Genomic DNA, 229,349 nt, shown 5'->3' with positions numbered 1-229,349 from the left:
GAATCGCTACGTTCATATTTTCCAAGCACCGAGCGAATATTGTTTGCAGAGCAGTACGGGGTAGATAGTGCTGCAAAAAATCATGTGAGATATGCATCAAAATGCGCTGAATTAAAGAGCCAGATCTTCGCTCCTATGATTGATTATTTCATCACCGCAAAAAATCAACTCAATATCACGGGCAAAGAAATAGAGAAGCATATGGGAAGCTACATGCATCGGCATTGGTTCTCTTATTCCCAATGGCAACTGCCCAACAAATCACAATACGAAAAATTGCAGCAATTATTTTCGCAAAAAGCCGCAGAGAAAATGTTAGTGCCGTTTTTATCCAAAAGTAACAATAAACTTCAGCGTGATTACAGTGAACTGATGAAAAACTATGACGAACTTAAGCGACAATATGAAAACTTGCGCCGACCTTTTTCTGTCACCAAAGACGTGCCGTATACCGATGTGTGGAGCTTTCCACCCGTACTGTATTATCCCGGCAAACATCCTTGTGAAAAACCAGCCGCATTGCTTGAGCACATTATTAACGCCAGTAGCAGGTCAGGTCATGCCGTAGCGGATTTCTTTATGGGTTCTGGTTCGACGGTAAAAGCAGCAATTAAATTAGGTCGGCAAGCTATCGGCGTAGAGTTGGAAACAGATAGATTTTTGCAAACCAAAAAAGAAATAGAAAATCTGTCCCAATCATTACACCAATTGAAAGACCCTTATCCATGTTAAATCTTTTCAACCGCACCCCGCTGCGCGAATAATCATATCGAACCTGAACCATTTGAAATGAACCTTTGAGGAAGTCGGTTAGTGCTGGGGAGCCTCGATAGGCTGATTTCTGTGCCGCAAAGGTTCATTTCAAAAGGAAAACGCAATGCAATATTCAAATGTTGTCGTACTACCCATATCTAAACAGCCAACCATGAGCAGTATTGAAATGGTTGACTACATTAACGCTGACCGGAAATCAAAAGCGGAAGCAGAGGGATTAATGTTTCCCTGTAAAAAATATCGAAAGTTACAGCATAAAGATTTTCTAAAGAAAGTGCCCAAAGTATTGGGTGAAAAACAATCAGCGAAATTTTTCGCCGATTACACAGATGACAAGGGACGAATCTATCCCTGTTACCGATTCCCTAAACGTGAAGCCTGTTTGATGGCGATGAGCTACAGCTATGAACTTCAGGCGCAGGTATTCGATCACATGACCGAGCTAGAAGGACGCAAGGATATTAATCTTCTCGATCTATCCGGATTAACAGAACTCACGATTAAGCAGATGCAAGATCGGGTCGCACTGGCTGAAAAATATTCTTTCACGGAGCACAGTCAAAAAGGTAGCAATTTGATGACGCTACGCAGGAAAGAGAAAAAATCAATTAAAAAAGCTGAACAACTGGTGAGAGATCTTATTCAGTTCAAGCTATACGACTTGGGTGATTTTCCTGAGATAGACGAGGAGAAAAAAACACATGAAGAACTATGTCGAATTCATTGAAAAACATGTGGTAACTGAACTTGTTAAGCAGGGTTACGAGCAATCTGTAGCCAGAATTAGTGCAGATATCGCAGTCGAACATTATCGCCGTAATGCAGCCAGCGCAAAGGGCAAGATCTTTTCAGATTGTTTACATGCGGCCAAAGTTTGGGCTGGAAAGTATCAGCCTCAAGTCAAAGCAAAAAACCGCTAATTATTCCTCCTGAATTAATCCCAATTAATCATTTCATGCCGAAGGGTAAGGAATCATTTTGTCTGCTTATTACAACGAGATTGACCCTTACACGGCACAATGGCTGCGTAATTTAATCGCTGCTGGCCATATCGTCGAGGGTGATGTCGATGAACGCTCAATAGAGGATGTGAAACCTGATGACCTCAAGTCATATACCCAATGTCATTTCTTCGCCGGAATTGGTGTCTGGTCATACGCATTGCGTCATGCAGGATGGCCGGATAATAAGCCAGTCTGGACAGGAAGCTGCCCTTGTCAACCTTTCAGCGCAGCAGGCAAAGGTAAAGGATTTGCTGATGAGCGGCACTTGTGGCCCGCGTTCTTTCACCTCATCCAGCAGTGCAAACCTGACGTTATTTTTGGTGAGCAGGTTGCAAGCAAAGACGGCCTCGGCTGGCTCGACCTTGTACAAACTGACCTGGAAGCAGAGAACTACACCACAGCAGCGCTCGATTTATGCGCTGCGGGCTTCGGGGCGCCGCATATCAGACAACGACTTTACTGGGTGGCCGACACCCACTGCGCGGGACTGGAAGGATGGCAGGGAATGCAATGCAGCGATCAAATCCCAGCTAGGACGTTTGGTATGGTTGGTCGGCTGGCCGACGCCGAAAGCAATAGACAGCAACGCTGGGGTGAGAGCGCCGAGATTGAAAAAGGACGGAAACCGCAATCGAATGTTGGAAGGGAGCTACCGCCAGGATTTGAAAGACATTCCTTACCTGATCAACAGTGCGCCCCCGTATCTGGAATTGCAGGAACCAACAGCTTGCCGACTAACGGCTTCTGGCGAAAGGCTGACTGGCTCTGCTGCCGCGATGGCAAGTGGCGGCCAGTTGAACCCTGCACATGCCCGCTGGTTGATGGGATTACCGCCAGAGTGGGACGATTGCGCGCCTACGGTAATGCCATCGTTGCGCCAGTTGCGGAAGAATTTGTAAGGGCTTATCTGGAGGCCAAACCATGAAACTTAACATCATCAAATTATTAATCACGACATTATTGTTTATCAGTGCAGCGTTTGCCTTCGAACTGATAGTTGGACATCTTGCGCATGCCAATACCATTATTGACCCACAAATTAAATTCAGGCATGGAGAATTAGGCGATCTTCGTTTAGGTGGACAAGAACTCCTGGTTATTGGTGTCATGATAGTTCCTGCTATCTTAATTTATTTTAGTGTATTCCTTGATGCCCTGAAGAAATAGTTGAAAATCAAAGGAAAAAATGCAAACAAGTAATGTCATAGGTATTTTATGCGGATTATTATAAAAAATAAAAAGGAAGTCGTTTGGTATAGAGATAATGAAAAAGGTGAAGGCATGGCATCAAAAGGATATATGAAGGACGGAACGCAACATGAAATTATATCCGCCCTGGAATATGCACTAGAACAGTCTAGAGCGGAGTTAATGTGCTGGAATGACAGATATAGAATGTCTGAGGGTAGCTGAGGTTCTTCCATTACGATAATTATTAAATTCAGAGTCCGTTGTCATAAGTATGTTGCATTGATGGGTACTATTTATAACAACAGTGTCACCTGTGTTTAATTGCATTCTTTTGTGTAAGAAATTCATTAATAATTAGTCCTGTATATAAACAGGGCTTTACACAGATCATCAAGTGGAATAAACTAAATGCGTGATCACATGTAAAACCTTGTCGTTTTATCTTCTATCCCTGATAGTTTTCCCTATCAGGGATTCCTATATATAGTGTTTAGCACTGAGAATATACACTATATGTCGTTATTATATTCTTGAGCAAAAAAAGATCGACTTACGAATTTTTAACTCCTCCCTGATGATGGTTTTTTCGTTTACGCCACCGTAATACTGACAAACTGAATACACAAAAATAGCACCCATTGAGGTGTTTTTTTTTGTTTTAGGGAAAGGGGATTAATAACATCAGGGAACGGGATAATTGATAACAATAATAACAAAGAGAAATCTTATGACTAAAACATTAAACCTTGAATTACAACCTTCCAGTGTTAAACCAGGTACCGAAGAATATCCCCGTCAATATATCATCGTTAATCGTTTTGATTATTACAATGTTGTGGTAGGCGCTTTTGACTCAGACGGCAAGTTTCTCTATTTCCAGGGTTGGGATAACGGCGATTATACCACTTTTAGACCAGGTGATTACGCTTACTGGGCGGTGTTACCTGCAAAAAAACCTGAATAAGCATTAAAAATAAGCCACCGCAATACTCACAAAAACAATCATCAAAATGGGTAAGGCGGCTGGCTCCCTGTTCAATTGTTAAACATGAGGCTAAAGTATGGACGAACGTATGGAAGTATTAGAAAGTAGAATAGGTGAATTGGAAAAACAGTTCACAGAGATGAATAAGGTGAACTGCTGTATTAAATCAGAACATAGTGTTAATGCTATTCTTCAAAATGCTTTAGATTTAACCCATGTAGAAAATGCAACATCCAATTTTAAACCAAATTGTAAAGTTACTTATCAACAAGCAGTCATAGACAAAGTCTTGGTAAAGGATAATTTTATATTAGAAGCTATTATAAATTAGCCATAAACAGGTTAGTTCTTTTTCACATCAACATGAAGATTCTTTATTCTGCTAGCTAATTCCGAAAAAGCTTCTTTTACTATCGGGTCTGAATTTTTTTCTGCAAAATCTTCCAGATTTGAAATTACGTTACTTTTAGTCGCAAAATTAGCAGTGTCTAGACTTGCTAATGTAATTGCTAAAGCTGACTGAATCGCTTCGATTTTTCTTGCTAAAATAACTAAATCAATGGCTTGATATGTCATATAAATCCTCATATCTAAGTTAATCAGCCATCCCTTAGATTGGTTACTCTGGGCTGAATTGAAAGTTTATCTCAAATATCTATTTGATGCTTTGAATTCTTTTTTGGAAAATTATCATGAAAAATTTATGCCCTCCTCTTTTTTAACAAATAATTCAAAGCAATGGAACCCTCAGTGGGAGGGTATATGCGCATGTCTGAAAAATACTCAACACCTGCGGCCTATCTGTGGGGCATCATGACCTCCATCGGTGGCGTTATAACAACGATTTTTGATTTCTTAACCCTTGACCAGTGGGTTGCGGTGATGGGTATCGGCTGCACGATAGGGACATTTTTTATCAACGTGTACTACCGCAAAAAGGAGTACAAACTCAAAGAGCGTCAGTATGAAGATACCGAAAAAAATATTGATGGCAACAGGCGGTAGCGCGTTGTTTCTGGCATCAAGCATGATAACGCATTTCGAAGGGTTGAGACTTAAGCCCTATTTTGATGGTGGCGGTGTGCTTTCTGTCTGTTATGGGCACACAGGTAACGATATTGAGCGTAATCGGACGTACACGCAAAAAGACTGCGATAAATGGCTTGATGACGATTTAAGGGCGGTTAAACGCTATGTTGACCCGCTGGTTAAGGTCAATATCAATACACTGACTCAGGCAGCCCTTTACTCATTTGCTTACAACGTGGGCGTGGGAAATTTTGCCAAATCGACATTACTCAAAAAGCTCAACGCTAATGACCGAAAAGGCGCTTGTGATGAAATGAGACGATGGGTTCATGTTGATGGTAGAAAATGGAAAGGATTAATGAACCGCAGGGAAATAGAGAGCGTAATATGTTTTGGCGACCTGTCACACCCATCTTGATAATCATTGTTGGATTGATGATTTATCTCAGCGTTGTCTTATCAAACTACAAAAATCTGAAAACACAATACCACACACTAAAACAGGAATATCACGCACAAATTGAAGCGGTGAAATTACAGCAGCAAAAAATCGATGCTTTGCACCAACTGGATATTCAACACACTGAGAAACTCAATAATGCCAAAGCTGAAATTGCTAAGCTGCATGATACTGTTCGCGCTGGCACTAAGCGGTTGCGTGTCAACGCCGTGTGTCGTGCATCCAAAACCGCTACCGCCAAGAGCCGATATGATGAAGCCAGCCCACAACTTGGTGAGGCAGCTCGACAGGATTATTTCCATCTCAGAGAGATGATAGCTGAGAACGAAAAGCAGACGGAATATCTACAGCAGTACATCAAAACACAGTGTAGTGGTTAATTTTGATTTATTTTAAGCGTAAAAATAGTTTTATATCTGCCACCTGTTTTAATAATAAATTGTATGCCTCATCCGTTCTGGATTTTTCATGCTTGAGCTGATTAAAAGTCGATTGATATTGACAAATTAAAGCTTCGAAGCGTTTCTGTTGTCTTTTAGATAACCGTCGCATTAAGCATGTTATGGCAGATTCTGGTAAGAGGAATGCAGTAGTAAAACCCCGTTGTTCAAACCATGACTGCATATAATCAAAATAGTCAATTATGGGTTCAGCACGTTCATTAAACTCTTGTCTTTTATCTCTACCTATGGCGTGTTTGTTACCAATATATAAGCCCAAAAAGAATGTTAATAAACTAATCAGAGGTGAGTAAAGTTGCAGGATTTTTATCAAATCATTCATGAATATTGGTGGCTCCTTTATCCAATAATTACGTTTATTTTTGGCTTGCTATGTGGTGGTTTAACAGGTTGGCCACCATTCAGTTGGAAATAATTATTAAAGATTACCATTAATTTGAAATAGGTGAGCTATGTCTGAAAAAAATGCACCAGAAATTAGAGTAAGAATAAAGGCTGATGATAGTGATCTCATTAAATTAGAAGATCGCTTGGAACGTATTGCTAATTTGATGCAACAAATGGGGTCAATTAACGAAGAGAAAACATATCCAGCCAGTTTGCAAATGGCAGTACAAGAGGCTTGTAATATAGGTGCTCGAGAAGGCGCGAAAAAAGCAAGAGATAAACAAATCAATGATGAAAAAGAGACATCGATAAAATTATCAAAACTGTTTATTAGGGGTGTGTTTAAAGGCTATGCACTTACCGTTAATGGCAAGATACTCTCTAATCAGGAATCGACGGTTATAGAGAGTAAACCGCAGGAAATTCCACGTGTTAAGGCCTCTTTCATTGTGACTGATGAGATGCTAGTTGATGCGCCTGATATATATTTAAAAGATTACATTTATCGGTCAGCAGAAGAAGTGAATGCTTAAGGAGGACTATGCCGCCACGTATTCCTCGCGCCTGTCGCAAACCTGGTTGTGCCAAGACAACAACTGAACGCAGTGGTTATTGTGATGCTCATCGAAACCAAGGATGGGAAAATTATCAGCAAGGTAAAAGCCGTCATCAACGGGGCTATGGTACAAAGTGGGATCATCTCCGTAAAAAAATATTAAAACGTGATAAATTTTTGTGTCAGGGCTGTTTAGTTGAAGGGCGATTGATAACCGCAACCACCGTTGACCATATTCTCGCAAAAGCAACAGGCGGCAATGATGCAGAAAGTAACTTGCAAGCGTTATGTTGGCCATGCCATCGCACGAAAACAGCAAGAGAAAAGCGAGGGAGGGGCGGGTAAAATCGCTCTCTCTTTTACCTTTGGGAACCGCCGATTTGCCTTTTTTTACACCACCGCAGGTTAGAAAACCTTTTTATAGGTATCCCAATTGCGCGATTAATAGGAATTTTAAATTATGTCTGGACCCCCAAAAACACCGACACATCTACGTTTGATAAGGGGTAATCCTTCAAAAAGGGCAATTAATAAAAATGAGCCAAAACCCGAAAAAGGGGTTCCCCCAACACCAAAACACTTTAACAAGCAAGAACGCTACTGGTTTAAGGTTCTTTGCGAACGGCTAGATGCGATAGGTGTTATTACTGCTATCGATGGTATGGCTTTGGAATTGCTGGTTGGGGCGTATGTCGAATGGCGAAAACATCGAGATGTTATTGACAAAGAAGGCGAGACCTACAAGACAACATCCACTGACGGTAACGTCATGATCCGTCCACATCCGCAAGTAGCCATGATGGCCGATGCGTGGAAGCGCATTTGCAGAATGCAAGCTGAATTCGGCATGACCCCCGCTAGCAGGTCAAAAGTAAACAGTAAGGCTGCAAACGAAATAGATCCGTTTGTCGAATTTTTGAAAAGCAGGATAGACTAATGGCAAAAGTAGCGGAAGGCATTAGCTATGCACAACGCGTTGTGTCGGGTGATATCATCGCATGTGAATATGTACGATTGGCGTGTCAACGCTTTTTGAATGACCTTGAGCATGGTGAAGAACGGGGTATCTATTTTAGCTTCCCCCGCGCACAACATATCCTTAATTTCTATCAGTTTGTGCCCCATGTAAAAGGTAATCTTGCCGGTCAAACTATAAAATTGATGGATTGGCATATTTTTATCCTAATCAATATTTTTGGATTTGTTATCCCTTTAGTCGATGAACAAACGGGGGAAAGGGTAATCCGTAATGATGGCAGTGGACGAGTCGTGATGGTCAGACGTTTTCGTACCGCCTATAACGAAGTCGCCCGTAAGAATGCCAAATCAACGCTTTCTTCAGGTATTGCACTTTATATGACCGGATCAGACGGCGAAGGTGGCGCAGAGGTTTATTCAGCCGCCACGACTCGTGATCAGGCTCGCATTGTCTTTGAAGATGCAAAAAACATGATAAGGAAGGCTAAACATACCCTTGGTCAATGTTTTGAGTTCAATAAATTAGCGATTTATCAAGAAGTCACCGCTTCAAAATTCGAACCACTATCCAGCGATGCAAATAATTTGGACGGGTTAAATATCCATTGCGGTATTGTCGATGAACTGCACGCACACAAAACGCGCGATGTTTGGGACGTATTGGAGACGGCAACAGGTGCAAGATTACAATCCTTGCTCTTCGGTATTACCACCGCTGGATTTAATAAAGAAGGCATATGCTACGAATTACGCGATTATGCCATCAAGGTTTTACAGGGGCAGGTTGAAGACGATTCCTTCTTTGGCATTATTTATACCCTAGACAAGAAAGATGATCCGTTTGACGAGAAGATGTGGCAAAAAGCCAATCCTGGATTAGGTATTTGCAAGCGATGGGATGATATGCGCCGCCTTGCAAAAAAAGCTCAGGAGCAGGTTTCAGCCAGGACGAATTTTATAACCAAGCACGCCAACGTTTGGGTGAGTGCGGAGTCAGCCTGGATGGATATGCTCAAATGGACAGATCTCTCTGCTGTCGCCCCAATGCACGAGTTAAAAACTTATCCGATGTGGGTCGGTGTTGATTTAGCTAACAAAATTGATATTTGTGCGGCCGTCAAAGTTTGGCAGGCAAACAATGGTCATGTTCATACTGATGCCAAGTTCTGGCTGCCAGAAGACAGGCTAGCGCGTTGTTCTCGACAAATCGCAGAACTCTATCGGAAATGGTCAGCGATGGGGGTATTAACCCTGACTGATGGTGAAGTGGTTGATCACAATCAAATCAAAGAGGAAATCATTACGTGGGTCTCAGGACAAACATTAAAAGAAATTGGATTTGATCCCTGGAGTGCAACGCAATTTGGCTTATCGCTCGCAGAAGAAGGCCTACCACTGGTTGAAGTTTCTCAAACAGTCAGAAATCTGTCAGAAGCAATGAAAGCAGTGGAAGCATTGGTATATGCCGGTAAATTGCACCACAACCAGCACCCTGTAATGAACTGGATGATGTCTAATGTGACGGTAAGACCTGACAAGAATGACAACATCTTCCCAAATAAGTCAACGGCAGAAGCTAAGATTGATGGCCCTTGTGCGCTTTTTACCGCAATGAGTCGATTATTAGTCAATGGGGGGAACCATCAACCTTCGCTTTCTGAAATTATTAGTTCCCACGGACTGAGATCGCTTTAAGGATCACACAATGACATTAACACTGCTTTCATTTATCACAGGCATTATTGGTGCCATTTTATTGGCTTTCGGTGCCTGGTTATTGCTGCCCGCCGCTGGTTTTATTGTTGGCGGTATTCTTTGTTTACTGTGGTCATTTTTGGTTTCGTACATGATGAGTCGAAAAATCAAACAATAAGAGGCATTATGTTTTTTCCAGGACTTTTTAGCAAAAAAAGTGACATAACTTCACAGGAACTTGGTCATCTGGTGGGGCTTTCTTACGATACTTACGCCGGTCGTAGAGTCAGTCCTAGGTTGGCTATGCAGCTAACCGCGGTATTTAGCTGTGTCAGAGTATTAGCAGAATCTGTCGGCATGCTGCCTTGTGCCCTGTATGAGCGAACGACACAATGCAATCAACGCGCCACGAAAGAAAGGCTTCATCAGCTATTATCAGCAAAACCAAATGGGTATATGACTTCACAAGAGTTTTGGGAATTATTAATAACGAGTTTGTGTCTGAGGGGCAATTTTTATGCCTATAAGGTTAAGGCCTTAGGCGAAGTGGTTGAGTTACTTCCATTAAGTCCTGACAGTGTCGCACCAACGCTAAATCCTCAATGGGGTATTGAATATCAAGTCACGTTGCCAGATGGAACAAGCCGTATTCTGAGTCAGGATGAAATATGGCATGTTCGCATTTTTACATTGGATGGATTAATAGGGTTGAGTCCAATTGCGTATGCACGTCAAGCCATCGGTCTTGGACTAGCAACAGAAGAGCATGGCTCACGTCTATTTGGAAATGGGGCAGTGACAAGTGGGGTTTTACAAACGGAACAATATTTGACAGATGACGCTTATGAGCGATTAAAAAATGACTTTGAAGTCCGCCATCAAGGCCTTGAGAATGCGCATAAACCGATGATCCTTGAAATGGGATTGAAGTGGCAACAAATTAGTTTGTCAGCGGAGGATGCTCAATTTTTGGAAACGCGCAAGTTTCAACTGGAAGAAATCTGCCGTATTTTTCGCGTTCCGTTGCACATGGTGCAAAATACAGATAGAGCCACGTTTAATAATATTGAGAATCTGGGTATTGGTTTTATCAACTATTCGCTGGTTCCTTATCTAACGCGCATTGAACAGCGAATAAATATCGGGTTAATCGCTGAAAAAAAACAGAAAAATTTTTATGCTAAGTTCAATACTGGGGCGTTATTACGTGGTGATATGAAATCACGGTTTGCAGCTTACGCAACGGGAATTAATTGGGGAATTTATTCCCCAAATGAATGCCGCGAACTGGAGGAGCTTAACCCCCGTGAAGGCGGTGATATTTATTTAACGCCGATGAACATGACAACAAAACCCAGTCTTACCGAGTTTAGCGAGGATAAATCGAATGACAATAATGATAAAACAGCGGTTTGATATGCCGCTGAGTCTAAAATCAGTGACTGAATCGGGTGAGTTTTCCGGCTATGGTTCTGTTTTTGGTGTAAAAGATAGTTTTGATGACATCGTAATGCGAGGCGCATTTGAAACATCACTAACGCATTGGCGATGTAAAAATAGTTTTCCTGCCCTTCTTTGGCAGCACCGCATGGATGAACCGATAGGGGTCTATACCGAAATGTGGGAGGATGAAAGAGGGTTATTTGTCAAAGGAAAATTGCTCATTGAAGATGACCCCTTAGCCAAGCGAGCCCATGCGCACATGAAGGCCGGATCACTATCCGGCCTTTCTATTGGGTATGTGCTTAAAGATGGCGAATACGAACGCACTAAAGGGGTCTTTTTGATTAAAGAGATAGATTTATGGGAGGTGAGTTTAGTGACCTTTCCAGCGAACGATGAAGCAAGGATTAATACGATCAAATCAGTATTTGCCCAAGGTCAAATCCCCGCACCAAAAGAGATTGAACGAGTCCTGCGTGATGTTGGACTTTCTCGAACACAAGCAAAAAAATTCATGGCGGAAGGCTACCTTGCGTTGTCTCAGCGAGACGTTGAAACCGATCTGTTAGCGGCCTTGAAATCCATTATATTTTAAAAGATAAGGGTAAATTATGCCAATAGACAAAAAAGATGTTGAACTGGTAGCACAGGAGCTACAAAACCGATTTAACGAATTTAAAGAAAAAAATGATAAACGTATTGAGGCTATTGAAGCGCAGAAGGGTAAGCTATCGGAAAATGTTGAAACACTGAATGCTAAACTCAGTGAACTCGATGCGTTAAAATCCTCGCTTGAAGAAGAATTAGTGGCGTTAAAACGTCCTGAGGCAGTGAGAAGCAACCAGAGTATAAATGATCATAAATTGGCTTTTTCGCTGTTCATCCGCAAAGGTAAAGAAGAGGGACTCGCTGAACTTGAAAAAAAAGCCATGCAGACGACCACAGACCCTGACGGGGGGTATGCAGTACCTGAGGAATTAGACCGCAATATCATCAAGGCGTTGGGGGATGAAATTGTGATGCGCCAGGAATGTCAGGTATTAACGGTTGGTACCCCCGATTATAAAAAGTTAATTAATAAAGGCGGAACGACAAGTGGTTGGGTCGGTGAAACGGATAAGCGTCCGGAGACATCGACATCGAAATTAGGGGTTATTGAACCTGTCTGGGGTGAAATTTATGGTAATCCCGCTGCTACCCAAAGAATGCTTGATGACAGTTTTTTTAATGTTGAACAATTTATCGTGTCAGAGTTGACGCAGGAGTTTGCTCAACAGGAAGAACAGGCATTTACATCCGGTGATGGTCAAAAAAAACCGAAAGGATTGTTAGCCTATGGGAGCGATGAAAAAGCGGATATGGAACGTGAATGGGGAACGCTGCAACACCTGATGCTTAAAAAACCATCAGAAATTACCGCTGATGAAATCATGCAACTCATTTATACCTTGCGTAAACCTTATCGTACTAATGCCCGGTTTATGATGAATAATAAGACATTATTTCAGGTAAGAACATTAAAAGATTCACAAGGTAATTATTTGTGGCAACCTGGTTTGCAGTTAGGACAACCCTCCGCTTTATTGGGTTACGGTATTGCGGAAAATGAACAGTTTGCGGATTTAGGTGCGGGCAATGTTCCGGTTGCTTTTGGTAATTTTAAACGTTGCTATACCATTTTAGATCGTATTGGTGTCAGGGTATTGAGAGATCCCTATACCAATAAACCGTTTGTTCATTTTTATACGACAAAAAGAGTAGGTTCTATGTTAGTGGATAGTAATGCGATTAAATTATTGAAGGGCAAAGCCAGTGGAGCAGGTGGTTAATTTAAGAGGGGCAATATGCCCCTTTTGCAAAAGTTGAGGTTTGGCATGTTACCTACGCTTGATGATTTACATCTTCAGTGTCGTATTGATACGGATGAGGAAGATGCGCTTTTATTGATGTACCTTGCTGCTGCCAAAGAAAAAGCAGAAAACTACCTTAACCGTTCATTATCTGATTCAGAGAAAAATACGCAAAACGCAACCCAATTAGTGATAACGCCGTTGATTAAACAGGCATTGATATTGGCGGTAGGCTTTTGGTATGACACGCGGGAGTTAAAAAGAATTCCCCCTGGATTTTACGAAATTTTAAACGATTATAGGATATACCCGATGAGAGGGAAGGATGTTAGCCGCCGAACTTAATAAACGCATTACCTTGTATCGGCCTATCACAAAATATCGTCCTTTGGGCGATCCGTATACTGAAATGGAAGCGGTTAACACCGTTTGGGCGCATGCGGAGTCGATATCTAATCGGAAAATTCGCACGGCTGATCAAGAACAGGTCATTGAAACCTTACGTTTTACGTTAAGGCCCCGAAACGATATTGATATTGATTGGCTGGTTGAATATCGGCAACGTCGCTTTACCGTCAGAGCATTAGATCGTAATCAACCTGATCGACTCATTATTACCACAGAAGCAAATATCCGCCATGATAGAAAATGATATTAAAAAAGACTTAAGCCGTATTACGGGATTAGATGCTTTCCCCCTTCAACTTCCTTCAAAACAGCTTGAAGGGGTCATTTATCAGCGTATCAGTGATCCGAAAGTATTTACGGGGTTAGCAAAAACAACGCTCGTACAGGCGCGATATCAGATAACAGTTCAGTTACTCAATGATTATGAAAAAGCCCTCTGGCTAAGCGAAAAAATCAAGGAGGAATGGGGAAAAATTGAACACGGTTATCTGGGTGACTATCCGGTACAACATGTTGAACGCGGTAACTTAATTCAGGACAGGGAAGAACTGACAGAAAACCGAACCTGCTATCGGATCACGCGTGATTTCATACTGACCTATGCCGAGGATGCAAAATGAGAAATCGAGTAGAAGTGAAAGGCTTAAGTGAGCTTGAAGATGCATTAAAAAAATTAGGCGATCAAATTGCGGTTAAGGTTTTACGAAAAGCAGGGAGTGAAGCAATGAGACCCGTGCTCGCCGATATGAAAGCCCATGCGGGTTTTGATGTAGGCAATCTAGGTGAGCATATGCGCGAGAGTATCAAAATACGGACAACAGATAAAATGAAGGATAGCCACACTCAAACTGTGATGACCGTTAGAGTGGGGCCTTCAAAAAAACACATGATGAAAGCGCGCGCGCAAGAGTTTGGCACAGTTAAACAGATAGCACGACCTTTCATTCGACCCGCATTGGATTATCACCGTGAATTTATCCTTAATACCTTAGCCTCAGAAATTCGCGCCAGCATTGAAAAACATCGTTAACGAATAGGAGTTATTATGTCTGAAAACAAAACCTCGCCAGAATATGCTACGCTCCCCGCAGGCGCAGTGGTTAAATTTGGTAAAGTAGGGGATGCAGTGACTGCAATGAAACTTCTGGATACCTGTAGAGCAATAGGCGCAACAGGATTAACAGGAAGCTTTATAGACTGCACAACGCTTATAGATCGGAACAAGCAGTTTATAGCTGATTTGCCTGAAGGCCCTGAGAAATCGCTCGGATTTATTGATGATCCCGAAAATGAAAATTTTACGGCATTTTTAAATGCGGCACAAAATAGAGAAACCGTCCAACTTTATATTGAGCTACCCAACAAACGGACAGCCACGATGATCTTGGCCCTGTCAGGCTGGGAGATGAATGAGATTAGTGCGCCAGCCAGTGAAGTCATTCAAATTACGGTGAAAGGCAAACAGAATAATCTCACCTGGGGAACAGTACCCCCCCCAAAGCCTTAACCGCCGATACGACGAAATTTACGGCGGATAATACCAAGAGGAAAGTAAACTGATGATAGAAATCAAAAAAATCAATATTGGCACAAAACCGGATGATGGAACGGGTGACACCTTACGTGATGCTTTTAGTAAAACCAATGACAACTTTGAAGCACTTAATACGTTACCCAAAAAAGGAGATAAGGGCGATAAAGGCGATAAAGGCGAACCGGGTAAGGATTTGTCATCAGAACTTGATGCGCTCACTAAACGTGTCAAAGCACTAGAAGAAAAAGGATAAGGTAAATAGCATGTCATCACTTAAAGCACGCTTATTGGCACCGGATAGTTATGTTGAAAAACACGCTATTTTTGATGTTGATGTTTATCTGCGCCGCTTAACCATTGCTGAGCTTGATACGTATGAGCAAGCGTTAAAACAGGCGCAAGACAGCGGCTCTAACACACAGGCAAGTATTGCGGGAGCAAACCTGATTTTAAAAACACTTTGCGATAAAGCAGGGAAACCCTTACCCACTGAAGAATTGCCTACCGCAGAGGAGTTAATCGCTACCAAATCCACGCAATCATTAATTGAAGCCCTCAAATTTGTTCAGCAATTTAGCTGTGGCAGTCTGGATGGTGCTAAAAAAAACTAACCGACTCCGCTCGCTTACGCTTTCTTTTTCAACTTGCGGATAGATGGGGTGAACCTGACCCGCGCAAAATCGCAGCTTTACCGAACGAAATACTGACGCACTGGCAAGCGTTTTTTCTGCTGGAAAGTGAACTCAAAGGCGCAGATATTACGGAAAATGAAGTCATTGCACATAATGATGTTAATCAACAATGTAATAACGTTATGAGGATATTAAATGGCTGATGTCGCCAGTCTGGCTGTAGCATTGCATTTAAATGCCGCCAGCTTCAAAGCGCAGCTAACGGATGCGTACAGTACCGCCGCGAATGAATCACGCAAATTCACCCGTCAGGTTGAAACTGGCTCCAATGCAAGTGCTCGCGCCATTAACCAAATGGCCACACAAGCAAAGCGTTCTAGCGGTCAAGCGGCACAAGGTTTTGGGCAACTTCACCATGTGTTAACTGAGCTGGTTTCTGGCAGCAATGTAGCTGCCAGTACGATTTCAAACGCGTTGGTGCCCGCTTTTGAACGATTGTTTGGCTCAGCGCATGGCACGACTTTCGATACTCAACGGCAGATGGCGAAAGACGCTGCACAAAGTGCGGTAGATTATGCACAGTCTACGATTGAGGCTGCCAAAGCAGATGCCACCCGTGCGCAGCAGGGATTAAAAACCGCGCAAGCCATGAAAGCACAGGCTATCGCGCAGCGTGAACAGGCGTTGGCTTCTGATGAATACCTTGAGAAGATGCGCGCGGTCAACGCCCAAAATGGACTGAATACGGCTGAAATTGAAAAGGCATATGCGGCGCAAAATGCGGCAAACGCCAGAACGATCGCCGAAGCAAATCTGGCTGAAGTCAGCGCAAATCAAAAAGCCGCCGCCGCTTCTGCGCAATTAACGACAGCGCAAGCAGCGGAAACGACGGGCACGCGACAATTAGCTTTAGCCAAGCAGCAACTTGCCGCTGCAAACACTGAGTTATCCACTTTGCAGCGCGTAACCGGAGGAATAACGGGCGCTTTCAGTAACCTTATTAATCTGATGGGTGGGCCGCTCAATGTTGGCTTGATGGCAACCGCAGGGTCAGTATTTTATTTGTATTCGCAGTTTAAGGAAGCGGAAGAAAGGCAGAAGTCTTTTTATGCAGCCCTTCAAAAAGGCGGATTATTTTTATCGACAACAACGGTTGAATTGAATCTGTTAGCAGATCGACTAGGCGGGACAGCCGAAGCCTATAAAGCGGTGACTTCTGCCGCAAGTGCAGGGTTTAGCGGTAAGCTACTGGAAGACGTGGCGGAGTTTGGGGCTCAACTTGAGGAGTCGGGCGGTAGCGTCGATATGTTGGTCAGCAAGCTATCGGCAATCGGTGACCAACCGTTAAAAGCCTTGCGAAATTACGCGGCTGAGGGTGTGGTATTAACGCAATCGATTTACGAGCAAATTGCTGCCTTGGAAAGACGGGGACAAATTGAAGAAGCCAAAGCGCTTGCAAGAAATGCCTACGAAAAACAGAATCAGGAAAATACTAAAGAAAGCGAGCGCTTAACGCAGGCGCATAAAAGATCACTCGATGATCTGAGCGGCAGTTTTAACGTGTTAATGGCGGCATCAACGCAAAGTCTGACACTGTATAATCAGGTGTTGCAAAAAGAAAAGGACAAGGAAAATGCGATTTATGCTAGGCAACTGGAAGAACGCAAAGCACAAATTAAAACTGAAAGTCAGCTCGCCATTCATACCATCGAAACCGCTGCACAAATTAATGCGGCCATTAATGCGGGTAAAGATCCGCTGAAAGAAAGAGCCAGAATACAGCAGGAAATCAACCAACGCTATAAAGCCGGTAGTTTAACATTAAATGAATATGCGCAGGCGCTGAAAGGACTCGACAAACTGTACGCATCCCCGCAAAAAACGTCCGGTGAAACCCTTGATGCAGGGCGTCAGCGAATTGAGCAACTGCAACAACAAACGGCGACCTTACAAGCGCAATTAATGGAAAATGAAAAGCTCCTCGATTCAGAACGTAAGTTGGCAGTCTTTGAGCAAGAACTCACTCGATTAAAGGGCAAACGCTGAATGCATCACAGAAGAGTGTGTTAGCGCATGCGGATGAAATTCGTACGCAGTTGCAAATCAATGCCGGATTAGAGCGTGAATTACAGTGAAAGAACTAAGAAAACGATTTGATGATCAGAACTTTGAAATCACAAAAGTACAACCGCAAAGTTACGACAGGATGCCCAAAATGAAATTCTGCAAATGACGATGCCCAAAGTGGATTATGACTTGATGCTTGAAGAACAACGCGTCAGGGATGACTTTCGATAATCGCGATATCATTTAGATAAGGAATTTCAGATAAGACCTCACAACTTTATGCAGAACGGACGCAGTTTTAGCGCAAGAAGAACAAAACAAATTGAGATAGTGAGAGCTGCTGCATTAAGTAAGGCGAAGGTGGCGCAAGATGGGGAAAGGCGTAGCCAAAGGCTGGCAGGATTTTGGTGCGGAAACAGAAAACGTGTTTGATAACATGCGTAATATCACTAAAAACGCTTTCGATGGTATGTCAAATACACTGGCTGACTTTGTGACCACAGGTAAATTTAACTTTTCTGATTTTGCGCAATCGGTGGTCAATGATATTACCCGCATGATTGTTAAAATGATGATATTTAAAGCGTTGGAATCAAGCTTAGGTGGTTCTGGTCTGGGTAATTTTCTTGGCATAAGAGCCAATGCACTGGGCGGTGTTTATCGTTCGTCAGGGTTAAGTGCCTATAGTAATACCGTTGTGGATTCGCCGACGTTATTCCCATTTGCCAAAGGAATCGGGTTAATGGGTGAAGCAGGGCCTGAAGCCATTATGCCGTTAACTCGAGGGCGTGATGGTTCGCTAGGTGTCAAAGCAGTCGGTGGCTCATCAGAGACCCAAGGTAATACACTATCCATATTCATCAGGTTATCAATGTGACCGGTAATGGCGATAAAGTCATTGGAGAAATAACCCAACGCGCAGCAAAACAGGGAGCAGATGATGCGATCGCACGCATTCAGCGAGATTTTGCGACTAATGGACGTATACGGAAACTTTTAGGGAGTTAACTGATGGCATCGGTTATTGAATGGCCAAAAGAGGTTGTGCCTTCATCAATGAATTGGCAACTAGTTAGTAATAGTAAAACCTTTGTTTCAACTTTTACCGGCAGCGCACAAACGGTCAGATATCCAGGTAGCCGCTGGCGGTGTAGCTGACATTTAATAACCTGTCTGAGACTAAGTCGCGTGAACTTGAAGCATTGACTGCTGAACTTGACGGCGAAAGTGGTCGGGTTAAAATTAGTCACTGGATACGACAAGGATTGGTGGAAAGAGGTGTTCCAGCAATTCGTACCGCAAACCAAACCGGCAGGATATTGCTTACCCGAGGCTGGAAAAAAAATTTAATTGTCATCAGAAAAGGGGATTATTTAACGATTGGCGATGAGCTGAAAATAGTTACGGATAATGTCTTCAGTGATACTAACGGTAATGCGTCAATTCCCATTTCACCGATGCTGCGATATGCGCCAAAAGTTAATGATAAATTAGAAACCCTGTCACCGTTTGGCATTTTTAAACTGACGACTAATGATCAGGGTAGTTTTCAGTATCGTCCAGGCGTGTTTACTCATGTTACTTTGGAGTTTGAGGAGGCGCTTTACTGATGTTATACCATCCTTTTCTAACAACATGGTTAAAGCGATTAATGACGGATATGAATTAGTCATGGCTGCAAGATTAGATTTTAAGTCAGGGTAGCTAGAAATCATACCGGTGTTGGCAATATCATTATTGCGGGTGAAGTTTACGAGGGTGTTGGAAAATTCGGTGCAGTTGAAAATGTAAAGAGGAAAATACAACCAGTCCACAGCAATTAATATTATCCCTTTCTGGCTTTGACTCGATGCTGGTCGGTGATGTGATGAATGAACGCAGTCGCGGCAGAAATGTTCGTTTAATGTTGATTGCCATCAATCTGGAAGGAAAGCCTGCGATTGCTGAAGTGATTTTGCCGGACAGATTTCGCATATTGGCGTTTCGAGCGGTGAAGAAAATGCAGTAGCGGTGACCGTATCCAATCGTTTTGAACGTTGGTCGATGGGGCTACCGGACAGATTCACGGATGAGTCATGGCGCAAACGGAAAAGTGACGACCGTATCTTCAGATATGTGGCGCAAATGGCTGAGCGGGCGATTTATTGGGGTGGTAAAAGGATTCACCGGGGTTTGTTTATAAGTAAATAATTTCAAATATATCTATTTTGAAATAGATTTTAAATGTAATACGAATAAACTTATATGATAATTTGCGATACGCAATGCAAATTATGTTGCTTTGTTTTAATCATTTATTTTTAGTAATAGCAGGAAAAAAATGAAAAAAATATTATTGATATCATCGATAGCTTCTATTCTTACATTTATCGCATTTAGCGCTAATGCGGAAGGAAATAATACCCTATCAATGGGTTATGCGCAAAGTAACATTAAGGTCAGTGTTGGTGATGTAAATTTTGACCTTAATGATAGTGCAAAAGGTTTCAATATTAAAGCCCGTCATGAGTTCAATGATAACTGGGGTGTGATGGGTTCATTTGCTTATACGCATAAAGGTTATTATTTTTCTGATTATTCAACCGTCGATATCGATTACTACTCACTCAGTGTCGGGCCCGCTTATCGTTTTAATGAATATATGAGTGCGTATGGCTTAATTGGTATTGCACATGGTAAAGCGAAAGTAAAAACATTTAATGATAGCGAAAGTGGTTCTGAAAGCAGATTAGTTGGTGGTGTTGGTTTGCAATTTAATCCAGTGGAAAATATTGCCATTGATGCCTCTTATGAATACACCAGATTCGGTGATTTTAAAGTCGGCACCTGGATGCTTGGTGCAGGTTTCCGGTTCTAAATTTTAATTGATATCAAAATGCGACATAAAAATTGGGTAACCAGATTACCTCAAACTTTAAGGGCGGCGATGAGTCGCCCTTTTTCATGGGGTGAGCATGACTGCTGTTTATTTACGGCTGACTGCGTAATCGCTATTTGTGACTTTGATCCGTGTTCATCCGTTCGGGGGCGTTATAACAGCAAAGCGAGTGCATTTCGGCTATTGAAAAATGAATTTGGCACACTTCAGTATTTCTGGGGGCGGTTTTTCAATGTGCTCCAGGATGGGGAAGCAGGACGGGGGGACATTGTGATGTTTGATGGTGATGAGGGGTTGACCATGGGAGTCATTTGGGCGGGTAAAATCTGGGCAGTTACTGACCATGGCGCAAGACCGGTTGATAAAAAAATCGTGATGGCATGGAGGGTGACGTAATGCCAGGCAGCGTTGGAAACTCGATTACCGGTATTATTGGTGCCGGATTAATGATAGCGGGTGTAATTGCTACCGGTGGATTGGGATTGGGGTTAATTGCGGCGGGTCTTGCCGTTCAAACGGCGGGATCATTGTTGTTCCAACAAAAGCCGCCTGATCCTGCGCGCGATCAAGCCGAACGTAAGCAAATATTACGTTCGGCGTCCGCATCAGAAGTTGTCATCATGGGTAAAACAGTCTGTTCAGGATTACTCTTTTTTGCTGAAACTAAAAAAGTTAAAATTCCAGTTATAGGCGGAATAAATTACATACTCTATATGGCCATTGCACTGGCCGGACATAAAATCAGTCGTGTTGGTCGCATCTGGTTTAATGATGATCTGATAGATTCTTTTGGTAAAGCGGCTGAGTACGAACTGCATAACGACAGGAAAGATGCCGATCCTTATTTACTCAGAGAGGCGCCTAGCTGGAAAAAGGATATGATTGGCAGGGGGCTGGCATGGTTAAGATTTACCCTTTACCATGATGATGAGAAGTACCCACAAGGTATCCCTAATATAAAAGTTGAAATTTGGGGCAAAGAGATTTTTGATCCAAGAACCCATAAAACGACATGGAGCAATAATGGGGCACTGGTTATTCTTGATTACTATCGTAGTTACTTAAAGGTACCGGATACCGATATTGATTTTTCGGCGTTTAAAGTAGCGGCTGACTTGTGTGATGAATCGACTAAAACGGCGGATGGTACTGAACCCCGCTATACCCTGAACGGTGCTTATGATTTATCCGAGTCACCCGCCTCAGTGCTAGATAATATGCACAAATGCATTGCGGCAGAACCCACTTATATCGCGGGTAAGCACGGCATTTTAATGCAGTCTTATAACGGACCGGCTACTTTGCGTATTGAAGCCAACCAAATCATTGATACCGTCAATATTACCCCTGAATTGTCCCTGCGCGAAGCGACTAATGCGATATACGGTACGTTTATTGATGCTGAGCAACAATATATCAAAACAGATTTCCCGCCGGTGATTGTACAGGAGTGGGTTGATGAAGACGGGCTGGAAATTAAAGAAAATATCGATTATCGCTTTGTCACCAGTCCTTATCAGGCACAGCGTTTAGCCAATCTTTATTTACGCAAAAAGCGCGCGGGTCGCAGGGTTCAGCTTACCATGAATCTGGATGGTTATGCTTATCGGCCTGGTGATGTTGTTTTGCTTAACTTACCCAGTCTTGGTATTAAGGATGCTGAATTTCGTATAGCAGAGTGGAAATTTCACCCGCAAGAGGGCGTAGAAATTCTGTTAGAGGAAGACGGTGCTTATATTTACGAAGATATTATCGGTAAACCTTCTAAAGCCCCGCCGTTTACTGAATTACCCATAGGGGGAGTCGCCCCACCTATAAATCTGGCTTTTGTGCCAACGACGATTGGCGATGTTGTACAGGGTTATTTGAGCTGGGAAAACACCGCAGCAGATGTTCGGTATAACACCGTTAATGTTATTGAAAATGGTCAGGTCATACAGACAATTCAGGTTCCAGGAGAGCGGGTTGATATTGCAGGGCTACCGAGAGGCACTTACCGTGCTGAAGTCAGATCAGTTGACGCGGCTGGCGCAATTTCTCAGCCTACTATTCTTGATTTTGCGATTGAAGCGCCGCCCTCCCCTGTTAGCGTGTCTGTTACTCCGGGTATGTCTTCATTAACGGTCGTGCCGACAATTGCCGATTCAGCGGCCTATGGCAGTAACTTTGAATTCTGGTTTAGCGACAAAAAACTGAAAGATAAGTCTGAGAATGAAGTTATCACGAATGCAAAGAAAATCGGCCAGGGCCAACGTTGGACACAGGAAAATCTTAAAGTTGGTCATGAATATTTTTTCTATATTCGCACGATAAACAGTTACGGTAAATCGGCGTTTGTTGAAGCATCAGGTTTTCCAAATAGCGTAGCGAGCGATATTCTTGATGAAATAGACAAAAAAATTAACGATACGGAAGCCATTAAACAGCTAAAGAAAGGAATAGATAGCAGCACAGAGGCCATACTGGAAAACGCGAAGGGACTCAACGGCAATACGCAGTACTTCATGCGTCAAAACGGCAAGATGAAGGCGAAAATCGTCAGGGTTGACAATTATGTGGTAACCGAGACTAAAGCCTTAGCCGAGTCTATCCATCAAGTCAGAGCGACAGCGGATAAGTCATGGGCAGCCGCTCAGAATTCGCTACAAGCTAAGTATGACATGAAAAAAGGCGAGGCTTCTGCAACTTTCACTAACTTGGTTAAGATTGTTTATGATGGCGTTTCTTACGATGCAGGAATGGTGATAGGTGCGGAATTAAAAAACGAAAAAGTAACCACTGTGATGGGGTTTAATGCGCAACAATTTGCTTTTTATAATCCTAGCAACGGGAAAATGGATTTATTTATGTATCTGCAAGACGGACAGGTTTTTATTAATGAAGCGTTCATTAATGAAGCTTGGCTCAATAGCGTTGTCGTTATCGACAAAATACAATCCAAAAACTACCTACCTGAAAAATCTGGATTCATCCTTGATGCTAAAAACAATCGCTTTGAGATGAACTCGAATAGTAAAGATAGTCGATTTACCTTTGATGGCACCGGATTACGTCTTTATGACGAAAAGGGGCGGGTTAGAATAGAAATTGCGTTGGAGTGATAAGATGCTAATCCCCAAATTTAATATTTATCATGATGGCGGAGAAATAGATAATATTCTTCAATCATTCGGCTTTGTTATCCATTCAGAAGAAGTTGATTTTAAAAAAAACAGCTTTCAATTCGATCAGCGTTTTCTTAAAGGTGGCAGAAAAATAGTTGCGGTTCCTCGCATTGATATTGCCCATACCGGTAATCAATATCCCGCAATTGAGAACGTCCATATATATGGAAATATCGTTAGCTGGAATTATACGAATTTTGTATTGGATGTGCAACGATACCTATCATTCATGTTTTAAACTGATTTAACGTTAATTTATGAAACCGGTAATAAAAGTAAATGGTGCAGAACTTGGGATTTTCACTTCCGTCACTTATGTCTTGGAAAGATTAATCGATTGTTCCAGGGAAGGTACGCCAGATCAAAATGTGCAAGAGTTCAAAAACTTAAGATATAGCGTAAATCAAACAAACATTTTGAATAGCTATTTGGTATTTCATCGTAATGCGAGGAGGGAGGGTGAAAATTCAACCTATACGGAGGCAATCAAGCAAGGAAATGTATTTGCTATCCGCGCGCACAATACGACAAATGTTTATATTTATAGACCCCAACTACCTAATGACAGCAATGACAAAGGTTTTTTGAAAATTCACAACGAAAAAAAGGAATTATTTTATTCGTCCAGTCATCTACCCTTAAAAATAGATGATATCGTTTTCGGCCCATTTCCAAAACCAGGCTATTTCGGTCAAATGACTTTAGTCTATATTACTGCCGTTTATGAGCCTGATAATCAAGCATTGGCATTCGTTAATGGTTATAGTGTTTCAAAAGATGGCATTATCGCAATCACAGAATGGACCGGTCCTAGTTTTGGCTGTAAAGGTTGGGGGTACAATAATAACTTTGGTGCGGTGATGGCTTATGCGCCTGACGCTTATCCAAGATGGAAGTAACCAATTCATAGAGATCGTTTAATTGCGATTTTCTATATCAAAATTTCAGGAAAAAACATGATTTATAAAGATGGCACCGTAACTGTCGTGTCAGGCTCTTCTATTGTCAAAGGCACAGGCACAAAATGGAACAGTAATAATCCGTTAGTATCACCTGGCATGTTAATGCTGATTAAAAACGGCGATATTAACTATCCTTACATGATATTAACAGTTAACAGTGATACGGAATTAGTCCTTGCTGAAGAAGCAACATTTTCAGCTACCGACACAACGTACACCATTAATCTCACTGAGCCAAATAATAATAGTGATGCGGCAAGAGCACTGGTTGCAGCTAACACTTATATCCTTTACTTCCTGCAAAACATGGATACCTGGATGGGGGACAACGGTGTCGTTGAAATCACGTTGCCGAGTGGTAAAACAGTTAAATTAGAGTCTATTAATGCGCTACAAGAACTTATTGAAAAAATAAGCAAAAATATTGGAAATAAATTTGACAAAAATAGTGTTTTGCAAGAGACAGGTACTGCAACTGACAAAGTGATAAGCCAAAAAGCCTGTGACGAGTTCTATGCCAAGAAAGATTCCTGGGAAAAATTCACTGCTGGGCAGATAAATATAAAGAGTAACGGTAATTATACCAGCTTGACCCTTATCAAAGGTGATGGGAATAAACTGTTACTCGAAACTGCCCCTGGCGATGCCTATTTCGTGTATAGAGATGCTAAAAATAACAATAAAGCCGTTGTCACTATTCCATCAAATAAAAATGGCACACTGGCTTTAACTAATAATCCTACAGATATAACCGCACCTAAATTAGTAGTTAAGTCTCCTAGTACTCATGGATATATAGAATTAATCGCAGCTAATGGTAATACTTTGCGAATAGGTTCTAATAATAATGGACAGCTTCTCTTTTTGGCGGAAAACAGTATCCATTTAAGGAAAACAGAAAAGCAAGCAATGAAAATAACACAACGGTTGATGGTAATGGTTTTATCAAAAAAGCCTCACCGATTATTAAAATTTATCCTGATGGGCATTTTGAAACAAATGATAATCAGAAGGCGCGATTGTTCAACGACTCGATACAGGAAAATATTTGATTTCCAGAGTATTGGGCTATAACTCAGACGGTGCATGGGGTGTGAATGGAGGTGTTTCAGTACCTAAAGATATTAATGGATTAGAACTTATTTATATCAAAGATAAAATTTTATCTGATGGTAATATTGAAATTCAGACTTTTCACCGACAACACCCCATTTACCAGAAGATTTTCAGAACTGGCGGATTAAAGAGATTATAGATAAAAGTCCAACTTACTATACCGATGGTGAGCCATGTGATATTCCCGCATCCACATGGCTAGATGTGAGGGTAGAGATGCCCGTTGATTCAATCTGGAATCAACATCAAGCGCAAAACGAATAGCCCCATCACAGGGCATCCTATTAGCAGCGTTGAGGGAAGTTGTTAAACTTAGTTTGTTGTTATCGCTACCAGTGCAAAAATAATCCATCCAGAGTAAAAATGGCAGTTTTAGGGTACTGCTGATGATTACGTTGGAGATCAAAGTAGAGATTTCGGTTTTACATCGCTAGGAATGTCTAAACGTTCGATTAAGCGATGGCTGCAAAAAAACTAGTTTTACTACGTTGATAAAGCAATTTTAGGAAACAGTCCTTATAAATGCATTATTTTTCCCCCGTATTAGGCAGATCAATATAATATCCCATTAATTCAGAGACATAAGAATAGCAAATTAAATAGATTGGTAGCAACAGACCAACTCTCCTTTATTGCGTCACAACAACCCACCCTTCCTACAATTCACCAACTGCTCATTGTCATGAGGAACGGCGCAGTGGCTTTATTTTAGCAGAGGTCATTATGGCATCCATCACACACTTGAATCGGTGCAAAGCAAAAGGCAAAACATTTTATTAGAGGCGATAAAAAATGCTGTCGGTAAGTATTTTCAGTAGAAGAGAGGTTTAATATGGAGGATATATTTCTGACTGTAAAGGAGACAAGTGAAAAATTAAAGGTCTCCGAAAAAACGATTAGAGATAAAGCCGTAAATGGAAAAATACCAGCATACAAGATTTTTGGTGAATGGCGCTTTAGCAGAAATGAAATTGATACTTTTATCCTGAACCAAAAAAACACGTCTTGTAAAACAGATCAATATATAGGTGATCATATATGTCAAAGCAAATCGTTTCAACATACAAGCGCGGGGAAATTTGGTGGTACTCCTTCACAACGCCAAACAAGCAACGAATACGCAAGTCTGCTAAAACTACCAATCAGCAAGAAGCTAAAGAATTAGCAGCGCTAGAATATAATAGCTATTGGCGAAATGAAAAATTAGGAGATGTAAGTTTTCATACATGGCAAGAAGCAGTGCTTTTGTGGCTTAATGAAAAACCTGAGCGTAAAGAAAATCGTAATATGTTATACGGACTTAGATGGCTAGATCAATACCTAGGCAAAACCAAGCTCATTGACATTAACAAATATTTAATTGATGAAATCAAAAAAACAAAACAAATCTCAGGAGTAAAAAATCGCACTGTAAATGCAGTGTTACAACAAATTAGAGTTGTGCTTAAATGTGCATATGAGCATGGATTATTAGATAAAATACCGCCGATTAAATTGTTGAAAGAACCAACCCGAAGAATACGTTGGTTAACAGAATATGAAGAAAAACGTTTAATGGTAGAACTACCGGAGCATCTGAAGCCTATTGTTAACTTTGCTTTGAATACAGGGTTACGTATGTCCAATATTACAAATTTAAAGTGGTCACAGGTTGATATCAATAGACGCCAAGCTTGGATTCATGCAGATGAATCAAAAACAAACCAAGCTATTGGCATTCCTCTGAATCAAGCTGCTTTAACAATAATACGGGAACAGCAAGGACATCACAGAGAGTATGTTTTTACTTATCAAGGGAATAGAATAAAAAACGCAGGTGCTAAAGGATGGCGAAAAGCAGTTTATCGAGCAGGGCTGGGCGATTTTCATTTTCATGACCTGCGTCACACATGGGCAACTCGCCACATAATGGCAGGAACCCCACTATACGTTTTACAAGAGCTGGGAGGCTGGAGCAAGGCAGACACCGTACGTAAATATGCACACCTTTCAACACAATTTTTGCAGCAACACGCTGAACGCATCGTTACTAGTGGCACAGATTTGACACAGAATAAGAGTTAAAAAAATATGAGGCCTACTTTTGGCCTCTTATCTTATTGAATAACATTAAAAATTTGGTGGAGCTAAGCGGGATCGAACCGCTGACCTCTTGCATGCCATGCAAGCGCTCTCCCAGCTGAGCTATAGCCCCTAACCAAAGCCTGTTAGGCGAGCGCATGATATGCAAGCTGAATAAAACTGTCAATCGATTAATATGAAAATAGCGTTTAACCGTTGAAAAAATGGTCATAAAGTCGGGTATAAAGAAAAAAGGCACAATAATAATGTGCCTTTGAGCTAATTTAATTCCATTAATTAGCGCTATTTTCACGCTCTTTAATATAAAGCAAAGCATTATCAATGCGTTTTAATGAACGAGTCTGGCCAATAGCATGTACAGTGGCATCAACACTCGGTGATTGGCCTGTTCCTGTCACGGCAACCCGTAGTGGCATACCCACTTTTCCCATCCCAATTTCAAGTTCTGCCGCCGTTGATTCAATTGCCTGATGGACATTTCCACATGTCCAATTGCTAATCGTTGCCAATTTTGCCCGAACAGTTTCTAAAGGTAAGTACGCTATTGGGCGTAGATGCTTTTTCGCTGCCTCGGCGTCGAACTCAGCAAAATCCTGATAAAAATAGTGACATGATGCGGCTATTTCTTTTAAGGTCTTACAGCGTTCACCGAGAAGCTTGACTAAATCTGCTAAGCTTGGCCCTATTTGGGTATCAATAGCTTGCTGCTCAATGTGCCATGCTAAATGAGTCGCAACATATTCGGCAGGTAGTGAATTGATATAATGATGATTAAGCCATAATAATTTGTCGGTATTAAAGGCACTGGCGGATTTGCTAATCGCATCTAGAGAAAAATAACTGATCATTTCATCACGGCTAAAAATTTCTTGATCGCCATGGGACCATCCGAGACGCACCAGATAATTTAATAAGGCTTCGGGTAGATAACCGTCATCGCGGTATTGCATAACACTAACTGCCCCATGACGTTTAGATAATTTTTTACCATCATCACCTAAGATCATTGAAACATGCGCATATACAGGTATTGGCGCGCCAAGGGCTTTTAATATATTAATTTGCCGTGGAGTATTATTAATATGATCTTCACCACGGATCACATGAGTGATTTTCATATCCCAGTCATCAATAACAACACAGAAATTATAGGTAGGAGAGCCATCGGTACGGCGTATAATAAGATCATCAAGCTCAAGATTACTAAATTCAATAGGGCCACGGATTTGGTCTTCAAAAATCACAGCGCCTTCTTGGGGGTTACGAAAGCGCACTACGTGAGGCTCATTCGGTGTATGATTATGAGCATGATCGCGGCAGCAGCCATCATAACGAGGTTTTTCGCCTCTAGCCATTTGCTCTTCACGTAAATTGTCTAGCCGTGTTTTAGAACAATAACAGCGATAAGCTGTCCCGGCGCTAAGCATTTGATCGATAACAGCATGATAACGGTCGAAGCGTTTAGTTTGGTAGTAAGGACCTTCATCCCAATTTAAACTTAACCAGTTCATTCCATCCATTATGGCGTCAATGGCAACTTGTGTTGAACGCTCAAGATCGGTGTCTTCAATACGTAAGACAAACTCGCCGTTATTATGTCGACTATATAGCCATGAATAGAGTGCAGTACGAGCGCCGCCGACGTGAAGATAACCAGTTGGACTTGGTGCAAAACGGGTTTTTATTTTATTCATTAGGATTGCCTTAATGACCTTTTTTATATCAAATCTAGTCAGTGATAAATTTACAATCCGTTATTTTATCACTGCAACTTAATTCCTCAATGCTATTAGCACGATATTCATACTTTATTTTGCTAATTTAGCAGTAAAAATGCTTAATTTTTCCTGATAGGATCTAGACTAAATAAGTTTAAATAAATATTATTTTGCGTCGATAATATTAGGTGCATCTTGCTTAATTTTGCAACGAACGAATATTTTCCTTTGAAAAACCGTTGACTCATGCAGAACTATCCCTATAATGCACCTCCATCACGACGGGCGATTAGCTCAGTTGGTAGAGCATCTCCCTTACAAGGAGGGGGTCATCAGTTCGAATCTGGTATCGCCCACCAATTGTTGTGATGATTTTATTATGATTGGGCGATTAGCTCAGTTGGTAGAGCATCTCCCTTACAAGGAGGGGGTCATCAGTTCGAATCTGGTATCGCCCACCAATCATAATTAAGAATCATGCTTAAGTAAAAGTGTTGTCTGTTTGTTATGAATGGGCGATTAGCTCAGTTGGTAGAGCATCTCCCTTACAAGGAGGGGGTCATCAGTTCGAATCTGGTATCGCCCACCATTCAGGTCAGAAATACAGCATTATTTGTTTAAGTTATTTATAATATGTTTTGCTATTAATAGGGTCGTTAGCTCAGTCGGTAGAGCAGTTGACTTTTAATCAATTGGTCACAGGTTCGAATCCTGTACGACCCACCATTAATAGTATCAGATAAGATTTTTGTTTATCTTCTTTGCTATTCACTAAGCATAATCAAGATCAACATAATCCAGTTTCATCAGATGGGTCGTTAGCTCAGTCGGTAGAGCAGTTGACTTTTAATCAATTGGTCACAGGTTCGAATCCTGTACGACCCACCATCTAAAGATCTCTTTATACTTTCTAAAGCCACTAAAATAATATATTGCAATAAGAGTACAGGATGAGAAGCTGTGTAGGTTCGAGCCGAGCGTAGCGAGACAGCGTTGTGCAAAGCACAACGACCCGCAGGGCGAGGCCGTAGGCCGAGTAATCCTGTACGACCCACCATCTAAAGATTTCTTCATACTTTCTAAAGCCACTAAAATAATATATTGCAATGAGAGTACAGGATGAGAAGCTGTGTAGGTTCGAGCCGAGCGTAGCGAGACAGCGTTGTGCAAAGCACAACGACCCGCAGGGCGAGGCCGTAGGCCGAGTAATCCTGTACGACCCACCATCTAAAGATCTCTTCATACTTTCTAAAGCCACTAAAATAATATATTGCAATGAGAGTACAGGATGAGAAGCTGTGTAGGTTCGAGCCGAGCGTAGCGAGACAGCGTTGTGCAAAGCACAACGACCCGCAGGGCGAGGCCATAGGCCGAGTAATCCTGTACGACCCACCATCGATATGCTCTCATCAACGATGATTTCCTACCTAACTTTGGCGAAATTACGCAAATCATTCTACAATCATTAACATAGAGATATATTTATTTACTTGAAAAACTATTAGATAAAAATAGAGTAAGTGGGATAGCTTGTAAGTTAGAGTGTCACCGATCATGCAAAACTGATCCACTAACGATCATCTAAAACTGATCCACTTGGTATTATTCGCACATTTTTGTACGGATAATTTATGTTAACCAAGGAGATATTTGTGGATATTCATGTTCGCTTTGCACAAGGACAAAGCCTTCGAAAAATTGCCAGTGAGTTGGGTATATCCCGTAACACCGTAAAACATCATTTACAACAACAGACAATGCCAACTTATGCTAAAAGAAGTTAACAACCGACTAAATTATCCCCCTTTAAACCTTATTTGCTTCAGCGAATTGAACTGGCTAAACCTGATTGGATCCCTGCAACAGTCTTATTTGATGAGGTAGTTGAAAACGGCTATCAAGGTGGTATTGCTCAATTACGCCGATTTGTTTGTCAATTTAAACCAAGCATTGTTCCCGAAGTAGTCGTCCGTTTTGAAACACAGCCAGGTCAACAAATGCAAATCGACTTCACCAGCATCCGGCGAGGTAAAAAATCGCTGAAAGCGTTTGTTGCAACGCTAGGCTATTCGCGTGCGAGTTATGTAAAGTTCTTTGATAATGAACGAGCAGAATCGTGGCAGCAAGGTTTAAGAGAAGCTTTCGACTACTTTGGTGGTGTACCACAGGAAGTATTGTGTGATAACGCAAAATCCCTCATCATCGAACGGGATGCTTATGCAGAAGGTGAGCATAAATTACATGTCGAAATGCTTCAAATGTCGAAAGATTACGGGTTTAAATTGAAGGCTTGCAAGCCCTACAGGGCAAAAACGAAAGGGAAAGTAGAGCGCTTTAACCACTATTTAAAAAACAGCTTTATCGTGCCATTAAACACCGACCTTCGTGCTCATAATCTTGAACTGGATATTGAAATAGCTAATGCAAAAGTGGGTCCATGGTTACAACGCGTTGCCCATCAGCGAATTCATGGAACAACGTTAGAGAAGCCAGCAGATAGATTAGCTAAGGAAGTTAAGTCTCTTTGTAGTGGTCTAATAAAACTGTAGAGATTTATAGCTTATAATTAAGCAAAATCTTATAGGTATAAATATGACCCGAAAAGTAAAAGTAACCTTTAGCGGAAAGCAAAAACTGGAATATGCAAAACTCATGGTTGAAGGTGGATATAGCAATATCCAAGTTGAAAAATATCCGGTGGTAAATCTGCCGTATCACGATGGAAGCAACAATATCTTGCCGAGTTAAATGGGAATACGCCTGTAAAATCAAAAGCGTTAACACCCGAGCAACAGCGCATACAAGAATTAGAAGTTCAACTTAAGCGTGCTCAGAGGGATAATGACATATTAAAAAAAGCCGCGGCTTACTTCATCCTCGACAATCAAAACTCAAAATCGTGAAGCAACTGAAAATCATGTACCCCAATTTTACGGTCACTGAGTTATGCCATCTTTTTGAAGTAAGCAGCAGTAGTTTTTATTATGAAACGAAAATACCGACAGTTGAAAATGAAAGACTGTGTGGCGAAATCAAACGTATTTTTTATACATCGGGTCAAATTTATGGCAAAAGACGTATTCAAGCCGAGTTAAAGGGTTTAGGGCACCAAATTGGCACTTATAAAATATCGAACATCATGAAATTAAATCAATTAGTTGCAATTAGACCAACGAAAAAGCACTACTATCACTCATCGGGTAACGAACATCGATATGCCCCTAATTTGCTTAAACGACAATTTTCCCCTGAACAGCATAATCACTATTATGTCGGGGATATCACGTATATTAGACATCACTATGGGTGGAGCTATTTAGCCTGTGTGTTGGATTTAGCCACCAAAGAAATTATTGGTTATGCCTTATCAACAAAACCGGATTCGAAATTAGTGAAAGAAGCCTTAGATAACGCAATTGAACGGCAATTCCCGGATACGACAAGTTTGATGTTCCATTCAGATCAAGGTTGCCAATATTCATCGGAGGAGTTTAGGGCGCACCTCTTTGAACGGAAAATAACTCAAAGCATGAGTCGGCGAGGTAATTGCCTCGATAATGCCGTGATGGAAAGATTTTTTAGGAGTTTAAAGACAGAAAGACTTAACCGTTTATCGTTTATGAATCATCAATCTGTTGTCTGTGAAGTTGAAAATTATATTCAGTTTTACAATTATTATCGACGCCATTCAACGATTGGTTATTTAACGCCACATCAAAAATATCATGAACTAAAAAATGCCGCTTAGATCTTCTACAGAATTTGTTGACCATTACACTTCTACCCTTACCAGCAAGGGTTTGCCAATCTATCCCACAGACTAATACGCTTAATATCCCTATCGTACCGCCCCTTGAATCTGTCAGTTTGCAACACTCAATCAGCGTATACGAAGCATTACTGGGAGGTGAACATGTTATTGCATGAACAAATTGAACACCTGTGTGAGTCATTGAAATTAAATTCTATTCCGACTCATTGGTCATCACTTGCCGAAAAATGCATTGCCCAAGACAAAAGCTACGGAGAGTTTTTACTGTCCCTGTTAAAATGTGAGCAACAACAACGAGATGAACGAACTCGTAATCTTTTGAGTCGGATGGCAGGATTCCCAGCACATAAAGAACTTAATACGTTCGATTTTAAGTTTGCAACGGGGATCCCCAAACAACACATACAGGAATTAAGCGCATTAACGTTTATTGAACGTAATGAAAATGTCGTGTTGCTTGGCCCAAGCGGTGTAGGCAAAACGCATTTAGCTATTGGGTTAGGATTAAAAGCAGTACAGGCCAAGAAGAAAACCCGCTTTACCACGGCAGCTGAACTGATGTTGCAACTCTCAACTGCCAAACGACAAAATAAGCTCAAACAATATCTATCACGTTCGGTGATGGCCCCGAAGTTGTTGATTATCGATGAGATTGGATACCTGCCGTTTGGGCGAGAAGAAGCAAACCTGTTTTTCAATGTGATTGCCAAGCGTTATGAGCATGGCAGTGTCATATTGACGAGTAACCTATCATTTGGGCAATGGCCAAGTGCTTTTGCTGATGACGCAACATTAACTGCCGCTATGCTTGATCGTTTACTTCATCATTCGCATGTACTGCAATTAAGCGGTGAAAGCTACCGATTGAAAGATAAGCGGCGCTCAGGAGCAATAACTGAGTAAAACAGTGGATCAATTTTGATTGATCGGATTTAGATAAAAAGTGGATCAGTTTTCGGTGATCGTTGACACTTAGAGCGCTTGATTTATTATCTAATAGCTTGAGACTTAGATTTATTTCCTCAAAACTAAGTGATGGAGGTTATATGGGATTATTTGATTTTTTAAAAAGCGCGGGCGACAAACTCTGGGATCCTGCTGCGGCGACTAAAGATGATAAAGAAAAAAAACTGAAAGAACATCTTGATTCATTAGGGATCAAAGGAGCGGATCAGGTCAATGTTAATGTTGATGATAATGGCAAAGTCACCGTTTCGGGTGAAGGCATTGTTGCTGATATGAAAAATAAGATTTTAGTTGCGCTAGGCAATGTTGCCGGTGTTGAAAAAGTTGAAGATCATATCGCAGGTGGTAGTGTTGATGTTCAGCATTACACAGTAGTAGCCGGTGATACCTTGAGTGCTATTGCGAAAAAAGTTTATGGGGATGCCAATCTATATCAGCAAATCTTTGAAGCAAATAAGCCAATGTTAAAAGATCCGAATAAAATTTATCCTGGACAGGTATTAATTATCCCTAAACGGTAAATAGGATAATCATTGAGCATCAATTAATGTTAATAAAGCCGCTTATCAGTTTAGCGGCTTTATTGCTTAATGCTGTTTTTTTAATCAGCAGATGGCGATCTATGCGATCTTAGTGAGTATCTTGTTTAGCCAGTAATTCAAGCAGAGTGTAGCGTCTATGTGCCGCTATCTCTGCTTGTTTTGCCAGTATTTCTGCTTGTTCAGGTAACTGTCTGGTTAACTGAGAAAAGCGCTGCTCTTTTTGTAAGATATCCTTCAGCGATGCTGTCGGTGCTCTTGAATCAAGTATCAACGCCGGTTTTCCCGCCTGACTACGTTGTGGATCAAAACGGTATAACGGCCAAAATCCAGCTGCTGTTAGCTGTTTGGTTTGATCATGACTATAGGCAAGATCATAACCATGTTCTTCACAAGGACTGTAAGCAATAACCAGTGATGGTCCTGAATAGCGGGCGGCTTCCTGAATAGCCTTAACAGTCTGGTTCATTTGGGCGCCAATAGCGATTTGTGCCACATATACATGTCCATACATCATCATGGTAATTCCCAGATCTTTACGGCTTTTTTGTTTGCCATTTTCACCAAATTTAGTCACTGCACCAATAGGGGGCGCTTTTGATTGTTGGCCACCGGTGTTGGAATAGCATTGTGTATCTAGTACCAAAACATTGATATTTTCATCACTATTGAGCACATGATCCAAGCCACCATAACCAATATCGTAGGCACAACCATCACCCCCAATGATCCATACTGATTTATCAATCAAATAGTGAGCATCGGTGCTTAGTTGTTGGGCTTCAGCGCTATTGATTTTAGTCAGCAATGATTGTAACTGATTAATTAATTGACGCTTTAACTCAATTGATAAAGAATCATCCTGTAGTTGATTAATAAGTGTGCTCGGTAATTGTTCAGCGAAGTCATTTAGCAGACGAGAGACTCTTTTTTTATGCTGCTCTAAAGTTAAACGAAATCCCAGACCAAACTCTGCATTATCTTCAAATAGTGAATTTGCCCAAGCTGGTCCTCGCCCCTCACTATTCTTGCTATAGGGGGTAGTCGGGAGATTACCACCGTAAATAGATGAACAGCCAGTGGCATTGGCAATCAGTAGTCTGTCACCATATAACTGAGTCAGTAACTTAATATAAGGGGTTTCACCACAACAAGCACAAGCTCCTGAATATTCAAATAAGGGGGTAATTAATTGTGAAGTCCGAATATCTATACGTGCTAGTTGATGTGGGGCAATATCGGGAATTTGCAGGAAAAAGTTAAAATTTATTTTTTCCGCTATTAGATGTTCGACACGTGGTTGCATATTAATCGCGCGGATTTGTGGATTTTGCCGATCTTTCGCCGGACAAACTTCATAACAAAGATTGCAACCGGTACAATCTTCTGGCGCAACTTGGAGTACATAATTGAGTCCTCGCATATCTCGAGATTTAACGGCTAAAGAGGGTAAGCTAGCTGGCGCAGCCTTCAGTATTTCGGCAGAAGTGACTTTTGCACGAATGGCAGCATGAGGACAAGCGGCCACACAATAATTGCATTGGGTACAAAGATCTGGTAGCCAAATAGGGATCGTTTCGGCGATATTGCGTTTTTCCCATTTTGTCGTGCCTGTTGGCCAGCAACCATCGGGAGGAAATACTGACACGGGAAGGGTATCACCTAAATCTGCGAGCATTTTTGCGGTAACGTTTTTTACAAAATCAGGGGCATCATGCGCTACTGTCGCGCTCCGGCAAAGACTGGTGATATCAATCTGCTGTAAATCAATTTTTTCTATTGCCTTAATGGTAAGATCAATTGCGTTAAGGTTATTTTCAACAACATTAGCCCCTTTTTTGCGATAACTTTGGCTTATAGCCTCTTTTAATTGCTGTTTAGCTTCAGACATAGGCAATAATTGGGTCAAATAGAAAAAAGCCGTTTGCATAATGGTATTAATACGGCCACCCAATTGGCATTGTCGGGCAATTTGATAAGCATTAATGGTATAGCATTGTGCCTGTTTTTGTCGTAACAAATATTGTATTTCTTGCGGCAGATGATGCCAGATTTGATCAGATTTATAAGGACTATTGATTAAAAAAATACCACCGGGTTTTAATTTTTCAATTAACTGATATTTGTGGATAAATTGCCACTGATGACAGCCGATAAAATCCGCCTGCTTAATAAGATAGGACGAATAGAAAGGCTGGTGGTTAATACGTAAATGTGAAACCGTTAGCCCGCCAGCTTTTTTAGAGTCGTAAACGAAGTATCCTTGTGGAAATAAAGGGGTATGGTTGCCAATAAGTTTAATCGTATTTTTCGTTGCGGATACTGAACCATCACTACCTAAGCCATAAAATAGGGCCGCTAATTTGTGGGTAGTGGGGAGTGTTGCTTTAATAATCGGTAAAGACAGTCCGGTGACATCATCGTGAATGCCAATAGTAAAACGCGTTTTGGGTTTAGCCAGTTTAAGTTGATGAAAAATAGTGATCACACAGTCAGGATCAAACTCTTTTGAAGATAAACCATAGCGACCCGAGATAACATTAGGTAACTTATCACGTAGGCCCTGGCTAAAAGACTCCGCTAACGCTGTCATAATATCCAGGAACAACGGTTCTGCTTGCGCCCCCGGTTCCTTTGTTCGATCAAGTACCGCAATCGATTTTACTGCTAATGGTACTACTTTAAGAAAATGTTGGGCAGAAAAAGGGCGAAAAAGATGCACTTTTACCATGCCGACTTTTTCATTTTGTGTCAGCTGTTGATCAATAACCTCTTCACAAGGCCCAGCCGCTGATCCCATCAAAATGATAATTTGCTCAGCATCAGGATGGCCATAATATTCAAACGGTTGGTAGTAACGCCCGGTGATATTACCAAAGGTCTGCATGGCATCCAAGACATGCTGGTAAGCTTGAAAATACCAAGGATTAATCGCTTCGCGCGCTTGAAAATAGGTGTCTGGATTAGCAGCGGTTCCTCGGATAGTGGGTGCCTCTGGTGACAAAGCACGTTGTCGATGTTCTCTTATTGCTTGGTCAGGTATTAATTTTTGCAGTACATTATCGGAGATTGACTGAATTTTGTTGATTTCATGAGAAGTACGAAAGCCATCGAAAAAATGGATAAAAGGCAATCGACTATTCAGTGCGGCTATTTGGGCAATAACGGCAAAATCCTGGGCTTGTTGCACATGATTAGCACATAGCATAGCACAACCTGTCTGACGTACGGCCATCACATCGGAGTGATCGCCAAAAATAGATAATGCATGGGTGGCGACAGTTCGGGCGGCGACATGTAAGACAAAAGGCTGTAATTGGCCGGCGAGTTTATAAAGGGTTGGGATCATCAATAATAATCCCTGAGATGAGGTAAATGAGGTAGCCAGTGCGCCGGTTTGCAAAGCACCATGCACTGTCGCGATGGCACCGGCTTCGGATTGCATCTCAATTATTTTAGGTATGTCTTGCCAAATATTTTTTCGATTATTTGCTGCCCATATATCTGCTTGTTCAGCCATACTGGAACTAGGCGTGATAGGATAAATGGCGATAATTTCATTGAGTCGATATGCAACAGAAGCAACGGCAGAATTTGCATCCGTTGTTATATAAGAACAAGTTAAGTTACTCACAAAAATGGCCTTTTGATTTTTGATAATAGTTTATTAGCCAAAGAAATTAGCAAAATAAGCAAGTAAAATTTATCAATATCGTGGGGAATTGAATTTAAATAAAAGAGAAATAAGATGTTTAAGTTATTAAAATGATAGATTATTTTATATTAAGTGATCAATTTTGATTTTTAGTTAGTAACTTGTTGTTATTGCTGAAGTAGTAAAGGCGACTTTTGCAATCGACTCGCCTTCAACTTTAGAATATTGATTTAATTAATTGAGTTGTTTTTTTAGAAAATGGCTATAAGCATCCAGCCACTTTTGCAAGAAAACCTTCGTTCTTTCCAGCAAATTACCTTGCTTGTCTATAATATTCTCATTCCATTGAATAAAAGCTTCTGGTTGATTGAGTATTGGCATATCCAGAAAAGTTAACACATTTCTTAAATGTTGTTGTGATAGTGCACTTCCCATGGCGCCAGGTGAAGTTCCGATAACCCCAGCTGGTTTTTGTGCCCACACATTTTTTCCATAAGGTCGAGAACCTTGATCGAGAGCATTTTTTAATACGCCAGGAATAGAACGATTATATTCTGCGGTAACAAAAATAACACCATCAGCATCGGCAATTTGTTGCTTAAAATCCAGCACCACTTTACTTGGTTGTTCATCATCATCTTGATTATAGAGAGGCAGTTTTCCTATTTCGGCGAAAAAAAATTGTATCTGTGGATGAGCTAGTTTGATTAATTCGTTAGCCAGTTTTTTATTATATGAACCTTTGCGTAAGCTACCCACGATGATAACGACTTTGTATTCTTTCATATATCACCTTTCACTTATTCAACGCCAAGCAAGTAATAGATTTGGCAAAAATTAATTATCTGATTTAATCATATTTACCAATGGATGATTCCTCTTAAAATAAGAATAATAATTAATTAGTAATATTGCCAGCAAGGCGGGATGATTATTCCCGCATAACTGTATTTATCTAATCACTAAAACTGGGATTTTAGCGTAATTTACTACTGCGGCGGCAGTTGAACCTAATAAATGGGTTTTAAAGTTAGGCCGGCGAGAGGCAATAACAATCAAATCAGCGTTAACTTCATCGGCAATTTCTAAAATAGCGTCTCTTGGTGGTTCTGCTTTAATTAAGCAGTGTACTTTTTCTTCTGGTATAGCAAATTTTTTTGTCATACTTTGTAGGGAATGTAGAGCTTGCTGTACAATTTCATCGTCATCGCGAATTGGCTGTTTGGAATAGACAATTTTACTAGCAATGAAAAAAGAAGGCGCATAAATTGCAGAGATAAAATAGAAATCAGGATCATCAGTTTGGCTTAGCGCATTAATATGCGGAACAACTTTTTGCGTTAAGGTGTCTTCAGACAGATCAATCGGAACTAAAATAGTTTGGTACATATTGTCTCCTGTCTTGGCATAATTTAACAAAATTTCAGACGTTATTATTTTATCATCAAATAATAAATATCTATCAACAATAGCCGTTAACCGTCATCGATAGTCGATATTTAATAATTAATACTATGTTTTATATCATTTTTATTTTCCATCTCAGTATATAATAGCTGTTTTTAGTCACCTATTATAATCCTTGTGTCATGAAATTTATGTACATATTGGTGTACATGAAATATCATAAAAAGATTGGACACAAGGAGAAAAAAAAGATGGCGGTAAGTGATTCATGGTTAAGAGCGGTAAATGGTAAGCCACAAGCTAAAATGGTGACTAAATCAGACAGAGAGGGGTTATCAGTTCGCGTAACACCAAAAGGTAAAGTGATTTTTCAATATCGCTATCGTTGGCAAGGGAAAGGTGATCGGATAGATATTGGAACGTATCCGGCAATCAGTTTAAAAGATGCGCGGGATAGTGCGCTTTTTTACCGTGGTGAATTGGAGCAGCATAGAAATCCTAAAGTGGTTAAACGCACTCGGAAGCAACAGTCGATTGATGCGCAAACCGTTGAGTCGGTTATCAGAGATTGGTGGGAAAAATCGCTTAAAAAATGCACAGATAAAAGCGGGTGAAATATTACGGTCATTTGAAATTTATGTTTTCCCCCAAGATAGGCAATTTGCCTCATGATGAAACGCATTTGCATGTCTGGTTATCGCTAATTGAAGAGGTGGTAAAAGCAAAACCGGCTATAGGAGCACGGATCTTGCTTTATACCAAAACCGCGCATCGGTGGGGGATACGTAGGGGAGTCATCAGTTTAAATCCGCTTATCGATGTGACCGCCCAGGACTTGGGGGTGATAAATCAACAGGGCGAGAGGGTATTAAGTGAAGAAGAACTCAGAGTGTTATTTGCGTTAATTGATGCCCCAGACTATAACCCTAGAAACGCCTTGATAATCAAACTGGCGTTGTTGTTTGGCTGCCGGATAGGGGAATTGCTAAAAGCGAAAATGGCCGATTTCGATTTCACTAAAGGAATATGGACAGTGCCACCTGAAAATCATAAAACAGGGCGAAAAAGCAAAAAGCCCATTATCCGGCCTATTATTCCAGCGGCAGAGGAATTGATAAAAACGGCTAAAAAATTAAGTCATGGCAGCGATTATTTGTTTATTGTATCGGAAGGGAAACCTTTGTGTGTCAGTGGGCATATTAGTTTTATTAGCAATCTCAACAAAAAAATGGCGTTAAAATTTGAAAGCTATACTCACTGGTCAATTCACGATTTACGTAAAACCATGCGTACGGGGGTTGCGGAGTTAACTCAACCCCATGTTGCTGAAATCATGTTAGGACATAAATTACCGGGGGTTTGGCAGGTATACGATAAGCACACCTACCTAGAGGAGCAGCGAGAGGCTTATGAGCGCTGGTGGAATAAAGTTAATCAAATCGTTTACCCATCTCCCAATCCATAATATCCTGCCGGGCAAAATTAAGCTCATCAGACCTAAACCGAGGGCGTGGAAAACCTTCCCTCCGTTGGTATCCGTTACCCGCCCACAGTCTGATAGTGTGAGTTGACACTCTATACCTTTTTGCCAGTTCACTGGTTTTGACAAAAGGGGATTCATTCATAGGATTTTCTCCTTTATTACATCTTTACACCTGTTTTTATATACAGTGATTGATTTTTTTGTTACGATTTTCTTTGTTGTGTGTTTGCTATTCACAACGTGATTTTCCCTGGTGTTGGCCAGCCTTGTGCTGGTCTTTTTTAATAGCTAAATGCTTACCTTTCGATATTGCTAATTAGAGTAGGAAAATTCAGGTGGGATAATGCTTATTCTCTTTATGCTACTTCTTCAAGGTATCGAGAAATACCCCCAAATAAACCATAAGAGCTGGCACTATGATAGTGCCAATAACTAGTAGCTCTTGTCCGCCTAAATGAATATTGCCTAATTCGCCACGTTTAAACCTGATTTGCGGGTCAATGACGACATCGGCATGGGCAATCTGACCAACAATGAGTTCGAAGGCGAACGCTGCGCTGATAAAAAGTAACGTAGTGATTAATAATTTGATGATGTTAAGTTTCATGGTTGAACCTTTGTAAAATTAGCTTATTTCTTAACGCAAATCGCTTTGGCATCTATATCTTTGAAAGTTTCCAATTCACGCTGAAATTGTTTAGCGGCGAATTGGCACATATTTTCAGTGTCGAATTCCTGAGTATGAACACTTGCAAAGTCACTTGAGGCATAAGGGCTGGCGTACATGGCTAAAATTAAAATCCACATGGTGAGTTCTCCGTTGTTAATACGAATAAGAATGATAACTATTTGATTTTAAAATATAAATATTTGTAAGTTTAAGGTTGATTCTTTATTTCTCTGCTATATTTACTTGGTTGTGTGTTTGATATTCACAATTTTTCCCTGGTGTTGACCAGCCTAGCGCTGGTCTTTTTTATTTCCTTTTCATCGCTTCCAGTAATAAATCCTGTATTGCCCGTTTTGAATTGCGCCTTTCCATGACCACTTCATCGAGTGTATCTTTAGCGACGATATGGTGAATAAAGACAGGGCGGTTATGCCCGGCTTGCGCTTGACGAGTAGGGCCGATACGTTCGATAATTTGCTGGTACTGCTCCAAGTCCCACCAGTGGGAGAAAAAAACCAGAATATTACCCCCGTCCTGTAAATTTAAGCCGTGTCCACAGCTTGCAGGATGGGCAAAGAGCATCGGAATTTTGCCATTATTCCAGTCCGTAAGGGTTTGTGGGTTAGCGTCTAACATTTTGCCTTTTGGAAATGCTTTTAACAGTCTTTCAAGGTCATGTTTCCAGTGGTAAGCAACCAGTACAGGCATTCCTCCGGCTTCATTGACAATACTTTCCAGCGCCTGGATTTTGGCATCGTGTATTTCTGTCCAGTTGTGATTGTCATCGCTATAAATAGCGCCTGCTGCAATTTGCAAACATTTTATTGTTTTGGCAGCAGCATTTAACGCTTCGATAGCGCTATCGCCCAACTCAAGAAACAGTTCTTTTTCCATCGCCTGATAGTGCGCTCGTGCTTTTGCTGGTAGTTCAACGTTGATGACGTTGTGTATCGGTTCGTCGATATCAAACCAGTCGGCGGCATTAAGTGATAAGGTGACATCGCTAAGCGCTGACTGAATTTGAAGATGCGCAAACCCTAAAGGCTCAAACCTGCTCCATTGTTGGCCAGGGAACTGGATACGATTAAACCAGCGGGACGTAAACGCACTATGCGTTCTGCCTAAGCGTTCGCCCTGGTCAACAAACCACGCTTGCCCCCATAAGTCCATCAGGCCATTGGGTGAAGGCGTGCCTGTTAGGTTTACCCAGCGATGAACCGATTTATGGGCGATTTTGGCAAGGGCTGCGGTGCGTTTACCCCCTTTGCGTAGCCGGAATGATTTTAACCGAGTGCTCTCATCGGCAATAATCGTACCAAAAGGCCAATTTTCTCCGAGGATGTCAACCAGCCAGACGAGATTGTCATAATTGATAGTAAATACGCTGGCATGGGTATTTTTGAGTGCTGCCATTCGTGATTTGGTGGGGCCAATGATGGGTTGCACTTCGATATTATGGAGATGGTTCCATTTAAGCACTTCATCCGGCCAGGTGGATTGGGCTACCCGTAAAGGGGCTAATACCAATGTGGGTTTGGTTTCACTGCCTGCAAGATAGAGATTTTCTAACGCCGTCAGCGTTGCTGCCGTTTTACCCATTCCCATTCCCGCCCAGACATTTGAGCGTTTTATATCGAGTAGGTGATTGATAATGAGATTTTGGTAAGCGCGAGGGGTGAAGGTTTTAGCGATTGTCTTTTGTTCAGGCGACAATCTGGATAGTTTTGTCATGGGTATGTAATCCGTTCCAGTTCTTTTTCATGGGGAGTTTGTCAGCCAGATACTGGTCATAAAGTCGCTGTGCGCCTTTTCTCAGCAAAACAGGACGATAACTAATGAAACTATTCGCACCATGTGGGCTTATTTCGTTTTGTTTTTCGGTTAAATATTTATCCCGAGCGGTAGCGGCAACACGCCAGCGTAAATTGTTGCCGGATTTACTTTCGTTATAGAGCCATTTAAGTCCTGCCAGAAAATGATTTATCTGCTGACTGTTTACCCCGTTAAGCATTTTGCTAAATTGGGTAGGGGTCATACCTTCTTTGAAGAGATTTTTAAGACAATCGTTTTCTGTTGAGAGGCTTTTGTTTTCCAGTAATAACTGTTCTTTCTCTTCCTCGGCACGAACAACCATGAGAGCGAGTTCTTTTGCTGTTGGTAGTAATGTTTGAGGTTGTAAAACGCGTCGTTCACATTCAATAAAGTACTGCCTTGCCTGTTTCCCTTTTTCATTACGCTCAACCATTGATAACTCTTTCGCCATATCGAGGGAAATTGCGTATTCCTTTGTAGGACGGCCACCATTTGGGGTTTTTCCTAAAATTACGATAAAGTCCTGACTCTCAATAAATCCATATTGTTGAATGCGATCTTTTATCCAATCAGCAAATTTCTGCTTGCTTTCTAAAAACTCATGTAAATCACGGGCATTAACCGTTTGGATTAATGCGTCATTGATGTTTTTTGTTTCGATAGTGATTAAAATTGACATAAAGGTATTCCTCAATAATGAAATTGATAAAAGATTGCCCCTTTAAAAAGGGGCGTTAAGATTAATTAGTGGCGTTCTAAGAAATGGGTCAACTCACCTTCGTACCAATGGTCAGTGCGCGCGGTAATTATCCCGATTTGTTGATGGTGGAATTGCTCAAAAAGCTGTTTTATTTCTGCTAATACGGTATCGATATTCTCACGTTTACGCAAAAGGCGTTTGATAACTTGTTTTTCAGCGTCATTGATAATTTGTCGTAGTGACTCGGTAATATAATAAATACGGCGACACTCATCAGCCATTAACGGTATATGCTCCACCTGAAAACGCTCCGGTGATGGTGTGCCAGTCACTTCGCGTAAAGCCAGCCACACCGCATTACTCCACGAACGCTCAAACCGTAAGCCATTTGTCATACACCAAACTAAATGCGTCAGGTTACGGCTGTCTGAATGGCTAAAACGCTCTGCGGCTTTCGTTTGGGGTTGTGGTTGATGGCGATCATATCTGCCAGTTTTGCGGATCGAGGGGAGAACTTCATTAAATACCCAGTCCTGAAATTGTTTTGCTTCGGGCTTATTGCTACGGAAAATAACACGATAAAGGTTAGGTTCATTCACATAAACAAGTTGTTGGTTTCCGCCTTTTGTAGGGGTTACATGTTTTGTAATCCCCTTATCATCCATTCGGAAGCGTTCAGGGCTTGCGACAATAATAGATAAAATTTCACATACATCTTTCAGGCAAAACCAAGGTTCACCGCTGATTATCTGAATACGTACATTATGGGTCTCTTGGAAAGAAAATGAGATAGCTTGTGCGGTAGTCATAATATGACCTCCGATGGTAGTATTTGGATTTACTCACCGCTAAAGCTGCGAAACTTATCGGCGGTGAACTGAACAGGGTTCGCAGTACCGGAACTACCGACCGGCCAACCTTACGGTTGCCCCATCCAGCTCACCATTGAATTGTGGCTAGATTACGACATTAAAAAACACGCTCGCGGCGTGTGCATGTCGCGGTAGCTTACGGCAGGCTGCGAAACCTGACATCTGATTTTGCAGATGCAAGTAAACTATAGCGCATGATTTCTTCTTTCGTCAATAAGTTAATTTTCAGTCAACAGTGGGTAAGATACTGCTTAGATCCTGACTATCTAGTACGATGACCTGATGGCCTAGGGCAAAAAGCCTTGCGTGTTCGCGCAATTGATAGGGGGTAGGTTTTTCGCCCGGTGCTTTGCACTCCACAAAAATAATCTTGCCATTGGGCAGGGCGACTAATCGGTCAGGCACGCCTCGTCGTCCGGGGGAAACAAACTTATAGGCAATGCCACCGATTTTTTGCACTTCACGCACCAAATGTTTTTCGATACTCTCTTCCCTGATTAACCGCATGAATACATCCTTTTAATATTTTCCCGTTTTATTTGCATTAAGCAAAAATCGGCGCGGTTCTCACTCCAGATACGGTTATTGCGATTGCGCGCCAATCGGTTTGCCTGTGCCCATGCGCGCGCTGCTTCATGGTATTGCCCTGACTGCTCAAGGTGTACCGCGTCCTGTGCAGCCTTAAAATAAAGGGGGCTGTCGTTTTTTCTAAAGGCCATGATGTTTATTTTATCCTGTGTATTATTTATTCTTTTCGATAGCGATAAGTCTCAAACCCCGCTGCACTAAGCGGTAAATCAAAAGCCCAGTCAGGCTTGGCACTTAACAGTGCGCTTAACCCCTCAGCGGAAAATTGTGGGGTATCGGGCGCTTCGCTGATAATCTCATCATGGACGGTTAAGACAATCTCATAACCCGCCTTTTCAATAGACGGCATGTTACAGGCTAATACATCCCGAGCGGCAGCCTGACAGATATTTTCTGTGATTTTCCCGCCATAGGTTTTTAGCCTTTCCCATTTTCGGCTGTAGGGATTAGTCCCCATGTAGGTGATTTGTCCATTCTCTATTCGCGCAGAAGGGTAGCAAAGACTACGACCTGATGGTAGACAAATCCTGAGCCAGCCTTTATCGCGACGGACGCTAAGTTTACGGCACCTAAACGCTATCCCCGGTGATTGAATCGCCTGTTTTACTGCCTTTTCAATATCGTACCAGAATGATACGGTTTGTGGATGGGCATTGCGCCACATGCGCTTAAGGGAATCGCAGGTAACAAAGACTTTTTCGCTGAGGCCATAAGTTTTATCTGTTTCAACAGATTTTTGATACCAGCTTATCGCCTCTCGCTTAACGTTATGCGGTATATTAGGTAATGCGGCTTCCGCCAATTCATCTAAATCTAGGCCATAGGCGAGGGCAAATGTCAAAAATGCCGCAACCCCACCGCCATAGCCTAAGCCGAGTTCCATTACCTTACCGATTTGTCGTTGGGCTTTAGTGACGTTCTCTGGTAAAAGATAAAACGCGCGTGCGTAAGCGAGTTTATAGAGGTCATCGCCTTTGCCGTTATCAAACTCGCTAAAAGCGTTGACTTTCCAGTTTTCCCCTGCCAGCCATGCCAGCATGCGGCCCTCAATATTCGACAAATCGGAGATAACCAGTTTTTTACCCGGTGGGGCAATAATACATCCTCTAAGCGCAGAACTGGTCAGTTGCATAATGTCATCACAAATCAGCTCGGCGCAACCCGCTTTTAACGCTTCAACCCCCTCATCAATGGTTTTTTGGTCAAGCGTGGGTCTGGGGAGATTATCCGGTTGAAAAATCCGCCCCGCCCATCGTCCAGTACGTGAAGCGCCACAAAACTGTTTGGTTCCTCGAAGTCGTCCATCTGCACTCACCGATTTCAACAGCGCTTTATATTTACTGGTGCTGGTTGTGCACGATTGCAGACGGACTGACAGCAGTTCACGTAAAGCCCGTGGAATATCAGGGTCATTAACGCGTCGCTGTAGCGTGCTGGCTTGCATATCCGGTAACGTGATGCCAAATGCCGAGGCAATATGCTGTAATAGTGCATCACGTTGGGTTGCGGACTGTACGGTGTTATCCGTTAATTGCCGGGTGACGGCTGATAACCGCTTTTGCTCGTTTTCAACGGCGGTTAAGGCGCTTTTGGCCAACTCAACGTCCATACCCATTCCACGGCGATTAATCTTTTGGTCTAACTGCCATAATTGGGTTTCGTCCACACTCATATTCCAACGCGGTAAATGCTGATAAATCTCACGCATGGCTAAAATATCAGAACCTGCGTATTGCTTAAAACGTTGCCATTCTTCGAAATGTGTTAACACCGTGGCGCGTTGTATTTTGCTGTTTTTAGGGCGCGGTTTGCAAAATAGCTGTATGAGCGCTTTACCTTCTTTATCTTTGGCTTTATCGCTATTGACGTTGAAGATATCGCAAAGCGAACCCAGTGCGCCAGGTAAGCAATGTGCCAGTGCTTGCACCAGCGTATCGTGAACGCGGGATAAGGGTAAGTCGATATTTAACACTTTGCTTAAAATCACCGTATCAAACATCCCCCCATTATGCCAAACGGTTAAAATTTCAGGGTCATCGAGGTAGGCTTTTAAATCCTTTGGCATCGTTTTATCTTCAGTCACATCCCAAACCTTTACGGGTTCATGATTGTACGCATACGCAAAAAGTAATATTTCTGCATTTTCAGCATAGCGATGCGTGCCACAATTAATCGGAATATTGCTATAGGTTTCTAAATCGCAAAATAGTAAATTTTGCATGTAAAAATTCCTCAATAATGAAATTGATGAATGATTGCCCCTGTAAAAAGGAGCTTTAAGATTAAATAAAGGGCGTTCTAGGAAGTGGGTCAGTTTACCTTCGTATCAGGAGTTATCAGTACACGAGATGCTTTAATAAGAAAGCGGTTTTTATTTTTGTTTTTTTTTATTAAAAAACGAAACTTAATTATAAAAATTAAATTATAATAGGGATCTTTATGAAAACTCGCGATGTACTAACAAGTCATTTGATTTCGTTTATGGAAAAACAGGAACATGATTGTTGGAATATAAAAGATATTGAATTTCGTTATATTTACGCCAACAAAGCTATGTTTTTTAATTCCTGTTTACCCATGAACTTTAATATCGAAGGTCGTCGCCCTTCTGAATGCCCTGCATCGTGGAGTGAAAATAGTGGTATACTTGAAAGAGAGGCCGAAATTATTCAGAAATTAGGTAAGCCAATATATTCTATTGTCACACACATCTCAGGAAAAGAGCAGACATTTCGTTCTTTTTTTGTTGAAAAATTTCCTTACTTCCATCAGAATGAAATTATAGGTACCTTAAGCCATTCAAAAAAAATATCCCCTCGATTACTATCAGAAGCTTTCTTTAAGAATCCCACGACACCTTCTTTTTTAACCAATCACCCACCGAATAATTTATTTACGACTGAAGAGCTTAATGTGTTTTTTTTTGTTATGAAACTTATGAGCAATCAAGAAATAGCATTGCGGTTAGGTACATACTCTTGTGTTGTAGAGCAAATAATACAACAGATATATAAAAAGATTGATATTTACACACGAAAACAACTGAGAGATTATGGTATCGCTGAAGGTTTTGATAATTACTTTCCACCATTTTTGTTAAAAGGATTGTTATAAATTACTATCATGGGTTATTAGCTCAGTGGGTAGAGCAGTGGACTCTTAATCCATCGGTCGCAGGTTCGAACCCTGCATAGCTCACCATTTTACTGATGGTTTTTTGCCAATCGTTTATTCTCTTTTCTCAAGTACTGGTTTTCTTCTGCCAGTAGTTGAATCATATTGATTAATGTTTTGGTTTCCTCATCAGCGTAAACGGGTTGTTCCAGGTTAAGCAGATAATGGTGGTTGTTACTGGGATTAGTAAGTGCAATGGTTTCACTCATATTATCTAATTTCATTTTTGAGACTCCTCGGGTTATTTACACGTTACATATCAAATTTTCCTTAAGATAAATTGAGTAAAAATCACTCATATTTTTGAGCGGTGCCTTATTATTTAACCACTTAAGGCGGCAGTGGTTCCTGGTGTTAGCTTGCCAATAACTCCTCTTCCTCAGCCATGCTCAGGTCGTCAAATTCGTCAACGGAGGCCACACTTCCACCGCTAAATGCATCGCCATCCCGGAAAAACTGAACCCCTCTTAATGATGCGGAGACGCCTTTACCGTTATTGTCATAGGCGTAAAACTCAATGGTGGCGTTAACGTAGCAGCCAGAATAGGGGCGACCATCCTGTGCGGTGAGTGGTGTGCGGTTTACGTCAATGACTAACGGTCGATCTTTGTTACTGGCGGTGATGTACATGTTTCCGGCATAGCCGTCGTATTCTTTATTGTCCCCGTCGCGGAAGCAAAAACGGTTGTTGGAGTGGCAGATGCTGTTATAAATTTTTTCTACCTCTTTGGCTCCCCATTTTTCCTTAATAACCGCCTTAATCCCCGTGTTGATTTCCTCAATCAGGTCAGTACGATTTTTGGCGATAAGGAAATTTGCTCGGTATTTGAACGCTCCTTGACCACTGACTTGTGTAGGTTCAAATAATTCAGGAAAAGCCAGACGTACGTTGTTTAATTTGATTTTCATAGGGTTACCTTTTAATTAAATGGATTTATCAACGAGTGCTGCTTCGGTCACATCGTCAAAGTCGTTTAAGGGGTTAGTAATAATGGCAGGTCTTGGGTCTGATTCTGGTGCGATGACGGGTTTACCGTCTGCTCGCTCAATAAGCGCTTCCAGTTTTGCCCAGCGACTCGGTTTGTCTTTTTTAAGCAATTTTTCAGCCTGTGGGGGGCTGATAATTTTCTTGTGGTAGATTTGCTCCTGTTTAAGTTTGGCATTTTTTAACAGCGTTTCGGCTTCACGCTCATCACCCCATAGGCGATTCCCCTGTTTGCCAGTCACCAGTTTAAAGCCTGGTACCGACAGCCCGTTGTGTAATGTTTCGGCGACCCGATTTCGCAGGGCTTTACAAAAGCTCTCTATCAAATCAACATTCTGGTAGAGTTTTGCCATTTGTGCAGGGGTTAGCAGCGTAATGCGTTTGATAGCATCACTTAGTTGGAGGTTCAAAGGCCGAGTTAAATCGACAAAATCGCCTCTGACTTCATTATGGACAAACTGCGCCTGAGCAAAACACAATCCGCCTTTTGCTTTGCAGAACTGGCATTGCTTAATACCCGGTGAAAACGCACTATCCGGTAGCGCATCAAGCCCGTTGCGCTCGGCGAGGGTTGCCATCTCCATGGCTTTTTTCGCGCCTGATTTAGCCTGTTCGCCAAATTCTTTTAAATCCTCAACCGATAGTGCCCATTCAGACAGATGGTTAAGCCTGGGTTGATGGATGAAAAGCCGAACCGTTTTGAAATCATAAATAAGGTCAAATTGATGTAAGGCTCCCAGAGCATAAAGCATCAGCTGCGCATTGTTATGGGCATCGACTTTAACGCCTTTACCGTATTTTAGGTCATGGATTTGTAGCTCATCCTCGCTGATAATAATCGCATCGGCGGTACCAAAAGAATTCTCTACGTCAATGACGGCTGAAAAGTCAACGCGCTCCTCAACCTGTAAGATTTTCCCGTCCGCCAGGTGCCAGACAGTATCAACATAGGTCTGGACGTGTTCAATCATCTCTTCATCCACTTGTGGCGAATTAGCTTTCAACAAGGGATACGTGCCGATATAATCCTTTGCATCAAAGCCATATGTTCGTCTACACCCTTCACTAAACGGGTTTTGACGCATTTTTAAGACACTTTCTGCTAAGGCGTGCGCCGCGCTGCCTTCTTCCGCAAACGGCGATGTTTTATCGGGTAAGGTGGCTTCTACTGCGAGACTGGCGCTACATCTCATCCATCTATGCGCTGAGGAGGGGGAAAGTTTTGCATGTTCAGCCATCACTACCCTCTGCGTTATCATCGGCTAAAACGCGTTGGGCTTTCTTGATAAACTGAACCAGATTGTCATCAGGAATATCACCTAGCCTTTTAGCGTTGAATTCATCGAGTATTTTAACGACTTCATTCCGATAGCCTTTTTTTGCCAATTCGGTGATCAGTTTTGAAGACTTAGTTCGTGGGTCTTCAGCTTCTACCAATTTCACTTCCGCCGGTGTAGGCAATTCACGCACTAATGACAAGGCAAATTCGCGACGATCGGTAATGTCAAAGAGATTATCCCAATTAGCCAACGTTTTTAGGCATATCGTAAAAATTTTAACTTTGGGAAGAAATGTCACCTTAGGTAATCCATTTAAGGCGCAATAAAGTGCATCAATTTGTCCGGTAACACTATTTGCTTTCTCAGATGCAAGCATTGCGCTGGCGCTAGCAATTTGCGTACTGTCAGGTTTAAGCGCTTTGTCACCAAACAAGACGGATAGGGCGACGACGTGACGCAAATCAAGCGATTCAATATCAACCGGTTCGGGCTTAAGTTCTACTTTAGGCTCTTCTTTAGGCTCTTCTTTAGGCTCTTCTTTAGGCTCTACTTTAGGTGCTTCAACAATTGGTTTAACGGCTTTAGCAGGTTTCGCTTCTGCCCGAAGGGTTTTAACCTTTTTCTCGGCGACAACGGGGGCTGGTTTGTCTTCGGCTTTAGTGGGCACTTCGATAGTAATTTTAGGCTCAATCACTTCTTTAGTCTCAACCATAGCTGATGGCGCAACAGGTTGAGGCTTAACGTCCGGTGTGAAGGGTTTTGGTTTGTTCGCCCTTGTCGGTTCATTTGGGTCACTCGGGTCATTTTCAGTATGTGCGACCAACTGACTGATTAACATTTTATGGGCTTCGGCTAGTTGATTGTGCGCCATTATCATTTGCGTGTGGTTTTCTGCCAGTCTTGCCAGCAGGGGAGTATTTGCGGTAAGCATGATGCGGTGACCTCAACGGTATATAGTGACAGGGAACTGGTGATTGCCATTGCGCTTTAGCGCTTCTAATTTTTGTAAATAGCGTAAACGCCGGACGTTGTTGTTCATCGGAAATCGCTCCGATGACAGGATTTTTGCTTTTTGCATGGTGGTTTTTCCGATGGAATGGGTTAGATAGGGTATGCCTGATATTTCTGGCGCGTCAGGCTCGCTCCCTTTTGTGTATTCCCACAACACACAAAACAGGTTACTATGTGTTTCCCGCAACACATAAAAAGAGATAATGATGTCTGACAAAAAATCGGTTACAGAAAAGGTAAGAACGATTGATCATCTAGCATCTAAAATGATTAGACCAACACCACAACCTAAATCACCGCCATCAAAAAGCTCAGGGGGTGAAAGTAAAAAATAAGGATTGATAGTTATGAACCGAGAAGACATCACCGATAGAATTCTCTATGGTCATTATCTTGAACAGTTGTTTGCAATAATCACTGGACGCATAGATAGATTTATCTCGGTATTACTGTTAATTTTTGGTTCAGCGATTGTGTTGAATGGAAATCCTTTCTTTTTTGGTATATCGATCGTTGTCCTTTCAGCCATTCAATTAACATACCAATTTGGCAAAAAATCAGGAGCAGCAAAGAAAAAAGCGTTTGATTATCTAAAACTTTACACCAACGAATCTAAATTTGATGATAGTGAATTAAGAGAGAGATTATTAGAACTGGAAAGTACCGATGACATCATATGGCCTTGTCTGGAACCGATAGCGCTACTTAAAACGCAGATCAGGTTGAATGTTGACCTCCAGTTTCAAGAAAAACTATCTTACTATCAAAAAGTTATACGTTTGGTATGCGGTTGACCTCCTAAATACAAATCAATTTTGGCGGTGTGTGCCGGAGGTATCCGGTTTATATCTACAGCCATATTGGTAGTACCTTGGTGTTGGCTTTTAACTTAATGGCTGTATTTTGGTTATTTCACACACCCCAAAACCGACTGTTTGGGTGTTTTGTGGTTACGCTTTTTCAGCGAAAGAGTGTTAAAGAGCGGTACTGCTTAATTGCATTTAAATTTATTGCGCCTGTCTTTTCACCACATCAGGCTCGGTGGTATCCTTGCTGTTCTCTACAACAACAAAGAAGAAAAAATTATGTCTAAAAAAAATGATATTCCCACGTTTCCTATTGCTGGTTGGAAAATCGGTCCTTTACCAGGTTACGATGCGCTGGCGTTGAAATTTCAATTTCTTTCGTCGCCTATGCAGTCAATTAATGAAGCTCAGGAGACTCAGTTCTTTATTATTAATCCACAGATGGCTCGAACACTCATTGCTGATCTAACCAAACATATTGACACCGTGGAAAAGTCTGCCATTCAATCTCCTCAAGGAGATACCCACTAACTAAAAACACAGTACTAACCGCTTTTTGTTCAAAGCGCCTAATTTCATAGGTGCTTTTTACATTCGTCATATCTTAAATCCTTTTGAATTACTGTCGTCACTCACCATAGGCCACTTCGCAAAATGACCTATAATTAGTGTTTTTGCGTTTGTACAGTCTGGTATGGCTGCCTGTCCCTTGACATTGCTGTCCTGCAAAGAGCGGATCGCACTCAATGCAACGTGTATACCTGCACTCATACAGACATAACGCGCTGTACATTCCGACTTTCTAAATTGTTAAAGAGCGTGTTAGTAGTTATTTGTTTGTCTTACACTGTACATGTAGCTATTTACACAAATAACGTACTTTTGATAGAATGTTTAATGGGCATTTTTAACTTTTATTTTTTCTAGTGCTAAAATACTCTGTAAATTTCTTTTGTTTTTCTGGATATGCTTTATTTGTTGCGTTGATGGTTTCTGAATTAGTATGAGCATCGTTTGTTAACTCGATTTGGTCACGCACTTTCATTGAAAGTGATTTTAATTCAATTGCTTTATCTAGAACCAAAGCATTCAAAACATCTCTTTCCTCGCCGGAAAGACTAAAAGAAATTCTTTGTAGTAACTCTATTTGCTCTGATATATCAAAAATCTTAGCTAGTAATGTAAAGTTGTTACCCATTCGTAAGTCTCCTTACTAATTTTAATAAAGTTTAGTTTACACAAATATCAATGTCAAGATGTAAGGTAAATTTTATTTTACCTTATCTTGATATGGATAATTTTAGTGAAGAGACTTAGATATACGTTGTGTAGTTTTATCTAACAGCTTATTTTTGAGGCGAAAGTTTTTGAGTGAGTTCGGTGTATAATTTTCTATAATATTCGACTTTGTCTTCAAGCATTTTTATTAGATTATCTTTTTCAGTATCAGGTAGTTGCTGAGCAAGTCTAAGTATTTTAATATCAGATGCTTCAATGTTTAGGTCTTGTATTTTCTCCAAACGATCTATACCAGCAATGATCCATTCAGGTGAGCATTTCAAGGCTTCGGATATATTCATTAATTTATCCCCACCTAAAACGCTTACTCCTCTTTCCCATTGAGACACCGCTACGCGACTGACCCCGATTAGGTCAGCTAAATCTATTGCTCTTAGACCTAATTCAGTTCGTCTTTCGTAAATTCTACGGCCTATTGCTTCCCTATCATATTCAGCCACTTGTAAACTCCTCTTTATTATGTAAAATATTATTTATAAAAAGTAAACTTTAATTTATAATTTTGAGGTTTCTGAATGTTAAAAGCAATTGTTGTTAGTTATTTTCGCTCAAAAAGGAATGTTGCTAAAGTTTTGGGAATATCTCCACAGGCTGTTGGACAATGGCGGGATGTTATCCCTGAAAAATCTGCATTACTTATTGAAAAAATAACCAATGGATCACTTAAGTATAGTCCTGAGTTATACAGAAAACACCATACCGAAAATTCACAACACAATAATACCGACTAACACTAAGGCAAAATAACCCATGCAAATAAATTATTCTGTCGGGCGTAGTGTTACTGATCAGCGCCCGAGTCCTGCTGTTGCTGGCTCGTATGACGAGCGTGATCACCTAAAAACATGGGGTGCGGTGCCTGATGAATGGGTGCACTTCGATTTAGTCCTTGGTTATACCGATAGGTTATTACCTGTAGTTTGTAATGCTGAGGCTACGATTTCGCCTTCCAGTAAAATGAAAGCACTAGGTAAAACGCCCTCAATCTATAATTCTCAGCGACAGGTTATTGGTATAACCGAATGGACTAGCAAATCTTCCTCAGGGGCAGATATTGAAAAATGGATGATGGAGCCTGATTACGGTATATGTGTCAAAACGGGCTCTGGCATAGTAGCACTGGATTGTGATAGTGACGATGTTGATGTCCAAGCACGTATCCAGGCCTTTATGCTACAGTCCTTTGGTCAAATCCCACCACGCCGTTTTCGAAATAACAGTAACAAATGCCTTTACCTCATCGCAGTAGAAGGTGAGTTTTCTAAACGTGTACATCGTTTAAAAAACGATTTGGGGATCGTTGAGCTGCTCGCGAAAGGGCAACAATTTGTTGCCATCGGCGCCCATCCTACTGGTGCCCGGCTTCAATGGGATAATGATTTACCGTCTGAACCTTTTATGATCACTGAAAAACAATTGAATGATTTTTGGAAGGACTTAGCGGATGGATTGCCCGTTGTGTCGTCGTCTGAATCGAGTCGCTTAGGTAAAGTAAGAGACCGTTCGATCGTAACGCCTAATGCAACCGATGAAGTCGCTGAGTTCTTGGATAGCCAGGGGCTAACACTAGACTATGGGCGTAATGGTGAACGCTATATCACTTGCCCTTTTGAAAGCGGACATAGCACTGATAGTGGGGTTACCAGTACGGCGTATTTCCCTAAAAATACAGCGGGGTTTGAAGTAGGGCATTTCAAATGTCTTCATGCCAGTTGTGCACATCGAAACGATGGCGATTTCTTGCACGCTATTGGGTTTGGTAAAGATGATTTTGATGATCTGTCGTCTAATAAGACTGAAGAGGGTTTTACCGATATCAATATGGATATGACAAGTCATTTCCTTGAACGTTTCATTTATGTAGTCAAAGGTGATCAGGTGTGTGATTTATCACGGCCCCCTTATAATTGTGTTATTGAGATGAAATCATTTAAAAATCTGATGGCGCCTTTTCAAATACCATCAATAAGTAAAAAGGGTCAACCAACTTCTGCAACGAAACGCTGGATAGAGCATCCTAAAAAACAAGTGGCTGAAAGTATTGGATACCAACCCGGCAAAGGACGTTTAATTAAACGACATGATGGGCGCTTTGATATTAATGAGTTTTATCTACCTGACCATGCGAAGGTTTCGAATTTTGATAAATCAGATAACATCTTTCTTAAACACATGGAATACCTTTTGCCTAAAAAAGAGCAAAGGGACTTTTTCATTGCGCGTTTAGCCTGGATAGTCCAACGCCCCGATCGTCGATGCCCTATTACTATTCTTCATATATCGTTGTTACATGGAACGGGCAGAGGATGGGTGATTCAACTGATGGAAAAAATTCTAGGCTCCTGGAATTGTACAAGGGCGAAAATGGATGTTATCTGTAAAAATCAATACCATGACTATTTACATCATTCTCTACTATGTACCGTGGATGAAGTAAGAGAAAACACGGATAAGCGGTATTCAATTAGCGATCAACTACGTGACATTCTTACCGAGCCTAGATTTGAAGTTAATAATAAATATGGAAAGAAAATAACTGAAGACATTTTTACCAGCTTTCTGTTTTTATCAAACCATATAGATGCCATTATTATCCCCGAAGAAGACAGACGTATTGCAGTCTTTGGGGGGCCTGATCACTTACAAGATGTCAAGTATTATGAAACCCTTTATCGTCATTTACAAGACGCTAATTTTATATCACAGGTATTTTGGTACTTAAAATCCATTGATTTGAATCAATTCAATTGGCAAAGAGCACCTGATACTGAAGAGCGTCAGATCATGATAGAAAGTAGCCGTTCAGATGTTGCCAAAACCTTGCACGATTTGATTGATGCGCCTATTTCTCCCGTTATGACCTATCAGCAGATAGTTAATTTTATTATTGGTGATATGGGTTCAGCAGTGGAGATCAACGCTAAACAAATTACGGCGATTTTAAGAGCAAAAGGGTTGACGCAATATGCAAAATTAAAATTTAAAGGCGACACAGTTCGTCCTTGGATACTTGTTAAAAAAAGAAAGTTAACAAACGAAGAAGTACGTACCGAATTAGAAAAATGCGAAAATTTACAAGAGAAGGTGGTAGGTGGCACTTACTTTTAAAACTTTTATTTTTTTTTAAGAGTGAGAAAAGTGGCAGGTGGTGGCATATAAAAGAATAACTGCCACCTTAAAAAAATCAATAAAATCAAAGCATAAACCCTAAAAGGTGGTAGGTGGCATGTGTTTTAACATATTACGTGCGAGATAGTGTAATATTATGTTACATAATATACGTGTTTTATATATATATATGTTTAAAGTATCTGCCACCTCCCCCCTTTTTTGTAAAGATGTAGATACGGTAAGGCTTAGTACAGGGGGCTGATAGGTATTTTAAGCACCACCCTGTGCCACCTCTACGTTTTTCACACTTCTAGGAGGAGTGAAAAGATCATGAGCAGAGACATTGAGAAAATACTACTCCACTGGGGCGGTTGGTGTGCGGGTAATCCGTATGCGGCAGTGAGCTGGTTGCCTGTAGCAGCGGGCTTTAGTCGCCTCATGCCGTTTACAGGCGCAAATCGCTTATCGTGCAGTGATGCGGACGGGCTGGTGATTGATGTGTGCGTCAGTCGCCTTAACACGGTGGGTATGGCGAGAGAGTTGAATTATATCGAGGATTATTACATCAGGGGGGTATCGAAGCGCGCCATCGCGCGAAAGTTTGCGGTACGCGAGGATGAGGTGCGAAAAAGAATGCAAATTGCGGAAGGATTTGTTCTAGGATGCCTAGAAACCCTTGATATTCAATTAGATATCGACATATTGTACAAATATCACACAAACGGTTATCAAACACTAGTGCGGCCGCAAAAGGTATGCTAAAGTGCCCATGATGAATTTTTGCGTCCAGCAGAAATGTACGCTGATAAATAAAACCTCGATTAATTATTTTTTTTTGCTCACCTCGCTTTTTGCGGGGTTTTCTTTTTTAGTTTTGTTGTTACCCAAATAGTTATATCTTGTTTGTGCACTACTTTTTATAAGCTCGTAGGGTACATATAAGGTAATGTCACAGGTATCGTATGCGGATTATTATAAAAAATAAAAATGAAGTTGTTTGGTATAGAAACATTGAAAAAGGTGAAGGCATGGCATCAAAGGGATATACGAAGGACGGAACGCAACATGAAATTATATCCGCCCTGGAATATGCACTAGAACAGTCTAGAGCGGAGTTAATGTGCTGGAATGACAGATATAGAATGTCTGAGGGTAGCTGAGCCTCCACCAAGATCTAGTGTTATGTTCCAATATCCATTATGCGGAACAGTAAGTTGAGCAGGTAGTCTTTTAAAAAATCCGCCACCGCCATGATGATGAAATGTTCTTCCATTACGATAATTATTAAATTCAGAGTCTGTTGTCATAAGTATGTTGCATTGATGGGTACAATTTATAACAACAGTGTCACCTGTGTTTAATTGCATTCTTTTGTGTAAGAAATTCATTAATAATTAGTCCTGTATATAAACAGGGCTTTACACAGATCATCAAGTGGAATAAACTAAATGCGTGATCACATGTAAAACCTTGTCGTTTTATCTTCTGTCCCTGATAGTTATCGCTATCAGGGATTCCTATATATATATAGTGTCTACTACTCAAAATATACACTATATGTCGTTATTATATTCTTGAGCAAAAAAAGATCGACTTACGAATTTTTAACTCCTCCCTGATGATGGTTTTTTCGTTTACGCCACCGCAAAACTGACAGATAAAATAGCCTAAATGAGTAAGGCGGCTGGCTCCCTGTTCAATTGTTAAACATGAGGCTAAAGTATGGACGAACGTATGGAAGTATTAGAAAGTAGAATAGGTGAATTGGAAAAACAGTTCACAGAGATGAATAAGGTGAACTGCTGTATTAAATCAGAACATAGTGTTAATGCTATTCTTCAAAATGCTTTAGATTTAACCCATGTAGAAAATGCAACATCCAATTTTAAACCAAATTGTAAAGTTACTTATCAACAAGCAGTCATAGACAAAGTCTTGGTAAAGGATAATTTTATATTAGAAGCTATTATAAATTAGCCATCCCTTAGATTGGTTACTCTGGGCTGAATTGAAAGTTTATCTCAAATATCTATTTGATGCTTTGAATTCTTTTTTGGAAAATTATCATGAAAAATTTATGCCCTCCTCTTTTTTAACAAATAATTCAAAGCAATGGAACCCTCAGTGGGAGGGTATATGCGCATGTCTGAAAAATACTCAACACCTGCGGCCTATCTGTGGGGCATCATGACCTCCATCGGTGGCGTTATAACAACGATTTTTGATTTCTTAACCCTTGACCAGTGGGTTGCGGTGATGGGTATCGGCTGCACGATAGGGACATTTTTTATCAACGTGTACTACCGCAAAAAGGAGTACAAACTCAAAGAGCGTCAGTATGAAGATACCGAAAAAAATATTGATGGCAACAGGCGGTAGCGCGTTGTTTCTGGCATCAAGCATGATAACGCATTTCGAAGGGTTGAGACTTAAGCCCTATTTTGATGGTGGCGGTGTGCTTTCTGTCTGTTATGGGCACAGGTAACGATATTGAGCGTAATCGGACGTACACGCAAAAGACTGCGATAAATGGCGATGACGATTTAAGGGCGGTTAAACGCTATGTTGACCCGCTGGTTAAGGTCAATATCAATACACTGACTCAGGCAGCCCTTTACTCATTTGCTTACAACGTGGGCGTGGGAAATTTTGCCAAATCGACATTACTCAAAAGCTCAACGCTAATGACCGAAAAGGCGCTTGTGATGAAATGAGACGATGGGTTCATGTTGATGGTAGAAAATGGAAAGGATTAATGAACCGCAGGAAATAGAGAGCGTAATATGTTTTGGCGACCTGTCACACCCATCTTGATAATCATTGTTGGATTGATGATTTATCTCAGCGTTGTCTTATCAAACTACAAAATCTGAAAACACAATACCACACACTAAAACAGGAATATCACGCACAAATTGAAGCGGTGAAATTACAGCAGCAAAAAATCGATGCTTTGCACCAACTGGATATTCAACACACTGAAACTCAATAATGCCAAAGCTGAAATTGCTAAGCTGCATGATACTGTTCGCGCTGGCACTAAGCGGTTGCGTGTCAACGCCGTGTGTCGTGCATCCAAAACCGCTACCGCCAAGAGCCGATATGATGAAGCCAGCCCACAACTTGGTGAGGCAGCTCGACAGGATTATTTCCATCTCAGAGATGATAGCTGAGAACGAAAAGCAGACGGAATATCTACAGCAGTACATCAAAACACAGTGTAGTGGTTAATTTTGATTTATTTTAAGCGTAAAAATAGTTTTATATCTGCCACCTGTTTTAATAATAAATTGTATGCCTCATCCGTTCTGGATTTTCATGCTTGAGCTGATTAAAAGTCGATTGATATTGACAAATTAAAGCTTCGAAGCGTTTCTGTTGTCTTTTAGATAACCGTCGCATTAAGCATGTTATGGAGATTCTGGTAAGAGGAATGCAGTAGTAAAACCCGTTGTTCAAACCATGACTGCATATAATCAAAATAGTCAATTATGGGTTCAGCACGTTCATTAAACTCTTGTCTTTTATCTCTACCTATGGCGTGTTTGTTACCAATATATAAGCCCAAAAAGAATGTTAATAAACTAATCAGAGGTGAGTAAAGTTGCAGGATTTTTATCAAATCATTCATGAATATTGGTGGCTCCTTTATCCAATAATTACGTTTATTTTTGGCTTGCTATGTGGTGGTTTAACAGGTTGGCCACCATTCAGTTGGAAATAATTATTAAAGATTACCATTAATTTGAAATAGGTGAGCTATGTCTGAAAAAAATGCACCAGAAATTAGAGTAAGAATAAAGGCTGATGATAGTGATCTCATTAAATGAGAAGGTCGTGTGGAAGGTATTGCTAATTTGATGCAACAAATGGGGTCAATTAACGAAGAAAACATATCCAGCCAGTTTGCAAATGGCAGTACAAGAGGCTTGTAATATAGGTGCTCGAGAAGGCGCGAAAAAAGCAAGAGATAAACAAATCAATGATGAAAAAGAGACATCGATAAAATTATCAAAACTGTTTATTAGGGGTGTGTTTAAAGGCTATGCACTTACCGTTAATGGCAAGATACTCTCTAATCAGGAATCGACGGTTATAGAGAGTAAACCGCAGGAAATTCCACGTGTTAAGGCCTCTTTCATTGTGACTGATGAGATGATAGTTGATGCGCCTGATATACATTTAAAAGATTACATTTATCGGTCAGCAGAAGAAGTGAATGCTTAAGGAGGACTATGCCGCCACGTATTCCCCGTGCCTGTCGCAAACCCGGTTGTGCTAAGACAACAACTGAACGCAGTGGTTATTGTGATGCTCATCGAAACCAAGGATGGGAAAATTATCAGCAAGGTAAAAGCCGTCATCAACGGGGCTATGGTACAAAGTGGGATCATCTCCGTAAAAAAATATTAAAACGTGATAAATTTTTGTGTCAGGGCTGTTTAGTTGAAGGGCGATTGATAACCGCAACCACCGTTGACCATATTCTCGCAAAAGCAACAGGCGGCAATGATGCAGAAAGTAACTTGCAAGCGTTATGTTGGCCATGCCATCGCACGAATACAGCAAGAGAAAAGCGAGGGAGGGGCGGGTAAAATCGCTCTCTCTTTACCTTTGGGAACCGCCGATTTGCCTTTTACACCACCGCAGGTTAGAAAACCTTTTATAGGTATCCCAATTGCGCGATTAATAGGAATTTTAAATTATGTCTGGACCCCAAAACACCGACACATCTACGTTTGATAAGGGTAATCCTTCAAAAGGGCAATTAATAAAAATGAGCCCAAAACCGAAAAGGGGTTCCCCAACACCAAAACACTTTAACAAGCAAGAACGCTACTGGTTTAAGGTTCTTTGCGAACGGCTAGATGCGATAGGTGTTATTACTGCTATCGATGGTATGGCTTTGGAATTGCTGGTTGGGGCGTATGTCGAATGGCGAAAACATCCAGATGTTATTGACAAAGAAGGCGAGACCTACAAGACAACATCCACTGACGGTAACGTCATGATCCGTCCACATCCGCAAGTAGCCATGATGGCCGATGCGTGGAAGCGCATTGCAGATGCAAGCTGAATTCGGCATGACCCCGCTAGCAGGTCAAAGTAAACAGTAAGGCTGCAAACGAAATGAATCCGTTTGTCGAATTTTTTGAAAAGCAGGATAGACTAATGGCAAAAGTAGCGGAAGGCATTAGCTATGCACAACGCGTTGTGTCGGGTGATATCATCGCATGTGAATATGTACGATTGGCGTGTCAACGCTTTTTGAATGACCTTGAGCATGGTGAAGAACGGGGTATCTATTTTAGCTTCCCCCGCGCACAACATATCCTTAATTTCTATCAGTTTGTGCCCCATGTAAAAGGTAATCTTGCCGGTCAAACTATAAAATTGATGGATTGGCATATTTTTATCCTAATCAATATTTTTGGATTTGTTATCCCTTTAGTCGATGAACAAACGGGGGAAAGGGTAATCCGTAATGATGGCAGTGGACGAGTCGTGATGGTCAGACGTTTTCGTACCGCCTATAACGAAGTCGCCCGTAAGAATGCCAAATCAACGCTTTCTTCAGGTATTGCACTTTATATGACCGGATCAGACGGCGAAGGTGGCGCAGAGGTTTATTCAGCCGCCACGACTCGTGATCAGGCTCGCATTGTCTTTGAAGATGCAAAAAAACATGATAAGGAAGGCTAAACATACCCTTGGTCAATGTTTTGAGTTCAATAAATTAGCGATTTATCAAGAAGTCACCGCTTCAAAATTCGAACCACTATCCAGCGATGCAAATAATTTGGACGGGTTAAATATCCATTGCGGTATTGTCGATGAACTGCACGCACACAAAACGCGCGATGTTTGGGACGTATTGGAGACGGCAACAGGTGCAAGATTACAATCCTTGCTCTTCGGTATTACCACCGCTGGATTTAATAAAGAAGGCATATGCTACGAATTACGCGATTATGCCATCAAGGTTTTACAGGGGCAGGTTGAAGACGATTCCTTCTTTGGCATTATTTATACCCTAGACAAGAAAGATGATCCGTTTGACGAGAAGATGTGGCAAAAAGCCAATCCTGGATTAGGTATTTGCAAGCGATGGGATGATATGCGCCGCCTTGCAAAAAAGCTCAGGAGCAGGTTTCAGCCAGGACGAATTTTATAACCAAGCACGCCAACGTTTGGGTGAGTGCGGAGTCAACCTGGATGGATATGCTCAAATGGACAGATCTCTCTGCTGTCGCCCCAATGCACGAGTTAAAAACTTATCCGATGTGGGTCGGTGTTGATTTAGCTAACAAAATTGATATTTGTGCGGCCGTCAAAGTTTGGCAGGCAAACAATGGTCATGTTCATACTGATGCCAAGTTCTGGCTGCCAGAAGACAGGCTAGCGCGTTGTTCTCGACAAATCGCAGAACTCTATCGGAAATGGTCAGCGATGGGGGTATTAACCCTGACTGATGGTGAAGTGGTTGATCACAATCAAATCAAAGAGGAAATCATTACGTGGGTCTCAGGACAAACATTAAAAGAAATTGGATTTGATCCCTGGAGTGCAACGCAATTTGGCTTATCGCTCGCAGAAGAAGGCCTACCACTGGTTGAAGTTTCTCAAACAGTCAGAAATCTGTCAGAAGCAATGAAAGCAGTGGAAGCATTGGTATATGCCGGTAATTGCACCACAACCAGCACCCTGTAATGAACTGGATGATGTCTAATGTGACGGTAAGACCTGACAAGAATGACAACATCTTCCCAAATAAGTCAACGGCAGAAGCTAAGATTGATGGCCCTTGTGCGCTTTTACCGCAATGAGTCGATTATTAGTCAATGGGGGAACCATCAACCTTCGCTTTCTGAAATTATTAGTTCCCACGGACTGAGGATCGCTTTAAGGATCACACAATGACATTAACACTGCTTTCATTTATCACAGGCATTATTGGTGCCATTTTATTGGCTTTCGGTGCCTGGTTATTGCTGCCCGCCGCTGGTTTTATTGTTGGCGGTATTCTTTGTTTACTGTGGTCATTTTTGGTTTCGTACATGATGAGTCGAAAAATCAAACAATAAGAGGCATTATGTTTTCCAGGACTTTTAGCAAAAAAAGTGACATAACTTCACAGGAACTTGGTCATCTGGTGGGGCTTTCTTACGATACTTACGCCGGTCGTAGAGTCAGTCCTAGGTTGGCTATGCAGCTAACCGCGGTATTTAGCTGTGTCAGAGTATTAGCAGAATCTGTCGGCATGCTGCCTTGTGCCCTGTATGAGCGAACGACACAATGCAATCAACGCGCCACGAAAGAAAGGCTTCATCAGCTATTATCAGCAAAACCAAATGGGTATATGACTTCACAAGAGTTTTGGGAATTATTAATAACGAGTTTGTGTCTGAGGGCAATTTTATGCCTATAAGGTTAAGGCCTTAGGCGAAGTGGTTGAGTTACTTCCATTAAGTCCTGACAGTGTCGCACCAACGCTAAATCCTCAATGGGGTATTGAATATCAAGTCACGTTGCCAGATGGAACAAGCCGTATTCTGAGTCAGGATGAAATATGGCATGTTCGCATTTTACATTGGATGGATTAATAGGGTTGAGTCCAATTGCGTATGCACGTCAAGCCATCGGTCTTGGACTAGCAACAGAAGAGCATGGCTCACGTCTATTTGGAAATGGGGCAGTGACAAGTGGGGTTTTACAAACGGAACAATATTTGACAGATGACGCTTATGAGCGATTAAAAATGACTTTGAAGTCCGCCATCAAGGCCTTGAGAATGCGCATAAACCGATGATCCTTAGAATGGGATTGAAGTGGCAACAAATTAGTTTGTCAGCGGAGGATGCTCAATTTTTGGAAACGCGCAAGTTTCAACTGGAAGAAATCTGCCGTATTTTTCGCGTTCCGTTGCACATGGTGCAAAATACAGATAGAGCCACGTTTAATAATATTGAGAATCTGGGTATTGGTTTTATCAACTATTCGCTGGTTCCTTATCTAACGCGCATTGAACAGCGAATAAATATCGGGTTAATCGCTGAAAAAAAACAGAAAAATTTTTATGCTAAGTTCAATACTGGGGCGTTATTACGTGGTGATATGAAATCACGGTTTGCAGCTTACGCAACGGGAATTAATTGGGAATTTATTCCCAAATGAATGCCGCGAACTGGAGGAGCTTAACCCCGTGAAGGCGGTGATATTTATTTAACGCCGATGAACATGACAACAAAACCCAGTCTTACCGAGTTTAGCGAGGATAAATCGAATGACAATAATGATAAAACAGCGGTTTGATATGCCGCTGAGTCTAAAATCAGTGACTGAATCGGGTGAGTTTTCCGGCTATGGTTCTGTTTTGGTGTAAAGATAGTTTTGATGACATCGTAATGCGAGGCGCATTTGAAACATCACTAACGCATTGGCGATGTAAAAATAGTTTTCCTGCCCTTCTTTGGCAGCACCGCATGGATGAACCGATAGGGGTCTATACCGAAATGTGGGAGGATGAAAGAGGGTTATTTGTCAAAGGAAAATTGCTCATTGAAGATGACCCCTTAGCCAAGCGAGCCCATGCGCACATGAAGGCCGGATCACTATCCGGCCTTTCTATTGGGTATGTGCTTAAAGATGGCGAATACGAACGCACTAAAGGGGTCTTTTTGATTAAAGAGATAGATTTATGGGAGGTGAGTTTAGTGACCTTTCCAGCGAACGATGAAGCAAGGATTAATACGATCAAATCAGTATTTGCGCAAGGTCAAATCCCGCACCAAAAGAGATTGAACGAGTCCTGCGTGATGTTGGACTTTCTCGAACACAAGCAAAAAAATTCATGGCGGAAGGCTACCTTGCGTTGTCTCAGCGAGACGTTGAAACCGATCTGTTAGCGGCCTTGAAATCCATTATATTTTAAAAGATAAGGGTAAATTATGCCAATAGACAAAAAAGATGTTGAACTGGTAGCACAAGAGCTACAAAACCGATTTAACGAATTTAAAGAAAAAAATGATAAACGTATTGAGGCTATTGAAGCGCAGAAGGGTAAGCTATCGGAAAATGTTGAAACACTGAATGCTAAACTCAGTGAACTCGATGCGTTAAAATCCTCGCTTGAAGAAGAATTAGTGGCGTTAAAACGTCCTGAGGCAATGAGAAGCAACCAGAGTATAAATGATCATAAATTGGCTTTTTCGCTGTTCATCCGCAAAGGTAAAGAAGAGGGACTCGCTGAACTTGAAAAAAAAGCCATGCAAACGACCACAGACCCTGACGGGGGGTATGCAGTACCTGAGGAATTAGACCGCAATATCATCAAGGCGTTGGGGGATGAAATTGTGATGCGCCAGGAATGTCAGGTATTAACGGTTGGTACCCCCGATTATAAAAAGTTAATTAATAAAGGCGGAACGACAAGTGGTTGGGTCGGTGAAACGGATAAGCGTCCGGAGACATCGACATCGAAATTAGGGGTTATTGAACCTGTCTGGGGTGAAATTTATGGTAATCCAGCTGCTACCCAAAGAATGCTTGATGACAGTTTTTTTAATGTTGAACAATTTATCGTGTCAGAATTGACGCAGGAGTTTGCTCAACAGGAAGAACAGGCATTTACATCCGGTGATGGTCAAAAAAAACCGAAAGGATTGTTAGCCTATGGGAGCGATGAAAAAGCGGATAAGGAACGTGAATGGGGAACGCTGCAACACCTGATGCTTAAAAAACCATCAGAAATTACCGCTGATGAAATCATGCAACTCATTTATACCTTGCGTAAACCTTATCGTACTAATGCCCGGTTTATGATGAATAATAAGACATTATTTCAGGTAAGAACATTAAAAGATTCACAAGGTAATTATTTGTGGCAACCTGGTTTGCAGTTAGGACAACCCTCCGCTTTATTGGGTTACGGTATTGCGGAAAATGAACAGTTTGCGGATTTAGGTGCGGGCAATGTTCCGGTTGCTTTTGGTAATTTTAAACGTTGCTATACCATTTTAGATCGTATTGGTGTCAGGGTATTGAGAGATCCCTATACCAATAAACCGTTTGTTCATTTTTATACGACAAAAAGAGTAGGTTCTATGTTAGTGGATAGTAATGCGATTAAATTATTGAAGGGCAAAGCCAGTGGAGCAGGTGGTTAATTTAAGAGGGGCAATATGCCCCTTTTGCAAAAGTTGAGGTTTGGCATGTTACCTACGCTTGATGATTTACATCTTCAGTGTCGTATTGATACGGATGAGGAAGATGCGCTTTTATTGATGTACCTTGCTGCTGCCAAAGAAAAAGCAGAAAACTACCTTAACCGTTCATTATCTGATTCAGAGAAAAATACGCAAAACGCAACCCAATTAGTGATAACGCCGTTGATTAAACAGGCATTGATATTGGCGGTAGGCTTTTGGTATGACACGCGGGAGTTAAAAAGAATTCCCCCTGGATTTTACGAAATTTTAAACGATTATAGGATATACCCGATGAGAGGGAAGGATGTTAGCCGCCGAACTTAATAAACGCATTACCTTGTATCGGCCTATCACAAAATATCGTCCTTTGGGCGATCCGTATACTGAAATGGAAGCGGTTAACACCGTTTGGGCGCATGCGGAGTCGATATCTAATCGGAAAATTCGCACGGCTGATCAAGAACAGGTCATTGAAACCTTACGTTTTACGTTAAGGCCCCGAAACGATATTGATATTGATTGGCTGGTTGAATATCGGCAACGTCGCTTTACCGTCAGAGCATTAGATCGTAATCAACCTGATCGACTCATTATTACCACAGAAGCAAATATCCGCCATGATAGAAAATGATATTAAAAAAGACTTAAGCCGTATTACGGGATTAGATGCTTTCCCCCTTCAACTTCCTTCAAAACAGCTTGAAGGGGTCATTTATCAGCGTATCAGTGATCCGAAAGTATTTACGGGGTTAGCAAAAACAACGCTCGTACAGGCGCGATATCAGATAACAGTTCAGTTACTCAATGATTATGAAAAAGCCCTCTGGCTAAGCGAAAAAATCAAGGAGGAATGGGGAAAAATTGAACACGGTTATCTGGGTGACTATCCGGTACAACATGTTGAACGCGGTAACTTAATTCAGGACAGGGAAGAACTGACAGAAAACCGAACCTGCTATCGGATCACGCGTGATTTCATACTGACCTATGCCGAGGATGCAAAATGAGAAATCGAGTAGAAGTGAAAGGCTTAAGTGAGCTTGAAGATGCATTAAAAAAATTAGGCGATCAAATTGCGGTTAAGGTTTTACGAAAAGCAGGGAGTGAAGCAATGAGACCCGTGCTCGCCGATATGAAAGCCCATGCGGGTTTTGATGTAGGCAATCTAGGTGAGCATATGCGCGAGAGTATCAAAATACGGACAACAGATAAAATGAAGGATAGCCACACTCAAACTGTGATGACCGTTAGAGTGGGGCCTTCAAAAAAACACATGATGAAAGCGCGCGCGCAAGAGTTTGGCACAGTTAAACAGATAGCACGACCTTTCATTCGACCCGCATTGGATTATCACCGTGAATTTATCCTTAATACCTTAGCCTCAGAAATTCGCGCCAGCATTGAAAAACATCGTTAACGAATAGGAGTTATTATGTCTGAAAACAAAACCTCGCCAGAATATGCTACGCTCCCCGCAGGCGCAGTGGTTAAATTTGGTAAAGTAGGGGATGCAGTGACTGCAATGAAACTTCTGGATACCTGTAGAGCAATAGGCGCAACAGGATTAACAGGAAGCTTTATAGACTGCACAACACTTATAGATCGGAACAAGCAGTTTATAGCTGATTTGCCTGAAGGCCCTGAGAAATCGCTCGGATTTATTGATGATCCCGAAAATGAAAATTTTACGGCATTTTTAAATGCGGCACAAAATAGAGAAACCGTCCAACTTTATATTGAGCTACCCAACAAACGGACAGCCACGATGATCTTGGCCCTGTCAGGCTGGGAGATGAATGAGATTAGTGCGCCAGCCAGTGAAGTCATTCAAATTACGGTGAAAGGCAAACAGAATAATCTCACCTGGGGAACAGTACCCCCCCAAAGCCTTAACCGCCGATACGACGAAATTTACGGCGGATAATACCAAGAGGAAAGTAAACTGATGATAGAAATCAAAAAAATCAATATTGGCACAAAACCGGATGATGGAACGGGTGACACCTTACGTGATGCTTTTAGTAAAACCAATGACAACTTTGAAGCACTTAATACGTTACCCAAAAAAGGAGATAAGGGCGATAAAGGCGATAAAGGCGAACCGGGTAAGGATTTGTCATCAGAACTTGATGCGCTCACTAAACGTGTCAAAGCACTAGAAGAAAAAGGATAAGGTAAATAGCATGTCATCACTTAAAGCACGCTTATTGGCACCGGATAGTTATGTTGAAAAACACGCTATTTTTGATGTTGATGTTTATCTGCGCCGCTTAACCATTGCTGAGCTTGATACGTATGAGCAAGCGTTAAAACAGGCGCAAGACAGCGGCTCTAACACACAGGCAAGTATTGCGGGAGCAAACCTGATTTTAAAAACACTTTGCGATAAAGCAGGGAAACCCTTACCCACTGAAGAATTGCCTACCGCAGAGGAGTTAATCGCTACCAAATCCACGCAATCATTAATTGAAGCCCTCAAATTTGTTCAGCAATTTAGCTGTGGCAGTCTGGATGGTGCTAAAAAAAACTAACCGACTCCGCTCGCTTACGCTTTCTTTTTCAACTTGCGGATAGATGGGGTGAACCTGACCCGCGCAAAATCGCAGCTTTACCGAACGAAATACTGACGCACTGGCAAGCGTTTTTTCTGCTGGAAAGTGAACTCAAAGGCGCAGATATTACGGAAAATGAAGTCATTGCACATAATGATGTTAATCAACAATGTAATAACGTTATGAGGATATTAAATGGCTGATGTCGCCAGTCTGGCTGTAGCATTGCATTTAAATGCCGCCAGCTTCAAAGCGCAGCTAACGGATGCGTACAGTACCGCCGCGAATGAATCACGCAAATTCACCCGTCAGGTTGAAACTGGCTCAATGCAAGTGCTCGCGCCATTAACAAATGGCCACACAAGCAAAGCGTTCTAGCGGTCAAGCGGCACAAGGTTTTGGCAACTTCACCATGTGTTAACTGAGCTGGTTTCTGGCAGCAATGTAGCTGCCAGTACGATTTCAAACGCGTTGGTGCCCGCTTTTGAACGATTGTTTGGCTCAGCGCATGGCACGACTTTCGATACTCAACGGCAGATGGCGAAAGACTCTGCACAAAGTGCGGTAGATTATGCACAGTCTACGATTGAGGCTGCCAAAGCAGATGCCACCCGTGCGCAGCAGGGATTAAAAACCGCGCAAGCCATGAAAGCACAGGCTATCGCGCAGCGTGAACAGGCGTTGGCTTCTGATGAATACCTTGAGAAGATGCGCGCGGTCAACGCCCAAAATGGACTGAATACGGCTGAAATTGAAAAGGCATATGCGGCGCAAAATGCGGCAAACGCCAGAACGATCGCCGAAGCAAATCTGGCTGAAGTCAGCGCAAATCAAAAAGCCGCCGCCGCTTCTGCGCAATTAACGACAGCGCAAGCAGCGGAAACGACGGGCACGCGACAATTAGCTTTAGCCAAGCAGCAACTTGCCGCTGCAAACACTGAGTTATCCACTTTGCAGCGCGTAACCGGAGGAATAACGGGCGCTTTCAGTAACCTTATTAATCTGATGGGTGGGCCGCTCAATGTTGGCTTGATGGCAACCGCAGGGTCAGTATTTTATTTGTATTCGCAGTTTAAGGAAGCGGAAGAAAGGCAGAAGTCTTTTTATGCAGCCCTTCAAAAAGGCGGATTATTTTTATCGACAACAACGGTTGAATTGAATCTGTTAGCAGATCGACTAGGCGGGACAGCCGAAGCCTATAAAGCGGTGACTTCTGCCGCAAGTGCAGGGTTTAGCGGTAAGCTACTGGAAGACGTGGCGGAGTTTGGGGCTCAACTTGAGGAGTCGGGCGGTAGCGTCGATATGTTGGTCAGCAAGCTATCGGCAATCGGTGACCAACCGTTAAAAGCCTTGCGAAATTACGCGGCTGAGGGTGTGATATTAACGCAATCGATTTACGAGCAAATTGCTGCCTTGGAAAGACGGGGACAAATTGAAGAAGCCAAAGCGCTTGCAAGAAATGCCTACGAAAAACAGAATCAGGAAAATACTAAAGAAAGCGAGCGCTTAACGCAGGCGCATAAAAGATCACTCGATGATCTGAGCGGCAGTTTTAACGTGTTAATGGCGGCATCAACGCAAAGTCTGACACTGTATAATCAGGTGTTGCAAAAAGAAAAGGACAAGGAAAATGCGATTTATGCCAGGCAACTGGAAGAACGCAAAGCACAAATTAAAACGGAAAGTCAGCTCGCCATTCATACCATCGAAACCGCTGCACAAATTAATGCGGCGATTAATGCGGGTAAAGACCCGCTAAAAGAAAGGGCGAGGGTACAGCAGGAAATAAATCAATATTATAAAGCCGGTAACCTAACGTTAAGTGAATATGCGCAGGCGCTGAAAGGCCTCGACAAACTGTACGCATCCCCGCAAAAAACGTCCGGTGAAACCCTTGATGCAGGGCGTCAGCGAATTGAGCAACTGCAACAACAAACGGCGACTTTACAAGCGCAATTAATGGAAAATGAAAAGCTCCTCGATTCAGAGCGTAAGTTGGCAGTCTTTGAGCAAGAACTCACTCGATTAAAAGGGCAAACGCTCAATGCATCGCAGAAGAGCGTGTTAGTTCATGCGGATGAAATTCGGACGCAGTTGCAAATCAACGCCGGATTGGAGCGTGAATTAAAACTGAAGGAACTAAGAAAACAATTTGATGGCCAGAACTTTGAAATAGCGAGTACAACCGCAAAGTTACGACGGGATGCCCAGAATGAAATTTTAAAAAGTACCATGTCTGAATCTGCTTATGAATTGAGACAAAAAGAAGAGCAAATTCATGAGGATTTTGATAAACGCAGATATCATTTAGAAAAAGAATTATCTGATAAGACTTCCCAACTTTATGCAGAACAGACGCAGTTTTTAACGCAAGAAGAACAAAAACAAATTGAGATAGTGAGAGCTGCTGCATTAAGTAAGGCGAAGGTGGCGCAAGATGGGAGGAAAGGTGTAGCCAAAGGCTGGCAGGATTTTGGTGCGGAAACAGAAAACGTGTTTGATAATATGCGAAACATTACTAAAAACGCTTTCGACGGCATGTCAAACACACTGGCTGACTTTGTGACGACAGGCAAATTTAACTTTTCTGATTTTGCTCAGTCTGTCGTTAATGATATTACCCGCATGATTGTTAAAATGATGGTGTTTAAAGCCCTGGAATCAAGCTTAGGTGGCACTGGGCTGGGTAATTTTCTTGGTATAAAAGTCAATGCCCTTGGCGGAGTTTATCAATCTTCGGGCTTAAGTGCCTACCGTAATACCGTTGTTGATTCGCCGACGTTATTCCCGTTTGCTAAAGGAGTCGGGTTAATGGGTGAAGCAGGGCCGGAGGCCATTATGCCACTGACCCGAGGGCGGGATGGTTCGCTAGGTGTACGGTCACTAGGGGATTCATCGCAGACACCAGGTAATACAGCGGTTCATATCCATCAGATAATCAATGTGACCGGTAATGGCGATAAAGTCATTGGAGAAATAACCCAACGCGCAGCAAAACAGGGAGCAGATGATGCGATTGCACGCATTCAGCGAGATTTTGCGACTAATGGACGTATACGGAAACTTTTAGGGAGTTAACTGATGGCATCGGTTATTGAATGGCCAAAAGAGGTTGTACCTTCATCAATGAATTGGCAACTGGTTAGCAATAGTAAAACCTTTGTTTCAACTTTTACCGGCAGTGCACAAACGGTCAGATATCCAGGTAGCCGCTGGCGTTGCACGCTGACATTTAATAATCTGGTCGAGAAACTTTCCCGTCAACTGGAAGCCTTAACTGCGGAGCTGGATGGCGAAAGTGGTCGGGTTAAAATTAGTCACTGGCTACGGCAAGGATTGGTGGAAAGAGGCGTTCCGGCAATTCGTACCGCAAACCAAACCGGCAGGATATTGCTTACCCGAGGCTGGAAAAAAAATTTAATTGTCATCAGAAAAGGGGATTATTTAACGATTGGCGATGAGCTGAAAATAGTTACGGATAATGTCTTCAGTGATACTAACGGTAATGCGTCAATTCCCATTTCACCGATGCTGCGATATGCGCCAAAAGTTAATGATAAATTAGAAACCCTGTCACCGTTTGGCATTTTTAAACTGACGACTAATGATCAGGGTGGTTTTCAGTATCGTCCAGGCGTGTTTACTCATGTTACTTTGGAGTTTGAGGAGGCGCTTTACTGATGTTATACCATCCTTTTTCTAACAACATGGTTAAAGCGATTAATGACGGATATGAATTAGTCATGGCTGCAAGATTAGATTTTAAGTCAGGGGTAGCTAGAAATCATACCGGTGTTGGCAATATCATTATTGCGGGTGAAGTTTACGAGGGTGTTGGAAAATTCGGTGCAGTTGAAAATGTAAAAGAGGAAAATACAACCAGTCCACAGCAATTAATATTATCCCTTTCTGGCTTTGACTCGATGCTGGTCGGTGATGTGATGAATGAACGCAGTCGCGGCAGAAATGTTCGTTTAATGTTGGTTGCCATCAATCCGGAAGGAAAACCAGAGATTGCTGAAGTGATTTTTGCCGGACAAATTTCGCATATTGGCGTTTCGAGCGGTGAAGAAAATGCAGTAGCGGTGACCGTATCCAATCGTTTTGAACGTTGGTCGATGGGGCTACCGGACAGATTCACGGATGAGTCATGGCGCAAACGGAAAAGTGACGACCGTATCTTCAGATATGTGGCGCAAATGGCTGAGCGGGCGATTTATTGGGGTGGTAAAAAGGATTCACCGGGGTTTGTTTATAAGTAAATAATTTCAAATATATCTATTTTGAAATAGATTTTAAATGTAATACGAATAAACTTATATGATAATTTGCGATACGCAATGCAAATTATGTTGCTTTGTTTTAATCATTTATTTTTAGTAATAGCAGGAAAAAAATGAAAAAAATATTATTGATATCATCGATAGCTTCTATTCTTACATTTATCGCATTTAGCGCTAATGCGGAAGGAAATAATACCCTATCAATGGGTTATGCGCAAAGTAACATTAAGGTCAGTGTTGGTGATGTAAATTTTGACCTTAATGATAGTGCAAAAGGTTTCAATATTAAAGCCCGTCATGAGTTCAATGATAACTGGGGTGTGATGGGTTCATTTGCTTATACGCATAAAGGTTATTATTTTTCTGATTATTCAACCGTCGATATCGATTACTACTCACTCAGTGTCGGGCCCGCTTATCGTTTTAATGAATATATGAGTGCGTATGGCTTAATTGGTATTGCACATGGTAAAGCGAAAGTAAAAACATTTAATGATAGCGAAAGTGGTTCTGAAAGCAGATTAGTTGGTGGTGTTGGTTTGCAATTTAATCCAGTGGAAAATATTGCCATTGATGCCTCTTATGAATACACCAGATTCGGTGATTTTAAAGTCGGCACCTGGATGCTTGGTGCAGGTTTCCGGTTCTAAATTTTAATTGATATCAAAATGCGACATAAAAATTGGGTAACCAGATTACCCCAAACTTTAAGGGCGGCGATGAGTCGCCCTTTTTCATGGGGTGAGCATGACTGCTGTTTATTTACGGCTGACTGCGTAATAGCTATTTGTGACTTTGATCCGTGTTCATCCGTTCGGGGGCGTTATAACAGCAAAGCGAGTGCATTTCGGCTATTGAAAAATGAATTTGGCACACTTCAGTATTTCTGGGGGCTGTTTTTCAATGTGCTCCAGGATGGGGAAGCAGGACGGGGGGACATTGTGATGTTTGATGGTGATGAGGGGTTGACCATGGGAGTCATTTGGGCGGGTAAAATCTGGGCAGTTACTGACCATGGCGCAAGACCGGTTGATAAAAAAATCGTGATGGCATGGAGGGTGACGTAATGCCAGGCAGCGTTGGAAACTCGATTACCGGTATTATTGGTGCCGGATTAATGATAGCGGGCGTAATTGCTACCGGTGGATTGGGGTTGGGGTTAATTGCGGCGGGTCTTGCCGTTCAAACGGCGGGATCATTGTTGTTCCAACAAAAGCCGCCTGATCCTGCGCGCGATCAAGCCGAACGTAAGCAAATATTACGTTCGGCGTCCGCATCAGAAGTCGTCATCATGGGTAAAACAGTCTGTTCAGGATTACTCTTTTTTGCTGAAACTAAAAAAGTTAAAATTCCAGTTATAGGCGGAATAAATTACATACTCTATATGGCCATTGCACTGGCCGGACATAAAATCAGTCGTGTTGGTCGCATCTGGTTTAATGATGATCTGATAGATTCTTTTGGTAAAGCGGCTGAGTACGAACTGCATAACGACAGGAAAGATGCCGATCCTTATTTACTCAGAGAGGCGCCTAGCTGGAAAAAGGATATGATTGGCAGGGGGCTGGCATGGTTAAGATTTACCCTTTACCATGATGATGAGAAGTACCCACAAGGTATCCCTAATATAAAAGTTGAAATTTGGGGCAAAGAGATTTTTGATCCAAGAACCCATAAAACGACATGGAGCAATAATGGGGCACTGGTTATTCTTGATTACTATCGTCGTTACTTAAAGGTACCGGATACCGATATTGATTTTTCGGCGTTTAAAGTAGCGGCTGACTTGTGTGATGAGTCGACTAAAACGGCGGATGGTACTGAACCCCGCTATACCCTGAACGGTGCTTATGATTTATCCGAGTCACCCGCCTCAGTGCTAGATAATATGCACAAATGCATTGCGGCAGAACCCACTTATATCGCGGGTAAGCACGGCATTTTAATGCAGTCTTATAACGGACCGGCTACTTTGCGTATTGAAGCCAACCAAATCATTGATACCGTCAATATTACCCCTGAATTGTCCCTGCGCGAAGCGACTAATGCGATATACGGTACGTTTATTGATGCTGAGCAACAATATATCAAAACAGATTTCCCGCCGGTGATTGTACAGGAGTGGGTTGATGAAGACGGGCTGGAAATTAAAGAAAATATCGATTATCGCTTTGTCACCAGTCCTTATCAGGCACAGCGTTTAGCCAATCTTTATTTACGCAAAAAGCGCGCGGGTCGCAGGGTTCAGCTTACCATGAATCTGGATGGTTATGCTTATCGGCCTGGTGATGTTGTTTTGCTTAACTTACCCAGTCTTGGTATTAAGGATGCTGAATTTCGTATAGCAGAGTGGAAATTTCACCCGCAAGAGGGCGTAGAAATTCTGTTAGAGGAAGACGGTGCTTATATTTACGAAGATATTATCGGTAAACCTTCTAAAGCCCCGCCGTTTACTGAATTACCCATAGGGGGAGTCGCCCCACCTATAAATCTGGCTTTTGTGCCAACGACGATTGGCGATGTTGTACAGGGTTATTTGAGCTGGGAAAACACCGCAGCAGATGTTCGGTATAACACCGTTAATGTTATTGAAAATGGTCAGGTCATACAGACAATTCAGGTTCCAGGAGAGCGGGTTGATATTGCAGGGCTACCGAGAGGCACTTACCGTGCTGAAGTCAGATCAGTTGACGCGGCTGGCGCAATTTCTCAGCCTACTATTCTTGATTTTGCGATTGAAGCGCCGCCCTCCCCTGTTAGCGTGTCTGTTACTCCGGGTATGTCTTCATTAACGGTCGTGCCGACAATTGCCGATTCAGCGGCCTATGGCAGTAACTTTGAATTCTGGTTTAGCGACAAAAAACTGAAAGATAAGTCTGAGAATGAAGTTATCACGAATGCAAAGAAAATCGGCCAGGGCCAACGTTGGACACAGGAAAATCTTAAAGTTGGTCATGAATATTTTTTCTATATTCGCACGATAAACAGTTACGGTAAATCGGCGTTTGTTGAAGCATCAGGTTTTCCAAATAGCGTAGCGAGCGATATTCTTGATGAAATAGACAAAAAAATTAACGATACGGAAGCCATTAAACAGCTAAAGAAAGGAATAGATAGCAGCACAGAGGCCATACTGGAAAACGCGAAGGGACTCAACGGCAATACGCAGTACTTCATGCGTCAAAACGGCAAGATGAAGGCGAAAATCGTCAGGGTTGACAATTATGTGGTAACCGAGACTAAAGCCTTAGCCGAGTCTATCCATCAAGTCAGAGCGACAGCGGATAAGTCATGGGCAGCCGCTCAGAATTCGCTACAAGCTAAGTATGACATGAAAAAAGGCGAGGCTTCTGCAACTTTCACTAACTTGGTTAAGATTGTTTATGATGGCGTTTCTTACGATGCAGGAATGGTGATAGGTGCGGAATTAAAAAACGAAAAAGTAACCACTGTGATGGGGTTTAATGCGCAACAATTTGCTTTTTATAATCCTAGCAACGGGAAAATGGATTTATTTATGTATCTGCAAGACGGACAGGTTTTTATTAATGAAGCGTTCATTAATGAAGCTTGGCTCAATAGCGTTGTCGTTATCGACAAAATACAATCCAAAAACTACCTACCTGAAAAATCTGGATTCATCCTTGATGCTAAAAACAATCGCTTTGAGATGAACTCGAATAGTAAAGATAGTCGATTTACCTTTGATGGCACCGGATTACGTCTTTATGACGAAAAGGGGCAGGTTAGAATAGAAATTGCGTTGGAGTGATAAGATGCTAATCCCCAAATTTAATATTTATCATGATGGCGGAGAAATAGATAATATTCTTCAATCATTCGGCTTTGTTATCCATTCAGAAGAAGTTGATTTTAAAAAAAACAGCTTTCAATTCGATCAGCGTTTTCTTAAAGGTGGCAGAAAAATAGTTGCGGTTCCTCGCATTGATATTGCCCATACCGGTAATAAATATCCAGCAATTGAGAACGTCCATATATATGGAAATATCGTTAGCTGGAATTATACGAATTTTTGTATTGGATGTGCAACGATACCTATCATTCATGTTTTTAAACTGATTTAACGTTAATTTATGAAACCGGTAATAAAAGTAAATGGTGCAGAACTTGGGATTTTCACTTCCGTCACTTATGTCTTGGAAAGATTAATCGATTTTTCCAGGGAAGGTACGCCAGATCAAAATGTGCAAGGGTTCAAAAACTTAAGATATAGCGTAAATCATCCAAACATTTTGAATAGCTATTTGGTATTTCATCGTAATGCGAGGAGGGAGGGTGAAAATTCAACCTATACGGAGGCAATCAAGCAAGGAAATGTATTTGCTATCCGCGCGCACAATACGACAAATGTTTATATTTATAGACCCCAACTACCTAATGACAGCAATGACAAAGGTTTTTTGAAAATTCACAACGAAAAAAAGGAATTATTTTATTCGTCCAGTCATCTACCCTTAAAAATAGATGATATCGTTTTCGGCCCATTTCCAAAACCAGGCTATTTCGGTCAAATGACTTTAGTCTATATTACTGCCGTTTATGAGCCTGATAATCAAGCATTGGCATTCGTTAATGGTTATAGTGTTTCAAAAGATGGCATTATCGCAATCACAGAATGGACCGGTCCTAGTTTTGGCTGTAAAGGTTGGGGGTACAATAATAACTTTGGTGCGGTGATGGCTTATGCGCCTGACGCTTATCCAAGATGGAAGTAACCAATTCATAGAGATCGTTTAATTGCGATTTTCTATATCAAAATTTCAGGAAAAAACATGATTTATAAAGATGGCACCGTAACTGTCGTGTCAGGCTCTTCTATTGTCAAAGGCACAGGCACAAAATTGAACAGTAATAATCCGTTGGTATCACCTGGCATGTTAATGCTGATTAAAATCGGTAATATTAACTATCCTTACATGATAATGGCAGTTAACAGTGATACTGAATTAACGTTAGCAGATAAGCCGACTTTTAGCGCTACCGACACAACGTACACCATTAATCTCACCGAGCCAAATAATAATAGTGATGCGGCAAGAGCACTGGTTGCAGCTAACACTTATATCCTTTACTTCCTGCAAAACATGGATACCTGGATGGGGGACAACGGTGTCGTTGAACTTACGCTACCCAGTGGCAAAACGGTTAAGTTAGAGTCGATTAAAGCATTACAGGAGCTTGTAAAAGGTAAAGCAGATACAAAAAGCGTTGAAGCAATCAGTAAAAAATTAAACGAGAAGTTTGATAAAACGGGCGGTGAAATTAACGGTGATGTGCAATTAAATGCTGGGAAAATAAATTCAAAGCACGGGGATAAGGTTGTGTCCCATACCTTTCAGGATAAGGATGGTACCTTGATACAGATGGGTGATTTTGGATTAGGCGGTACAACTATTTATGAAAGAGGAAATGAATCGATAACAGGAGGCTGTGGTTTTTTTAGTAATCTTGGTTATGATGATGACCGCTTTGATGGTAAATGGGGTTCAGGAATTAGACTCCAGTATGATAAGAATAGTTTTTATTTTCTCTTTCTAGATGGTTATGGGAACACATGGACAGCTATCCATTTGGCGGATAAACAGTCTTTTAAGTTAAAAAAGCAATGGAGTGAAAATAACACAACGGTTGATGGTAATGGTTTTATCAAAAAAGCCTCACCGATTATTAAAATTTATCCTAATGGGAATTTTGGAACGAATGAGGAGTCAGAAGGCGCGATTGTTCAACGACTCGATACAGGAAAATATTTGATTTCCAGAGTATTGGGCTATAACTCAGACGGCGCATGGGGTGTGAATGGAGGTGTTTCAGTACCTAAAGATATTAATGGATTAGAACTTATCTACGTCAAAGACAAAATTTTATCTAATGGTAGCATCGAGATTCAAACATTTCACCGACAACACCCCCATTTACAAGAAGATTTTCAGAACTGGCGGATTAAAGAAATTATTGATGGAAAACCAACTTATTATATCGATGGTGAGCCGTGTGATATTCCGCCATCGACATGGCTAGATGTGAGGGTAGAGATGCCGGTTGATTCAATCTGGAATCAGCAACACGCGCAAACCAAATAGCCCCATCACAGGGGCATCCTATTAGCAGCATTGGTGGAAGTTGTTAACCATTAACTGTTAGTTGCGTGTAAGTGGCTTTGTGTGAGATAGCGGTTTTGCTCTAAGCATAATGGTAAAGATAGCACACGGGGGTGAAAAATTAATTTGTACATAACTGTGTATATAAAAATAACTTTAATTACCATAATATTAATTAGTTCATTGATTATTAATATTATTTTTAAACAAAGATTTATTTTATCATCAAATAAATGAAATGGCTCTCAAGCATAACGATCCCTAATGGCAAGTGATGTTATTTATTTTTTTATGGTAGTGAAAATGAAAATAATTATTGCCCCGGATTCATTTAAAGAAAGTTTGACCGCCAAGCAGGCTGCACGAGCTATCGAAGCTGGCTTCATGGCCGTTTTTCCAGCAGCTAAATATTTATGTTTTCCGATGGCTGATGGAGGAGAAGGCACAGTTGACGCTTTAGTTGCGGCTAAAGGGGGACAACGTATTGAGTTGGCCGTAGCAGGGCCTTTAAAAACCCTGGTGAAAGCTTATTATGGCTTACTGGATAATGGTGATACTGCTGTGATAGAAATGGCGGCAGCGAGTGGCTTAATGCAAGTTCCTTTAGACCAGCGTAATCCTTTATTAACAACCAGTTTTGGTACTGGTCAATTAATGCTTGCCGCGCTTGATCACGGCGTTAAAAAGATCATTTTAGCCATCGGAGGAAGTGCTACGGTGGATGGCGGTATTGGTATGATGCAGGCGCTGGGCGCCAGTTTTTATCGTAAGGATGGTCATTTATTAGAATTTGTTGCTAAAGAAATGGCTGAACTAGAACGGATAGAGCTATCAACTTTAGATAGCAGATTACAACAGTGTCAGATTGAAATAGTCTGCGATGTTAATAATCCGTTAATTGGTCAACACGGTGCGGCAAAAACATTTGCTCCTCAAAAAGGGGCTACTGACGAAATGGTTACCCATCTAGAACAGGGTTTACTTCATTACGCCGATATTATTCAATCCATGACTGGCACTGATTATCGATATCTGCCAGGTTCTGGCGCAGGCGGTGGAATTTCTGTCGCTGCATTGGCTTTTCTCAATGCAACATTGTGCTCTGGAATTGAAACAGTTTGTCAGGCTATGCACTTTAAAGATGAATTAGCTACAACCGATTTAGTTATAGTAGGTGAAGGAAGTATGGATGGACAAACATTAAATGGAAAAGCGCTAATCGGTATTGCTAAGCTTGCGGCTCAATATGGTATCCCCGTTATCGCCATAGTGGGTATCCAAGGAAAAAACATTGCAGCTGTTTATCAGCAAGGGGTCAATGCCGTATTTAGTATTTTACCCCGCGTGTTATCACAGCAAGCAGCTTTAGAGCAGGGAGAATTAAATCTACAGCATTGTGCATATAATATTGCAAAAGTTTTACAATGCGGGATAATATTAGCTAAAAATTATTAGTTTTAGGCTTAAAATTAAAACTTACTTATTGTTTATTTTTTAGCAAATTTAATTAAATTAGTGTTAAACAGCTAAAACGCTGATTTATTGGCTATTGAGTAAATAATTTGATGGTTGTTGTTAATCTATGCTTAACCAAGCCCCTTATTAATATTGCTAAATAAAATAATGCTTAATTAGGCTAGTTTTAATAGTGAAAGATATATTTTAAACGTCCGGCAACTGCATTTGTTTGTTGTAAAAAAAGTAATAATCTAATTTAATATTAATAATTTTTAGTTCTGCTACTTGTTTAATATATAATTATTTCAGTGCTTGAAATTTAAATACAGTTTATTTTGCCAGTAAACACTCTTTATTGATAGTTAAAGGTTTTATTAGCAAAATATAAAGGAGAAGCGTTGATGATAGGACTGGTGAAAGTTTCCAGTCATATTAGGTGGTTTACATTCCTAAGTTGGACATTAATTTATTTTATTTCGGCTGTTATTTCTAAGGAAGTACAAGTACCGTATGATGAATCGCTAGTTGTGGTGTGGTTTCCTGCTGGCGTAAGTATTATGGCATTTTTATTATCACCAATACGTGCCTAGCCGGCTTTTTTGTTTTTATTTAGTTTGGTCAATTGGTATCTGGAACCGGAACCATTTGATGTTGCCTCTTCTATGATGAGTATGGTTAGTGCGGTTAGTTTACTTATTTCTCCGTTATTAATTGCCTCTATTGTAAGATATTTAGCGCAATATCAATCGCCATTAAATACCATTATAACTTGGATTATAATTTCAGCCGTAATATGTGCTATTGATAATTGGTTGAGTGTGCTGTTGTTGGACTCTCTTGATGAGAAGATTATTTTAGATGATTTTCTTACCAGTTGGCTGGCTGATATGTCAGGTATCTATTTTGCTGTCGCGATGTTATTAGGTTTAGTGCAACCACAGTCATTAAAGCAGCTTAACAGTATAAAAAAAATATTATTAACATTATGTTGGTTAATGATGTTGGCAATCAGTAGCTGGTTAATTTTTTCTGATCAGATAACTGGACTGAAAAGTTATATTAACTATCATTATGGCTCAGCATTAAATATTATATTGGCTTGCATACCCATTATTTTCATTATTCTTTTGATCCTATTTCTACAAGATTTTGGTCGAGGAATTGGATTATTAGTGTTGGGAACCATTGTTATTTTCTATAGCGAACAGGGCTATGGACCTTTCTTTTTACCTGGCTTATTAAGAGAAGAACCTCTATTACTTGCTCAAACTTACCTGTCCGTTATTGCCATTTTTATGTTGCTACTTTCACTGCTTGCAGCATCTCAAGTAGAAAGAACGAGTAAACGTGCATCAAAATCCCTTATTCGTTACCAATTATTTATTCAAGAAGACAAAATAAAATTTGATCCGCAAATTAAATTAATCACATCGTTACCGGTGAAAAGTGATATTCACCATATATTACAAGCGATTGAAATTTCTGCCCATGAAATGTTAAAAGAGCACTGGTCATTAGTAAGCTCCCATCATGGTATGCCGGTCAACTTTCAATTAAAGGGGTTAGATGGTGAATGGCTTAACGTGCGTGATCGAATATTAATCACTATTGCTGATAAAATTAATCCAATGCTATTAGGTGAATGGGAAATTCTTTCAAAATCAAAGGTAGATTTATAACGGATTGTTTATGTTGCAAATTGCTTGTTTACTTTTAGGTAAAAAATTTATGCACCAGCAGGCGATTTGGTTGCTAATTGGTGGGCTTTATTGGGCTTAGTGATATTGTGTGATGAATTAGGACAAACACGTTATATTCCGGTGGTCTGGATAAGCATATTCACATTAATTGAGAGTTTAATTACTCTGAGTGTCGCCAATACTGGCATCGGTAGCCAAAAATTTATCCTTTTTCTTAAAGGAGGATTATTTTTTCTGGTATCAGTTTCTCTTTTAATTGATGATAATTATAGTCATTTAATCTTATCAATAGTGTTAGGCTTTAATTATTTATTACTTGCTATATTTAGTATCGTGTCCGCATTAGTGGTTCGTCATCGCCTATGGAAACGTACTATTTGGCTAGGTGGATTTTATTTATTCTTTGCTATGATAATCTTATTTCCTTACCCCCTTAGTTACCAATCGACATTTCCAATCGTTTTGGCTGCGTTATTGATACATAGTGGAATCTCTGCCATCCGTTTTTCCAGTAAATTACGGGTTATTCGACATGGACAAACGATATTTACTTTAATGGCTGATAGCGCATTATCACAAAGAGAATTTGAGCAGCAAGAAATTAAAATAGATGTTGTCATGCCACTAACTGAAGAGCAGCAAACGAGTAACAATTTGTCTCACACTTCACCGCTTACTGTGCATATTTGGACGCCAGAAGGCTCGGCTGATTTACCGCCCAGACCGCGCCCAGTAATTAATCGTTACATTGCAGCTGTTGACCGTAATGGTATTATTTCTACCGGGCATGCTGCATTGGAAATCAGAAATCAGATTTATATTAGCTTATATCCAATCGATGATATCGATCGTTCTCCTTCTGAATTTTTAAATAAATTAAAAGCTACCGCAGAAAATAATGTTGCAGGTGAATTTCAGCCTGACTATGACTCTGAAGTTTCACAGTGGTGTCGATCTGATTTTCAGATCCATTTTTATCATTATAACGCGGTTACTTTGGCAATTTTTTGGCAAAAATATCGGCAAATAGCGCTTTATAATCTAACTTATCGCAATTGCTCAAGTAGTGTGGCATATGCGCTAGAAGCTGCGTTAGAGGGGGTACTGGCTGATAAAAGCAATAATTTTTTAACGCTGGTAAAATTATTGCTGGCGCCGGAATTATGGGTTGCATCGCAAATTCGCCAGCGAGCGATATCCATGGCCTGGACGCCGGGATTAGTTATGGACTATTCTCGCGCCTTGAATGCGCTAGTACATCCTACCCCCCATTGCTGGTACCAGCGATTTTTGCGTATTTTTCATTCTAGTTAAATAAAAAAGCCAGTCGAATAAATAATCACGAGCAAATTTGTTAAATTTAACTTATTGTTTTAATTGCTTAATAGTATAAATTGAGTTTTTATAAATTATTCTTATTAGCTATAATTTATGCAAATTTTTAATAAAAATAGCAAGTTCACTTTATCATATTTTGCGTTAATCAATGGCAAGCAATAGATAGAAATATTAGATTTATTTTCGACTGCTAACTATTTAGACTTAAGTTTAATTTAATATATTAAGATTAATGTTGTCATTTTTATGATGATATTGCTTTTAATTTTCTGTTGCTACGTTTATCATTCTCTCTTTATTCAATCTATTGGCGCAACTGGTTTTGGCTATTGCTGGGAGTCTTCCTGATTAGCTAATACAGTCTTTTTCCTGTTGCGGTTCTATCTGCATTACTATAAGGGATAGAGTGATACTTTAAATGACTGAGACAACCTCTCTTACACCACTGATCGAATTAAAATCCTTAACTAAAGGTTTCGATGGCAAAAATATTATTTCACAGTTTAATCTTACGATTAATGATGGTCAATTTCTTACCATATTAGGTCCGTCAGGATGTGGTAAAACGACTATTTTGCGGTTAATTGCTGGATTAGAGCATGTTGATAATGGGCATATTTTTCTTGAAGGTCAGGATATTACCGATATTCCGGCTGAACAGCGTCATGTAAACACTGTTTTTCAAAGTTATGCTTTATTCCCCCATATGTCGGTATTTGATAATGTTGCATTTGGTTTACGTATGCAGAAAAAATCTTTTCAAGAGATCAAACCGAGAGTAGAAGAAGTGCTACGTATGGTGCAGTTAGAAGACTTTGCCCAGCGATATCCCCATCAGTTATCGGGTGGACAGCAGCAAAGAGTGGCAATTGCACGTGCAGTTATCAATAAACCTAAAGTTCTTTTATTAGACGAGTCCTTATCGGCGCTAGATTATAACTTACGTAAAAAGATGCAAAGTGAATTAAAAGCCTTGCAACGTCAGTTAGGGATCACTTTTATTTATGTCACCCACGATCAAGAAGAAGCGCTCGCCATGTCTGATCGTATCTTAGTTATGCGAGATGGGCATATTGAACAAGATGCGTCGCCCCGTGAAATATATGAAGAGCCAAAGAATTTATTTGTCGCCCGGTTTATCGGCGAAATTAATATTTTTGATGCGATAGCATTACACCGTATTGATGCGCAGCGTATTCGAGCTAATGTTGAAGGCTATGAGTGTGATATTTACACCAAGCTTGCTGTATCGGAAGGTCAGCCATTAAAAGTTTTATTGCGACCAGAGGATTTACGCGTTAAAGAGATCGATGATGAACAGCAGCCTGCTGGACTTATTGGACATGTCCGTGAACGCAACTATAAGGGTATGATGCTTGATACCGAAGTCGAAATGAACAACGGTAAGCGGGTGATGGTCAGTGAATTTTTCAATGAAGATGATCCGGATGTAGACCACTCGTTAGCACAAAAAATTGCTGTGACATGGGTAGAAAGTTGGGAGGTCGTACTTCTCGATGAAGAATAATCGTAAATTTTTTCAAAATGTTATCGTTATCGGATTGGTTTCCTGGTTGCTTTTGTTTGCCTTCTTACCCAATTTGATGATCATTATTACTAGTTTTTTGACCCGTGATGATGCAAATCTAGTCGATATGGTTTTTACCCTCGATAATTATACCCGGCTATTCGATCCCTTATATGTAGAGGTGATGTTTCACTCACTAAATATGGCAATTATTGCTACTTTGTGTTGTTTATTGATTGGCTATCCATTTGCATTTCTTCTGACGCGATTACCACCCAAATTGCAGCCATTAATGTTATTTTTATTGATTGTGCCATTTTGGACTAATTCACTTATTCGTATTTATGGGTTAAAGATTTTTTTGAGTACCCGTGGCTATTTGAATGATTTTTTGCTGTGGATTGGGTTGATAGATAAACCTATTCGCATCATGTATACGCAAGAAGCCGTCATTATGGGATTAGTTTATATTTTGTTGCCATTTATGGTGATGCCACTTTATTCCAGTATTGAAAAATTGGATAAATCTTGTCTTGAGGCTGCACGGGATCTTGGTGCTAACAAATTTCAAACTTTTTTACGTATTATAGTGCCACTAACTATGCCAGGTATAATAGCGGGATGCTTATTAGTGCTATTACCAGCAATGGGATTGTTTTATGTAGCGGATTTAATGGGTGGGGCAAAAAATTTATTAATCGGTAACGTTATCAAGAGCCAATTTCTTAATTTGCGCGATTGGCCTTTTGGCGCAGCGACCAGTATAGTATTAACTATTGCTATGGGCCTACTACTCTATGTTTATTATCGTGCTGCAAATTTGCTGAATAAAAAGGTGGATTTGGTATGATTGGACGTTTTTTACGGAGTGGATTTCTCACCATCATTTATGCCTATTTATATATTCCAATTATTATTTTGATTGTCAATTCATTTAATGCCTCACGCTTTGGTAATGTGTGGCAAGGGTTGACCATCGAATGGTATGACATGTTGTGGAATAATGATAGTTTGTTACAGGCGGCAGGTCATTCATTAACGATAGCGATGATTTCAGCTAGTTGTACTACTTTGATTGGTTCATTAGCAGCGGTGGCTTTATTTCGTTACCAATTCAGAGGGAAATCATTTGTTAGTGGTATGTTATTTGTTGTCATGATGTCTCCTGATATTGTGATGGCAATCTCATTACTATTAGTCTTTATGTTATTAGGAATTTCTTTAGGTTTTTGGTCTTTACTCTTCTCTCATATTACCTTTTGTTTACCGTTTGTCGTTATTACGGTTTATGCGCGATTGAAGGATTTTGATGTGAAAATGTTAGAAGCTGCGCGAGACTTAGGTGCGAGTGAATTAACTATTTTACGGCAAATTATTTTACCATTAGCCTTGCCTGCTGTCATTTCAGGTTGGTTATTAAGTTTTACTCTTTCAATGGATGATGTGGTTGTGTCTTCTTTTGTTACTGGACCGGCTTATGAAATATTGCCTCTGAAAATTTATTCAATGGTAAAAATAGGGATCTCACCAGAAGTTAATGCGCTAGCGACGGTTTTATTATTATTTTCATTAATACTTGTGCTGTTGAGTCAATGGATGTTAAAAATAAAATCGATAAAAAATATAAATTAAACTAGTGTCAGAATTAAATGTGATGGATCCCAAGTATTGGCATATTACCAGGATGTTAATTAGTGTATTTCGGTTAGCGACGATTATTTGTTTTTTATTTTATTAAAAAACTCGAAATAGTTTTTTCTAGTAAAATTCGTCACTAAATGGCATTTATAAGCTTTACCCCATTACAGGTGCCCATATAATAACTTTTTTACCTAGACAAAAAAGTCTATGGGTTTTCACTCACTATATGTTTTTATGAAGGAAACACTCTATGAAAAAGTGCTCCTTATGGCTTGCAGCAGGGATTATAGCCGCGAGTATTGGCTCCGCGATAGCAGCTGATGATAATAAGGTAGTCTATTTTTATAATTGGTCAGAATATGTTCCTCCTGGGCTACTTAATCAGTTTACTAAAGAAACGGGTATCAAGGTCATTTATTCGACTTATGAATCTAATGAAAGTATGTACACCAAACTCAAAACTTATACTGAAGGTGCTTATGATTTAGTGGTACCTTCAACCTATTTTGTGGCGAAAATGAGTAAGGAAGGCATGCTACAAAAAATTGATAAAAGTAAATTGAATCAATTTAAAAACCTGGATCCAAATTTATTACATAAATCCTTTGATCCTAAAAATGATTATTCAATACCTTATATTTGGGGAGCGACAGGTATTGGTATCAATAGTGAGGTTATTGATCCTAAAACCATTACCTCTTGGGCAGATTTATGGAGACCTGAATATAAAAATGGGCTGTTATTAACTGATGATGCACGGGAAGTGTTTCAAATGGCGCTACTTAAGCTAGGTTACTCAGGCAATACAACCGATCCGATGTTAATCAAAACAGCCTATGAAGAGTTAAAAAAATTAATGCCAAATGTCATGGCGTTTAACTCTGATAATCCGGCTAATCCTTTTATACAAGGTGAAGTCGATGTGGGTATGCTATGGAATGGTTCTGCCTATGTCGTGCGCCAATCAGGAGCTCCGATACAATTTATTTGGCCAAAAGAAGGGGGGATTTTTTGGATGGATAGTTTAGCGATCCCTGCCAATGCGAAAAATGTTGAAGGTGCGCTTAAGTTAATTAATTTTTTGCTGCGACCTGATATTGCGGCTCAAGTAGCGCAACAAATTGGTTATCCAACGCCTAATTTAGCCGCCAAGCAATTATTACCAGCAGAACTTGTGGCAGATAAAACCCTCTATCCTGATGAAGAAACCTTAAAAAGAGGAGAATGGCAGAATGATGTGGGCAATGCTAATATTTTATATGAAAGTTATTTTCAACGATTAAAAGCGGGTCGTTAAATTTCATTAGGCTATTTTATCTTCAACTAAATTATTACAATAAAGCACCATCATAATATATGGTGCTATATTATTTACTGCTAGCTATTAAATCAGAAATCATAATTAAGAATCATATTTAATAAATTTGTTAAAAATTAATTAAGTTATTCTAAATTAATAAATTTAGCGCTTTAAAGTCAGCGATATATTTATTAATTAAAGATGGTGTAATCGCTGGTATTGTATCTTCAACAGCAGAAGAGAACTTATTAGGCAGAAGCCAAAAATTGCTGGTTAATTTTTGCGGCTGCTTTAATTGGCTAATAACAGGTAACATAGAATACTGTTTTAAATTATTAGGTAATTTTTCCATGGGGCCAATTTAAATTGTTGATACCATTCTTCATAATCATCGATTTTTTTATATTAATACCTGAATTAATTAACCAATCAATAATCGTGTCAAGAGAAACTTTATCATTTTGTGGATTAACCATATTGAAAGTAAGTCGCTGATTGTGATTATTTTTTGATAATTTGATTATTGATGAAACGACAAAATCAACCGCTAATCCATTATAATGAGGGGATAGATTACTATTTGATTGATAAAAAGATTTTGGCGCAATTTTAGTATTAATGATACTTAATAATAATCGAGTAAATACATCAGTAATATTAAACTCAGTATCATATAGGCGATGCGCCAGTATCATACTAGGGCGAAAAATGGTAACAGGTAATTTAAAACGGTTATATGCCTCATAGAGCAAAATTTCACTCGCCCATTTACTAATAGCATAGCCATTCGCGTATTGGTTATTAATTTCTTGATAAGGTATTGCTTCACATATATTAGCATCTTCGTTTAATGGTTTAGTATTATCAGAAGGTATCGCAACGATAATGCTGGAAATGAAAATGAAAGGTTTTAAGTGATTGACGAGCGCTAATTTAATTAATTCGGCTGTGCCTAGCACATTTGTTTCGAAAAGGTGTTGATAGGGAAGTATATGATTAACTAAAGCGCCAGCATGAAAAATATGATCAATATTCTGCGATAAATAATGCCATGTTTTTTCATCAAGTCCTAATTTTGGCTTAGTTAAGTCGCCCGCATATACCGTTAGATGTTTATCGGCAAGCTGCTTAAATTTAAGCGCTAGCTGGTCGTTGTGTGGACTAAAAGTATTCATTAAACGTTGTTTGGCACTTTCATTATCTTTTTCGCGTATCACACATATTAATTTACCATCAGTTTTATTTAATTCTTCCAGTAGCGCTAAACAAAGAAATTTTCCTAGATAGCCATTCGCTCCAGTCAATAGTACGTTATGAAAGCTCGATAAGGATCGTGAAGAATTTTTTATTTGTTGAAAAATTTCGGGATCGATAAATTTATCTAAAGCTAATTGACTGGCATAAATTTTCTTTTTATCTATACCATGTATGGTAGCAAAAGTTGGGCATGAATTTATTATATGTTGATTTGATTTTATATAATCAGCAATATCATCCAGTGTACAAGTTGGATTGGCAATCATATCGACTGGGATCATAACCCCCCAAATTTTTTCTAATTCTAATGAAAATTGTAATGTAGATAAAGAATCGCCGCCAAATTGGCAAAAAGTTGCTGCTGAATTAATAACCATACCAGGAGAGCCGACTAGATATTGAGTTAATTTTATTACTGTTTCTAATATATTTTCTTTATTGATCTGTTGTGAAAATTTTGAGAAGTCATAATTGCAGATTTCTTGATATAATTTATTCAAATCATCAATATAATGAGCTTCAATTTTTTGCTTTAATGGTTTTCCTAGTTCCGATAATAAGCCATTTTTCTGACTGAACGGTTCTGTATCGATTAAGAAATCACGTGGCACTTCATAGGGTTTTAAACCGGAGTCCTTAGCAATTTTTTCGAGTGATTGGTGAATTAATCGTTTGATTTCGCGCTGTTGTTTATTATAGCGATATAATAATTCTGGTATAGGAATAATAACAGCTAATAAATAAGACCACTCACTATTGCCATAAATAAAAATATCCTTTATCAAAGGGCTATCTTTCAATAAAGTTTCAAGCATTGTTGTAGTGATAAACTCACCTTGAGAAAGTTTAATTACATTTTTTTTTCTTTCTATAACGACTAAATGATCTTTTGCTGTCTCTTTGACGATATCTCCAGTCATATAATAGCCTTGTTCATCAAAAAGTTGGCTATATAATTCAGGATGTTTGTAATAACCTGGAATAATGGTGGCTGTTTTAAGTAATAATTCACCTCGTGGATAAGGTTTATCGGTTGAATAATAACCTAGTACAGGAACATCAATAAGTTTATAATCCTCAACCGGTGGTTTTAATATCTTATTATTAATACAAATAGCCAATGTTTCGGTGCTACCGTACATATTTAGTAATTTCACTTCAAACAGCGATTCAATAAAATCAGTTAACTTGTTAGTTAATGGTGCAGAACTATAAAATATTTGTGTAACTCTACCGCCAAAAATATTGATACGTATCTCTTTTTTAAGCTTGCTATCAAGCAGTGGATCATGGATAGTTTTTTTTCTCCCTTCTAATTCACTTTGATATAGTTGTAATATCATTTCAGCTACCCTGGGTATTAATAAAAGCTCAGTTGGCTTTACTAAGGTAATATCTTCAAATAGCGTGGATAAGTTACTTTTAGCGACCAGATAACAAGTAACACCTTTAGCTAACTGATTGTAAAGTTGTTGGCTTGCTAAACCATGACATATCGGTAGATATAGGACAGTCCTATTTTCTTTATTAGTATTATTGGCAAATAGGCTAGCGTCCCACATATTTGATACAAATTTTTCTGTATAAATAGCGCCTTTGGGCGCACCAGTACTACCTGAGGTATAAATTATCATCGATATCGAAGATGTATCATCACTATTCTCAGGATAAGGTACTTTCGGTAACTGGCTACCTAAACGGATAATATTGGGTAATTCTTCGATTTTGATAATTAATTGATTTTGTAATTGTTCTAGTTTTTCTGCATTGTCATGGGAAGGGTCATAATCGAAAACAATGATTCGTTTTATTGAGTTATTATTTTTGGCTAATTCTACTGCTATAGGTAAGTATTCTATGCTGGCTGCGATTATTCGTGGTTCTATTTCTTGTAAAATAAGGGTTAATTCTTTAATTGATAAATTAGTTTGTAGTGGAACTATAATTGCATTAATTTGTACACAGGCGAGATTAATAGCAATATAGTCACTATGAATAAAGGATAGGATAGCCACTTTATCACTGGCTTTTAGTGGGTATTGGTCGTGCTGATACCATTCATTAGCAATACTTTCAGCTCTACTCCATAATTGTTGATAAGTGATTGTTTGATATTTTGCTGTTAATTGGCAAACAATGCGCTTGGATTTAGCGTCTTTTATACAACGCTTCACACGCTCGCCAATAGCAGGGCGATCATGATACTTTTTTATGATATTTTCAATGACATATACTAAACGCATAACACCTCCTTGTTATTTTTAGTACGAAATAAAAGTATATTAATTATACAAGTAGGCTTAACGTATGTTCAGTGATATTAAGTGAGTTGCAAATCATCGGGATGATATATTTACGCAAAGTAGGGTAGGAATGGTAATTAATAATAAGAAATATATGAGATAGCAACGATAACTTTTTGTTGATTAAAACAAATGGTTATCAATTTATTAATGGCGTCCCCTGCAAACATCATATTGATAATTTAATTAATTGATTTTTATTAATAAATATTAATGGATAAAATTTTACCCAATATTTTACCCATTTCCATCCGACATCAATTTTCTTTTAAATTCAAGATGATCAGCGTATAACCAGCGTGCTCTTCCATGAATAAGTTTTGCTTTAGGTAACAGCCCATCTTTAATTCTGTCATAAATAAATGTTTTACCGAATCCGGTATCTTGCATGATAAACTTAATGTCTACCCACGAGTCAGGTTGTAATCTATTCATTTTATTCCTCTCAATTACACGCAAATCTCACGCAATTTTAAATTGTGTACCTGTTCTGTTTCCGATCTTTATTAACTCTTCTTTATCGACAGTTGTTATTACCCCTCTTGGATTAATAAATGGCCGCCAGATAAGAAGCATTGAACCTTTAGTATTTCCGTTAACCGGTTTACCCGTATCTGCATTAATAAAAGAAATCCGCCCACCCGTGATCAGTCTTACTTCGTCTACTGTTTGCATAGCTACCTTGAACCAACCGACTGATGTGTCGGCTGGCACTAGCATGACGATTGATTTAACTCGCTCTTTGCATTCCTTTGCTGCCTTATAGATCCAAGGTAAGATATTGGAGTAGGGTGGGTTACAATAGATTGATCCAATGCTACTCCATTCAATTTCCAAAGCGTTATCTTCTTCACTTATAAAACGACAACACAGAGCGTTATTTATATCTGCCGCAGCATCCAGACAAAAGTTAAATTCATTATCAAGAGCTTTAAATATAAGGTAGGGAGTTTGCCAGCGATCGCGTATTTCTTTTGGTGTATTACTACCACCAAAGTCTGTTTTCATATGTTATTTACACCTCTACTAGCGTTTCTTTCCAGTCTTTATCGCCAATATCGACTTTAGCGACATAATGGTAAAAATGGTCTTTTTCTTTAGTTATCCAGATACCTTCCGTGCTATATATGATAGGTTTATGAAAGTAGCCATAAACGAAACCTTCATCATCTGCGGCTAAAAAATTAACGCCAGCATCAACTGTTAATTCAATACCAAAATAATCAACCTGCTTTATTTCTTTTTCACATATTTCAATTAATTTCATTTTTTATTTTCCTTGCATATACCAAGTTCTACGGTTTTCATTAACATGCCTTTCAGTTAATACATTAACTCTTAATCCGCTGTGGGCAGTTAATACTCCTCCTCCACCGTTGACTTTATATTTGCAAATTAAACCTTTGGGTGTTAATTTACGTTCAAGTAATTTAATTATCTTTAAATCCTCATCGTGATAACGAATGATCATTCCTGGTTTTAATAATCCAATAGTTGTGCAATTACTTTTATATCGACACATAGTATTACTCTCTAATTTAATTAATAAGAGTGCAGGTGATTTTTATAATTATTATTTTTGATTAAGGCGGGTTTAATATTTCCAGGTTAATGCTTTATTCTACATTTTCTTTATCCTTTTTATTATTTTCTAAAACAGAGATAATAAATATATTTGTCATTTAGTGATTCTTTCATTTCACATTAAACCCCTGTTCAGTTAGTAGTTGTTTAACATCAGCTAATGCTTCGTTATATCCAATTGCAATATTAGTAATAGCACGATGAGTGGATGTATAGTTTGCAGGAGGAAATTCAACTTCGATATTTTCTCTTGATGCTTGCCAAGCAGTCCACATCCTATTTGCGTACCTATTATGGTATCTCCCACTCGTAGGGCATCTAGTTAAAGTAGATTTAAGGTACCCTTGAGACTTTACCGCCCACTCTTCAAATTCTTCCCGCATTTTTTCGTTAGTCATTTTTTGTTCAATAATCTAAATTGCTATAAATAGCGTCATCAATAATTACACTTTTCTCTGATGAGCTTAATTCATCCCAATCTTTTTGAGTGAAACCTAAACATATTTCCATATGCTCTCGGTAAGCATTTAGTTTTATACACAAGATTACGTTATATTTCTTAGCAGTCATTGTTTTCATTTCAAAACCTCAAAGCTGATTGCCCATATAACTGATGATTATTACATATATGTAAATAATTACAGTATTTTGTTTAATTTATGTTATAATTAAGACTTAAAACTACAATATAATTTCCCTGGTGTTGGCTCGCCTTGCGCCGGTCTTTTTTATTTAGCATGATGCATTAACAAGAACAGATAATTTGTTGCAAGTACTTCCTTGTTAGGTTACCTTTTTCGTTACCCTCAACCATTGATAGTTCTTTCGCCATATCGAGGGAAATGTGGTAGTCAATTATAGTAGCGTTGTTGGCTTCCATTTTTTTGTGGAGGCAAATAAAGTCTTTATTTTCAACTAATCTAAAGTCTGAAATTCCCTTCTTCATCCATGTGTTAAAATCTTGCTTACTTCCCAAAAAGTAGTGTAAATCATGTGCATTAACCATCGTGATTAATTCACCATTGATGTTTTTTGTTTCGATATTGATAAAACTTTGCATAAGGTGATCCCTCAAAGTTAATTGATGAATGGGTATTAATTAAGTGGAATAGATTAGGGTGGGTAATGACTTCTTGTTTTGTAACTATTTCTTCAATGTGTCGAGGAATACCCCAAAATAAACCATAAGAGCTGGCACTAGCATGATGCCAATAACCAGTAGCTCTTGTCCGCCTAATTGAATATTGCCTAATTCGCCACGTTTAAACCTGATTTGTGGGTCAATGACGGTATCGGCGTGCGCAATGTGACCAACTATCAGTTCGAAAGCAAATGCTGCACTGATAAACAATAATGTCGTGATTAATAGTTTGATGATGTTAAGTTTCATGGTTGAACCTTTTAAAATTGGCTTATTTCTTAACGCAAATCGCTTTGGCGTTGATATCCTTGAACGTTTCAAACTCACGCTCAAACTGCTTAGCGGCGAATTGGCACATATTTTCAGTGTCAAATTCTTGAGTATGAACACTTGCAAAGTTACTTGATGCGTAAGGGCTGGCGTACATGGCCAAGATTAAAATCCACATGCTGGTTTCTCCTGTGTCTAAAAGGGGATGTCATCATCAAAATCAGGCTCAATAACAGGGTTATTGTTTGGCTGGCTTGTCGTTGGCATATTGAGTTTACCCTGGCTTTCCTGCGGTTTTCTCTCTTTCCTATTTCCCAATATTTCAACGTCATTGACCAGAAATTCCGGTGATATCCTTTGCTGACCGGATTTGTCTGTCCATTTATTTTCCTGATAGGCAGCAGTAATACGAACAAAAGTACCTTTTTGTGCATAATTATTGATATATTCCGCTATTTGCTTAAATGCCTTGCAGTTTATCCATGTTGTGTCATCAATCCATTGACCGCTGTTGTCTTTTCTTGATTTGCTGATAGCGATTGAGAATGCCGTGATGGGAATTTTATCTTGGGTATAGCGGATTTCTAATTTGCCGATGCGTCCGGTAAAGTTACACTGGTTCTGGTTTGCCATGGGGTCTCCACATATTGATTAATTTTGTTGATTTCTGATTTCAGCTTTTCGATAAATACTTGAACGGCTTGTTCAATTTCGTTAACTAAATCATCATCCTTGATAATTCGGATTTTATAGTAGGCAAGGTTAGGGGGAAGTCTGTCATCATAGCTGACAAAATCGCACCAATTTCTGCCTGTACACATCATTTGCCCATGCATTTGTAACAGGTATTCATATTTGGGTTTCCCTGTGAGAATGGTTTCAATGTGGGTAGTGGTGTTAGGGCATTTTATTTCGATAAGTCCATCATCATTAACCAAGCCATCAGGACTTGCCCCAAATAGCGCAATAGACGGGTGGGGAATAAAGCCCACTTCGGTGACCGTGACATCAAACTCATTGAGGCAATATCGCGCTCTGGCTTGTGGTTCAAGGGCAATGCCTCGTTCAATGGCCTGATTAGTTTTTATGTCTTCCCTTTGTCCGGTAAGTGTTTCACAGACTAACTGCATGAGGTAGTTTCGTTGCGTTGTTCCCCTGCCTTTGGATAACACCTTGTGTAAATTGCTGGCGGTGACTTTCCCAAGTCTTGCCTGAAACCACTCGTCCGTTTTCTGCTTCATGATTAACCTCGTTTTTAATTAAATCTTTATTTTCTTCGCCAATAATTCCTTTCTCTTCTGGTGTTAACTGTTCCCAATGGGATTTCATTGATTCAATGCCACCTTTTGCTGCGGTTTTTAAATCACGAATTAACTGCTCATAACGGGCTTTTTGTTGTGCTTGTTCTTGCTGTATCACAACTTTTTCCTGTTCGGGCAAATCTTCACCTGCATAGATATAAAACCCTAATCCAAACATCGAAATCGCTTTAGTCAGACAGCGCATCAGTGCTTTGTTGATATCAAAGGCGTTAGGGCTAGAAATGGCCTGATTTCTTTTATCCATCACCGGTAGCCACATTTTGCGGGGAAATTCGTTATCGCCTTGTTTAACCGTGAGTGTTAATGAGACCATGGCACTGCCATCATTGTTGTAGCTAACGGCATCAATGACATAGTAGGATTCTGGGTAGTGCGCCATCAATACGCCCCACGCCCAAGCCCATGAGAGATAAGAGAGGCCGAGTTTCTTTTCAACTTTATCGTTAACGTTAATCGCCGACAGCGTTTCCCAAACCTGTTGTTGAAAACTTTTTTCATTTTCGGTATGTTGTGTTTCGCTCATAGATATTTCCTCTTAGGCGCTCGAAGTGCTTTGTACTGATGGATGTTCTCATTTTTGAAATGGTCAAACAGTGCCTTCCAGATATCGTCAAAATCCTCGTGATTAAGTTTTCGCATCACTGAGGAAGGTAGGCAGTCATAAATAGGCTGGACTAGTTCGCTGATTTCATCGTCCAGCCTGTCTTCCCAATAAGCAATTTCTTGCTGTTGTTCGTACCAGTAATCTTGCATGGCGTAAGGATTCATTTGACCTCCTTGAGCTGGAATAGCATCCTGTTTTTTCTGGCTTTAATCTCTTCGAGTAATAACTCGATTTCATTTTGTGAAAAGGATGAATCCAGTAGCAGGATGGTAATTTTTTCTTTAAGATGGCGTTTCTTCACTGTTTCTGATTTAAGTGGCATGATGATTTTTCCCATAAGCCTTTAGTTGCAATGATAAAGCGATGAGCCATATATCTTGTCGATGGGTATCAATCGCTAACTTTGCAGCCTGTCTTGCCAGTGCTAGCAAGATATTGTCTTTGTTCATCGTTACTCCTTATGCCACCTGACTATATTTGTCGTGAGTGAATTCACCATTCCAGTCTTTCTTCATCGGTAGCTTACTTTTGAGGTATTGGTTATATAGCCATGAAGCTCCCTTTTTTAGTAGCACGATTTTGTAACACTGACGTTGCCCATAATCGTTTGTCATGATGAAGGGGGATTCGGTTAGATACGTATCTCTCGCATAGGAATGCACACGCCAGACATGAGCCTTGCTGATATCCTTTTCTGCATCGTAGAGAAAATGCCGCGATTCTAGAAATAAATTGACTTGGTTAATATTTACGCCATTAAGCTGCTTGCAAAACTGAACGGGTGTCATACCAACTTGGAATAGATTTTTTAAGCAATCAATTTCTGTTTTTTGCTCTTTGTTAACTAATGACAAATGTTGAACTTTCTCTGCCATTTCAGCAGCAAGCCGTAGTGCATCAGGAAGTGTTTGTGGAATAACATGTGTAGCCGTTTTTGCCTGTCTTTCACATTCAATAAAATACTGCCTTGCCTGTTTACCTTTTTCGTTGCGCTCAACCATGGATAGTTCTTTCGCCATGTCGAGGGAAATGTGGTATTCCTTTGCTGGACGGCCGCCATTTGGGGTTTTTCCTAAAATTACGATAAAGTCCTGACTCTCAATAAAACCGTATTGTTGAATGCGATCTTTTATCCAGTCTGCAAACTTCTGTTTACTTTCTAAAAACGTATGTAAATCACGGGCATTGACAGTCTGGATTAATTCACCGTTGATGTTTTTTGTTTCTATATTGATTAAATTTTGCATAAGGGTATCCCTCAAGGTTAATTGATGAAAGATTTTGCAGATTGAACCCTAAACCCGTTATACTTAACAAAAAGGAGGATTCCCTATGGGTCAGGTTGCATTTGATACTCAAGAATTTGTTGAAACATTAGAGAATGCAGGTTTGCCAAAAGAGCAGGCAAAAGCTATTTCTATTGCTGTACGTAAGTCACATGAGGTTGCTGATGTAGCAACCAAGCAAGATATTGCAGAAGTAAATCGCAATATTGCTGATGTCCGCAAAGACATGGATTTACGTTTTGAAAAAAGCGAAGCTCAAATTGCTGATGTCCGTAAGGACTTATCTGCTGAAATCGCTGATGTCCGTAAAGATATGTCTGCTCGTTTTGAGAAGAACGAAGCCCAGATACAAGCACGTTTTGAAAAAACTGACGCTCAGATAGCCTTGATTCGTAAGGATGTTGAACATATTGCTACTGGACTACTTTTAAAACTTGGTGGTGTAATTGTTGTGACTATTAGTGCTGCAACGGCAATACTGAAATTCTTCTAATTCTTGCGCTATAATTATCATTGTGGTGTTAGCTTAATGGTATAGCAGAGGGATTAAAACCTCGGTTGCAGGTTTAAGCCCTGCACAGCCCGCCAATTTCACGGTATATCTTCATCAGCCTACGATTCTCTTTCTCAAGACGATCATTTTCATTTGTTAAGCACCTGATAATTTCTTTGAAAGTGCGTATTTCTCTGTCATCATCATCACGAATATCAATACTGCTTAAGTATATTGAATCGCTCAAATCACGACTGCCATTAGTTACGCCAACCAGATTACCCATATTAGGGTGTTTTGCTGTTAAAATGCGTGGATTGTCCAGTCTCATCATTTGTACTCCTTTGTTTATTCTAATTATTTATTGCTGTGTTAGTACCCAATTCCAATGGCACCCCTACAATCTGGTGGGTTACTGGTTAAATCGCGATTTTGTTTTTCACGAATACTCATATTTGCACATTGACCAAGAATTAACTTATTATTTTCTAAGGCTACAAATGCGTCTCTAATCTTGTGGCTTAGAGTATTAATATCAACTTCGTTTAATGATAAATCGCGTTTGTAATTAATTTCTAACAGATTAGCTAAAACTTCACGTGCTTTGTCTTGTGATTTCTCACTTAATTCTTCAAATTTCACAATTCCTCCTAAATATTAATAAGTTTAAGGATGCATGCCGAGTGCCTCTCGGTGTCCGATTACAGTCATCACGGACGGGTAAACGCAATCAAACTATATTTAGCTATATAAATAGATAATTTATAGTGTGTTGACTGTCCCACGAGCGCAGAGCCGCATTCACACATCCTTAAATTGATTATGGGTTAAAAATAATGCAAGTTTATTAATTACCCTGATTTAATTTTAACCTTACTATAAATAGGGAGGTTATTTTGTGTAATATACGATAAGTGATTAAGCGAGCTGTGATTTGGGCAGGAAAGTTACTGCAATTAGAGAATAATCATCAATACTAGTATTTTTATTTATTCTTCTTTGTAAGCTGGAAGCAAAGCGTATAGGGTTTTTTAGTGTTTCGATAGAGAATCTGGGGCGCTTTTCCCAAAAATGATGGGCACCATCTGACATGATGTACAAATTCAAAAGCCCATTATTTTCAATAAGTTCAGAAACTGGATAGCATAGCTTCTGGTATTGAAGCTCAACAATTCTTGATATAGCCGTTGTGAGTTTATTTTTTCCTTTAATATTTTTTAACTCTTTTTTTGTATATATTTTTTCATCTAATAGACTTTGATGTACGGTATGGTCTTTAGATAATTGGATTAGTTTATTTTTATTTTTTACATAAATTCTTGTATCACCAATATGACCTATATGGACATTATCGTTGTTAACATAACAAAAAGTTAGGGTTGTTGCAGAATGATATAAATCAGGATTTTCATCTGATATTTTTAATATCTCATCTTTGATAGTGCTGAATATAGAATCTATATCTATATCATGATCTAAAACCATTTTTGATAGGTTATTAATAGCTATTTGAGAAGCTAATTTAGCACCTTTATATGAACCGACACCATCAGCTATCGCAAAGATATAACCATTCCCTATTTTTAAAGGAGGTAAAATAGAATCCTGATTTTCCTTGAAATCGTCTTTACCATAAGAAAAGAGACCACAATTTAACAGCTCGATCATTGATTCCTCCTTTCAATTACGTTGTTTAAAGCAGCTAACATTTCTGAAACAGATTGGTACCTATCTTTACATCTTAGATTAGTACTCTTACGTATAATGTCATCAACACCGTCAATCGCTGAAATATCCATTTCTTCCATTATAACGCCAAGTGCGTAGATATCTGACTGTATACTATATTCTCCCTTCTTCGCTTCAGGTGACATATACTCTACAGTTCCTAACGCAATCTGAATCTTTGTTAATATCTCTGATTCAGATTCGTTATTTGAGTTTTTTATTAGGCCGAAATCTGATACTTTATAAACATCATTGTTAAATTTTAGAATATTAGCGGGTTTTAGATCTCTGTGAAGATAACCTTTCTGATGAACATAATTGACTCCCTTTAAGATCATTTTTGTTATTTCCATTTTTTTATTTATATCTAATATATTTTCAGAGAGTTCTTTTCTGAGGTCTGTTTGCGAAAGTTCCATGATAAATCAAGGATTTTTGATTTCCATGTGATGCATGCATATATAGACAACATTAGAATGTTTACAATTAGCTTGATAAAAAACTTCTCGTTTAAATCTTCTTCTCAATTCATCATGAGTAAATATTGAGCCAACATATTCTTTTTGAACGGATAACGTTTTTCTAGCATATTGCCCAGCTAATTTTCCATTCAAATTAAATAATTTTATTAATTCAACTTTCCCAAAAGTACCATTCCCAATTTCTTCAACTGGTTCTATTAAATAGTTCCCTTTTCTTTCCATACTTTTAGCCTTTTTTAAGTATGGACATAATTTACTATTAAATTAATGAGTAACCTATTAATTAATTGCTTCAAAATTTTGCTGTAGCTTCCCTAGACATCAGAAAAGGGCGGCGTAGTTTTGGTTTGACTGAATACAAAGCTACTTTTGGCAGACAACAATTATCAAAAGAATCATAAACTTTAGTAGGACGAATTGATATTGCTTTTTCTACACGATTAATCACTTTTCTTTTTAGTGAAAGGACAGGGCGTTTAGTGTTTGTTGGTGTTTGTTGCTGAGAGGGTTTGCTTCGATTTAAGGCTGCTTTCAGTGCCATATTAAGCGCTTTGTTATAGTTATAGGCTGCTTGCCTGGCTCTTCTACGCTCATGTCTTCTACTACGAGCATTATCATAACCATGAAAGTTACACATATTACCTCCTGACAATAAGTTTTGGTGGTGTGTGCCGGAGGTATCCGGATTAGATTTACAGTCATATTGGTAGTACCCTGGTGTTGGTTTTTAACTTAGCGACTGTATTTTTGTTATTTCACACACCCCAAAACCGACTGTTTGGGTGTTTTGTGGTTACGCTTTTTCAGCGAAAGAGTGTTAAAGAGCGGTACTGCTTAATTGCATTTAAATTTATTGCGCCTGTCTTTTCACCACATCAGGCTCGGTGGTATCCTTGCTGTTCTCTACAACAACAAAGAAGAAAAAATTATGTCTAAAAAAAATGATATTCCCACGTTTCCTATTGCTGGTTGGAAAATCGGTCCTTTACCAGGTTACGATGCGCTGGCGTTGAAATTTCAATTTCTTTCGTCGCCTATGCAGTCAATTAATGAAGCTCAGGAAACTCAGTTCTTTATTATTAATCCACAGATGGCTCGAACACTCATTGCTGATCTAACCAAACATATTGACACCTTGGAAAAGTCTGCCATTCAATCTCCTCAAGGAGATACCCACTAACTAAAAACACAGTACTAACCGCTTTTTGTTCAAAGCGCCTAAATTCATAGGTGCTTTTTACATTCGTCATATCTTAAATCCTCGGCTTAACTGTCGTCACTTGCCTTCATGTTCGTACGCCTCAGGCTGGCTACTTGGCAACGTCTGGCACAGTTTCAGATAACTCGTGGTATTGTCTGTCGTCTGCCTGTTGCAGTGAGTTGATGAATATAAATTTAAGTTATCTTAATGAAAAAGTCAACATTAAACTAAAGATAACTTAAATAATAAGGTAAAATTTTTAATATAAATTTATAACGTGATGATTTTTAGAATAATTGTTTTTTCAGCGATAAAAAGGATTGTTAAAAAAAGAGGAAGGTTAAAGCTGAGGAACTTCTTAGGAGAAAGGTGAGAGGGCAATAAAAAACCCTCGGGGTAGCATTCAGTTATTTGCTATCGTTTGGTGTGGTATTTTGTTGAGCTGGTTGTTGCTCATCTTTATCTCCTAAATGAACATGGTAAAATAACATTATTTACTTTATAAATATCAATCAATTATCATTCTCACGATGCTCTTTTTGACTTCTTCTCTTTTTCTTTCATTTCTTTATAGATTCGTTCAAGATTAGCCCGAGTCTCAGTAATCTCTTTCAGATAATTTTTTTGTTCATCTTCTGTTAATGCATTGAACATTTCTAGAAGATTTTCTTCTCTTTTGGTTAGCCTGCTATATTTATAAGTATCATTATCACATCTAATAGGTTTTTCTGAAGTTGTACCTCTAAGTATATACTCAGCAGTGCACATTAACGCATCTGCTAAAGACAGCAAGTTGTCTCCCTTTGGTTCAGTTTCTTCTTTCTCCCATTGGGAAATTGCAACGTGAGAAACCCCAACTCTTTTCCCAAGCTGTTTTTGAGTGAGCTCAAGCTCTTTACGGCGCAGTCTAATGCGTTCACCAATCGATTTCATTTCCATAATTAAGTAATCTTAATTCCTCTTGACTTAAGTTTCCTTTAAAATGATAATTAAAGTATTCTTTAATGGAGGTGTTAATGCTAAAAGATGAGGTCGTGAATTTTTTTGGTTCTCATCGAGAAATCGCATTGAAATTAATGATTTCTGATTCAGCTGTTTCTCAATGGAGAACAATTATTCCTGAAAGATCCGCTCTAAAATTGGAGCGCATCACTAAAGGAAAATTAAAATACAGAACTGAGTTTTATAGAAAAAAATAAAATTATTGCTCTTTAACAACTTGGCCTCCCTGAAATTGGGAGATTTATAAATTCCCAGCCCATCGGGAGGGATAACTATTATCTGAAACTTATGGAATTAAGTATAGACATGGAAACTACGATTACACGCAAATCAAATGCAAAAAACATTGAAGCTAGAATACGTAATGGCATTCAGGCACATTCAGCAATAAGAATTGCTCAGGCTATTGGCGTCAATCCATCTCAAATCACGAGATGGCAGTCAGAGGATGGGATAATTCCGAAGATGGCAAAACTGCTTGATTGCATTGGCTACGATTCACCGAAGCAGGATTTAGTCATAACAAATATCTCAGGTGAAGAGATACGCCAGCTGATAGATATGCTGGAGCATTTGAGATTGCCAAAAAAAGAAGCTCCAGAGTTAAAAAACAATGAAGCTTGTGAACATTTCAAGGAGCTTTGTATTTAATTAGAGATTTCAGGAAGTTTAATGAGAAGGGAAACGCCAAATTTCCCTTTTTTCTTTCAATTTCAGCGAGGTCATTATGGCAAAAAAACGCCGATTTATCAATAAAAACCATGAAGAAAAAGCTCATCCAGATAGTCCTGATGGGCTATTGGTTGCTGCATCAAAAAATAAAGATTTTGCCCGTCGGTTAGTATCAGAATTCAGGAAGTTACAAGGAGATAAAAATGGCTGCAACAGTCACCAGTCTTGATGATTACAGAGTTAAAAACGAAGTCAGGGAGAATGCCGTGGCTGAGATTGAAAATGGGTATACCAGAATAGCGAATGAGCTACTTGAAGCGATAGCAGGTGCTGATTTAACTGTCAGACAGATAAAAATCTTACTCACTATAGTCAGAAAAACTTATGGCTTCGGCAAAAAGCTTGATCGAATTACGAATACACAAATTGCAGAAATAACAGGTATACATCATACCCATGTTTGTAAAGCAAAGAATGAAATGATTTCAATGAATATCTTAATCTTGGAAAAGGGAAGAATAGGAATTAACAAAAAAATATCTGAGTGGAATTTTAATATTAGCCAAAATAGCAAAACATTAGCCAATTCAGCTAATGATAATAAATTAGCTAAGTCAGCTAATAAAAGTTTAGCCAAGTTAGCTAATGTTAGATTAGCTGAGTCAGCTAAACACAAAAGAAATCTTTTAAAGAAAAAAGAAAATACACCCCTTACCCCTCACGAGGGGAATGATGAGAAATTAATTTCTAACAATCGAAAAAACAAAATCCCCTATCAGGAAATCCTACAGGTTTACAACGAGACAGTAGGTGACAGATTACCCAATGCTGAATCACTGAACGACAAACGAAAACAGGCTATTGGTAAATTCTGGAAAGAACTCAAAAACCCTTCGGTTGATGCTGCCAGAAATTATTTTGAAGTATTTGTTGAAACCGCTAATCCTTGGTATTTCGGTGAAAATGACCGAGGCTGGCGAGCAAGTTTTGATTATCTGCTAAGACCTGACACAGTAACCAAAACGAGGGAGGGTGCGCTATGATAAATCAGGTTCCCAATAACTTACCTGCTGAACAAAGTGTTATCGGCGGCTTGCTGATAGACCCCATGAGCGACAATGCCTTGAAGGTGTTTTCACTGCTAAGCCCTGATGATTTTTATGCAACACACCACCGATTGATTTATGCAGAAATGCGCACGATGAGCCGGAAACATCAGGCAATCGATATTATCACGGTGGATGAAGCGTTGTCTAAATCAGGGATCGCTCAAAAAGCGGGTGGATTTGCCTATCTTGCTGAGATAGCCAAAAATATCCCGAGTGCCGCAAACATCGTCAGTTACGCAAAAAGTATCAAAGAGTGTGCGGCAGGGCGTTATACCGTTGAAAAAGCCATGGATATTCAAAAGTTATTTACTCAGCCTAGTGCGCTAGGGCTTGCTGACAAAATCGATATGGCGCAACGTCTGATTGATGAGGCAGCAAAGTTTAGCAAGGTTGGTCACAAAACAGGGTTGCGTCGGATTGATGACGTACTGGATGGCGTATTCACAGATATTTGTGACCGCCAGGACAACCCCGAGAAACACTGCGGACTCAAAACAGGCTTTAGGGACTTTGACGACTTACTGAAACCTAAGCAAATCGTTAATGGCTCGTTGTTCGTGGTTGGAGCACGCCCCAAGATGGGTAAAACCACCGTGTTGACTGAAATGGCGAAAAACGTTTCCAATCAAGGGAAAACAGTATTGTTATTTAGTATGGAAATGACCGATTGTCAGTTAGCCGAGCGAACATTAAGCCAACAATCCAATCTTAATTCAAATCGGTTTTATGAGAAGCTGGAAGAGCATGAATGGGATGAGTTATGTAGTGCGATTGGTCGACTCAAACAGTGCCCAAATATCTGGATTGATGATACGCCAGCGATGACTTTGCATCACATACAATCAGAATGTCGAAAAATAAAACGTAAAACAGGCGATATTGGGTTTATTGGCGTTGATTATTTAACATTGATGCAGACTGAAAAAGCTGACAGAAACGATTTAGCCTACGGAAATATCACCAAAGGGTTAAAAGTCTTGGCAAAAGAACTTAATACTGTTGTCGTGTTATTAACACAATTAAACCGAAGTTTAGAACAGCGCACCAACAAAAGACCCATGCCCAGTGACAGCCGTGATACGGGACAAATTGAGCAGGATTGCGATTATTGGTTAGGGATTCATCGAGAATCGGTTTATGACCCTGACGCAGATAAAACTCTAACAGAACTCATACTACGGTTAAATCGACATGGTAAAACAGGAACGGTTTACGTTGACCAGAAAGGACTAAGTATTTTCCCTGTTGACCAGCATGTAGCCGCAGCAAAAAGCCAACCACAAAAAGAACCTAAGCGCTATTCCGAGAAGAAATTCTAATCAGGACGCCCCCAATGAAATACCAAATTGAAGCAACCCTTGTTAAGGATGGTGGCGAGCCTGTGCATTGGTATCGCTTTAGCGACAAAGCACTATCAGAAAAAGATTGCCTGAAAATGTTATCCCAGCCGTCCATGTTCAAAATGCAATTTAGAGAGCTGGATTACTACTGGACTGTTGTCAGTGACAAGGCTGGAAAGCGTGGCAAATTGCCAAAAGTGTTAATAAAGAATTTCAGTTGTATAAAAATAAAATAATAGGCAGGAGGCGCATTTGGAAGACAAATTACTCTTCCACGAATCAACGAAACAATCCGTCTGGCAAACCTTAAAAGCTGTTCTCGCAACAAACCAACCGCATCAACTTATTATCAAGCCTTTCAAGCAGACTCGAAGCCTATCGCAAAATTCACTTTTTCATTTGTGGACATCTGAGATAAGCAAATATCTGTGTGCTAACAACGCTAACTTTACCGCAGAGCAAGTGAAGGAAATGTTGAAACATACATTCTTAGGTTATGAAGTTGTAGAGCGTATCGATGTGACCACACAGCAGCCAGAGCGCGTCAGAACGCTCAGGAGGACATCAAAACTTGATACGGGTGAGATGCATGTTTTTATGCAAAAAGTGGAATGCTGGGCGATTGGCATATGTTGTTTCGTGACGATACCGGAGAGTTCGGAGTATATGAAATTAAAACAAGAACAGTAAAATAATGAAAATTTTATAGATCTATAGAGTTTATTTTTTTAACCTGATTTATTATTTATTATTGGAGGATGCAAGAATGGCTATAATAGCTGATTTTAATTTTGACGATAAACATTCATTATCGGATTATAATTTAATCAATAATGAAGACTATCCATTAGACTATAAATTCGTGGGCAGCAAATTAATTCTTCAGAATACTTCACCCTTTAATACTTCTATGCTTATAGATTTAAAGGATAATATCCCTGAAGGGGAAAAAATTAAGGTATTAATTAAGTCTGCAAAAGGAAAAGCAACAATACTTAATAATGGTTTTGAAATAAATAATGAAAGCGAGAAAAATGCAGAAGGAACCGCATCTGTTTTTAAGGTAGACTCAGATAATACTTCTGTTATCTCTATTTTTATTAATTCTGGTGATGATGCTAATATCGAATTTACAGGATATAAAATAGAATACGATAAATAATTACCAAAATTGAAATAAATTATTGCCCCTCAAATGAGGGGTTTTTTATTGGAAAAATATAATAAATGGCACTAAAAAGGGATAAATACGATGCCGTGTTCTCTGAATTAGTTCGCGAAAGAACAAACTGGATATGTGATTATTGCGGACGACATTTTCAGCATGAACGCGCTAAGCTGCACTGCTCACACTTCAAATCAAGGCGACACAAAGCCACCCGTTATCACCCCTTAAATAGTTTTTCGCACTGTCAAGGCTGTCATCGTAAGTTAGGCGAAGACCCTTACGAGTTTACCGCGCATGCAGAAATTACCTACGGTGAGATGACCATTGCCAAAATAGCGATGCTAGCAAATACCCCTGTAAGGCTCAAGGTGGGTGAAATGGATGAAATCTACCGTCAAATGAAAAGTGAGCTAAAAAGAATGAAAACCATGCGACTTGATGGATTTATAGGGCGCATTGAGTTTTTCTTACCGGATTGGTATCAGGCAGGTATTACCTTTCGAATGGGCGAAGAAAAAGCCCACACACTTTAAACCACCATTAATATTCAACGCAGGGCATTGAAACCATGCCCCTATTCCTATTTTTGCCGGAGGGGAGATGAGAGCGGTTAAGTCACTGGAATTAACAAAAGCACAGTATGACTGGGTAAATGGTTGGCTTGAGTTATGGGGGGCTTGGGTAAGCTCAGGAGAGCTTGATAAATGGCAATTTAATATTATCTGGCGATTCATGCAAAAGGCTAAAGGGGAAGGTATACCTTCCAGGCCAATGTGTAACGATGATGAAGGATTGCTCATTTCTCAAGTGGTTGATGCTGTTATGCGTATTGATGAAAAAGCCTACCAGATCCTGTTAAGTTATTACGTTTATGGAAAATCAAAATTAAGCATAGCCACCTATTACCACAAAATAGCGAAACCCAGAAGGATGATGACCAGAGCGGGGGGACGGCGGAAAAGGCCATCACCAAGAACATGCAGAAGGGAGATTGATGACATTTTCAATGCCAGCCTGTATTTAATACACAATCGGCTATTAACTGTCATGAAAAATCAAAATACTGTTGCTAAAATGATTAATTATATCTAATTAAGTCTTGACTTTAATGGACAAATGGCCAATAATTTTAAGGTAAGCTGATACAGTTGTATAAAAATCATAGAGCCTCGCTTTTTGCGGGGTTTTTTCGTTTTGGTTCTGACTCAAACTGTAAAATGAGGTAATTACTATGTCATTTAGTATACATAATTCTTTTAATTCACCTGAGATTCCTCCAAAAAAGAAAAACATAGAGCAACAATATATATTAATATTGACATCCGGAGATTATGCTTTGGCTAGAGCTATTTTTGGTCGGAATGATAGATTTCTTTGGTTTGAGAATTCAAGAGGGATAATTTCTCGAAATAAATACAAAGCTTGGGCAGAATTGAATTCTCTTAGTCGTCGAACGATTTTCGATGAAAATGAGATCCAGAACTATGTAATTGATTAAAAAATATTACAGGCGATACTATCGTTACGGTGCTGAATCTATTTGTGTCAAAAAATAAGTAATTAACCTGAATTTATCCCATTAATCATATCAGGCTGCACGGTGAGGGGCATTACGCTATTTGGGCTATGTTACCCGTCCAAAAAGCTTGAATAAACTTTAAAAATAAGCCACTGCAATACTCAAAAAGGCAGCAATATAAACAAGTAAAGCGGCTGTCTCCCTTTTTTAATTTAAAGCAATGGAACCCTCAACGAGAGGGTATATGCGTATGTCTGAAAAATACTCAACACCGGCTGCCTATCTGTGGGGCATCATGACGACCATCGGTGGCGTTATAACAACGATTTTTGATTTTTTAACCCTTGACCAGTGGGTTGCGGTGATGGGTATCGGCTGCACGATAGGGACATTTTTTATCAACGTGTACTACCGCCGAAGGGAGTACAAACTCAAGGAGCGTCAGTATGAAAATACCGAAAAAAATATTGATGGCGACCGGTGGTAGTGCGTTGTTTCTAGCATCAAGTATGATAACCCATTTCGAAGGATTGAGACTTAATCCCTATTTCGATGGTGGCGGTGTGCTTTCTGTTTGCTACGGGCATACCGGCAACGATATTGCGCGTAATCGGGCGTACACCAAAGCGGAATGTGACAAGTGGCTTGATGACGATTTAAACGCGGTCAAGCGCTATGTTGACCCACTGATTAAAGTCAATATCAATACGTTGACCCAAGCAGCCCTTTACTCATTTGCCTACAACGTGGGTGGGGGGAATTTTGGGAAATCCACACTACTCAAAAAGCTCAACGCCGATGACCGAAAGGGCGCTTGTGATGAGATGAAGCGATGGGTTTATGTGAAAGGCGAAGTCTGGAAAGGACTAATGACCCGTCGAGAAATAGAGAGTGTAATATGTTATGGCGACCTTACGCATTTGTCGTAGCGATTATTGCTGCATTGGTTTTGTCACTCGTTTTCATCAACGCCCGTTATCAAAACGTCAAGCAAAACTATCAGACGCTAAAACAGCAATATCAAGCGCAAATTGAAACGGTAAAATTTCAACAGCAAAAAATTGATGCTTTACAGCAGCTCGATATTCAACAGACTGAGAAATTAAATAATGCCAAAAAGGAAATTGCTAAGCTGCATGATGCTGTGCGTACTGGCACTAAGCGGCTGCGCGTCAACGCCGTGTGTCGTGCATCCAAAACCACTACCGCCCAGAGCCGATATGATGAAGCCACCCCACAATTTAGCGAAGCAGCTCGACAAGATTATTTCCGTCTCAGAAATATGATGATTGAGAACGAAAAGCAAACAGAATATCTACAGCAGTACATCAAAACACAGTGTCAATAAAACCATTTAACTCATTGTTTTTATTACAAGAGGTCAAATTGACCACCTAGGTCATTTCAGGACTAAGCCCACTTTTATTTACAACCACCGCAGGACAATTTTGTCCCGCGATTAATACTTGAACAAATTTTTTAAATTATTAGGGACTCCTTAGCGACAAGGAGTCCTCTTATTTCAACGCGCACTCACCGCGCATCCAAATAAACCCGAGACAATTCACAAAATAGACCTCAGAGAACGTCAGTCAATCATGATGCGTTCGGGGTCTGTGCGTTCTGTGTGAGCTGAGGTCTCTTTTTTGAAAGGTTAGCATCATATGAAATACTCGGTTATTGATATCGAAAATATTCATGTTCGCAGCAATGAGCATGGGACTTATAACCTTAATGATTTGCACAAAGCAGCTATTGCAGGTGGTTTAGCCAAAAAATGGCAAGTACCGAGTCAATTCTTACAATCTGATGGAATTAAGGAATTTGTTGAAGAAGTGACCAGAGTGCTAAAAAACACTCTGGAACAAAATCAAATACTTACTGTATTTAATGGTGGAAATGAAAAGGGAACATGGTCTCATGAATTGATTGCATTAAGATATGCTGCCTGGTTGTCTCCTGCATTTGAAGTTAAAGTTTATCAAACATTTCGTGCGGCGATTCTCGGTCATTTAGATAAGTTTGCTCAGGCAAATCGATTAGAACTTCACTATCAAAATAAAAAAAGTAATGTAAGTAGTGCTGCAAAGATTATGAATCAATGGGGTCTTGGTGGAGAAAAGCATAAGCTTGAATCAGAAAGAGAAAGGTTGATCAAAGAAATGCAAATGACCATACCTGGACTGATAGAGGCTTAATTAAATGACTACACATGAATTCTTTTGCTGGCGAGTAGCCGAGGCTTATATGTATTACCTGATGGCAACGAATCGTCGCCCCGTCTACCGCTATGAAACGGGGGATATCGAAGTCAGTTGTCATTTTTTGATGCCTTTGCTCGATGGTTATCTCGGAGACAGAAAAACGACGGAATGGAGAGCTAAGTTTTATATGAAATTGATGACACCATTCAGCGAAAAAGCAGATCCACGAGCAATAATTTGCGCTGGCAAAGCTCCACAGTTAAATCGTCGTGGTATCAAGTATATGAACGCATTGCTTCATGAGTTTGGCAACATGGTCTCGGATATTGGTGTTAAAGATGATAGAGGAATGCTTATTTTTCCACCAGAAAGTGAATGGGCAAACCTGAAATTCAGCCATATCTCATTTGAATAACGTAGATCGTTAGCATGACTCCTGAACAATTCATCGAAACCAATGTCAAGGCCGAGTTAATCAAGCTCGGCTTTTCTACATCTATTGCCACCTTAGCCACCAGTGAAGCGATTAGCTATTACCGCAAACAGCCAGCGAGTAGAAGAGGCAAGATGCTAGCGGATTGTCTGAATCAGGCTAAACGATGGGCGAAGAGTGCAACTAAACATAAACATTAATTTGAAACAGGTGAAATGATGAAAGAAATTACCGCAGAACAACAAATGCGGCTTGATATTTTAAGGTTGGTATTACTTGATACAGCAGCAGCACAAATCACTATCGATTTTGTGAAAGACGAGAAGCTTAAATTTGAGATATTCAAGGAGTTATGGCACGAGTCCGGCGCAGAAAGTACGCCTGTTGCCCGTGCGCAAAAGTCAATTCAAAAAGGGAAAGAGGCTTTACTTCTTTTCCCGTAAATCTAGCGAGTAGATGATTGGTAATTATCACAATGAAGGTAGGTCAACTCAAATGTCATTATTTGAACTGCGAAGTAATTTAAGGAGTAAATATGGCAGCGCCAAAGGGAAATCGCTTTTGGGAAGCAAGAAGTAGCCACGGAAGAAAACCCGTTTTTGAAAATCCAGAGCAGCTATGGCAGGCCTGTTGTGAATATTTCGAATGGATAGAAAATAACCCGCTAAAAGAAGAAAAAGTATTTTCTTATCAGGGAGAGATAACACACACAAACATATCAAAAATGCGAGCAATGACGATAATGGGATTATGCTTATTTCTCGATATCGACAGAACAACATGGCTTGCATACAAAGCTAAGGAAGGCTTTTCCATCATCACTACACGAACAGAGGAAGTAATCTACGATCAGAAATTCTCTGGCGCAGCTGCTGATCTACTGAATGCAAACATTATTGCTCGTGATCTTGGATTGAAAGAACAATCGCAAGTAGAAGATGTCACTAAATATAAAGGTGATAGAGATAAACGTCGTTCTAGAATAAAAGAGTTATTTAACCGTGGAAGATCTGGATCTGATACTTGATAAATTAAGTGATGAAGAACAAATTGAATTGCTCAATTTACTTGAAGAAGATGAAGAATACAAAAGAACGCACCAATTATTTGAATATAATCCTTATGAAAAGCAACGTGAATTCATCGAAGCGGGAGATAAATTTACAGAGAGATGTTTTGTTGCCGGAAACCAATTAGGTAAATCCTTGACGGGTGGCGCTGAAGTTTCATTTCATTTCACTGGACGCTATCCTGGTACAAAAGGTTACCCTGATGATGGTGCATGGAAAGGTATATGGAAAGGTAAGATATTCAAGGAACCGGTTGTTTTTTGGATCGGTGGTGAAACCAATGAAACAGTCACTAAAACAACTCAGCGTATCTTATGTGGACGCATAGAAGAAAATAACGAACCAGGTTATGGACTCATTCCAAAAGAAGACATAATCAGTTGGAAAAAATCACCATTTTATCCAAATCTGGTAGATCATCTACTAATTAGGCATAGAAACAAAGACGGTATTGAAGATGGCATGTCTATTTGTTATTTCAAACCGTACTCTCAGGGTCGCGCAAGATGGCAAGGGGATACGGTACATGGTGTTTGGTTTGATGAAGAACCACCTTATGCAATCTATTCTGAAGGTCTTACTCGTACCAATAAGTATGGACAATTTTCTATTCTTACCTTTACTCCATTGATGGGGATGTCTGATGTGGTCACTAAGTTTCTCAAGAACCCATCAAAACATCAAAAAGTAGTCAACATGACTATTCACGATGCTGATCACTACACCGAAGAAGAAAAAGAAAAGATTATCGCTTCTTATCCTGAGCATGAGCGTGATGCTCGTGCAAAAGGCATCCCAACGATGGGAAGTGGTAGAATATTTCAAATACCAGAAGAATTAATTAAATGTCAGCCATTTGAGTGTCCAGAGCACTTCTACATTATCGATGGTCAAGATTTTGGTTGGAATCACCCTCAAGCTCATATTCAATTGTGGTGGGATAAAGACGAAGACGTTTTTTATCTGGCAAGAGTGTGGAAAAAATCAGAAAACACAGCTGTTCAAGCTTGGGGAGCTGTCAAATCTTGGGCTAATAAAATTCCAGTAGCTTGGCCACATGATGGTCATCAGCATGAGAAAGGCGGCGGTGAGCAATTAAAATTGCAGTATGTTGATGCTGGTTTTTTGATGCTAAAAGATCATGCGACATTCGCTGAAGGTGGAAATTCTGTCGAGTCAGGAATCAGTGAACTTCGTGACTTAATGCTTGAGGGACGATTTAAGGTATTCAATACATGTGAACCATTTTTTGAAGAGTTTCGTCTTTATCATCGAGATGAAAACGGGAAAATAGTTAAAACAAATGACGATATTCTAGATGCAGTCCGCTATGCATACATGATGCGACGTTTTGCGAAGATGTTACGTGAAATAAAAAAACCAAAACAGATAAAAATACCTGCGCCTATCCGGCCGGTAAGGAGAAATAATGGTCGATAAAAATGAGCGGCTAGAAAAAATACTGCGAAAATTCGACCTTGATTATAGTGCATCTGAAAAAGCAAGAAGAGAGGCAAGAAACGATCTGTTTTTTAGTCGTGTTAGTCAATGGGATGACTGGTTAGAAAGCTATGTCACTTTAGAATATCGAGGTCAATTCGATGTTGTACGCCCCATGGTGCGAAAACTTGTTGCTGAGATGCGAAAGAATCCAATCGAAGTAAAATATCGGCCAAAAGATACTGCTCCAGCAGATGCAGCAGATATTTTAATGGGTATGTATCGTACAGATATGCGAAATAACTGCTCAAAAATAGCTGTTAACGTAGCAGTGAGAGAACAAATAGAGTGCGGTTATGGCGCATGGCGTATTGTTACTGACTATGAAGACGAAAATCCAACAAGCAATAATCAGGTTATTCGCAGAGTTCCACTTCACGAATCATGCACGCATGTTATATGGGATTGTAATTCAAAAGAAATAGATAAGTCTGATGCCAAAAACTGCACGATTATCCATGCTTTAAACACGGATGGATGGGAAGATTTCGCTGAAAAATATGGTATTGATAAAGATATTACTCCTTCCTTTCAATCACCAAACAATGATTTTTTATTTAGCTGGTCAAACGGAAAAACAGTTTACGTTGCAGAGTACTATGAAGTAGAAGAAAAAAAAGAGAAGGTTTTTGTTTATTACAATCCGATGGCCGGTGATTTACAAAGTTACTATGCAAGTGAAGTAAAAGAAAACATGGATCGCTTAGCGCAAGAAGGCGCTAACAAAGTAGGTGAGCGAACAGTAAAACGTTGTAGAGTATACAAGTCAATTATAACAAATACAGCAATATTGAAAGATAGAATTAAAATTGCGGGTGAACATATTCCGATTGTGCCTGTTTTCGGTGAATGGTCATTTTTTGATGACACTGAGTTATATGAAGGTGTTGTGCGTTTATCAAAAGACGCTCAACGTTTACGTAACTTTATACTATCCAAAGGTGCCGATACGGTTGCCAAATCACCGAAGAAAAAGCCCTTCTTTTATGCTGAGCAAATTGCAGGTTATGAAAGAATGTATAGCGGAGATGATGATTATCCGTATTACTTACTTAATAGAACTGATGAAAACAAGGGAGATCTTCCTCCTGGCCCTGTTTCATATATGGAAAATGCCGAGATATCACAAGCTGATGCTGGAATGTTAGAAGCAGCAACAACAGCAGCAAAAGAAACTGCAAGAGTAGGTGTTGATGTTGAAGCAGCCAATGGTCAAGTGGCATTTGACACTGTTAATCAACTCAACAGCAGAATTGATTTAGAGACCTATGTATTTCAAGATAATTTGGCTATCGCGATGCGTAGAGATGGTGAAATATATGCGTCAATAGCTAATGAAATTTATGATACACAACGAAAAGTGATCACAACATCCGAAGACGGAAATGAAAATAGCATTGATTTAATGACACAATCTGTTGATTTTAATCAAGGTAAAGTGGTTACTTTAAACGATATCCGTGGAAGATACGAAACTTACACTGATGTTGGCCCATCATTCCAATCGCAAAAAGATGCTGCAAGAGCAGAAATTGATGAGCTAATAACTAAAGTTCCTCCTGAGCATCCAATCTGGAACGTCATGATGCTTACTTACGCAAATATGATGGAGGGTAAGGGTGTTGAATATATTCGTGATTATGCTAACAAAGAACTGATCACTAGTGGATTGAAGAAGCCTGAAACTGATGAAGAAATGCAATGGTTAGCAGAAGCACAACAAGCATCACAAAATCAGCAAGATCCGTTAATGGAAGCAGCCATTGCTGAACAAATGAAAGCTCAAGCAGAGATAGCTAATGCTCAAAATAGAATGGCTGAAACACAAATAAAAGCATTTACTGCTGAACAGCAAGCAGCTGAATCACAAGCTAATGTCGTTTATAAACTTGCACAAGCAAAAAATATCGATGAAAAAGCAGTGATGGAAGCAATAGAGCTGTTGAGTAAGGTTGCGCAACAGCAACAAAGTAATATTCCTACCGGCAAATCAGCCGAGATTCCTCAAACCATGTAAGAGAGTTAAACCATGAGTGATACCACCGAAATTCAGCAACAAGTTGAAGATACTTCCCTGTCTGATAATCAGACAACATCATTAACAGACGAGACAGTCATTGATAAAACAAGTGACAATCATGAACAACATGATGGTTTCGATATTGTACTGAATAACGATGAGAAAAAACCGGAAAGTAAGCCAAATGAAAATGCAAAGTATGCTGCTCGTCGTGTTGCAAGAAAAAGGCAATACGAAATAGAACAACAAATGAAAGCAATAGAAAACGGTGAACTTCCTGAGCAATTACGTGTTAATCCTGAACTTCCCGATCAGCCTAAAATTGATGATTATTTATCTGATAATGCTTTAGAAAAGTATGATTATGATACTTATAAAGCACAGGCTGCGTATCAAGCGGCACTGCAAGATTGGCAAATGAAATCATTAGATGCCAGAAGTAAGGCAGTAGCAGATCAAGGAAGAAGAACACAGGAATACACCCAGCAAAGTCAAGAAATTGCTAAAGCTATGCGTGCTCACTATGATGCGGCTGATAAGCTTAATTTAGCCGATTTTCAGGAAAAAGAAGATGCAGCATTGCAGATATTACCACAAGGTGTTGATGCTGCTATTGCACAAAACTTTCCTGAAAAATCAGCTGCCATCATTTATTACCTCGGATCTAATCCAGATAAAGCACGTGAAATATTTAGCAAAAATCCAGTACAGGTCACTATCGAATTAACTCGACTAGCTGATCGTTTAACTCTCAAGCCACGCGGTAAGCAAATATCAAATGCACCTATGACGGACGAACCCCTAAGTGGTGATGTCACGGCAGCTAATATATCTAGTCTGCAAAAACAGATGGATGAAGCATCAAGTCAAGGTGATGTGGATACTTATCGAAAAATTAAGGCTAAATTGCAAGGAATAAGATAATGGCTTTAAATGAAGGTCAACTAATAACTTATGCTATTGATGAAGTCATTCAAACAATTGAAAACATGACACCAATGGCTCAGAAGGTAACAAAATGGCAGCCCGATGCAGCCTCATTGCAGCGTTCAAGTAACGAAGTCTGGTTACCGCTAGAACAAGAGGCACCGACACAAAAAGGTTGGGACTTAACAAACAAGCAAACAGGAATTTTAGAGCTGTCTGTTAAGTGTTCGTTAAATGAACCTGACAATGATTTCTTTGAATTACGGGCAGACGATTTACGTGATGAGCGTTCCTATCGCCGCAGAATAAATGCATCCGCAAAAAAATTAGCAAATAATGTTGAAGTCAGTATTGCTCGAGTCGCTACAGATATGGCTTCACTTGTAATAACAAGTAAAGAGCAGATTGGTAGTAAAGACTTCACTGGTTGGGATATGGTAGCCGATGCGGAAGAAACTATTTTTTCTCGTGAGTTAAATAGAAATGCAGGTTTATCCTATTTCTTTAATCCATTGGATTATAAACGGGCAGGGCATGATTTAACGAGTAAGGACTTTTACGGAAGAATACCCGAAGATGCCTATAAATCAGGATCCATTCAGCGTCAAGTTGCGGGTTTTAATGATGTTTTGCGCTCGCCTAAACTTCCAACAGTCAAAGCTTCAACGGCTACAGGCGTTACCGTTTCTGGTGCTCAAAAATTTAAACCTGAAGCCTGGAAACGATCGATTGATGGCGGTAAAGAGAATGTAGATAATCGCATTGCCTGGGTAACCGTCAGTGATGCGACTAAATTTAAACGTGGCGATAAGATTTCTTTTGCTGATGTTAAGTTTTTGGCACAAATGGCAAAAAATATTTTAACAAAAGAGGCCACTTTCACAGTTGTTTCTACGGATAAAAATAAAATTGCGATTGCTCCTAAGCCTATCGCTTTAGATGATGATAGTTTAAAACCCGAAGAAAAAGCCTATGCTAATGTCAATATTTCATTAGCAGATGGCACCGCAATTAATATTTTAAATATTAAAGATGCAACCGCAAATGTATTTTGGGCTGATGATTCTATTCGTCTTGTATCACAACCCATTCCGTTAAATCACGAAATATTTGCTGGATTAAAAGCGAGATCGTTTAGTATTGATAATGTGGGTATTAATGGGGTCATTGCTTTTAGTGGAAACATTAATAACTTGGCGGGTAAATGCCGTATTGCTTTATGGTATGAACCTTGTGCTATACGTCCTGAAGCCATTGGTATTGGTTTAGCAGGTCAAAAAGCATAAATGATTGATAAGGAAATAGGGAGCTTAGGCTCTCTTTTCTTTTGGAGTTAAATAATGAAAAAAATGCTTTATAAGTCAAATGGGGATGTTAATGTTTGGGGGATGATGTTGCAAACAATAATTGTCAATGCTGATGAAGTTGAAAAATATCTCTTTGATGGATGGCATTTAAATCCTAATGATACAAAAATATTGCCAGATCCAGAAAAGAAACAAAAAAAATATAATAGAAGGGTAAAAAATGCAGACAACAACGAAGGGTGATCTTGTCATTGCTGCATTAAGAAAAATTGGGGTTGTTTCAGATGCAACTTTAACAGACATCGAGCCACAATCACTTGAAGATGGCGTTGTTGATTTAGAAACAATGATAGTTGAGTGGTATGAAGATGGACAGGGAATTCACATAGGATATAAATTTTCACCAGATGATATACCTATAGATCAAGGCGAAGAGCACGGCATTAATAAAAATGCCATCAATGCGGTAATTTATAACTTGGCTACTCGTATTGCGCCCGATTATCAAATACAACCTTTAGATAAAGTAATTAATACTGCTAGCTATGGCAAAGAATTATTAATGCGTAATTGTTCAATTAAAAGAGCAAGAAAAGCAAGATCACATTATCCAAATGGTTTCCCTGTCGGATCAGGGAATAGGTTTGCTACCGCTAACGGATATCGATATTTTCATCGGATAAATAAAAATGCCAAAGATACAGATCCCAATTGCTAAAGGTCTCGGTAAAGATTTTAAGACAGCAGATTATATTGATGCGTTGCCTGTAAATATACTGGCTACACCTAAAGAGATTCTAAATGCTGCTGGTTACTTAAGATCATTCCCTGGCATTGAAAAAAAACAGGGAGTTAATGGTATATCACGTGGCGTTCAATTCAATACAAAAAATAACACTGTCTATCGAGTCTGTGGTAATAAGCTTTATCTTAATGGGAAAGAAATTGCTGACATTTTAGGTAATGACAGAGTTTCCATGTCACATTCTAGTAATAGTCAGGCGGTTTGTTTTGACGGTAAACTAAAGTTCTATCGATATGACGGTACAGAGAAAGCATTATCAAACTGGCCAAAGGATAAATACCCGCAATATGATTTAGGCGAAGTGATTGATGTTTGTCGAAATCGGGGGCGTTACATCTGGCTACAAAAAGGCGGTGAACGATTTGGGGTGACTGATCTGGAAGATGAATCTAAACCGGATAGATATCGCCCCTTCTATCGTGCCGAATCTCAGCCAGATGGGATAGTTTCAGTGGCATCATGGCGAGATATGCTTATTTGTTTTGGTTCTTCTACGATAGAATACTTTTCATTAACCGGTTCTTCTGATACTTCACAGCCTATTTATATTGCTCAACCAGCTTATATGATCCAGATAGGTATTGCGGGTCGTGATTGCCAATGCCGATATCAGGATAATTATGCCATTATCAGTCATCATTCTATTGGTCAGCCATCAGTTTATATCATAGGGTCAGGTGAGAAAAACAAAATATCCACCGCCACCATTGATAAAATAATGAGCCATTATTCTGCTGATGAATTATCTACATCAGTCATGGAGTCCATTAAATTTGATAACCATGAGTTATTAATTATTCACCTTCCAAAACATACGCTTTGCTTTGATGTTGCTGCAAATAATCAATGGTCAATACTTAAATCAGGATTTTATGATGACCCCTATCGTGCTATTGATTTTATGTTCTATGGGAATCAAATCACAGTGGGTGATAAGAAAGAAGGCGTTATTGGTCATTTAGTTTTCAATGCATCAAATCAATATGAACAACACGCTGAACATATTCTTTATACACCAATGATAAAAGCTGATAATGCAAGATTATTTGATTTTGAATTGGAAGCCTTAACGGGTGTTGCTCAGATTGCTGACAAGTTATTTCTCTCTGCAACAACAGATGGGATTAATTACGGTAGAGAACAACTAATAGAGCAAAACTCCCCTTTTCAGTATGACAAAAGAATTATCTGGCGACGTATTGGGCGAGTGAGAAAAAATATTGGCTTTAAAATCCGCATTATTACCAAATCACCGGTGACCTTATCCGATCTATCGCTAAGGATTGAATAATGGCTAATAAATCTTATGCTAACTCTGGTTTAGAAAATCCCATTAGTGTTCAAATTTCATCTGTCACTCCAGATATCTTACCTAAAAATTTCAGTGAGACTTACCGCAGGATAGTGTTAAGTGGTGCTGAGGATATAGGCAAAGTCGTTAACAGAGCCAACGACTCAGGATATGAGGCTTATGCTGCGCAACTTAAAAATGAAGAGCAAGATATTATCCTTGGGAATCACGAGGAAAGAATAACAAAAACTGAGGAGGGTTTGGCAAGTCTTGAGGTTCGGGTGCTTAATATTGAGAACGACGTTAACGGACTTAAAATAAAGATACAAGACTTGGATGGCAAAGTATCTGAAATTATCGTTGATTACGTCTCGTTGAGTCGAGTCAGTCAACAAAACTTATCATCACCCATTAACGTCAAAAACTCTTATTCTATTAACGGTACGAAAGTTATTGGACAACGTGTTATAGGATTTACTTCAGCTACGGGTACAGCATTAAAAGCCGATTTCAATGCTGATCAATCATTTTCCATCGGTGCTACATATAATCAATCTGAAATTCAAACTTTAGCTAATGCATTAATAGCATCACGTCAACGAATTAAAGCATTAGAAGATGCTTTACGTTCACATGGATTAATTGACTAATGGAAATAAAATTATCGAAAATATTGACCAGTTTTATCGATTTTTTCTGATAAATCTAAGATCGGTTATGCCATGGAAAATAACGGTGATTATCAGTTAAAAAATAATCAACTTTATGTCGGTGTTTATGAAGGTTTGCTACTTGTTGGTTTTTTTCAATTGAATTTATTCGCAACAAGTTAATTGAAATTCATCCTGTGTTTGATCCGGGTTTCCGTGGCAAATATGCTTTGAAAGCAACCCGATTTTTTTCAAAATGGTTGATGGATAATCTCAATTTTTCAACCGTTATTACTTATGTTAAAAAACGCCTTGGGGAAAAGTAATTTGCAAGTTAATGAACATGCGAAGAGTGGGTGTGATTGATAATGCCTTAACCGCTGGTGATCGGCAAATCAACATGACAATGTATCAAGTAACAAAAGAGGAATTAGAAGATGGGTGGAGGCGGTGGAGATAACGGTGCTAAAGAACAGGCCAGAGCATCACGTGAAGCAATTGACCTTCAAAGAGAGCAATGGAATCGTGTAATGCAAAATTTGGCACCGTATATGGGGGTTGGAGCACCAGCTTTAAGTCAATTGCAAAATTTAATCTCACCAGAAGGTCAAACACAAGCATTAAATAATTTTTACAACTCTCAACAATTTAACGATTTAGCCAGTCAAGCAAGATATCAGAGTTTGAATGCAGCAGAGGCAACTGGTGGTTTGGGATCAACAGCAATCGGTAATCAATTAGCTTCAATTGCACCAGCATTGGGTCAAAACTTTCTATCTAACCAGATGCAAAATTACGGTAATTTGGTCGGTATTGGAATGAATGCAGCAACAGGACAAGCTTCAGCAGGTCAAAATTACGCTAATAATGTTGGTCAATTATTACAGAATATCGGTGCAGCAAATGCAGCTTCGGCAAGTAGCCCTTCTGGATGGCAGAGAGCATTAGGTGGAGGATTTGGTGGTGCAATAGCTGGAGCGAAATTGGGCAGTGTTGTTCCTGGATTAGGAACAGGTCTTGGTGCCGCTATCGGTGGCGGGTTAGGCGCATTGGGTGGTTTATTTTAATCTGGAGTTTCTATGGCAACATTTCAATTGGCTGGTTTACCCAGTCTGCAAGTGGCCAATCAAACAGCGGGTGGACTAGGGTTACCAACAGTGCCTCAATATGCTGAAAAACCGAATACTGGGCTTATGATAGCTAATGGTATTGGAGGTTTAGTTGATGCTTTTCAAGCTGCCGATAAACAAAAATCAGAAGCAGATTTTATGAAATCATTTGGTCAAGCTTATGCGGCTAATGATCGTGATGCAATGAAGCAACTGGCAATAGCTCATCCTGAGCAAATAGAACGGATTCAAAAGGGTATGGGTTTTATTGATCAGAATAGAAATCAAGTTATTGGACAAGCAGCTATGGATCTACGTCTTGCTGCAAAGAGTGGTGATCAATCACTAATGTCATCATTACAAAAAAATGCACCGATATTAAATCAGATGGGATTATCGCCTGAAGAAGCGTTTTTATCCTTCAAACAAGATCCAAAACAATTTGATCAGATTACTGATTTAATTGGTATGCATGCATTGGGGCCAGAAAAATATTTTGATATTCAAGATAAAATAGAAGGCCGTGATATTGATAGAAATAAGCTTGCAGAAACAGAACGGAGTAATCGTGCAAGTGAAAGTTTAACTCAGCGAGGACAGAACATTTCTGCACAAAATGCTGCTTTAGATAGAGAAATAAAAAGAGCGGAGCTAGCCAGTAAATCTTTAGACAGACAGGCACAAAAAGAAACGGATGATCTTAGAAGACAGGAATTAGAGCAGAAAATAGAAGCGAATAAACAAAAACTAAATGAAGCAAAAGAGAAAAAAAATCAAACACAAACACAGGCTAAATTAGCTTTAGATAATGGCGTTCAACAACTAGATAGATTAGCTCAAGAAGCTAAAGCCATAAGAGATAATCCGAGCTTATGGAGAACGACAGGAGTTCCAGGTAGATTTTATAATTTTCCTGGCAGCGCAGCTGATGATATTGATGCACAACTTGAATCACTAAGATCACAAACGGGTTTTGCTGTTTTGCAGGCAATGCGAGATGCTTCAAAAACAGGAGGAGCTTTAGGTAATGTAAGTAATTTTGAAGTACAACAATTACAGGCTAATCTAGGTAACATTTCAGGAAAGCAATCAACTGAGGCAATGCGTAAAAATCTTAATAAAATAATAAATTATGCTGAAGGTGTTAAGAAAAGAGTTAGCGATGCATTTAAAAGAAATTATCCTGATTTTAAACCAGTAGAAACAACTGAAATTAATAATGTTGATAGTTCAAATATATCAGATGATGAGTTGTTAAATAAATATTTACCGAGGTAATCATGGCCATCAATGATTATTCAGAAGAACAGCTTTTTACTGCTTTAAGAAATGCTGATTCAGCGGGTGACACAAATGGTGCTCAACGAATTGCTGGATTAATTCAACAAAGGCGATCTACTCAAAATCAAGAGCTTAATCCAATTACTGAGGCTGGAAAAGGACTTCTGCAAACAGGTGTCAATGTAGCCAATATCATCCCTGAAATTGCGGATGCTTTCATGTCAGGTGCTTCATGGGCAGGTAATCAGTTAGGTATTGGTGATGGTACTTATACACCTACACAGCGATTAGCATTACCAGATAATTTAAAGCCACAAGATACGTATGCAAAATTGGGTGCTGAAATTGCCCCTTATCTTATTCCTGGTGTTGGAGCAGAAAGAACAGCAGCAGCATTAGGTTCTGTTGCTAACGCAGGAAGACTAGAGCGTGGTGCAACTAAATTAGCGGATATGGTGGCTGAGAATACAGTAGGAGCATTAGCACAGAATAGTCAGCGCGATAACGCCCAAAGTTTAGCGACTGATTTTGGTGTGGGTCTAGCGGGAAGTGGATTAGCCAGAGCTATTACGCCTATATTAGGGAAGGCTTATAATACACTTGTGCAACGTACAGTATCTCCGGCATCAAATGACATTAACACGGCAAATGATATTGTACAGCTAGCAAGATCTAAAGCTGGTCGCCAATCAATTGCAACTCAGGCTGCAAAAATAGATCCGGATATTGCTAAAGCAGCTGATGTTGCAGGTGTTGATATTAACGCTTTAACACCAGGTATGCGTTCAGGTAGTACAGGTATTGCACAAACTGAAGGTGTTCTATCTTCCACACCTGGTATTGCACAAGACGCCCAGATGAAAGCATTTGATGAAATAAAAAGTAAGTTGAATAAAAACTTAGAAGAATTAGGCGCTGAAGCTGGAACTGCATCAGAAAAAAGTGCAACGATTAAAGGAAGAGTTATATCAAATCTGGATGAGATGAGAGATGCAGAGTGGAAAGCATGGAATGATGTTAGATCTACGATGCCAAATCAGAAGATGAAAATGGCTAATGCTAATGCGGTTATTCAAGCAGAAAATTCTGCCGGCGTTCCTTTATCTCCTGAAATGAAGCAATTTGTTTCTGCTTATAAAAAAGGGGGTATTACATTTGATGGAATGAAAGCCTGGAGAGCTAAATTTGCTGATGCGGCAGAAAAATATAGCCGTAGAGGTGAAGCAAATGCGGCTAGACGTGCTGGAGAAGTTAGGCAAGCCATAACGCAAGATATGCAGAAAATGGCACAACAGGGTGGTTTTCTTGAAGACTGGACGAAAGCTAATGAGTTATCTAAAGCAAGAATAACTGCACAAAAAGATGCTGAAGCTATTTTTGGACGAGACTTATCAAATGATGTTCTAATCACAAAAGGTGTTTCTGCGTTACAAAGTTCATCAAAAAAAGGTTTAAAAGATTTTCACAAAATAATGAAATCTGTTCCAAAGGATGAATATGAACCAACGATCGCGTCGATCTTGCAGGATGCAGCATCACAGGGTGTTAGAGGTGGAAAATCAGAAGGGGCAGGGATTTCTCATATAGCAAGCATACTTACACCACAGAATATTAACGTGATTAGACAATATTCACCCGAACTTGGAAAACTAGCAGAATCTTATGGAATATTAGCAAAAGCTGCTTCAAAACCTTTAAAAAGCATTGAACATACGGGTAGATCTGTTCCGGCATTAAAAACCTTAAACGGAGAATTACCTAAAATATTACAGATTGTTTCTGATCCACTTAAAAATAAAGCCGTTGGTGCAATTGCGGGTTATGCAGGTGGAGGATTGGCAGGTTCAATATTAGGATCATTAGCTAGTTCAGTTCTGTATTCTGGACTTGCAAATTTAGCCAGCAAACGTAGTGGTAGATACGCAATTGAAAAAGCAATTCAAGAGGCAACAAAAGCCGTTAATGCTGGGGCAAGCAATGCAGCAATAAAAGCAGCAGAAAACCGTTTTCTTAAAAATAAATCCGTGATGAAAGTACTACGTGACACGTTGAGTAGTGAAGAGTTTCAGCAAATGGCAAGACTTGGATTTGTTGCAACGATAAGCGGCATGACAAAAAGTAACAACCACGAATAAACCTATCTAAATTCCATCATTTAATAAATAAACACCTAATTCCCATCTGGAGAAAAAATGTCAGATATTATACCTAATGTCGTTGTGAGTATGCCAAGTCAATTATTCACATTGAGAAGAAAATTTGCCGCAGTCAGTAATGGTAAGGTTTACATAGGTAAAATCGATATGGATCCAACCATACCCGATAACCAGATTCAGGTTTATATTGAAAATGAAGATGGTTCACATGTACCTGTTGCGCAACCTATTATTATTAATCAGGCTGGTTTTCCGGTTTATAACGGTCAGATATCCAAATTCGTCACAGTAGAAGGCCACTCAATGGCTCTCTATGATGCTTATGGGGCACAACAGTTCTATTTTCCAAATATATTAAAGTATAACCCTGATAGATTTAAAGAACAGGCGGAAAAGTATATTCAGTATATTGAAAAATTAAAGGGAACGATTAAACAAACGACAGGTGACTCAACAACCGATGTGATAAGCCAAAAAGCCTGTGACGACAATTATGCCAAGAAAGATTCCTGGGAAAAATTCACTGCTGGGCAGATAAATATAAAGAGTAACGGTAATTATACCAGCTTGACCCTTATCAAAGGTGATGGGAATAAACTGTTGCTCGAAACTGCCCCTGGCGATGCCTATTTCGTGTATAGAGATGCTAAAAATAAAAATAAAGCCGTCGTCACCATTCCATCAAATAAAAATGGCGCGCTGGCAATACAGGAAGATAACTATACTAAAACAGAAGTCGATGCAAAAATAAGTTCAGTAAAATGGATAGCGAATAAATCGGCAAATGGTTGGCTGAAAGATCCGAATACGGGCATGGTTATTCAATGGGGTAGCGTGCCTAGAAATGATAGTTCAAGAAAGTTATTTCCGATGGCTTTCCCAAATACCTTAGCCGGAATGGGATTAGCTAATTTCAATTCAAATTCTAATCTATCTCAAATGTATGCACCTAATATAATGAGTGCGGATAGAGTTGGATTTAACATGCGTCAGAGTAAAGTCACTGAGGGATCTAATGCTTCTCCATTCACTGATATGAGATGGATAGCAATAGGATGGTAATTATGAATTTAGTAAACGAAGAAACTTATTATTTTGGCCAGAGAGAATTAGCCTGGTTCGCCGCTTCAATGAAAAAGGATTATATCGAAGCGGGTAGCTGGGATGATAAAGCCAAAGCAGTCCCCTATAGCGTTTATCGTGAATTTGCGCTTTCGGAGGCCCCACTTGGTAAAATGCTAGGTAGTACTGATGATGGCTATCCCACTTGGATAGATATCCCTCCTAGACCAAAGAAAGAATTAATCGCGGATGCTGAGAATGAAAAAAGAGTGCTAATGCAGGAGGCAACTGACGTGATTATCCCCTTGCAAGATGCGGTTGATTTGGAGATGGCAACAGAGGACGAAATAACACAGCTCAGGAATTGGAAACTTTATCGATTAAATGTCTATCGTACTGATACCTCAACCGCCCCTGAGATTGATTGGCCGAAAAAACCATCCTGTTGAATGGAAAAAATTAATTTTCTGAGATATGGTTTAAGTCCTTGCACTCTGCAAGGGCTAAGAAAAGATTACATACGAAATCGGTTATCGAAGAAAAAAATTAATCGAACGATCGTGTTCAGTTCCCATAATGAATAAGCTTATTCTCGGGCTATAAACCCTAGGAAAAATCAGACTACATACACCTTGCCAAATCTAATCACTATTATTTTAAACAAATTTCAAGATACAAGGGGGAGTAAAAGATTTTTGCTAAATTATTTTTTTTCTGATACTCCGGTTATTGACCTTACTCCGTAGTATGATGCCATCCAAGAATTAAACCACGAATCCTTATCTTCTGTAAGATTTGCTGTACCCAAGTATGCATTGTATGATGACTTTGGTTTAGAAATCATAGGCAAAAATACATTACTATCCGATTTAGAAGCTCTCAGTATTTCTACTTGCTTTGATATTTCAATATATGTGTTATTTATATCTTTGATAGCGTATAAATAACTTATTAAAAAACAAGTAAATAAAATGTAATTTATCTTTTTAGAGTCTAAGAGTTTCAAAAAGTTTTTATATTTATATGAAACTATAATTTTGTTTATAAGATGAATTTCTATTATAACTAAGAATGTTGCAGCCCCAAAAGTTGTACGAAAAGGCATTTCAGGTGATAATACCATGCTGTATATAGCCGAAAAATGACCAGTGAACAATATTAAAATAAATATCACACTATCTTGATTTATTTTTCTTGATTTTATCCATATGATAATAGTCACAATAACTAATATATACGATATCATGAAAACATGAGCGTCAACACTTATTGATCTTCTAACAGTATTAACTAAAAAGTCAAAGTTTCTATCTACGTCGCCTCTAATTCTAGTTCCAGGTGACATCATCATCACAATAAATCCTGTAATCGCAAATGCAATACCATAAATATTATTTATTTTAATATTTTTATATTTTATATAATTATAAATTGTAAATAAAATTGCCATTAATATAATTGCTGGTGCTGAATTTTCATTTGTAGCTCCAGCCAGAAACCCAAGGAATGAATAAAAAACTAAGGATATTATTGATATTTTCTTATTTTTTAAAAAAATAAGAAAAAAAGATAAATAAATGATAGATGTCCAAAGGTAGTTGCATGATCCTGATAGCCAAAGGACTGATGTACCGAATTCAGGTATTATAAACCAAAGAAATATATATATTAAAAATAGTGAAAATGATTTTTTGTGTATTGGAGTTGATGTTTTTACTATTTCCAGTATAAGAATGCCAAGAATAATGAAAGCGATACTATTGAATATATTAAATACAGTCTTATTATATTGCATAAAGTATTGAACTATAGAATGGGCAACGAACCTTCCATTCTGTACGTTATAGTGTTTTATTTGTGATTGCAGTATTGATTCAATACCATCTATTTTTTCAATTGAATCTGATGGCATTGTTTGGTATTTGTAACTGTAACTGTAATCGTCTGAGGTATACATTGTTAGCTTGTTTAAAGCTAACATCAGAATGAATGTAGTGACTATAATAATTAATTGCTTTAACAATTCATTGTTTTTTATTTTCATTCTAAGAGACCTTATGTTAATTAATATAAATACTATTTTTTCATTATGTACTTTGGTCTTTTTTTAGCCTCAATGTAAATTCTTCCGATATACTCACCAAGAACACCGATACCAATAAGCTGAACACCGCCAATAAACAGAATAGAAACGAGAAGGGAAGGATAGCCAGCAACAGGATTCCCAAAAAACAGTTTATCTATAATCATCCAACTACCGTAGATAAAGGATATCGTTGCAATCGATAAACCTATATATGTCCACATACGGAGTGGGAAGGTAGAGAAGCTGGTTAACCCTTCTATTGCAAAATTCCATAGTTTCCAGCCATTAAATTTTGATTTTCCAGCAACACGTTCAGAACGGGTATATTCTACTATATCTACATTGCCACCAACCCAAGAAAGCAAACCTTTCATGAATAAATTACTTTCGGGTAAAAGTTTTATATTTTCGACGGTAGCACGAGACATCAAACGAAAGTCCCCCACATTTTCTTCAATTTTTGGCTGACTTATTTTGTTGTGTAATTTATAAAACCATTCGGCAGTTTTGCGTTTTAACAAGCTATCAGTAGAGCGATCTATTCTTTTTGCAAGCACTACATCAGCGCCGTTTTGCCATTTTTCTATTAACAATGGGATAATTTCTATGGGGTCTTGTAAGTCCACATCGATAGGGATTACCGCATCACCTGTAGCGTGTTCAATTCCGGCAAAAAGTGCAGGTTCTTTTCCAAAATTACGGGTAAAGCTCAAAGGTACAACCAAGTTGTAATTATTTGCTAATCCGTTGATAATAACTTCTGTTGCATCATTACTCCCGTCATTAATAAAAATTATTTCAACATCGTATTTTTTTAATCCCTCGCATTCCCCAACTTTTTTGTAGAAAATGGGGATAGCCTCTTCTTCATTAAATACAGGGACAATTAATGAAATTTTCATTATTCAATACCTTTAAATACAACAAATTTTGAATATAAGAAACCTAAAATAAGACTAATGGCTGAAAATGTGAGTATTGTGATAACAGGATGAATATTTAATTTATCCGAGAAACATCCTATCAGGTAACTCATCATTCCCATAAAACTAGTGAAAACAGTGTACTTACCACTTGTTGCTTTTTTCTTAAATGTAAATTTTGCGTTAGCAAAAAAAGAGAACGTCACTGATACTAAGAAAGCCATCAAATTAGCATAAGCCTGTGGAATATGTGTTATAGAAATAATAATAGCAAATATAATCCAATGGATAAGCGTATTGATAATTCCAATTGAAAAGTATTTAGTGAAATGTGTCACAATATTTATCTATGCTTAAATTTGATTATAAAGTTTACCATATAAGGAAAACGATATTTACTGTGATTATTTACAGTAAATTTTAGATAATAAAAATTTAGACATAGGAATATCTCCGTAGTGAAATGAATAGAGAGGTTGGATTGGAATTTAGTGATGGGGATATATAAAGACAAAAGCCCCACATTTGGGGCTTCAAGCCTGTCAATTAGTTATAAACTAACTAACGCAGGAGACATTGAAATACTATCAAATCCGGTTAGATTCTGCTATTGAAAAATAAAGAAATTTTCTTATTTTGTTGTTATTTTCCGGTTAGGTAGTTTGGACAATAAAAAACCAGCTCTTAGGCTGGTTTAGTTTTCCCTGGTGTTGAGATAGCTGCATGTAGTTGTAATGTATAAATAATAACTTGTCGTCAATGGGAACATTATTCACCATAAGTTAAATGTTAGATACTATCAAATATTGATAGTTGTTGATTATCTTGAATTGTGTTAAGTGAAAAGTAATAACTATTGGTATTCAGAGTAATTTACTGAGTTATCAATATGTTTATAGCAGTTCATTGTATTAAAATGAAATATTCTCGCTTGAAAAACAGAGCGTAAATGACTGATTGAATCAACTTCGTATATCTGCTTTATTCTTTCAATGCATTTGCGAACTGTGGCATAAGTAACAGATCTGAAAAAAGCTATATTTTTCTCTGGTATACCCATGGCATACAAAACAGCTGTTTCAAGTTGATCGTTTGCAAGTTCAGGGAAGATTTGTTTATAAGCTTTTATTTGTTGTTCGGTTAGAGGCAGCATTAAATCACCTCCGCAAAAACTTTACAGACGTGTACAACGGTAATAGACTTTTTCATAGCCTTGATCCTAGTTTAGATAGGGTTTAGGTTAGCTGGCTGTTGGTGTTGCATCACCTTCAGTCAGCGATTGTATTTGTTAATTCATCAATATAATTTGCAAACCATTGCATCATTTCTCTACGTTTTTCTAGATATTGAGCATGATTATATATTCCTCGGATATTATTTCTATCCACGTGAGCTAACTGTCTTTCAATTAAATCTTTGTTAAAACCATGTTCATTTAAAATTGTACTAAATTGATGTCTAAATCCATGACCGCTAGCTATTCCGTCAAAACCAATGTAACGAATAACACCCAATACAGTATTTTCACTGATTGGTTTATATTTGCTATTTCTACCGGCAAAAACGAAGTGAGATATACTTTTAGTGATTAGCTCTAAGTGTTTCAATAAGTGATAAACTTGATCTGACATTGGCACTATATGTTCTTTTCTGTTTTTCATTACCTCTTTATCAATAGTTATAATTCTTTTATTAAAGTCAACATTATCCCACGTCATAGATCTTAACTCTTTTGTTCTTAGTGCTGTATATTGAAGAACTTGTGTGGCTATTTTGCTTATAATACTACCTGGGAATGATAGCAATGCTCTGTTAAATGCGGGTATTTCTGGTTCAGTCAAGAATGGATAATGTTTTTTTCTATAACCTTTTTCAGCATCAACTAAGTCAGGTGCTGGATTATATTTTGCTCTTCCTGTAACAATTGCATAACGAAAAACTTCGCCACATCTCCTTCTAGCTTTACTTGCTCTTTCCATTGCGCCGCGTTTTTCAAATAGTCTTATGACATTAACCAATTCGATCGGATCAATATCTGTAATAATTCTGTTACCAATGATTGGTAAAATATCATTTTCAAACATGCTTTTTATTTCTTTACGATATTTTATCGACCACACCTCGTATTTAAAATCATACCATTCAGTGAATATTTCAGAAAATGTATTGCCTTTTTTAGACTTATTTATTATTTTGTTTTTTGATATATCAATTCCATTAGATAGATCTCTTTTTAGTTCAAATGATTTTTCTCTGGCTTTTTGTAATGTGATCTCAGATACTTTACCCAATGTATAAATCTTTTCTTTACCCAAAAATTGGTAACGCATTTGCCACACTTTAACCCCAGAAATCGGAATATAAAGATATAAACCATTTCCGTCAGACAATCGGTAAGGTTTATCTTTTACTTTTGCTGATTCTACTTGTTTAACAGTGAGCATTGGGTAAAACCTCTGCTATTAAATAAATTTACCCAGAATTTACCCAAAAAAGACAGCGGATGTCAATGAACTTAAGTGAACTATAAAAAACGACATGTAAAGATGGATGTAGATGTTTATTGATGTTTGCGTACTAAAACGGAGAGCTATAAACTACATTCTGGCGTCCCCTGCAGGAATCGAACCTACAATTAGCCCTTAGGAGGGGCTTGTTATATCCATTTAACTAAGAGGACATAAAATCTTTTCAATCTAACTTATTTTACGATGCAGCTGATTCTACTATTAAATACCTATTAAAATCAACTTGTTGAATACAATTAGTTTAATTTTATTACTGATGACTGGATTTGTATTTAATTGATTTGATTGTAGATTATGTTACATAAATAATTAAATTGTTAAATTATAATTTTGTAAATCACAATTTAACAAATAATTTAATAATTATTGTTATTTAATTTGTTTGTCTATTTTACATTGCGCCGTTTCCATCATTTTGAGAATAATTTTTATTATTTTGTTTTTGTTAATATTTTATGTCTATAACTTAGTGTTATTTATTTGTTTTTTAACCTATCTGCTTATTTAACATAACGGTTAGCACATTATATGCTTAGATAAATAGTGATTAAATTCTTATCATTAAATAAAAAAGTAAGTAAGATTAAATTAATGTGGATATATAATTATAAATGGACAATCTATGTGAGGGTGTTTTGTTGAATAGAAAAACAAGATTTAAAACATATCGGTTATGCGGAGTATTATTTGCAGTGGGATTGATTACAAGCTGTTCGAGCACACCTACAGATAATCACCAGCGCTCTGATCCGCTAGAGAGTTTTAATCGAACAATGTTCGATTTTAATTACCATGTGCTTGATCGTTATGTGGTGCGTCCAGTTGCGGTTGCTTGGCGTGATTATCTTCCTATGCCTGCTCGTAATGGTCTAGTCAATTTTTTGGCTAACCTGGAAGAGCCTGCAAGTATGGTTAATAATTTTCTACGCGGCGATATTTATCAAGGAATGAAACATTTCAATCGTTTTTTCCTAAATAGTGTTTTTGGTATGGCAGGATTGATCGATATTGCTTCAATGGCTAATCCTAAACTTGCTAAACAAGAATCTAATCGTTTTGGTAGTACATTGGGATATTATCAGGTTGGCTATGGTCCATATGTAGTATTGCCAGGTTATGGTAGTTTTACTTTACGAGAAGATGGGGGCGATTGGGCTGACAAGGCTTATCCGATGCTAAGTTATCTTACTTTTTGGATGTCCGCAGGAAAATGGGTATTAGAGGGAATTGAAAAGCGAGCACTTTTATTAGACTCTGATGGCATTTTACAAAACTCCTCCGATCCTTATTTAATGATTAGAGAAGCTTATTTTCAAAATAAAGATTTTAAGGCACAAGGAGGCGTTTTGAAACCAACTATTAACCCTAACGCTGCTGTGATAGAAGAAGATTTGGATTCTATTGATTAGTAAAATGGGGATACATTTTAATTTATATATTAGTGGATAAAAAATAACGGTAAGATGATTTATTGATTTTTGTGGTCGACTTAAATCTTTATAAATTAAAAAGACAATTAATAATATAATTGTTTGCTAATTATTTTTTCGATAAATTATTTATTATCATTTAATTAGTAAATACTGGTATGGCTGCGGTATTTGGATATTCATTATATTATCACTAAATATTTTCCTATAACCAGTTTAAGGAAGGATAGCTGTGGCTATCCTTTTGTGTTTTCAGTAAAAATTAAAATTTGTAGTTAAAGTTAACGCCAGCTAACCAGGCGCTTCCACTGGATTTAAAGTCATAGGCTGGGAGGGCAGGGCTACCAGCCATTAGCGGCATTTCTTCTTTGATTTTTACGTTTTGACCATGCATGTAGGAAATACCTACGTCAACTGAGGCGTTTTCGTTAAAGGCATAAGTTGTACCGGCACTGATCCAAAAGCGATCTTGATCAGGAATTGAGATCGAGCGATTTTTAGCTGGCACCGGGCTATCATCAAAGGCAATACCGGTACGAAACGTCCAATGATCATCATGATAGTAAGTCGTGCCTAGCGCAATGCGAAAAACATCTTTAAAGCCTTCATGTTTATTAAATAAAACTTGTCCACTGTCTTTTGCGGTGGCCTTCAGTTCTTTAAACTGGCTCCAACTGGTATAGGCTAAACTATAATGAACAGCCCATTTAGGTGCGACTTTATTATAACCAGAGATTTCCCAAATTTCGGGCAGATGCAGATCCAGGTTGCCTTTAATACTATTACCGCCTAAACCACCAGGTATCAATGTGGGAAGCTCATTACTATAGTCGCCGTTAAACTTTATTTTAACTTCTGAACGATAGGTAAAGCTGTAACGATTATTCTCATCTAATTCATACAAGATGCCGGCATTCCAGCCATATCCCCAATCATCACCCTTAAGTTTGGCAATAGTGGTTGATGCAGGCAGCCCTAGCCCTATTGCGGCTCCAAATTCCCCTATATGACGGGTAATTTCTGCATCGGCATAGACGGCATTAAAGCCTAAACCAGCACTGAAATGCTGATTAAAGCGATAAGCTCCACTTAAATTAAGGTTAAGTGTGGTCAGATCGGTTTTTCCGCCAATAGGCCCGGCATTATAGTTGTGATTGAATTCGGTGGCTAAGCCGTAATTAGTGGTAATTGAAGAACCAACCGCCCATTTGTCATTTACTGGAAAAATAAAATGGGCATTGGGTATCCAGGCATGAGGAGCGATATTTCTTGAAGTGGTACTGTTACCAGTGACAGGTGATTTTCCTTTTATATCAACGTCAGGATTGATATAAATCGCCCCAAAAGAGAGCACAGGGTTATTAAATAACATCATGGCTGCTGGATTGCGGCTACCAACGCTAGCATTATCGCCAATCGCCCCTTCACCTGAAAAAGCACGTCCCAACGCAGAAGTGGAATATTCGTTCAGTTGAAAGCCAGCAGCGCTAGTATTTGTTGAAACAAAACTTACAGCCATTGCCAAAATTGTATGTTTGAACAGGTTTTTCTGGTTCATGACCAAAACCCCTTAAATTATATTTATGATAAGAGCGACATTGTTGGTCGCAATAGAAAGGCCAGCAATTGTATTGGCTCCATGCCAATATGGCAAATCAGACCAGTTGACTGAGTATAGAATTGAATACCGGTTTTATTACAAACATGTTCACTGCGTATGTGTTAGTTGTTTGTAAAAATGTGATTTATTTAACATAAATTGGTGCTCCAATTATGCAAAGTGGTTGAGATAGCGTAACAATAGGATATTAGATCAAATAACTACTTGAAATTTTATAGATTATTAGATATTGACTGGTGTTTTTTTGTTAATTGGCGTTATGATTATATTTTGTTAATGTTTATTGTTGGAAAGAATTATGTCGGACGCTAAAAATCGTTGTCATGCTGAAGAAACTGCTGCTTGCTGTTGTGTTGATGTGGGTACAGTGATAGATAATCAAAATTGCACGGCTTCTTTTGAAAAAAATTTTTTAAATCAACAAGAAGCTAAAACAATGTTAATACAGTTGATGGCACAAGCGCGGGCAGTTGAATCGGAGCCTTGTACGATCGAACATCAGATTCAGCCTATAGCTGAAGGTGTTAAATTAATAGCAAATTTTACCTTTTGTTGTGAAGCTGAAACACTAATTTTTCAATTAAATTTACGTTAAGTGAGTTTAACCATGCCTACAGATATTCTGTAGGCATTTGTTCGTTGAGCTTTTCTCAATATTTTGACTTGTTTGACAAATAAATATTCATATCTTGCGTGTCGCCTCTCAGTTTTTAATTTATATTATTTTTCTTTTACTACATTTGAATAACAATTGATTATCAGATCAGACCTCTGTGAAGTATCGGGAATGATTAGCTATAGTTTCATTTTTCATTTTTTATAAAAAGGGAAGCGAGATCTGCTATGAACTACAACGTTAAGAATACTGATCGTATCGCAATTGTTACTGGGTTACGCCTTCCTTTTGCTAAACAGGCAACGGCTTATCATAATATACCTGCTGTCGATTTAGGCAAAATGGTAGTAAGTGAATTAGTTATTCGTAGTGGTATTGATTCTCAATTTATTGATCAAGTAGTTTTTGGCCAAGTTGTTCAGATGCCTGAAGCGCCGAATATTGCTAGAGAAATTGTTTTAGGGGCAGGACTACCCGTTTCGACAGATGCTTATAGTATTTCTAGAGCATGTGCAACTAGCTTTCAGGCTATTACCAATATTATTGAAAGTATGATGGCAGGCTCCATCAAGGTCGGTATTGCTGGTGGTGCTGATTCATCATCGGTTTTGCCTATTGGTGTAACTAAAAAAATGGCCAGCACTTTAATTGACCTTAATCGAGCAAAATCAATAAGCCAACGTTTGCGACTCTTAAGCAAATTAGGTTTTCGTGATTTTCTTCCTGTTTCACCAGCAGTAGCCGAATATTCTACTGGCTTAAGAATGGGAGATACTGCTGAACAGATGGCAAAAACCTATCATATCAGTCGTGAAGAACAAGACGCTTTTGCTCATCGTTCCCATATCCTAGCTGCCCAGGCTTGGGATAGTGGTGTATTACATAAAGAAGTCATGACAGCGCATATACCGCCTTTCCAAGAGTCATTATCGGAAGACAATAATGTTCGAAAAGACTCAACGCTTAGTTCTTATGCAAAGTTAAAACCCGCCTTTGATCGTCGACATGGTACTGTTACCGCCGCGAATAGTACGCCAATGACTGATGGTGCTGCAGCCGTAATGTTGATGTTTGAATCAAATGCGAAAACATTAGGTATAACCCCATTAGGTTATATTCGTAGTTATGCTTTTTCGGCTATTGACGTATGGCAAGACATGCTATTAGGCCCTTCTTATGCAACACCATTAGCTCTCAAACGCGCTGGATTAAGTTTAAAAGATCTTACCTTAATTGATATGCATGAAGCTTTTTCTGCTCAAGTATTAGCCAATGTAAAAATGTTTGCGAGCAAAAAATTTGCGCAAGAAAAATTAGGACAATCAGAAGCGATTGGTGAAATTGATATGGAAAAATTTAACGTATTAGGTGGTTCTCTTGCGTATGGCCATCCATTTGCTGCTACCGGTGCTCGTATGGTGATACAGACGCTTAATGAGTTACATCGTCGTGGTGGTGGTTTGGCGTTAACAACCGCTTGTGCAGCAGGCGGTTTAGGTGCAGCAATGATTTTGGAGGTTGAGTAATGATAACCAATAAAAATGAAGAAAAGAACTTACCTGCAATTACTCGCTATCCTGTGTTTCATTTGTCCGTCAAACAAAACAATATTGGCGTTATTTCCATTGATGTTCCCGGCGAAAAAGTTAATACATTAAAAGCTGAATTTGTTGATCAATTTTATGTGATATTACAGCAAGCTCAAGAAATCGCGGGTTTAAAAGGTATTATTATTATTTCAAATAAACCAGGCTGTTTCCTTGCTGGTGCTGATATTAGTATGATTTCCAATTGTAAAACAAAAGAAGAAGCAACACAGCTTGCTATGACAGGGCAAAAATTATTTAACCTGCTTGAAAGTTATCCATTACCGGTAGTCGCAGCAATTGATGGTGTATGTTTAGGCGGCGGATTAGAATTAGCGCTTGCTTGCCATATAAGAATTTGTACTCTGTCCGAGAAAACGCGTCTTGGTTTACCTGAGGTGCAACTAGGTTTAATTCCTGGTTCTGGAGGAACACAGCGTTTGCCTCGTTTAATTGGTTTAATTAATGGATTAAATTTGATTCTGACTGGCCGACAATTAAGACCAAAGCAATCACTAAAATTAGGTTTAGTTGATGATATTGTGCCAGCAGAAATTTTATTGGAAACGGCAATTAGCTGGATTGATAAAGGAAGAAAAGGCAAAACATATTTGCCTGTTATGCAGCGTTTATCAGAATTACCCATTATCAGAAATATCCTATTCGCGATAATTAAAAATAAAACAAATTCAAAAAGTAAAGGTCATTATCCAGCGTTAGAAAAAGCGATTTCAGTGGTGACTATTGGCTATGATAAGGGTGTGCAAGTTGGGCTTGAAGCAGAAGCAAAAGCCTTTGGGGAACTGGCAATGACACCAGAATCTGCTGCTTTACGCGGTCTTTTTTTTGGCTCGACTTTACTAAAAAGTGAAATGGGTAGTTTTGAAAAATCTGCTACAATTCATCAGGTGGGTGTGTTAGGCGGCGGTCTCATGGGAGGCGGTATTGCCTATGTGACAGCAACGCGTGGAAAATTGCCTGTTCGAGTGAAGGACATTAACAATAATGGACTTAGTCAGGCATTAAAATTTAGTTGGCATCGCTTAACGGAGCAAGTTAACCGTAAACGTATTTCTGTACGAGCGCGCGATCAACAGATGATGTTAATTTCAGGCACATTAGATTATAAAGGCCTTGAAAAAGCACAAATTATTGTCGAGGCTGTTTTTGAAGATTTAGCATTAAAGCGTCAAATGGTACAGGAAGTAGAGGCAATGACTTTAAATGACGTTGTTTTTGCCTCGAATACATCTTCGTTACCTATCCATAAAATTGCGGAGTTTGCGAAGCACCCAGAACGTATAATTGGACTTCATTACTTTAGTCCAGTCGATAAAATGCCATTGGTTGAAGTTATCCCTCATAGTAAGACGAGTGACAAGACGATTGCTACTGCTGTGGCACTGGCAAAAAAAAAGGGTAAAACTGCAATTGTTGTTACTGATGGTGCAGGTTTTTATGTCAATCGGATATTAGCGCCTTATATTGCTGAAGCGACCCGTTGTCTGTTAGCGGGTGAATCAATTGAGCATATCGATAATGCTTTAGTTAAATTTGGTTTTCCCATTGGCCCATTGAACTTGTTAGACGAAGTCGGAATTGATGTCGGCACTAAAATCATGCCGGTGCTTGTTGAACAGTTTGGCGAACGATTTTCTGTTCCTTCAGAACTTAATATCATATTGGAAGATGATAGAAAGGGACGTAAAAATGGCCGAGGTTTTTATCTTTATAAGAAAAATAAGATTAGTTGGCCTTGGTGTAAAAAACAGCGTCAAGTCGACACAACCATTTATGAATTACTTAATATTCAACCCAAAACAATTTTATCTGATCAGGAAATTGTTCAGCGCTGTATTATGCTGATGCTGAATGAAGCTACTCGTTGTCTTGATGAAGGGGTTATTCGTCATGTAAATGATGGTGAGATTGGTGCAGTGTTTGGAATTGGTTTTCCTCCTTTCACTGGTGGACCATTTCGATATATGGATCAACAAGGGATATCGAATATCGTTAACATCATGCATCAATTAGCACAGAAATATGGTAACAATTTTGTTCCTTGTGAAAGGTTAATTCAAATGGCAAAATCAAATAAAAAATTTCATCAGTAGTGAATTATTATTAGTATTTCTAAACCTTACTAATATCATGGCCTTAAGCGTAATTTCAATTTAACTTGATATAAAATAAACTTTTTTTCGTTTTTTATGAAAATAAAGCGGTTCCTTTTTTTGTAATTTTAGTGCAGAATCTCGGGTTGCCTTGCCCGGCATATTTTCCGACAACAACATTAGCGAGTAATAAGAGGGCTCCTATGTAGGGGGGGGGGGTAAGTGAAAATATTTTACTCAAATGGTGGATTATGCAAGTTTTTATTATGCGTCATGGTGACGCAACTCTGAATACGATTAATGATGAAGCAAGAGAACTTACTCTTAAAGGAATAGAAGAATCTAAATTAATGGCTGGTTGGCTAGCACAACAAAATCCAGTATTCGAACGCGTGTTTACTAGCCCATATGTAAGAGCAGTACAAACTTATCAGGCCATGCAGCCATTATTGCCATATTCAGGTGAACACGAAGTATTGACGGAACTTATTCCTGACGGAGATCCACAATCTATAGCTAATTATTTGCAATTACTCGCCGAAGGTGGTGTAAGAACAGCATTGATTGTTTCTCATTTACCATTGGTCGGTTATTTGGTATCGGCTTTATGCCCACAGGAAATTCCACCTATGTTTGCAACATCTGCAATTGCTTATATAGAGATAAATATGGAAATACGGCACGCTGAATATAGATGGCAACGGGCACCTTCTCAAATATTGCAAAGTGTTAATAAACTAGCGGCACATTTCTAGCGTTGGTTTTAGTTGTTATCTGCGCTGAGTTTCGTCAGTTTCGACTAGGAGTAGCAACGAGGCACTACCACCCCAAACTTTGGGGGCTTGATGAAAAGCAGTGATATTCGGATGTTGAGCAAGCCAAAGGGGAATTTGCTGTTTTAAAATGTGCTTTCCGTGACCATGCATAATACAGGCACAATGGATATTATTTCGGTAGCAAGCTGCGATTAGTGCTGCAATTTCTTGTTTAGCTTGTCGTTGAGATAAACCATGTAAATCCAGAAACAGTTCAGGCGTATAATCACCCCGACGTAGCTTTTTTAATTCATAAGGATTGATATCGGGTCGTAGATAACGGGTAGGCCCCTCTACTTCCAAAAGGGGTTGATATTCATCGGAAAAGTAATAACTAACATCGAGTTGTTCTTGGAGCAAACGTTTTGCGACAAATTGCGATTTTATTCGATGATGTCGTTGTGGTGGATGACTAACGATATCATGTAGTAAAGGTTTAGTTCCTGCAATCGTTTCCTTAAATAGCTTTATTTCCTCAGCACTCAATTTGAACTTATTTTTCATTGTCATTCTATCAATCAATTAGTCAATTATTCTGTTAAGTTTATCTTAATTTTTCTGTTATTACCCTCCTTATAAGCAGCAAGCTTTATCAGATATTGCTAGTATCCTAATGTTAATTAATGTTATTGCTATAAATTCCTTAACAATAAGCTGATTTGTTGGGTAGTTCATGGCAGACTATCAGTATTAAGTATATCAACCTTTTATTGGTTAGGAGGCGTTTTGGACAAGATTTTTGTTGATGAGGCGGTTGCGGAACTACATACCATCCAAGATATGTTGCGTTGGGTAATTAGTCGGTTTAATGCAGCAAATATTTATTACGGTCATGGAACGGATAATTGTTGGGATGAAGCTTTACAACTTGTTTTGCCATCACTTTTTTTGCCCTTGGATATACCTCAACAATTGTGGGTTTCTCGTCTAACACTCAGTGAACGTCATCGTATCGTTGAACGCGTATTACGCCGTATCAATGAGCATATCCCCGTTGCTTATTTAACCAATAAAGCCTGGTTTTGCGGACATGAATTTTATGTTGATGAGCGTGTTTTGATCCCTCGTTCTCCGATAGGTGAACTAATTAATAAACATTTTGCCGGCATCATTGATTATGAGCCTGCAACCATTCTAGATATGTGCACAGGTAGTGGATGTATTGCTATTGCCTGTGCCCATGAATTTCCGCAAGCGCAAATTGATGCGGTTGATATTTCTGTTGATGCATTGGCAGTAACTGAACAAAATATTACTGCTCATGGATTCGCCGATCGGATAGTGCCTATTTGTTCAGACCTGTTTTTGAATATGCCACCGATTAAATATAATGTAATGGTTACTAACCCACCATATGTGGATGCAGAAGATATGTCTGATTTACCAGCTGAATATCTGGTGGAGCCTAAATTAGCGCTTGCAGCAGGTTCTGATGGTTTAAAACTTGTCAGAAGAATTCTAGCCAATGCCTCACGTTTCCTGACAGAAAATGGGGTGCTAATTTGTGAAGTTGGTAATAGTATGTTACACCTTATTGAGCAATATCCGGATATTCCTTTTACTTGGTTGAAGTTTGAACAGGGTGGCGATGGGGTATTCATGCTAACGCAGAAACAACTTATTGAACATCAAGAGAAATTTAAATTATATATCGATTAACGGGTAATTATATTTTTTCATACAATAAAATAATTTATTCATTAATTATTATGATGAATGAGGAAAATAGGAAACAAAGGGGATGGCGGGAAATTCGATAGGACAACTTTTTCGTGTTACCACATTTGGTGAGTCGCATGGTTTGGCATTAGGATGCATTGTTGATGGCGTTCCTCCTGGTATGGCGTTATCAGAAAAAGATCTGCAAACCGATTTAGATCGTCGTCGGCCTGGCACTTCTCGTTATACAACCCCACGCCGTGAACTTGATCAGGTTAAAATTTTGTCTGGTGTTTTTAATGGTATAACGACAGGAACCCCTATTGGTTTGTTGATTGAAAATCAGGATCAACGGTCGCAGGATTATAGTGAGATCAAGGATATTTTTCGCCCTGGGCATGCAGATTACACCTATCAACAAAAATATGGTTTACGTGACTACCGCGGTGGCGGGCGATCTTCGGCACGTGAAACGGCAATGCGTGTCGCTGCAGGTGCAATTGCAAAAAAATATCTGCAACAAAAACTAGGCATAACTGTTCGGGCTTATTTAAGTCAAATGGGTGATATTTGCTGTGAACTAAAGGATTGGGATTTAGTTGAACAGAATCCTTTCTTTTGTCCTGATGCAACAAAATTAGACGCTTTAGATAGCTTATTACGTTTATTGAAAAAAGAAGGTAATTCTATTGGTGCTAAAGTAACCGTTATTGCTGAGCATGTTCCAGCCGGATTAGGTGAACCTGTTTTTGATCGATTAGATGCGGATATAGCTCATGCCATGATGAGTATCAATGCGGTTAAAGGTGTTGAAATTGGGGCTGGCTTTAAGGTGGTCACTTTAAAAGGCAATGAAAATCGGGATGAAATAGCGCGTGACGGATTTGTCAGCAATCATGCCGGTGGTATATTAGGTGGTATAAGTAGTAGTCAGCCGATTATTGTCCATTTGGCTTTAAAGCCGACTTCGAGTATTACCATACCGGGTAAAACAATTAATCAGCAAGGTGAAGAAATTGAAGTAATCACCAAAGGACGTCATGATCCCTGTGTTGGTATCCGAGCAGTACCGATAGCAGAAGCGATGATGGCAATCGTACTTATCGATCATTTTTTACGTCATCGGGCTCAATGCGGTGAATGAGTTTTTTGATCTTATGATATAAATATCAATGAAAGAACATAATTATAATCACCTTATTAATATTTTTAGTGTCTGTTTTGAGAAAGAATATTGCACACGTTTAATTAAAGGAGACGATGAACCTATCTATCTACCAGCAGATGAAAAGATACCCTACCATCGGATTATTTTTGCACGTGGTTTTTATGCGAGTGCTTTACATGAAATTGCCCACTGGTGTATAGCCGGAGAAACTCGGCGCCAACAAATAGATTTTGGTTATTGGTATTATCCAGATGGCCGGAATGAGCAAATACAAAACGCTTTTGAAAAAGTTGAAGTTAAACCACAAGCACTTGAATGGATGTTTTGTGTGGCGGCAGCGTTTCCCTTTAATGTTAGTTGCGATAATTTGGCTGCTGATTTTGCACCGGATCGATTTGCTTTTCAGTGCAAAGTCTATCAGCAAGTACTGAACTATCTAGCAAATGGTATTCCGGCTCGAGCGAAGAGATTTATTCAAGGGCTACAGTTGTTTTATAATACCCCTCCCTTAGTGAAGCAAAATTTTATTTACCCCGAAGAGCTATAAAAAATTTAGCTAATATAAAGGAACAAAACCATGCTTGCGGAATTGGAAACGCGTATTTTAACGCAAATTGACAATGATGTTGATAATGCTAGTCAAGATGAACTTTTTGCTGGTGGTTATTTACGTGGCCATTTAATATTGGCTATTGCAGAACTAGAAGCTGAAAATAAAAATAATATTGCAGCGCTTTCTGACCGTGTCGAACAGAGTATTGATAAGGCAATTAAGGCGGGTGAATTAAGTCCCCCTGATCAGCGATTGATATTAAATACCTGGCGCAAGTTGTTAGAAAATGCGCTTCAATAAGCAGAAAGCGAGTAACTTTAAATAATATATTGTCGCATTTTTAAAATGGGGTAACGATGTTGGTAAGATTAGCACTACCCACTGAAGCAGAAAAATTAGTCAATATTGAACGGTCAGCAGCAACTTTATTTCGTCAAATTCCAGAGCTTGCTTGGGTTGCTGATGAACAAGGCAAATCCGTTAACCAACATTTAGAGTTTATTGTTGATGGTGATTGTTGGGTAGCCGTTGAGGAACAACAGCTTGTTGGTTTTATTGAAGTTGAAGTGATGGATAAAGCTTTGCATATTTGGGAATTATCCGTTGATAGCCGATGGCAGAGAAGAGGAATTGGTCAGAGTTTATTGCAGCAAGCCATTATTCAGGCAAAACAACTAAACTGTGATCATGTTACTTTAACAACTTTTCGTGATGTTGCCTGGAATGGCGCTTATTATCAAAAATTGGGTTTTACAATTATTCCGGCCGAAAAGCTTACTTTGCCACTACAAGCTATCTTAAAAAGAGAGGTGGCTTATGGATTTATCGCCTCTTCGCGTTGTGCAATGCAATATACGGTTTAATAGAAATTAAATATTTTTGTTAAAAAGTTATTTCTCTAGTTTAATCGCTCGGCCTTGTAACAATTTTCTGATCCAAAATCGGCTTGGGTGGAGATTAGCCAATATTTCGTCGTCAAAAGGTAATGGTTCAGCAAAAATTTGGCTGCAAAGTAATTCCGCGCAAATTGGCGCACTACACAACCCTCTTGCTCCCAATGCGCCAATAACAAATAGATTGGCATGAATTGGCGCTTGCAAAATAGGTTGCTGCTCATTGAGTTGTTTATCTAGTTGTGCATATTGAAGAATAAGTTGATCAACATCGGGGACATTACCGACCATCGGTAAATGATCACGGGTAACACAGCGAATACTTTGACGTGATGCATTTTGGCTGATATCAATATCTTTTGTCCAACCAACATCAGGCAAACAAGTTAATAAGCGAGAATGGTTTTCTTGTTGTTCTAGTTTGGAATATTCTAGTGTCAGTTGATGACGTTTATAACTCGCGCCTAAGCAGTGATATTGATGATTTGCTGGCGTTAAATAGCCGGCATAACAGAGTGTCGTTTGCAGTTGGTTGAGTGTCGATGTGGTCGGAATATGACTTACTTGCCCTCGAACCGCACTTACTGGCAATTTTTCTGTTTGTGAAAATAGGGGGAGTTGATGGCCATTAGCGATAATGACGGTTTTATGCGTTATTTGCCGTTGCGCTTGTCCTTGATTGAATATCAATTTCCAGCCAGTGGGCGTATTTTCAAGTTGCATAAGGCGATGATTAAAATAACTGATTAAACCTTGTTGTTGCGCATATTGCCAACTATTGAATGTCAGCTCGGCAGGACATAGCCAACCGGCAGTTGGATAGTAGATGCCAGCATGGTTAACATCAACGCCACATAGGGTTCGTAATGTTTTTCGAGTTTCATGGCGTGCAAAGTCAGGTGGCCAGTTTTTTATCAATATTTGAGCAATTTTTTGCTGGTTTTTGGCGTCATAAGCTAATTGTACTAAGCCGTTCCAATCATGTTCAAATGCAATGCCTAATCGCTCAAGTTGGCTGTAGTGACGTTTTGCATAAGTAAAAGCAGTGATAAAAAAACGCTCTAAGCTATCGTCGCGACCGGTTAATAATGGATAAAGTGCACCTTGACGGTTGCCGGAAGCGTTTTGTGCCACGCTGGGATCCTGGCAATATAAAGTTACCCGACTTCCTCTTTGTAATAAAGCAAGTGCGGTCATCATACTGGCAATCCCGCCGCCAATAATAGCAATATCCTCGGTGGCGGATGCGGCATGTCGAGCGAACCAAGGTTGTGGCGCAGATTGTTGATTCACGGGTAATTGACCAACTAGCATTTCACGTTTACGGCCAAAACCTTTGATTTTTTTTACTTGAAAACCGGCTTTTTCTAATCCACGACGAACAATACCGGCTGAAGTAAAAGTGGCAAAAGTGCAACCATCACGTCCCCAATTTGCCATTGCAGTGAACAGTTGTTCACTCCACATTTGGGGATTTTTAGCCGGTGCAAAACCATCTAAAAACCAACTATCTATTTTATTGAAAAAATTAGCTTTTAATTGAGGTAATTGTTTATTTATATCACCAAACCAGAGATCGAGAATAATTGTTCCATTTTCCATAACTATTCTATGACAACCAGGTAACGATTGAGGCCATTGTTGACAAAGCTGTTTAGAAAAAATGGCGAGCTCAGGCCAAAATTGATGAACCTTTATTAAATCGGTAATAGACAAGGGATATTTTTCAAAACTGATATAGTGTAAACGTTGTAATTGGTTTTTAGGCGCTTGTTGGCGAAACTGAGTAAATAACTGGCAGACTGCCATAAAATTTAATCCCGTGCCAAAACCGGTTTCTGCAATAACATATTGTTTAGCTGAGTGAGACAGAAAGCGATTTGGCAACTGATTACCGGCTAAGAAAACATAACGTGATTCTTCTAAACCATTTTGCTTAGAAAAATAGACATCATCAAACTGTTCAGAGACGGGGATAGCTTGTTCATTCCAGCTTAATTTAGCTTGGCTGATCTCATTTGTATTCACAAAATTATCTACAATATTTTAAATAATTAGCCAATTCTAACGAATTTAACCTGAGTGTGCTAGCTAGCGCTAAAATATAAAAATGAGAAAAGATAATTTTTTCTGTAATTTTTTACCTGATCGGACTTGTTCAGCTTACAAGTGTAAGCTAAAGTAACAGGCTAAACTCCCAGTAAATGAATTTCGACTATGAGGTAATACAATCAATGAAGCGTGCAGTCATCACTGGTCTGGGCATTGTCTCCAGCATAGGTAATAACCAGCAAGAGGTACTGGCTTCTCTGAAAACGGGTCGTTCTGGCATCAGGTTTTCAGAAGAATTTGAAAAAATGGGTTTACGCAGCCATGTCTGGGGTAATATTCAACTGACCGAAGAGTATATTAAACAAAAAATTGATCGTAAAATTCTTCGTTTTATGAGTGATTGTTCTATTTATGCTTACTTGTCGATGGAAGAGGCTATTTCGGACGCTAAATTGACGCAGGCGCAAATCTCAAATACTCGTACCGGTTTAGTGGTTGGCTCTGGTGGTGGATCACCACGTAATCAAGTGGCTGGCTCTGATGGTATGCGAGCAAAGGGATTACGCGGTGTTGGTCCTTATATGGTGACCAGAGCAATGGCTTCAGGTGTTTCCGCTTGTTTAGCTACGCCGTTTAAAATTAAGGGCGTTAATTATTCTATCAGCTCGGCTTGCTCAACTTCCGCCCATTGTATTGGCCATGCTGTTGAATTAATCCAATTAGGTAAACAGGATGTAATTTTCGCTGGAGGTGGTGAAGAATTAAGTTGGGAATTAACCTGTGAATTTGACGCAATGGGAGCATTATCGACTAAATATAATGCCACTCCAGAAAAAGCTTCACGCACCTATGACCAAGATCGGGATGGTTTTGTCATTGCTGGTGGCGGTGGTATCGTAGTGGTAGAAGAATTAGAGCATGCTCTGGCGCGTGGCGCACATATTTATGCTGAAATTGTCGGTTATGGCGCGACGTCAGATGGTTATGATATGGTTGCTCCTTCTGGAGAAGGTGCGGTGAGATGTATGAAAATGGCATTGGCAGATGTTAAACAGGTTGATTATATCAATACTCATGGCACTTCAACGCCAGTTGGCGATACCAAGGAATTAGAAGCAATTACTGAAGTGTTTGGTAGCAATACGCCAGCGATTTCAGCAACTAAAGCAATGACCGGTCATTCTCTAGGGGCGGCTGGGGTTCATGAAGCTATTTATAGTTTGTTAATGTTAGAGCACGGATTTATTGCCCCAAGCATTAATATTGATAATTTAGATGAAAAAGCGCAAGCAATGAATATTATTACCCAGCCCACTGAGCAGAAATTAAATACGGTAATGTCAAATAGTTTTGGGTTTGGTGGAACTAATGCTTCGTTGGTAATGAGCAAATATCATTCATAATTATTTTATCACGAAGAAATAATTACCTACTGATAATCAATCAGTAGGTTTTTTGTTATTTACAATATAACCAAGTGATTGAATAAGTTATTCTACTTTTTTATTAGCCTTAGAGCGGTGGTGATTAAAAAGTTGTGTTAATGGTGTGCGTAATTGCTGCGCTAAAATAACACCGAGTAACACAATGCCACCACCAATTAAATGGTAGCTGTGCATTTTTTCTTTTAAAAATAAAACCGCGATAATAGCCGTAAATACGGGTGCTAAATTCATAAATATTGAGGTTGTATTAGCGCCAAGACGAAACACACCTTGAATCCATAAATAGGGTGCAATCAGCGAGGCTGCAATACCGGCAAATAAGATCAAATTAATATTTGCTGCGGTAATTGCTACTGTTTTAGCCAGTAAAAAGTTAGGCAATAATAGCAACACGGCAAAACTAATCTGGATATAAAGTGATTGCCAATTCGGTAATGGGATCGCCCAGTGTTTGGTTAATACCCCATAGAGTGAATAAGAGAGAGCAGCGATAAACATCAGTAATTGCCCTCGATTAATTCCCTGGCTAAAAAATAGCATTGGCTCACCTTGACTGACAAGCCAGATAAGCCCCATTAAGGATAAGAGGCTACCTATCACAATACCAATAGTAGGAATAGTGCGTAGCACAAAAATGCTGAGTATCACCGTTAACAAAGGAATAACTGAATTTAATACCCCCATAAAGGTTGCACTAACTGTATGGGCAGCATAATAAGCCAAACTTTGGTAAAGAACCATGCCAAGGGCGCCTAATATAAACAGTTTCCAACCATATTGTCTTAGCACAGTGCGATTTTTAATTATCCCTTTGATCATAAAAGGGGTGAGTATTAAAAAGGCCAGTAACCATCGATAAAAGGAAATAGCCGCAGGATCAATAACATTTGCTGCGGCTTTACTTACCACTGCATTAATCGACCACAATAAAACCGCCAGCAGGGGGAAAAGAAAATTTTTCATTATTTAGTCATACTTATCTTCAGTTAACTATTTTTGCTATTTTAACATTGTCTGCTTTATTATATATATTTATAATCAGACAATTGATCCGCTCTTTCTGCCAACATTACTGGAATGAAGAAAATCAAATATATACATGAGCCAAATGTTGTTGAGCCAGAAACCATCGTTTTTCTTAATAATGAATGGTTAGGTGATACTGAGTGTAAATTACATCGCCATACCTTTGGCCAATTAATTTATGTGGTTAAAGGTGTTATTGAAATGCAAGTTGCTACCCAGCATTATATTGCACCTCCTGAATTCTGTATTTGGATCCCAAGCGGTGTTGAGCATGCCACTTACAATAAAAAAAGTGTTAAGTTTAATATTTTAGATATTTCTCACTCATTCAGTCATGTGCTGTGTAAAAAACCTTGTATTATTCGTCAAACGCCTATTTTTCATACTATATTATTAGATTTTTATGCGCGCGAGATAACCCAACCGCAGACGGTGGAAGATATTCGATTAGCCCATGTTTTGATTGATCAATTAAAACGTTCACCTATTCAAAAGACGTATTTACCCGCCAGTAAAGATAAATTTTTAGCCCCTATTTTAACGCAATTACAACAAAATCCGGCAGATAATACCGCTTTAGCGATATGGGCTAAGCGGGTTTATACCTCAGAACGTACCTTGTCACGTCGTTGTCAGCAGGAACTGGGAATGTCATTTAGTGAGTGGCGCCAGCGGTTACGTTTTTTACATGCCATAATGAAATTAGAGCAGGGTTACAGTGTCCAGCAGGTGGCTTTTGATGTAGGTTATAGTTCCGCATCCGCATTTATTACCATGTTTCAACAGATTTCAGGCACAACACCAGAGCGTTTTCGCCAAAAAAGTGACGGTGAGCAAACCAGTTGTTAGGATTTATATCATTAACATGGCAAAATAGCAGCTTGCTACCTGATCGAATAGTAAAAAGCGATCGGTTAATCTTGATAAATATAATTGGGCATAGATAAGTGAAAATATTGATTGATGAAAATATGCCTTACGCAACTCAATTGTTTGCAACATTGGGTGAAGTTAAGGCTGTTTCTGGGCGTTCAATCTCATCGTCACAGCTAGCAACAGCAGATGCTTTAATGGTGCGTTCTGTTACGCAAGTCAATGAAGCATTACTTAAACAGAGTAAGGTAAAATTTGTTGGTACTGCAACGGCCGGATTTGATCATGTTGATAAGCAATGGTTAGCGCAAGCTGGCATCGCTTTTTCTGCCGCACCGGGTTGTAATGCGACGGCGGTGGTAGAGTACGTTTTTTCAGCTTTGTTGTTACTGGCTGAACGTGATCGCTTTGATTTGCGAGAAAAGACAGTCGGTATTGTTGGGGTTGGTAATGTTGGCAGTCGTCTTAATGCGCGTTTAAAGGCCTGGGGCGTCAATACGTTACTTTGTGATCCGCCACGGGCGGCGGCTGCTGATAATAGCGAACAATTTTGGCCACTGGAAAAATTAGTTAGTCAGGCGGATATCTTAACTTTTCATACCCCTTTAAATAAATCTGGCTGCTATTCATCATATCATTTATTAAATGAAGAGTTGCTTGCTGCTATGCCAGCAGGACGTATTTTGCTAAATACTAGCCGTGGGGCTGTTATTGATAATCAGGCATTATTAAAAGCCTTAGAAAATGGTAAGAAAATCGACGTTATATTAGATGTTTGGGAACATGAGCCCTTTCTTTCCTTACCTTTGTTAGCCAAAACTCGCATTGGTACACCACATATTGCCGGCTATTCTCTGGAAGGTAAAGCGCGCGGTACTACCCAGATTTTTGCTGCATTTAGCCAGTTTTTAGGCCAAGTGGCGCAAATTGAGCTAGCAGATTTACTCCCTATTGCCGAGTTTAATGAAATTACCTTTCGCGGTGAATTAACCCAGGCAAATTTAAAACGTTTAGTGCATTTAGTTTATGATGTCCGTCGTGATGATGCATTATTAAGAAATGTTGCTCATCTCACTGGCCAGTTTGACCATTTACGCAAATATTATCCAGAACGCCGTGAATGGTCATCGCTAAAAGTGAGTTGTGATAATGTAGATGCCGCTAATACACTAAAAATGCTAGGCTTCGATAGTAAATTAATTTGATCAAATGCATAGAAGATTGGAGAAAACCAACATGACAGAAGGTTGGAGTATTGCATTATTAGGCGCAACAGGTGCGGTTGGTGAAGCCGTATTAAGTTTATTACAAGAGCGCCAGTTTCCAGTTGGTGAGTTATTTCTATTAGCCAGTGAAAATAGTGCCGGAGAAAGTATTCGTTTTAATGGCAAGCAGCACTCTGTCATAGATGCACAGTTATTTGATTGGGCACAGGCACAAATCGCTTTTTTTGTTGCCGGTAAAGAAGCGTCTGCTCGTTATGCAGAGCAAGCGGCACAAGAGGGCTGCATTGTCATTGATAGTAGTGGTTTATTTGCGCTGGAACCGGATATTCCATTAGTTGTACCTAATGTTAATCCCCATGTGCTGACTGATTATCGTAACCGTAATATTGTTGCCATTGCTGATAGTTATGTCAGTCAATTGTTAGTTGCCGTTAAACCGCTAATTAATGTTGCCGGTATTCATCATTTAATCTTAACTAATTTATGTTCAGTTTCTGTGCATGGCAAAAGTGCAGTGGATGAATTGGCCGGTCAAAGTGCCCGATTATTAAATGGCTTACCCGTTGATAATGAGCATTTTGCTAAACAGTTAGCATTTAATCTATTACCATTATTAAGTGATGTTGAAGGTTCGGTGCCGCAAGAGCGCTGTTTAGTTGATCAAGCGCGGAAAATTTTACAGAATGATGGATTATCGATAGTTGTCAGTTGCTTACAAGCGCCGGTTTTTTATGGTAATGCACAAGTGGTTCATGTGGAAACATTACGTCCAATAACCGTACAAGAAGCCTGGCAAGAAATTGCTCAATTTGATGATATTCAGCTGGTTGGCGAAGATGATTTTCCAACTCAGGTAACCGATGCTTCCGGTAGTGATCAATTAAGTATCGGTTGTATGCGTAATGATTATGGCGCACCTGAGATATTACAGTTTTGGTCGGTTGCCGATAATACCCGATTTGGTGGTGCTCGAATGTTACTAGAAACTGCGGAGCGATTAGTGCAGGAGCAATATTATTAATGTTGGAAAAGCAATCTCCTTTACCAATGTTTAAAATTGCGTTAGGCATTGAGTATGATGGTAGCCATTATTATGGTTGGCAGCGTCAACAACAGGTAAAAAGTATTCAAGCTTGTGTGGAGTCTGCGCTAACTAAAGTCGCGCATGAATCTATTCAAGTCTGTTGCGCTGGACGCACGGATGCAGGTGTCCATGCTACAGGCCAAGTGATCCATTTTGAAACGTCTGTGATACGTAAAGATTCAGCCTGGACGATGGGCGTTAATAGCCATTTACCCGCTGACATCGCCGTACGTTGGAGTAAAGACGTTGAGCCGGATTTTCATGCTCGTTTTAGTGCCACTGCGCGTCGATATCGTTATATTATTTTCAATCATCGATACCGACCAGCAATATTAGCCGCAGGCGTTACCCACTATCATGCACCTTTAGATGCTGAAAAAATGCATATTGCAGCGCAAGCATTGGTTGGCGAGCAGGATTTTACTTCATTTAGAGCTATTCAGTGTCAATCTAAATCGCCTTGGCGTAATATAAAGCATGTTCATGTCAACCGTTATGGTGACTATATTGTGGTTGATATCAAAGCTAATGCCTTTGTTCATCATATGGTTCGCAATATTGTTGGTAGTTTGCTGGCGATAGGGTGTGGTGTTCAGGATATTAACTGGATTGCCGAGCTTTTAGCATTGAAAGATAGAACCAAAGCGGCGGCAACTGCAAAAGCAGAAGGGCTTTATTTAGTTGCTGTCGATTATCCGTCAAAATATAAATTACCTAAAACGACCGTAGGACCGCTTTTTTTGCCAGAATAATGAATTTAATTTTGCGTTTATATAGGCAGTGTTAAAGTTGCCAACTATTGGATTTTTTATGGAACTTTTTACTTTTATTATTGATTTTATTATACACATCGATCTTCATTTAGCTGAGTTAGTGGCTAAGTATGGCATTTGGCTATATGCCATTTTATTTTTGATAGTATTTTGTGAAACTGGACTCATTGTTACGCTTTTTTTACCAGGTGACTCGTTATTATTTGTTGCTGGTGCATTGACGGCACTGGAGAGTAATGATTTAAACGTTCATTTAATGGTAATATTAATAATTATTGCTGCGATTATTGGTGATGCTGTTAATTATACTATTGGCCGCTTATTCGGCGAACGTCTATTTCGTAATCCCAATTCAAAAATTTTTCGCCGGATTTATTTAGAAAAAACGCACCAATTTTATGAAAAACATGGCGGTAAAGCGATTATTTTAGCTAGATTTATACCTATTATTAGAACGTTTGCTCCATTTGTCGCAGGGATGGGAAAAATGTCCTATCGGCATTTTGCTTTTTATAATGTGGCAGGGGCTTTATTATGGGTTCTATTATTTACTTATGCGGGTTACTTTTTTGGTGATTTGCCAATTGTTCAGCAGAATTTAAAATTATTAATTGTGGCAATTATTTTAATTTCTATTCTGCCGGCTATTATTGAGATTTGGTGCTATCGTCGAGCATCAATTAAAGAAAAACAGGTTGTTAAACCAAAAAAATAGATAGTCATTAGCAGGTTTGATCAGTTTTTTATCCACTATGCTTTGGCATTGTGGTTTAATGATTAACATAATAATGAGACTGATAATGTAATTTCAGACAGAAAGGTCTATTAATGAGCTGGATTGAAAAGATTCTTAATAAAAGCAATATTACCCAGACTCGCAAAGCGAGTATTCCTGAAGGGGTTTGGACAAAATGTGATAGCTGCGGTCAAGTGCTCTATCGTGCTGAATTAGAAAGTAATTTAGCCGTATGTCCAAAATGTGATCATCATATGCGTATTTCGGCTCGCCAACGTCTGGCTTCTTTTCTTGATGAAGCAACCACGGCAGAATTAGGTAGTGAATTAGAACCGAAAGATATTTTGAAATTTCGTGATTCAAAGAAATACAAAGATCGCATATCAGCGGCGCAAAAAGCGACACATGAAAAAGATGCTTTAATTGTGATGAAAGGCACTCTTAAAGGTATGCCAGTTATTGCGGCAGCTTTTGAATTTGCTTTTATGGGTGGCTCAATGGCTTCGGTTGTTGGTGCACGTTTTGTACGTGCGGTTGAGCAAGCACTGGAAGATAATTGTCCATTAGTCTGTTTTTCTGCCAGTGGTGGTGCTCGTATGCAAGAAGCATTAATGTCGTTGATGCAAATGGCAAAGACCAGTGCAGCACTGGCGAAGATGCAGGAGCGAGGGCTTCCCTATATTTCAGTACTTACCGATCCAACCATGGGCGGAGTATCAGCAAGCTTAGCCATGTTAGGGGATATTAATGTTGCTGAGCCGAAAGCGCTAATTGGCTTTGCCGGCCCACGGGTTATTGAGCAAACCGTACGTGAAAAATTGCCAGCAGGTTTCCAACGCAGTGAATTCCTGATTGAAAAGGGCGCGATTGATATGATTGTCAGACGGCCTGAAATGCGGGATAAATTAGCTGAAATACTGGCTATGTTAACTCATCAAACCGTTCAAGACGCAAGCCAAATGGATGTAATTACCTTAGTTGACGATGATCTGGAGCCACCCTATCGTGAGAAACCCGAAATTGACAACAAATCCGATCAAAAATGACAATATATCTGATCCTTTGATGATACCAGAGGCGACCTCTTCTTTAGCTAGCTGGTTAACTTATTTAACCAATCAGCATAATAAAATTATCGATATGGGGCTGGATCGGGTTGGTATTGTTGCTCGTCAACTGGATCTTTTACAACCGGCACCGAAAGTGGTTACGGTTGCAGGAACAAATGGTAAAGGAACTACCTGCCATACACTGGAAACTATTTTAATTGAAGCCGGATTAAAAGTCGGCGTTTATAGCTCTCCACACCTGCTGGATTATACTGAGCGTGTTAGGATCCAAGGTAAAACATTGCCTGAAGAGGAATTTTGCCGCGTTTTTGCTGCTATTGAATCTAAACGCGGCACAACAACCTTGACCTACTTTGAATATGGTACCTTAGCAGCTTTGCAATTATTTAAACAGGCTAAACTTGATGTAGTTATTTTAGAAGTCGGTTTAGGTGGACGATTAGATGCCACCAATATTGTGGATGCGAATATTGCAGCGATCACCAGCATTGCATTGGATCACATTGATTGGCTTGGTAATGATCGGGAACAGATTGGTTATCAAAAGGCCGGTATTTTTCGTTCAGGACGCTATGCGGTTGTGGGTGAACCCGATATGCCAAAGTCGATTAATGAGGTAGCTCAAGCATTGGGCGCAAAGTTATTTCGTTGTGGGGTAGATTGGCAATTTGAACCACAAAATGATCATTGGCATTGGCAATCCCATGAGCATGATTTTAAGCAGTTACCTTTGCCAAATGTCCCATTGGCTAATGCTGCAACAGCATTGGCAATTATTGATTGTTTAATCAAAGAGGGTGATGCCATTAGTCGGGCCATATCTTTGCAAGCGATTCAGCAGGGATTAATCAAGGCCAAATTACCCGGACGCTTTCAAATTATCTGTCAGCAACCATGTGTAATTTTAGATGTTGCGCATAACCCCCATGCAGCGGCTTATTTAGCCGATAGACTCTCTTGCTTGCCTAGGCAGAAAAATACTAAAGTTTATGCAGTTGTCGGTATGTTAGCCGATAAAGATATAAAAAGTACTTTATCTTATCTGGCTCCCCAGGTTGATAAATGGTATCTCGCTTCATTAAGTGAAATACGTGGCGCTGATGCTGCACAATTAGCACAATATGTTGATTCACCTTACCAATTTGATACGGTTAAAGATGCCTGGTTGCAAGCAATGAATGAAGCTAATGAACAGGATATAGTCGTGGTTTGTGGCTCATTTCATACTGTCGCTGAAGTGATGGAACTGCAGATAAAAGAGGAAAGCTTAAGTGGCCAGTAAGTTTCAAAACCGTTTAGTGGGAACGATTGTTATTGTTGCCATTGGGGTTATTGTATTACCGGTATTATTGGATGGGAACAAGAAATACAATGAAACTGAATTTGCAGCGATCCCTTTGGTGCCTAAAAGCAGCGATGAATATGAAATTGAACCTATTGCGCCAATTAATCCAAAACCACTAGTGACACCCTCAGAGAGCGCTGCACAAGCAATGATTTCTGAAGCTATTTCTGATTCAAAAGCCAAATTAGCAGATAGTCAGTCCACTCAACAGCAAGCAAAGTCAAAACCGGTAGCTAAAGTTGAAAAACCAGCGTTAGAGCCAGAACAAAGTACTAAGTCGAATGAGAAAAGCAAAGCACCACAGGGACGGGCTTATGTCATTCAGTTGGGCGTACTAAAAAATGCAGCAAAAGTGGAAGAGATTATTGCTAGATTACGTTTATCTGGCTATCAGGTCTACACTGAGCCATCATTACCCGTTAATGGTCAATTGACACGAATTTTTATTGGCCCAAATGCGTCGAAAGAAAAATTGCAGTCCAGTTTGTCGGAATTGAAAGATTTAACCGGCTTACAAGGTCAAATACGCAGTTATAAGCCTTAAAATGGGTATGTACTAATAGACAAAACATATTGATACTAATCGATTATATTAATTACTTACGCGGCGATCATGATTTATCTTTTCGCCGCAAATTTTTGCCGCTGTTCAGCAAAATATCTAACGCAAACGTTTTTGTTTTCTGCTAAAATGCGTTCGACCATGCTGAATGTTTAATTTCTTGGATTAAAATTATGGTTTGGATTGATTACGCTATTATTGCCATTATTGGTTTTTCTGCCTTGGTTAGTTTAATTCGTGGTTTTGTACGAGAAGCTTTATCATTGATTACCTGGGGTTGTGCTTTTTTTGTTGCTAGCCAATTTTATCCTTATCTGGCAACTTATTTGACTCGTTTCGACGACCCGCTGATCAAAGATGGTATTGCCATTGCGATCTTATTTATTGCAACGTTAATTGTAGGTGCTGTAGTCAATTATGTAATTAGTTCGTTAGTTGAGAAAACAGGATTATCAGGCACTGATCGGGTGTTAGGCGTCTGTTTTGGTGTATTGCGCGGTATATTAATTGTGTCGGCAATCTTGTTTTTCCTGGATACTTTTACACCCTTGCCAAAAAGTGAAGATTGGCAACGTTCTGAATTGATACCCCAATTTAGTCATATTATTAGATGGTTTTTTGATTATTTAAAAAATGCGTCAAGTTTTTTACCGGAAAATATCACTCCGCTTGGCTGATGAGGAAAAAGTTGATGTGCGGTATTGTCGGTATTGCTGGTTTCACACCAGTTAACCAATCAATTTATGATGCGCTAACAGTGCTTCAACATCGTGGGCAAGATGCTGCAGGTATTGCGACAATTGATGAAAATAAACAATTTCGTCTACGTAAGTCGAATGGCTTAGTAAAAGATGTGTTTGCCGCCCGCCATATGCTGCGCTTGCGGGGCAAAATGGGGATTGGCCATGTGCGTTACCCAACCGCAGGTAGTTGTAGCGCTTCCGAAGCGCAACCTTTTTATGTTAATTCACCTTTTGGCATTACATTGACCCATAATGGTAATTTGACTAATGCGCATGAATTAAGAAAAACGCTATTTGAAACGGCTCGTCGTCATGTAAATACTTCTTCTGATTCAGAAATTTTGCTCAATGTCTTGGCTCACGAACTCGATCAATTTGCTCATTTTCCGCTGAGTGCGGAAGATATTTTTAGCGCAATTGCGGCAATGCATAACAAAGTTCGTGGTGCTTATGCTTGTGTCGCAATGATTATTGGGCATGGTTTAGTGGCGTTTCGTGACCCGTTTGGTATTCGCCCTTTAGTGCTTGGCAAGCGCACATTGGAGGATGGCCAAAATGAGTATATGGTTGCTTCGGAAAGTGTCGCTTTAGATACCCTTGGTTTTGAATTTTTGCGTGATGTGGCACCAGGGGAAGCAATTTATATTACTGAACAGGGGCAACTTTTTTCCCGTCAATGTGCAGAAAATCCACAGCTAACCCCTTGTCTGTTTGAGTTTGTTTATTTAGCTAGACCCGATTCTTTTATTGATAAAATATCGGTTAATAAAGCTCGTTTGCGGATGGGGCAAAAGTTGGGCGCCAAAATTGCCCGCCAGTGGCAGGATTTGGATATTGATGTTGTGATCCCGATCCCTGAAACTTCTTGTGATAGTGCACTAGAAATTGCTTATATTTTGGGTAAACCTTATCGCCAAGGCTTTGTTAAAAACCGTTATGTAGGGCGCACTTTTATCATGCCGGGACAGCAAGAAAGACGTAAGTCGGTACGTCGTAAGCTCAATGTTAATCGGGCCGAATTCCGCGATAAAAATGTTTTATTAGTCGATGATTCTATTGTGCGCGGAACAACTTCTGAGCAGATTGTTGAGTTAGCACGTGAAGCAGGCGCAAAAAAGGTCTATTTTGCTTCGGCATCACCAGAAGTTCGTTTTCCCAATGTTTATGGTATTGATATGCTGTCAGCTAATGAGTTGATTGCTCATGGCCGTGAAGTCGATGAAATTTGTCAACTTATTGGTGCGGATGATTTAATTTTCCAGGATCTTTCTGATTTAATTGCTGCTGTTAGAGAGGAAAATCCAGATATTACTGCTTTTGAAAGTTCGGTCTTTAATGGTATTTATGTTACTAAAGATATTGATCAAGCTTATCTGGATTATCTGGAAAATCTCCGTAAGGATGATCAGTTAAAAGAACATAATGAAATTGAAAATTTAGAAATTTACAACGAAGGCTAATTTGTTGTTATATTTTGAATTAAGTTAGACTTCATCGGATATCGTTAAGTTTACAATCCTGAAGTCTATTTTATCGTTATTATTGAGCAAAAATGATGCAGAGAATAATTATCGGACTAACAGGTGCCAGTGGTGCGATTTACGGTATTCGCTTACTCGAGGTTTTACGTTCTGTTGCTGATATTGAAACCCATTTAATTGTTAGCTCGGCCGCCAAGCAGACATTAGCAATCGAAACCACTTATAGTCTACGTGATGTTCAAGCAATGGCTGATGTTGTTTATGATAATAGGGATATTGCTGCAGCCATTTCTTCTGGCTCATTTATTACCTCCGGTATGATTATTATGCCGTGTTCAATAAAAACCTTATCTGGCATTGCTAATAGTTACAACGATACGTTAATTGCGCGTGCGGCTGATGTGATTTTGAAAGAGAAGCGTAAATTAATATTAGGTGTCAGAGAAACACCTTTACACTTAGGCCATTTGAGATTAATGATGAATGTTATAGAGATTGGTGCGATAATTTTTCCACCGATGCCAGCTTTTTATCATCAGCCAGAAACAATACAGGATATTGTCGATCAAACTGTCAATCGCGTATTAGATCAATATGGTATCACATTACCCCAAACGTTGTTTACTCGTTGGCAGAATGCTAAGTAATTGTTTCTTCTGATGAAGTTAGCAGTAATGATTCTAACGCTTTTTTTAAGTCAACATAGTGAAATTTAAATCCAGCTTCTTCAAGCCGCTTTGGTATAGCTTGCTGTCCACTTAACATTAATGCGGCGGATTCTCCCATAATCGATTTAATAACAAATTCTGGCGTTCTAATCAGTGCTGGGCGATTAAGAACCTCAGCCAGGATGGCACTAAACTGGTCATTATGAACGGGATAAGGAGAAGTAATATTAAACGTGCCAGATAATGCAGGCGTCTCCAGTAGATAAATAATAGCATTGACCACATCATCAATATGAATCTAGGGAATATACTGTTTTCCTTTGCCTATTGGCCCGCCTAATCCGGCTTTAAATATCGGTAACAATTTCCTTAGCACCCCGCCTTCTTTTGCCAGCACGACTCCGGTTCGTAGCAAACAAACGCGAGTTTTGTCACTTTCGGCTTGTAATGCCAAGGATTCCCATTTTTTGCATAATTGGTTAGTGAATTCGGCATGGGGCATATCTGATTCAGTGACAACGGTTTGTCCCTGATCACCATAATAGCCAACTGCTGAGCCAGATATAAAAGTTTTTGCTGGTTTTTTGCTAGCCTTAATCAGTTGGCTTAAGCGTTCGGTCATTTTCCAGCGGCTTTCACATAGAATTATTTTTTGTTCTTTAGTCCAAGGTTTATTTGCAATTGGTTCACCGGCAAGGTTAATAATGGCATCAAAGCCATCGAGATTATCAATCTCGTTTAAGTTTGTCAGACAATCAACATGACGACCAAATAGGGTGTAAACTTTTTGACATGATCGGCTCAAGACGGTGATAGTGTGTGAATGTATCACAAGCTGTTGCACCAGCCGTGAGCCAATTAAACCTGTACTGCCAGTAATAAAAATCCGCATTATCACTCCGTGGTTTTCATTTACGCTATAAGTAACTATAGCATTGATATTTAAAGAAACAGCAGATAATTAGACGGTGATTATAATCAATAAACTGGCTAGAAAGATGGTAGCTAATTTATTGGTTAATAAAACTTCGCCAAATTAGGTTAATTGATATTATTGGCATTGCTAATATTGATTTTTAGTTAGTTTATTATTTAATTAAAACAAAAACAAATTAAATAATGAGTTATATAATGATTTTTTATTCATATGGCTGATGAGATTATTAAAACCATGCTAAAAATCATATTAGTTAAGTTTATTTATTTTAATTTTCATGAAAAGAGAATTATATTCATCAATAAATTCACTATGAAAAAATATGTTATTTTATAGATAGTTAATGTGTAAAATGAAATTAAATGGGTAATACCGATTTAATAATAGTCATATTTTTATTCATTACTATTGTTGTTGGTTGTTATTTATAAAAAATCAGAGTATAGATAAAAATAATTAATATTGAAATGGTTAATATATTCCAGTTATTTTCTAGCTTTTTATTTAGCGGCTAAAATGAGTCTATCTGGTTTTTATATTTTACTAAATTAGCGCTTATTATCATTTTATTAGAGGTTATAAAAATTAATCGTTGTGATTATATGCCTAAGTGGGTTGTTTATTTCATTTATCAACGACCATTAGCGTAAACGCTTTTGTATCTGCTAATAACAGACTATGATTATTTAAGCGGTAGTTAAAAATGTGGTGCGAAAAATGCGCAGATGGCTATTTAAGTTTGAGACTTGGTTTGCATCAAAATGTTGCTGAGTTTAGACTCAAGTAAATAGATTGATGACCACTTAATAGTGAGAAAGGTTTTAAGATGGGACAAGTAATAAGCGAAGTAGTTGATGCAGAATGGATTGATATTGTTGACGACAAAAATAAAGTCATTGCCCAGGCGACACGTCAGCAGATGAGAGCAGAGAATTTGCGTCATCGAGCGGCCTATATTATTGTGCATGATGGTATGGGCAAAATTTTGGTTCAACGTCGTACCAAGACGAAAGATATTTATCCTGGCTTACTAGACGCAACTGCGGGTGGAGTGGTAACCCGTGGTGAAGGTATGTTAGCTGCTGCAAGGCGAGAAGCAGAAGAAGAGTTGGGAATTGCCGACGTACCTTTTGCTGAGCATGGACTTTTTTATTATGAAACCCCTAAGTGTCGGGTATGGGGCGGCTTGTTTAGCTGTGTTAGTCATGGCCCTTTTGCTTTACAGGAAGCCGAAGTGGAATCGGTTTTTTGGTTGACGCCAGAAGAGATTAATACCCGTAATCATGAATTTACGCCCGATTCGCTAAAAGCCGTTTCACTTTGGTTAGCTCGCAATAATAATGAGTTGCAAAAGACTAAGTTGTGCCAGAAGGTTGATTAGCCATCAGCTAGCACTTATAAATCATGGTATAGCACCCTAGCGTTAAGCGTTACTCAGCCATAATTTATCAATTTTTATTAGTGATATTATAAGATTATATGGCAAGAAATTTTATGCTGTCCTTTCTACATACCAATAAAACTTGACGCTATAGTGGCTGTATCGGATATGCCACTCAGACACGTATTCTGATCCTAGGCGTCAAATTTTTGCATTCTTTTTTCAGTTATATTCGGATTATATTTTAGTTACGAGCTGTTTATATTTTGTTCATATTGATGATAGTATTGTCATACTGATAGTATGGTAAACAACAAGGATGTTGTCCTATGAAAGATAAAACAACGGCTATAATGATGTTGGCTGCTACAGTGATTACCGCTACTGCGCAAGCCAGTGAAATAAATATGTGGCGCGAACCAGCACCGATTGTCAAAGAAGGCAAATTTTTTTCTGTCATTCAAGACCGAGGAACTTTGCAAAAGGCGGTTAAAAGTAGTAATAACGAATTTCTTTTTTCAGAAAAAGGAGCAGGTGTTAAGCCGCTGGTACTCATTGGCTCACCGGTGGAGATTTTTGAATATCTCAAAAAAAATGAAACCTGTGGCATCGAAAACCATCTACAGGAAATCCCTGAAATATACATGGGTATCACAAGGTACATACCGCGCAAACGTTTTAGTGGACTTTTCCCGTTACAGGATTTTTTAGTTCAAACCCTTGCTCAGTTGCTTAAATTTGTACCAGTCGGGACAGTGATTACCGATGCAGCGGGTATTCCTGCGGATCTTAAAGAACTTTATAGCATTACAAATTCGCTTAAAAGTACAGAAAAATCCGCTGGTGATATACTCTACGTAAAATTTAGTTATCTTCCAGAAGATGGAATGCAAAAAATTGGTAGCCGTTCGGTTAGTTTTGGTCGTGTATTACATTTGATGCAGAATAAAAATTACCGCTAGAGTCTGTCAAAGTTGTGAAAATGGTGTTTATGGTTAGCAAAATGAAAATCCGTTTTTAGCTATTTTGACCTTAAATTTTGTTGCTAGAATCCCAGTAATAGTGAACAGTCTGATAGGAGGTTCCGTGCACACTGGTGCTAAAATGCCATTTCATCCATGAAAATCGCTTATTATCTGCTAAGTAATAGCATATTATCTTTTTTATTTTAGATAACATGCTATTGGTTTGAGTAAATGATTAATTGGTTAAATCTGCCGCAGTATCATTTTCATCTTCGCTGACAGTAAACCAGGGATAATATTGTTGGCGTCGCTCATAGCCTTTAGCGGTAACCGTTCGTATTTCCCGCCCTAACGGATCGTAATAGTGAGTGTCAGCATAGTAGTCATCACGGCCGCTATCATCAATAATATAATGCCAGCTATTACTAAAAAAAGGTTGATATTGGCGAACAACTAACCCCTTATTATCATATTCTACCCGGCCAGTGACTGCCCATCGTGTTGTAGTCGGTGCCTGTTTTGCTGCACCACGTTTATTTTTGGCTAGATTGCCAGCTTTAGTAACGATATAAGCATCACCCGCGGGTACCCGTAGTGCTGTTTGTAGGGATCGGCCAGCGCCATCGATAAAGTTAATTTGTTGTCGTTGCTGTTGTTGATCGTCAGGATAATAACGATCGGTGGTGACAGATAAAATATAGGGAGGTTGCCTTTCAGGATCATTTGCAAACAGTGTGTTATCTAACGCCGTTTTGTTATGACGTAACCAGCGTTGGTAACCAATAACATTGATATTACCTTTTTCATCAATAACCTGCTTATCGTCATAGGATGAATTTTTCACTATTGCGATAATCTCTTTTGTTGCCGGTTTCATCCATGCTTCTGGTGCATAGAAATAGAATTGGGCGACAGGTTGGGGTGATGGCATAGTCAATGCGGTATCAATGGAGTCAGGTGGAATAAAAGGCAACATCCGGTGGCGGAAATCCCGCCGGCTGTCCTTCTTCAGTACCTCAAATTCGACTAGAAGAGACGCGACCGAAGGCATCAAAATTGGCATAACTGATATTATCGTTAATATCTATAATCTGATAAGGTGTCAGAAAACGGTAATCATAATCGGCATGGGTAAAGTAGCCGGCAGCATCAGTTGTACTTACTATGCCACAGTAATAGGTATGCCATTGATAGTCGGTTGCGCCGGTTAATAATGAGTGTCGTTGAAGATAAGGGCAATAAAATCCTTCTGCACCATAATATTCACTATAGTTAAGTCGGGTTACCCAAATATTTTTATTTTCTTCCCCCGGACGTGGGAACAGGTATTCGGTTTTGACATATCCAGCATTGGTTAAATATTCTTCAATTTGCGCCTCAGATAGTACCGGCTCAAATGCGGCCAAACTCAGTTGATCAAACTCGGCTTGTTCAGTAAAGGCGACTAACGCTTGCAGGGTGGGGACCGATATTGGTGTATTTTCTCCACCCGCGAGGTAGTAAATTTTACTTTGTCCGGCGTACTCTCGTGGTGTATTTTCACTCAATATGCCATCGGGATTTAATAGGGATTCTAGCGAAAATCCTTCAGTTGGCACATCGCTGGCTGGCAAGGTAATCATATCTGTCCGTTGCTCATCAGCAATATTTAACCGCCATTGTTCTTGGGTTTTTAAATTGTGATAGCGGATTTGATTTTCGCTTATGCGTAATAGTTGTTGTTGTGGATCATAACTCTGCTCAAAGGCACCCTCTGGTAACCAGAGCGAAGGGGGTATTATACTGCCTGGTCGACGAGGATAATTGATGGCAACATTATGGATTAAGCTGCCGTTTTCATCAAAAGCTAGATTAACGTTTTGGCTAAAGAGTGGATCTTCAGCAATACGTTCATAATTGTAATCCCATTGTTCCAAAGACATTGGTGCCATGGCTAAGCCAGTTTTGGCGGTTGTGACAGCCGGAATTTGCCTAACTTGATAACGGTAATAGGTAACGCTGTAAGGATTTTCGGCGTCAGCGGCATGATCTAAACCATAAAGTTCACTGCGTAATGGACTGCCTTTTAATGATCGATAAGCCCAGAATTTTTGCTCTTCATCAGGCGAGCTGATTGGAATATCCTGACCTTGTTGATATTGGGTGAGGCGGGTATTACCGACTGGAAACGCCTGTTTATCCCCTTGCCAGTATTCGCTACTGAAAGACACTTCGTCATTGGTATTACCGATATGAAACCATTGGCGTAAAAGTGATGGCATACTACGTTGATCGGTATTGCCAGTTGCATCTTCGGTTGAATCGACAATATCGACGCGGCCAAATCCACGAAATTCGCGCTCGATACCATCATACATACCATGAAAATAATTAACACTTTGGCTAAAACAACTCATGGTAATTTCATCAAGCTGGTTAATTTTATTGAGCAGTTGGATGGGGAACGGCAGGTGACTGGCATAGCTTTTATTTTGTTGGATTGCTTGTTGTTTTTCATCCAACCAAAATTGGACAGAACTGCGATAGTAAAAACGGCTATCGGTACCACAATTATTATTTTGCCGATTAAGCAGGTAAGGTTTTTGACTGGCTAGATCATAACGCCAGTGTTGTTGTTGCATATGCGGTATGCTCAAGATCAAACTGGCGACGCCTAAGCCTTGAATATCCGCAATCCACAACTGACAAGTATCATCATAGGCCACACTGTTAGGTAGCGGTATGGTGAATGGTGCGGCGAAGCTATTGCCTGACTGATTCATGTAAATCAACAGGTGATCGGACATTAGATAAATAATATCGGTTGTACCTGAGCCGTCTAGATCGGCTAAATAGAGTTGTTTTGGATCAAAGCTTTCTTGCGGTTGTTGAAAACCGCTAAGCTGAATCGGGGCACCAAATAAACCTTGGCCAAGGTTAGGCCAGCAAGTCACTTCGTTATGGCGAATACTGACCAAATGTTGCTGGCCGGAACCTAATAGATCACTAAAGGCGACTAATTGGCGCTCATCTCTGCCAATAATCGGTAATGCTACTGATGGAGCTTGTGGGCAATTGACTGCCGTGGCAAAACTTTGTCGTTGATTAGCATAAAAACGCACGCTTTTCGGGCCTATGAGTGTAATGTCCGCTAATCCGGCACCGGTAATATCGGCAAATTGGGCTTGATTATTTTGTAATTCGGTAGGAATAGCTAGCAGTGGAATAAAGTCACTCCAGCTTCTATCTGGATGTTGGGCATAATAACCACTAATATTGATTTGGTTTACAAACCATTCCAGCCGTCCATCACCATTAATATCCATTAAAGTGCCACCATTGAGTAGGGTAGGTATATTAGGTAACTGTTGTGGTGGCGAATAAGTAATTTCATCGGTTTGTGATTGGCCACGTATCTGGTCACGATAGTACCAGGCATAATTATCTTGATATAGAATGCCGGCAATGCCTTCACCATACAGATCAACCAGATAGTACTGTTGTTGATCTTTCATGCTATTAAATTCGATTAAAGGTTGCCAATCTTGAGCGGGCGGTGGACCAAATAGTTGATAATCAAATTCAATCGGTGGTAACAATAGCGAATTATTTCCATCGTGGGCCAGTTGCCGGCAACGGATTAGCTGGCTAACGATGGCTTGTTGATCATAGTGTAACTGTAAACGACGAACCAGTGCAGGTGGTCTGTTTTCGTGAGGTAAATCTTGCAGTCGTTGCAGGTCATGAAACATTAATACTTGTTGGCATAGACGGCGAGTGCGAATTTCAAAGCCATACTCAAAACGTGAAAAAGGATCTTGTCGCATAGACCAAGCTTGTTGTGGTAGAAATTCAGGCGCTTGATCAGTCTGATTACTCCGCTCGCCATAATCCAATATTAGGTAAAATAACCAATCGGTTGGAGGCGGTATGGTGTCGGTTAAACTATACAGTGGCGCATAGGCGCTCAGGTTACCGTAACTTACCGTCGTTAAATATCGTTGTGCTGTAGCTGATGGATGTTGTAGCCGTTCCTGCTCAGAAGTTCCTTGGTCATTTTCCGCTTGATGTTGATATAAAATGTGCTCTCCGTTAGGTGAAACTGATTCTTCTAGTAACCATACGGCAATGTGTTGCTCTTCGTTAGGGTCAAAAATTCTGGCATTGGCCGATTTACCTAAACAGTGGATCTGCCCATCCGGTGAGTAAATCAACCAGAAAGGCATTTGACTGGATTGCGCCGCTACGGGTTGCCAGTATTCGACGCGTTCGGCGCCAGTTCCAATACGTGATTGATATTGGGTAATTTGATAGTTTTCGGTTAGTTTTATATTTTGCCAGCTATCTTTTTGATAACGAATAGGTTGGCCTGCTTGATCAACCGCTACAACCAGCACTTCATTATCTATGCCAATAAAGGTATCGTCTAGCTGATAAAGCGGCCGGCCGTGACTGGTTTGGCGCCGAATGCTAGGTAAGTCAATATTCCAGCCGATAGCAAAGGCACTGTTACCAGAGCCACTGTTATAATTTAAGTTCAATGAAGGTGCATAACCGCGGCCGCTGGAAATAGGTAAAGGTAGCGTAATATGCACCATACCATCAGGCCCTGGTGTGCCAACGGTTTCTCCCATGCCTTGTAAACTTCCGCCACCTTTCGGTAACGAAAGGGGCGTGATAGATAATTTATCTTGATTATTTGGATTATCTGGCATTTTAAACTCCCATAAGGCCCTAACGAAATTAATTAAACGATAGAAAATAGTGATTAACCATTATCACGAATGGTGTAACGAATATGTAAGATGATATCGGTCAGACTATTTAATAACGCTTTCTGTTTTTCGGTCGCATTCGGGAATTGTAAAATTAATCCTCCTTGATCTTCGATTGGGATCCCCTCAAAAGGCAGGTATTTACTGTCGTTAAAATCCAGTTGGAATTGGCCACTATCATTAACACCGCGAGAAATAGCGATGGCTTTGCAGCCATTACTGAGTTGTAGCGTACCTGTGTATTCCAGCACGGCTTGTATATCCTGATAAGGGCCAAGTAGCGCAGGTAATGACACACTAATTTGCTTGATACGTCGGACGTTACCGAGGTTAAGATCACTGGGGTAGTCATCCTGAATTTTTAAATCGGCAATTTTGATGGCGGCGGATAAGGTATTTTGATCCAGACTGACCTTATTGTCCTCATTACCAACTGGCCCACTACTTTCGCCATTAATCAGTTTACGAATAGTTTCCCGTAAATCAAATCCATCGGGCATATCCTGATAGAATTCAGCCAAAGAAATGGTACGGTCAACATCGAGTGCTCGGGCTTCCCATTGCAGATAAGCTTCTTCCATGGTAACTAAATTGAGCATCAAAGCTTCACCACACAATAAGCCGGCATAGGTACTTTGCCAGGCACCGGGTTTAATAAATTGGCTAGATTTTTGCGTTTCCCACTGGAATGAACTTTGTGCGCGTAAACAGCGAGCAATAACCAAATCATAGAATTGGAAATAGATAGCAGATAAGCGTCCGCGTAGCCAGTTATACAAGGCTTCATTAGTGAACTTGCTTTTCAACAAATTAAATTGGTCTAAGGTGTTGGTTTGTTGCGTTGCTAGATAGCTATATTGTCACCGATCATGCAAAACTGATCCACTAACGATCATCTAAAACTGATCCACTTGGTATTATTCGCACATTTTTGTACGGATAATTTATGTTAACCAAGGAGATATTTGTGGATATTCATGTTCGCTTTGCACAAGGACAAAGCCTTCGAAAAATTGCCAGTGAGTTGGGTATATCCCGTAACACCGTAAAACATCATTTACAACAACAGACAATGCCAACTTATGCTAAAAGAAGTCAACAACCGACTAAATTATCCCCCTTTAAACCTTATTTGCTTCAGCGAATTGAACTGGCTAAACCTGATTGGATCCCTGCAACAGTCTTATTTGATGAGGTAGTTGAAAACGGCTATCAAGGTGGTATTGCTCAATTACGCCGATTTGTTTGTCAATTTAAACCAAGCATTGTTCCCGAAGTAGTCGTCCGTTTTGAAACACAGCCAGGTCAACAAATGCAAATCGACTTCACCAGCATCCGGCGAGGTAAAAAATCGCTGAAAGCGTTTGTTGCAACGCTAGGCTATTCGCGTGCGAGTTATGTAAAGTTCTTTGATAATGAACGAGCAGAATCGTGGCAGCAAGGTTTAAGAGAAGCTTTCGACTACTTTAGTGGTGTACCACAGGAAGTATTGTGTGATAACGCAAAATCCCTCATCATCGAACGGGATGCTTATGCAGAAGGTGATCATAAATTACATGTCGAAATGCTTCAAATGTCGAAAGATTACGGGTTTAAATTGAAGGCTTGCAAGCCCTACAGGGCAAAAACGAAAGGGAAAGTAGAGCGCTTTAACCACTATTTAAAAAATAGCTTTATCGTGCCATTAAACACCGACCTTCGTGCTCATAATCTTGAACTGGATATTGAAATAGCTAATGCAAAAGTGGGTCCATGGTTACAACGCGTTGCCCATCAGCGAATTCATGGAACAACGTTAGAGAAGCCAGCAGATAGATTAGCTAAGGAAGTTAAGTCTCTTCTACCCTTACCAGCAAGGGTTTGCCAATCTATCCCACAGACTAATACGCTTAATATCCCTATCGTACCGCCCCTTGAATCTGTCAGTTTGCAACACTCAATCAGCGTATACGAAGCATTACTGGGAGGTGAACATGTTATTGCATGAACAAATTGAACACCTGTGTGAGTCATTGAAATTAAATTCTATTCCGACTCATTGGTCATCACTTGCCGAAAAATGCATTGCCCAAGACAAAAGCTACGGAGAGTTTTTACTGTCCCTGTTAAAATGTGAGCAACAACAACGAGATGAACGAACTCGTAATCTTTTGAGTCGGATGGCAGGATTCCCAGCACATAAAGAACTTAATACGTTCGATTTTAAGTTTGCAACGGGGATCCCCAAACAACACATACAGGAATTAAGCGCATTAACGTTTATTGAACGTAATGAAAATGTCGTGTTGCTTGGCCCAAGCGGTGTAGGCAAAACGCATTTAGCTATTGGGTTAGGATTAAAAGCAGTACAGGCCAAGAAGAAAACCCGCTTTACCACGGCAGCTGAACTGATGTTGCAACTCTCAACTGCCAAACGACAAAATAAGCTCAAACAATATCTATCACGTTCGGTGATGGCCCCGAAGTTGTTGATTATCGATGAGATTGGATACCTGCCGTTTGGGCGAGAAGAAGCAAACCTGTTTTTCAATGTGATTGCCAAGCGTTATGAGCATGGCAGTGTCATATTGACGAGTAACCTATCATTTGGGCAATGGCCAAGTGCTTTTGCTGATGACGCAACATTAACTGCCGCTATGCTTGATCGTTTACTTCATCATTCGCATGTACTGCAATTAAGCGGTGAAAGCTACCGATTGAAAGATAAGCGGCGCTCAGGAGCAATAACTGAGTAAAACAGTGGATCAATTTTGATTGATCGGATTTAGATAAAAAGTGGATCAGTTTTCGGTGATCGTTGACACTATATTGTTGATTGGCTGCGGTGATGCGTTTTTCTAGTGCGGTTAATTGGGCAGTTAATTGTTGCTCTTCATAGTCAGCAGTTTGATACATTTGCTGCCAATCCTGACGACGACGACGATAGATCTCTGATTGGGTCGTTTTATCGGCACTCGTCAAAATACCACTGGATGCAGTTTCTATACCTAAGGCTACCGCAGTAGGAACAGCACCATATTGCATGCCACCATCGGCTAGACCAAAGATATTGGGTGCCAGATTAGCTAACGCGGCAGCCATATAGAGGGATTTGGTTGTTGTCATTAGAGTATCGGCGGCGATATGTAAATCGATAGCCTTTTGTTCACCTGTATTCATATTTTGATCATACAGGGCTTTATAGTGATCTTTACGCTGTTTGGCCGCAGTGATGGCAATTTCTAACGCCTTTTTTTCCTCGTTTAATTCATCTTGGGTGGTTTTTTGCATTTCCAGGCTTTGCTTAGACAAGGCTAAACCTTGGGTTTGTAATAACATTGCCATTTTTTCTGCATCTTGTCGTTCAATAATCGCAAGCAAGGTATTACCGTACTGAGTAAGTTGTGTCACTACTCCTTTGGCACTTTCGAGTGCTGGTGGGAAACGATACAAACCCAAAGTAATATCGGTTGGCAGTGGAATACCGCCTTGCGCATTGGCAACCGCGGCACTTAATAGATCGGCTGGATTAGCTGGTGTGGCAAATAAAGGTAAAGAGAGGGGTTTGCCATCGATAGTGAGATTGTGGCGTAAATTATACAAGCGTTGTGCCAGCGTTAGGCGTAGCTCTTGCCACTTGGTATTTTTCTCAGGTTTAAATATTGTGTGTTCTTCTAATTCAGCGGCATCCTTTAGGGATGGATTTGGCCAGCTTGTTGGTAGCGATGGTTCATCTTCGCCCATCAATTCTAGCGCTTGCACATACCACATTTTGGCTTCTGCTAAGGTATCCCGCTCTAATTGACGATAATCTTGATCACCGCGGGCGATGAGCAGTTCTATCATATTCATCAAAGTGGATAACTTATAATGCATCGGATCGGCTTGGGCAATCGCATCGGGATCGGTGATATCATCGGGCACTTCATTCCAGCTAGTATCCTCTAGCAACGGACGGGTATTCCAGTACTGATTTTGGCGTCCACGATCATAACCTGACGAGCTAAAAATAAATTTTAACCAGTTGGCTGAATCGGCAAAATTTTGCTCTTGCAGCAATCGCTTCATTACTAACATTGGCCCGTAATAGAATAGTTCCCAGAAATAGAGCGCATTAGCGCCGGCGAAGTCCATTGGTACGGTTTGATTATCTATTTCAGTACTGAAGAAACTTTCGACATTATCGATACTTTGTAAACCAGGGAAGGTACCACCGTTGTAACTGGTATCCAATTGCCACTCTTGCTTGTCAGTGGCTTTTGTAAATCGAATTTTATTCTGTGTGCCTTTTTGGTATTCCGCTTCTAAATAGAGATTATCTTTATTACCATGGGCATCATTATAACGATTAAGAAAGCAGGTCACGGTGGTTGGCTGGTCACTCAGTTCGCCTGTGTAAATTAGTAATGAATCACTACTCTCCCAAATGTCGGCCTCTCTCAGCTTAAAGATTTTATTGTTACCATTAATCAGTTCATCATAGGGTTTTAGGGTTAGAGTCACTTGCACACCAGTACGGGGCAGAATAGGCTCTGGCATATATTGGGTATCAAGGCTGAGTAAAGTATCTAATCCTCTATCAGCGCGAGAAGTTAGTTCTTTCGCAAATAGGGTATGAGTCGGACTTGATAAATACCACTATGTTTTTTCTGTGTGTCGCTTTGATAAATATCACTTAGCCCACCTTCCAGATATTGGGCTTTGTTACTGGCGGTTTTTAGTAATAAAGGTTGACTATCATTGGCTATTTTTGCCTCTAAGGGAATTTGATGGCTTACTGAGCCTAAATCGCCACCATCCCGATCGGCTACATGAATAATGAAATCTATTATTTTTGTTTCATCGATTAAGTTTTGATTTATCAAAAAACTCCATGCTTGATTTGCTAATATTGTGTTCCAGGTAGAATCATTATTAATAATTTCTTTACTATCAATAATACTATTGTTATTTGTTTTTGCTGTTAGGGTATATTTATACGGTCGTTGAATAAGCATGGTGGGTTCAGCTTTACCATCTACGGTAAATACCTGGCCATTGGCTTGAGTGTAGATTTCCGCAAGAGTGGAATTATCTGGCGCATCAATAATATCAGTTTGCCAGTTACCGGAGTTCTCTCTTATAGTAGGTAGGGTTATGCCATTAAAGATACGAGTAATAGAGCTTACAAAAAAAGAAGTGTTATTAGTATAAGAAATTACGGTGTATTTATTGGCTTCCAATTTTAGTATGGCGGTTAAAATGACCAATGTGACAGGGTAATTAGGTACATTATAATAATTGACTAAAACCTGACCGTAAGGGGTTGTTTGATATATTTGCTGTAAATGATCCATGAAGAGATCTAAATCATCATCGCCAGTATTCAAGTAATGGTTGTCCTGTCCCCTGGCTTCGATACTAACAATTGTTCCAGTTAAGTTATATTGATTATTGGTTGTCTCTTTGGTTAGCAATAATTGGCTTAAGCCCTGCGATAATGGTGCAAGACCACTGGGTATGGCCGGGGCAACAGAGTGGAAAGTGGCAATAATATTAGTTGGAATCTGGATAGTATAGCTCAATGGTGCAGGTACACCCAAAGCTGTTGTTGTATTCAACTCACGCCAGATAACCGGTAGACTAAGGAAAAATTTTGTCTGTTCACTATTATCATGAGTTAGAGAAAAATCTTGGCTAATTTTCCATGACTGCCCAGTAGGAATAGCGGTTTCATCATATTTTGCTTGTTTATGGTATAGTATTACCAATATATCTTTTTGGGTAAGATCATAGGTCACAAAAAAACCCACTTGGTCATCAATGGTGGGTTTATCTTTATTTAAAAGTGCCAGCAGTTCTTCATTAATATCTAATGAAGCATAAGTAAATGGTGTACTCCAATTACCATCATAAAGTATATGACTATGTTTTAAATCATAAGTGTATTGGGGAAGAGTCTCTTGTTTGTTTTTTTGCGGTGTATCTTTTTTCTCGCTATTGATTTGTCGCTGTTCTAACCAGAACAGATAGAGCCGTGATTTAAATATTAGCGGTTGGATAAGATTTCGATACGGTTTGGCTGAGGCGGTAATAGCTTGCCATTCACTCCAAGCATCAGCTGGAAATCCTTGGTTGATAAACATATTATGATTAAGACTACGCCAAGAATAAGAAGGCGAAGCCTCTTGGCTGGCACCGATAAGATAGGTTAAACCTGTTTCAACATTCAATTCATTATGATAGCCACTAATTATGGTTAAATTTGCCACTAACTCAAAATCCGTCAGATAACTATGATAAGCTTGTTCAACGATATCGCTGGTTAATTGACTTTGATTAATCGCTTGTAACAGCTTATTCATCATCTGGGTTTGGCCGATCCGTTGAGTGGGATTAATATAATTTTCTGGATAATAGTCCAGTTCTCTGATCCCTGCCCAACTGCTATAGCGGCGATTATATTGCTCCCAGTTTTGGAAAAATGGCCGTTGTAGTGCAGAATAGTTTACCCCAACTTCATGTTCCGGCTGCTGAATACAGCGGTTTATATAGAGTTGCACACTAGCATTGGCTGCCGCTATCTGGCTGGTAGTAACTTGATAACTGTCTTGGTTATCGATTAGCAGGTAGCTATACAACTGATCTCGGTTGGTAAGGGCAAGACTGTTATCGGCAACATGCTCCAGATAATAATAAGATTGTGCGCTACTGAGATTTTCAGCCAGAATGCCGTCTACGGTTTTGCGTTGCGACTTGTTAAGGGCATTTAACAGGGATGTAGCTAAGGAGAATAAAAAAGGATCCAGTTCGGGCTGAGTAGGAATAGCAATCTTTAATTCTGTCGCTAGTTGGTCGATAAAGGTTTGTGTTGGATAATCTTGTCGTTGGAACTTAACCGGGCTAATGTTGGTAATTGGTTCACCATGATCACATAATACCAACGTGAGCATATCCGTATCTTCAATTTCATGCCAATTAATGTAAGTGGTCAATTCATAGTGTGAACCAGGCTGGTCCTCAACGTCTTTGACATTGCCTAAGTATTGAAACCCCTTTGATGATAACCAGCCCCAACCCAGTTTTCTACTATCGGGATGTTCGGTTTGATAGATAATTTTAAATTTATTATTACCGAGCGGGTAAACTTCTACGTAAAGATAATAACTATCTATCTTTTGCCGTACTAAATCCCACAGTTCGATATCATCATCGTTATCAATAATAGCAGCCTGGTACAAGTTTCCCTTATGATACTCTTTGGTTATGTTAGTAATACCTGTTTTTAATTGATTAAAGGGAAGCTTGGTTTGTAGCTGCAGTGATGAAAGCGATAATGGATAATTATTACTAGGATCATATAAACTGCCAACTACCGTGGCATCAACGGCTAAGGTTTCTCCCGCCTGATACCATTGCTGAATAAATAAACAGTGTTGTACATCAGTAATAATGGTGTCGCTGGTGGCAAGAGGATCAACTTGTTGGGCTGCAGCAGTGTATTCATCAAGCGGTGCATTAATGGCTTTAGCCAGCATGCTAACCGTCAGTTGATCTTTAGATAGTGTGGTAATGACGACCGGCGCTTGAGCCATTAATTGCATTGTCCAGTTGTGGAATAGCGTAATAAACTGCAAATTTTCCACCGTTGGATAAACTTTAGTTAAGTTCTTTTTCAAATGGTCAGGTTGATTAACAATCAGTGTGACTTCAGCTAAGGATAGTTTAAAGATATTGGTGATAAGCGCTAATTGCGCAATGCGGTGACAATAACGGATGACTTCTTGACTAAGAGTAAAAGGCTTATCAATATCGATTTTAGATACTTGCTGCCAAAATTGATTGGTGTCCAAATCTTCAGGGTGGATTTTTATATTATCTAGCCAAATCAATAATTGATAGGCGATGTCTGCTGAAGAGAGTGTCAATTGAGAGGCAAAATAGGGAGCCAGCGCCTTTTTGAGCGGATTATCTAATAAAGTCGTGTCGTGTAAATTACTGTTTAGGGTAATAATCAGATTTTCGATTTCAGGTGATTGATTAGTGTCAAAATTATCGGTTGTTAGTGCAACTAAGCTTGCGACATTAAGATTTTGATTATTAAGCCATTCGACGGTGGTATGGAGTTTGTCAATAAATGCTTCAGTTGAGATCAGATGATGATCCAATAAGTTAAATAAAATGCTTAATTCCGCAATAGTCAGTTGATTAGCCGTAGCTAGTAGACAAAATCTATAGAATGCAGTGGTGTGAGCAACATCATTTTTACAAAAGCTACCATTATTATCATTTTCATCATAGATATATGTTAAGAATATTTGATATAGCTCTTGATCATTCACGGCAAATGCTTGCTTTAAGTTTGATTTAAAGACGTTTTGCGCGTTAGGAGCTACATCATACTCTTTATCGTCTGGAGCGAATTTTTGACCATATAAAGGCGGGTTATTAAATAGTTGATCGTATTGGCTGAGCTGACCATTAACCGCAGTTTGACTGATTTTTAAACCGACCCATACGCGCGCCTGCTGTTCTTCCAAGTTGTAGAATTGCATATACTGTTTGATATGCAAAATATCAACGAGGGTGTTATCCGTAATTTTATCGCTATATTCTGTCATTAATTCAGACAGGGTCAGCGGGGTCATTTGTGTTGTTTTATGTAATAAAACGATTTTGTGTACTTTCAGTAAATGCTGTTTTAATTGTGCTTCCGTATCATCTTTATTGGGTAGTAATAGTTCGAAAAACTCGGGGGGTAAATAGTAATGTTCTGCCAGCGCAACTGCTGTCATCAGCGTTTGTGGTGCAATGGTGCCAAACACTTTTTTATATTCAGTGTCAAGATTTTCTGGCGTAATATCCGTCGTTAACAAGGTATAAATTGGGGGCGATATTTTTAAATCAGTGCATAAGATAAAGGTTTGATTGGTATTAACAGGACGATTTTCTGGCTGAATTAATTGGGCCAGTGTGACATTCTGCTTTTGCAATACTTGCTGGATGACATCAGTGTAATAATAATAGGGACCATCGGGGTTTAACGTATCTTGCGCTAATGCATCAAGAATTTTTTGCTTATCGTTATCACCAATTTTTTTACCAATTTGCGCGCCTAGTACTTGATTGGAAAGTGACAGGGTGGATAGCGGCGTATCCATATTTTCCTGACTCAAAATCAGATCGGCTAAATCAGGCCGACGATTATCGATATAATAGGGTGAATTTTCTGGATGCAGTCTTTGTGCTTCGCGATAAAGTCTTATCAGATAAGCGGCTGGAGAAAACATAGAGGCAATGTTACCCTGATTGACAAAGTCAGTATCACGATTGGGGATAAAGTCGTTACTAAAAGCCATTGTTTGGTCATACTGCAGTTGTTGCGCTTTAGCGTTACTAAAATTGGTCTGCAGTTGTGTCGCGACGAGGTGTGTTGATTGTTTAGGAATGGCTTGACGAGTAATTTGCTGACGGTATTGAGTACTGTTTTTGGCCTAGATTTTTTTAGCCTGAGCTAAAAGTAGGTCACAATCATGCAAGCTTAACTGATTATCAGCAACTTGATAAAGTTCTTCTTTAGCATATTTAGCCAGGTCACTGAATGAGTTAGCATTTAATTTATTAATAATATTCTGAATTGCATTTTCGTTAATTTGGTATGGCATAAAACCCTCACTTATATTAGATGCCTCTATCGTTTTTTTAAAGAAAAGGAATATGATGAAATAGAATATAAAAATTTTTGATGATCATTTATATTCATGTTTTTTAATTTATTTATTCTTAATAAGAAATGAATTGAAAAAAATCATAACATAATTTTTTTTTAAAGCTAGCAGTTTTTTTATTTGAATTTTTAATAAAAATTTTAATAAAAGAACGAAAGGATTTAGCTAAGTTTAGTTGAGTGATTATATTTTTTTCTACTTCTATGTAATTTTACATTTTAATTTAACAATGGTTTTTGATAATAAATTAACTGTAATTTCATTTCGGTTAATTATTTACAACTGTAATTAAAAAATTAATAGATAATATTTTTAGCTGAAACGATTAATCCAACAAGGTTTTTGCATAATTATTTGGTTTTTTATGAATATTTAATTAAACAAATGAGGTATAGATATTATTGTTAATTTTGTTAATATTAATTTTATTAAAATTAAATATGGCCATCTATCTTAGTATAAAATATAAATTTATTTTTCCTATGTTGTCCGGTTCTGTTTTTTTGTATCTTATTGATTTTTGTTTTTTGTGTGGCACCTATTTTTTCTGTTGAAACCTTGTGTATTATAAATTTATTCGTGTTATTTTTTATCAGCGCCTTCGGGATATATATTTTAATTTGTTTTTATATTTATAAATTAAAATATTAATTTTAATTATTATAACCAAGTAAATGCTAATATAAAATTTTATAATCTATTATCTCATAATTAAATTTATTTTTTATACGTTATTGTAATTATTTTAATTGATAATGAATCTATAAATTAATATTAAATATAATAATCGAAAGGAATAATAATGAATGAAAAGGAATAATAATGAATAACTCAACGCAATATCAGCAGGCAAGCTATCGTGGGCGTTATCCTTCAGATGAGAATGGCAAAGTAATAATAGTGAACCCGGAACTGGGTTTTAGATATGAAAATATGATTTTATTAAATGAAGATTTAATAAATCCTTTTTCTGGCGATAAACAAAATGGCAATGTTTTATTAAAATTATATAAGAAAGAAATTATTGGTGAGCGTTATCAAATTGTTCAGCAATATATTTATCTGACAGAATATATAAATAAAGATCTGGATGATAAGGCTATTGAGTTAATTAATTATATCTTTAGTCAGGCAAAAATTGCCGGGGTTAAGCTTTTGGTTAGATTTGTCTATAAATATGCTAATCATATTCCAGAACCGGGGGTAGAAAAAATAAAACAACATATGCGGCAATTAAAATCAGTATTGGCTAATGGCGTAATATATGCATTTCAGTTTGGCTGGATTGGCACCTGGGGAGAACAACACGGGAGTTGTTACACAGATCAACAGAAACAGGCAATCTACCGGACATTTTATGCCGATTTTATGCCCGCCAATAGAAAAATAACCATGCGCTATAAGGCTAATCGAGATATGTTGATTAACGCACTTAGCCCGTTATTGGATAGTGACACTTTACGCATTGGTTTTAACAATGACTATTATACCCTTGATGCGCATAAGTTTGCAGTTGGCAATGACTTTGTCTGGCAAAGTGCCGTATACAATGATCTAAAAAAAATTGGCGCAAACTCTATCTATGACGTTGAAATGCCTTACAACGATGATGGTCGTGATCACTGGTGCCTTAATACTATTCCGGCTGATTTTGGCTGGGGAACGATTTGGCGCTTTACGGAATTGGGCGCTTCAACCTTTAGTATTATACATAATTTAAATTTATGTATAGCGGCTCTGCGTAAAGCGGTTATTGATTTAAAACAGTTTGAAAATGCAGGGTTTGTCTGTGATCGGGATTATTTTTGGGATCAAACAAAGCAAAGTTATACCACCAGAAGCGCTTTTGAATATATTAGGGATCATCTTGGCTATAGGTTGACGCTTGAAGAAGCGACTTATCCAGTGTTTGTCAAAATCGGTGATTATTTTGCTTTAAAGTTTAGCCTAAAAAATTATGGTTTTGCCCGACCAGTAAATAACAGACCGATTGCTATTGTATTTCTCGATGAGCAAGATGAGATCCAATGGCAACTCTTTATGCCAGCTGGCGCTGAGTTGTGCGCCGCAGGTCGGGGATATATATTTAGTATTGCCTGTCAGCTTGGTAATATAAAAAGCGGAAAATATCTGCTAGCCTTATGGTTACCCGATGAAAGTCCTATGCTAAGAGATTGTCCTCAATATGATATCCAATTGGCTAATGGCGGCAGTAATTTCCGTTTAATTGAAACGGAAAAACATCGCTTTAATGTTTTCGCTGAGGTACAGGTTATTGAATAAAATCTAGCTAGCAGAGAACGCTAGCCCGTTTTTAGCTATTAATTGTCAGTTTTCTACTCAGTTAGCGGTTAATAAAATTTAATTTTATCGATTAGCTGAGTTGTTGATTTAGCGTTTAGTCAATAAAAAAGCTGAAATACTCAGTATTTCAGCTTTTTTTTCAGCCAGCCAAATAAGTCAATTATTTTAATTTTGCGTTGCCTGAATGGCGGTAAGGGCAATGGTATAAACAATATCATCAACCAGTGCGCCACGGGACAAATCATTAACCGGTTTCCGCATTCCCTGTAGCATCGGGCCGATAGAAACCAGATTGGCTGAGCGTTGCACCGCTTTATAAGTGGTGTTGCCCGTATTCAGATCAGGGAAAATAAACACCGTTGCTTGACCGGCTACCGGTGAATCTGGCGCTTTAGATTTAGCAACATCGGCCATAATAGCGGCATCATATTGCAATGGGCCATCAATCACTAAATCTGGCCGTTTTGCTTGTGCTAAACGGGTTGCTTCACGCACTTTGTCCACGTCACTGCCGGCACCAGAATTACCGGTAGAATAAGAGATCATTGCTACTCGCGGCTCAATGCCAAATGCTTTGGCTGAATCAGCCGACTGGATGGCGATTTCTGATAATTGTTCCGCTGTTGGATCTGGATTTATTGCACAGTCACCATAAACTAACACCTGCTCAGGTAATAGCATAAAGAATATTGAAGAAACGATTGAGCTACCAGGGGCAGTTTTGATCAGTTGTAACGGTGGGCGAATAGTATTCGCCGTGGTATGAACAGCGCCGGAAACTAAACCATCAACCTCATTTTTTTCCAGCATCATGGTGCCTAACACCACATTGTCTTCTAACTGTTCACGCGCCACAATTTCGGTCATGCCTTTATTTTTGCGCAGCTCAACTAAACGTTCAACGTAGTTTTTCCGTACTGATTTAGGTGCCACAATTTCGATTCCGGCGCCTAATTCAATCCCTTGCGCGGCGGCAACCCGTTTTATTTCATCGGGTTCCCCTAGCAGGATACAGGTGGCAATGCCCCTTTCTGCACAAATAGCCGCCGCTTTTACTGTACGAGGTTCATTACCTTCCGGTAGTACGATACGCTTGTTAGCTTTACGTGCTAATTCGGTTAATTGATAGCGGAAAGCGGGAGGTGATAGCCGTTTAGGACGTTCAGAATCAGCCGTCAGTGAATCAATCCATTGCTGATTGATATGCAAGGCAACATAGTTTTGAATTTTTTCAATCCGTTCATGATCATCCGCATGCACTTCTAAACTAAAACTTTGCAGACTTAACGAAGTTTGCCAGGTATTGGTATCTACCATCAATACCGGTAAACCGGTTTCGAAAGCGCGGTGACAGAGTTCATGTATTGGCTTGGCAATCGGATAACCACCCGTTAATAGTAATGCACCAATTTCGACACCATTCATGGCCGCTAAACAGGCAGATACAATAACATCAGGGCGATCAGAAGAGGTCACTAGCAATGAGCCGGGACGAAACAGCTCTACCATATTGGGCACACTGCGAGCGCAGAAAATAACTGATTTTATGCGCCGGGTTTGTAGTGCACCTTCATTGATAATGCTGGCATTTAGATGATTAGCAATATCAATACCACGAGTGGCGATCAGATCAAAATTCCACGGAATACAACCCAATATTGGCAGCGGACTATTGTTAGCTAACGTCTTACTATCAATTTTTGCGATTGTAGCTTTAGTCGACTCATCAAATATCTCCGATAAATCAGGGCGGGTACGGCCATGCTCATCAACTGGTGCGTTGAGTTTATTAATAATTACCCCGGTGATATTTTTATTTTGTATACCACCAAACTCGGCGCGGGCTAATTCAATGCGCTCTTTTAACTGTTCCGGTGTGTTGTTACCTAATGCGGTAACAAAAATTACGTCAGCACCCAACGTCTTGGCGATATCATAATTTAACGATTGAGCAAAAGGGTGCTTACGGGTAGGCATTAAACCTTCGATTAGAATAACTTCAGCCTGTTGCGTGTTATCATGATAACGCGCAACAATCTCTTCCATTAAAACATCTTTTTGATCATTCGCCAGCAAAGATTCAACATAACTCATTTTTAGTGGTTCAGCGACCTGAACACTAGAATGGGAGCGTAACACTTCAGTTGTCTGATCTTTATCTCCAAAACGGGGTTGAGCAATGGGCTTAAAAACCGTTAGACTAACCCCTTTTTGTTCCATTGAACGGACGACCCCTAAACTAACGCTGGTTAAACCAACACTAATGTCAGTCGGTATTAACATTATTGTACGGGACACAGGTACCTCTTTAACAATTGCAAGATGTTCAACCTAGTACTGCCAATTGGTAAACTGGCAGTTTCTAATCTATTTATGCCGTTAGGCGGCTAGCGTCCTGAGCAATAACTAATTCTTCATTAGTTGGAATAACCAGAACAGGAATGCTATCGTCAGTCGTGATCTTGCCAGATTTGCCAAACCGTGCAGCTAAGTTGCGCTCGTGATCATACTTAATACCAATTAAAGATAATTTTTTAAGTGTTAATTCACGTACCAAGGCTGAGTTTTCTCCAATACCACCGGTGAAAACAATGGCATCTAATCGCCCTTCCATTAATGCGCAGTAAGCAGCGATATATTTGGCTAAACGATGACAATAGACATCCATTGCCCGTTTTGCATCCGGCTTAGTATTATAGTTATCTTCGACATAACGACAATCGTTGGTAACTTCAGTTAATCCAAGTATGCCAGACTCTTTGGTTAATAATGTATTGATTTTATCAACACTCATGCCCAAGGCGTCATGAAGGTGGAACACAATTGCTGGATCAATATCACCACTGCGAGTTCCCATCACTAAGCCTTCTAGGGGGGTCAGACCCATTGAGGTATCAACAGATTGCCCATTGACTACCGCAGTCACTGATCCGCCATTACCCAAATGGCAAGTGATTACATTCAGTTCATTGATCGATTTATTCAGTTCTTTGGCTGCTTGCTGGGAAACATAATAATGGCTAGTTCCATGTGCGCCGTAACGACGGATACCATGTTCTTTGTAAAGATTATAAGGCAGCGCATATAAATAAGCTTCAACCGGCATCGTCTGATGAAAGGCAGTATCAAAAACAGCGACATGTTTGTCATTTAAATGGGGAAATGCTTTTTTCGCTTCTTCAAGTCCAATAATGCCAGCAGGATTATGTAAAGGCGCAAATGGAATAGATGCTTTAATGCCTTCAACAACTTCATCATTAATAACAACTGATTGAGTAAACTTTTCACCGCCATGAACAATACGATGACCAATAGCAGAAATGGCTTGAGCTAATTCTGGTTTTTGGGTGAGAATTTGATTGACTATGAAAGTCATTGCTTCACTGTGTGCAGCACCTTCGCCTAAAGCAGCTTCGTTTTTCGTGCCATCTATTTTCCATTTAATACGGGCTTCTGGTAGATGAAAACATTCTGCTAAACCAGATAGTTGTTCTTCGCCGTTAACAGGATCAATGATAGCAAATTTAAGGGAAGAGCTACCGCAGTTGAGGACAAGTACCAGCTTACTTGACATGGAATTACCTACTATATCGTTATCATGCAGTCTTCTTTGTCAGATTAACCAGGAAGACTAGGGTTAATAAACATCAATCCAATAGAATGCTAGTAGCCTAGCTTATCCCTGGGATCATATTGAATGATTAATATCATATTTACGCAATATTATGATATTTTAATCGTATTTATCGAATAAATAACTATGTTTGCAATGTTGATATTAAAGATGCAATATAATATTAACATTATGGATTGAAAACATAGTAATAGACCAAATATAAACTTTATATGATATCAGTTTTTCTATAGATTATAGAAATCGTAGTCTCTGGCAACCAATGTTGCCCTGTAAATTCTACTAAAAAGATTTTATGCTTTATACATTTATTTTAAATTTTGCATGAAAAATTGATTGAAGTCATGTGAGGTATTGATGAATACGACACCAGAAACGACCCCCGGTTTCATACAAAAGTTGAAACTAGGTCGTCAGTATGCCAAGACATTTCCGTTAGAGAAATGTTTGATGCCTATTTTTCCCGAGCATCGTGTGATCACCGCTAGCCGATTTGCGATTCGTTATATGCCTGCTGTTGCTGTGTTTACACTTACCTGGCAGATTGCATTGGGTGGTCAGCTAGGACCGGCTGTGGCGACAGCGTTTTTTGCTTGTAGCTTACCATTGCAGGGTTTATGGTGGTTAGGTAAGCGTTCAGTTACGCCGCTACCTTCTGCATTACTTAGTTGGTTTTATGAAATTCGGGAAAAATTTAATCAAGCTGGAATTACCATTACGCCAGTTAAAGGTACACCGACTTATCAAACATTAGCAGAATTGTTAAAACGTGCTTTCAAACAATTAGATCGCTCTTTTATTGATGGTATTTAACTTAATTTGAAAGGATAGTGGGTCAGCTAATCAGTAATAGAGATAACAGGCATTAGAAAATAGTTTTTTAAAGGTTAATGCTTGAAAAGCCTTCTTAGATCAATAAAAGGTGTGTTATCACTATAAAAGGCAGGGCGGTGATGCGATGATTTAACAAATTTCCTCGTATTGGAGAGCCATAATGGAAATGACCCATGCACAACGCTTAATTCTGTCTAACCAGTATAAAATGCTGATCCTGCTTGATCCGGATAATGCCAAACGCTATCGACGTTGTCAAACTATCATTGAAGCTGGTTTTGGCTTGCAAATAAAAGAGTTAGAACAAGATTTTGCTGAGTTGTCAGAAGAAAATTGCCAGATTATCATTGATATTATGGAAATGTATCATGCCTTACAAGTTTCTTGGGAAAATCTATCGTCTAAAGCGGATATTACGGACAAAAGAGTTATCTTTTTAGGCTTTGATGCAGTGACGGAAGCACATTACCTACATTATGTTCGTTTTTTGGTGAATAGCGAAGGTCGTTATCGTCATTTTGTGCGTGGTAGCGATGATTTTAATGCTCAAACACCCATGTGGGATAAGTATCTGAGAATGTTAAATGTTTGGACATCTTGTCCGCGTCAGTATCATCTTTGTGCAGTAGAAATTAATCAAATCATTAATGCATGACTTATCTAAGGAGCATCAATGGTATTAAAATGTAAGGGATTTCTATTTGATTTGGATGGCACCCTGGTTGATTCTTTACCAAACGTTGAACATTGTTGGCGAGAATTTAGCCGTCGGATCGGTGTTTCAGAAACGGAGGTTTTGCACTATATTCATGGCAAACCGGCAATAAATTCTATCCGTCATTTTATGCCAAATGCCACTGAAACTAAAATTGATGAAGTTTTTTATTGGCTAGAAAATTTGGAAGCCGCCAATACGACAGGCATAGTGGCCCTACCCGGTGCGATTGATCTACTTGAACAACTAAATACATTTGCTATTCCATGGGCAATAGTGACTTCTGGCACCATTCCAATTGCTTTTAATCGGAGTAAAGCCGCAGGCTTACCGGAACCAAAACACTGGGTCACGATTGAACGGGTTGAGCAAGGTAAGCCGCAGCCAGATCCGTTTTTGCTTGGTGCACAACTACTAAATTTACCGCCAGAAGCGTGTATTGCGGTTGAAGATGCACAGGCAGGAATCTATTCTGCCTTAGATGCGGGTTGCCAGGTTATTGCTGTTCATGCGCCAGCAGGTATGGCGCGGCGAGAAGAAATATCGCTAATTATCAAATCATTTACTGAATTAAATATTTCAAAACCAGATAACCAAGGTGTTGTTACGGTGACTCAGCGTTAAAAAGATGTCAATTTCATAGAGTAGGCCGGCTAATTTGCACGATTTATGACAAATGAGCCCGATGAATAGACTTAATTTGAGGTCATTTTGAATAGCCAGCTGGTATGGGTACTAATTTTACTGCTAATCGTGGTCACGTTTTTTATGACTAATAAGATCCGTATGGATGTGGTTGCATTATTAGTCATTGTGGCTTTAGTATTAAGTGGAACGCTGACCCTTAAACAAGCAACAATCGGTTTTAGTGATCCCAATGTGCTGCTAATTGCAGCACTTTTTGTTTTTAGTGAGGGATTAGTTCGCACCGGTATTGCCTACCAAGTTGGTGATTGGTTAGTTGGTGTAGCCGGTAATAATGAAAATAAGATGCTGATTTTTTTGATGATAACAGTCGCAGGGTTAGGCGCTTTTATGAGTTCCACCGGCATTGTTGCTATTTTTATTCCCGTTGTTCTTAATGTGGCAAAACAAATGAGAATTCCACCAGGGCGCTTTATGATGCCATTAGGCTTTGCTGGACTCATCAGTGGTATGATGACGTTAGTAGCGACACCGCCAAATATGATAGTGAACAGTGAACTAGTCAGAGAAGGTTATACGGGATTCAAATTTTTCGCCATTACGCCGATTGGGATTGCGGTACTGTTGCTGGCAATTATTTATATGTGGATGGTTCGTCGTTGGTTAGGTAATCGCGAAATTGCAGCGGGTACTAATCCTCACCGGCGAACATTTCACGACTTTATTCGCGACTATAAGCTATCAGGTCGCGCTCGCTGTTTGGCCATCTGCCCAGGTTCCCCCTTAATAGGCTACTCTCTCGATGAATTACATTTACGCTCACGTTATGGTGCCAATGTTATTGGTATTGAGCGTTGGCATCGTTTTCGTCGACTTATGCTAAGTGTAACGGCTGCAACGGAGTTACATGAACGAGATGTGTTATTAGTCGATATCTCTGAGAGTGAAGTTGATCTCAATGACTTTTGCCATGAGCAAAAATTGGCCCCAATGATTTTGCGAGGTGAATATTTCTCTGCTCGCTCGCGTGAGGTCGGAATGGCTGAGTTCTCCTTAGCGCCGCAATCTTAGCTATTAGGCAGTACATTGCGAGAAATTAAATTTCGTACCCGTTATGGTCTTAATGTTGTTGGCATTTACCGTGAAGGAAAAACTATCGATGATAAATTAATTGATCAGCCAATGCGTTTAGGTGATATTTTACTGATCGTGGGTGACTGGAAATTAATTCGCTTATTGTCAACGGATAGGCGTAATTTTATTGTGTTAAATTTGGCCGCAGAAGTAGAAGCGGTGGCGCCTGCTACCTCGCAAGCGCCACATGCGATTTTTTGTTTGGTATTAATGGTTACTATGATGGCAATAGATGAAATCCCTAATTTTATTGCTGTGCTTATCGCGTGTCTTTTAATGGGAAAATTTCGCTGTATTGATATGGAAAGTGCTTATCGTGCAATACACTGGCCAAGTATTATGTTGATTGTTGGTATGATGCCTTTTGCTTTGGCATTAGAAAAAACCGGTGGTATCAATTTGATTGTTAATTTGCTAATGGATATTGCTGGTGGCATGGGAGCAAGGATAATGCTGCTTTGTTTATTTATTGTTTGTGCAGTGATTGGATTATTTATTTCTAATACTGCAACCGCAATATTAATGGCACCGATTGCCATTGCTGTCGCTAATCAGATGAATATCTCGCCTATGCCATTTGCTATGGTGATAAATGTTGCTGCTTCTGCGGCTTTTATGACTCCCGTTTCTTCACCGGTTAATACACTAATTTTGGCGCCTGGTGGCTATAAATTCAGCGATTTTCTTAAATTTGGTATTCCTTTTACTTTTTTAGTTATGGCTATTTCTATTATTATTATTCCTGAATTTTTTCCATTTTGACGTCATCCCCTATTATATGTAACAAATAGTAAGATAATGATATTATTTATATGCTGTATAATGTGTTAGCTACTAATTTCATCTAAAGATAAACTAAATCCTGGAACAAAAATTTCAATAAAGTATTGCATTTCATCGCTATAACGTTCAGAAAGTGTTTTTTCAAGTCGCATTTTAGCTAAATTAAACTCGCTGTTCCCTGCAGATAATTCTTCTAAGCATTTTAAATAGGCACAAAGTGCATCAGCTTGTTTAACAATAGCGCGTTCTTCCGCAGTATGATATTCATCATCCAAAATCGGCTGAAAATCTTGCTGTAATTCTTTTGGTAGCATAGCAACCAGTTTTTGTTGAGCGAATTTTTCAATTTTTTTGTATTCGTTCGCAATTTGCGGGTTATGATATTTTATCGGTGTTGGCAAATCACCGGTGATGACTTCACTAGCGTCATGATACATAGCCAGTAATGCGATGCGTTCAGGATTAGTTTGGCCATTAAATTTACGATTTTTAATGCAAGCAAGTGCATGAGCGACAAAGGCAACTTGTAGACTATGCTCTGAAATATTTTCTGTACGTACTTGCGCATCAGTGGCCAACGATTAATTAATTTCATACGAGAAAGATGGGCAAAAAAATAACTCATAGACTTTCCTCATGCGATTGTCATAGTGATAAACATTGTGAATTTACTAGGCAAACAAGTAAATAATAAAATAGAATATCCTTAAGTAAATTAAGGATATTCTATTGTTGGACAACTATTGGCGATAGTTTAGCAGGAATTGGCTAAATTTATTAATTGCAGCTTCAAGCTGACCAACATAAGGTAGTGTTACAATTCTGACGTGATCAGGCTCAGGCCAATTAAATGCCGTTCCCTGAACTAATAAAACTTTTTCTTGTAATAATAAATCAAGTACCATTTTTTGGTCGTTTGAGATATTGAATTTTTTGATATTAATTTTGGGAAACATATATAAAGCACCTTGCGGTTTAACACATGATACTCCAGGAATTTCATTAATCAGTTCCCAGGCACGATTACGTTGTTCATATAATCGTCCACCGGGACAGATAAATTCGTTAATACTTTGATAGCCACCTAATGCGGTTTGGATTGCATGTTGCATAGGAACGTTAGCACAAAGTCGCATGGAGGCTAATATTTCTAAGCCTTCAATATAGCTTTTGGCATTTTCTTTTGGACCATTAAGCACCATCCATCCCTGACGAAAACCAGCAACTCGATAAGTTTTTGATAAACCATTAAAAGTAATGGTTAATAGATCCGGTGCTAATGCAGCAATTGAATGATGTTGTGCATCATCGTAAAGAATTTTATCGTAGATCTCATCGGCAAAAATAATCAGCTGATGCTGACGAGCAATTTCGACGATCTCGGTCAATAATGCTTTGCTGTAAACAGAACCAGTAGGATTATTGGGATTAATGATGACAATACCACGTGTGCGTGGCGTAATTTTTTTACGAATATCATTTAAATCGGGAAACCAATTTTGTTCTTCATCACATCGATAGTGCACCGCTTTGCCGCCAGAAAGCGATACCGCAGCAGTCCATAACGGATAGTCAGGGGCGGGAACTAACATTTCATCGTTATTATTTAATAAGGCTTGCATCGATTGCACAATAAGTTCAGAAACACCATTACCAATAAAGATATCTTCAATATTAATGTCAAGCATTCCTCTGGCTTGATAGTGTTGCATAATTGCTTTGCGAGCGGAGTAAATTCCTTTTGAATCACTATAACCTTGTGAGTGGGTAAGATTGCGTAGAACATCAAATAAAATTTCATCCGGCGCTTCGAAACCAAAAGGTGCAGGATTTCCGATATGAAGTTTCAGAACTTTATGGCCTTCTTCTTCAAGACGCTTGGCTTCTTTAAGAACTGGCCCTCTTATGTCGTAACATACGTTATCCAATTTATTGGATTTACTGATTGTATTCATTTACTCTGTTTAAACCTCAATGTTAATAGAATATGAGGAAATTCCGCTGCATATTTATTTTCACACTCTACTCTTAGTTGGAAAATTTTTGAAGATACAGGCTAACTTTTAGTAGAAAAGGTTGATTTGAATAATTAAATTAGGTCAAATAAACTTTTTATCTAACTTAACTAGATAAATAAGTTCAAAAATATCATATAGGGCGGCCTTAAATTTTAAGTATGAGCTAATTTTTAGTAAACAAAAAATAAATTAATTAGTGTAATCATTGGCAGTGCATTTTTTGTTACAAACCATTGGTGGTTTCATGATAGAAATATTCTTTTTATAACATATAATTAAAGTTAATATGTTATCGCCGTATCTAAGCAAATAAAGTTTTGCTGCTGATTATCAATTTATAGTTTTTCCTAGCTGCATTATCTTTGACGGTTATTTTGTTGAGAATAACGTATTTTCTTCCTGTTTGGAAAATCGTTATTTTGGCATAGATTTGGAATTAAAAATTATTCTAATAAAAACGAGAAGAGGAACATTCTCATTGGCATTTTGTTTATCAATATGTAAAACATGCTTATTATTAAACAATTTAAGTTAATAAAAGTGTATACACAGTAATAAATACTGCATTAATAGAAATAAACTTTAATTTGTAAGGCTTTATCTTTATTTCTTTAACTATCAATGATTTTAATATCTATTGAATTCGTAAAAACACCAGGAATGATATAAGAGAACAAAATGATAAATTCAAATCGCCCAATTATGAATCTCGATCTTGATTTACTTAGAACTTTTGTTGCAGTTGCCGATCTGAATACCTTTGCCGCAGCTGCTGCGGCCGTTTGTCGTACTCAATCAGCTGTTAGCCAACAAATGCAGCGTTTAGAACAGTTAGTTGGCCGTGAGCTCTTTGAGCGCCACGGCCGAAATAAATTATTAACGGATCATGGATTGCAGTTATTAGGTTATGCGCGGCAAATATTACGGGCTAATGATGATGCTTCAGCTTCACTAACTTATAATGATGCTGAAGGCGAGTTGCGAGTGGGTGTTTCTGATGACACTACCAATACATTATTACCGTTTTTGCTTAATCGTATTGCGTCAGTCTATCCGCGTATGGCTGTTGATATTTATATAAAACGCGCCCATCTTATTAAAAATATGTTGGATAATGGTGAAATTGATTTAGCACTCATACCCACAGAATTGAGCCAATATCCCAGCACGCTTTTGCGTTCTGCACCCATCCTTTGGCATTGTGCCCCTGATTATCAGTATCAATTAAATGACCCCATTCCGTTGGTTGTTATGGATGAAACCAATCCGTTTCGTGAAATAGCATTAAGTACCCTTAATGCTGCGGGGATCAAATGGCGTATTGCTTATGAAGCCGCTTCATTATCGGCAGTGCTTGCAGCGGTTAATGCTGAAGTTGGTATCACTGCGCGTCCCTTGGAAATGCAGAATAGCGATTTAAGAATTTTAAGCGAAAGTGATGGTTTACCTCGCTTACCCGAAATTCGTTATTGGTTATACCGTAATATTGATGAGAAAAACGAGGCTATTTTAACGGTATTTGGTGCCATTAAAAATAAGAAAACACCTTACATAGTAGAGCCGTTTAGCGAGACAATTAATAAAGAAATATTATAAATCTGGAGGTTAAAAAATTACCCTTTAGTTTAGATTGTTATTTAAGTTTCATATTGCGAGCAATTCTATTATTCCTGCCCTGTTGCTCTATTTTAAATAGAAAAACAGGGTATTTTTTTATTTTCTGCACAAAGCTTGTTTTATTTAGCAGAGAATAGCCAAAATATTAGTACATAAAATATTCTTTATTATTGCGATAAACAAAGGCATTGTTTAACAAACATTATTTAAATATTTCTTATCAATAGTACTAAATTTTATTTTAGCAAAAAATCTATTCTGACTTGAAGGGTTTTTATTTCATCTAAAAATTAGGTTTATTTATAGAGTTGTGAAAAATGATAGTCGTTAATATAATCATATAAAGTTGATTATTTTTTAATCAGTTGTGTTTTTTCAACAGAATTGTGCGCATGATCAAAAAATAGCGGAACTGATGCTGTTTTAAAACAGGTTTTTCCTGAGATAATGGTGTAGAAAAAACGAAATATCAGTTACACTAGTTACTAGCTGTGAGTATTAGTTGAATGAGCTGTCCCGTTTTAGCTAGCGATGTTTTTTAATTTATAGTTTACGGTAAAAGGTGCGAAGAGAGGCATTATTCTATAAACAAAATAGTGGTGAGAGGGACAAAGTTGAAGAAAATTGATGTTTGTCTGTCGATTTTAATTTTTCTTCTCATCTAATTATGGTTAGTGTGGTGTAATATTGCGCTAATTCAAGAGCAAAGCAATGACACCGTTTTTATTTATAATGAGTAAGCAGCGAGTATGTCTACATCTATTGAAGTATTTGCTCATCATTGGGCTTTTGCAATCTATCTTATCGGTGCTCTTGGTCTGTGTTCCTTAATGTTACTTGGTGCCTATTACCTTGGTGGTAGATCCCAAGCCAGAGCAAAGCATATCCCTTATGAATCGGGTATTAATTCTGTTGGTAGTGCCCGTTTGCGTATATCAGCCAAATTTTACTTGGTTGCCATGTTTTTTGTTATTTTCGATGTTGAAGCGTTATTCCTTTATGCGTGGGCAGTCTCTATTAAAGAAAGTGGTTGGTTAGGCTTTATTGAGGCAAGTATTTTTATTTTGGTGTTATTGGTGGGCTTATTCTACTTGGTTCGTATTGGGGCACTTAATTGGACACCAGTGCGTTCATGTCGCCATGTTGCAAAACCAAGTGAAGTAATTAAAACCAACAATCGTCACCCCTAGTAAAATTGAGGCATTTAAAGATGGATTATACGCTCACTCGCATTGACTTAAATGGTGAGAATGACCGTTATCCCTTGCAAACACAACAAGTTGTCGGAGATCCATTAGAACAGCATGTTCATCGTAGTGTTTATATGGGTAAATTAGAGCATGCTTTACATAATATGGTGAATTGGGGCAGAAAAAATTCTCTTTGGCCATACAATTTTGGCCTTTCCTGTTGCTATGTTGAGATGGTGACCTCTTTCACGGCGGTACATGATGTTGCCCGGTTTGGTGCTGAAGTATTAAGGGCATCACCGCGACAGGCTGATTTTATGGTTGTTGCTGGAACCTGTTTTACTAAAATGGCTCCTGTTATTCAACGACTTTATGATCAAATGTTAGCGCCTAAATGGGTGATTTCGATGGGGGCTTGTGCTAACTCGGGGGGTATGTACGATATTTATTCTGTTGTTCAAGGGGTTGATAAATTTCTTCCTGTTGACGTTTATATACCCGGTTGTCCACCACGTCCTGAAGCTTATATGCAAGCTTTATTATTATTACAAGAATCGATTGGTAAAGAACGTCGTCCATTATCATGGGTGGTCGGCGATCAGGGTGTTTATCGCGCGAATATGCAATCTGAAAAAGAGCGTAAACGTGGGGAAAGAATAGCGGTTAAAACGCTACGGACACCCGATGAAATATAAGGCTTATAAATAAGCTATTCAGCGTAACAGAAGCAATGTGTTGCGGTCGTAATAAACCTGATCAAGTGTTGTGGTGCATAATGATAACAGATCAGATAACGCAAGAAAGTGTCAGGCCAGTATGGCAAACTTATGATCATTGCGATGATCCAATAATTTTGGCACTGCGTAACCAATTTAGTCCAGATGCTTTCACCATTCAATCAACTCGTACGGGAATGTTAGTCATATGGATCAAACGTGAACAACTTCTTGCCGTGATAGAGTTTTTGAAAAAGCAGCCTAAACCTTATGTGATGCTGTTTGACTTACATGGGGTTGATGAACGGCAAAGAGTATATCGGCATGGTTTACCTGACGCTGATTTTTCCGTTTTTTACCATCTCATTTCCATTGAGCGTAACCGCGATATTATGTTGAAAGTGGCGCTTAGTGAGAAAGATCTTAATGTTCCATCTCTAGTTTCTTTATTTCCCAATGCTAATTGGTATGAACGTGAAGTATGGGATATGTTTGGCATAACATTTACTGGCCATCCGAATTTGCGGCGGTTATTAATGCCAGTAACCTGGCAAGGACATCCATTATGTAAAGATTATCCGGCCAGAGCCACTGAATTTGATCCTTTTGTTTTAACCAAACAGAAGCTTGATTTAGAGATGGAGTCACTGACCTTTAAACCCGAAGAATGGGGGATGGCTAGAGGCAACGAACATGAGGATTTTATGTTCTTGAACCTAGGCCCGAATCATCCTTCATCTCACGGCGCTTTTCGAATTGTACTGCAACTTGATGGTGAAGAGATTATCGACTGTGTACCTGATATTGGTTACCACCATCGAGGTGCAGAGAAAATGGGCGAACGCCAATCCTGGCACAGTTATATTCCCTACACTGACCGCATTGAGTATTTAGGTGGCTGTGTTAATGAAATGCCTTATGTATTAGCGGTAGAAAAACTGGCAGGTATTGATGTCCCTGAGCGCGTTATGACTATCCGCGTTATGCTGTCAGAGTTATTTCGTATTAACAGCCATTTACTCTATATCAGTACTTTTATTCAGGATGTCGGTGCGATGACACCGGTTTTCTTTGCCTTTACCGATCGGCAAAAAATATATGACATCATTGAAGCAATCACTGGTTTCCGTATGCACCCTGCTTGGTTTCGGATCGGTGGCGTTGCCCATGATTTACCACAAGGTTGGCAGAAACTGTTGCAGGAATTCCTGGATTGGATGCCAAAGCGTCTCGATTCTTATGTAAAGGCAGCATTGCAAAATAGTATTCTTAAAGGACGCTCAGTGGGGGTTGCCGCTTATACGACTAAAGAAGCATTAGATTGGGGGGTTACTGGTGCTGGATTAAGGGCAACGGGTCTTGATTTCGACATTCGTAAATGGCGTCCCTATTCAGGTTATGAAAACTTTGAATTTGAGGTTCCCATCGGCAACAACGGCGATTGTTATGATCGTGTGATGTTAAAAGTAGAAGAGCTACGGCAAAGCCTGCATATTCTTAAGCAATGCTTAAATAATATGCCGGCTGGACCATTTAAAGCTGATCATCCACTCACGACCCCACCACCCAAAGAGCGCACCTTACAGCATATTGAAACCATGATTAACCATTTTCTACAAGTTTCATGGGGACCAGTTATGCCTGCAAATGAGGCTTTCCAGATGATTGAAGCAACAAAAGGGATCAATAGTTACTATCTGACCAGTGATGGTAATACGATGAGCTATCGTACACGCGTTCGTACGCCAAGTTTTGCCCATTTACAGCAAATTCCTGCTGTAATCAGAGGCAGTCTGGTGTCTGATCTTATTGTCTACCTTGGTAGTATTGATTTTGTCATGTCAGATGTGGATCGTTAATAATGCAAGATGAATTTAATCCAAATCAACAGCAAAAGCGGCTTGATGTCGCTAATAGGATAGAGTCTCACACCAAACATGATTTTGCGTTGACCGAAGAAGAGCGGGAAGCGATCGAACAAGAAAAACATCATTATGAAGATGCTAGGGCTGCATCAATTGAAGCATTGAAAATTGTGCAAAAAAAGCGCGGTTGGGTGGAAGATGGTGCTATTTATGCGATTGCCTCTCTGTTAGGTATTCCTGCTAGTGATGTCGAAGGGGTAGCGACCTTCTATAGTCAAATTTATCGTCAACCGGTTGGTCGTCACATTATCCGTTATTGTGACAGTGTGGTTTGTCATATTACTGGTTATCAAGGTATTGAGACTGAAATTATCAAACTATTGCAGATTGCGCCCGGACAAACCACCGCCGATGGCCGTTTTACCTTATTACCAACTTGTTGTCTGGGTAACTGTGACAAAGGTCCTACAATGATGATTGATGAGGATACGCATAGTCATGTAAAGCCATCTGATATTCAACGGCTATTGGAGCAGTATCCATGACAACACAGCGACAAATTACCCGTAATGAACAGACGCATCCATTAACTTGGCGTTTACGTGCAGATCAGCAACCCGTCTGGTTAGAGGAGTACTTAAGTAAAAATGGTTATCAAGGTGCTAAAAACGCCTTAAAAAACATGTCGCCAGATCAAGTGGTTAGCTTAGTTAAAGATGCTGGTCTTAAAGGTCGTGGTGGTGCTGGTTTTTCTACCGGTCTGAAATGGAGTTTGATGCCGAAAGATGACAGCATGAATATTCGTTATCTACTTTGCAATGCGGATGAAATGGAGCCAGGAACCTATAAAGATCGTCTTTTAATGGAACAGCTACCGCATTTGTTGATCGAGGGAATGTTAATTGGTGCCTATGCATTAAAAGCATACCGTGGATATATCTTCCTACGCGGTGAGTATATTGAAGCAGCCAAACATTTACGTAAAGCGATTGAGGAAGCGAAAGCAGCGGGTCTATTAGGTAAAAATATTCTGGCTACTGGTTTTAACTTTGAGCTTTTTGTCCATACCGGTGCTGGACGCTATATTTGTGGTGAAGAAACAGCGCTAATTAACTCCCTTGAAGGACGCCGAGCAAATCCGCGATCAAAACCGCCTTTTCCGGCAACATCCGGTGTTTGGGGGAAGCCAACTTGCGTCAATAATGTGGAAACACTCTGTAATGTGCCTGCGATTATTGCACATGGTAAAGAGTGGTATCTCGGCCTTAGTGAAGGTAAAAGTAAAGATGCAGGTACCAAGCTGATGGGATTTTCTGGCCGGGTTAATAATCCAGGGTTGTGGGAATTACCTTTTGGTATCACTGCGCGCGAAATCTTAGAAGATTATGCGGGTGGCATGCGTGAAGGTTTAACCCTCAAAGCCTGGCAACCAGGCGGGGCGGGTACCGATTTTCTGACCGAAGCGCATCTTGATTTAGCGATGGATTTCGACAGTATCGCTAAAGCGGGTAGCCGTTTAGGAACCGCACTGGCCATGGCGGTTGATCATAAAATTAATATGGTTTCTTTAACCCGCAATTTAGAGCAATTTTTTGCCCGTGAATCGTGTGGTTGGTGTACGCCGTGTCGTGATGGCCTACCTTGGAGTGTGAAAATTTTACAGGCTTTAGAGCGGGGTGAGGGACAACCCGGTGATATTGAAACATTAGAGCAACTATGTCGCTTTCTTGGGCCAGGTAAAACTTTTTGTGCGCATGCACCCGGTGCGGTGGAACCTTTGCAGAGTGCTATCAAATATTTTCGTGCTGAATTTGAAGCTGGCATCAGTCAACAGAATTTGGCCAACTTGAGTCCAATTGCAGGTATTCAGCCAAATTTGTTAAAGCAACGTTGGTAATAATCTACCCGAAGCTAAATAAAAACGTATTTAAGTCGACTGAATTTTTGATTAACGCCTGCTAAAAAGCAGGCCATTAGGAAGCATGCTGACTATGGCTACAATATATGTAGACGGCAAACGATATGATGTAAATGGGGCTGAAAACCTATTGCAGGCCTGTCTCTCTCTGGGGCTGGATATCCCTTACTTTTGCTGGCATCCAGCGTTGGGTAGTGTTGGTGCTTGCCGTCAATGCGCAGTTAAGCAATATCAAAACGCTGACGACACCCGAGGTCGTCTGGTCATGTCCTGCATGACCCCGGCTTCTGATGGAACCTATATTTCCATCGATGATGATGAAGCTAAGCAGTTTCGTGCAAGTGTTGTTGAGTGGTTGATGACAAATCATCCACATGATTGTCCGGTTTGTGAGGAAGGCGGCAATTGTCATTTACAAGATATGACAGTGATGACTGGTCATACGATGCGTAAATATCGTTTTACTAAACGCACTCATTATAATCAGGATCTGGGCCCATTCATTGGGCACGAAATGAATCGTTGTATCGCTTGCTATCGCTGTGTTCGTTATTACAAGGATTATGCTGATGGTACCGATCTAGGTGTTTATAGCGCGCATAATCATGTCTATTTTGGCCGGGTGGAAGACGGTACGCTAGAAAGTGAATTTGCTGGCAATTTAGTTGAGATCTGTCCCACGGGTGTTTTTATTGATAAAACCCATTCTGAACGTTACAATCGCAAGTGGGATATGCAATTTGCGCCAGGAATATGTCAACAGTGTAGTATCGGTTGTAACACAAGCCCTGGTGAACGTTATGGTGAATTACGCCGGATTGAAAATCGTTACAACGGCATGATAAACCACTATTTTTTATGTGATCGTGGCCGCTTTGGTTATGGTTATGTTAATCGTAAAGATCGTCCTCGCCAGCCTCAATTAGTTAAAAAAGGAAAACGCCACACGATTTCGGCGCTAGAGGCGATGCAAGCGGGGGCGAAAATTTTACGCCAGGCAAAAAAGACTATTGGTATTGGGTCACCACGAGCCAGTATCGAGAGCAATTATGCATTGCGAGCACTGGTTGGCGAAGATAACTTTTATTCCGGTATTTCCGCAGCACAACAGCGTCGTCTCGAATTAATGGTCAACATTTTGCAAAAGGGCGGCGTCTATACGCCGACATTGCGCGAAATTGAAAATTATGATGCGGTACTGGTTTTGGGAGAAGATTTAACCCAAACTGGGGCACGTATTGCATTGGCGGTTCGTCAAGCGGTTAAAGGCAAAGCCAGAGCAATGGCTGCAGCACAAAAAGTGGCAGATTGGCAAATCGCCGCAGTGTTAAATATAGGCCAACATGCTAAATATCCTCTATTTATCACCAATATAGACGATAGCCGGTTAGATGACGTTGCTGCATTAAATTATCGGGCACCAGTTGATGATCAAGCTCGCTTTGCTTTTGCTATTGCTCACGCTTTGGATAGTAAGGCGCCAGCCGTTAATGATTTACCGGCAGATGTCAAAGCGAAAGCGGAATTAGTGGCCGCAGCATTATTGCAGGCCAAAAAGCCACTTATTATTAGTGGTAGCAATGCTGGTAGTGACGCACTTATCCAGGCCGCGGCCAATATAGCCTTTGCATTAACCGGGCAGAATGTCGCAGCCGGCATTACCTATATTGCTGCTGAAGCGAATAGCTTTGGTTTGGCTTTAATGAATGCTCAACCGTTAGATAGGGCAATTGAGCGTATCGCATCCGGTGAGGTTGATACTGCCGTTGTTATGGAAAATGATCTTTATCGCCATAGTGATGTTGACAGCGTTAATAATGCTTTGGATAAGCTTAATAAATTGATTGTCGCCGATCATCAGCGTACCGCTATTATGGATTATGCAGATCTTATTTTACCCGCCGCTAGCTTTGCTGAAAGCTCTGGAACAATGATTAATAATGAAGGTCGCGCACAACGTTATTTTCAAGTGTTTGATCCGACTTATTACCAACCTAATATTGCCATCAATGAAAGTTGGCGTTGGTTTCATTCATTGCAGGCAGAGTTTGAAACACGTCAAATAGATTGGTCACAATTAGATCATGTGATCAAGGCTTGTATAACCGCCATGCCTCAGTTTACCGCTATTGTTGATGCAGCACCTAATGCGACATTCCGTATTCGCGGACAAAAACTAGCACGATCTCCGCAACGTTATAGTGGTCGTACCGCAATATTGGCTGATATTACGGTCAGTGAACCTGGCCAGCCAAGAGATATTGATACGCCATTTGCTTTTTCTATGGAAGGCAACAACAGTCCCATGGCTAAACGCCAACAAATTCCATTTGCTTGGTCGCCAGGCTGGAATTCACCTCAAGCATGGAATAAGTTTCAAGCTGAAGTCGGCGGGCCGTTACGCTTTGGTGATCCGGGTATCCGATTATTTAATTCAACCGATAGTCGCCTAGATTATTTTACTGCTATTCCGCCAGCGTGGCAGCGCCAAGATGACCAATGGACGGTTGCTCCTTACTATCATTTATTTGGTAGTGATGAAACCTCCCAGCGCGCGGAAGCAATACAACAACGTATGCTAGAAGCTTATATTATGCTCAATATTGAAGATGCTGAAAACCTAGCGGTGAAAGTTGGTGCCATGCTTGAATTCAGTTATGGTGGGCAAGTTTATCGATTGCCAGTTCGTGTCAGTTATCATTTAGCGCGAGGGCAGGTTGGCTTACCACTAGGTATGCCCGGTATTGCGCCATCGATGGCAGGTGTTGCCGTGAAAAATTTACGGAGGGCAACATGATGACGCTATTTTCTACCGAAATCACTGCTGCGATTATTGCTGTTTTACAAGCGATAGTTATTTTGCTGGTAGTGGTTATTTGTGGCGCTTTAATGAGTTTTGGCGAACGCCGCTTATTGGCACTGTTCCAGAATCGTTATGGACCTAATCGGGTAGGGTGGGGAGGTTCATTACAGATTGCTGCTGATATGATAAAAATGCTATTTAAAGAAGATTGGATCCCGCAATTTTCAGATAAGCGTATTTTCATGTTGGCACCGGTAATTGCTTTTTGTTCCATGTTATTGGTGTTTGCCATTATTCCAGTTAGTGCAACTTGGTATGTTGCCGATCTTAACATTGGCTTACTGTTTTTTTTCATGATGGCCGGATTAGCGGTTTATTCGGTACTGTTTGCGGGTTGGTCAAGTAATAATAAATACTCTTTATTAGGCGCGATGCGCGCTTCTGCCCAGACCTTAAGTTATGAAGTTTTTTTGGGACTTTCATTAATGGGGGTCGTCGCTCGCGCTGGCTCCTTTAACTTAATCGATATTGTCAATTCACAAGTAGGGTTATGGAATATTATTCCCCAATTTTTCGGCTTTTTAACCTTTGTTATCGCAGGTGTTGCAGTTTGTCACCGTCATCCATTTGATCAACCTGAATCAGAGCAAGAACTGGCTGATGGCTATCATATTGAATATTCTGGTATGAAATTTGGTCTATTTTTCGTCGGCGAATATATCAGTATTGTCACCGTTTCCGCATTAATTGTGACCTTATTTTTCGGTGGTTGGCTTGGCCCATTTTTACCTGGCTTTATTTGGTTTGCCTTAAAAACTGCCTTCTTCATGGTGATGTTTATTCTGGTTCGCGCCTCATTACCACGTCCGCGGTATGATCAAGTGATGGCTTTTGGTTGGAAAGTGTGTTTGCCATTGACGTTGATCAATCTGTTAGTCACAGCAGCCGTTATTCTATGCAATGCTTAATAAGGGAGGATTGAGCCATGACATTAAAAGAGTTAGTGGTTGGTTTAGCCACCCAAATACGTAGTATTTGTATGATTGGGCTACACGCTTTTCATAAACGTGAAACGAAAATGTACCCGGAAGAACCGGTTTATTTACCTCCTCGCTATCGCGGGCGTATTGTATTAACTCGTGATCCTGATGGTCAAGAGCGATGTGTGGCATGCAATTTATGTGCTGTAGTTTGCCCTGTTGGTTGCATTTCACTGCAAAAAGCGGAACAGCCAGATGGCCGTTGGTATCCAGAATTTTTCCAAATTAATTTTTCCCGTTGTATTTTTTGTGGTTTATGTGAAGAGGCTTGTCCGACTACCGCTATTCAACTAACGCCCGATTTTGAAATGGGGGAATACCAACGCCAAGATTTAGTTTATGAAAAACAGGATTTGTTGATTTCAGGGCCAGGTAAATATCCAGATTATAATTTTTATCACAAAACGGGTATGGCGATTAATGGTAAAGATAAAGGTGAAGCAGATAATGAAGCTAAGCCGATTAATGTCAAAGATTTGTTGCCATAAGGAACGATGTTTATGGAATTTACATTTTATGTCGCCGGATTGGTTGCTATTTTGGCGACGCTAAGGGTAATAACACATACCAATCCAGTTCATGCGCTGTTGTATCTGATCGTTTCCCTGTTAGTTTTAGCAATAGTTTTCTTTGCTGTTGGATCTTATTTTGCTGGTGCCTTAGAGATTATCGTTTATGCCGGAGCGATCATGGTGCTGTTTGTGTTTGTTGTCATGATGCTTAATTTAGGTAAATCAGTCGTCGATCAGGAACGTGTCTGGCTACAACCAAAAGCATGGATTGGCCCAGCCATTCTTTCAGCCGTTTTACTTGGCGTTATTGTTTATGCCATCGTGGCAATAAAACATAGCCAGATCAAAGGCGAAATGATCAGTGCTAAACAGGTTGGCATCAGTTTATTTGGTCCTTATGTGTTAGCGGTTGAACTGGTTTCTTTATTGTTATTGGCAGGTCTGGTCGTGGCATTTCATATCGGGCGTGAAAAACGGCTACACGCTGTTGATAGTCATTCTGAAGTGGAGGAACAAGTATGATCCTTCTGCAACATGGTTTAATTTTAGCGGCGATTTTATTTGTTTTAGGCTTAAGTTGTTTACTGATCCGGCGCAATCTTCTCTTTATGTTAATTGGATTAGAAATAATGATTAACTCAGCGGCATTAGCGTTTGTAGTGGCGGGTAGTTATTGGGGACAAGCTGATGGTCAAGTGATGTATATTTTAACCATCAGTTTGGCTGCAGCGGAAGCAAGTATAGGATTGGCGTTGTTATTACAACTTCATCGTCATCGCCAGAACCTTAATATTGATGAAGTCAGTGAGATGCGCGGATGAATTTACTCTATTTAACCATTCTGCTGCCACTATTGGGATTTCTACTGCTCGCATTCTCTCGCGGACGTTGGTCGGAAAATTTGTCCGCTATCGTCGGGGTTGGTTCGGTAGGTTTGGCAGCACTAATAACCTGTTGGCTAGCGATTGATTTTTATGCTAATAATGCTGATGGTGGCTATGTTTATCGTCAGACATTGTGGCATTGGATAGCAGTAGATAACTTTAACATTCCTATTACACTGGTACTTGATGGTTTATCGTTAACCATGTTAGCGGTTGTCACCGGCGTTGGCTTTTTGATTCATCTATACGCTTCTTGGTATATGCGTGGTGAAGAAGGTTATTCACGCTTTTTTGCTTATACCAATTTATTTATTGCTAGTATGGTTATTCTCGTTTTGGCTGACAACATGCTGCTAATGTATCTTGGTTGGGAAGGCGTCGGCTTATGTAGTTATTTGCTAATTGGTTTTTATTATACCAAGCCAGAAAATGGCAAAGCAGCCATGAAGGCTTTTTTTGTCACACGAATTGGTGATGTTTTTTTAGCCATTGGCATGTTTATTCTCTATAACCAATTTGGCACTCTGAATTTCCACCAATTGAGCCTATTAGTGCCACAGCAAATTAGCGCGGGTTCGCCGCTTATCAATTGGGCAACGTTAATGATCCTTGGCGGTGCAGTTGGTAAATCTGCTCAGTTACCTTTGCAGACTTGGTTAGCCGATGCAATGGCCGGCCCAACGCCAGTATCTGCCCTTATTCATGCCGCAACCATGGTCACTGCGGGGGGTTATTTAATTGCCCGTACGCATATTTTGTTCTTAATGGCACCGGAAATATTGCATTTAGTCGCTATTATTGGTGCGGTTACCCTTATATTGGCCGGATTTGCGGCTCTAGTACAAACCGATATCAAACGCGTACTGGCTTATTCGACGATGAGTCAAATAGGTTATATGTTTTTAGCTTTAGGGGTTCAGGCATGGGATGCGGCTATTTTTCATTTGATGACCCACGCGTTTTTTAAAGCGTTACTTTTTTTATCCGCAGGTTCAGTTATTGTTGCCTGTCACCATGAACAAAACATATTTAAGATGGGTGGCTTACGTAAAACGCTACCCTTTGTTTATGGTTGCTTTTTAATTGGCGGGGGAGCGTTATCGGCAATACCGCTAGTTACTGCCGGCTTTTATAGTAAAGACGATATCTTATGGGGAGCCGCCCTGCAAGGAGAAACGGTTTTACTGTGGGCTGGCATAATTGGTGCATTTATGACCGCACTCTATACCTTCCGTATGATTTTTATTGTCTTTCATGGCAAAAAACAGGCAAGGGTTCAAGCTGTCGGTGGTATTAGTCATACCCTGCCGTTAGCGGTATTAGCCGTATTATCCACGGTTGTTGGAGCACTGATTATTCAACCGTTAGCGGGCATATTCCCTGTCAGTGAAACAATCGATGAGTCGGGTAAAGTTAGGTTAGAAATAGTTTCAGCGATTGTTGCATTACTCGGACTGGCACTAGCGATATTTCTCTATCTGGGCAAACGTCAGGTTGTTAAATCTATTGCTAAAAGTCCAGTGGGACGTTTTTTTACTGCTTGGTGGTATCAGGCATGGGGATTTGACCAACTTTATAACCTTATTTTTATAAAACCCTTTAAAGTAATTGCTCAATTATTGGCAAATGATCCGGTCAATTCATTCATGAATATTCCAGCTGTGATGTCGCGTTGGGGCAATAAAGGCTTAACTTTTAGCCAGAATGGGCAGATCCGTTGGTATTTGGCTTCTATGGGGTTTGGGGCAGTGTTGATGTTAGCACTGTTACTTCTGGTTTAATTAAGGGACACATTGCGCCATGCTATTACCTTGGCTAATACTTCTTCCCTTCATCGGTGGTGTGCTTTGCTGGCAGTCCGGACGATTTAATCAACGGGCACCACGCTATTTAGCACTGCTTGTGATGGGGTTAACACTGCTCCTCTCTGTACTACTTTGGTTACAGGGAAATTATTCGTTGACTAATACTTTAGCATTACCCCAATGGCAGGCAATCTTTTTCATGCCATGGATCACGCCATTAGGTATTAATATTGCCTTGGCAATTGATGGTTTATCATTACTAATGATAGTGCTAACAGCTATCATGGGGATTTTTTCGGTATTGAGTTCGTGGAGTGAAAATCAACCAAATCAAGGGGCTTATCACTTTCATTTGATGTGGATTCTAGCCGGAGTGATGGGAATTTTCCTGGCGGTAGATCTGTTTTTGTTTTTCTTCTTCTGGGAAATGATGTTGATCCCAATGTATTTTCTGATTGCTAATTGGGGACATAAAGGCTCGGAAGAACGTGCACATGTCAATGCAGCGACTAAGTTTTTTATTTATACCCAAGCAAGTGGCTTGATTATGTTGGTAGCAATTGTGGCATTGGCGTTAATTCATTATCAGTCATCGGGTAATTGGTCATTTGCCTATCACGATCTATTAAATACCAAAATGTCAGCGCTGACACAGTATCTGTTAATGCTAGGGTTTTTTATTGCATTTGCAGTGAAAATGCCTTTGGTACCTTTTCATGGCTGGATGGCAGACACACAAGAACAATCGCCAACAGCCGGCTCCGTTGATATTTCAGGTATCATGCTTAAAACGGCAGCTTATGGTTTATTGCGTTTCACATTACCGCTATTTCCTACCGCATCGATTCAATTTACCCCTATCGCGATGACGCTAGGTGTGATCAGTATATTTTATGGTGCATGGTTAGCATTCAAACAGACAGATATCAAACGCCTGGTGGCTTATAGCAGTTTGTCGCATATGGGCTTTGTTACCGTCGCTATTTATGCCGGTTCTACCCTGGCTTACCAAGGAGCAGTGTTACAAATGATTGCTAATGGCCTGTCAGGTGCGGCTTTGATCATTATTAGTGGTCAACTTTATGAACGTACCGGAACCCGTGATATGCGCATGATGGGAGGATTATGGAAACGGATCATGTGGCTACCTGCACTATCACTATTTTTTGCTGTGGCAACATTGGGCATGCCGGGTACCGGAAATTTTGTTGGTGAATTTATGATCCTATTTGGCACTTTTGGGCAATTTAAATTGGTGACAACGATTATGGTATTCGGTGTGGTATTTGCGTCTATTTATGCACTTTGGATGATGCAACAGGTCTATTATGGTAGCGCAAAATCAGAAAAAGCACTGCCCGCTTTAAATGGTCGCGAGATATTGGTTTTACTGACATTAGCCTTGTTATTAGTGATATTAGGTTTTTATCCGCAACCCGTGTTAGATACTTCAAAAAATGTGATGGAATCGCTGCACAGTTTGTATTCTATTTCGTTTTCAACCTTAAGGCCATAATTCGTCATGACCATAACTTTTGAACAATTGATCGCATTGTCACCACTTCTGATCGTTGGGCTATTAGTGGTGATTGTGATGTTATCCATTGCCTGGCGGCGCCTTCATTTACTCAATGCCACTTTAACGATAGCCGGTTTTATTATTGCGTTAGTGACCTGCTTTTTAATTGGCGATAAATTACCGCTTGAAGTCACTCCATTAATCTATGTAGATAAATATTCACTCTTTTATAGTGCACTGATTTTGCTTACTGGTATTGGCACAGCAATTTATGCCTATGGATGGCTTACCGGATACCCTGATAATAAAGAAGAGTTTTATTTATTATTAGCTATCGCGGGAGCAGGCGGGATTTTGTTATCAATGGCCAACCATTTAGCAAGCTTATTCATTGGTATTGAATTAATTTCATTGCCATTATTTGGCTTGGTTGGCTATGCCTTTACCCAGAAGCGTTCATTAGAAGCTAGCATTAAATATATGTTGCTATCCGCCGCTGCCTCTGCATTTTTATTGTTCGGTATGGCGTTACTTTATGCTGAATCAGGCAGTTTGCTATTTGCCAAATTAGGTTTAAGCCTAAATGAGCATATTATTCACTATCCGGTCATTATGGTTGGTGTTGGTATGATGTTGGTCGGAATTGGTTTTAAACTCTCTTTTGTCCCTTTTCAATTGTGGACACCGGATGTTTATCAAGGTGCACCTGCACCTGTAGCAACATTTTTGGCAACCGCGAGTAAGATCGCTATTTTTGCGGTTTTAATGCGTTTACTAATGACATCACCGATAGCAGAAAGTCAGGCATTATTGTTAGTACTTAGTATTATTGCCATTGCTTCTATCTTGTTTGGTAATTTAATGGCCATATCGCAACGGAGTATTAAACGGCTGCTAGGTTACTCATCTATTGCCCATATGGGATATTTACTGCTGCCGTTAATTGCGTTACAAACTGATAGTGTTGCAGCGCAAATTACGGTAGCAATCTATTTTATGGGGTATTTATTGGCCAGTTTAGGTGCTTTTGGCGTTGTCAGTATTCTATCTAGTCCCTACTGTGGTGATGATAAAGACGATATTAATGTTTATCGGGGATTATATTGGCGTCAACCGGTGCTGGCGATTATTTTGACCATCATGATGCTGTCGTTAGCAGGCATACCTATTACGCTAGGTTTTATTGGTAAATTTTATCTGATTATTACGGCTATTAATGCCGAATTATGGTGGTTAACAGCCGTTGTTATTATCGGTAGTGCGATGGGTTTATACTATTATTTACGTTTTATGGCTTGTATATATAGCCGTGAGCCGCTAGCTAATGACCAACCGCACAAACAAGTAAGTGTTAATTTAGCCACTTTATTTGCGTTATTGTGTGCCGTTATAACAATTTTATTGGGAATATGGCCACAACCTTTGTTTGAGATTGCACTTGCTGCTTTGGCGGCATAAATATCTTCATGTATTAATAGCCTGGCGTTAATATCGCTGGGTTTTTTATGCTAGAGATTGTTAATCGCAAAAAATTTAATGATCGTTTGCTAAAGCGACAAATGGCAGAATAAATACAAGATTAGCCAATTGGTTTGATGAAATGATTTATTGCAGTCAAGAGGATAGTAATAGTGGTTAATATTAGCGAGTTCATGGCAAGTGTTTATCAATTTTTATCTGAACGACAAATTGAAGGGAAAAGTGGGCAACAATATCAATTTTCTTTACCCGCTGATATTCAATTTCCTGCCTTAGATTGGCTAGCTAGTCAGCAATTTTATCCTCAATTTTATTGGCATCATCGTGATGGTCATGAGGAAGTGGCTTTACTCGGCGAGGTAAAACATTTTACTAATATTGTCGATGCTGAACAATTTTTACAGCAACAATCCGCTACCACAACTATGCGGATCTGGGGATTGAATGCTTGGCAGCCACTGCCTGATAATGAATATTATGCTGGTTTTGTTGGTGATGAGAGCTATTTATTCTTACCGCGGGTCGAGTTTCGATATTGTCAGGAAAGGTGGATATTAGCTGTCAATATTATTGATCAACAAGATCTGCCACACGCCCTGCAATTTTTAGCCGAATTGCAATTGGTTAAACCCATTTCTCCGCTTAATAGTCACATTAAGCAAGTTCAACATCTTCCTGAATACCAACAGTGGCGCGATTTAACTACTCAGGCAGTGCAACTAATTAATAGTGGAGTGATGGATAAAGTTGTTATTGCCCGCCAAACGGATATTCAATTAACAAAGCCGTTAAATGCGGCCAGTCTGACGTCGGCAAGTAAAGCGGTTAATCGTCAATGTTATCATTTTATGTTGTCCTTTAACGCTCAACATACCTTTTTATCAGCAACGCCTGAGCGACTTTATTATCGTAAATTTCAACAACTTTATACTGAAGCATTAGCTGGAACGGTAGTCAATTCATCCGATCAGGCAATCAGGCAAACCTATTCGGATTGGTTAATGAATGATGATAAAAATCAGCATGAAAATCGATTGGTGGTAGAGGATATTTGTCAAAGATTACAAAATAATTGTGAAAAGATTAGTGTTTCCTCACCTGATATTATTTTATTACGTAAAATTCAGCATCTGCGTCGTCTTATTCGCGTCACACTACGTGATGCTAGTGATAGCGACTGTCTAAATCGTCTACAGCCGACAGCTGCGGTTGCTGGTGTGCCGAGAAAAACAGCTAAGCATTTTTTACAGCAAAATGAGCCTATTTGTCGTGGTTGGTATGCAGGTAGTGCCGGCTATTTATCACTAAATCAAAGTGAATTTGTTGTCTCTTTACGTTGTGCACACCTGAATGATGATCATCTTCGACTTTATGCCGGTGCCGGTATCGTTAACGATTCAGATCCCTGGCAAGAATGGCTTGAGGTGGAAAATAAGGCCGCAGGGTGACAAACATTGCTAAATAAGGAAACATTTTGTTGTGAAAGTTGATTTTTACAACAAAAATAATATTTAAGCGTCATTTTATTGAACTGGAATAAAGAAAATAACGTAATTTTACTTAAAATTGCTATTATTTTATTTCTTATTTCTGCTTTGAGTCATGTATGTCGCATAGTGTTTTTAACCGTCAATGGGCGGAAGTTATTCTTGAAGCATTAACCCGACATGGATTAAGCCATGTTTGTATTGCACCAGGCTCTCGCTCTACACCATTGACATTAGCCGCCGCCGCAAATTGTAAGTTAATTTGTCATACTCACTATGATGAACGCGGCTTAGGCTATTTTGCTTTGGGCTTGGCAAAAGTAGTTAGCAAACCGGTGGCCGTTATTGTTACTTCTGGTACCGCAGTCGCTAACTTATATCCTGCTTTAATCGAAGCTGGCTTAACGGGTGAAAATATCATTTTCTTAACCGCCGACAGGCCAGCAGAATTAATTGATTGTGGTGCTAATCAGGCGATCCGACAAAGCGCTATTTTTGCTGATCATCCGGCACAAACATTAACATTACCCAGCCCAACCCAAAATATCAGTGCACAATGGTTAGTTAGTACCATTGACAATGCCATGAATAATCTTTCCCATGGCGCTTTACATATCAATTGCCCATTTGCAGAACCTTTATATGGTGAAGCTTCAACACAGATTGACTGGCAAAATTCACTCGCGGGTTGGTGGCAATCTTCCACACCCTGGTTGCAAGGTGATGTCTCTCGTTCATTAGCATTGGTCACCGATTGGCATGTTTGGCGACAAAAAAAAGGTCTGGTGATCGCGGGCAGAATGCGGCCTGATGAGGGAGCGCAAGTTGCACAATGGGCAGAAATGCTAGGTTGGCCAATAATTAGTGATGTTTTATCACAAACTGGGCAACCTTTACCCTGTGCGGATCTTTGGTTATCCATAACCGCGGTGAAAAACATTTTGCAAAATGCCCAGTTAGTCGTCCAGTTTGGCTCAAGTTTAACCAGTAAACGTTTATTGGAATGGCAAGCACAATGCCAACCTGAAGAATATTGGATTATTGATCACATTCCTGGTCGTCTAGATCCGACAAATCATCGTGGTAGGCGATTGGTTAGTTCCGTATCTAACTGGTTAATTGCCCATCCGGCCGTTGCCTGTTTACCGTGGGCGAACGCATTGATAGCTATTGTCAATAGTGTTTATAGCGGCGTCACGCAACAGTTTGAACACCAATTTTCAGAAGCCGCCATTGCGCATCAACTTACACAATTGTTACCGACCAATGGGCAACTTTTTGTGGGTAATAGTTTGATTGTCAGATTAATTGATACTCTCAGCCAATTGCCGGCCAGTTACCCAATTTATAGTAATCGTGGAGCCAGTGGTATTGATGGTTTGATTGCTACATTAGCGGGTGTGCAAACTGCCAATGCGAAACCCACGTTAGGGATCATCGGCGATATTTCGGCGCTTTATGACTTAAATAGTCTAAATTTATTACGTGCTGGCTTAGCACCCATGGTGTTGATTGTGGTGAATAATAATGGTGGTCAAATCTTCTCTATGCTGCCTACCCCTGAAGTGGAAAGAGAACGGTTTTATTGCATGCCTCATCAGCTGCAATTTAAGCATGCGGCTGCCATGTTTGGTCTCTCTTACGCTGCACCGTCGAATTGGCATGAGTTGAAAGAGACTATCAACAATTATTGGCAGCAGGGTGGTAAGGCGTTAATGGTCGAATTGCTAGTAGAAGGTGATGAAGGGGCAAAAACACTTAATCAACTTGTTAACCAGATGATGCAATTATGAGGTTATATACACGACGATACCATGAAAAATGTGCTGGGACATGGTTAGTTTGGTTACATGGTCTACTTGGCGCAGGCGGTGAATGGCTGCCTATTATTGAACAATACGCTAATCGCCCATCACTGACGATTGATTTACCGGGGCACGGACGTTCACCGCATATTCCGTTGGCAAATTTTTCTTATTTAAGTCGGCTAATTGAGCAGGCAATTCAGGCTAATCAAATTGACAGTTATTATCTCATTGGCTATTCATTGGGTGGAAGGATCGCGATGTATTACGCCTGTCAGTCTCAACCTACTAAATTGAAAGCATTAATTGTTGAGGGGGCCAATGTTGGTTTAAAACGGCCCGCTGAACGTTTACTACGTTTAAAGCATGATCAGTCTTGGGCAAAACGCTTTCGAAGTGAGCCTATGGATAATGTCTTATCTGATTGGTATCAACAAGCCGTCTTTCATGACTTATCCGCTGAGCAACGGCAACAATTAATTGCTGAGCGCGCAAATAATTGTGGCGAACATGTTGCTCATTTATTGGAAACGACTTCATTAGGTAAACAACCTTTTTTAGTCAATAAATTATTACAGCGAAACTACCCTTTCAGCTACCTCTGTGGTGAGTATGACGAAAAGTTTTGCGCTCTCTCACAACAATTTTCGTTACCACTTATTCGGATACCTGAGGCTGGGCATAATGCCCATCGTAGTAATCCTGTTGCTTATGCTACAGCAGTGGAGCGTTTTTTAACATTTTCTGACGGAAGGAATTGAATATGCAGTGTCTGAATAAAGAACAATCTTATGCTGTTGCACAATGGCATGATTATTCCGCTCAATTTGAAGATATTCTTTATCATAAAACCAAAGATGGAATTGCTAAAATTACGATTAATCGTCCCCATGTTCGTAATGCATTTCGGCCACAAACCGTCAAAGAGATGATCCAGGCATTATCCGATGCTCGTTACGATAATGCGATAGGCTGCATCATTTTAACCGGTCAGGGAGAGAAAGCCTTTTGTGCCGGCGGTGATCAGAAAATTCGTGGTGATTATGGTGGCTACCGAGATGATAATGGCATCCATCACTTGAATATTTTAGATTTTCAACGCCAAATTCGGACCTGCCCAAAGCCGATTGTTGCTATGGTTGCCGGTTATGCGATTGGCGGTGGGCATGTATTACATATGATGTGTGATTTAACCATTGCTGCTGACAATGCCATATTTGGTCAAACTGGCCCTAAGGTGGGTTCATTTGATGGTGGTTGGGGCGCTTCTTATATGGCACGTATCGTTGGACAAAAAAAAGCGCGCGAAATTTGGTTCTTATGTCGTCAATATGATGCTCGGTCTGCATTGGATATGGGATTGGTAAATCAGGTTGTACCTTATGCTGAACTTGAGCGGGAAACGGTAAGCTGGTGCAGAGAGATGCTAAAAAACAGCCCAATGGCATTACGCTGTTTGAAAGCAGCGCTGAATGCGGATTGCGATGGCCAAGCAGGTTTACAAGAGTTAGCCGGTAATGCCACGATGTTGTTTTACATGACTGAGGAAGGTCAGGAAGGCAGAAATGCTTTTAATGAAAAACGACAACCCGATTTTTCAACTTTTGAGCGTAATCCATAATGCGTAAGGCGGCAATATATCAATTTAGTCTTCCGCTGGAAACGGGGATTATATTACGGCAGCAACGATTAAAATCCCGTGATGGTTTTCTTATTCATTTACAGGAAAATAGCTCTCATGGCTGGGGTGAAATTTCACCTTTACCCCAGTTTAGTGTTGAAACATTAGAAACGGCTCGATCGGCACTACAAACGAGCTTGCGTGATTGGTGTCAGGGGGCAGCAATAAAAGAATGTGATATTCCATCCGTGGCTTTTGGGCTCAGTTGTGCACAGGCTGAATTAATGGCTGAATTACCGGAAATAACCCATTATCCAAAAGCTCCCCTTTGCACTGGTGATTTGGATGAGCTTATTTTACAACTAAATGCGGCTAATAGTGAAAAAGTGGCTAAGGTTAAGGTTGGCTTTTACGAGTCAGTGCGCGATGGGATGGTGGTTAATTTGCTACTTGATGCCGTTCCTTGCTTGCGTTTACGCTTGGATGCAAATCGAAGTTGGAATCCCTCACAAGCCGCCGCATTTGCTAAGTATATTAAGCCAGCTAATCGCGCTAGAATTGATTTTATTGAAGAGCCTTGCAAAACCATGCATGACTCGCTGGCTTTTGCTCATCAAACGGGGATTGCAATTGCTTGGGATGAAAGTGTTCGTGAGCCTACTTTTCAACTTAAAAAACAGCCAGGCGTTAGCGCCATCATTGTTAAACCCACCTTACTGGGCAGCTTAAATCGTTGTAAGCAACTTATTGATAACGCACGGGCTTTGGGATTAGAGACGGTAATTAGCTCTAGTCTGGAAAGTAGTTTTGGTTTAACCCAATTAGCGCGAATAGCCAGCTGGTTGACACCACAAACCGTGCCAGGATTAGATACCTTGTCTCTCCACCAGGCACAACTTGTTCGTCAATGGCCGGAAAGTTCATTACCGCTCATCGGATTAAATGAATTAGAACGAATATGGCAACATGAATGATATTTAATCAATGGCCTTGGCTCTATTGGGCGGAAAAATCACCGACAGACATTGCGCTGATAACCGAGAATAGACAATATTGCTGGCACCAATTAGTGGCAAAAATTAATGCTATTGCCGCCAATTTTCAACGTCAGTTGCTTGCTCCCCAGCAGATGACTCTGATGTTAAGAGGTAAAAATGGTCTTTCCATGCTGTTATGTCAGTTGGCATTATTACAATTGGGTGCTCGTATTTTGCCGCTTAATCCACAACTGCCAGAGAGTAGCATCACAGAATTAACTGCCGGTTTGGCGATTGATTATATGATTGATTTTACAGAAGAGCCGTTGTCTTTGCCGAATATAAAATCATTAGATTATCGAGCTGTCATAACAAAATCGCCTAATTTTCAAGATGATGTCACTGTAGCTGTGCCTTTTATGCCATTGCTGCCAGCGACATTAATATTAACCTCCGGTTCAACCGGTTTAGCGAAAGCAGTGGTACATAATATTGCCGCTCATCTCAACAGTGCTAGGGGGCTGCTTGCATTATTGCCATTTCAACGAGAGGATTGCTGGTTGCTATCGTTACCGCTTTTTCATGTCTCAGGTCAGGGAATTATTTGGCGGTGGTTATTTCGAGGAGCAAGATTAGCAATAAAAGCAACCAGTTCGTTACCCCATGCTTTACAGCAATGCAGCCACGCGTCTTTAGTACCTACTCAATTATGGCGTTTATTGCAGATAAAAAATATTGAGCAAAAAGCCAGTTTACAGAATGTGTTATTAGGCGGCGCGATGATCCCGCACGAGCTAGTTGCTGCGGCTAAACAGCATGGGATCCGCTGTTGGTTAGGTTATGGTATGACAGAAACCGCTTCCACGGTTTGCGCTAAACAAGCAGATAGTGGCATAGGGATTGGTTTACCTTTAACCGGTAAGTCGCTTCGTTTAGTCAATAGTGAAATTTATATTCAAGCTGATAGCTTGGCCTTAGGCTATTGGTGGCAGGGTAAAGTGCTACCATTAGCATTAGTTAATGGCTGGTTTGCTAGCCGTGATAAAGGCTCGTTTGCGGAAGGTGAATGGCGGATCTTAGGTCGATTGGATAATCAATTTTTCAGTGGCGGGGAAGGTATTCAACCCGAAGATATCGAAGCCATCTTAAATAGCCATCCCGATATTAAAAAGAGTTTTATCATCCCAATAGCCGATAGAGAATTTGGTCACCGTCCAGTTGCGGTTATTGAGTCTGATAATCAACAACTGGTAACCAGTTTAAATCAGTGGTTAGAAAATCGGTTAGCTGCTTTTCAACGGCCTATTGCTTATTATTTATTGCCTAGAATGTTAATAGAGAATGCCGGCATTAAGCTTTCACGTCACAATATCAAACAATGGCTTTTGCAGCATCATAATGATGATAATAAACGGGTTTAAACCAGTCTGATGTTGGCTTTAAGGCGAGAATAGTTGAGAGTAATGGAGCTCCTTGCTTAAACACATTTCTTAGACTGCCATCAGGGTAAAAATGATTCGGAGAGGTTTTACCCTCTCCTTGATGACTAAATCGTTTTACTTATGGTGTTTTTTTCGCTGTTTTTCTAATGCTTTTTCAACCCCTTTGCCATATTTAGGGTGTACCTTATTAAATAACGCAACCTGTCGTTGCTGGGTTTCAATTGACGCTGCTACTAATTCACTGGCGATCCTTTCAAACATACGCTTATGTTCATGTTTACTCAGCAATTCAAACAGTGCACGAGGCTGGCTATAATAATCATCATCTTCGCGATGATTCCAGTGATCGGCTGCTCCTGTCAACGTTAATGGCGGTTCTTTAAATTGCGGCTGTTCTTGAAATAGGCCAGCGCTATTCGGTTCGTAAGTCACTCCATTGCCGCTATTACCATCCACTCGCATGGCGCCATCACGGTGATAGTTATGAAAGGGACAAGTGGCAAGTGGTTTATTCACTGGGATTTGAAAATTATTGACCCCTAAACGATAACGATGAGCGTCTCCATAAGAGAATAGCCGGCCTTGTAACATTTTATCCGGTGAAAAACTAATACCTGGCACAATATTAGCTGGGCTAAAGGCAGCTTGTTCCACATCAGCAAAATAGTTATCAGGATTGCGGTTTAATTCAAATTCACCCACATCGATTAATGGGCAATCTTTATGTCGCCATACTTTAGTCAAGTCAAATGGATTATAAGGCAGTTTAGCGGCATCGGCTTCAGGCATAACTTGGATTTGCAATTTCCAACGCGGATAATTTTTGTTATTAATGGCATCAAACAGATCACGTTGTGAACTTTCACGATCTTTACCGACAATTCTTTCCGCTTCGTCATCCATTAAATTTTCAATGCCTTGCTGGCAGCGGAAATGAAATTTGACCCAGAATCGCTCATTTTTTTCATTAATAAAACTATAGGTATGACTACCGAAACCGTGCATATGACGGTAAGATTTGGGAATACCTCGGTCACTCATATCGATAGTTAATTGATGAAGAGATTCAGGCAAATGTGAGAAGAAATCCCATTTATAAGCAGGGTTACGTAAATTCGTATGCGGATCACGTTTTACGACATGGTTAAGATCAGGAAATTTTAATGGATCACGTAAATAAAAAACCGGTGTATTGTTACCCACTAAATCCCAATTACCTTCTTCGGTGTAAAACTTTAAGGCAAAACCCCGAATATCTCGTTCTGCATCAGCAGCTCCTCGTTCGCTAGCAACGGTAGAGAAACGAATAAATAATTTGGTTTCTTTACCTATTTTTGAGAAGATTTTTGCCCGTGTATATTGGCTAATATCATGGGTAACGGTGAAAGTACCAAATGCACCGGAGCCTTTAGCATGCATACGGCGTTCAGGAATAACTTCACGGTCAAAGTGAGCCAATTTTTCTAAAAACCAAACATCTTGTAACAGCATCGGGCCTCGAGGGCCTGCGGTGATAACGTTATTATTATCAACGACGGGTGAGCCTGCAGAGGTAGTAAGACCTTCTTTTTTCTCCATTACACATCTCCAGTTTTTTTGAAATAGAAAAATGTATTTAAAAATGATTAGCAGGTGTTACATAATTTCATTAATCTTATTAAAGTTATATCAAATAAATTATCTAAGCTAATAAGATATATAGCCAATCAAAAATACCTATTGCTGCGATATATCAGCGTCAAAAATTTTTTTTACAAAAAAATAATAATAATTCGCAAGAAAATGAAATATATTGTCGATATTTTAGTAACCAGAATAATTAATGACTTAGGATAACTATTTTGATGAAAAGGTTTTTATTACCCGTAACAGTTGGATGTTTTTTATTCTCAGGCCATTCTAATGCCGCTTCTATTAATGCACAAGTAGGAAAAGATTTTACTGAACTTACGGCGGGCATTGGTAGTAAAGGGGCAGGCCTGGGCATAAATGGCAATTGGACACGTAGTGATCATGATGGTCAAGTAACCAGTTTAGGCGCCACTTTTGGTCTACCTTTGGGGCCTTTTAGCGCTTATATTGGTGGCAAAGCTTATTATTTATCACCACAGGATAATAATAACGGTTTTGCCTTTGCTGCGGGTGTTGGCGCTAATTGGCAAATTATGCCATCGTTGGCGCTATATGGGGAAATTTATGGCTCGCCGCGTGATTTAACTTCAGGTAATTATGCTTATCAGGAAGCCGATGTTGGCATTAAATATGAAGTAATTAAACCATTAGCCATTAATTTTGGTTATCGCTTCATGAAAGTACAAGGTAAACATCATCATCCTAATAATACTATTGCCGATGGTTTTTATCTTGGCGCAGGCGTCAGTTTCTAGCTGCTTAATTATGCGCACCATATAAATTATGGTGCTTTCCTTTATGTCAAACTGGGTTAGCCAACAGCAGGTAAAATGCCAATAACAATGGCTATCTGAATTAAAATCACGCCAACACCACAAATCAATACTACCAGCAACCCCGCTGTTCCACCTTTAACCCGGTAACAATTAGTTTTGTTAGTTTCAATCTTTCTCGCTTGCATAACCATCAATGCGGGTAGAATGAGTGCTAAGATAGATAAAGCAACGGCTGCATAAGTTAAGGCTTTAACAAAACTGCTAAAAAAAAGTGCGCAAATTAGTGGCGGTAGGAAGGTTAATAATCCACTTTGTAAGCGACCGAATGCGCTATTTTTACGCTTAAACATATCGGCTAAATAGTCAAATAAACCCAGCGTAACACCCAAAAAAGAGGTTGCTAATGCCAGATCCATAAACAGGTTAACGGCAATAGTAACTTGTGAAGTGGCAACGATATCATTAATTGCAATGAGTAATCCGTTTAAACCCGACTGGGCGGCTAATATACCGATAAAGGTGTTTTGTGGGATAGCGCCTAAGGTGGCTATTTGCCATAAAATATAAGCGAATAATGGGAGCGCACTGCCAATAATAAAAATTTTACGTAACTTTTTGATATCCCCATCCATATAGTTTACTAGGCTAGGGATACTACCGTGAAAACCAAATGAAGTAAAAATGACGGGAATGGCTGATAGAACTAACCCTTTTTCTACTGGCATAGCGATAAGATTGATATTTTCTACATGCGGCATCATGACGACTAGCATGATAAGTAGAAAAACAATTTTTGCGGTAAACAGCATGCGATTTATCAAATCGACAGAATGCGTACCAATACAGACGATTGCACCGCCAATAAGGGTGAATAAAATAATAGCGCAATTGATGCTAATATTTATTCCTATCCAAGATAAAAGGCTATTAGCGATCAAAATACCTGCTCCGCCGATATAAGCTGTCGCTAATGCATACATCAGTAGTAGCATACTTAAACTGGTTATCATTTTTCCAGCTAAGCCAAGATATCGTTTGGCAATAGAGCCTAAACCTAAATGTGCGGGATGGTATTGATATACTTCGACTAGTAGTAGCGCGGTATAACTCATTAAAGCCCATAGTCCAATGAGCATAAGCGCAATCATAGGAAAGCCAACGCCCGATGCAGCAAGCGGCATCGCCAGCATACCTGCACCGATTGTGGTGCCAGCAACAATCAAAATACTACCCAGTGTCGGATTTTTCACATGTAATCCTGAGTTTTATCGCTAAATTTTTATAGCGGCAGAGTAAATGATTGCTTATTGCGTGTCAAATTAATATTACATTATTTGGAATTTTATGTTTACATTGTGAAGTAAGCATTAGTGAATAGGATAATGATCAGGCATAATATAAAAATTCGATTAAAAAGTGATAGTTAAGCTAATTTTATACCAATTATTGGGATTGAATCATGAAAGAAAATATTTACGATCAGGATGATTTTTTTATCGCCTATCGCCTATAGCCAATTTCCACGTTCTGTTGAAGGATTGAATGCCGCCGGTGAATGGCCAGCATTGCAACGTCTCTTACCTAATTTTCAAGGTAAATCAGTATTAGATTTGGGCTGTGGTTACGGCTGGCATTGTTTATATGCCGCACAACAGGGGGCGATAAAAGTCATTGGCACCGACATTTCGCAGAAAATGTTAAAGGTGGCAAAAGAAAAAAATCGCTTTCCTACTATCATCGAATATCGGCAACAAGCGATAGAGGATATGCAGTTTGCCGATGCTAGCTTTGATCTGGTCGTCAGTTCGCTAGCATTACATTATGTCGCTAATTTTGCGCAAATATGTCATAAAATCCACGCTTGTTTAACTGAAAAAGGCCAGTTTATATTTTCGGTTGAGCACCCGGTTTTTACTGCTGATGGTTCACAAGATTGGTGTTATGATCCTTCAGGCGCTAAGCTCCATTGGCCGGTTGATAACTATTTTAGCGAAGGTGCGCGGCAGGCAGAATTTCTCGGCCATAAAGTGACTAAATACCATAAAACCTTAACAATTTATTTGACCAGTTTATTGACAGCCGGCTTTTCTATTGAACAACTCATTGAGCCTCAGCCGGCTGATTATTTGTTAGATAAAATTGCTGGCATGAGAGATGAGCTACGGCGTCCGATGATGTTACTGGTGGTCGCTAAAAAAGCGTAAATACGCTTATTAGTGCCTGATGGTGTTATTAATTGATATCAATATCAATATCAATATCGGTAAGCGGCTGGCAACTGCATGCTAATATCTCATTTTTATCAATGAATGCGAGCGGTTTATGCCGATATCCCACTTTCCCTTTGCATAGGCGAACCCGGCATGCACCACAAAAGCCTTCTCGGCATTGAAATTCAATTTGAATTTTACTCTGTTCAAGGGCATCAAGTAGACTGGTATGTTGTTCGGAATGAAAAGAAATTTGTATACCCTGCGCGTGGCGCAGGGTGATTTTATAGCTTGCCATAACGGTTATAACTCAAAACTACGCAGCTCATCGGTATCAACTTGGGCATCAATTTGCCCTACTAAATAGGAACTTACTTCGACTTCTTGTGGTGCTACCTGAACATTATCAGAAACTAACCAGGCGTTGATCCATGGAATAGGGTTAGAACGAGTTTCAAAGGGTAATTTTAAACCCACCGCTTGCATGCGAATATTGGTAATATATTCGATATATTGACATAAAATATCTTTATTAAGACCGATCATTGAACCACCAGAGAACAGATACTCCGCCCACTCCTTTTCCTGTTCAGCGGCTTGAACAAACAATCGGTAGCATGCTTCTTCGCACTCTTTGGCAATAATAGCCATTTCAGGATCATCCTGGCCAGAACGCATTAGATTTAACATATGTTGAGTGCCCGTAAGATGTAGTGCTTCATCCCGCGCAATCAATTTAATAATTTTAGCGTTTCCTTCCATCAATTCGCGTTCAGCAAAAGCGAATGAGCAAGCAAAGCTAACATAAAAGCGAATAGCTTCTAGCGCATTAACACTCATCAAACATAAATAGAGTTGCTTTTTTAGCTCATGTAAAGAAATGATTACACTTTTGCCATTAATCGTATGACTGCCTTCACCTAACAGATGGTAATAACTGGTCAGCTCAATTAAATCATCATAATAAGCTGAAATATCTTTTGCCCGCTTTAAAATTTCGTTATTAGTGACAATATCGTCAAAAATAATTGATGGCTCATTAACAATATTACGAATAATGTGGGTGTAAGAGCGTGAATGAATAGTTTCTGAAAATGACCAGGTTTCTACCCAGGTTTCAAGCTCAGGAATAGAAATAAGGGGTAGCAGCGCCACGTTAGGACTACGTCCTTGAATAGAATCTAATAATGTTTGGTATTTTAGATTACTGATAAAAATGTGTTTTTCATGTTCAGGAAGTGCTTGATAATCAATACGATCACGAGAAACATCAATTTCTTCTGGGCGCCAGAAAAAAGAGAGTTGTTTTTCAATCAACTGCTCAAAAATGGGATATTTTTGCTGATCATAGCGTGCAACGTTAACAGGCTGTCCAAAGAACATAGGTTCTTGTAATTGATCATTTTTGGTTTGCGAAAATGTTGTATATTGGTATTCCATACGTCCTCACGTTAAATCTTACAAGCTCCGCCATCACAATCGCTATCAGCAGATTCAACAACTTCTTCCAGATCGACTTGGGTATCTTCTGCACCATCACGGGTATTATGGTAATAAAGCGTTTTTACCCCATATTTATAAGCAAGTAACAAATCTTTCAATAACTGGTTCATTGGAACTTTATTATTTGGGAAACGGGTTGGATCATAATTAGTGTTAGCAGAAATAGATTGATCAATAAATTTTTGCATAATACCGACCAATTGCAAATAACCGTCATTGTTGGGCATTTGCCATAATAATTCATAATCATTTTTTAAGCGTTCGTATTCAGGTACCACTTGGCGCAAAATACCATCTTTTGATGCTTTAATGCTGATATAACCTCGCGGTGGTTCAATACCATTGGTGGCATTAGATATTTGGGAGGAAGTTTCTGATGGCATCAAGGCGGAAAGCGTTGAGTTGCGCAAACCATATTGCTTGATATTTTTGCGTAAAGTTTGCCAATCATAATGTAGTGGTTCAGATGTTAGTGCATCTAATGACTTTTTATAACTATCAATCGGCAAAATACCTTTTGCATAAGTGGTATCATTAAACCATGGGCAAGCACCTTGCTCTTTTGCCAGTTCATTGGATGCTTTCAATAAATAATATTGGATCGCTTCAAAGGTTTTGTGGGTTAGATTATTGGCACTACCATCGGAGTAGTGAACACCATGTTTTGCCAAATAATAAGCATAATTAATGACGCCAATACCCAAAGTACGGCGACCCATAGAGCCTTTTTCCGCGGCAATAATCGGATAGTTTTGATAATCGAGGAGTGAATCTAATGCACGTACCGCCAATACTGCTAACTCTTCCAATTCATCTAATGAGGTAATCGCACCTAAATTAAAAGCGGAAAGAGTACAAAGTGCAATTTCACCCTTTTCGTCGTTAATATCGTTTAACGGTCGGGTTGGCAAGGCGATTTCCAGACAGAGGTTTGATTGACGAATTGGCGCAACCTTAGGATCAAATGGGCTATGGGTATTACAGTGGTCTACATTTTGAATATAGATACGACCCGTTGATGCTCGCTCTTGCATCATAAGTGAAAATAGATCAAGCGCTTTAACACGTTTCTGGCGTATGCTTGCGTCTTGTTCATATTTTAAATATAAACGTTCAAATTCGCTTTGATCAGCGAAAAATGCTTCATATAAACCGGCAACATCAGAAGGGCTAAAGAGTGTAATTTCTTCACTTTTGATCAGGCGTTCATACATGAGTTTGTTAATTTGTACGCCATAATCGAGATGACGAACACGATTGCCTTCAACGCCACGGTTATTTTTCAGCACCAATAGGCTTTCAACCTCTAAATGCCAGAGAGGATAAAATAGTGTGGCGGCACCACCACGCACGCCACCCTGAGAACAAGATTTCACCGCGGTTTGGAAATGTTTATAGAAAGGGATACAGCCGGTATGAAACGCTTCACCTCCCCGAATTGGACTACCTAGAGCGCGAATGTGGCCGGCATTAATACCAATACCGGCACGTTGAGAAACATATTTGACAATCGCGCTGGAGGTGGCATTAATTGAATCAAGGCTATCGCCACATTCAATTAATACACAAGAACTAAATTGGCGGGTTGGTGTGCGTACCCCCGCCATAATGGGGGTAGGTAGTGAAATTTTAAAATTTGAAATTGCATCATAAAAGCGATGAATATAGTCTAACCGTGTCTCTTTTGGATAGCGTGAAAAAAGGCAAGCTGCAACCAAAATATAAAGAAACTGGGCACTTTCATAAATTTCACCGCTTACTCGGTTTTGCACCAAGTATTTGCCTTCTAATTGTTTAACTGCCGCGTAGGAAAAATTCATATCACGCCAATGATCCAGAAAACTATCCATCTGCTCGAATTCTTCTGCTGAATAATCGGTAAGCAGATGCTTATCATATTTACCTATCTTAACCATATGCAAAACATGTTGATATAGTGCAGGTGGTTCAAATTGGCCATAGGCTTTTTTACGTAGATGAAAAATAGCTAATCGCGCTGCAAGATATTGGTAATCAGGTGTATCAGCTGAAATAAGATCTGCAGCCGCTTTGATCATGGTTTCGTGAATATCTGAAGTTTTGATGCCATCATAAAATTGGATCTGAGAACGTAGCTCGACTTGGGAAACGGATACATCTTTTAGGCCTTCAGCTGCCCAGGTAATGACTTTATGAATTTTATCAAGATCAATGCGTTCTTTATGTCCATCACGTTTAGTGACTAACAGACTTTGGTTCATGAGTAGATACACCTAAAGTTAACTAGCTAAATATTTATTGATCACTACCCTCGAGGGTTAATAACAAAAATACAAAATGGCGTGCGGTTAAACGCATAGTAAGTTTGTATTTTGAACTAAATTGGAGAGTAGTAAACACAATATATAGTGTTTGATTGCGTTTATACTAACAAGATAATGGTATTTGCTGTTTTTATCAAGTCTACAAAAAATGGGGTTTTAGCAATAATCCAGCACTGAATTTTGCCAATTAGCCAATAACTCTGTGTGATAATAGGAGAATATTATAATTTATGTTACCGGCAATGGTGAAAAATAAATTAGTAATGAGCTACTGATTGCTGTTTTATTCAGCAAATGTTAACAATTATTGGCATTTGATAAATGCAACATATAATTAACATCAACATTCGATCCTAAGGAAAATTTGTCGCTGATAGGATTATAGTGTAATCCAATGATATGTTGTTCTTGTAAAGATGTTTTATCTATCCAATTAAGTAGTTCTGAAGGTCGAATAAATTTTTTCACATTATGCGTACCCTTGGGAACCATTTTTAAAATATGTTCAGCGGCAATGATTGCCAATAACCAGGCTTTTTTATTACGATTAATGGTAGAAAAAAATACATGACCGCCCGGTTTGACTAATTTTGCACAGGATTGAACTATTGACTCAGGATCAGGCACATGTTCCAGCATTTCCATACAGGTGACAATATCGTAAGTTTTAGGGTGTTTTTCTGCATGGCTTTCAGCGGTTTCTTCTAGATAGTCAATTTGTATATTGCTTTCTAATGCATGGAGTTTTGCGACCTCAAGGGGCTCTGTGGCCATATCAATTCCTGTCACTAGGGCACCTTCTTTCGCCATACTTTCTGATAAAATTCCACCGCCGCAGCCAATATCGAGCACTTTTTTACCGAACAAACCATTAGCGTGTTGCAGGATATAATTTAAACGTAATGGATTAATCCGATGAAGAGGTTGGAATTCACTTGTTTGATCCCACCAACGTGTGGCAACAGAGCTAAATTTGTCAATTTCAGCTAGATCAACATTTGCCTGGCTCAGCGAATTCTTATTATTCATCAGAAAATTTACTCCTTAATTTTTTTATTAACATAGACTGTATAATGGCATTAGGTCATTATACATGTTTTATTGATCATTATGCGTTTCGTGTTTTTATAAAATGGCGATTTTGTGGTATAATTTTACTCCTTAATGAATAAGGAGTATGAGGGACAGTGGCTCCATGAGTGACATAGCAAGAGAAATTACCCCAGTCAATATCGAAGAGGAGCTGAAAAGCTCTTATTTGGATTATGCGATGTCTGTAATTGTTGGACGCGCCCTTCCAGATGTACGAGATGGATTAAAACCTGTTCACCGTCGCGTATTATATGCGATGAATGTGTTAGGTAATGATTGGAATAAAGCATACAAAAAATCAGCCCGTGTAGTCGGTGACGTCATTGGTAAATATCATCCTCATGGTGATAGTGCTGTTTATGATGCGATAGTTCGTCTGGCACAACCTTTTTCAATGCGTTATATGCTAGTTGATGGGCAAGGTAATTTTGGCTCTGTTGATGGCGACTCTGCTGCTGCAATGCGTTATACCGAAGTACGCATGGCAAAAATTGCCCATGAATTGTTGGCGGATTTAGATAAGGAAACTGTCGATTTTATCCCTAACTATGATGGTACTGAGCAGATCCCTGATGTTATGCCAACACGGATCCCAAACTTGTTGGTTAACGGTTCTTCAGGTATTGCTGTTGGCATGGCTACCAATATTCCACCTCATAACCTTAGTGAAGTCATTGATGGCTGTCTGGCTTATATTGATGATGAAAATATCAGTATTGAAGGATTACTGGAGTATATTCCAGGCCCTGATTTTCCAACTGCCGCGATTATTAATGGTCGCCGTGGTATCATCGACGCATACCGGACCGGGCGTGGCAAAGTCTATATTCGTGCACGTGCTAACATCGAAGTTGATGATAAAAATGGTCGTGAAACCATTATCGTCAATGAGATCCCTTATCAGGTTAATAAAGCCCGTCTAATTGAAAAAATTGCTGAATTGGTAAAAGACAAGCGTGTTGAGGGGATTAGCGCATTACGTGATGAGTCTGATAAAGATGGCATGCGTATTGTTATTGAAGTAAAACGGGATGCAGTCGCCGAAGTGGTACTAAATAATTTGTATTCCCTCACCCAACTTCAAGTCTCCTTTGGCATTAATATGGTCGCCTTATATGATGGTCAGCCAAGACTTTTAAACTTAAAAGAAATTCTTGAAGCTTTTGTTCGCCACCGTAGAGAAGTGGTCACTCGGCGGACTATTTTTGAATTGCGCAAAGCACGTGAGCGGGCTCATATATTGGAAGCGCTCGCCGTCGCATTAGCAAATATTGATCCAATTATTGAACTTATCCGCCAAGCATCAACACCTAATGAAGCGAAATTGGCTTTGATTGCTCGTCCTTGGCAACTAGGTAATGTTTCTGCCATGTTAGCAAGTGCAGGCGATAACGCAGCTCGTCCTGAATGGCTTGAACCTCAATATGGTGTGCGAGAGGGTCAATATTATTTGACTGAACCGCAAGCTCAGGCAATTCTTGATTTGCGTTTGCAAAAATTAACAAGCTTAGAGCATGACAAAATATTGGATGAATATCGTGAGCTGTTAAAACAAATTGCTGCGTTACTATATATATTAACCAGCCCAGAACGGTTAATGGAAGTCATTCGTGAAGAGCTGGAAGCTGTTAAAGAACAGTATCGTGATGTCCGTCGCACCGAAATTACTGAAAATAGTGCAGATATTAATATCGAAGATTTAATTAATCAGGAAGATGTGGTCGTTACTTTATCACATCAGGGCTATGTTAAATATCAGCCACTCTCTGATTACGAAGCACAGCGACGCGGAGGTAAAGGTAAGTCGGCAGCGCGAATTAAAGAAGAAGATTTTATTGAGCGTTTGTTAGTTGCCAATACCCATGACACAATTCTATGTTTCTCGAGTCGTGGCCGTCTCTATTGGATGAAAGTTTACCAGTTACCGGAAGCTAGCCGTGGCGCGCGTGGACGACCAATCGTCAATTTATTACCGTTAGAACAAAATGAACGTATTACCGCAATCTTACCGGTACGTGAATTTGATGATGGTCATTATGTATTTATGGCGACAGCGAGTGGCACAGTTAAAAAGACATCACTAAAAGATTTTAGTCGCCCTAGAAGCGCTGGGATCATTGCAGTTAACCTTAATGAAGGTGATGAACTGATTGGTGTTGATTTAACAGCAGGTAAAAATGAGGTAATGCTTTTCTCTGCTGGTGGTAAAGTGGTTCGTTTTGCGGAAAATGCGGTTCGTCCGATGGGGCGCACCGCAACCGGTGTTCGCGGTATTAAGTTACATGCGGGCGATAAGGTTGTTTCATTAATTGTACCTCGTGGTGAAGGTGATATTTTAACCGTTACAGAAAATGGTTATGGTAAACGAACTGAGCAGAGTGAATACCCAACAAAATCGCGTGCTACCCAAGGTGTTATTTCCATTAAAGTTAGCGAACGTAATGGTAATGTGGTCGGGGCAATTCAGGTAGAAAAAACGGATCAAATTATGATGATCACTGATGCTGGCACCTTAGTGCGTACCCGAGTTGCAGAGGTTAGCATTGTCGGAAGAAATACTCAGGGTGTCACTTTGATTCGTACTGCTGAAGATGAAAAAGTAGTTGGTTTACAACGTGTTGTTGATCCTGAAGAAGAGGAAGAAGATAACCAAACGTTGATAGAAGATACCATTGGCGTAAAAGCAGAACCTGATATTAATAGCGTAGAAAATCTTACGCTTAATGAATGATAGATTAGCTTTATCTGTGCGGGCACATTAGGTGCCCGTTTTTACGATTTATGTCAATTCAACTTTAGTGATAACTTTTTATTATTCCGCTTATCGTATATGCTTTACCATTAATACACTTCTTTTATAGTTAGGACAGTGTTTGAGATATATATCTTCATTTAGAACGTCATTGAAAATTTCTCGCTATTTGTTCCGTACTTTGGGCGTTATGCTGTGGGTAATGGGAGCAGTAATCACACTTTTTTATCTATTTAATATCTTTAATAAAGTTAAATCTAATATCCATCAACAGTATACATCCACTTATGACAGTATGGTTGAATACGTACATTATACAGATAAGACTCTGAGATCAATACAATATATGGTAGATAGCCATATCGAAAAATTAGCGGTAGATCCTTATTATATGCCCGTATTACCGAAACAACTTAATTTCACCTTTTTACCCCTAACGGCAGATGCAGATTGTAGTAAATTGCATGAAACATCAAAGAATTACTTAATTGCATTTAATCAATTATTCTCTTTTTGGCGAAATAATATTGTGCCACCACAAGGCTTAAAAACAGTTTTTATTGTTGGTCCAGAAAGTAACTGTATGATTGATCTCGCTATCCGAAACAGTTCTACCAGTCTTCAATCGTTAAAAAAAATAATTCATGAAAATATGCGAACTTATATGAGTTTGCGAGCCCAAGGAAGAGAACAAAATATTTATTGGATCACACCAGCCTCAGGAACTGATAATGGTTCTTTCTACATATTAGCGCCTATTTATGATAAAGGGACTTTGATTGGTTTAATTGGTTTAGAACGCTCAATACGCTTGGAGCAGTTTAATCTACGCTATGAAAGACCAATAAGTACCTTTGTTTTAAATGCAAATAATAGATTAGTTTTACATTTTCCTTATGATAGCAATTTAAGATCTGATGATTATGTTTATCAATTAGAAACCTTTCATTTTGGTTATGATAATGATTTTAGTCGATTAATTTATAAAAACCGCTTACTACCTTCGTTATTAAGTGTCGTTTTTTCTGTGCCTATTAGTGATGTTCTTAATGAGTTTAAGCTGTCAATTATAAACGGCATACTGTTAAATATAATCTCATTTATTATAATTACTTTTTTAATCTGGCTATTAGAAAGGAAGATGTTATTACCGGCAGAAAATAATGCCATTCGTTTAGAAGAACATGAACAATTTAATCATAAAATAGTAGCGTCAGCGCCGGTGGGTATTATTATTTTACGCCTGGTTGATGGTGTTAATATATTGAGTAATGAACTTGCCCATGATTATTTTCGATTATTAAGCCATGACGATAAAACCCGTATCCTCTCAATTATCCAAGATAAATCTAGTAGCTATATTGATGTAGTTACTACCAGCCATACTCATCTACAAATAAGTTATGTTATTTCTCGTTATCAAAATAAGGAAGTCGCCATTTGTGTTCTGGTTGATATCAGTGCCCGTGTTCAAATGGAAAACTCTTTACATAATATGGCGCAGGCATCAGAGCAAGCTAATCAAGCCAAATCTATGTTTTTAGCAACAGTCAGTCATGAATTACGAACTCCACTTTATGGCATTATCGGTAATTTAGAGTTATT

At 39.5% G+C, this 229,349-nt stretch carries 242 protein-coding genes, 9 tRNA genes, 3 other RNA genes and 18 pseudogenes (2 of these 272 running past the window's edge); 194 read left to right on the top strand and 78 right to left on the bottom strand.

What is annotated here, in order from left to right; all coding sequences use genetic code 11:
* The 6 genes from ArsFIN_RS13425 to ArsFIN_RS13400 all read left to right on the top strand — a co-directional run.
* Positions 1–732: the 3' portion of a DNA-methyltransferase gene (locus ArsFIN_RS13425; RefSeq protein ID WP_135677843.1), read on the top strand. 342 nt of this gene lie to the left of the window's left edge; 732 of the gene's 1,074 nt are visible here — the last part of the coding sequence; its start codon lies beyond the left edge, outside the window; it ends in the stop codon at positions 730–732.
* Positions 733–877: 145 nt separating this feature from the next.
* Complete coding sequence (locus tag ArsFIN_RS13420) at positions 878–1,501, top strand: Rha family transcriptional regulator (protein ID WP_051297202.1); 624 nt, start codon at positions 878–880, stop codon at positions 1,499–1,501.
* Positions 1,476–1,694, top strand: coding sequence for a hypothetical protein (locus ArsFIN_RS13415; protein ID WP_026824117.1), 219 nt, complete (start codon positions 1,476–1,478; stop codon positions 1,692–1,694). Before ArsFIN_RS13420 ends, ArsFIN_RS13415 begins: the two co-directional genes overlap by 26 nt.
* Positions 1,695–1,752: 58 nt before the next feature.
* The gene (locus ArsFIN_RS13410; protein WP_407061983.1) at positions 1,753–2,703 is read left to right on the top strand and encodes a DNA cytosine methyltransferase; all 951 of its coding nucleotides are present in this window, start codon (positions 1,753–1,755) and stop codon (positions 2,701–2,703) included.
* The gene (locus ArsFIN_RS13405; RefSeq protein WP_135677841.1) at positions 2,700–2,945 is read left to right on the top strand and encodes a hypothetical protein; all 246 of its coding nucleotides are present in this window, start codon (positions 2,700–2,702) and stop codon (positions 2,943–2,945) included. The genes ArsFIN_RS13410 and ArsFIN_RS13405 overlap by 4 nt, the downstream gene beginning before the upstream one ends.
* Positions 2,946–2,993: 48 nt before the next feature.
* Positions 2,994–3,191, top strand: a complete 198-nt coding sequence (locus ArsFIN_RS13400; protein WP_135677840.1) for an immunoglobulin domain-containing family protein — start codon at positions 2,994–2,996, stop codon at positions 3,189–3,191.
* Here the strand turns inward: ArsFIN_RS13400 and ArsFIN_RS13395 are convergent.
* Positions 3,147–3,296 carry a DUF1883 domain-containing protein gene (locus ArsFIN_RS13395; protein WP_246067236.1) on the bottom strand — a complete coding sequence of 50 codons (150 nt, stop codon included), beginning with the start codon at positions 3,294–3,296 and terminating at the stop codon, positions 3,147–3,149. The two genes, ArsFIN_RS13400 and ArsFIN_RS13395, sit on opposite strands and share 45 nt — an antisense overlap.
* A gap of 400 nt (positions 3,297–3,696) precedes the next feature.
* Here ArsFIN_RS13395 and ArsFIN_RS13390 point away from each other — a divergent pair, with 400 nt between their 5' ends.
* Both ArsFIN_RS13390 and ArsFIN_RS13385 read left to right on the top strand, forming a co-directional pair.
* On the top strand, positions 3,697–3,933 hold the full coding sequence (locus tag ArsFIN_RS13390) for a hypothetical protein (RefSeq protein WP_135677838.1): 237 nt from the start codon (positions 3,697–3,699) through the stop codon (positions 3,931–3,933).
* Between the two features lie 97 nt (positions 3,934–4,030).
* Complete coding sequence (locus tag ArsFIN_RS13385; protein ID WP_135677812.1) at positions 4,031–4,285, top strand: hypothetical protein; 255 nt, start codon at positions 4,031–4,033, stop codon at positions 4,283–4,285.
* Between the two features lie 11 nt (positions 4,286–4,296).
* Here the strand turns inward: ArsFIN_RS13385 and ArsFIN_RS13380 are convergent, their stop codons facing one another.
* Complete coding sequence (locus ArsFIN_RS13380) at positions 4,297–4,530, bottom strand: hypothetical protein (protein ID WP_135677837.1); 234 nt, start codon at positions 4,528–4,530, stop codon at positions 4,297–4,299.
* Between the two features lie 186 nt (positions 4,531–4,716).
* Here ArsFIN_RS13380 and ArsFIN_RS13375 point away from each other — a divergent pair, with 186 nt between their 5' ends.
* Genes ArsFIN_RS13375 through ArsFIN_RS13365 form a run of 3 tightly spaced genes read left to right on the top strand, consistent with a single transcriptional unit; the run spans position 4,717 to position 5,823 of the window.
* Positions 4,717–4,959 carry a phage holin family protein gene (locus tag ArsFIN_RS13375; protein ID WP_135677811.1) on the top strand — a complete coding sequence of 81 codons (243 nt, stop codon included), beginning with the start codon at positions 4,717–4,719 and terminating at the stop codon, positions 4,957–4,959.
* Positions 4,919–5,401, top strand: coding sequence for a lysozyme (locus ArsFIN_RS13370; protein WP_135677836.1), 483 nt, complete (start codon positions 4,919–4,921; stop codon positions 5,399–5,401). Before ArsFIN_RS13375 ends, ArsFIN_RS13370 begins: the two co-directional genes overlap by 41 nt.
* Complete coding sequence (locus ArsFIN_RS13365) at positions 5,371–5,823, top strand: lysis protein (protein WP_167876696.1); 453 nt, start codon at positions 5,371–5,373, stop codon at positions 5,821–5,823. The genes ArsFIN_RS13370 and ArsFIN_RS13365 overlap by 31 nt, the downstream gene beginning before the upstream one ends.
* 7 nt (positions 5,824–5,830) lie before the next feature.
* Here the strand turns inward: ArsFIN_RS13365 and ArsFIN_RS13360 are convergent, their stop codons facing one another.
* Positions 5,831–6,226, bottom strand: coding sequence for a hypothetical protein (locus ArsFIN_RS13360; protein WP_135677581.1), 396 nt, complete (start codon positions 6,224–6,226; stop codon positions 5,831–5,833).
* A 130-nt stretch (positions 6,227–6,356) separates the two neighbouring features.
* Here ArsFIN_RS13360 and ArsFIN_RS13355 point away from each other — a divergent pair, with 130 nt between their 5' ends.
* The 29 genes and pseudogenes from ArsFIN_RS13355 to ArsFIN_RS13220 all read left to right on the top strand — a co-directional run bounded on the left by ArsFIN_RS13355 (position 6,357) and on the right by ArsFIN_RS13220 (position 27,638).
* Positions 6,357–6,824: a hypothetical protein gene (locus tag ArsFIN_RS13355; protein WP_135677834.1), complete on the top strand. Its 468-nt coding sequence runs from the start codon at positions 6,357–6,359 to the stop codon at positions 6,822–6,824.
* An 8-nt stretch (positions 6,825–6,832) separates the two neighbouring features.
* Positions 6,833–7,192 (top strand): HNH endonuclease, encoded by a 360-nt coding sequence (locus tag ArsFIN_RS13350; RefSeq protein WP_135677833.1) that lies wholly within the window; start codon positions 6,833–6,835, stop codon positions 7,190–7,192.
* Positions 7,193–7,307: 115 nt separating this feature from the next.
* Complete coding sequence (locus ArsFIN_RS13345; protein ID WP_135677832.1) at positions 7,308–7,784, top strand: phage terminase small subunit P27 family; 477 nt, start codon at positions 7,308–7,310, stop codon at positions 7,782–7,784.
* Entirely contained in the window at positions 7,784–9,520 is a 1,737-nt protein-coding gene (locus tag ArsFIN_RS13340; protein ID WP_135677831.1) for a terminase large subunit, read from the top strand. Before ArsFIN_RS13345 ends, ArsFIN_RS13340 begins: the two co-directional genes overlap by 1 nt.
* A 10-nt stretch (positions 9,521–9,530) precedes the next feature.
* Positions 9,531–9,698 carry a hypothetical protein gene (locus tag ArsFIN_RS26450; protein WP_167876667.1) on the top strand — a complete coding sequence of 56 codons (168 nt, stop codon included), beginning with the start codon at positions 9,531–9,533 and terminating at the stop codon, positions 9,696–9,698.
* Positions 9,699–9,706: 8 nt separating this feature from the next.
* The gene (locus tag ArsFIN_RS13335) at positions 9,707–10,936 is read left to right on the top strand and encodes a phage portal protein (protein WP_135677584.1); all 1,230 of its coding nucleotides are present in this window, start codon (positions 9,707–9,709) and stop codon (positions 10,934–10,936) included.
* Entirely contained in the window at positions 10,908–11,558 is a 651-nt protein-coding gene (locus tag ArsFIN_RS13330; RefSeq protein ID WP_135677585.1) for an HK97 family phage prohead protease, read from the top strand. Before ArsFIN_RS13335 ends, ArsFIN_RS13330 begins: the two co-directional genes overlap by 29 nt.
* A 16-nt stretch (positions 11,559–11,574) precedes the next feature.
* Positions 11,575–12,792, top strand: a complete 1,218-nt coding sequence (locus ArsFIN_RS13325) for a phage major capsid protein (RefSeq protein WP_135677830.1) — start codon at positions 11,575–11,577, stop codon at positions 12,790–12,792.
* A gap of 15 nt (positions 12,793–12,807) precedes the next feature.
* The gene (locus ArsFIN_RS13320) at positions 12,808–13,158 is read left to right on the top strand and encodes a head-tail connector protein (RefSeq protein WP_246067222.1); all 351 of its coding nucleotides are present in this window, start codon (positions 12,808–12,810) and stop codon (positions 13,156–13,158) included.
* A complete protein-coding gene (locus tag ArsFIN_RS13315; RefSeq protein WP_135677804.1) occupies positions 13,139–13,465 on the top strand; it encodes a phage head closure protein in 327 nt (108 codons plus the stop codon). The genes ArsFIN_RS13320 and ArsFIN_RS13315 overlap by 20 nt, the downstream gene beginning before the upstream one ends.
* Positions 13,452–13,841, top strand: coding sequence for a hypothetical protein (locus ArsFIN_RS13310; RefSeq protein ID WP_135677803.1), 390 nt, complete (start codon positions 13,452–13,454; stop codon positions 13,839–13,841). Before ArsFIN_RS13315 ends, ArsFIN_RS13310 begins: the two co-directional genes overlap by 14 nt.
* A complete protein-coding gene (locus ArsFIN_RS13305) occupies positions 13,838–14,251 on the top strand; it encodes an HK97-gp10 family putative phage morphogenesis protein (protein ID WP_026824079.1) in 414 nt (137 codons plus the stop codon). The genes ArsFIN_RS13310 and ArsFIN_RS13305 overlap by 4 nt, the downstream gene beginning before the upstream one ends.
* 15 nt (positions 14,252–14,266) lie before the next feature.
* Positions 14,267–14,728 carry a major tail shaft subunit gene (locus tag ArsFIN_RS13300; protein ID WP_026824080.1) on the top strand — a complete coding sequence of 154 codons (462 nt, stop codon included), beginning with the start codon at positions 14,267–14,269 and terminating at the stop codon, positions 14,726–14,728.
* Between the two features lie 52 nt (positions 14,729–14,780).
* On the top strand, positions 14,781–15,008 hold the full coding sequence (locus tag ArsFIN_RS13295) for a hypothetical protein (protein ID WP_026824081.1): 228 nt from the start codon (positions 14,781–14,783) through the stop codon (positions 15,006–15,008).
* Positions 15,009–15,018: 10 nt separating this feature from the next.
* Positions 15,019–15,366 (top strand): hypothetical protein, encoded by a 348-nt coding sequence (locus tag ArsFIN_RS13290; protein ID WP_026824082.1) that lies wholly within the window; start codon positions 15,019–15,021, stop codon positions 15,364–15,366.
* A 216-nt stretch (positions 15,367–15,582) separates the two neighbouring features.
* Positions 15,583–17,522: pseudogene (locus ArsFIN_RS13285) on the top strand (phage tail length tape measure family protein).
* Between the two features lie 302 nt (positions 17,523–17,824).
* Positions 17,825–18,269: pseudogene (locus tag ArsFIN_RS13280) on the top strand (phage tail tape measure protein); the annotation flags it as partial.
* Positions 18,270–18,327: 58 nt separating this feature from the next.
* The gene (locus tag ArsFIN_RS28245) at positions 18,328–18,462 is read left to right on the top strand and encodes a hypothetical protein (RefSeq protein ID WP_276489386.1); all 135 of its coding nucleotides are present in this window, start codon (positions 18,328–18,330) and stop codon (positions 18,460–18,462) included.
* Between the two features lie 3 nt (positions 18,463–18,465).
* The gene (locus ArsFIN_RS27555) at positions 18,466–18,612 is read left to right on the top strand and encodes a hypothetical protein (RefSeq protein ID WP_246067235.1); all 147 of its coding nucleotides are present in this window, start codon (positions 18,466–18,468) and stop codon (positions 18,610–18,612) included.
* 44 nt (positions 18,613–18,656) lie between these two features.
* Positions 18,657–19,064 carry a hypothetical protein gene (locus ArsFIN_RS13275; RefSeq protein ID WP_246067234.1) on the top strand — a complete coding sequence of 136 codons (408 nt, stop codon included), beginning with the start codon at positions 18,657–18,659 and terminating at the stop codon, positions 19,062–19,064.
* Positions 19,065–19,321: 257 nt separating this feature from the next.
* Positions 19,322–19,462: a hypothetical protein gene (locus tag ArsFIN_RS27550; protein ID WP_246067233.1), complete on the top strand. Its 141-nt coding sequence runs from the start codon at positions 19,322–19,324 to the stop codon at positions 19,460–19,462.
* A 312-nt stretch (positions 19,463–19,774) separates the two neighbouring features.
* Positions 19,775–20,311: an Ail/Lom family outer membrane beta-barrel protein gene (locus ArsFIN_RS13265; RefSeq protein ID WP_135677590.1), complete on the top strand. Its 537-nt coding sequence runs from the start codon at positions 19,775–19,777 to the stop codon at positions 20,309–20,311.
* Between the two features lie 69 nt (positions 20,312–20,380).
* Positions 20,381–20,728, top strand: a complete 348-nt coding sequence (locus tag ArsFIN_RS13260; protein WP_246067232.1) for a DUF6950 family protein — start codon at positions 20,381–20,383, stop codon at positions 20,726–20,728.
* On the top strand, positions 20,713–23,433 hold the full coding sequence (locus tag ArsFIN_RS13255) for a phage tail tip protein J-related protein (RefSeq protein ID WP_246067231.1): 2,721 nt from the start codon (positions 20,713–20,715) through the stop codon (positions 23,431–23,433). Before ArsFIN_RS13260 ends, ArsFIN_RS13255 begins: the two co-directional genes overlap by 16 nt.
* 4 nt (positions 23,434–23,437) lie before the next feature.
* Complete coding sequence (locus ArsFIN_RS13250) at positions 23,438–23,734, top strand: hypothetical protein (RefSeq protein WP_135677826.1); 297 nt, start codon at positions 23,438–23,440, stop codon at positions 23,732–23,734.
* Positions 23,735–23,753: 19 nt separating this feature from the next.
* Positions 23,754–24,395, top strand: coding sequence for a hypothetical protein (locus ArsFIN_RS13245; RefSeq protein ID WP_135677825.1), 642 nt, complete (start codon positions 23,754–23,756; stop codon positions 24,393–24,395).
* Positions 24,396–25,402: 1,007 nt separating this feature from the next.
* A pseudogene (locus ArsFIN_RS29150) lies at positions 25,403–25,838 on the top strand (phage tail fiber protein).
* A gap of 568 nt (positions 25,839–26,406) precedes the next feature.
* A pseudogene (locus tag ArsFIN_RS28865) lies at positions 26,407–26,508 on the top strand (helix-turn-helix domain-containing protein); the annotation flags it as partial.
* Between the two features lie 104 nt (positions 26,509–26,612).
* Entirely contained in the window at positions 26,613–27,638 is a 1,026-nt protein-coding gene (locus ArsFIN_RS13220) for a tyrosine-type recombinase/integrase (protein WP_026824312.1), read from the top strand.
* A 54-nt stretch (positions 27,639–27,692) separates the two neighbouring features.
* Here ArsFIN_RS13220 and ArsFIN_RS13215 read toward each other — a convergent pair.
* Positions 27,693–27,768: transfer RNA gene (locus tag ArsFIN_RS13215), tRNA-Ala, on the bottom strand.
* A 160-nt stretch (positions 27,769–27,928) separates the two neighbouring features.
* Complete coding sequence (gltX, locus tag ArsFIN_RS13210; RefSeq protein WP_026824311.1) at positions 27,929–29,350, bottom strand: glutamate--tRNA ligase; 1,422 nt, start codon at positions 29,348–29,350, stop codon at positions 27,929–27,931.
* A 307-nt stretch (positions 29,351–29,657) separates the two neighbouring features.
* Between gltX and ArsFIN_RS13205 the strand changes: the two genes are divergently transcribed.
* The 14 genes and pseudogenes from ArsFIN_RS13205 to lysM all read left to right on the top strand — a co-directional run bounded on the left by ArsFIN_RS13205 (position 29,658) and on the right by lysM (position 34,633).
* Positions 29,658–29,733: transfer RNA gene (locus ArsFIN_RS13205), tRNA-Val, on the top strand.
* Between the two features lie 26 nt (positions 29,734–29,759).
* A tRNA-Val gene (locus tag ArsFIN_RS13200) sits at positions 29,760–29,835 on the top strand.
* 52 nt (positions 29,836–29,887) lie between these two features.
* Positions 29,888–29,963 (top strand) — tRNA-Val (locus ArsFIN_RS13195).
* 61 nt (positions 29,964–30,024) lie between these two features.
* A tRNA-Lys gene (locus ArsFIN_RS13190) sits at positions 30,025–30,100 on the top strand.
* Between the two features lie 86 nt (positions 30,101–30,186).
* A tRNA-Lys gene (locus ArsFIN_RS13185) sits at positions 30,187–30,262 on the top strand.
* A gap of 41 nt (positions 30,263–30,303) precedes the next feature.
* Positions 30,304–30,431, top strand: a non-coding RNA gene (locus ArsFIN_RS13180) — RtT sRNA.
* A 41-nt stretch (positions 30,432–30,472) separates the two neighbouring features.
* A non-coding RNA gene (locus tag ArsFIN_RS13175) (RtT sRNA) lies at positions 30,473–30,600 on the top strand.
* Positions 30,601–30,641: 41 nt separating this feature from the next.
* Positions 30,642–30,769, top strand: a non-coding RNA gene (locus tag ArsFIN_RS13170) — RtT sRNA.
* 236 nt (positions 30,770–31,005) lie between these two features.
* Positions 31,006–31,158, top strand: a complete 153-nt coding sequence (locus ArsFIN_RS26990; RefSeq protein WP_210409077.1) for a helix-turn-helix domain-containing protein — start codon at positions 31,006–31,008, stop codon at positions 31,156–31,158.
* Between the two features lie 33 nt (positions 31,159–31,191).
* Positions 31,192–31,923 (top strand): IS21 family transposase, encoded by a 732-nt coding sequence (gene istA / locus ArsFIN_RS13165; protein WP_210409076.1) that lies wholly within the window; start codon positions 31,192–31,194, stop codon positions 31,921–31,923.
* 43 nt (positions 31,924–31,966) lie between these two features.
* Positions 31,967–33,122 (top strand): annotated as a pseudogene (locus ArsFIN_RS13160) (IS3 family transposase).
* A 14-nt stretch (positions 33,123–33,136) separates the two neighbouring features.
* Positions 33,137–33,301 carry an RNA methyltransferase gene (locus tag ArsFIN_RS26445; RefSeq protein WP_167876695.1) on the top strand — a complete coding sequence of 55 codons (165 nt, stop codon included), beginning with the start codon at positions 33,137–33,139 and terminating at the stop codon, positions 33,299–33,301.
* Positions 33,288–34,049 (top strand): IS21-like element helper ATPase IstB, encoded by a 762-nt coding sequence (gene istB / locus ArsFIN_RS13155; protein ID WP_135677409.1) that lies wholly within the window; start codon positions 33,288–33,290, stop codon positions 34,047–34,049. The genes ArsFIN_RS26445 and istB (ArsFIN_RS13155) overlap by 14 nt, the downstream gene beginning before the upstream one ends.
* A gap of 143 nt (positions 34,050–34,192) precedes the next feature.
* Positions 34,193–34,633: a peptidoglycan-binding protein LysM gene (gene lysM, locus ArsFIN_RS13150; RefSeq protein WP_026823864.1), complete on the top strand. Its 441-nt coding sequence runs from the start codon at positions 34,193–34,195 to the stop codon at positions 34,631–34,633.
* Between the two features lie 109 nt (positions 34,634–34,742).
* Here lysM and nifJ read toward each other — a convergent pair whose 3' ends face one another.
* From nifJ to ArsFIN_RS13135, 3 genes are all read right to left on the bottom strand, one after another.
* Positions 34,743–38,285: a pyruvate:ferredoxin (flavodoxin) oxidoreductase gene (gene nifJ, locus ArsFIN_RS13145; RefSeq protein WP_246067228.1), complete on the bottom strand. Its 3,543-nt coding sequence runs from the start codon at positions 38,283–38,285 to the stop codon at positions 34,743–34,745.
* A 255-nt stretch (positions 38,286–38,540) separates the two neighbouring features.
* Positions 38,541–39,092: an NADPH-dependent FMN reductase gene (locus ArsFIN_RS13140; protein ID WP_026823866.1), complete on the bottom strand. Its 552-nt coding sequence runs from the start codon at positions 39,090–39,092 to the stop codon at positions 38,541–38,543.
* A gap of 165 nt (positions 39,093–39,257) precedes the next feature.
* Positions 39,258–39,695, bottom strand: a complete 438-nt coding sequence (locus tag ArsFIN_RS13135; RefSeq protein ID WP_026823867.1) for a universal stress protein — start codon at positions 39,693–39,695, stop codon at positions 39,258–39,260.
* Between the two features lie 269 nt (positions 39,696–39,964).
* Here ArsFIN_RS13135 and ArsFIN_RS13130 point away from each other — a divergent pair.
* A pseudogene (locus tag ArsFIN_RS13130) lies at positions 39,965–41,178 on the top strand (tyrosine-type recombinase/integrase).
* On the opposite strand, the gene ArsFIN_RS13125 reads toward ArsFIN_RS13130, so the two are convergent.
* The 9 genes from ArsFIN_RS13125 to ArsFIN_RS13090 form a co-directional block, all read right to left on the bottom strand.
* A complete protein-coding gene (locus tag ArsFIN_RS13125) occupies positions 41,144–41,338 on the bottom strand; it encodes a hypothetical protein (RefSeq protein ID WP_135677566.1) in 195 nt (64 codons plus the stop codon). The pseudogene ArsFIN_RS13130 and the gene ArsFIN_RS13125 overlap by 35 nt on opposite strands.
* Before the next feature lie 219 nt (positions 41,339–41,557).
* Complete coding sequence (locus tag ArsFIN_RS13120; protein ID WP_135677567.1) at positions 41,558–41,803, bottom strand: hypothetical protein; 246 nt, start codon at positions 41,801–41,803, stop codon at positions 41,558–41,560.
* Positions 41,804–41,826: 23 nt separating this feature from the next.
* The gene (locus ArsFIN_RS26440) at positions 41,827–42,003 is read right to left on the bottom strand and encodes a hypothetical protein (RefSeq protein ID WP_167876666.1); all 177 of its coding nucleotides are present in this window, start codon (positions 42,001–42,003) and stop codon (positions 41,827–41,829) included.
* Between the two features lie 169 nt (positions 42,004–42,172).
* Positions 42,173–43,597 carry a DEAD/DEAH box helicase gene (locus tag ArsFIN_RS13115; protein ID WP_407061981.1) on the bottom strand — a complete coding sequence of 475 codons (1,425 nt, stop codon included), beginning with the start codon at positions 43,595–43,597 and terminating at the stop codon, positions 42,173–42,175.
* Positions 43,569–44,357 carry an antA/AntB antirepressor family protein gene (locus tag ArsFIN_RS27540; RefSeq protein WP_246067226.1) on the bottom strand — a complete coding sequence of 263 codons (789 nt, stop codon included), beginning with the start codon at positions 44,355–44,357 and terminating at the stop codon, positions 43,569–43,571. The genes ArsFIN_RS13115 and ArsFIN_RS27540 overlap by 29 nt, the downstream gene beginning before the upstream one ends.
* A 65-nt stretch (positions 44,358–44,422) precedes the next feature.
* Entirely contained in the window at positions 44,423–45,187 is a 765-nt protein-coding gene (locus ArsFIN_RS13105; RefSeq protein ID WP_026824100.1) for a BRO-N domain-containing protein, read from the bottom strand.
* Between the two features lie 288 nt (positions 45,188–45,475).
* Entirely contained in the window at positions 45,476–45,757 is a 282-nt protein-coding gene (locus ArsFIN_RS13100) for a PDDEXK family nuclease (protein ID WP_135677823.1), read from the bottom strand.
* Positions 45,748–45,969 carry an ANR family transcriptional regulator gene (locus ArsFIN_RS13095; protein WP_135677730.1) on the bottom strand — a complete coding sequence of 74 codons (222 nt, stop codon included), beginning with the start codon at positions 45,967–45,969 and terminating at the stop codon, positions 45,748–45,750. The genes ArsFIN_RS13100 and ArsFIN_RS13095 overlap by 10 nt, the downstream gene beginning before the upstream one ends.
* A gap of 26 nt (positions 45,970–45,995) precedes the next feature.
* Entirely contained in the window at positions 45,996–48,059 is a 2,064-nt protein-coding gene (locus ArsFIN_RS13090) for a DNA polymerase (RefSeq protein ID WP_135677822.1), read from the bottom strand.
* A gap of 218 nt (positions 48,060–48,277) precedes the next feature.
* On the opposite strand from ArsFIN_RS13090, the gene ArsFIN_RS13085 reads away from it, so the two are divergent.
* On the top strand, positions 48,278–48,952 hold the full coding sequence (locus ArsFIN_RS13085; RefSeq protein ID WP_135677821.1) for a helix-turn-helix transcriptional regulator: 675 nt from the start codon (positions 48,278–48,280) through the stop codon (positions 48,950–48,952).
* A gap of 11 nt (positions 48,953–48,963) precedes the next feature.
* Positions 48,964–49,039: transfer RNA gene (locus ArsFIN_RS13080), tRNA-Lys, on the top strand.
* Between the two features lie 2 nt (positions 49,040–49,041).
* Here the strand turns inward: ArsFIN_RS13080 and ArsFIN_RS13075 are convergent.
* The 5 genes from ArsFIN_RS13075 to ArsFIN_RS13055 form a co-directional block, all read right to left on the bottom strand.
* Positions 49,042–49,236 (bottom strand): hypothetical protein, encoded by a 195-nt coding sequence (locus ArsFIN_RS13075; protein WP_135677820.1) that lies wholly within the window; start codon positions 49,234–49,236, stop codon positions 49,042–49,044.
* A 130-nt stretch (positions 49,237–49,366) separates the two neighbouring features.
* Positions 49,367–49,921 (bottom strand): DUF2815 family protein, encoded by a 555-nt coding sequence (locus ArsFIN_RS13070; protein ID WP_135677819.1) that lies wholly within the window; start codon positions 49,919–49,921, stop codon positions 49,367–49,369.
* A gap of 15 nt (positions 49,922–49,936) precedes the next feature.
* A complete protein-coding gene (locus ArsFIN_RS13065; protein WP_135677818.1) occupies positions 49,937–51,256 on the bottom strand; it encodes a DUF2800 domain-containing protein in 1,320 nt (439 codons plus the stop codon).
* Positions 51,228–52,208 carry a hypothetical protein gene (locus tag ArsFIN_RS13060; protein WP_135677817.1) on the bottom strand — a complete coding sequence of 327 codons (981 nt, stop codon included), beginning with the start codon at positions 52,206–52,208 and terminating at the stop codon, positions 51,228–51,230. The genes ArsFIN_RS13065 and ArsFIN_RS13060 overlap by 29 nt, the downstream gene beginning before the upstream one ends.
* Before the next feature lie 12 nt (positions 52,209–52,220).
* Positions 52,221–52,505, bottom strand: coding sequence for a hypothetical protein (locus tag ArsFIN_RS13055; protein ID WP_135677816.1), 285 nt, complete (start codon positions 52,503–52,505; stop codon positions 52,221–52,223).
* Between the two features lie 130 nt (positions 52,506–52,635).
* Here ArsFIN_RS13055 and ArsFIN_RS13050 point away from each other — a divergent pair, with 130 nt between their 5' ends.
* Positions 52,636–53,082 carry a hypothetical protein gene (locus ArsFIN_RS13050; protein WP_135677815.1) on the top strand — a complete coding sequence of 149 codons (447 nt, stop codon included), beginning with the start codon at positions 52,636–52,638 and terminating at the stop codon, positions 53,080–53,082.
* Between the two features lie 201 nt (positions 53,083–53,283).
* Positions 53,284–53,625, top strand: coding sequence for a bssS family protein (locus ArsFIN_RS13045; RefSeq protein WP_246067225.1), 342 nt, complete (start codon positions 53,284–53,286; stop codon positions 53,623–53,625).
* 376 nt (positions 53,626–54,001) lie between these two features.
* Here ArsFIN_RS13045 and ArsFIN_RS13040 read toward each other — a convergent pair whose 3' ends face one another.
* Positions 54,002–54,292, bottom strand: coding sequence for a hypothetical protein (locus ArsFIN_RS13040; protein ID WP_026824126.1), 291 nt, complete (start codon positions 54,290–54,292; stop codon positions 54,002–54,004).
* 148 nt (positions 54,293–54,440) lie between these two features.
* On the bottom strand, positions 54,441–54,833 hold the full coding sequence (locus ArsFIN_RS13035) for a helix-turn-helix domain-containing protein (protein ID WP_026824127.1): 393 nt from the start codon (positions 54,831–54,833) through the stop codon (positions 54,441–54,443).
* A 75-nt stretch (positions 54,834–54,908) separates the two neighbouring features.
* Between ArsFIN_RS13035 and ArsFIN_RS13030 the strand changes: the two genes are divergently transcribed.
* The 3 genes from ArsFIN_RS13030 to ArsFIN_RS13020 all read left to right on the top strand — a co-directional run bounded on the left by ArsFIN_RS13030 (position 54,909) and on the right by ArsFIN_RS13020 (position 58,266).
* Positions 54,909–55,124, top strand: a complete 216-nt coding sequence (locus ArsFIN_RS13030; RefSeq protein WP_026824128.1) for a Cro/CI family transcriptional regulator — start codon at positions 54,909–54,911, stop codon at positions 55,122–55,124.
* Between the two features lie 19 nt (positions 55,125–55,143).
* The gene (locus ArsFIN_RS13025; RefSeq protein ID WP_135677814.1) at positions 55,144–57,501 is read left to right on the top strand and encodes a DUF5906 domain-containing protein; all 2,358 of its coding nucleotides are present in this window, start codon (positions 55,144–55,146) and stop codon (positions 57,499–57,501) included.
* A 333-nt stretch (positions 57,502–57,834) separates the two neighbouring features.
* A complete protein-coding gene (locus tag ArsFIN_RS13020) occupies positions 57,835–58,266 on the top strand; it encodes an antiterminator Q family protein (RefSeq protein ID WP_210409075.1) in 432 nt (143 codons plus the stop codon).
* Between the two features lie 353 nt (positions 58,267–58,619).
* Here ArsFIN_RS13020 and ArsFIN_RS13010 read toward each other — a convergent pair whose 3' ends face one another.
* Positions 58,620–58,871, bottom strand: coding sequence for a DUF1883 domain-containing protein (locus ArsFIN_RS13010; RefSeq protein ID WP_246067171.1), 252 nt, complete (start codon positions 58,869–58,871; stop codon positions 58,620–58,622).
* Positions 58,872–59,226: 355 nt separating this feature from the next.
* Between ArsFIN_RS13010 and ArsFIN_RS13005 the strand changes: the two genes are divergently transcribed.
* The 6 genes and pseudogenes from ArsFIN_RS13005 (at position 59,227) to ArsFIN_RS28860 (ending at position 60,735) form a co-directional block, all read left to right on the top strand.
* Positions 59,227–59,481 (top strand): hypothetical protein, encoded by a 255-nt coding sequence (locus tag ArsFIN_RS13005; RefSeq protein WP_135677812.1) that lies wholly within the window; start codon positions 59,227–59,229, stop codon positions 59,479–59,481.
* A gap of 159 nt (positions 59,482–59,640) precedes the next feature.
* Entirely contained in the window at positions 59,641–59,883 is a 243-nt protein-coding gene (locus ArsFIN_RS13000) for a phage holin family protein (protein ID WP_135677811.1), read from the top strand.
* Between the two features lie 65 nt (positions 59,884–59,948).
* Positions 59,949–60,277, top strand: a pseudogene (locus tag ArsFIN_RS28240) (glycoside hydrolase family protein).
* Positions 60,278–60,292: 15 nt separating this feature from the next.
* Positions 60,293–60,496, top strand: coding sequence for a hypothetical protein (locus ArsFIN_RS12990; protein WP_135677810.1), 204 nt, complete (start codon positions 60,293–60,295; stop codon positions 60,494–60,496).
* A pseudogene (locus ArsFIN_RS12985) lies at positions 60,453–60,608 on the top strand (lysis system i-spanin subunit Rz); the annotation flags it as partial. The gene ArsFIN_RS12990 and the pseudogene ArsFIN_RS12985, both read left to right, overlap by 44 nt.
* Positions 60,607–60,735, top strand: coding sequence for a hypothetical protein (locus ArsFIN_RS28860; protein WP_407061979.1), 129 nt, complete (start codon positions 60,607–60,609; stop codon positions 60,733–60,735). The pseudogene ArsFIN_RS12985 and the gene ArsFIN_RS28860, both read left to right, overlap by 2 nt.
* 154 nt (positions 60,736–60,889) lie before the next feature.
* Here the strand turns inward: ArsFIN_RS28860 and ArsFIN_RS12980 are convergent, their stop codons facing one another.
* Positions 60,890–61,135, bottom strand: coding sequence for a hypothetical protein (locus ArsFIN_RS12980; protein WP_135677808.1), 246 nt, complete (start codon positions 61,133–61,135; stop codon positions 60,890–60,892).
* Between the two features lie 281 nt (positions 61,136–61,416).
* Here ArsFIN_RS12980 and ArsFIN_RS12975 point away from each other — a divergent pair, with 281 nt between their 5' ends.
* The 34 genes and pseudogenes from ArsFIN_RS12975 (at position 61,417) to potD (ending at position 89,631) form a co-directional block, all read left to right on the top strand.
* Complete coding sequence (locus ArsFIN_RS12975; RefSeq protein WP_135677807.1) at positions 61,417–61,731, top strand: hypothetical protein; 315 nt, start codon at positions 61,417–61,419, stop codon at positions 61,729–61,731.
* Between the two features lie 8 nt (positions 61,732–61,739).
* A complete protein-coding gene (locus ArsFIN_RS12970; RefSeq protein WP_135677806.1) occupies positions 61,740–62,099 on the top strand; it encodes an HNH endonuclease in 360 nt (119 codons plus the stop codon).
* Between the two features lie 114 nt (positions 62,100–62,213).
* Positions 62,214–62,667: pseudogene (locus ArsFIN_RS12965) on the top strand (phage terminase small subunit P27 family); the annotation flags it as partial.
* A gap of 9 nt (positions 62,668–62,676) precedes the next feature.
* A pseudogene (locus ArsFIN_RS12960) lies at positions 62,677–64,425 on the top strand (terminase large subunit).
* On the top strand, positions 64,422–64,589 hold the full coding sequence (locus tag ArsFIN_RS26435; protein ID WP_167876667.1) for a hypothetical protein: 168 nt from the start codon (positions 64,422–64,424) through the stop codon (positions 64,587–64,589). Before ArsFIN_RS12960 ends, ArsFIN_RS26435 begins: the two are co-directional and overlap by 4 nt.
* Before the next feature lie 8 nt (positions 64,590–64,597).
* Positions 64,598–64,933: a phage portal protein gene (locus tag ArsFIN_RS28855; protein WP_407061978.1), complete on the top strand. Its 336-nt coding sequence runs from the start codon at positions 64,598–64,600 to the stop codon at positions 64,931–64,933.
* 19 nt (positions 64,934–64,952) lie between these two features.
* Positions 64,953–65,108 carry a hypothetical protein gene (locus ArsFIN_RS28850; protein WP_407061977.1) on the top strand — a complete coding sequence of 52 codons (156 nt, stop codon included), beginning with the start codon at positions 64,953–64,955 and terminating at the stop codon, positions 65,106–65,108.
* Positions 65,075–65,679 (top strand): annotated as a pseudogene (locus ArsFIN_RS28845) (phage portal protein). Before ArsFIN_RS28850 ends, ArsFIN_RS28845 begins: the two are co-directional and overlap by 34 nt.
* Positions 65,680–65,794: 115 nt before the next feature.
* Positions 65,795–66,436 (top strand): annotated as a pseudogene (locus ArsFIN_RS12950) (HK97 family phage prohead protease).
* A 16-nt stretch (positions 66,437–66,452) separates the two neighbouring features.
* Positions 66,453–67,670 (top strand): phage major capsid protein, encoded by a 1,218-nt coding sequence (locus ArsFIN_RS12945; RefSeq protein ID WP_135677805.1) that lies wholly within the window; start codon positions 66,453–66,455, stop codon positions 67,668–67,670.
* Between the two features lie 15 nt (positions 67,671–67,685).
* Entirely contained in the window at positions 67,686–68,036 is a 351-nt protein-coding gene (locus tag ArsFIN_RS12940; protein ID WP_246067222.1) for a head-tail connector protein, read from the top strand.
* A complete protein-coding gene (locus ArsFIN_RS12935; RefSeq protein WP_135677804.1) occupies positions 68,017–68,343 on the top strand; it encodes a phage head closure protein in 327 nt (108 codons plus the stop codon). The genes ArsFIN_RS12940 and ArsFIN_RS12935 overlap by 20 nt, the downstream gene beginning before the upstream one ends.
* Positions 68,330–68,719, top strand: a complete 390-nt coding sequence (locus tag ArsFIN_RS12930; RefSeq protein WP_135677803.1) for a hypothetical protein — start codon at positions 68,330–68,332, stop codon at positions 68,717–68,719. The genes ArsFIN_RS12935 and ArsFIN_RS12930 overlap by 14 nt, the downstream gene beginning before the upstream one ends.
* The gene (locus tag ArsFIN_RS12925) at positions 68,716–69,129 is read left to right on the top strand and encodes an HK97-gp10 family putative phage morphogenesis protein (RefSeq protein WP_026824079.1); all 414 of its coding nucleotides are present in this window, start codon (positions 68,716–68,718) and stop codon (positions 69,127–69,129) included. The genes ArsFIN_RS12930 and ArsFIN_RS12925 overlap by 4 nt, the downstream gene beginning before the upstream one ends.
* Before the next feature lie 15 nt (positions 69,130–69,144).
* Positions 69,145–69,636: a phage tail protein gene (locus ArsFIN_RS12920; protein ID WP_135677802.1), complete on the top strand. Its 492-nt coding sequence runs from the start codon at positions 69,145–69,147 to the stop codon at positions 69,634–69,636.
* A 21-nt stretch (positions 69,637–69,657) separates the two neighbouring features.
* Positions 69,658–69,885, top strand: a complete 228-nt coding sequence (locus ArsFIN_RS12915) for a hypothetical protein (RefSeq protein ID WP_026824081.1) — start codon at positions 69,658–69,660, stop codon at positions 69,883–69,885.
* A 10-nt stretch (positions 69,886–69,895) separates the two neighbouring features.
* On the top strand, positions 69,896–70,243 hold the full coding sequence (locus tag ArsFIN_RS12910; protein ID WP_026824082.1) for a hypothetical protein: 348 nt from the start codon (positions 69,896–69,898) through the stop codon (positions 70,241–70,243).
* A gap of 216 nt (positions 70,244–70,459) precedes the next feature.
* Positions 70,460–70,642: a hypothetical protein gene (locus ArsFIN_RS12905; protein WP_135677801.1), complete on the top strand. Its 183-nt coding sequence runs from the start codon at positions 70,460–70,462 to the stop codon at positions 70,640–70,642.
* 36 nt (positions 70,643–70,678) lie between these two features.
* Positions 70,679–73,342: a phage tail tape measure protein gene (locus ArsFIN_RS12900; RefSeq protein ID WP_135677800.1), complete on the top strand. Its 2,664-nt coding sequence runs from the start codon at positions 70,679–70,681 to the stop codon at positions 73,340–73,342.
* A gap of 3 nt (positions 73,343–73,345) precedes the next feature.
* The gene (locus ArsFIN_RS12895) at positions 73,346–73,945 is read left to right on the top strand and encodes a hypothetical protein (protein WP_135677799.1); all 600 of its coding nucleotides are present in this window, start codon (positions 73,346–73,348) and stop codon (positions 73,943–73,945) included.
* The gene (locus ArsFIN_RS12890) at positions 73,945–74,526 is read left to right on the top strand and encodes a hypothetical protein (RefSeq protein WP_135677798.1); all 582 of its coding nucleotides are present in this window, start codon (positions 73,945–73,947) and stop codon (positions 74,524–74,526) included. The genes ArsFIN_RS12895 and ArsFIN_RS12890 overlap by 1 nt, the downstream gene beginning before the upstream one ends.
* Before the next feature lie 134 nt (positions 74,527–74,660).
* Positions 74,661–75,197 (top strand): Ail/Lom family outer membrane beta-barrel protein, encoded by a 537-nt coding sequence (locus tag ArsFIN_RS12885; RefSeq protein ID WP_135677590.1) that lies wholly within the window; start codon positions 74,661–74,663, stop codon positions 75,195–75,197.
* A gap of 69 nt (positions 75,198–75,266) precedes the next feature.
* Positions 75,267–75,614 (top strand): DUF6950 family protein, encoded by a 348-nt coding sequence (locus ArsFIN_RS12880; RefSeq protein ID WP_246067188.1) that lies wholly within the window; start codon positions 75,267–75,269, stop codon positions 75,612–75,614.
* Positions 75,599–78,319: a phage tail tip protein J-related protein gene (locus ArsFIN_RS12875; RefSeq protein ID WP_135677797.1), complete on the top strand. Its 2,721-nt coding sequence runs from the start codon at positions 75,599–75,601 to the stop codon at positions 78,317–78,319. The genes ArsFIN_RS12880 and ArsFIN_RS12875 overlap by 16 nt, the downstream gene beginning before the upstream one ends.
* 4 nt (positions 78,320–78,323) lie before the next feature.
* On the top strand, positions 78,324–78,632 hold the full coding sequence (locus ArsFIN_RS12870; RefSeq protein WP_135677595.1) for a hypothetical protein: 309 nt from the start codon (positions 78,324–78,326) through the stop codon (positions 78,630–78,632).
* Positions 78,633–78,641: 9 nt separating this feature from the next.
* The gene (locus tag ArsFIN_RS12865) at positions 78,642–79,283 is read left to right on the top strand and encodes a hypothetical protein (RefSeq protein ID WP_135677596.1); all 642 of its coding nucleotides are present in this window, start codon (positions 78,642–78,644) and stop codon (positions 79,281–79,283) included.
* A gap of 57 nt (positions 79,284–79,340) precedes the next feature.
* Entirely contained in the window at positions 79,341–80,651 is a 1,311-nt protein-coding gene (locus tag ArsFIN_RS12860) for a phage tail fiber protein (protein ID WP_135677796.1), read from the top strand.
* A gap of 321 nt (positions 80,652–80,972) precedes the next feature.
* Positions 80,973–82,124: a glycerate kinase gene (locus ArsFIN_RS12855; RefSeq protein WP_026823470.1), complete on the top strand. Its 1,152-nt coding sequence runs from the start codon at positions 80,973–80,975 to the stop codon at positions 82,122–82,124.
* Positions 82,125–82,726: 602 nt separating this feature from the next.
* Positions 82,727–83,806, top strand: coding sequence for a hypothetical protein (locus tag ArsFIN_RS12850; RefSeq protein ID WP_026823472.1), 1,080 nt, complete (start codon positions 82,727–82,729; stop codon positions 83,804–83,806).
* 66 nt (positions 83,807–83,872) lie between these two features.
* Entirely contained in the window at positions 83,873–85,141 is a 1,269-nt protein-coding gene (locus ArsFIN_RS12845) for an MFS transporter (protein WP_246067220.1), read from the top strand.
* Between the two features lie 442 nt (positions 85,142–85,583).
* Positions 85,584–86,693, top strand: coding sequence for a spermidine/putrescine ABC transporter ATP-binding protein PotA (potA, locus tag ArsFIN_RS12840; RefSeq protein ID WP_026823473.1), 1,110 nt, complete (start codon positions 85,584–85,586; stop codon positions 86,691–86,693).
* Positions 86,683–87,543 (top strand): spermidine/putrescine ABC transporter permease PotB, encoded by an 861-nt coding sequence (potB, locus tag ArsFIN_RS12835; protein WP_026823474.1) that lies wholly within the window; start codon positions 86,683–86,685, stop codon positions 87,541–87,543. Before potA ends, potB begins: the two co-directional genes overlap by 11 nt.
* Entirely contained in the window at positions 87,540–88,325 is a 786-nt protein-coding gene (gene potC, locus ArsFIN_RS12830; protein ID WP_026823475.1) for a spermidine/putrescine ABC transporter permease PotC, read from the top strand. The genes potB and potC overlap by 4 nt, the downstream gene beginning before the upstream one ends.
* Positions 88,326–88,584: 259 nt before the next feature.
* Positions 88,585–89,631 (top strand): spermidine/putrescine ABC transporter substrate-binding protein PotD, encoded by a 1,047-nt coding sequence (gene potD / locus ArsFIN_RS12825; RefSeq protein WP_026823476.1) that lies wholly within the window; start codon positions 88,585–88,587, stop codon positions 89,629–89,631.
* Positions 89,632–89,782: 151 nt separating this feature from the next.
* Here the strand turns inward: potD and ArsFIN_RS12820 are convergent, their stop codons facing one another.
* From ArsFIN_RS12820 to ArsFIN_RS27530, 18 genes and pseudogenes are all read right to left on the bottom strand, one after another.
* Positions 89,783–89,986, bottom strand: coding sequence for a hypothetical protein (locus tag ArsFIN_RS12820; RefSeq protein WP_051297097.1), 204 nt, complete (start codon positions 89,984–89,986; stop codon positions 89,783–89,785).
* Complete coding sequence (locus ArsFIN_RS12815) at positions 89,970–93,134, bottom strand: thioester reductase domain-containing protein (protein WP_051297098.1); 3,165 nt, start codon at positions 93,132–93,134, stop codon at positions 89,970–89,972. The genes ArsFIN_RS12820 and ArsFIN_RS12815 overlap by 17 nt, the downstream gene beginning before the upstream one ends.
* A gap of 297 nt (positions 93,135–93,431) precedes the next feature.
* Positions 93,432–93,629: a helix-turn-helix transcriptional regulator gene (locus tag ArsFIN_RS12810; protein ID WP_026823477.1), complete on the bottom strand. Its 198-nt coding sequence runs from the start codon at positions 93,627–93,629 to the stop codon at positions 93,432–93,434.
* 27 nt (positions 93,630–93,656) lie between these two features.
* Positions 93,657–94,202 carry a phage N-6-adenine-methyltransferase gene (locus tag ArsFIN_RS12805; protein WP_026823478.1) on the bottom strand — a complete coding sequence of 182 codons (546 nt, stop codon included), beginning with the start codon at positions 94,200–94,202 and terminating at the stop codon, positions 93,657–93,659.
* Positions 94,203–94,209: 7 nt separating this feature from the next.
* Positions 94,210–94,461 carry a hypothetical protein gene (locus tag ArsFIN_RS12800; RefSeq protein ID WP_026823479.1) on the bottom strand — a complete coding sequence of 84 codons (252 nt, stop codon included), beginning with the start codon at positions 94,459–94,461 and terminating at the stop codon, positions 94,210–94,212.
* Between the two features lie 3 nt (positions 94,462–94,464).
* Positions 94,465–94,716: a hypothetical protein gene (locus ArsFIN_RS12795; protein ID WP_026823480.1), complete on the bottom strand. Its 252-nt coding sequence runs from the start codon at positions 94,714–94,716 to the stop codon at positions 94,465–94,467.
* 172 nt (positions 94,717–94,888) lie between these two features.
* Positions 94,889–95,053, bottom strand: coding sequence for a hypothetical protein (locus ArsFIN_RS26430; RefSeq protein WP_155847001.1), 165 nt, complete (start codon positions 95,051–95,053; stop codon positions 94,889–94,891).
* A 130-nt stretch (positions 95,054–95,183) separates the two neighbouring features.
* Positions 95,184–95,357 (bottom strand): hypothetical protein, encoded by a 174-nt coding sequence (locus tag ArsFIN_RS26425; RefSeq protein ID WP_155847002.1) that lies wholly within the window; start codon positions 95,355–95,357, stop codon positions 95,184–95,186.
* Positions 95,358–95,523: 166 nt separating this feature from the next.
* Positions 95,524–95,838 carry an antA/AntB antirepressor family protein gene (locus ArsFIN_RS12790; protein WP_135677795.1) on the bottom strand — a complete coding sequence of 105 codons (315 nt, stop codon included), beginning with the start codon at positions 95,836–95,838 and terminating at the stop codon, positions 95,524–95,526.
* A gap of 84 nt (positions 95,839–95,922) precedes the next feature.
* Positions 95,923–96,168: a hypothetical protein gene (locus ArsFIN_RS12785; protein ID WP_034249964.1), complete on the bottom strand. Its 246-nt coding sequence runs from the start codon at positions 96,166–96,168 to the stop codon at positions 95,923–95,925.
* A 22-nt stretch (positions 96,169–96,190) separates the two neighbouring features.
* Complete coding sequence (locus ArsFIN_RS26420) at positions 96,191–96,367, bottom strand: hypothetical protein (RefSeq protein WP_167876650.1); 177 nt, start codon at positions 96,365–96,367, stop codon at positions 96,191–96,193.
* 17 nt (positions 96,368–96,384) lie between these two features.
* Positions 96,385–96,822 (bottom strand): single-stranded DNA-binding protein, encoded by a 438-nt coding sequence (locus tag ArsFIN_RS12780; RefSeq protein WP_026824021.1) that lies wholly within the window; start codon positions 96,820–96,822, stop codon positions 96,385–96,387.
* Complete coding sequence (locus ArsFIN_RS12775) at positions 96,774–97,430, bottom strand: lambda exonuclease family protein (protein WP_051297183.1); 657 nt, start codon at positions 97,428–97,430, stop codon at positions 96,774–96,776. The genes ArsFIN_RS12780 and ArsFIN_RS12775 overlap by 49 nt, the downstream gene beginning before the upstream one ends.
* Positions 97,431–97,623: 193 nt before the next feature.
* Positions 97,624–98,034 (bottom strand): annotated as a pseudogene (locus ArsFIN_RS27535) (Sak single strand annealing protein); the annotation flags it as partial.
* Positions 98,031–98,279, bottom strand: coding sequence for a hypothetical protein (locus ArsFIN_RS12765; protein ID WP_026824022.1), 249 nt, complete (start codon positions 98,277–98,279; stop codon positions 98,031–98,033). The pseudogene ArsFIN_RS27535 and the gene ArsFIN_RS12765, both read right to left, overlap by 4 nt.
* On the bottom strand, positions 98,276–98,437 hold the full coding sequence (locus ArsFIN_RS26415) for a hypothetical protein (protein WP_155847026.1): 162 nt from the start codon (positions 98,435–98,437) through the stop codon (positions 98,276–98,278). The genes ArsFIN_RS12765 and ArsFIN_RS26415 overlap by 4 nt, the downstream gene beginning before the upstream one ends.
* On the bottom strand, positions 98,427–98,564 hold the full coding sequence (locus ArsFIN_RS26410; protein ID WP_155847027.1) for a hypothetical protein: 138 nt from the start codon (positions 98,562–98,564) through the stop codon (positions 98,427–98,429). Before ArsFIN_RS26410 ends, ArsFIN_RS26415 begins: the two co-directional genes overlap by 11 nt.
* Positions 98,565–98,573: 9 nt before the next feature.
* A complete protein-coding gene (locus ArsFIN_RS27530; RefSeq protein WP_246067218.1) occupies positions 98,574–99,362 on the bottom strand; it encodes an antA/AntB antirepressor family protein in 789 nt (262 codons plus the stop codon).
* Between the two features lie 85 nt (positions 99,363–99,447).
* Between ArsFIN_RS27530 and ArsFIN_RS12750 the strand changes: the two genes are divergently transcribed.
* Positions 99,448–99,894 carry a CCDC90 family protein gene (locus ArsFIN_RS12750; protein ID WP_135677794.1) on the top strand — a complete coding sequence of 149 codons (447 nt, stop codon included), beginning with the start codon at positions 99,448–99,450 and terminating at the stop codon, positions 99,892–99,894.
* A gap of 22 nt (positions 99,895–99,916) precedes the next feature.
* Positions 99,917–99,989 (top strand) — tRNA-OTHER (locus tag ArsFIN_RS12745).
* Here the strand turns inward: ArsFIN_RS12745 and ArsFIN_RS12740 are convergent.
* From ArsFIN_RS12740 to ArsFIN_RS12715, 6 genes are all read right to left on the bottom strand, one after another.
* Entirely contained in the window at positions 99,968–100,228 is a 261-nt protein-coding gene (locus ArsFIN_RS12740; RefSeq protein WP_135677793.1) for a hypothetical protein, read from the bottom strand. The genes ArsFIN_RS12745 and ArsFIN_RS12740 overlap by 22 nt on opposite strands.
* Before the next feature lie 38 nt (positions 100,229–100,266).
* Complete coding sequence (locus ArsFIN_RS12735; RefSeq protein ID WP_135677792.1) at positions 100,267–100,536, bottom strand: hypothetical protein; 270 nt, start codon at positions 100,534–100,536, stop codon at positions 100,267–100,269.
* Between the two features lie 276 nt (positions 100,537–100,812).
* On the bottom strand, positions 100,813–101,562 hold the full coding sequence (locus tag ArsFIN_RS12730; protein WP_135677500.1) for a PP2C family protein-serine/threonine phosphatase: 750 nt from the start codon (positions 101,560–101,562) through the stop codon (positions 100,813–100,815).
* Positions 101,559–102,041: a protein kinase domain-containing protein gene (locus ArsFIN_RS12725; RefSeq protein WP_135677791.1), complete on the bottom strand. Its 483-nt coding sequence runs from the start codon at positions 102,039–102,041 to the stop codon at positions 101,559–101,561. Before ArsFIN_RS12725 ends, ArsFIN_RS12730 begins: the two co-directional genes overlap by 4 nt.
* 6 nt (positions 102,042–102,047) lie before the next feature.
* Positions 102,048–102,326: a protein kinase family protein gene (locus tag ArsFIN_RS12720; protein ID WP_135677790.1), complete on the bottom strand. Its 279-nt coding sequence runs from the start codon at positions 102,324–102,326 to the stop codon at positions 102,048–102,050.
* A gap of 70 nt (positions 102,327–102,396) precedes the next feature.
* Complete coding sequence (locus ArsFIN_RS12715; RefSeq protein ID WP_135677789.1) at positions 102,397–102,741, bottom strand: transcriptional antitermination N peptide; 345 nt, start codon at positions 102,739–102,741, stop codon at positions 102,397–102,399.
* A 201-nt stretch (positions 102,742–102,942) separates the two neighbouring features.
* Between ArsFIN_RS12715 and ArsFIN_RS12710 the strand changes: the two genes are divergently transcribed.
* Positions 102,943–103,284: a bssS family protein gene (locus tag ArsFIN_RS12710; protein WP_246067216.1), complete on the top strand. Its 342-nt coding sequence runs from the start codon at positions 102,943–102,945 to the stop codon at positions 103,282–103,284.
* A 546-nt stretch (positions 103,285–103,830) separates the two neighbouring features.
* Here ArsFIN_RS12710 and ArsFIN_RS12705 read toward each other — a convergent pair.
* Positions 103,831–104,244, bottom strand: coding sequence for a helix-turn-helix domain-containing protein (locus tag ArsFIN_RS12705; protein ID WP_026824111.1), 414 nt, complete (start codon positions 104,242–104,244; stop codon positions 103,831–103,833).
* A 77-nt stretch (positions 104,245–104,321) separates the two neighbouring features.
* Between ArsFIN_RS12705 and ArsFIN_RS12700 the strand changes: the two genes are divergently transcribed.
* From ArsFIN_RS12700 to ArsFIN_RS12545, 34 genes and pseudogenes are all read left to right on the top strand, one after another.
* Positions 104,322–104,504, top strand: coding sequence for a Cro/CI family transcriptional regulator (locus ArsFIN_RS12700; protein ID WP_026824112.1), 183 nt, complete (start codon positions 104,322–104,324; stop codon positions 104,502–104,504).
* Between the two features lie 91 nt (positions 104,505–104,595).
* Complete coding sequence (locus ArsFIN_RS12695) at positions 104,596–104,958, top strand: CII family transcriptional regulator (RefSeq protein WP_135677788.1); 363 nt, start codon at positions 104,596–104,598, stop codon at positions 104,956–104,958.
* Between the two features lie 76 nt (positions 104,959–105,034).
* Positions 105,035–105,208 carry a hypothetical protein gene (locus ArsFIN_RS26405; protein WP_167876694.1) on the top strand — a complete coding sequence of 58 codons (174 nt, stop codon included), beginning with the start codon at positions 105,035–105,037 and terminating at the stop codon, positions 105,206–105,208.
* On the top strand, positions 105,183–106,022 hold the full coding sequence (locus tag ArsFIN_RS12690; RefSeq protein ID WP_135677787.1) for a replication protein: 840 nt from the start codon (positions 105,183–105,185) through the stop codon (positions 106,020–106,022). Before ArsFIN_RS26405 ends, ArsFIN_RS12690 begins: the two co-directional genes overlap by 26 nt.
* On the top strand, positions 106,019–107,407 hold the full coding sequence (locus ArsFIN_RS12685) for a replicative DNA helicase (RefSeq protein WP_246067214.1): 1,389 nt from the start codon (positions 106,019–106,021) through the stop codon (positions 107,405–107,407). Before ArsFIN_RS12690 ends, ArsFIN_RS12685 begins: the two co-directional genes overlap by 4 nt.
* 14 nt (positions 107,408–107,421) lie before the next feature.
* Positions 107,422–107,664, top strand: a complete 243-nt coding sequence (locus tag ArsFIN_RS12680) for a DUF1187 family protein (RefSeq protein WP_135677786.1) — start codon at positions 107,422–107,424, stop codon at positions 107,662–107,664.
* A gap of 16 nt (positions 107,665–107,680) precedes the next feature.
* A complete protein-coding gene (locus ArsFIN_RS12675) occupies positions 107,681–108,118 on the top strand; it encodes a recombination protein NinB (RefSeq protein WP_135677785.1) in 438 nt (145 codons plus the stop codon).
* Between the two features lie 76 nt (positions 108,119–108,194).
* A complete protein-coding gene (locus ArsFIN_RS12670; protein WP_135677784.1) occupies positions 108,195–108,590 on the top strand; it encodes a hypothetical protein in 396 nt (131 codons plus the stop codon).
* A gap of 65 nt (positions 108,591–108,655) precedes the next feature.
* A complete protein-coding gene (locus tag ArsFIN_RS12665; protein WP_135677783.1) occupies positions 108,656–109,129 on the top strand; it encodes a hypothetical protein in 474 nt (157 codons plus the stop codon).
* A gap of 67 nt (positions 109,130–109,196) precedes the next feature.
* The gene (locus tag ArsFIN_RS12660) at positions 109,197–109,688 is read left to right on the top strand and encodes an antiterminator Q family protein (protein ID WP_135677782.1); all 492 of its coding nucleotides are present in this window, start codon (positions 109,197–109,199) and stop codon (positions 109,686–109,688) included.
* Positions 109,689–109,827: 139 nt separating this feature from the next.
* Complete coding sequence (locus ArsFIN_RS12655) at positions 109,828–110,094, top strand: hypothetical protein (RefSeq protein ID WP_135677781.1); 267 nt, start codon at positions 109,828–109,830, stop codon at positions 110,092–110,094.
* Positions 110,095–110,365: 271 nt separating this feature from the next.
* A complete protein-coding gene (locus tag ArsFIN_RS12650) occupies positions 110,366–110,602 on the top strand; it encodes a phage holin family protein (protein WP_338023283.1) in 237 nt (78 codons plus the stop codon).
* Positions 110,562–111,044: a lysozyme gene (locus ArsFIN_RS12645; protein ID WP_135677780.1), complete on the top strand. Its 483-nt coding sequence runs from the start codon at positions 110,562–110,564 to the stop codon at positions 111,042–111,044. Before ArsFIN_RS12650 ends, ArsFIN_RS12645 begins: the two co-directional genes overlap by 41 nt.
* A complete protein-coding gene (locus ArsFIN_RS12640) occupies positions 111,014–111,463 on the top strand; it encodes a lysis protein (protein WP_167876693.1) in 450 nt (149 codons plus the stop codon). The genes ArsFIN_RS12645 and ArsFIN_RS12640 overlap by 31 nt, the downstream gene beginning before the upstream one ends.
* Positions 111,464–111,779: 316 nt before the next feature.
* The gene (locus tag ArsFIN_RS12635) at positions 111,780–112,313 is read left to right on the top strand and encodes a KilA-N domain-containing protein (RefSeq protein WP_135677638.1); all 534 of its coding nucleotides are present in this window, start codon (positions 111,780–111,782) and stop codon (positions 112,311–112,313) included.
* A gap of 4 nt (positions 112,314–112,317) precedes the next feature.
* Positions 112,318–112,734, top strand: coding sequence for a hypothetical protein (locus ArsFIN_RS12630; RefSeq protein ID WP_135677778.1), 417 nt, complete (start codon positions 112,318–112,320; stop codon positions 112,732–112,734).
* Positions 112,735–112,748: 14 nt separating this feature from the next.
* Positions 112,749–112,952, top strand: a complete 204-nt coding sequence (locus tag ArsFIN_RS12625; RefSeq protein ID WP_135677777.1) for a hypothetical protein — start codon at positions 112,749–112,751, stop codon at positions 112,950–112,952.
* An 18-nt stretch (positions 112,953–112,970) separates the two neighbouring features.
* Positions 112,971–113,195: a DUF2560 family protein gene (locus tag ArsFIN_RS12620; protein WP_135677776.1), complete on the top strand. Its 225-nt coding sequence runs from the start codon at positions 112,971–112,973 to the stop codon at positions 113,193–113,195.
* Between the two features lie 92 nt (positions 113,196–113,287).
* The gene (locus tag ArsFIN_RS12615; protein WP_135677775.1) at positions 113,288–113,779 is read left to right on the top strand and encodes a DNA-packaging protein; all 492 of its coding nucleotides are present in this window, start codon (positions 113,288–113,290) and stop codon (positions 113,777–113,779) included.
* Positions 113,754–115,262, top strand: coding sequence for a terminase large subunit (locus ArsFIN_RS12610; protein WP_135677774.1), 1,509 nt, complete (start codon positions 113,754–113,756; stop codon positions 115,260–115,262). The genes ArsFIN_RS12615 and ArsFIN_RS12610 overlap by 26 nt, the downstream gene beginning before the upstream one ends.
* Positions 115,252–117,339, top strand: coding sequence for a portal protein (locus ArsFIN_RS12605; protein ID WP_135677773.1), 2,088 nt, complete (start codon positions 115,252–115,254; stop codon positions 117,337–117,339). Before ArsFIN_RS12610 ends, ArsFIN_RS12605 begins: the two co-directional genes overlap by 11 nt.
* Before the next feature lie 12 nt (positions 117,340–117,351).
* On the top strand, positions 117,352–118,266 hold the full coding sequence (locus ArsFIN_RS12600; protein ID WP_135677772.1) for a scaffolding protein: 915 nt from the start codon (positions 117,352–117,354) through the stop codon (positions 118,264–118,266).
* A complete protein-coding gene (locus tag ArsFIN_RS12595) occupies positions 118,266–119,555 on the top strand; it encodes a P22 phage major capsid protein family protein (protein ID WP_135677771.1) in 1,290 nt (429 codons plus the stop codon). Before ArsFIN_RS12600 ends, ArsFIN_RS12595 begins: the two co-directional genes overlap by 1 nt.
* Before the next feature lie 54 nt (positions 119,556–119,609).
* Positions 119,610–119,819 carry a hypothetical protein gene (locus tag ArsFIN_RS12590; RefSeq protein ID WP_135677770.1) on the top strand — a complete coding sequence of 70 codons (210 nt, stop codon included), beginning with the start codon at positions 119,610–119,612 and terminating at the stop codon, positions 119,817–119,819.
* Positions 119,797–120,294: a packaged DNA stabilization gp4 family protein gene (locus ArsFIN_RS12585; protein ID WP_135677769.1), complete on the top strand. Its 498-nt coding sequence runs from the start codon at positions 119,797–119,799 to the stop codon at positions 120,292–120,294. Before ArsFIN_RS12590 ends, ArsFIN_RS12585 begins: the two co-directional genes overlap by 23 nt.
* Positions 120,266–121,672 carry a packaged DNA stabilization protein gene (locus tag ArsFIN_RS12580; protein WP_135677768.1) on the top strand — a complete coding sequence of 469 codons (1,407 nt, stop codon included), beginning with the start codon at positions 120,266–120,268 and terminating at the stop codon, positions 121,670–121,672. The genes ArsFIN_RS12585 and ArsFIN_RS12580 overlap by 29 nt, the downstream gene beginning before the upstream one ends.
* A complete protein-coding gene (locus ArsFIN_RS12575; RefSeq protein WP_135677519.1) occupies positions 121,672–122,322 on the top strand; it encodes a phage tail protein in 651 nt (216 codons plus the stop codon). The genes ArsFIN_RS12580 and ArsFIN_RS12575 overlap by 1 nt, the downstream gene beginning before the upstream one ends.
* Positions 122,315–122,782 (top strand): annotated as a pseudogene (locus tag ArsFIN_RS12570) (DUF2824 family protein). Before ArsFIN_RS12575 ends, ArsFIN_RS12570 begins: the two are co-directional and overlap by 8 nt.
* Positions 122,760–123,389, top strand: coding sequence for a DNA transfer protein (locus ArsFIN_RS12565; protein WP_135677767.1), 630 nt, complete (start codon positions 122,760–122,762; stop codon positions 123,387–123,389). Before ArsFIN_RS12570 ends, ArsFIN_RS12565 begins: the two are co-directional and overlap by 23 nt.
* 12 nt (positions 123,390–123,401) lie before the next feature.
* Complete coding sequence (locus tag ArsFIN_RS12560; RefSeq protein ID WP_135677766.1) at positions 123,402–124,709, top strand: phage DNA ejection protein; 1,308 nt, start codon at positions 123,402–123,404, stop codon at positions 124,707–124,709.
* Between the two features lie 2 nt (positions 124,710–124,711).
* Complete coding sequence (locus ArsFIN_RS12555; protein WP_135677765.1) at positions 124,712–126,847, top strand: hypothetical protein; 2,136 nt, start codon at positions 124,712–124,714, stop codon at positions 126,845–126,847.
* A 57-nt stretch (positions 126,848–126,904) separates the two neighbouring features.
* A pseudogene (locus tag ArsFIN_RS27525) lies at positions 126,905–127,249 on the top strand (phage head-binding domain-containing protein); the annotation flags it as partial.
* Positions 127,250–127,681: 432 nt separating this feature from the next.
* Positions 127,682–127,930, top strand: a complete 249-nt coding sequence (locus tag ArsFIN_RS28840) for a gp53-like domain-containing protein (protein ID WP_407062033.1) — start codon at positions 127,682–127,684, stop codon at positions 127,928–127,930.
* 2 nt (positions 127,931–127,932) lie between these two features.
* A complete protein-coding gene (locus ArsFIN_RS12545; RefSeq protein ID WP_246067213.1) occupies positions 127,933–128,379 on the top strand; it encodes a tail fiber assembly protein in 447 nt (148 codons plus the stop codon).
* A 254-nt stretch (positions 128,380–128,633) separates the two neighbouring features.
* On the opposite strand, the gene ArsFIN_RS12540 is transcribed toward ArsFIN_RS12545, so the two are convergent.
* The 6 genes from ArsFIN_RS12540 to ArsFIN_RS12515 form a co-directional block, all read right to left on the bottom strand.
* A complete protein-coding gene (locus ArsFIN_RS12540; RefSeq protein WP_051297192.1) occupies positions 128,634–129,974 on the bottom strand; it encodes a DUF3329 domain-containing protein in 1,341 nt (446 codons plus the stop codon).
* 32 nt (positions 129,975–130,006) lie between these two features.
* Complete coding sequence (locus ArsFIN_RS12535; RefSeq protein WP_135677762.1) at positions 130,007–130,918, bottom strand: glycosyltransferase family 2 protein; 912 nt, start codon at positions 130,916–130,918, stop codon at positions 130,007–130,009.
* Positions 130,918–131,280 (bottom strand): GtrA family protein, encoded by a 363-nt coding sequence (locus ArsFIN_RS12530; RefSeq protein ID WP_026822727.1) that lies wholly within the window; start codon positions 131,278–131,280, stop codon positions 130,918–130,920. The genes ArsFIN_RS12535 and ArsFIN_RS12530 overlap by 1 nt, the downstream gene beginning before the upstream one ends.
* Positions 131,281–131,792: 512 nt before the next feature.
* Positions 131,793–132,092 (bottom strand): hypothetical protein, encoded by a 300-nt coding sequence (locus ArsFIN_RS12525; RefSeq protein ID WP_051296999.1) that lies wholly within the window; start codon positions 132,090–132,092, stop codon positions 131,793–131,795.
* Positions 132,093–132,207: 115 nt separating this feature from the next.
* Positions 132,208–133,383: a tyrosine-type recombinase/integrase gene (locus ArsFIN_RS12520; protein WP_026822726.1), complete on the bottom strand. Its 1,176-nt coding sequence runs from the start codon at positions 133,381–133,383 to the stop codon at positions 132,208–132,210.
* A gap of 161 nt (positions 133,384–133,544) precedes the next feature.
* Positions 133,545–133,619, bottom strand: a tRNA-Arg gene (locus tag ArsFIN_RS12515).
* A gap of 486 nt (positions 133,620–134,105) precedes the next feature.
* Between ArsFIN_RS12515 and mlaA the strand changes: the two genes are divergently transcribed.
* Positions 134,106–134,876: a phospholipid-binding lipoprotein MlaA gene (gene mlaA, locus ArsFIN_RS12510; RefSeq protein WP_034249566.1), complete on the top strand. Its 771-nt coding sequence runs from the start codon at positions 134,106–134,108 to the stop codon at positions 134,874–134,876.
* A 283-nt stretch (positions 134,877–135,159) separates the two neighbouring features.
* On the opposite strand, the gene fadL is transcribed toward mlaA, so the two are convergent.
* A complete protein-coding gene (gene fadL, locus ArsFIN_RS12505; RefSeq protein WP_026822724.1) occupies positions 135,160–136,455 on the bottom strand; it encodes a long-chain fatty acid transporter FadL in 1,296 nt (431 codons plus the stop codon).
* A gap of 361 nt (positions 136,456–136,816) precedes the next feature.
* Between fadL and ArsFIN_RS12500 the strand changes: the two genes are divergently transcribed.
* The 4 genes from ArsFIN_RS12500 (at position 136,817) to sixA (ending at position 141,589) form a co-directional block, all read left to right on the top strand.
* Entirely contained in the window at positions 136,817–137,113 is a 297-nt protein-coding gene (locus ArsFIN_RS12500) for a YfcZ/YiiS family protein (protein ID WP_034249558.1), read from the top strand.
* Positions 137,114–137,361: 248 nt separating this feature from the next.
* Entirely contained in the window at positions 137,362–138,660 is a 1,299-nt protein-coding gene (fadI, locus tag ArsFIN_RS12495) for an acetyl-CoA C-acyltransferase FadI (protein ID WP_026822722.1), read from the top strand.
* Complete coding sequence (gene fadJ, locus ArsFIN_RS12490) at positions 138,660–140,834, top strand: fatty acid oxidation complex subunit alpha FadJ (protein ID WP_026822721.1); 2,175 nt, start codon at positions 138,660–138,662, stop codon at positions 140,832–140,834. Before fadI ends, fadJ begins: the two co-directional genes overlap by 1 nt.
* Before the next feature lie 251 nt (positions 140,835–141,085).
* Entirely contained in the window at positions 141,086–141,589 is a 504-nt protein-coding gene (sixA, locus tag ArsFIN_RS12485; protein ID WP_026822720.1) for a phosphohistidine phosphatase SixA, read from the top strand.
* Positions 141,590–141,604: 15 nt separating this feature from the next.
* On the opposite strand, the gene smrB is transcribed toward sixA, so the two are convergent.
* Complete coding sequence (gene smrB / locus ArsFIN_RS12480) at positions 141,605–142,153, bottom strand: endonuclease SmrB (protein WP_026822719.1); 549 nt, start codon at positions 142,151–142,153, stop codon at positions 141,605–141,607.
* A 222-nt stretch (positions 142,154–142,375) separates the two neighbouring features.
* On the opposite strand from smrB, the gene prmB reads away from it, so the two are divergent.
* The 5 genes from prmB (at position 142,376) to ArsFIN_RS12455 (ending at position 145,892) form a co-directional block, all read left to right on the top strand.
* Complete coding sequence (gene prmB / locus ArsFIN_RS12475) at positions 142,376–143,308, top strand: 50S ribosomal protein L3 N(5)-glutamine methyltransferase (RefSeq protein ID WP_026822718.1); 933 nt, start codon at positions 142,376–142,378, stop codon at positions 143,306–143,308.
* Positions 143,309–143,390: 82 nt separating this feature from the next.
* Positions 143,391–144,452, top strand: coding sequence for a chorismate synthase (gene aroC / locus ArsFIN_RS12470; RefSeq protein ID WP_026822717.1), 1,062 nt, complete (start codon positions 143,391–143,393; stop codon positions 144,450–144,452).
* A gap of 28 nt (positions 144,453–144,480) precedes the next feature.
* A complete protein-coding gene (locus ArsFIN_RS12465; protein WP_026822716.1) occupies positions 144,481–145,023 on the top strand; it encodes an elongation factor P hydroxylase in 543 nt (180 codons plus the stop codon).
* A 30-nt stretch (positions 145,024–145,053) separates the two neighbouring features.
* The gene (locus ArsFIN_RS12460) at positions 145,054–145,329 is read left to right on the top strand and encodes a YfcL family protein (protein WP_026822715.1); all 276 of its coding nucleotides are present in this window, start codon (positions 145,054–145,056) and stop codon (positions 145,327–145,329) included.
* Positions 145,330–145,385: 56 nt separating this feature from the next.
* Entirely contained in the window at positions 145,386–145,892 is a 507-nt protein-coding gene (locus ArsFIN_RS12455; protein ID WP_026822714.1) for a GNAT family N-acetyltransferase, read from the top strand.
* Between the two features lie 27 nt (positions 145,893–145,919).
* On the opposite strand, the gene mnmC is transcribed toward ArsFIN_RS12455, so the two are convergent.
* Positions 145,920–147,950 carry a bifunctional tRNA (5-methylaminomethyl-2-thiouridine)(34)-methyltransferase MnmD/FAD-dependent 5-carboxymethylaminomethyl-2-thiouridine(34) oxidoreductase MnmC gene (gene mnmC, locus ArsFIN_RS12450; protein WP_026822713.1) on the bottom strand — a complete coding sequence of 677 codons (2,031 nt, stop codon included), beginning with the start codon at positions 147,948–147,950 and terminating at the stop codon, positions 145,920–145,922.
* Between the two features lie 206 nt (positions 147,951–148,156).
* Here mnmC and fabB point away from each other — a divergent pair, with 206 nt between their 5' ends.
* Positions 148,157–149,377, top strand: coding sequence for a beta-ketoacyl-ACP synthase I (gene fabB / locus ArsFIN_RS12445; RefSeq protein ID WP_026822712.1), 1,221 nt, complete (start codon positions 148,157–148,159; stop codon positions 149,375–149,377).
* Positions 149,378–149,464: 87 nt separating this feature from the next.
* On the opposite strand, the gene ArsFIN_RS12440 is transcribed toward fabB, so the two are convergent.
* Complete coding sequence (locus ArsFIN_RS12440; RefSeq protein WP_034249556.1) at positions 149,465–150,382, bottom strand: DMT family transporter; 918 nt, start codon at positions 150,380–150,382, stop codon at positions 149,465–149,467.
* Positions 150,383–150,496: 114 nt separating this feature from the next.
* Here ArsFIN_RS12440 and ArsFIN_RS12435 point away from each other — a divergent pair, with 114 nt between their 5' ends.
* From ArsFIN_RS12435 to ArsFIN_RS12385, 11 genes are all read left to right on the top strand, one after another.
* The gene (locus ArsFIN_RS12435) at positions 150,497–151,294 is read left to right on the top strand and encodes an AraC family transcriptional regulator (protein ID WP_026822711.1); all 798 of its coding nucleotides are present in this window, start codon (positions 150,497–150,499) and stop codon (positions 151,292–151,294) included.
* 98 nt (positions 151,295–151,392) lie between these two features.
* A complete protein-coding gene (gene pdxB, locus ArsFIN_RS12430) occupies positions 151,393–152,523 on the top strand; it encodes a 4-phosphoerythronate dehydrogenase PdxB (protein WP_026822710.1) in 1,131 nt (376 codons plus the stop codon).
* A gap of 31 nt (positions 152,524–152,554) precedes the next feature.
* Positions 152,555–153,565, top strand: a complete 1,011-nt coding sequence (locus tag ArsFIN_RS12425) for an aspartate-semialdehyde dehydrogenase (RefSeq protein WP_026822709.1) — start codon at positions 152,555–152,557, stop codon at positions 153,563–153,565.
* Positions 153,565–154,380 carry a tRNA pseudouridine(38-40) synthase TruA gene (gene truA / locus ArsFIN_RS12420; RefSeq protein WP_026822708.1) on the top strand — a complete coding sequence of 272 codons (816 nt, stop codon included), beginning with the start codon at positions 153,565–153,567 and terminating at the stop codon, positions 154,378–154,380. The genes ArsFIN_RS12425 and truA overlap by 1 nt, the downstream gene beginning before the upstream one ends.
* Before the next feature lie 58 nt (positions 154,381–154,438).
* Positions 154,439–155,116, top strand: coding sequence for a DedA family protein (locus ArsFIN_RS12415; protein ID WP_026822707.1), 678 nt, complete (start codon positions 154,439–154,441; stop codon positions 155,114–155,116).
* 113 nt (positions 155,117–155,229) lie between these two features.
* The gene (gene accD, locus ArsFIN_RS12410) at positions 155,230–156,183 is read left to right on the top strand and encodes an acetyl-CoA carboxylase, carboxyltransferase subunit beta (protein ID WP_026822706.1); all 954 of its coding nucleotides are present in this window, start codon (positions 155,230–155,232) and stop codon (positions 156,181–156,183) included.
* 4 nt (positions 156,184–156,187) lie between these two features.
* Positions 156,188–157,489 (top strand): bifunctional tetrahydrofolate synthase/dihydrofolate synthase, encoded by a 1,302-nt coding sequence (gene folC / locus ArsFIN_RS12405; RefSeq protein ID WP_026822705.1) that lies wholly within the window; start codon positions 156,188–156,190, stop codon positions 157,487–157,489.
* On the top strand, positions 157,479–158,096 hold the full coding sequence (gene dedD, locus ArsFIN_RS12400) for a cell division protein DedD (RefSeq protein ID WP_026822704.1): 618 nt from the start codon (positions 157,479–157,481) through the stop codon (positions 158,094–158,096). The genes folC and dedD overlap by 11 nt, the downstream gene beginning before the upstream one ends.
* Before the next feature lie 191 nt (positions 158,097–158,287).
* On the top strand, positions 158,288–158,791 hold the full coding sequence (gene cvpA / locus ArsFIN_RS12395; protein WP_026822703.1) for a colicin V production protein: 504 nt from the start codon (positions 158,288–158,290) through the stop codon (positions 158,789–158,791).
* 14 nt (positions 158,792–158,805) lie between these two features.
* On the top strand, positions 158,806–160,317 hold the full coding sequence (gene purF / locus ArsFIN_RS12390; protein ID WP_026822702.1) for an amidophosphoribosyltransferase: 1,512 nt from the start codon (positions 158,806–158,808) through the stop codon (positions 160,315–160,317).
* A 95-nt stretch (positions 160,318–160,412) separates the two neighbouring features.
* Entirely contained in the window at positions 160,413–160,985 is a 573-nt protein-coding gene (locus tag ArsFIN_RS12385; protein ID WP_026822701.1) for a UbiX family flavin prenyltransferase, read from the top strand.
* Here the strand turns inward: ArsFIN_RS12385 and ArsFIN_RS12380 are convergent.
* A pseudogene (locus tag ArsFIN_RS12380) lies at positions 160,978–161,898 on the bottom strand (TIGR01777 family oxidoreductase). The gene ArsFIN_RS12385 and the pseudogene ArsFIN_RS12380 overlap by 8 nt on opposite strands.
* Positions 161,899–162,769: 871 nt before the next feature.
* On the opposite strand from ArsFIN_RS12380, the gene yfcD reads away from it, so the two are divergent.
* Together yfcD and ArsFIN_RS12370 are read left to right on the top strand one after the other, a co-directional pair.
* Entirely contained in the window at positions 162,770–163,324 is a 555-nt protein-coding gene (yfcD, locus tag ArsFIN_RS12375) for an NUDIX hydrolase YfcD (protein WP_026822700.1), read from the top strand.
* 329 nt (positions 163,325–163,653) lie between these two features.
* Complete coding sequence (locus tag ArsFIN_RS12370; RefSeq protein ID WP_026822699.1) at positions 163,654–164,286, top strand: hypothetical protein; 633 nt, start codon at positions 163,654–163,656, stop codon at positions 164,284–164,286.
* 238 nt (positions 164,287–164,524) lie between these two features.
* Here the strand turns inward: ArsFIN_RS12370 and ArsFIN_RS27520 are convergent, their stop codons facing one another.
* From ArsFIN_RS27520 to ArsFIN_RS12360, 3 genes are read right to left on the bottom strand one after another with little or no spacing between them, the layout of a single operon-like run.
* Positions 164,525–165,340, bottom strand: a complete 816-nt coding sequence (locus ArsFIN_RS27520; RefSeq protein WP_246067211.1) for an insecticidal toxin complex protein — start codon at positions 165,338–165,340, stop codon at positions 164,525–164,527.
* Positions 165,306–168,983 (bottom strand): SpvB/TcaC N-terminal domain-containing protein, encoded by a 3,678-nt coding sequence (locus tag ArsFIN_RS12365; RefSeq protein ID WP_051296996.1) that lies wholly within the window; start codon positions 168,981–168,983, stop codon positions 165,306–165,308. The genes ArsFIN_RS27520 and ArsFIN_RS12365 overlap by 35 nt, the downstream gene beginning before the upstream one ends.
* Before the next feature lie 53 nt (positions 168,984–169,036).
* A complete protein-coding gene (locus ArsFIN_RS12360) occupies positions 169,037–169,849 on the bottom strand; it encodes a Tc toxin subunit A-related protein (protein ID WP_135677761.1) in 813 nt (270 codons plus the stop codon).
* 140 nt (positions 169,850–169,989) lie between these two features.
* On the opposite strand from ArsFIN_RS12360, the gene istA (ArsFIN_RS12355) reads away from it, so the two are divergent.
* Both istA (ArsFIN_RS12355) and istB (ArsFIN_RS12350) read left to right on the top strand, forming a co-directional pair.
* Positions 169,990–171,030 (top strand): IS21 family transposase, encoded by a 1,041-nt coding sequence (istA, locus tag ArsFIN_RS12355; protein WP_135677760.1) that lies wholly within the window; start codon positions 169,990–169,992, stop codon positions 171,028–171,030.
* Complete coding sequence (gene istB, locus ArsFIN_RS12350; protein WP_135677409.1) at positions 171,017–171,778, top strand: IS21-like element helper ATPase IstB; 762 nt, start codon at positions 171,017–171,019, stop codon at positions 171,776–171,778. The genes istA (ArsFIN_RS12355) and istB (ArsFIN_RS12350) overlap by 14 nt, the downstream gene beginning before the upstream one ends.
* On the opposite strand, the gene ArsFIN_RS12345 is transcribed toward istB (ArsFIN_RS12350), so the two are convergent.
* From ArsFIN_RS12345 to ArsFIN_RS26400, 3 genes are read right to left on the bottom strand one after another with little or no spacing between them, the layout of a single operon-like run.
* A complete protein-coding gene (locus tag ArsFIN_RS12345) occupies positions 171,678–173,561 on the bottom strand; it encodes a hypothetical protein (protein WP_026822060.1) in 1,884 nt (627 codons plus the stop codon). The two genes, istB (ArsFIN_RS12350) and ArsFIN_RS12345, sit on opposite strands and share 101 nt — an antisense overlap.
* 53 nt (positions 173,562–173,614) lie before the next feature.
* Positions 173,615–178,450: a neuraminidase-like domain-containing protein gene (locus ArsFIN_RS12340; protein WP_246067441.1), complete on the bottom strand. Its 4,836-nt coding sequence runs from the start codon at positions 178,448–178,450 to the stop codon at positions 173,615–173,617.
* A gap of 45 nt (positions 178,451–178,495) precedes the next feature.
* Positions 178,496–178,666: a hypothetical protein gene (locus ArsFIN_RS26400; protein ID WP_155846972.1), complete on the bottom strand. Its 171-nt coding sequence runs from the start codon at positions 178,664–178,666 to the stop codon at positions 178,496–178,498.
* Between the two features lie 885 nt (positions 178,667–179,551).
* Between ArsFIN_RS26400 and ArsFIN_RS12335 the strand changes: the two genes are divergently transcribed.
* Positions 179,552–181,012, top strand: a complete 1,461-nt coding sequence (locus tag ArsFIN_RS12335) for a DUF4874 domain-containing protein (RefSeq protein ID WP_026822058.1) — start codon at positions 179,552–179,554, stop codon at positions 181,010–181,012.
* Between the two features lie 186 nt (positions 181,013–181,198).
* Here ArsFIN_RS12335 and pta read toward each other — a convergent pair whose 3' ends face one another.
* Positions 181,199–183,331, bottom strand: a complete 2,133-nt coding sequence (gene pta, locus ArsFIN_RS12330; protein ID WP_034249288.1) for a phosphate acetyltransferase — start codon at positions 183,329–183,331, stop codon at positions 181,199–181,201.
* A gap of 73 nt (positions 183,332–183,404) precedes the next feature.
* The gene (locus ArsFIN_RS12325) at positions 183,405–184,607 is read right to left on the bottom strand and encodes an acetate kinase (protein WP_026822056.1); all 1,203 of its coding nucleotides are present in this window, start codon (positions 184,605–184,607) and stop codon (positions 183,405–183,407) included.
* 417 nt (positions 184,608–185,024) lie between these two features.
* On the opposite strand from ArsFIN_RS12325, the gene yfbV reads away from it, so the two are divergent.
* The 4 genes and pseudogenes from yfbV (at position 185,025) to ArsFIN_RS12305 (ending at position 188,757) form a co-directional block, all read left to right on the top strand.
* Positions 185,025–185,480, top strand: a complete 456-nt coding sequence (gene yfbV / locus ArsFIN_RS12320) for a terminus macrodomain insulation protein YfbV (RefSeq protein ID WP_026822055.1) — start codon at positions 185,025–185,027, stop codon at positions 185,478–185,480.
* A gap of 181 nt (positions 185,481–185,661) precedes the next feature.
* Positions 185,662–186,156, top strand: coding sequence for a YfbU family protein (locus ArsFIN_RS12315; protein WP_026822054.1), 495 nt, complete (start codon positions 185,662–185,664; stop codon positions 186,154–186,156).
* Positions 186,157–186,174: 18 nt separating this feature from the next.
* On the top strand, positions 186,175–186,840 hold the full coding sequence (locus tag ArsFIN_RS12310; RefSeq protein ID WP_026822053.1) for a sugar phosphatase: 666 nt from the start codon (positions 186,175–186,177) through the stop codon (positions 186,838–186,840).
* Between the two features lie 87 nt (positions 186,841–186,927).
* Positions 186,928–188,757: pseudogene (locus ArsFIN_RS12305) on the top strand (SLC13 family permease).
* Positions 188,758–188,822: 65 nt separating this feature from the next.
* Here ArsFIN_RS12305 and yfbR read toward each other — a convergent pair.
* Positions 188,823–189,403: pseudogene (gene yfbR, locus ArsFIN_RS12300) on the bottom strand (5'-deoxynucleotidase).
* A gap of 115 nt (positions 189,404–189,518) precedes the next feature.
* The gene (locus ArsFIN_RS12295; protein ID WP_026822052.1) at positions 189,519–190,733 is read right to left on the bottom strand and encodes a pyridoxal phosphate-dependent aminotransferase; all 1,215 of its coding nucleotides are present in this window, start codon (positions 190,731–190,733) and stop codon (positions 189,519–189,521) included.
* Positions 190,734–191,474: 741 nt separating this feature from the next.
* Between ArsFIN_RS12295 and ArsFIN_RS12290 the strand changes: the two genes are divergently transcribed.
* The 20 genes from ArsFIN_RS12290 to menE all read left to right on the top strand — a co-directional run bounded on the left by ArsFIN_RS12290 (position 191,475) and on the right by menE (position 215,455).
* Positions 191,475–192,392, top strand: a complete 918-nt coding sequence (locus ArsFIN_RS12290; protein ID WP_026822051.1) for a LysR substrate-binding domain-containing protein — start codon at positions 191,475–191,477, stop codon at positions 192,390–192,392.
* A 770-nt stretch (positions 192,393–193,162) separates the two neighbouring features.
* A complete protein-coding gene (locus tag ArsFIN_RS12285) occupies positions 193,163–193,603 on the top strand; it encodes an NADH-quinone oxidoreductase subunit A (RefSeq protein ID WP_026822050.1) in 441 nt (146 codons plus the stop codon).
* A 20-nt stretch (positions 193,604–193,623) separates the two neighbouring features.
* Entirely contained in the window at positions 193,624–194,298 is a 675-nt protein-coding gene (locus tag ArsFIN_RS12280) for a NuoB/complex I 20 kDa subunit family protein (protein WP_026822049.1), read from the top strand.
* An 80-nt stretch (positions 194,299–194,378) separates the two neighbouring features.
* Positions 194,379–196,178, top strand: a complete 1,800-nt coding sequence (nuoC, locus tag ArsFIN_RS12275; RefSeq protein ID WP_034249286.1) for an NADH-quinone oxidoreductase subunit C/D — start codon at positions 194,379–194,381, stop codon at positions 196,176–196,178.
* Positions 196,179–196,180: 2 nt separating this feature from the next.
* Positions 196,181–196,729, top strand: a complete 549-nt coding sequence (nuoE, locus tag ArsFIN_RS12270; RefSeq protein WP_026822047.1) for an NADH-quinone oxidoreductase subunit NuoE — start codon at positions 196,181–196,183, stop codon at positions 196,727–196,729.
* Entirely contained in the window at positions 196,726–198,081 is a 1,356-nt protein-coding gene (gene nuoF / locus ArsFIN_RS12265; RefSeq protein ID WP_026822046.1) for an NADH-quinone oxidoreductase subunit NuoF, read from the top strand. Before nuoE ends, nuoF begins: the two co-directional genes overlap by 4 nt.
* Positions 198,082–198,175: 94 nt before the next feature.
* Positions 198,176–200,899: an NADH-quinone oxidoreductase subunit NuoG gene (gene nuoG, locus ArsFIN_RS12260; RefSeq protein WP_026822045.1), complete on the top strand. Its 2,724-nt coding sequence runs from the start codon at positions 198,176–198,178 to the stop codon at positions 200,897–200,899.
* The gene (gene nuoH, locus ArsFIN_RS12255) at positions 200,899–201,873 is read left to right on the top strand and encodes an NADH-quinone oxidoreductase subunit NuoH (protein WP_026822044.1); all 975 of its coding nucleotides are present in this window, start codon (positions 200,899–200,901) and stop codon (positions 201,871–201,873) included. The genes nuoG and nuoH overlap by 1 nt, the downstream gene beginning before the upstream one ends.
* A gap of 17 nt (positions 201,874–201,890) precedes the next feature.
* Positions 201,891–202,433, top strand: coding sequence for an NADH-quinone oxidoreductase subunit NuoI (gene nuoI, locus ArsFIN_RS12250; RefSeq protein ID WP_026822043.1), 543 nt, complete (start codon positions 201,891–201,893; stop codon positions 202,431–202,433).
* 12 nt (positions 202,434–202,445) lie between these two features.
* Complete coding sequence (nuoJ, locus tag ArsFIN_RS12245; RefSeq protein ID WP_026822042.1) at positions 202,446–202,979, top strand: NADH-quinone oxidoreductase subunit J; 534 nt, start codon at positions 202,446–202,448, stop codon at positions 202,977–202,979.
* Positions 202,976–203,278 (top strand): NADH-quinone oxidoreductase subunit NuoK, encoded by a 303-nt coding sequence (gene nuoK, locus ArsFIN_RS12240; protein ID WP_026822041.1) that lies wholly within the window; start codon positions 202,976–202,978, stop codon positions 203,276–203,278. The genes nuoJ and nuoK overlap by 4 nt, the downstream gene beginning before the upstream one ends.
* Positions 203,275–205,122, top strand: coding sequence for an NADH-quinone oxidoreductase subunit L (gene nuoL / locus ArsFIN_RS12235; protein WP_026822040.1), 1,848 nt, complete (start codon positions 203,275–203,277; stop codon positions 205,120–205,122). The genes nuoK and nuoL overlap by 4 nt, the downstream gene beginning before the upstream one ends.
* 19 nt (positions 205,123–205,141) lie before the next feature.
* Positions 205,142–206,662, top strand: coding sequence for an NADH-quinone oxidoreductase subunit M (gene nuoM / locus ArsFIN_RS12230; RefSeq protein WP_026822039.1), 1,521 nt, complete (start codon positions 205,142–205,144; stop codon positions 206,660–206,662).
* A gap of 6 nt (positions 206,663–206,668) precedes the next feature.
* Positions 206,669–208,123, top strand: a complete 1,455-nt coding sequence (gene nuoN / locus ArsFIN_RS12225) for an NADH-quinone oxidoreductase subunit NuoN (RefSeq protein ID WP_026822038.1) — start codon at positions 206,669–206,671, stop codon at positions 208,121–208,123.
* A gap of 173 nt (positions 208,124–208,296) precedes the next feature.
* Complete coding sequence (locus ArsFIN_RS12220) at positions 208,297–209,592, top strand: isochorismate synthase (protein ID WP_246067210.1); 1,296 nt, start codon at positions 208,297–208,299, stop codon at positions 209,590–209,592.
* A gap of 158 nt (positions 209,593–209,750) precedes the next feature.
* The gene (menD, locus tag ArsFIN_RS12215; protein WP_026822036.1) at positions 209,751–211,424 is read left to right on the top strand and encodes a 2-succinyl-5-enolpyruvyl-6-hydroxy-3-cyclohexene-1-carboxylic-acid synthase; all 1,674 of its coding nucleotides are present in this window, start codon (positions 209,751–209,753) and stop codon (positions 211,422–211,424) included.
* Positions 211,421–212,197, top strand: a complete 777-nt coding sequence (gene menH / locus ArsFIN_RS12210) for a 2-succinyl-6-hydroxy-2,4-cyclohexadiene-1-carboxylate synthase (protein WP_026822035.1) — start codon at positions 211,421–211,423, stop codon at positions 212,195–212,197. Before menD ends, menH begins: the two co-directional genes overlap by 4 nt.
* 2 nt (positions 212,198–212,199) lie before the next feature.
* Entirely contained in the window at positions 212,200–213,057 is an 858-nt protein-coding gene (gene menB, locus ArsFIN_RS12205) for a 1,4-dihydroxy-2-naphthoyl-CoA synthase (RefSeq protein ID WP_026822034.1), read from the top strand.
* Positions 213,057–214,031, top strand: a complete 975-nt coding sequence (gene menC / locus ArsFIN_RS12200) for an o-succinylbenzoate synthase (RefSeq protein ID WP_026822033.1) — start codon at positions 213,057–213,059, stop codon at positions 214,029–214,031. The genes menB and menC overlap by 1 nt, the downstream gene beginning before the upstream one ends.
* A complete protein-coding gene (menE, locus tag ArsFIN_RS12195; RefSeq protein WP_026822032.1) occupies positions 214,028–215,455 on the top strand; it encodes an o-succinylbenzoate--CoA ligase in 1,428 nt (475 codons plus the stop codon). Before menC ends, menE begins: the two co-directional genes overlap by 4 nt.
* A gap of 135 nt (positions 215,456–215,590) precedes the next feature.
* Here the strand turns inward: menE and ArsFIN_RS12190 are convergent, their stop codons facing one another.
* Positions 215,591–217,054: a catalase gene (locus ArsFIN_RS12190; RefSeq protein ID WP_026822031.1), complete on the bottom strand. Its 1,464-nt coding sequence runs from the start codon at positions 217,052–217,054 to the stop codon at positions 215,591–215,593.
* 266 nt (positions 217,055–217,320) lie between these two features.
* Between ArsFIN_RS12190 and ArsFIN_RS12185 the strand changes: the two genes are divergently transcribed.
* Positions 217,321–217,863 carry a YfaZ family outer membrane protein gene (locus ArsFIN_RS12185; protein ID WP_026822030.1) on the top strand — a complete coding sequence of 181 codons (543 nt, stop codon included), beginning with the start codon at positions 217,321–217,323 and terminating at the stop codon, positions 217,861–217,863.
* 56 nt (positions 217,864–217,919) lie between these two features.
* On the opposite strand, the gene tyrP is transcribed toward ArsFIN_RS12185, so the two are convergent.
* Entirely contained in the window at positions 217,920–219,134 is a 1,215-nt protein-coding gene (tyrP, locus tag ArsFIN_RS12180) for a tyrosine transporter TyrP (protein WP_026822029.1), read from the bottom strand.
* A gap of 234 nt (positions 219,135–219,368) precedes the next feature.
* Between tyrP and ArsFIN_RS12175 the strand changes: the two genes are divergently transcribed.
* A complete protein-coding gene (locus tag ArsFIN_RS12175; RefSeq protein ID WP_425322470.1) occupies positions 219,369–220,088 on the top strand; it encodes a class I SAM-dependent methyltransferase in 720 nt (239 codons plus the stop codon).
* A 28-nt stretch (positions 220,089–220,116) separates the two neighbouring features.
* Here ArsFIN_RS12175 and yfaE read toward each other — a convergent pair whose 3' ends face one another.
* The 4 genes from yfaE to ubiG all read right to left on the bottom strand — a co-directional run bounded on the left by yfaE (position 220,117) and on the right by ubiG (position 224,929).
* A complete protein-coding gene (gene yfaE / locus ArsFIN_RS12170; protein WP_026822028.1) occupies positions 220,117–220,392 on the bottom strand; it encodes a class I ribonucleotide reductase maintenance protein YfaE in 276 nt (91 codons plus the stop codon).
* A gap of 5 nt (positions 220,393–220,397) precedes the next feature.
* Complete coding sequence (gene nrdB, locus ArsFIN_RS12165; protein WP_026822027.1) at positions 220,398–221,534, bottom strand: class Ia ribonucleoside-diphosphate reductase subunit beta; 1,137 nt, start codon at positions 221,532–221,534, stop codon at positions 220,398–220,400.
* 11 nt (positions 221,535–221,545) lie between these two features.
* Positions 221,546–223,837, bottom strand: a complete 2,292-nt coding sequence (gene nrdA / locus ArsFIN_RS12160; RefSeq protein WP_026822026.1) for a class 1a ribonucleoside-diphosphate reductase subunit alpha — start codon at positions 223,835–223,837, stop codon at positions 221,546–221,548.
* A 360-nt stretch (positions 223,838–224,197) separates the two neighbouring features.
* Positions 224,198–224,929: a bifunctional 2-polyprenyl-6-hydroxyphenol methylase/3-demethylubiquinol 3-O-methyltransferase UbiG gene (gene ubiG / locus ArsFIN_RS12155; RefSeq protein ID WP_026822025.1), complete on the bottom strand. Its 732-nt coding sequence runs from the start codon at positions 224,927–224,929 to the stop codon at positions 224,198–224,200.
* A 166-nt stretch (positions 224,930–225,095) separates the two neighbouring features.
* On the opposite strand from ubiG, the gene gyrA reads away from it, so the two are divergent.
* On the top strand, positions 225,096–227,723 hold the full coding sequence (gyrA, locus tag ArsFIN_RS12150; RefSeq protein WP_026822024.1) for a DNA topoisomerase (ATP-hydrolyzing) subunit A: 2,628 nt from the start codon (positions 225,096–225,098) through the stop codon (positions 227,721–227,723).
* Between the two features lie 172 nt (positions 227,724–227,895).
* A protein-coding gene (gene rcsC / locus ArsFIN_RS12145) for a two-component system sensor histidine kinase RcsC (RefSeq protein WP_246067208.1) crosses the window boundary here: on the top strand, positions 227,896–229,349 show its 5' portion. It continues 1,375 nt past the right edge of the window; only the first 1,454 of its 2,829 coding nucleotides appear in the window; its start codon is at positions 227,896–227,898; its stop codon lies off the right edge, out of view.

Origin of the sequence: Arsenophonus nasoniae (assembly GCF_004768525.1) — a bacterium.
Taxonomy (GTDB): Bacteria; Pseudomonadota; Gammaproteobacteria; order Enterobacterales; family Enterobacteriaceae; genus Arsenophonus; species Arsenophonus nasoniae.
The sequence above is the reverse complement of the archived record's forward strand: the minus strand, read 5'-3'. Positions and strand labels throughout refer to the sequence as shown.

Excerpts from the sequence above, each read along its gene's own strand:
- ArsFIN_RS12190 (WP_026822031.1), bottom strand. The coding sequence starts at position 217,054 with ATGGAGAAAAAAGAAGGTCTTACTACCTCTGCAGGCTCACCCGTCGTT.
- ArsFIN_RS13365 (WP_167876696.1), top strand. The coding sequence starts at position 5,371 with ATGTTTTGGCGACCTGTCACACCCATCTTGATAATCATTGTTGGATTG.
- ArsFIN_RS12645 (WP_135677780.1), top strand. The coding sequence starts at position 110,562 with ATGAAAATACCGAAAAAAATATTGATGGCGACCGGTGGTAGTGCGTTG.
- ArsFIN_RS12720 (WP_135677790.1), bottom strand. The coding sequence starts at position 102,326 with ATGGAAAGAAAAGGGAACTATTTAATAGAACCAGTTGAAGAAATTGGG.
- ArsFIN_RS13385 (WP_135677812.1), top strand. The coding sequence starts at position 4,031 with ATGGACGAACGTATGGAAGTATTAGAAAGTAGAATAGGTGAATTGGAA.
- ArsFIN_RS12685 (WP_246067214.1), top strand. The coding sequence starts at position 106,019 with ATGATAAATCAGGTTCCCAATAACTTACCTGCTGAACAAAGTGTTATC.
- ArsFIN_RS27530 (WP_246067218.1), bottom strand. The coding sequence starts at position 99,362 with ATGCAAAATTTAATCAATATAGAAACAAAAAACATCAACGGTGAATTA.
- ArsFIN_RS12975 (WP_135677807.1), top strand. The coding sequence starts at position 61,417 with ATGGCAGTACAAGAGGCTTGTAATATAGGTGCTCGAGAAGGCGCGAAA.
- ArsFIN_RS13295 (WP_026824081.1), top strand. The coding sequence starts at position 14,781 with ATGATAGAAATCAAAAAAATCAATATTGGCACAAAACCGGATGATGGA.
- purF (WP_026822702.1), top strand. The coding sequence starts at position 158,806 with ATGTGCGGTATTGTCGGTATTGCTGGTTTCACACCAGTTAACCAATCA.
- ArsFIN_RS12890 (WP_135677798.1), top strand. The coding sequence starts at position 73,945 with ATGTTATACCATCCTTTTTCTAACAACATGGTTAAAGCGATTAATGAC.
- ArsFIN_RS13250 (WP_135677826.1), top strand. The coding sequence starts at position 23,438 with ATGCTAATCCCCAAATTTAATATTTATCATGATGGCGGAGAAATAGAT.
- ArsFIN_RS13310 (WP_135677803.1), top strand. The coding sequence starts at position 13,452 with ATGATAGAAAATGATATTAAAAAAGACTTAAGCCGTATTACGGGATTA.
- gltX (WP_026824311.1), bottom strand. The coding sequence starts at position 29,350 with ATGAATAAAATAAAAACCCGTTTTGCACCAAGTCCAACTGGTTATCTT.
- ArsFIN_RS12930 (WP_135677803.1), top strand. The coding sequence starts at position 68,330 with ATGATAGAAAATGATATTAAAAAAGACTTAAGCCGTATTACGGGATTA.
- ArsFIN_RS27550 (WP_246067233.1), top strand. The coding sequence starts at position 19,322 with ATGAATGAACGCAGTCGCGGCAGAAATGTTCGTTTAATGTTGATTGCC.
- cvpA (WP_026822703.1), top strand. The coding sequence starts at position 158,288 with ATGGTTTGGATTGATTACGCTATTATTGCCATTATTGGTTTTTCTGCC.
- potC (WP_026823475.1), top strand. The coding sequence starts at position 87,540 with ATGATTGGACGTTTTTTACGGAGTGGATTTCTCACCATCATTTATGCC.
- ArsFIN_RS13375 (WP_135677811.1), top strand. The coding sequence starts at position 4,717 with ATGCGCATGTCTGAAAAATACTCAACACCTGCGGCCTATCTGTGGGGC.
- ArsFIN_RS12325 (WP_026822056.1), bottom strand. The coding sequence starts at position 184,607 with ATGTCAAGTAAGCTGGTACTTGTCCTCAACTGCGGTAGCTCTTCCCTT.
- ArsFIN_RS12800 (WP_026823479.1), bottom strand. The coding sequence starts at position 94,461 with ATGAAATTAATTGAAATATGTGAAAAAGAAATAAAGCAGGTTGATTAT.
- ArsFIN_RS12615 (WP_135677775.1), top strand. The coding sequence starts at position 113,288 with ATGGCAGCGCCAAAGGGAAATCGCTTTTGGGAAGCAAGAAGTAGCCAC.
- ArsFIN_RS12370 (WP_026822699.1), top strand. The coding sequence starts at position 163,654 with ATGAAAGATAAAACAACGGCTATAATGATGTTGGCTGCTACAGTGATT.
- ArsFIN_RS12660 (WP_135677782.1), top strand. The coding sequence starts at position 109,197 with ATGAGAGCGGTTAAGTCACTGGAATTAACAAAAGCACAGTATGACTGG.
- ArsFIN_RS12715 (WP_135677789.1), bottom strand. The coding sequence starts at position 102,741 with ATGTGTAACTTTCATGGTTATGATAATGCTCGTAGTAGAAGACATGAG.
- ArsFIN_RS12895 (WP_135677799.1), top strand. The coding sequence starts at position 73,346 with ATGGCATCGGTTATTGAATGGCCAAAAGAGGTTGTACCTTCATCAATG.
- ArsFIN_RS12525 (WP_051296999.1), bottom strand. The coding sequence starts at position 132,092 with ATGCTGCCTCTAACCGAACAACAAATAAAAGCTTATAAACAAATCTTC.
- yfcD (WP_026822700.1), top strand. The coding sequence starts at position 162,770 with ATGGGACAAGTAATAAGCGAAGTAGTTGATGCAGAATGGATTGATATT.
- ArsFIN_RS12670 (WP_135677784.1), top strand. The coding sequence starts at position 108,195 with ATGGCTATAATAGCTGATTTTAATTTTGACGATAAACATTCATTATCG.
- ArsFIN_RS13030 (WP_026824128.1), top strand. The coding sequence starts at position 54,909 with ATGTTAAAAGCAATTGTTGTTAGTTATTTTCGCTCAAAAAGGAATGTT.
- ArsFIN_RS12580 (WP_135677768.1), top strand. The coding sequence starts at position 120,266 with ATGCCAAAGATACAGATCCCAATTGCTAAAGGTCTCGGTAAAGATTTT.
- ArsFIN_RS12455 (WP_026822714.1), top strand. The coding sequence starts at position 145,386 with ATGTTGGTAAGATTAGCACTACCCACTGAAGCAGAAAAATTAGTCAAT.
- ArsFIN_RS27555 (WP_246067235.1), top strand. The coding sequence starts at position 18,466 with ATGGCATCGGTTATTGAATGGCCAAAAGAGGTTGTGCCTTCATCAATG.
- ArsFIN_RS12750 (WP_135677794.1), top strand. The coding sequence starts at position 99,448 with ATGGGTCAGGTTGCATTTGATACTCAAGAATTTGTTGAAACATTAGAG.
- fadL (WP_026822724.1), bottom strand. The coding sequence starts at position 136,455 with ATGAACCAGAAAAACCTGTTCAAACATACAATTTTGGCAATGGCTGTA.
- potB (WP_026823474.1), top strand. The coding sequence starts at position 86,683 with ATGAAGAATAATCGTAAATTTTTTCAAAATGTTATCGTTATCGGATTG.
- ArsFIN_RS28860 (WP_407061979.1), top strand. The coding sequence starts at position 60,607 with ATGATGAAGCCAGCCCACAACTTGGTGAGGCAGCTCGACAGGATTATT.
- ArsFIN_RS13350 (WP_135677833.1), top strand. The coding sequence starts at position 6,833 with ATGCCGCCACGTATTCCTCGCGCCTGTCGCAAACCTGGTTGTGCCAAG.
- ArsFIN_RS12650 (WP_338023283.1), top strand. The coding sequence starts at position 110,366 with ATGTCTGAAAAATACTCAACACCGGCTGCCTATCTGTGGGGCATCATG.
- ArsFIN_RS12810 (WP_026823477.1), bottom strand. The coding sequence starts at position 93,629 with ATGAATAGATTACAACCTGACTCGTGGGTAGACATTAAGTTTATCATG.
- ArsFIN_RS13390 (WP_135677838.1), top strand. The coding sequence starts at position 3,697 with ATGACTAAAACATTAAACCTTGAATTACAACCTTCCAGTGTTAAACCA.
- ArsFIN_RS13115 (WP_407061981.1), bottom strand. The coding sequence starts at position 43,597 with ATGACAAAACTATCCAGATTGTCGCCTGAACAAAAGACAATCGCTAAA.
- nuoF (WP_026822046.1), top strand. The coding sequence starts at position 196,726 with ATGACAACACAGCGACAAATTACCCGTAATGAACAGACGCATCCATTA.
- ArsFIN_RS27540 (WP_246067226.1), bottom strand. The coding sequence starts at position 44,357 with ATGTCAATTTTAATCACTATCGAAACAAAAAACATCAATGACGCATTA.
- ArsFIN_RS13315 (WP_135677804.1), top strand. The coding sequence starts at position 13,139 with ATGTTAGCCGCCGAACTTAATAAACGCATTACCTTGTATCGGCCTATC.
- nuoH (WP_026822044.1), top strand. The coding sequence starts at position 200,899 with ATGACGCTATTTTCTACCGAAATCACTGCTGCGATTATTGCTGTTTTA.
- nuoL (WP_026822040.1), top strand. The coding sequence starts at position 203,275 with ATGAATTTACTCTATTTAACCATTCTGCTGCCACTATTGGGATTTCTA.
- lysM (WP_026823864.1), top strand. The coding sequence starts at position 34,193 with ATGGGATTATTTGATTTTTTAAAAAGCGCGGGCGACAAACTCTGGGAT.
- ArsFIN_RS12290 (WP_026822051.1), top strand. The coding sequence starts at position 191,475 with ATGATAAATTCAAATCGCCCAATTATGAATCTCGATCTTGATTTACTT.
- potD (WP_026823476.1), top strand. The coding sequence starts at position 88,585 with ATGAAAAAGTGCTCCTTATGGCTTGCAGCAGGGATTATAGCCGCGAGT.
- ArsFIN_RS12385 (WP_026822701.1), top strand. The coding sequence starts at position 160,413 with ATGCAGAGAATAATTATCGGACTAACAGGTGCCAGTGGTGCGATTTAC.
- nrdA (WP_026822026.1), bottom strand. The coding sequence starts at position 223,837 with ATGAACCAAAGTCTGTTAGTCACTAAACGTGATGGACATAAAGAACGC.
- yfbV (WP_026822055.1), top strand. The coding sequence starts at position 185,025 with ATGAATACGACACCAGAAACGACCCCCGGTTTCATACAAAAGTTGAAA.
- ArsFIN_RS13060 (WP_135677817.1), bottom strand. The coding sequence starts at position 52,208 with ATGCTTACCGCAAATACTCCCCTGCTGGCAAGACTGGCAGAAAACCAC.
- ArsFIN_RS12315 (WP_026822054.1), top strand. The coding sequence starts at position 185,662 with ATGGAAATGACCCATGCACAACGCTTAATTCTGTCTAACCAGTATAAA.
- ArsFIN_RS12415 (WP_026822707.1), top strand. The coding sequence starts at position 154,439 with ATGGAACTTTTTACTTTTATTATTGATTTTATTATACACATCGATCTT.
- ArsFIN_RS13355 (WP_135677834.1), top strand. The coding sequence starts at position 6,357 with ATGTCTGAAAAAAATGCACCAGAAATTAGAGTAAGAATAAAGGCTGAT.
- ArsFIN_RS13335 (WP_135677584.1), top strand. The coding sequence starts at position 9,707 with ATGTTTTTTCCAGGACTTTTTAGCAAAAAAAGTGACATAACTTCACAG.
- ArsFIN_RS12765 (WP_026824022.1), bottom strand. The coding sequence starts at position 98,279 with ATGAATCCTTACGCCATGCAAGATTACTGGTACGAACAACAGCAAGAA.
- ArsFIN_RS12865 (WP_135677596.1), top strand. The coding sequence starts at position 78,642 with ATGAAACCGGTAATAAAAGTAAATGGTGCAGAACTTGGGATTTTCACT.
- ArsFIN_RS12620 (WP_135677776.1), top strand. The coding sequence starts at position 112,971 with ATGAAAGAAATTACCGCAGAACAACAAATGCGGCTTGATATTTTAAGG.
- ArsFIN_RS26430 (WP_155847001.1), bottom strand. The coding sequence starts at position 95,053 with ATGTGGACTGCTTGGCAAGCATCAAGAGAAAATATCGAAGTTGAATTT.
- ArsFIN_RS26425 (WP_155847002.1), bottom strand. The coding sequence starts at position 95,357 with ATGAAAACAATGACTGCTAAGAAATATAACGTAATCTTGTGTATAAAA.
- ArsFIN_RS12285 (WP_026822050.1), top strand. The coding sequence starts at position 193,163 with ATGTCTACATCTATTGAAGTATTTGCTCATCATTGGGCTTTTGCAATC.
- yfaE (WP_026822028.1), bottom strand. The coding sequence starts at position 220,392 with ATGGCAAGCTATAAAATCACCCTGCGCCACGCGCAGGGTATACAAATT.
- ArsFIN_RS12280 (WP_026822049.1), top strand. The coding sequence starts at position 193,624 with ATGGATTATACGCTCACTCGCATTGACTTAAATGGTGAGAATGACCGT.
- gyrA (WP_026822024.1), top strand. The coding sequence starts at position 225,096 with ATGAGTGACATAGCAAGAGAAATTACCCCAGTCAATATCGAAGAGGAG.
- ArsFIN_RS12565 (WP_135677767.1), top strand. The coding sequence starts at position 122,760 with ATGGGTGGAGGCGGTGGAGATAACGGTGCTAAAGAACAGGCCAGAGCA.
- ArsFIN_RS12590 (WP_135677770.1), top strand. The coding sequence starts at position 119,610 with ATGAAAAAAATGCTTTATAAGTCAAATGGGGATGTTAATGTTTGGGGG.
- ArsFIN_RS13420 (WP_051297202.1), top strand. The coding sequence starts at position 878 with ATGCAATATTCAAATGTTGTCGTACTACCCATATCTAAACAGCCAACC.
- ArsFIN_RS13025 (WP_135677814.1), top strand. The coding sequence starts at position 55,144 with ATGCAAATAAATTATTCTGTCGGGCGTAGTGTTACTGATCAGCGCCCG.
- ArsFIN_RS12295 (WP_026822052.1), bottom strand. The coding sequence starts at position 190,733 with ATGAATACAATCAGTAAATCCAATAAATTGGATAACGTATGTTACGAC.
- ArsFIN_RS26415 (WP_155847026.1), bottom strand. The coding sequence starts at position 98,437 with ATGCCACTTAAATCAGAAACAGTGAAGAAACGCCATCTTAAAGAAAAA.
- ArsFIN_RS12555 (WP_135677765.1), top strand. The coding sequence starts at position 124,712 with ATGGCCATCAATGATTATTCAGAAGAACAGCTTTTTACTGCTTTAAGA.
- fadJ (WP_026822721.1), top strand. The coding sequence starts at position 138,660 with ATGATAACCAATAAAAATGAAGAAAAGAACTTACCTGCAATTACTCGC.
- ArsFIN_RS13325 (WP_135677830.1), top strand. The coding sequence starts at position 11,575 with ATGCCAATAGACAAAAAAGATGTTGAACTGGTAGCACAGGAGCTACAA.
- ArsFIN_RS26440 (WP_167876666.1), bottom strand. The coding sequence starts at position 42,003 with ATGTGGATTTTAATTTTAGCCATGTACGCCAGCCCTTATGCCTCAAGT.
- ArsFIN_RS12785 (WP_034249964.1), bottom strand. The coding sequence starts at position 96,168 with ATGAAACTTAACATCATCAAACTATTAATCACGACATTATTGTTTATC.
- ArsFIN_RS13415 (WP_026824117.1), top strand. The coding sequence starts at position 1,476 with ATGAAGAACTATGTCGAATTCATTGAAAAACATGTGGTAACTGAACTT.
- ArsFIN_RS13050 (WP_135677815.1), top strand. The coding sequence starts at position 52,636 with ATGAACCGAGAAGACATCACCGATAGAATTCTCTATGGTCATTATCTT.
- ArsFIN_RS13010 (WP_246067171.1), bottom strand. The coding sequence starts at position 58,871 with ATGCAATTAAACACAGGTGACACTGTTGTTATAAATTGTACCCATCAA.
- ArsFIN_RS12775 (WP_051297183.1), bottom strand. The coding sequence starts at position 97,430 with ATGAAGCAGAAAACGGACGAGTGGTTTCAGGCAAGACTTGGGAAAGTC.
- ArsFIN_RS12925 (WP_026824079.1), top strand. The coding sequence starts at position 68,716 with ATGAGAAATCGAGTAGAAGTGAAAGGCTTAAGTGAGCTTGAAGATGCA.
- ArsFIN_RS13405 (WP_135677841.1), top strand. The coding sequence starts at position 2,700 with ATGAAACTTAACATCATCAAATTATTAATCACGACATTATTGTTTATC.
- nuoK (WP_026822041.1), top strand. The coding sequence starts at position 202,976 with ATGATCCTTCTGCAACATGGTTTAATTTTAGCGGCGATTTTATTTGTT.
- nrdB (WP_026822027.1), bottom strand. The coding sequence starts at position 221,534 with ATGGAATACCAATATACAACATTTTCGCAAACCAAAAATGATCAATTA.
- ArsFIN_RS12980 (WP_135677808.1), bottom strand. The coding sequence starts at position 61,135 with ATGAATGATTTGATAAAAATCCTGCAACTTTACTCACCTCTGATTAGT.
- truA (WP_026822708.1), top strand. The coding sequence starts at position 153,565 with ATGTTGGAAAAGCAATCTCCTTTACCAATGTTTAAAATTGCGTTAGGC.
- ArsFIN_RS12535 (WP_135677762.1), bottom strand. The coding sequence starts at position 130,918 with ATGAAAATTTCATTAATTGTCCCTGTATTTAATGAAGAAGAGGCTATC.
- ArsFIN_RS26435 (WP_167876667.1), top strand. The coding sequence starts at position 64,422 with ATGACATTAACACTGCTTTCATTTATCACAGGCATTATTGGTGCCATT.
- ArsFIN_RS13105 (WP_026824100.1), bottom strand. The coding sequence starts at position 45,187 with ATGACTACCGCACAAGCTATCTCATTTTCTTTCCAAGAGACCCATAAT.
- ArsFIN_RS28855 (WP_407061978.1), top strand. The coding sequence starts at position 64,598 with ATGTTTTCCAGGACTTTTAGCAAAAAAAGTGACATAACTTCACAGGAA.
- ArsFIN_RS12695 (WP_135677788.1), top strand. The coding sequence starts at position 104,596 with ATGGAATTAAGTATAGACATGGAAACTACGATTACACGCAAATCAAAT.
- ArsFIN_RS13345 (WP_135677832.1), top strand. The coding sequence starts at position 7,308 with ATGTCTGGACCCCCAAAAACACCGACACATCTACGTTTGATAAGGGGT.
- ArsFIN_RS13305 (WP_026824079.1), top strand. The coding sequence starts at position 13,838 with ATGAGAAATCGAGTAGAAGTGAAAGGCTTAAGTGAGCTTGAAGATGCA.
- nuoI (WP_026822043.1), top strand. The coding sequence starts at position 201,891 with ATGACATTAAAAGAGTTAGTGGTTGGTTTAGCCACCCAAATACGTAGT.
- ArsFIN_RS12680 (WP_135677786.1), top strand. The coding sequence starts at position 107,422 with ATGAAATACCAAATTGAAGCAACCCTTGTTAAGGATGGTGGCGAGCCT.
- ArsFIN_RS13070 (WP_135677819.1), bottom strand. The coding sequence starts at position 49,921 with ATGAAAATCAAATTAAACAACGTACGTCTGGCTTTTCCTGAATTATTT.
- ArsFIN_RS12935 (WP_135677804.1), top strand. The coding sequence starts at position 68,017 with ATGTTAGCCGCCGAACTTAATAAACGCATTACCTTGTATCGGCCTATC.
- ArsFIN_RS13125 (WP_135677566.1), bottom strand. The coding sequence starts at position 41,338 with ATGAATGAATCCCCTTTTGTCAAAACCAGTGAACTGGCAAAAAGGTAT.
- nuoE (WP_026822047.1), top strand. The coding sequence starts at position 196,181 with ATGCAAGATGAATTTAATCCAAATCAACAGCAAAAGCGGCTTGATGTC.
- ArsFIN_RS12905 (WP_135677801.1), top strand. The coding sequence starts at position 70,460 with ATGGCTGATGTCGCCAGTCTGGCTGTAGCATTGCATTTAAATGCCGCC.
- ArsFIN_RS26990 (WP_210409077.1), top strand. The coding sequence starts at position 31,006 with ATGTTAACCAAGGAGATATTTGTGGATATTCATGTTCGCTTTGCACAA.
- ArsFIN_RS12690 (WP_135677787.1), top strand. The coding sequence starts at position 105,183 with ATGGCTGCAACAGTCACCAGTCTTGATGATTACAGAGTTAAAAACGAA.
- ArsFIN_RS13290 (WP_026824082.1), top strand. The coding sequence starts at position 15,019 with ATGTCATCACTTAAAGCACGCTTATTGGCACCGGATAGTTATGTTGAA.
- ArsFIN_RS13380 (WP_135677837.1), bottom strand. The coding sequence starts at position 4,530 with ATGACATATCAAGCCATTGATTTAGTTATTTTAGCAAGAAAAATCGAA.
- ArsFIN_RS12945 (WP_135677805.1), top strand. The coding sequence starts at position 66,453 with ATGCCAATAGACAAAAAAGATGTTGAACTGGTAGCACAAGAGCTACAA.
- ArsFIN_RS27520 (WP_246067211.1), bottom strand. The coding sequence starts at position 165,340 with ATGCCTTCGGTCGCGTCTCTTCTAGTCGAATTTGAGGTACTGAAGAAG.
- ArsFIN_RS26420 (WP_167876650.1), bottom strand. The coding sequence starts at position 96,367 with ATGTGGATTTTAATCTTGGCCATGTACGCCAGCCCTTACGCATCAAGT.
- ArsFIN_RS12365 (WP_051296996.1), bottom strand. The coding sequence starts at position 168,983 with ATGCCAGATAATCCAAATAATCAAGATAAATTATCTATCACGCCCCTT.
- ArsFIN_RS12705 (WP_026824111.1), bottom strand. The coding sequence starts at position 104,244 with ATGGAAATGAAATCGATTGGTGAACGCATTAGACTGCGCCGTAAAGAG.
- ArsFIN_RS12805 (WP_026823478.1), bottom strand. The coding sequence starts at position 94,202 with ATGAAAACAGACTTTGGTGGTAGTAATACACCAAAAGAAATACGCGAT.
- ArsFIN_RS12575 (WP_135677519.1), top strand. The coding sequence starts at position 121,672 with ATGGCTAATAAATCTTATGCTAACTCTGGTTTAGAAAATCCCATTAGT.
- ArsFIN_RS13085 (WP_135677821.1), top strand. The coding sequence starts at position 48,278 with ATGAAAACTCGCGATGTACTAACAAGTCATTTGATTTCGTTTATGGAA.
- menE (WP_026822032.1), top strand. The coding sequence starts at position 214,028 with ATGATATTTAATCAATGGCCTTGGCTCTATTGGGCGGAAAAATCACCG.
- ArsFIN_RS13220 (WP_026824312.1), top strand. The coding sequence starts at position 26,613 with ATGTCAAAGCAAATCGTTTCAACATACAAGCGCGGGGAAATTTGGTGG.
- ArsFIN_RS12815 (WP_051297098.1), bottom strand. The coding sequence starts at position 93,134 with ATGCGTTTAGTATATGTCATTGAAAATATCATAAAAAAGTATCATGAT.
- istA (WP_135677760.1), top strand. The coding sequence starts at position 169,990 with ATGTTAACCAAGGAGATATTTGTGGATATTCATGTTCGCTTTGCACAA.
- ArsFIN_RS12465 (WP_026822716.1), top strand. The coding sequence starts at position 144,481 with ATGAAAGAACATAATTATAATCACCTTATTAATATTTTTAGTGTCTGT.
- ArsFIN_RS12870 (WP_135677595.1), top strand. The coding sequence starts at position 78,324 with ATGCTAATCCCCAAATTTAATATTTATCATGATGGCGGAGAAATAGAT.
- ArsFIN_RS12585 (WP_135677769.1), top strand. The coding sequence starts at position 119,797 with ATGCAGACAACAACGAAGGGTGATCTTGTCATTGCTGCATTAAGAAAA.
- ArsFIN_RS13330 (WP_135677585.1), top strand. The coding sequence starts at position 10,908 with ATGACAATAATGATAAAACAGCGGTTTGATATGCCGCTGAGTCTAAAA.
- nuoJ (WP_026822042.1), top strand. The coding sequence starts at position 202,446 with ATGGAATTTACATTTTATGTCGCCGGATTGGTTGCTATTTTGGCGACG.
- menD (WP_026822036.1), top strand. The coding sequence starts at position 209,751 with ATGTCGCATAGTGTTTTTAACCGTCAATGGGCGGAAGTTATTCTTGAA.
- aroC (WP_026822717.1), top strand. The coding sequence starts at position 143,391 with ATGGCGGGAAATTCGATAGGACAACTTTTTCGTGTTACCACATTTGGT.
- ArsFIN_RS12635 (WP_135677638.1), top strand. The coding sequence starts at position 111,780 with ATGAAATACTCGGTTATTGATATCGAAAATATTCATGTTCGCAGCAAT.
- ArsFIN_RS13255 (WP_246067231.1), top strand. The coding sequence starts at position 20,713 with ATGGAGGGTGACGTAATGCCAGGCAGCGTTGGAAACTCGATTACCGGT.
- ArsFIN_RS12655 (WP_135677781.1), top strand. The coding sequence starts at position 109,828 with ATGTCATTTAGTATACATAATTCTTTTAATTCACCTGAGATTCCTCCA.
- ArsFIN_RS12855 (WP_026823470.1), top strand. The coding sequence starts at position 80,973 with ATGAAAATAATTATTGCCCCGGATTCATTTAAAGAAAGTTTGACCGCC.
- nuoN (WP_026822038.1), top strand. The coding sequence starts at position 206,669 with ATGACCATAACTTTTGAACAATTGATCGCATTGTCACCACTTCTGATC.
- ArsFIN_RS12625 (WP_135677777.1), top strand. The coding sequence starts at position 112,749 with ATGACTCCTGAACAATTCATCGAAACCAATGTCAAGGCCGAGTTAATC.
- ArsFIN_RS13265 (WP_135677590.1), top strand. The coding sequence starts at position 19,775 with ATGAAAAAAATATTATTGATATCATCGATAGCTTCTATTCTTACATTT.
- ArsFIN_RS13000 (WP_135677811.1), top strand. The coding sequence starts at position 59,641 with ATGCGCATGTCTGAAAAATACTCAACACCTGCGGCCTATCTGTGGGGC.
- ArsFIN_RS13370 (WP_135677836.1), top strand. The coding sequence starts at position 4,919 with ATGAAGATACCGAAAAAAATATTGATGGCAACAGGCGGTAGCGCGTTG.
- istB (WP_135677409.1), top strand. The coding sequence starts at position 171,017 with ATGTTATTGCATGAACAAATTGAACACCTGTGTGAGTCATTGAAATTA.
- ArsFIN_RS12335 (WP_026822058.1), top strand. The coding sequence starts at position 179,552 with ATGAATAACTCAACGCAATATCAGCAGGCAAGCTATCGTGGGCGTTAT.
- ArsFIN_RS13135 (WP_026823867.1), bottom strand. The coding sequence starts at position 39,695 with ATGTACCAAACTATTTTAGTTCCGATTGATCTGTCTGAAGACACCTTA.
- ArsFIN_RS12545 (WP_246067213.1), top strand. The coding sequence starts at position 127,933 with ATGAATTTAGTAAACGAAGAAACTTATTATTTTGGCCAGAGAGAATTA.
- smrB (WP_026822719.1), bottom strand. The coding sequence starts at position 142,153 with ATGAAAAATAAGTTCAAATTGAGTGCTGAGGAAATAAAGCTATTTAAG.
- ArsFIN_RS12595 (WP_135677771.1), top strand. The coding sequence starts at position 118,266 with ATGGCTTTAAATGAAGGTCAACTAATAACTTATGCTATTGATGAAGTC.
- ArsFIN_RS12915 (WP_026824081.1), top strand. The coding sequence starts at position 69,658 with ATGATAGAAATCAAAAAAATCAATATTGGCACAAAACCGGATGATGGA.
- ArsFIN_RS12860 (WP_135677796.1), top strand. The coding sequence starts at position 79,341 with ATGATTTATAAAGATGGCACCGTAACTGTCGTGTCAGGCTCTTCTATT.
- nuoC (WP_034249286.1), top strand. The coding sequence starts at position 194,379 with ATGATAACAGATCAGATAACGCAAGAAAGTGTCAGGCCAGTATGGCAA.
- ArsFIN_RS12795 (WP_026823480.1), bottom strand. The coding sequence starts at position 94,716 with ATGTGTCGATATAAAAGTAATTGCACAACTATTGGATTATTAAAACCA.
- sixA (WP_026822720.1), top strand. The coding sequence starts at position 141,086 with ATGCAAGTTTTTATTATGCGTCATGGTGACGCAACTCTGAATACGATT.
- ArsFIN_RS12310 (WP_026822053.1), top strand. The coding sequence starts at position 186,175 with ATGGTATTAAAATGTAAGGGATTTCTATTTGATTTGGATGGCACCCTG.
- ArsFIN_RS13065 (WP_135677818.1), bottom strand. The coding sequence starts at position 51,256 with ATGATAACGCAGAGGGTAGTGATGGCTGAACATGCAAAACTTTCCCCC.
- ArsFIN_RS26450 (WP_167876667.1), top strand. The coding sequence starts at position 9,531 with ATGACATTAACACTGCTTTCATTTATCACAGGCATTATTGGTGCCATT.
- ArsFIN_RS28840 (WP_407062033.1), top strand. The coding sequence starts at position 127,682 with ATGGTTATTCAATGGGGTAGCGTGCCTAGAAATGATAGTTCAAGAAAG.
- ubiG (WP_026822025.1), bottom strand. The coding sequence starts at position 224,929 with ATGAATAATAAGAATTCGCTGAGCCAGGCAAATGTTGATCTAGCTGAA.
- ArsFIN_RS12185 (WP_026822030.1), top strand. The coding sequence starts at position 217,321 with ATGAAAAGGTTTTTATTACCCGTAACAGTTGGATGTTTTTTATTCTCA.
- ArsFIN_RS12175 (WP_425322470.1), top strand. The coding sequence starts at position 219,369 with ATGATTTTTTTATCGCCTATCGCCTATAGCCAATTTCCACGTTCTGTT.
- ArsFIN_RS12885 (WP_135677590.1), top strand. The coding sequence starts at position 74,661 with ATGAAAAAAATATTATTGATATCATCGATAGCTTCTATTCTTACATTT.
- ArsFIN_RS12540 (WP_051297192.1), bottom strand. The coding sequence starts at position 129,974 with ATGAAAATAAAAAACAATGAATTGTTAAAGCAATTAATTATTATAGTC.
- ArsFIN_RS13245 (WP_135677825.1), top strand. The coding sequence starts at position 23,754 with ATGAAACCGGTAATAAAAGTAAATGGTGCAGAACTTGGGATTTTCACT.
- ArsFIN_RS12630 (WP_135677778.1), top strand. The coding sequence starts at position 112,318 with ATGACTACACATGAATTCTTTTGCTGGCGAGTAGCCGAGGCTTATATG.
- ArsFIN_RS12740 (WP_135677793.1), bottom strand. The coding sequence starts at position 100,228 with ATGATGAGACTGGACAATCCACGCATTTTAACAGCAAAACACCCTAAT.
- ArsFIN_RS12460 (WP_026822715.1), top strand. The coding sequence starts at position 145,054 with ATGCTTGCGGAATTGGAAACGCGTATTTTAACGCAAATTGACAATGAT.
- ArsFIN_RS12725 (WP_135677791.1), bottom strand. The coding sequence starts at position 102,041 with ATGGAACTTTCGCAAACAGACCTCAGAAAAGAACTCTCTGAAAATATA.
- ArsFIN_RS13320 (WP_246067222.1), top strand. The coding sequence starts at position 12,808 with ATGCCCCTTTTGCAAAAGTTGAGGTTTGGCATGTTACCTACGCTTGAT.
- ArsFIN_RS13090 (WP_135677822.1), bottom strand. The coding sequence starts at position 48,059 with ATGCAAAATTTACTATTTTGCGATTTAGAAACCTATAGCAATATTCCG.
- ArsFIN_RS12345 (WP_026822060.1), bottom strand. The coding sequence starts at position 173,561 with ATGCCAGAGCCTATTCTGCCCCGTACTGGTGTGCAAGTGACTCTAACC.
- ArsFIN_RS12910 (WP_026824082.1), top strand. The coding sequence starts at position 69,896 with ATGTCATCACTTAAAGCACGCTTATTGGCACCGGATAGTTATGTTGAA.
- ArsFIN_RS13140 (WP_026823866.1), bottom strand. The coding sequence starts at position 39,092 with ATGAAAGAATACAAAGTCGTTATCATCGTGGGTAGCTTACGCAAAGGT.
- ArsFIN_RS12880 (WP_246067188.1), top strand. The coding sequence starts at position 75,267 with ATGAGTCGCCCTTTTTCATGGGGTGAGCATGACTGCTGTTTATTTACG.
- ArsFIN_RS12790 (WP_135677795.1), bottom strand. The coding sequence starts at position 95,838 with ATGCAAAGTTTTATCAATATCGAAACAAAAAACATCAATGGTGAATTA.
- ArsFIN_RS26410 (WP_155847027.1), bottom strand. The coding sequence starts at position 98,564 with ATGAACAAAGACAATATCTTGCTAGCACTGGCAAGACAGGCTGCAAAG.
- ArsFIN_RS12875 (WP_135677797.1), top strand. The coding sequence starts at position 75,599 with ATGGAGGGTGACGTAATGCCAGGCAGCGTTGGAAACTCGATTACCGGT.
- ArsFIN_RS12780 (WP_026824021.1), bottom strand. The coding sequence starts at position 96,822 with ATGGCAAACCAGAACCAGTGTAACTTTACCGGACGCATCGGCAAATTA.
- menB (WP_026822034.1), top strand. The coding sequence starts at position 212,200 with ATGCAGTGTCTGAATAAAGAACAATCTTATGCTGTTGCACAATGGCAT.
- ArsFIN_RS12665 (WP_135677783.1), top strand. The coding sequence starts at position 108,656 with ATGGCACTAAAAAGGGATAAATACGATGCCGTGTTCTCTGAATTAGTT.
- menC (WP_026822033.1), top strand. The coding sequence starts at position 213,057 with ATGCGTAAGGCGGCAATATATCAATTTAGTCTTCCGCTGGAAACGGGG.
- ArsFIN_RS12700 (WP_026824112.1), top strand. The coding sequence starts at position 104,322 with ATGCTAAAAGATGAGGTCGTGAATTTTTTTGGTTCTCATCGAGAAATC.
- accD (WP_026822706.1), top strand. The coding sequence starts at position 155,230 with ATGAGCTGGATTGAAAAGATTCTTAATAAAAGCAATATTACCCAGACT.
- ArsFIN_RS13360 (WP_135677581.1), bottom strand. The coding sequence starts at position 6,226 with ATGAATGATTTGATAAAAATCCTGCAACTTTACTCACCTCTGATTAGT.
- ArsFIN_RS12730 (WP_135677500.1), bottom strand. The coding sequence starts at position 101,562 with ATGATCGAGCTGTTAAATTGTGGTCTCTTTTCTTATGGTAAAGACGAT.
- ArsFIN_RS26400 (WP_155846972.1), bottom strand. The coding sequence starts at position 178,666 with ATGCCATACCAAATTAACGAAAATGCAATTCAGAATATTATTAATAAA.
- ArsFIN_RS12560 (WP_135677766.1), top strand. The coding sequence starts at position 123,402 with ATGGCAACATTTCAATTGGCTGGTTTACCCAGTCTGCAAGTGGCCAAT.
- ArsFIN_RS13040 (WP_026824126.1), bottom strand. The coding sequence starts at position 54,292 with ATGGGTAACAACTTTACATTACTAGCTAAGATTTTTGATATATCAGAG.
- ArsFIN_RS13400 (WP_135677840.1), top strand. The coding sequence starts at position 2,994 with ATGCGGATTATTATAAAAAATAAAAAGGAAGTCGTTTGGTATAGAGAT.
- ArsFIN_RS12920 (WP_135677802.1), top strand. The coding sequence starts at position 69,145 with ATGTCTGAAAACAAAACCTCGCCAGAATATGCTACGCTCCCCGCAGGC.
- ArsFIN_RS12500 (WP_034249558.1), top strand. The coding sequence starts at position 136,817 with ATGTCGGACGCTAAAAATCGTTGTCATGCTGAAGAAACTGCTGCTTGC.
- ArsFIN_RS26405 (WP_167876694.1), top strand. The coding sequence starts at position 105,035 with ATGGCAAAAAAACGCCGATTTATCAATAAAAACCATGAAGAAAAAGCT.
- ArsFIN_RS12600 (WP_135677772.1), top strand. The coding sequence starts at position 117,352 with ATGAGTGATACCACCGAAATTCAGCAACAAGTTGAAGATACTTCCCTG.
- ArsFIN_RS12605 (WP_135677773.1), top strand. The coding sequence starts at position 115,252 with ATGGTCGATAAAAATGAGCGGCTAGAAAAAATACTGCGAAAATTCGAC.
- ArsFIN_RS12970 (WP_135677806.1), top strand. The coding sequence starts at position 61,740 with ATGCCGCCACGTATTCCCCGTGCCTGTCGCAAACCCGGTTGTGCTAAG.
- potA (WP_026823473.1), top strand. The coding sequence starts at position 85,584 with ATGACTGAGACAACCTCTCTTACACCACTGATCGAATTAAAATCCTTA.
- ArsFIN_RS13095 (WP_135677730.1), bottom strand. The coding sequence starts at position 45,969 with ATGGCCTTTAGAAAAAACGACAGCCCCCTTTATTTTAAGGCTGCACAG.
- ArsFIN_RS12520 (WP_026822726.1), bottom strand. The coding sequence starts at position 133,383 with ATGCTCACTGTTAAACAAGTAGAATCAGCAAAAGTAAAAGATAAACCT.
- ArsFIN_RS12440 (WP_034249556.1), bottom strand. The coding sequence starts at position 150,382 with ATGAAAAATTTTCTTTTCCCCCTGCTGGCGGTTTTATTGTGGTCGATT.
- ArsFIN_RS13020 (WP_210409075.1), top strand. The coding sequence starts at position 57,835 with ATGAGCAGAGACATTGAGAAAATACTACTCCACTGGGGCGGTTGGTGT.
- ArsFIN_RS13100 (WP_135677823.1), bottom strand. The coding sequence starts at position 45,757 with ATGCGGTTAATCAGGGAAGAGAGTATCGAAAAACATTTGGTGCGTGAA.
- menH (WP_026822035.1), top strand. The coding sequence starts at position 211,421 with ATGAGGTTATATACACGACGATACCATGAAAAATGTGCTGGGACATGG.
- fadI (WP_026822722.1), top strand. The coding sequence starts at position 137,362 with ATGAACTACAACGTTAAGAATACTGATCGTATCGCAATTGTTACTGGG.
- nuoG (WP_026822045.1), top strand. The coding sequence starts at position 198,176 with ATGGCTACAATATATGTAGACGGCAAACGATATGATGTAAATGGGGCT.
- ArsFIN_RS13120 (WP_135677567.1), bottom strand. The coding sequence starts at position 41,803 with ATGAAACTTAACATCATCAAATTATTAATCACTACGTTACTTTTTATC.
- ArsFIN_RS13395 (WP_246067236.1), bottom strand. The coding sequence starts at position 3,296 with ATGCAATTAAACACAGGTGACACTGTTGTTATAAATAGTACCCATCAA.
- ArsFIN_RS13005 (WP_135677812.1), top strand. The coding sequence starts at position 59,227 with ATGGACGAACGTATGGAAGTATTAGAAAGTAGAATAGGTGAATTGGAA.
- ArsFIN_RS12640 (WP_167876693.1), top strand. The coding sequence starts at position 111,014 with ATGTTATGGCGACCTTACGCATTTGTCGTAGCGATTATTGCTGCATTG.
- istB (WP_135677409.1), top strand. The coding sequence starts at position 33,288 with ATGTTATTGCATGAACAAATTGAACACCTGTGTGAGTCATTGAAATTA.
- nuoM (WP_026822039.1), top strand. The coding sequence starts at position 205,142 with ATGCTATTACCTTGGCTAATACTTCTTCCCTTCATCGGTGGTGTGCTT.
- ArsFIN_RS13340 (WP_135677831.1), top strand. The coding sequence starts at position 7,784 with ATGGCAAAAGTAGCGGAAGGCATTAGCTATGCACAACGCGTTGTGTCG.
- ArsFIN_RS13260 (WP_246067232.1), top strand. The coding sequence starts at position 20,381 with ATGAGTCGCCCTTTTTCATGGGGTGAGCATGACTGCTGTTTATTTACG.
- fabB (WP_026822712.1), top strand. The coding sequence starts at position 148,157 with ATGAAGCGTGCAGTCATCACTGGTCTGGGCATTGTCTCCAGCATAGGT.
- ArsFIN_RS12940 (WP_246067222.1), top strand. The coding sequence starts at position 67,686 with ATGCCCCTTTTGCAAAAGTTGAGGTTTGGCATGTTACCTACGCTTGAT.
- ArsFIN_RS12425 (WP_026822709.1), top strand. The coding sequence starts at position 152,555 with ATGACAGAAGGTTGGAGTATTGCATTATTAGGCGCAACAGGTGCGGTT.
- ArsFIN_RS12435 (WP_026822711.1), top strand. The coding sequence starts at position 150,497 with ATGAAGAAAATCAAATATATACATGAGCCAAATGTTGTTGAGCCAGAA.
- ArsFIN_RS13075 (WP_135677820.1), bottom strand. The coding sequence starts at position 49,236 with ATGAAATTAGATAATATGAGTGAAACCATTGCACTTACTAATCCCAGT.
- ArsFIN_RS12820 (WP_051297097.1), bottom strand. The coding sequence starts at position 89,986 with ATGGAAAAATTACCTAATAATTTAAAACAGTATTCTATGTTACCTGTT.
- ArsFIN_RS13300 (WP_026824080.1), top strand. The coding sequence starts at position 14,267 with ATGTCTGAAAACAAAACCTCGCCAGAATATGCTACGCTCCCCGCAGGC.